We start from the raw sequence: 230,686 nt of genomic DNA, 5'->3' as shown, positions 1-230,686 counted from the left end.
TGCTTGTATAATATTTTTAGGGTCATATCCTTTATTACTGAATGCTTTTAAATGATCAAATTCAATTTGGTCGTTGCGTTGAATTTCTACTGAAGGATGAAACCAAGTGCTTAATCCAAGACTATTAATTTTTTGTCGGTACCACCATACTAAGTCTTCTGATGTAGTAATGCCTGGGGTAATTACTTTACTGCTAAATCCCTCTGCAATAATGGCCTTACTAATTTGTACTACTTGCGGGTAGTATTGCATTTCTCTAGCTGTTCTGGTTTCTAACCAAGCAACCGCCAATGGTTCTGATGAAACTACTTTCGTTTTAAATGTTACGGGTAATTTTTGCATGAATTGTTCATATTCTGTATGGTCTAGCCCATCAGCATGTCCGTAGCTTTTAGAGATATTGAGGCCTATTTTTTTTGGTTGGTGTTTATTTACCAATGCCATTAATGCATCCCACTGATCGGGATACTTAGTCATGTCCCATGCTGCTTTTATAGAACTGCCTACATTGTATCTGGCTACGGCAGACTTGGTGTATTCTTTTGTTTGTGGATTATAGTAAAATACCAACATGGTGGTTCTTCTTGCACTAATCCAGGTTGCGGGCAACATGGTTTTTACAATGGGATCTTCATTGTATTCTCTGGTTATCATTACCCACATATCTATTCCTGTTCGCTCCATTAACTGCGGCAACAAATTGTTTAAACGATCGTCTATTACTTCGTCTATTAATTTTGCTTGCTCTCTCAAATCAAGTACTTGGGCTTGCGTTGATACGCCAACTAGACTTGTAAATACTAAACTCAATGTTAAGAGTAGGGTCTTCTTATTCATTTTATTGTACTTTTATTAAATATACAATTGCATTGCCCAATAAACCCCTTTTATTGAAAAAATTGATTTGCCTTTTGCTACTGATTGCTGGGCAATGGGTATTCAATAGTGCAACAGCTCAAAATATCCCCTTTCCCCAAAAAGACATTAGTGATGTATTGTTTGGATCAAAAAAGCGCAAAGCACAACCACAAAATGATACCTTGATTCCTCGAAAATTTTATACCAGTTTTTTACCCATTCCTGGTTATAATCCTGCATTGGGTTTTGTTATAGGTGGAGGAATTAGTACCAGTTTTTTGTCTGGGCAGTCTTCTAGCACTCGCAGATCTAATATTTTAGCCAATGCAACCATTACCACGCGAAACCAGTTCAATCTGAATATTCGCAATATGATTTATTTAAAAGACGATCAATGGGTTTTACAGGGTGATTGGCGCTGGCTTATTTTTTCTCAACCCACTTATGGCTTGGGCATCAACTTTAATAATGCTTTTAGACCTCCTGCAATTGAACAACCTATGAAGTTTAATTATATCCGCTTTTATCAAACCCTTTATAAAAAAGTATTGGGTCCGTGGTATGCAGGAGTTGGAATTAATATTGATCGACACTATGATATAGCTGATCAACTCTTAGATGCAACAGGTTCTAATCCCTTTTTTACTGCTCATTATGATTATTCTACTTTAAATAATATTAGACAAGACCAATACTCTTCTGTTGGCTTGAGCGCCAACTTTTTATTTGACAATAGAGACAATGCAGTTAATCCAAGAAAGGGTCAATACGCCTTAATGAGTTTTAGAATCAACAATGAAATATTTGGAAGTACTCGATCGCACAATACATTGTATTATGAATTTAGAACCTACTGGAATCCTACTAAAATGTTGGTAAGGCCCCATATCATTGGATTCTGGACAATGGGCCAATTTGTAACCAGTGGCAAACAACCCTATTTAGAAATGCCTGGCATTTCTTGGGATATGTATAATAGAACCGGCAGGGGCTATGTGCAGGGAAGAATTCGTGGAGAAAATATGTGGTATGGAGAAACAGAATACCGTTTTCCTATTTCCAAAAATGGATTATTTGGTGGCGTAGCTTTTTTGAATTTAACCACTGCAACAAATGAGGCCAAACAGCAAAAATTGGCTGATGAATTTGCTGCTGGCTATGGAATTGGTTTAAGAATTAAAATGAGCAAGAAAACCAATACCAATATTGGCATTGATTATGGCATGGGCCGCGATGGCAGCAATGGCATTTACATTAACCTACTCGAAACTTTTTAATTTTTATGCTGGAATCACATTTAGTTTATTGAGTTAATCGGTAAATAAATACGGTTGCCCTTTTCATTAAAGTAGGAAACTGTTTTGAATTTAATGTTTCTCCTGGTGCATGCGATCCTTTACCAGAAGCACCTAAGCCGTCTAAGCAATCTGCATATGCAGCTACATATGAAATATCTCCAGCTCCTCTACTGCCTGGATTTCCTGGCACCACTTTGCCCAATCCCATGTCTTCGCTGGTTTTGCTTAATATATTTGCCAAAGCTTCATTGCCTTTGGTAGGAGCCATAGACGGTATTCCATCCTGAAAGCTGATGGTTGCTTTAGCTCCTGGTAAATTGGCTGAAACAATTTTTCGCATAGCATTTCTGGCGTTGATTTTTTGTTCTTCAGTTAAAAAACGGAGGTCTCCATTTACAAATGTTTTGGGCGATATAATATTGGTTTTGCCAGATGCTTCACCACGCTGTTGTTCAAAGTTGGCGCTTACTTCGGAGCCTCCAATGAATATGCCTGGATTAAAAGTGAGGTACTGCTCTTTGCTTAATGTTTCTCTAAAACTGTTCACAATTCTGGCTGCTTCATAAATAGCTCCATATCCTGCTGAGCCAAATACACCAGAAGAATGACCTTGCTTTCCTTCTACTGTTAACTCCCATGAACTAGCCCCTCTTCTTGCAGTTGCAATGGTATTAAAACCAGCAGCTCCTTCAAAAGCCAACACTATATCGTGTTGCTTGGCTCTTTCTATAAAATCTCCTCTGGTAATGCTTCTAGGCTCTCCTGCATTTTCTTCGTCACCCGTCATATAAATAGTGATGGTTGCATTATTCAATAAGTTTAATTCGTACATCGCTTTCATTGCAGCAATAATCATTACATCGCCTCCCTTCATATCATTAATGCCTTGTCCGGTAATAGTACTATCATTCAAAACAGTGAATGGATTACTGGGCATATCTGGTTCAAACACGGTATCTAAATGGCCCAATAACAATAATTTTTTTCCTTTATTGCCTTTTCTGGTAGCCACCAAATGTCCGGCACGCTTAATAGAATCGGGCATATTAATCCACTCAATGGTAAAGCCTAATTTTTCTAATTCCTTGGCGTATAATTGACCTACTGCTTTTACGCCTGCAATATTAAATGTGCCACTATTAATATTCACCGAGTTTTTGAGGAGCTCTATCATAGTAGGATAATGCTCGTCTATTTTTTTTATTAATTTTTGTTCAATCGGTTGTAGAGTTTGTGCGTTACTAAACAACGTTATTAAGTTTAAAATAATGATGAGTTTCCAATTTTTCATTATGTCTTATTTATGCTACAAGTTAAGTTAGAATATGCAACCAATTTATTTAATAAATTGACGCATAAATGATATAGTTAATTTGAACTAATCACAATGTGGCATGTAAATCATATAACTTACGAAAGTAAAAATTTCAAATGTTTAATAGTTCACCTTATAGTTCAAAATATCAAACCCTATTGGCTGTTGGTCAGTTAGGTGGATGGGAGTACGATGTACTAAGTAAAGAACTTTGGTGTAGTAAATTTTACTTTGAAATATTGGGAAGAGCTACTGCTGATACGCCAGAATGGGCAAAAAATTCTATTAAAGAGGTTTGGGAAAATTGGCTGCATCCAGATGACTTGGAGAACGCAAAAGAATACTTTGCAGATTTTATTTTACATCCTAGCTTGGAATATGCACAACAGTTTAGGATGTTGCATAGCAATGGAGAATGGATAACTATTTTAGATAGGGCTATAGCAATGCTAGATGATTCAGGTGAATTAACGGGTTTTATAATCGGTACACATTTAGACATAACTAAAGAAAGAGCCGTAATTGAAAAATCATTAATTGTGCAAGAAATGCTTTCCAAAGCGGAGGGAATTGCTGAAGTGGGTAGCTTTGAAGTATTACTTCCACAGCGAAAAGCAACCTGGAGCGATCAAATGTTGCGAATTGTTGAAGTTTGCCCTAATAATATTAATAGGCAAAAAAATCTACTGACTCATCTAGTTTGTGAAGAGGATAAAGCAATATTTAATGAATGGGCAGAAAGAGCCATTTCTACAGTAGGAGAGTCTACTCCTATACAAGTAAAAATTAAAACCTTTAAAAATAATATTAAACATGTAATTGTTAGTGGTGTTACTTATAAAAACAATCAAGGTAAAATTGTAAAATTTATAGGAGTAATAAAAGATAACACTTATAAAATTGCAACAATGGAAAGTTTAAGGCTTCAAAATCAAAAATTAAGGGATATTGCTTGGTCGCAATCGCATTTAGTTAGAGGGCCATTATCAACCATTTTAGGCATTACTAAAATAATAAATGATTGCCTAGTTGAAGATAGCGACAAATTAGACCTTATTAAACATTTGCACGATACAGCAGAAAAATTAGATCAGGTTATAAGAGAAATTGTTATGAGTACAACTACTCCGGATGAAATGCTTTCTTATAGTCAAGATTATCCATCTCTTCAAAAGCTTAAATAATTGACGTTTATTTGATATTATCTAAAATAGAACTATATCCAATGGTAAATGCCAACGGTTATTAATATTTTTAATTGTATTAATTTCTTGTGCATGCCCAATAGTTCTAATTATAGTTCAAAATACGAAACCCTTTTAGCAGTTGGTCAATTAGGTGGATGGGAATACAATGTGCTTACCCAAGAGCTATGGTGCAATACCTATTATTTTGAAATGCTTGGCCGCAAAGACCACACAAGCGCTGATTGGGCAAAATATCCAATTAAAGAAGTTTGGGAAAACTGGTTACATCCCAATGATCTAGAAAATGCAAAAGAATATTTTTCCGATTTTATTTTAAATCCTGAAATAGAGTATACCCAGCAGTTTAGGATGTTGCATGCTAATGGAGAATGGCTTACTATTTTGAGTAGAGCATCGGCCATGCGCAATGCAGAGGGCGTATTAACTGGGATGATTATTGGTACCCATTTAGACATCACGCAAGCCCAACAACTCTCGGAGAATTTTAGTATAACACAAATAGAATTTGAGAAAACAAAAAAACAAGTAATTAAAGACAACGCTTTTTTAAAAGCAATTTTGAATAGTCCGAAAGATCTTTTTGTATTAGCTATAGACAAACATTATAACTTCTTGGGTTTCTCAGATTCTTATATTCCGTTTGCAAAAAACTTTTTACTAAAAGAAGTAGTGGTTGGCATGAGTATTTTTGATGTTTTACCTGAAGTAATGCACGCAACTGCTAAAGCTAGTTATGATAGGGCTTTGGCAGGCGAAAGTTTTGTAGTGAGCAGTAATTTTGTTACTCCAATAGGAAAGCGGTTGTATTATGAAAATAAATACAGCCCTATTATTGATCAACATGGAAAAATCTTAGGTGTCACTTTATTTAGCAATGATATCACTTTACTTAAAGAACAGCTGGAAGAAACCAGAATTGTAGATATGCGTTATGCTGCGTTGTTTGACGGTGCAGAAGATGCAATATTAATTGCCGATGCTACCAGTGGCCATTTGGTAGATGTAAATGATAAAGCTTGTGAATTATTTGGATATACCAAAGCTGAGTTAATAGGCATGCATCAAACAAAGTTGCACCCCCCTGAAGATTTAGAAATGGTTGGGGAACTATTTAATCAATTCACAAAGACTAATTCTTATCAATCTGTAGATGTAAATATTTTTGATTTTGAAGGCAAAAGAAAACCGGTAAGAATCACTGCTTGTGCCCCTTTTAGGGCGGGTAAGTATTTGTTTTTAGCTGCCTATTTTAAAGACTTAACCAAAGAAAGAGCTACCATAGAAAAGGCTTTAACCATTCAAGAAATGCTTTCAAAAGCCGAAGGTATTGCACATGTGGGTAGTTTTGAAGTTGAATTGCCAAGTGGTTTTGCAGTATGGAGTGATGAAATGTTTCGTATTCTAGATTTGTTACCTAATGAGGTAGTGGCACATACAGACGTTTTTACTAGTATGGTTCTGCCAGATTATCTTGAGCAATATAAAAAATGGATTTTAAAGGAAAGTTCAATTGAAGGTGAATCAAAACCTATTGAATTCCAGATAAAAACCCCTAAGGGTAATCTAAAACACGTTATTGTTACAGGGGTTAGTTATAAAAACAAAGCTGGGTTAATTTATAAGTTTATTGGAGTTGTTAAAGACAATACTGCTCGTATTGAAACTATGGAAAGCATCAAATTGCAAAACCAAAAACTTCGAGAAATTGCTTGGGCACAATCCCATTTGGTTAGAGGACCACTTTCGGATATTTTAGGTATTACTAAAATTATTCAAGACAACGTGGCGAATATTCAAGAAAAGGAAATGCTAATTAGTCAATTGCATAACGCTGCCCAAAAATTAGACCAAGTTATTAAAGACGTAGTGAATAATACTGGCTCATTGTAATGAGTTTCCCCAAAATACCTAAAAATGGGTATACGAAAATCCCGATTTTTAAGCAAATTGCATAAGGATTTAATCCTACAATCGGGGTACATTCATATCGGGGGGTGTGATTGTCCCCGATTTAAAATTCATTAATTAACGCAGCTGTTTTAGTTGGGTCTTCTTCCATGGGAACATGACCTATATTGTTTAAGATAGCCAGTTTGCTTCCTTTAATATCCTTATTGAATAAGTAGGCGTTTTGTACAGGAATCAATCCATCTTTATCACCCCAAATAATTAGCGTGGGCTTTTGAATGGTCTTAATCTTATCAGGCTCCTGCTCTAATCCCTTCTTGAAAATAGCCAATAAAGCTTTTCTATTTCCTTTTGCAATAGCCATATCATGAAAGCGATCAATCTGTTCTTGATTAATAATGGTGGGGTCTTGATAAATTCCCTTTAAGCTGGCACTCACCAATGCTTTTGGGGTAATGAATAACATTACATTATTGATTACTGGGGTAGATGCAATCTTAAAACCAAGTGAGCCTTTTACATTCATTACCGGGTAACCTGTTGCATCTATTAATATGAGCTTTCTCACTTTATTCGGAAAATAGGTAGTGAACTGCCATGCAATACCTCCCCCTAATGAATTGCCTCCTATATCGCAAAGTGGAATTTCTAGTTTGGTTAAAAAAGAGTCTAAAAATTGACTGTAGTATTTAAAACTGTATTCGTTGGTTGCATTAGGACCTGTTAGTCCAAATGCCGGCATGTCTAAAGTGATTACCCTTCTAGTTTGGTCTATTCTTTTTACTACTTCTTCAAATGTATGCAATGAAGAACTGGTGCCATGTATTAAAATCAAAGGAACTGAATCAGTTGGATTGCCTTGATCTCTATAATGCACATTCATTCCCATCAATGGCATAAACTCCGATTCGTTGTTTACATACAACGGTTTTAATTCTTCTAAACTTCTGTCTGGCTGAAAGTATACAACAAACAATATCACTAGTAATGCCAGTATAGCACCAAAAAAATAACCAATATACCGTAAGAACTTTTTCATGAAGCATGATTTAGTCTTACAAATATATTGGTCAGTTGTATAAGGCTGTATTAATTTGTACGAATGGCGCCAATTCCTTCATTAAACAATTGCTTATTTAATGCGGGAATTTCTACTTTGTTAAGATTGTTCCCTCTTTCCTTTAATGCCTGCCATTCTGTGGTGTATTTCTTTAGTAAATCTACATTTGGTTGGTTAACCCTTGGAATATCACTCTCTGTTTGGTTCATCAAGAACATATAATTGGCTGTAAATTTATTCAAGAAGTTTTCTGCATCATCATAAGCGGTAGACTTACGCTGTATCATGTCTTCATCCCATGCTTGTAATTTTTTAGCCAATGCTTCCGCATTGGTTTTGGTAGTACCAGTAGGTAGCGTTTTTATTAGTTGGTCTAATTGTTGCTTCTTAGCAAACAACTCATTCACTAACTCATGCATTTCTTTTACAGTGGTTTCCATGCCCGTCATTGCTTCATCAAATTCCTTGTATTCCGCTGCAGTGGTAGGGTAATTTGGATTGGCCAATATGGTAGCATTGGTACTCACTGTTTTTCCTTCAGCTTCTAAAGTAATAGTATAAGTTCCGGGTATGGCTTTGTGTCCGCGGAAACTACTTTCAATATATGTATTCGGAATGCCCGGCATTGTGGCATGTCGTAAGTTCCATACAAATCTGTTCAAACCCTTGTTGGTAGACAATTGTGCTTCTTTTGGAGGTGCACCGTCGTATCTTTTATAATTCGGATCTGCTTTAGAACTGAATGTTCTAATTGTTTTACCAGAACCATCTTTAATGGTCATGGTTACCACTGCTTTTTCTTTTAATTCGGGCAAATCATAGTAGACAACTATTCCTGTTGCCGGATTAACTCCTCTGTATGGATTAGTTCCATCAAAGTCTGCGTTATTGCCGTCTAGTTCAGAACTGCCTGCTGCTAAAATTGCTGGCGAGGGTTCATACACTGATAATGCATTGGGAGACAATTTGTACTGTCTTACCAATGATAAATCGTCTAATATCCAAAATGATCTACCAGATGTTGCTGCAATTAAATTGTTTTGGTGTACACGTAAATCGGTAATTGGTGCATTGGGTAAATTCAATTGAAATGGACTCCAATTTTTTCCTCCATTAAATGAAATATACACCCCGTTTTCTGTTCCTGCATACAACAAATCTTTTCTCTTATCGTCTTCTCTTACTACGCGTGTAAAAGATCCAACTGGTATTCCGTTGTTGATATTGGTCCAGGTTTTGCCATAGTCGGTACTCTTGTAGAAGCCTGGGGTGTGGTCGTTAAATTTGTATCGGGTGGTTGCAATATAAACGGTTGCTTTATCAAAAGGAGATACTTCTATTGCGTTGATTAAACACTCTGCCAATGATGCTGGGGTAATATTTTTCCAATTAGCTCCACCATCTTTTGTGATATATACCAATCCATCATCACTTCCAGTATAGATTACTCCTTTCTCTATGGGTGATTCTATCACATAACTTAATGTTCCATAGTTTTCTGCACCTACTGATTCATTGGTAAATGGTACGCCTGGCTTTACTTGTTTTTCTTTTTCGTTCCGAGTTAAATCTGGTGATACTTCGTCCCAGGTTTTACCCATATCTCTTGTTCTTAATAATACATGTGCTCCATGATAGTAAGTGCCTGGCTCGTGTTGGCTATGAATAATAGGGGCATTCCAATTGTAGCGATACTTCATGTCTTTGGCATCCATTGCTAAGTACTGTATGGGTGCTGCCATAATATTGGTACTTGCATTGGTTTTGGTATCTAATACTTCAATCGTTCCTTGATAAGATCCTCCTAATACATATCTTGGGTTATTTGGATCGAATGCTAAGAAAGCGCTTTCACCTCCTGCTGATGCAGACCAATCTGCGGCTGTAATTCCACCGGAAAAAGTCCTACTGGCAATTTTTACCGATGAATTGTCTTGCTGCCCTCCATAAATATTATACGGAAATAAATTGTCTACATTAATGCGATACATCTGTGCTGTAGGCATATTGCTTTGGCTGCTCCAGGTTTGTCCTCCATTAAAACTGATGGTTACGCCACCATCATCGGCCATCACTAAATTTTTTGAATCGCTTGGATTAATCCAAAGGTTGTGGTAGTCTCCATGAACGCCTTGTAAGTTTTCCCATGTTTTACCTCCATCAATCGATTTTAATGCAGGCGCACTTAATACATACAACGTGTTTTCATTATTCGGATCTGGAAATACTTCTATATAATACCATGCACGCTGAATGATTTTATGTTCAGCTGAAACCTGACTAAAACTTTTTCCTGCATTATTAGATACATACAATCCTCCTGCATTTTTATCGAAATCACTTTCAATTAATGCATATACTTTATCTGAATTAGCTCCACTCACTGCTATTGCCATTTTACCCATTTCTTTAGGTAAACCTGTTGTTAGTTTTTCCCAGTTGGCTCCACCATCCGTTGATTTGTACAAACCACTTCCCGCACCACCACTGATTACTTTCCATGGCAGTCTACCATGATCCCACATGGCTGCATATAAAATGCTGGGGTTCTTCGCATCCATCGATAATTCTGCACATCCTGTTTTATCGTTGATGTATAAGATTTTTTTCCATGTTGTTCCTCCATCGGTGCTTTTGTATATGCCTCTTTCGGTTGAATTGCTGTAAAGTGCTCCTTGTGCTGCAACATATACAATGTCTGGATTGCTTGGGTCAATAATCACCCTTGCTATATGTTGTGTTAGGTCTAGTCCAATTTTTTTCCAGGTATTTCCTGCGTCTGTACTTTTATACATGCCATCTCCATGGTGCGTCATTACCCCACGCATAGCGTGTTCTCCCATTCCTACATAAACAATATTGGGATTGCTTTCGGATACTGCAATGGCACCTACTGATCCTGTTTTAAACTGTCCGTCCGAAATATTTTTCCAACTAATTCCTCGGTCGCTGGTTTTCCATAGTCCACCTCCGGTAGTTCCCATATAATAAGTATGGATATCTCCTTTAACACCAGTACCTGTATTTGATCTCCCTCCTCTGAAAGGCCCAATGCTGCGCCATTTCATCGGTTTAAAATATTGGTTTACATTTTCGGTACTAGGTTCTTTGCTGGTTTGTGCAAATGAATAGTCTGCGCCAGTAATCAGGAGCAAACCTAAAAGCAGTTTATGCATATTGGCTGAATTTTATTCAGAAATATACGCCATAAAAAATTATGTTGTTTCATTTGGTAGCAGAACAGTAAACTGACTGCCCTTTTGATTGCCTTGGCTAATTAATAATTCTCCTTTGTGTTTGGCAATAAATTCTTTGCAAATCAATAGTCCCAATCCAGTTCCTCTCTCTTTGGCTGTTCCTCTTCTTGAATTGCTTAAACTGGCTTTTTGCAATTGTTCAATGGTTTGACTGCTCATTCCAACTCCTTCATCAATTACATGTATTAAGATATGCTGCTCTTTTTGTTCCGTATTTATTTGTATTACGCTGTGCTTGTGACTAAACTTAATGGCATTACTTAATAAATTTCGAATGATAAAATCTAGCATTTCTTTGTCTGCATAAATAATATGATCATCTGAAATAGACTGCTCAATTTGCACCTGTTTCATATGTGCTTGCAAATATAAAAGGCGAATATTTTTTTCTAAAGCAGTTTTTGCTTGCAGCTTTTCTGGCCTAAATTCTAATAAATGCATTTGACTTTTGCTCCACTGTAATACATTGTACAATAACTCATTTAAATAATCTAGTGAGCCTTGCGCCTCTTTAATCATTTTCTTTTTTTCTTCTTCATTCAATTTTTCATGGTGCTGTGTAATCAACTTTAGAAAAGATTGCATAGTTGCCAATGGATTTCTAAGATCATGCGAAATGATTGAAAATAATTTATCCTTAACACTATTTAATTGAGACAATTGTTCTTTAGACTCCTCTAATAATTGCACGGTAACCCTGGTTCTATTGTACCTACTGGCTAATCCTAATGCAAATATGATTACCTGAATTACAAAGCCTATCTGCAAAATATATCTTGTGTAAAAATTGTCTTCAACCAATGACATTTCTCGCAGAATAAATAATATAGCCCCTATAACCAAAAGCGCATTGGCTGTAATAAAGTACTTAGCGGGTTCGTATTGGTCTTTGTAATAAGCTATTAAACCTGCAACCAACATGAAAATTAATACCAATGTTCCAATAAAACCAACGCCTGTTACCAAAGTTTCAAACAGGTCTACATCATAAATAAAACTAACTATTCCTGAAACAAGTAAAATACTGCATGCTATTAAGAGCAACTGAATAATCCTATTCGTTACTGGCATATACTTACTTGTATTCAGATACGTTTTAGTAAATAGTAATCGTGCAATATTGGTTAAAGGAACAATAATTGAATAACAGAAAGTATCCCATCTTGGCGAGTTAGGCCATAAATATTCAATTCCAAATCCGTAATAAAATGCAAGGTAAAGGCCAAGACCAACAATACTAAAAACATAGTAGAGATAACTTTCATCTCTTACTCCATAGAAGATAAATAAATTATAAAGCGCCATTACTAATATGGTCCCTAAAAACATTCCCTGCCAAAATAACCTTCCTGTATCCTGCTGTTCAAATAAAGTGGTTGGCTCTATTATTAGTTTAAAATTTCTTGGATCGTATATGCTATAAACAGGTTCATAGTAAATATCAACCTTGTAAAGCAGATTTTTTAAAAGTATAAATTGGACTGCATTAATATTAGATGGATGACTTCTTTTGTTTAAGGGTAGCAAGGCACCAGTTACTAATTCCTGTGTAACACCTGAGTCATTTGTAATTACTACACGTACCCTACCTGTCTTTGAAAATTGTAAAATAAGGTCTTGATCGGTTTTTGTATTACTAATTAATGAAAAAGTACCTTTGTAGAAGTGGCGGTTTTCTTGATGAAATTGTTTTGTCCAACTGATTTCTTTTTCAATAACTATTGGTTTCCCTTTAAATGATATAATGCTTTCTTTTGCATACCCCATGTTAGCAAGCATTATAAAAAGGAATATGTAAAGGGTTTGCTTCAGAATAAATATTTGCCCTAAATTTAACGAATGAGCGGTATTAAAATTTTATTAGTTGAAGATGATTGGATAATTGCCAAGGAGATTTCACTTTCCCTAAATGACCTTGGCTTTGAAGTGTTGGCGCATGTAGAATCTGGGGAAGACGCTTTAAAAAAAATTTCGGAACTAAAGCCAGACCTTGTTTTATTAGATATTGGATTAAGCGGAGAAATGTCTGGAATAGAAACAGCTCAACTAATTAAAAAAGACTATCAAATACCTTTTATCTTTTTAACTGCCTTAGCAGACAGCTCTACTATTGAAAAAGCCAAGTTAACAGAGCCTTATGCTTATTTAGTTAAGCCGGTTAAAATTGAAACCCTTTATTCTACTATTGAAATTACACTCTACAATGCTGCTCAACGAAAAGAAGTAACTCCTGTATTAAAAGAGGGGCTTACCATTGACGACTCCATATTTGTTAAAACAAAGGGTAGACTTGAAAAACTTCAGTTAAATCAGGTATTATGGGTTGAAGCATCTGATATTTATGCTTTGGTTTGTACTGCTGCGGGCAAGTATTTATTAAATACCAGCTTAGCTGCTGTGGAAGAAAAATTTCCTTCTTCTCGGTTTTTAAGGGTACATCGTTCTTATATTGTAAATGTAGATAAGATTGAAGCCATTGAAAAAGATGAACTTTTTATTAATCAGCAGCGAATTCCTATTGGAAAAACCTATAAGGATAAGCTTATGAGTAAATTATCCTTTCTCTAAAATTACTTTTACCCTCTTTTATTTGCAGTTCGCCTTGTTTTTTTAGTCGTTGGCAAGGTTTTATAAAACGGAATAGGTTACAATAATAATTTCATTGTAACGATTTGCCATTATGAACCATCATGCTTTGCCCGGTATGGTTACTGCCATCTGGATTGCTATCATTCTTTACATGTGTACCATTGTTTTCTTTGTGGTACGCGGTGCTATGAAAACGCATAGCATGAATGATTTTGCTTTGGGGAGCATGCAATTTAATCCTTCATTTTTAGGCCTCTCTTTAGCTGCTTCAATGAGTAGTGCAGCTACTTTCATTATTAATCCGGGGTTTGTTGCTTATTATGGGGTGAGTGGGGTTTTAAGCATGGCTGTTTTTTTACCCATTGGCACATTGGTTTCTTTAGCAGTACTTTCTAAACGTTTTCGAAAGTATGGCCAAACAGTTAATGCCAAAACAATTGCACAGTGGATGGGTATAAGATACCAGAGCAAAGGTTTTGCCTTGTTCTTTGGTTTCTTGTCTTTATTAATGATGGCTTTCATTGTAATGATTTGTGTTGGGTTAACCCAAGTGGTTTCTAGATCGCTCAATTTAGCAGTGTTACCAACTTTAATTGGAGTTGTTGCATTCACTTTCACCTATATGATGTTTGGGGGCGCTAACAGTATGGTTTACACCAATACAGTTCAAGCGTTCTTAAAAATAATTGTAACAATTATTTTACTTGGCTCGGGCTATGATCATTTTTCTGAAGGTGTACATGGTTTTTTAAATAAATTATCGGCCATTGATCCTCAATTAGCAAGTCCATTCAATACTTCTAGTCCCTTATTCAGAGATTTTTTTGAAGTTGCTGTTTGTCAATTAATAGTTGGAACAGCAGTTGTATGTCAACCACATATTTTAACTCGTTCCTTGCTTTTAAAAAATGACAAAGACTTGAATCGTTATTTAACAGTAGCTATTGTTGCACTGGCTTTATTCTTTTTAGTTGTTTTTGTTGGGTTATATGCAAGACTTTTATTTCCAACATTAAGTTTAAATGGTAAACCCATTCCATTAGATGGGGTAATGAGTCAATTTGTGGTAAGTCGTTTTCCTGTGTATATAGCTATTGTTTTAGTGTTGGGTTTAATTTCAGCTGGCATGGCTACTCTTGAAGGACTTATTCAAAGTTTAAGTACCACATTTACTTCCGATATTATTAAACCACTTACTGGTAATAGCATCATTAAACATCCTAATCAGGCGGGTGGATTTATAACTGAATTGGTTATGAATAGATTGGTGATTGTTTTAATGGGGGTTGTTGCCATTTTCATTTCTTATAATCAATTATTGGCACCCGATTTAAGTGTAGGAATATTTGCTCAGAACGGAGTGTATGCTTATTTCTGCGGTGCTTTTGTTCCTGTTTTATTTGGAATATTTACAAAAGATTGCCCTAAAATAGCAGCCATTGCTGCAAGTTTAACTGCTGTGATTGTTCATTTCTCTGTTTATTATGGTCGGCTTACGCCTTATATGCAAAATGGAACTAGAAATCCTGGCGTTGCTTCTTCCATTGCAATTGTATGCTCTTTAATGATTGGACTTATTTTATATTACGCCTTTAGAAACAAAACCAATATTGCAAAGGCATGAAACTACTCATAACCATATTATTTTCTCTCTTTAGTATAAGTATTTCTTATAGCCAGTGTTTGCCGAATTATGGTTTTACTTCTAAGCAAATCAACATTGGTTCAGTGAATATTAACTATGTAGATAAAGGAGTAGGAAATCCTATTTTGATGATTCATGGTTTGGGAGGAAATGCTTCTCATTGGAAAAAAACGATTGAACTGCTTTCTGCTACTAATAGATGTATTGCTATTGATTTACCTGGATACGGTGGAAGTACTGCTGTTAACATGCTTGAGCCTAAAAAAGTTTTAGCTTTTTATGCAAACGCTGCTGTTCAATTAATTAAATCGTTGCAGTTGAATAATGTAACTGTAATGGGACATTCTATGGGTGGTCAAGTAGCAATAATTTCAGCATTACAAGAACCAAATTTAATTAGTCAATTAATTTTAGTTGCCCCGGCTGGCTTAGAAACTTTTACAGAGAGCGAAGCTGCCGCATTAATTAAATATGCCACTCCAGCTTTATATGAATTGCAAGACAGTTCAACCATTGTTCGCAATTATAAAGCAAATTTTTATAAGTCTAATGAAGAAACAGAAAGGTTGATACAAGAACGCATTACCTTAAAAAATTGCACAAACTTTAAAAATTACTGTGCGCAAATAGCATTGGGTGTTCAAGGTATGTTGGCATATCCAGTTAAAGCTCAACTAAACTTAATTAAGCAAAAAACTTTGATTTTGTTTGGAGAAAATGATGCGTTAATACCTAATAGATTATTGCATCCAACTTTAAATGTTCATGATATAGCAGCTATAGGAAATCAAATTCCTTCAGCTAAAATTGAAATGATACCACAAGCAGGACACCTATTGCAATTAGATCAGCCCGCTGCATTATTAAAAATTGTAAAAAACTTTTTACCATAACAAACCAATAAAACAAACCAAGATGAAAAAACTGTTTGTAATACTCGTACTTGCGCTGGTTCAGGTAACCGCTATGGCTCAAGGAACAAAAACGACTGGTCGTATTACCGATGCAGCAACTGGTATGCCATTAGAAGGCGCAAGTGTTACCATTAAGTCTACTGGCATGGGTACTTCTACCGATGTAAATGGTAAATTTTCTTTACTATCTGCTAAATCAGGTAAAATAACTTTACGCATTTCTTATGTTGGTTATGCAGATGTAGAAAAAGTAGTAGAAGCAGGTGCTGCAATAGACATTACATTAAAAGAAGAACAGGGCCGAGGAAATGATGTAGTGGTGAGTGCTTCTAAACGTCCTGAAAAAATCACTCGTGCTCCTGCAACAATAAGTGTAATCAGCGCCAAAGATTTAGAGCAAACTTCATCATTCAATATTGGTGAATTGGCTTCTAAAATTCAGGGAGTTGAATTTATTAGAACAGGTGTGAATGGAGTTGGTTTTAATGCACGTGGATTTAACAATGCATTCAATGCTAAAATTCTTCAAATGACCGATGGTAGAAACTCTATGATGGCTGGGGGTAGTGGTTTGCCTTCTGGAATTATGAATACCGTTATTAAGGAAGATGTTGAAAGATTAGAAATTGTGCTTGGCCCTAACTCTGCCTTATATGGTCCTAATGCACACAATGGAATTGCCAATACCATTACTAAGGACCCTCGTAAACACCAGGGAACTACTTTAGTGATTGGTGCAGGTAACAGAGATGTATTCTCTGGTAGATTTAGAACTGCTTCTAAAATCAATAATAAATGGGCATATAAAATTACTGGGGAATATACCACTGGTAGAGACTTTGAATTCAACGATAGTATTTATGCTGGTGGTAGTGTTTATGGTCCTGCTTTGGCAATACCAGAGCGTATTCCAAACTATAATTTTAAACATGTTCGTGGGGCTGCTGATGTATATTATGCCGTTAATGCTAAATCGGATATTATTGTATCTTATGGTGGTAGCAATAACAATTTCTTAAGCGTAAATAATACTGGGCGCAATCAAATTAAAGATTGGAAGTTCTCCTATTTGCAAGTAAAATATGTTAGCCCTCGTTTTTTTGCTCAAGCCTATGAAACCTGGACCAATGTGGGTAATTCTTATGGAATACCAGGCTATACCAGAGATTACTGGAATAGAACACATAGCACTATAACCGATCCTGCCAATCCTTTATTTGCAGCAGTAGGTCAGTTGTATCCCGATCAGGCAGAAGCTTTTGCTACCAGATTAGGGAATCGTTTTAAAGAAACTTCTAAAAGATTTAATGCTGAAGCACAATACAATAATAATTTTGAAAAGGCAGGTTTAAGTTTAGTTGTAGGTATGTCTTATCAAAAAGACAAGCCCAATACATATGGTACCAGTTTAATTGATGCCAATCAGTTAGTAGAAGTTACACAATATGGTGGTGCTATTCAATTAGAGAAAACCTTACCTGCCGACTTTAAGTTGGTTGCTGCTGCAAGACTTGATCACCATAGTTTATTTAAGAATATGTTTTCTCCAAAACTTGCTTTAGTAAAAGGGGTACCTGGTGGTAGTGTTCGTTTAACTTATGGAAAAGCTTTTGCTGCGCCAATTATTCTCTTTCAAAGAGCAAGTGTATTTGGTTTAGTATTTGGCAATGGTGATGGCATCAATTATGTTCCAAACGGTGCTCCGCTTACCACTACTGCTAATACAGTGCCATTACAACCAGAACAAATTAATACTTGGGAATTTGGTTACAAGGGTACAGTGGGTAAAAAATTATATGTAGACATTAATGGATATTACAGTAATAGTAAAAACTTTTTAAGCCCTGCAATTACTGTAGGAGGTAGAGCTTTAAGTGTAGGAAGTATTCCAATTACCACTCCATTGTTATTGCCTGGCGCTGTTACTGGTGGTGTATTAGGTGGTGCGGCTTTCTCTACTTATTTTAATTATGGAGAAGTAGCTTCTTACGGTGTAGACTTGGGATTGAATTATTACTTTAATGATAATGTTAGTTGGGCATTTAAATATTCATGGTTTGGAAGTGATATTACCAAGAATAATATTAAAAACGATGCCAACAGAGATGGTTATGTTTCTTTAGAAGAAAGAAGTTTAAACGCTCCTGCAAATCGTTTCTCTACTACTTTGAGTTTCCAAAATATGGCTAAGGGTAAAATGTTCTTGAATATCTCAATGCGTTGGGTTGAGTCTTACGACTTATACAGCGGCAACCAAATCGGAACCAAAGTTGGCGCTGGAAGTAGAGGTGTGGTATACGGTGGCATTAATCCACTTAACAACCTACCTAGAAACTATGTCAAGAACTTTAACTGGGGTGCATTGGGTGGTTTTACCACATTCGACATTAGTACCGGTGTAAAATTGAATAGTCAATTATCTATTGGTGCTGGAATTAGCAATGTGTTTAATGTAAAACAATTAGAGTTTGTTGGCTCTCCATCAATAGGAAGATTGTTCTCTGTTGAATTAAAAGCTCATATTCCAAATAGTAAAAAATAGTTCTTAGGTAAGTTTAGTTTTTAAGTAGTGGCGGCCATTGGTCGCCACTTTCCTATTCAAATAAAGGTCATGTATAGCAATCATTTAACCATTCAGCATTGGCTCACCAATCATGCAAAATATAAGCCCAATAAAACTGCTATTATTTGTGGTAAGCATCGTTTAAGTTTTACTCAGTTAAATGCCAACGTGAATCAATTGATTCATGCATTAAAACATGCAGGTATTAAAAAGGGAGACAAAGTAGCTACTGTTTTACCTAATTGTTTAGAATTATGGGAAGTATATTGGGCATGTGCTAAAATGGGTGCAGTGGCTGTTCCACTAAGTCCTTTATTAAGGGGTCATGGATTGGCGAACTTAATTATTAATGCGGATACTGCTTTAATAATTATTAATAAAGAAACCCTTCCTTATTTAAATGAAGTTAAACCCCTCTTGCATTTAAACAATGATGCTTTAGTATGGGTAACCAATGCTGAATCATCGAATGGGGTTGGTTCTTACCATACTCAAAAAGCTGCTTTTGATACAACTGAACCTGCAGTAGAATCTTTAATAGGTGATGATACTTATAATATTATTTACAGCAGTGGTACAACTGGTTTACCCAAGGGGATTGTAATTTCTCATGCAGTAAGAGCCTTATATGGTTCTTTGTTTGCAAACTATTACAGAATGACTCCTGAAAGTGTTGTGATGCACTCGGGTTCAATTATTTTTAATGGCTCTTTTTTAACATTGATGCCTGCTATGTATTTAGGATGCACCTATATTTTGCACGATCATTTTGATCCAGCGCAAGTGGTGTTAGATATTCAGCAAGAAAAAGTAACCCACACTATTTTGGTGCCTTCTCAAATTATTGCATGTTTACAACAGCCTTTATTTACTAAGTCAACGCTGACTTCTATTGAATATATTCTTTCTGTAGGAGCCCCTCTTTTGCTTGAACATAAACAGGCCTTAAACAAACAATTGCCCGGTGTGTTTTATGAGCTATACGGATTAACAGAAGGGTTTATGACCATTTTAGATAAAACTGATTCAATGCGTAAAACCGGATCGGTAGGGTATCCACCTAGTTTTATGCAAATCAAAATTAAAGACGATCAAGGCCAAGAGCTGCCTATTGGATCTACTGGTGAAATTGTAGGAACAGGCCCTCTTTTAATGGATGGTTATTATAAAAATGCTGAACAAACTGTTGCAGCATTAAAAGGGGGTTGGCTGTATACGGGCGATTTAGGTTATTTGGATGAAGATGGATTTCTGTATTTAACAGGTAGAAAAAAAGACTTAATTATATCTGGCGGAGTGAATGTATACCCAGCAGATATTGAAGAAGTAGTTATTCAACACGAAGCTGTTAGCGATGTAGCTGTTTTTGGCGTGCCACATCCCGAATGGGGCGAAACACCCGTTGCGGCAGTTGTGCTTAAAGAAAATATGCGGGCGTCTTCTTCCATTGAAATACAAAATTGGGTAAACAATCATATTGATGCAAGATTTCAAAAGCTAAGTGAAATCATGATAATTGCAGAATTGCCAAGGAATATTGCGGGCAAAGTATTAAAACATGAACTGAAAAAAAGACATGAAAATGCAAAGTAAGTTTATATCATCCAACGGCATTCAATTGCATTTTTTAGATAGTGATTCAAGCAATAGCAATCAACTTGAACCCATTTTATTCATTCATGGACTTACTGCTAATTCGCATGCTTTTGATGCAATCTTTCAAAATTTTTTAGCTGAAAAATATAGATTTATTTCGGTGGATCTTAGGGGCCGAGGTTTAAGTGATCAGCCAAGTACTGGATACACCATGCTTGATCATGCAAAAGATATTGTTGGAATGCTTGATAACTTAGATATAACATCCATTCATATTGTTGGTCATTCTTTCGGCGGATTTTTAGGCTTGTATTTGGCCATTTATTATCCTGCAATGGTAAAAAAATTAGTGCTTTTAGATGCTGCAGTAAACATGCATCCTAATACAAAGGAAATGTTAGTTCCTGCTTTGGGTAGGCTTGGTAAAACCTTTGATAGTTTTGATGATTATATAAATAAAGTTAAACAAGCTCCTTATCTTTCCTTTTGGGATGAAGCAATGCTTTCGTATTATAAAGCGGATGTTTTTCAAAATGCCGATGGAACAGTTACTCCTAGAAGCAAGCCGGAACATATGATGGAAGCAGTTTTGAAAGGAAGCTTAGGTATGCCTTGGGGAGAGATAATAGGGTTATGCAAACAGGAAACCATTTTAATTAATGCGCCTGGTATATACAATTTAGGTGCTGCTTTATTACCAGAGGAATTAGCGAAAGAAACAGCGAACCTATTATCTAATGCAAAGTATGAGCAAGTAAGTGGCAATCACCAAACCATGTTATACGGGGAAAGTGCTAAACAAATAGCGGCTTTGATCCAATCATTTATAAAATAATTTAATTCAACATGCAAATTAAAAATAGTGTTACGGTTATAACAGGTGCTGCTAGTGGTTTAGGAGAAGAAGCTGCTCGTTCATTGGCTGCATTAGGGTCAAGTGTGGTATTAGCTGATATGAATGAAGAAAAGCTACAATTAATCACAACAGAATTAGTAACTGCAGGTTTGAAAGCAAAATATAAAGTAACCAATGTTACTGATGAAAATTCGGTAACTGCTTTAATGGATTTTGCTATCAATGAATTTGGTGCTATCAATATTGTGTTGGCTTGCGCAGGTATTATTAGAGACAGTTATATGATTACCCCTGATCGTGAATCTGGGAAGGTTAAAAAATTCATGAGTACCGAGCAATTCAAACAAGTAATTGATGTGAATCTTACAGGTGTGTTTATTACCCTGAGAGAAGCAGCTATTAAAATGGTCAATCATCAATGTAGGGGAGTATTAATTCCAATTTCCTCTATTAATAAAGTGGGTGAATTAGGTCAACTCAATTACGCTTCTACCAAAGCTGCTATTGCGCTTTGGCCTAAAATTTTAGCTGGTGAATTTCATGCAAGAAATATTAACCATATTAGGGTTGCTGCTATTGCGCCTGGTTATGTAGCTACTCCAATGCTTACTTCAATTAATCCAGAAATATTGCAAAAAATTGTGTCGGATATTCCTTTGGGAAGGTTGGTGAATCCAGAAGAAATTATGCAAACCATTCGTTTTATTGTTGAAAACGAAGCTGTACATGGAACAACACTAGAAGTAAGTGGTGGAATTATAGGAAAAGGGTTAGCAAAGTGATTTTGTATCTTTGACCTATGCCAAAGGGGAAATTAGATATTATAGATAGGGTATTGGAAGCTTGTTATAAACACAATCCCGATGCTTTGTTTGTGATGAGTTTAATGCACCAGTACGAAGAACGAGGTAGTTTAAGTAAAAAACAATTGCAGGGCTTGTTGGCTAAAGCAACTAAAGTGCCCGATATGCCACCCAATTTATTGGCTACATTAGAAGCCACCATCAATAGAATGCATACCCGAGAAAAAGCTCCTGCAACAGTGGGTAAGCCCTTATTCGAAAAAGATTTGCGGCTTGGCGAAAAAATGGAAGCTATTCTTGCAAAATATCCCCAACATAAGCGGGTGATTTTTCTTTTTGATAAATACAATCGAAAAGAGCATTTAACACCGATTGAGAAAGCGGAAGTAGAGAAGTTTCATAAGCTATTGATAAAATAATGATATGATTTTTATCATTTTAGCCCATTGCTAAAAAAGCTACCTTCGGCGCTTTAGAATAAATCTTAGTTTATGAAATTAGAGCAATCTCTTGCGCAGCGAAGCCAAAACCAATGTGAGCTATGTGCTGCATCAACCCCTTTGTCTTTATATGAAGTTCCTCCTGTAGATAGAACTACCGAAGACAATTGCATAATGATTTGTAGTAAATGTTTGCAGCAAATAGAAAAGAAAGAAGCTTTAGACAGCAAACATTGGGACTGTTTAAATACTGCCATGTGGAGTGAAGTGCCAGGTATTCAAGTAGTATCTTGGAGAATGTTGAATAGATTAAGAAATGAATCTTGGGCTGCAGATTTATTAGATATGCTTTATTTAGACGATGATAAATTGGCTTGGGCCAAAGCAACGGGAGATCACGATAATGATGGTACTGTAGATTTGCATTTGGATTGCAATGGGCAACAACTATTTACTGGAGACTCAATTGTTTTAACCAAATCTTTAGATGTTAAGGGAACCAGCTTGAATGCAAAAATGGGTACAGTTGTTAAGAATATTCGTTTGGTGCCCGATAACACAGAACAAATTGAGGGTAAAATTGAAGGCCAAATGATTGTTATTCTAACAAAATACGTTCGCAAAGCATAACTTTATATGCAATTATGCGAGTTAGAAATCCTAGAACCGGTGTGTACGATTATGAAATACCGGATTGTACTGCTGCTCAAATAGTACAATGTTGTAAGCAATTACGGAACCATCAAGATGCTTGGGTAAGATCGGGCATTACCAATCGTATTGCAGTTTTACAAGAATGGAAACAATCTATTATTGTCAATAGAGAATTGTTGATAGGAGCATTAGCTGCTGACACAGGTAGAACTTGGGAAACCACAGCTGAAGTAGATTGGGTGATTGACTCTATTGATAAATGGTGTGCTATTACTAACAGCTTTTATGAAGAATATGCCAATTGGATTCCATACCAATTAATTGGGGTTATTAGCCCATGGAATTTTCCGTTGGCTTTGTCTATGATGGATACCATTCCTGCCCTTTTATCAGGAGCTGCCGTTTTAGTAAAACCTAGTGAAATAACCCCTCGCTTTATTGAAGTGATGAATAGAACTATTCTTGCAGTTCCTGGGCTTCAAAAAATACTTTTATTTACGCCTGGTGATGCAAGCGCTGGTGCAACAATGGTAGATCAGGCAGACTTTGTTTGTTTCACGGGTTCAGTAAATACAGGAAAGAAAATTGCTTTAGTTGCGAGTAAAAAATTAACCCCTGTATTAATGGAAATTGGGGCCAAGGATCCAGCAATTGTTTTGCAAGGGGCTAACTTGGAAGTTGCAGCAACAGCTATTTTAAAGGGGAGTACTACCAATGCCGGACAAAATTGTTTGAGTTTTGAGAGAGTTTATGTTCATGAGTCTATTCATGATGATTTAGTTGATTTATTAATTGAAAAAACAAAAGCACTTCAGCTAGTTGCAGATGACCAACACAAAGGTGAAATTGGTCCCATCATTTTTGAAAAGCAAGTGTTAACCATCAATACCCATTTAGAAGATGCAAAAGCTTTGGGGGCAATTATTTTAACTGGAAGCGAAAGTTGCGAACAAATTCATGGTGGTTTTTATTGCAGACCAACCATTTTGGTTAACGTTACGCATAATATGTTATTAATGAAGGAAGAAACTTTTGGACCTATCATGCCTATTATGTCTTTTAGTTCTACAGAAGAAGTAGTTGAATTAGCCAACGCTTCTAAATATTCTTTAGGTGCTGCAGTGTTTGCAGCAACCAATGAGGAAGCAGAGAGTATTGCCAACCGAATTCATGCAGGTTCAGTAAGTATAAATGAGTCTGCTCTTACTGCTATTTTGCATTATGGCAACAATCTCAGTTTTAATATGAGTGGTATTGGCGGGTTAAGAATTGGCAAAGAAAATTTTAGCAGGTTCTTAAAGAAAAGAACCATTCATTTGTTAAAGAAATCTAATTCACATTAATATGTGATTGGTTCGAGTTGGCTTAAAGGGGTTCTTTGCAATCCTAAATTAATTCCAATGAAACCAATGAATGTTTTTTTTGCGGCTATACTATCCTTGCTGCTTTTTTCGTGTAAAAAATCGGATAATCCAGTACCAGGCCCTGTTGTGGAAACCAAACTCTTAAAAAAAATCTACACAAGCCCTAATGATTTTCAATTGTTTACTTACAATGAAAGTAAGCAACTCGTAAAGCTAACCAATCAATATGTAGATGATCCTATTAACAACGGGATTATTACTGAAGAAGCTGTTTTAACTTATGAAAGCAATAAGTTGAATAAAGTGCAATATGCTGATGGGTATATGACCTATCATTATACTGGGGACAAATTAGATTCTATTAGAAAATATACTTTGACTAGTAGGTTAGTTAGCGTTGATTTTCCTCAGATAAATGCTCAGAACCAATTATTGTCTATTACAACTAGGCTTCCAGGATTATTGCCTCTTCTGCCAGTTGCAGCCCAAAGAGTTTTCACTTATGATGCCGCAGGAAACTTAATTGGGTCGAGTTTTGCCTTAAAAATGACTAATAATAGTGATTTTGTTTTGCAAGAAAGAACCGTTTTTTCTGGTTACGATAGCAAGCGAAACCCTGATCAGTTTAGTTATACTGAAAGTTATATTCCTGGAATGGTTTTCATGAAAAATAATCCGGGAAGAATGCAGGTATACGATCACAGCAATGATTTGTCTGAAGATATCTCTTTTGTATATCAGTTTGATACAGCTGGAAACATAATAAAAAAGACTTCAACAACAGTAGGGTCTCCTAATGCTGAAGTAGCATTTTACGAGTACTATTAAAAAACTCACATACTCATGTGATTGTTTCAATCACATGAGTGTTTTTTCTTTGCTCAAGTTTAATATCACTATTCATGAAAAATCTCTTTCTATTTCTTTCAATGGTTTTCTTAATATCCTGTAAGAAAGATCCAGTGCCTAATCCTATTCCCAATCCAGACTTATCCAAAAAATTACTCAAAAAGATTTCTACAGATCCATTAGAGTTTCAATTGTTTACTTATAATAACAACAAAGACCTCACTAATTATACCATTCAATACATTAATAACGTGGTAGATAGAACAGTCTCTAAATTAGAAACATCGCTAACCTACGAATCTGGAAAGCTTGTTAAGCAACAATCATTAACTGGTACGCAGGAGTATTATTATACTTTAAATAGACTCGATTCAATTAGATCAACTGCTATAACAGGTAGATGGATTAGTACAATTATTCCAACCATTAATGAGCAAAATAAACTTGTCTCCATTTTAGAGTTAATGAAGCCGAATGCTTACGATGCTCCCAATGCATTAAGAATTGATTATGTGTATGACGCTTTGGGTAATCTAATTGATGAAAAAACCTATTGCAGGTATCAAACTGGTCCACAGTTTGTTTTGGTAGACCATACTGTGTTTTTATCTTATGATAATAAAAATAATGCAGAAGGCTATACCTATTCAAGTACTTTTATTCCTGGTATAGTTATGATGAAAAATAACCCAGGAAAAGTGGTTTCTTATGCTACAAACAATAGTGTAACATATGAAGCCAATTATACGTATAAATATGATGCAGATGGATATGTTACAGAGAGAAAGAAGCGTTTAATAGGTAGCAACGTAGAACTAACTTTTACTTATGAATATTATTAAAAAAATGAATAAATCCCTTATACTTTTTGCATCTATAATTATTGTCTTATTAAGTAGCTGTTCCTCTGTAAAGCTTTCTTTACAAGGTGATGCTTGGAATGACAAAGAAACTTTTCCTGTAAAAGGAAGGGGAATTGCTTTTATAAAAGAAAAAATAAGTTTTGGCGATTATGCTACTAGTTATGTAAAACGCTCTTGGACAAGAGGTGGAAATTCAAAATATGGAATAGGAACGGGAATGCCTGGCACCCCTGAGTATGCAAATATTATTTCTGTAGGTTATATTGATAAAAAGCAAACACTGAGATTTGGTTTATCTGATGGAACATCTAATCAATCAGATGTTTTTGCTGTTGCTAATTTTAACGCACGCGAATTTCAAATTGGCAAAAATGAAAATAGTCTTTTGAATATTGCATTAGACATTTTTCAACAAGCAAAAAAGCCCTCTACTTCTATGTTCTATGTTCAATTATATATGAATAAGGAAGAAAGTCCATGGCAATTGGTTCATGATAACTATACCTCTCAGCAGCCTGCTAAAAATTATATTGGTTACTTAGCTAAAAGTAAGAATCACTATTACCAAATAGTGCCTATTAGTAGTGTAGAAAACAATAAAGGTAAAATTATGAATATGCCTTTTGGGGCAAATGGATTTGCATTCTTAACCAAAGAAGGACAACCATTGGCAGCTGTTTCACTACTAGATAGAGGCACCGTTTATTTTGCTAAAGATATTTTACCAGATGAAAAGTTTTTATTGGCTAATGCAGCAACCGCTTTGTTAATGCAACAAGAACTGGGCGGTTAACCCATGATTCCTTTTACTGCTCCTCCATCTATTGTGATGGTTTGACCTGTAATAAATTTACTTTGTGAACTCAATAACCAAATGGCCAATCCAGCAAAATCGGCTGCTTCTCCAAGTTTACCTACTGGTATTTGCTGGATTCCAATTTCTTTCACTTGATCAAACGGTAGTCCAGTTTGCTCTGCTTTCTTGGTATAAAGTCTATTGATTGCAGGGGTATTATGTGAGCCTGGTCCTAATATATTTAATGTAACACCGGTTGAAGCTATTTCTTGAGAAAGGGTTTTAACCATTCCCACTACAGCTAGTCTTAAAGCGGTACTTAATACCAAATTTTCAACTGGCTGTTTTACTGAAACACTTTCTATATAAACAATTCTGCCATAGCCTGCATTCACCATTTTAGGAACAATTGCTTGTGTAAGCGCCACTTTCCATCTTAAAATTGTATGATAAGCTTTATCCCAATCTTCTAAGGTGGTTTCTAATACCATTTTTGCAGGTGGGCCTCCTGCATTAACAACCATACCGTGTATGGGTTGGTCATTAATTAGTTCTAATAATCTTGAAAGAGTTTCTTCTTCGGCTAAGTCGCCTGCTAATATATTTATTTGATTGGGTGCTGTTAATTGCAGCTCGGCTAGTTTATCTATTCCTCTTGCAATTGCTATCACCAATGCACCTTCGTTTACTAAAGCTAGGGTAATGGCTTTTCCAAATCCTGAGGTAGCTCCTCCAACTATAAATAATTGTTTTTGTAGGCCTAAATCCATCCCACAATTTAAACAATTTTATCTTTAAATGCCTTAGCTACTGCTTCACTTTTACTGTTCACATGTAATTTCTCATAAATCTTTTTAATATGACTTCTAACTGTGTCAATAGCAATAATCATTTCGGCTGCAATCATTTTATAACTGTATCCATTCACTAAAAACTGAAGTACTTGTTTTTCTCTTTCACTTAAATTATAGTCTTCTCCTTTTTGATTGTTCATAGCAGAAAACATTTTCAAAACTTGTGTTGCTATATTGGCACTCATAGGTGCGCCTCCGCTTGCAGCTTCTGTAATATATTCTAGTAAACGTGCTGGTGCAGTCTTTTTTAAAATATATCCATTTGCACCATTTTTAATTGACTCAAATACATTTTTATTGTCGTCAAATACGGTGAGCATTAATATTTTTACTTCAGTATTTTTTGTCCTAATATTTTTCAATCCCTCAATTCCATTTATACCAGGCATGTCTATATCCATTAAAATGACATCTGGATTAAATGCAGCTACTTCATCTATTGCATTGTTACAATTTTTGTATGCAGCAACAACCCTGAATCCATCGCTTCCATCAATAAGCATGGTTAAACCTTCTCTTAATTGAGGATTGTCTTCGTATATGAGTACTTTAATCATTAAGTTGAATTGTATGTTAAAACTACAAATTGAAATGGGTTTATACAATCACATAAATATGTATTTATTTTAGTACCCCCTTCCGCCTGTTAAAACCGAATAGATTTTTGGAACCGATTTTCTGATTAATTCACCAACTGCAATACTAATTGCTATTACTAACAATGGAATCAATAAATAACAGGTTATTCTGTTTAGCCAAAAATTGGACGTAATATTTAATGCGTAAGTCATTAAATAAGGAAGCATGGGTACATGTAAGGCAAATATGAAAAAAGAGTGTTTGCTAATTTGGAGAAACCATTTTTGGTTGATGGTATATTTTATAATTGGATCTATTCCATACCATATAGCAACCATACCACAAAGAATGGCTATTCTATGTAAAATGGTGAGTGTTAATTGTGTTTTAATGACATTGGGCTCTAGCTCGAATGCCATAAAAGTTTTTATTACACTTATACCTATAAATAGAATTAAAAATATTCCAGTGCTTAACCATTCGGGCCTTTTCTCTAAAAAAATTCCCCTTTTTTGTGCCAATACCCCAACACTAAAAAAGAATAACCCTTGGCCATCAAATATGAAAAACTGAATGGGAAAGAACCAGATAAGAAAAGTAAAACTCAACCAAATAATTGGAACTTTTTGTAAGACCCATCTAATAAATGGATAAATAAGATTGTATATAAACAATGCCATAATAAACCAAAGCTGAAAGGCAATGGGTGTAAAAATCCACCTAAAGAAAACGCCATTCCAACCTATTTCACTATACGGCCTATTATCGCCCATTTGATCTATTCCTGTTTGAGCTACAATTGCTGCACTACCCTTAAATTGTTGTAGTGCATAAGTAAACAACAATGCTATTGCGCTCCATAATAAATAAGGGATCATTAAAGTCTTAACTCTTTTTTTGATACTTTCTAAATAGGACCTTGAATCAAATAAAGCAAATAAATATCCGGAAATAATGAACAAGAGCGGTATCCTAAACCTAAGGAGTCCATTGGCAAATAAGTATTCAAAAAAACTAGTAAAACTCAGGGACTCTTCTACGGTACTATAAGGAGCTAAATAAGTTTCCTTTAAATTGTACCCGTGCACGTAAGACAGCAAACAAATACTAATGAAAGTAAAAAATCTGAATTTTTGGCTAAGTGCTCTATTCATTGTTTTTTATTGAACTGGTATTTGTAATTGAATATTGGTTCCTTTATTTAATTCAGAATTGATTATTAAAATACCATTCAAAGCATCTGTACGCTTCTTCATATTACCCAATCCATTTCCATTATCTGTGGTTTTTGTATCAAAACCTAACCCATTGTCTATGATAGATAAGATTAATTTTTTACCAATAACCGAAAGTTCAATTATGATACTTGAAGATTTTGAATATTTAGCTGCATTATTAACGGCTTCTTTAAAAATTAGAAAGAAATCTCTGCGTGCTTCCATATTCAATTTCACTTCATTAACCATATCGGCACATAAGAATTGGAGTTCAATATCTTTTGCTTCACACACATTGGTGGCAAACTCTCGCATTCTTGCCACAATTTTTTGCATACTGTCGTTAGCCGGTTTGATGCTCCAAACAATATCATCCATTGCTTCCATCATTCTTTGACTATTGTCAGAAATTTTATTCAAGTATTCCCCTGTTTTAATATTATCGGCAAGTCTTGCTTTAGCCATTGAACTTAAAATATTAATGGTGCTAAGTGTACTTCCCATATCGTCGTGCAAATCTCTTGCTACCCTTGTTCTAATATTTTCTACTTCTATTAATTTATTTAACCTTAATCGATGCATGGTATAAGCTATTAAAGCTACTATGGTTAATAATAGACTAATAAACCACCCTGTTCTCCAAAATGGTGGTCTAATATAGATTTGCATGCTACTAATATTGTTAGACCTATTGCCATCATTGTCTTCGCAATAAATTTGAAAAGTATAATTGCCAGGCCTTAAATAAGAGTAGTTAACAGTATTATTTCTATCCGCTTTAATCCAATCCTGGTCTATCCCTACCATTTTATAATAGTAAGTAAGCTTATCTCTTAGGATAAAGCTGAGTGCAGAAAAACTTATTGAAAAACTGTTTTGATGCGAATTCAACAATACTTTAGGTAATAATTGCAAAGAATCTACTGGTATATAAGTATTGGAGAGTTTAAAATCGGTAAAAGCTACATCAGGAGGTATTGTATTATTAGTAAAAGCAGTTGTAGAAAAATACAATAAGCCATTAGATCCAGCAAATAGAACAAATTGATCGCTGGTAATATAATCTGCTTCAGTGGTTAAGTTAGCTATTACAACTCCATCCTTTTTTTCATAGGGAGTAATAACACCATTTACTGGATTATATCTGCAAAGTCCATTTCTTGTAATCATCCAGCAGTTTCCTTTATGGTCTTTCCTGATGCGTAATACCGAATTGGCTGGTAACCCATCTTCTGTTGTTAGCCAAGTTACTTTTTTCGTTTTCTTATTAATAAAATTGAGTGCGCCAGCAGCAAACACCAATGTACTATCATTTAATTGATCTATATCGTCTCCTCCTTTTTGAAAAAGCGGATTGCTTTTATCCGAAACAGTGTAGTGATGCACTAATGTTTTTCCATCCCCAGTAAAACAATACAATCCTTGATTTAATGATGTTACCCATAAAAGCCCTTCTGAATCAAAGAAAATTTTTCTAACGATGGTACCTATTTTCTGAACTACATCAAAACCTTTTCCATTGTATTTAATAATATCACCCCGCTGTGTACTCATCCAAATATTTCCTTTGGGGTCTTCTGTTATAAATCGAATAGTAGATCTAGCAACTTCTTTTGCTTCTCGATATTGCATTTGTTTAAGTAAGGTGTCGTACACCATATACTTGCCTCCTTGACAACCCAACCAAATTTTACCATTACTGTGCTGATATAAACTCCAGATTTGTTGGTATTGAATTTTGGACTCACCTTTAATATGCTTGGGCATATTATTGAGTAATTCATTATTGTAGCTGGCTAAATTATTAGATAAAGTAAGTATTCCTGTACCCCATGTACTCAACCAGAATCCACCATTTTTTAATTCTAAAATGTCTGTTATTTCTATTCCCCCTTTTGTTTCGCTAAAAATAAAGTTGACAACGTTGCCACTGCTATTTTGATCACTAGACATGTACAATCCATTGTCGCTGGCAATCCAAATATTACCATCTCTGTCTTCGGTCATATGATAAATATGCTCATACTGAATACCAATGCTACTTCCAAATTCACTTTTATATAAGTTAAATTTGTTCAACCTTTGATTATAGCTGTATAAAGCATTGCTCCCATACATCCATAGGCTCCCTGTTTTACTTTCAAAAAAATACCTTAACTCTTCATATTGTGGATTCACATTTAAGCCTGCTGTATCTGCAAGCTCTTTACCCGTATAATCATAAACTTGTCTTATATGTCTATTGGGCCAGCTAAAAATCCAAAACCTTTGTTGTTGGTCTATATATATTTCAGTTAAGTTTTTCCATTGATTTTTTTTATTGAGTAATGGTATTTGAAGTGGGTTGTTTTCTGTAGTGTACACTTTTTTGTGTTTTCTATCATAAACTGCTAATCCTTTATTTAGGCAGGCAAACCAAATTTGATCAGTTTTTGTATTCTCTGCAAAAGCCTGATTGGCAACCCATCCTGCTGGTAGTACCATTTCATGCTCTGGAAGAAATGCTTTTTTACTATGGCTATACCTGAATAATCCTACACCATGGATATTCAAAAAAGTATTTTGTTTACTGTCTTGCTGCAAACGCATTCCACTTTTTGAAGGTATTGGTGTGGATGATTGTATGGGAATAGTTTGATAAATTAATGAAGCATGATTAAATAGACCTATTTTCCCTTGTGATGCAAAATTGAGTAATAGCTCCTGTTTTCCAACTGGAATAATTTGATTTAAATCTGCAATAGGTAAATCATCTTTACTAGGCTTACTAGTACCATAATTAATAAATCTATTTCCGTCAAAGCGCTGAAGTCCGTTTGCGGTGCCCACCCACATAAAACCCAGCTTGTCTTGGTAAACAGTATAAGTGACATTAGAGGCTAATCCCAGGCCATCTTCTTTTCCAATTTTTAAAAATGCATATCCTTCCTTTTGTGCCATGCAAATTAAACTCACATGCAATAATAGAAAGGCAAGGATCCATTTTTTCATTACAAACAAATTTACAAATGCTGTTTGGAAATTAGCACTATGTGAGGTAAAACCACATGTTTATGTGAGCACCAAACCTATTAGGGTTCATTTTTCACATCTATGTGCGATTGTTATTGGTTTTATGAATGGGCATTTTTGCAGTATTAAAATAATTAAAAAATTCAATTGTATGAAAAACTTATTCTTATCATTGGCATTAACAGCGCTTTGTTTTAGTGCATTTGCTTCAACAGGCTTGAAGCCAACTTTTAAAGCAGGCAAAGCAATGGCTGCGCCTTACAAGCGGTTGGTTGTTTATGGAAATTTAAAAGTAGTGCTAGTTAGTGCAGATCAACAACATGTTTCAATTGCTCCTCAATCTGAATCTGAAAAAGTAAATACCATTTATAGTAAAAATGAATTGGTATTAGACGGCTCATCTGTTAGTGAACTTGGCCAAGTTACAGTAAGGGTTCCAGTAAATCAGCTAGAATTACTCGAAATAATCGGCAATGCTACAGTGCTTTCTGAAAGTACTTTAAATATTAGTAATCTAATTGTGACAATGCAGGGCGAAGGAAAAATTAATATTAAAAACACCGGTTCAATTAAAGTTAAATCTGATTCTGGCTACCAGTTTAAAACAATCACCCAAAAAGGTAAAGTTTGTATTGAATAAGGTAAAAAGAATATTGTCTAGTATCCCCTTGGTTACGTATTCATATATAGGTTTTGTTATTAAGCAAGGTCCCAGCTATGCTGGGACTTTTTAAATCATTTAATCATGAAAAACCCGCAAGATTTTATTAAAACCCTTTCCATGCAATTGGCTCAAATAGAACAAACTTTTGAGCATGAAGTTGTGAAAGCAAATGAAGATAGTTTAAGTGTAATACCCAACTATGGTGGTTGGTCTATTCTACAAGTATTAGATCATTTAAATTTTTATAATAGATGGTATCTGCCAAAAATTGAAATGGCAATTAATAAAAGTATTACACAAAAGAAACGCCCACCTGAATTCTATAAGTCTGGGTGGTTGGGCGCCTATTTTATTAAAATGATGCAGCCAAAACCAGATGGAAGCCTTGCTTCTAAAATGGATGCACCTAAAAATGCTATCCCAGCAACTATATTAAATTCAGAAAAGGTATTAAATGAATTTTCAACTCATCTAGCTCATTTAAGCTGTTTGCTAAACTTGGCCATGAATGCTGATATCAGCAATACTCGTGTTGTTACGTCACTTTCCTCTTGGGTTAGTTTAAAAACTGGTGACAGTATTGCTTTTTTACTGGCGCATATGGAAAGACATTTTGTTCAGATTGTGCGAATTAAACAAAGCATACCACATAAATATGTGATATCGGAGTTGGAAACAGAAGCATATTAATCAACAAATGGTAAAATGTAAAGATGAATGGTGTCTTAAAAAAGAATTGGCTTCTTTCACTCCTTTCAGGGAGTTTTTTTCACCTCTTTATGTGATTTTCTTGCTGCTTTAAATCAGCAACTTTTGTATCCTCAAACATTTTTTATGTCAAAGTTATTTACACTCTTCTTTTTTGTAGGATTATTTCTTTCTGCTTCTGCTGCAAAAGAAAATAATATTAATGGTTCTGTTATAGCAGACGGAAAGCCAATAAGTGGCGCAGTTGTTTATTTATTAAAAGACACGGGTACTGTAATTGTAAAAACAACTATTACCGATACAGATGGTAAGTTTAGTTTTACTAGTACCTTGGCTAATTTTCGTATAACCGTTAATGCTATGGGTTATAATGAATTTACCAGCAGCATTAAACAACCAGGATTGCCCATTGAAGCTGTATTAACGGCTTCAGAAAAATTAATGACTGCTGTTACAGTTGTTGCTCAAAGAAAATTGGTAGAAGTTAAAACCGATAAAACAGTTATTAATGTTGATGCTGCCCCAACCAATATAGGAACTACTGCATTAGAAGTGCTTGAGAAAGCACCTGGTGTAATGGTAGACAAAGATGGAAATATTTCTATGTTAGGTAAAGCTGGGGTAGTTATCATGATTGATGGTAAGCCAACTTACATGAGTAATGCCGATGTAGCTAATTATTTAAAATCATTAAGCAGCAGTCAGCTAGATCAAATTGAATTAATTACACAGCCTTCTGCAAAATTTGATGCGGCAGGTAATGCTGGAATAATTAATATAAAAACCAAAACCAATAAACCAATGGGTACCAATGGATCAATTGGTGCAACTTATTCTCAGGGTGTAAACCGAAGATTGTCGTTGAATGGTAGTTTAGGATATAGAAAAGGGAAGTTTAACATATTTGGAAGTGTTAACTACTTTGATAACATTTCATTTAATGAAGTGTATTTATCTCGCAATATTCGAAATCCAAACACCAAAGAAATACTATCTGTTTTAGACCAAACTACTGGTATGAGTGTTCATGTGAAACCTTTTAATACTAAGTTCAGCTTAGATTATTTGGCTACAAAGAATACGAGTTTTGGAATGGCATTCTCAGGAAATTTTAACAATAACTTTTTTAAGTTACCTACTAGAATGGAAGTGATTAACTCGGCGGGTGTTTTACAAGGTGTTTATAATTCTGCTACTGAAAATGCAATGAACATAAATAATATTATTGGTAATATTTATTGGAAAACCAAGTTAGATACTACTGGAAGAGAGCTTACCGCAGATATAGACTTTATAAGAAATAGCTCAGACTTTAACCAAACTATGAATAGCTATTATTATCCTCAACAAAATAATCCTGCCGAATCTCCTTATATATTAAAAGGCCTTAATCCTTCTGTGGTTAAAGTATATACTGGGAAAATTGATTATGTACATCCACTAAAGAAGAATGCAAAATTAGAAGCGGGTATAAAAGCGAGCTTTGTAGAAACAGACAATAATTCATTATTTAATGTTTTAAAGAATAATGTATGGGAAGTTGATCCAAGAAGCAATGAGTTTATTTATAAAGAAAATATTTATGCTGCTTATTTAAATGGAAACAAGCAATGGAAAAAATGGGGATTACAATTGGGTCTTCGGTTAGAAAATACCATTATGAACGGTAACCAAATTACAACACAGCAAAAGTTTGAAAGAAATTTATTGCAGCTATTTCCAACAGCGTTTTTGAGTTACAAGGCTTCTGATATTAGCATGTTTACTATCAATTTTGGAAGAAGAATTGATCGCCCAAACTATCGTGATTTAAACCCCTTTCAATTATTGCTAAATCCTTTCACTTATAATCAAGGTAATCCAAATTTGCGTCCTCAGTTTACCAATAATGCCGAATTAGGATATAGTTTTAAAAATGGTATGATTACTGCTAAGTTGGGGTATTCAAAAACTACGGATATCATTACCGATATTATTAGAGCAAATGATGCTGAAAAAGTTACTTATCAAACCAGAGAGAATGTTGCATCAAGAGAGAATATTAATTTAAGCTTAGGCTTTAATAAATCTTTAAACAAAATACTTACTGCAGGATTCTTTGCAAATATTTATAACAATAAATACAATGGTATTTTCAATAACGAACCATTAGATGAACAGTTTACTTCCTTTTCACTAAATATGAATAACCAGTTTAAATTTGGTAAAGGCTGGTCTGCCGAATTAAGCGGGTTCTATAACCATAAAAATTTATTACTCGCACAAGCATTTATTGAGCCTATGTGGCAAGTTGGTTTTGGAGTAAGTAAGCAGGTGTTCAAAAATAAAGGAACCATCCGATTATCTGCTAGAGACATATTCTTCTCTCAACGAGTAAAGATTGACCAGCGTTACCAAAACCTAGATAGTAAATTTCAACAATATTCTGATAGCAGACATGTTGCACTTTCTTTCACATTCCGGTTTGCCAAGAATGCTTCTAATGTAATAAGAAGAAACGGAGGTTCATCACAGGAAGAACAAAACCGAGTAGGAGGCGGTAACAATTAAAATGAAAACGATCAACAATAAAATTGAAAAAATATTAGACAGTTTCTTTCATTTCTTATTGCTGTTAAGCGGCGAAGAGAAGCCAGAAGAAGTATCAATTGATCATATTTTATAAATCATAATAATGAAAAAAATAGTTGTATTAGCCAGTTTAGTAGGCATCGGTTTTTTAATCCAGTCATGTTTTGATAGTAATAATAATCAAACGCAAAGCCAAACTATTTCAAAAGAGCAAAGTATAGAGCGTGGTAAATACTTGGTTAAAATTACCGGTTGTGGAGATTGTCATTCCCCCAAAAAAATGGGCCCGATGGGTCCTTTTGAAGACAGTGCACAATTGCTATCAGGTTTTAGGGCTAATGATATTTTACCAGCAATAGATACCAATAGTTTAAAAAAAGGATGGGCTTTATTTTACGCGGAAGGCACTGCTATGGTTTCGCCAGCGGGCATAGCTTATGCTGCCAATATTACTTCTGATACTACTGGTATTGGCACCTGGAGTTTTGAGCAATTTAAAATTGCTATGACCACGGGTAAATGGAAGGGCTTAGCAAATAATCGTCACCTTCTTCCCCCAATGCCTTGGCAAAATTTTGCTCAAATGAAAGAAGAAGATTTAAGGGCTATCTATGAATATTTATTGAGTACAAAACCTGTTAAAAATTTAGTCCCTTCTGCTGTACCCTCTGTACTTCAGCAGCTTTAAAATCCAATGTTTGAATGTTTACTCTTCTGTGGCTGCTGGTAATTCGGTGGCCACTCCTTTTATGAGTAGTTGAAACTTTGTATTTAGCGATACAGTAAACTCACTACCTTCTAAAATCAATTTAGTATTGGCATCATCTAACATTACACTTGCCAAATCTGATGCTAATGCAGAGCTGCTGATTAAATTAGCCACTTTACCATTCTTGAATTCAATGGTGAATTTGTACCCTGCTTTTCTTCCGGTTCCTAAACGCTCAAAATCAATCCTATTAAGATCAAGCACTTGGTTATCCTGCTTAGTTCTTTTTAATAATATGCGAATAATCGGTAGGTACTTGGTCCAAATCTGGGCGTACATGTAGCAGGGTTAATGGTTAAGAATGGTACAAAGGTCCGAAATTTATTGACGATTTCCGAATTTGGTTTTTAAAAGTCCGCTTATCTTCTATATTCGCATTATTATGAATGCAATTTCCGGGGTAACAATAAACAAGCTAATGGTGCACCAGGCGGGCAATGCAGCCCAAGGAGGCACCCTAATTTTATCTGAAACTGCTCATGAAATTCCTGATGAATTTTGGCAGCAAACACTGGCCCATTTTTTCCTAAAACCCTTTAATGAGGCTGAACAATACCGTTTAAGCCTAGAAAATAACTTGGTTTACAATACCATAGCTCAAGTATTTGATGGTGACACTTCCTTTGAAACAGGGAGTAAAACGCTGGCTGAACATTTTCATGTTAAGAGTCAGTCGGTTTTTGCTAAATCAGGTGAATTGTATATGGTATTTTTTGAAAATATTCCTTTTGATGATGGTTTTACCGACGCAATTGGCCTTTTTCATACTTGTACCAAAGACCAATTCTTAAAAGTCAATACCAAACCAACTGGCATTAATTTGACTTTAGAAGACGGGATTGACCTAAAAAAGCCCGAAAAAGGGGTCATTTTGCTAAGAAAAGAGCAAAATCAAGGGTTTTTGGCTTTAATTCATGAATCGGCTGCTTCCAAAGAAGGGGACGCTGCTTTTTGGAAATCTGCTTTTTTGCAAGCAAGCCCAATTGTAAATAGTTACCATAATACCAATGAAACATTGGGAATGTGTAAGCTTTTTATCAGCAAAGAATTAAATGAGCATTTTGACACCAACAAAACCGATCAAATTGATATGCTACAAAGAAGCATGGATTATTTTAAAACCCATGATCAATTTCAATTAGACCAGTTTAGTAAGGAAGTTTTATACCACCCTGAAGTAATTGATAGTTTTACCCAATATAAGCAACAATATGAAGTAGCTAAGCAAGTAAATATTGAGGACGAATTTGCTATTAACCCAGCTGCTATTCAAAAACAGCAAAGGCAATTTAAAAGCATACTTAAATTAGACAAGAACTTTCATGTATATGTTCATGGTCGTAGAGACCTTATAGAAAAAGGCTACGATGAAATGACAGGCAAACATTACTACAAACTTTACTTTGATCAGGAGCAATAATTAGCATTCATTCATCATTTGTAAGTAATCGTATTGCAAGTCTTCATGTAGGGTACCAAGTGCTGCATTTATTTTTTTAATTTGTTGTTTATACAAATTAGCCAATGCAGTGCTTTTCATAAATGGAATCCCCGATTTTTTTAGACTTAAACTAAAATGCAGCAAAATGGCAACTTCTGCTTGCTTAGAGCCAGTGTAGCGAATATGTTTGGTAGCAATTCTTAGTATTTTACGAAGGGTTTTTTTTACAAAATAAAGGTTTTGGCCTGGATCAATTTCACCAAACTCATCTGTGATCTGTTGATTTACTTCAGCTATATAAGCTTCTTCGTTATGTGCTTCAAATAATAAATAGGTAAGTAACTCTTTATTCTCTTTCTTAAACTTTGCCAGTCTTAAACAGAGTTCTGCCAACTCTTTGGTTGAGTGGCTCATTAAAGCCTGTTTGATCTCGTGCACAGATGCTGCTTTCATACAAAATTTGCGTACTTTGGTTATCACAAAAAATCAAAAATATGCAATTGAACCGTCGTAAATTTTTACAAAAAGGCACTTTAGCTGCTTTGGCAACTGTTACCCTTCCTTCTTGGGCTTCTGCTTCAGCCAAAAAGAAATTCATTACGGGTGTTCAATTGTATTCTGTGCGTGAAGATATGCGTAAAGACCCATTGACTACTTTAAAAGCCGTTGCGGAAATGGGATATAAAAATGTAGAGCACGCCAATTATGTGAATAGAAAATTTTATGGCTATACTGCTACTGAATTTAAAAAAGTATTAAGCGATTTGGGTATGAAAATGCCCTCTGGCCATACTGTAATGGGTGCCAATCATTGGGATGCAACAAAAAAAGACTTTACCGACACCTGGAAGTATACCATTGAAGATGCGGCATTAGTTGGTCAAGAATTGGTGATTAGCCCATCTTTAGAATCTGGGTTGCGTAAGTCTAAAGACGATATGTTGCGCTTTATGGAAGTGTTTAATAAATGTGGGGAGCTCTGTAAAAAATCGGGAATGCGTTTTGGTTATCACAACCACGATTTTGAATTCACCCAAATGATGGGCACTGAAACCATGTATGAGGTAATGCTAAATAATACCGATCCTACCATGGTAACACAACAATTTGATATGGGAAATTTATATGGTACAGGTGCAGATGCATTAGCTATTGTGAAAAAGTATCCAGGTCGCTTTGTTTCAATGCATGTAAAAGATGAAATCAAAAGAGCAAATGGCAACGGATATGAAAGTACCATTTTAGGTAAGGGAGTTCAACAGGTAAAAGAAATTATTGAAGAGGGTTTAAAAAATGGAGGGACTATTCATTTTATTGTTGAGCAAGAAGCATATCAAGGTATTACACCTTTAGAATGTATAAAAGAAGATTTCAAAGTAATGAAGCAATGGGGATTTAAAGGCCAATAATATGATTGGTAGAATCATTGTTACAAATCGTTAATATCAAATAAAGTTTTATGAAAATAGGGTTCTTTGCATTTTGTAGTTTGATGATGGTCTCCGCTTTTGCTCAATCGCCTAGCATAGCTGAAGTAAAACGTTGGGAAGCCCAGGCCAAACAAGTAAATATTGTAAGAGATACATATGGTGTTCCACATATTTATGGTAAAACAGATGCGGATGTTGTTTTTGGATTAATGTATTCTCAGTGCGAAGAAAATTTTGAACGCATTGAGCGTAATTATTTGGAAATGTTGGGTAGAAGAGCTGAGATGGAAGGAGAGAAGTTGGTTTATAACGATTTGTTGATGCGCTTAATTGCAGACAGCAACGATGCAAAAAAAGACTATTTACAAAGTCCATTATGGTTGAAGAAATTGTTGAATGCACATGCTGATGGAATTAATTATTTCTTGTATAAACATCCAGAAGTAAGACCCGTTGTTTTAAAAAAATTTGAACCTTGGTTTCATTTAATGTATACAGACGGTAGTGTTTCTGCAACAAGTACTGGTGGCGCATCGGTAGAAGAAATTAAGCAGTTTTATGAAAATGGTCCTGAAACAAATTCAACAGCCTACTACCAAATAAAAGAGATTGAAGAAAGAGGATCAAATGGATTTGCGATTGCACCTAAGCGATCAGCTTCAGGTAATGCAATGTTGTACATTAATCCACACGTGCCTTTCTATTTTAGATCAGAAGCGCAAATGGTGAGCGAAGAAGGGTTGAATGCTTATGGGGCTGCCACTTGGGGTCAATTTTTTATTTACCAAGGTTTTAATGAACATGTTGGTTGGATGCATACTTCTGGATATACCGACGTGGCCGATTTGTATGAAGAAAAAATTACTAAAACCAATAAAGGCTGGGTGTATGAATACGATAAAAAATTTATGCCAGTAAAGTCTAAACCAATTACTATTTACTACACGGTTAACGGCGAAAGGCAGGCTAAAACATTTACAGCATTCTATACCCATCATGGACCTGTAGTAGCTAAAAGAAATGGTAAGTGGTTGGCTTTAAAAGAGTACAATAGATCTATGAAAGCCTTAGTACAAAGTTGGAAAACAACCAAGGCCCAAAATTTAGAAGAGTACACTACTGCTATGAAAGGTTTGTCTAATACTACCAATAACACAGTGTATGCAGACGATCAAGGAAATATTGCCTATTGGCATGGGAACTTTGTACCAAAAAGAAATCCTGGCTTCAATTTTAGCTTACCTGTGGATGGCTCTATTGCTGCAACAGAGTGGCAAGGTGTGCATCCATTAGAAGAAACTGTTCATTTAATTAATCCAGCTAGTGGATGGATGCAAAACTGCAATGCTACTCCATTTACTTTAGCAGGAGAAAGCAGTCCCAATAAAAACAATTATCCTTATTATATGGCTCCCGATGGACAAAATGCCAGAGGAATAAATGCAATGCGTTTGTTAAACAATAGAGACAGCATTACGTTGGAAGAATTAATTGAAATTGGATACGATCGTTATTTATCTGCATTTGATATTTTATTGCCTCCTTTATTCAAGGCCTTTGATGCAACCAGCAATACAGACTCATTAAAAAATAAAATTAGACCTGCAATTGAAACACTTAGAGCTTGGAACAAAATTACCGATACTAGTTCAGTAGCTACTACATTAGCAATTGATTGGGCTACCAAAATAAATGCACTTTGGCCTCGCGCTAGAACGCAAGAAGAAAACACAGAATGGATTGGTCGATTTAATGCAATAGCTAATGGAGTTAGCGGTAAAAAAATGTTAGAGCAGCTAAATGAAGTATTGAATGAATTAAGTGCAAAATACGGTCGCTGGCAAGTAAGATGGGGTTCTATCAATCGTTACCAACGATTAACCGGAAAATTTGCTGAAGTATATGACGACAATAAGGCAAGTTTAGCAGTTCCTTTAAGTTCATCTAGATGGGGTTCATTGCCGGCATTTGAAAGTAGGTCTATGTATAGTTCAAAAGGCAGGTATGGTTTTTCTGGAAATAGTTTTATTGCTGCAGTTGAATTTGGTAAACGGGTTAAAGCCAAAACGATTGTTACGGGTGGACATAGCAATAATCCATTATCTCCCCATTTTAAAGATCAATCTGAAGGGTTTGTTTATGGCAAGTTTAAGGACGTGTTTTTTTATAAGGAAGATGTATTTAAAAACAAGGAAAAGGAATATCATCCAGGAGAATAATCTACTGGATGGTATAACTCATTCCTCCATCTTTTTCATCTTTTAATTGAACGCCCAAAGCGCTTAATTCATTTCTGATTTTATCGGATGTAACAAAGTCTTTTCTTTGCTTTGCTTCTTTGCGAATATTGATTAACAATTGTAAAACACCTTCCAGCTTATTATTGTTATCGGCTTTGCTGCTTTGTAGGCCAAAAATATTTACTATAAATGCAGAAAGCTGTTTTTTCATCAAGGCAATGGTATTGCTATCTAAAGCATTTGCACTAATATGTTTGTCTTTTAACGAATTGATTACCGGAACCAATTCAAACATATTGGCAATTACTTTTGCAGTATTAATATCGTCGTTCATGAACTCATCAAACTCTGTAACCAACTTTATTACTTTTTGATTGAGTGTAAGGTCATCGGCAGTTTGATTTGTAGTGTAGTCAAAGCTCATCAACCACTCATAAGCATCCATTAATCTTCTTAAAGCCTTTTCACTTGCTTGTAAAGCTTCATTACTAAAGTCTAATGTGCTTCTATATTGAGATTGTAAAATAAAAAAGCGAACAGTAGAAGGCGCATAAGACTGCTCTAATATTGGATGCGTTCCTGCAAACAATTCGCTAAGCTTAATCACATTGTTATAGCTCTTTCCCATTTTCTTACCATTAATGGTAATCATATTGTTGTGGAGCCAATACCTTGCAGGCATTTGATGATTGCAAACCGTACTTTGGGCAATTTCACACTCATGATGTGGAAATTGTAAATCCATCCCACCTCCATGAATATCAAATTCTTTTCCTAGGTATTTTGTACTCATTGCAGAACACTCAATATGCCATCCAGGGAAGCCCTCACCCCAAGGACTCTGCCAACGCATGATATGTTCGGGTGGTGCATTTTTCCAAAGAGCAAAATCACTTTTATTCCGCTTTTCCTCTTGGTTGTCTAATTCTCTTGTACTTTCTATTTGATCATCTAAAATTCGTCCACTTAGAATTCCATAAGGTTGTCCTTTAGCACTAAAATCGATATTGTATTTCTCTACATCAAAATATACAGAACCATTTGATTCATACGCATAGCCATCTTCAATGATTTTTTTAATCATTTCAATCTGCTCTACAATATGTCCTGTTGCAGTAGGCTCTATACTTGGTGGCAGGTTGTTAAACTGGTTCATAGCCCAATGGTACATATTGGTATATTTTTGTACCAATTCCATTGGTTCTAATTTTTCAAGAACTGCCTTAGAACTAATTTTATCTTCAGCTGCTCTGCCCTCTTCTTCAAAATGGCCCGCATCGGTAATATTTCTTACATATCGTACTTTATAACCCAAATACATTAAATATCGATATAGTACATCAAATGTTATAAAAGGTCTTGCATGACCTAAATGACTTTCTCCACTTACAGTTGGGCCACAAACATACATTCCCACATAAGGGGGATTGATGGGTTCAAAAACTTCTTTTTTACGGGTAAGCGAGTTGTATACTTTCAGCGACATGATGCCGCAAAGTTATTTTATTTTTTCAAACGAATATCAGCTACCAACATGATATGGTCGCTTAATGCTTCATCAACCATATCAAATTGCTTTACTTCAAATTGTTTATCTAATAAGATATAGTCAATTCTTAGGGTTGGTGCTAATGAAATAAAGGTTCTGCCAAGGCCAAAGCTTCTTTGTAGAAAGGCATCATTTTTATCTCCCTTAATATTAAAATAGGTATATGAGTTGGGAACGTCATTAAAATCTCCGGTAATTACTGTTGGATATGGACTTCTGTCTAGGGCAGTTCTTACTAAATTGGCTTGAATACCTCTTTTCTGATAAGCTGCCTTCATTTTTCGCATAATACTGATTGAAGCACTAAATGAGGATTCGTCGGAGTCTTTTATTTTTTCAATATCAGCATAATCTTTCTTTTTAAACTTAAAAGACTGTAAATGAGTAGTAAATACCCTAATGGTGTCATTTCCTTTTAACAGGTCTGTATAAATAAGACTTTCTTCAGAAGGAAATACAACTCTGCCAGAATCGACGATAGGATATTTAGAGAAAATAATACAACCAGATTGATAAGTCCCGTCATTTCTTTTGTGGTCCTTAGAAAAAAAGTAATACCGATGGGTGCTTTTGAATAAACTGATATTATTTTCTGCTTCAGCATTGTTGAACTCTTGCAAGCATATTACATCTGGGTAGGTTTTTAAAATGCTTGATGCTACTTCATTCCTAACTAATTTTTTTGCTAATGCATCTTTAGATAATCCATTAAAGCTTTGCACATTCCAGTTTACAATCCTAAAATGATTTTCTGCTTTCCTTTTTGTAAAGATGGAATTACCCGTCCAAGCAAATACTACTGCAATTTGTTGCCATCCAATTAATAAAGCAATGATTGGCATGAGTGACCAAATTGGTTTCGAGATTAACCAAAACAAAGTAAATAAGATAAGGGCTAAAATTAAATAGGGTGTAGTTAAAGCCAATAACCCATGCAACCAAATTTGATTAGGATTAACATAAGGAGATAATGTAGCAATCAAAAAAAAGAAGACAATAATTGCATTTACAATAATGAAAAATTTCTTAGTGGTTTTCCTAATCCAGCCTTTTGCCATAATTAAAATTACAAAAATTTTAATTGGCAAGTTGGATGTCTGCAATCACAGGGTAATGGTCTGATAAATTCAGCTTGGGTGAGTAATACTGCAAGGTTCTTAAATCGGTTGAAGTTAATATTAAATCAATCCTTGCAAAATAGCTACCTTTTTTATAAGTACCCCTTAAACCTGCACCCTTTTCTAAATAGGTATCCAAAGTGTTTTGTCTTAATAACTGGTATACGTAACTACTGGGTACTGCATTTAAATCGGCACAAAAAATAAAAGGTATTTTTGTGTCTTCAAATGCACCAACTACTTGTTCAGCTTGATCTGTATGTATCCGATCATAATATTCTAATCTTTCTAAGCGATTGCTATTAAATAAAAAATTGGTGTCTTCTTTTACATATTTTAAGTTTCCTAGCACACCACCTGATAATTTATTATAGTGTAAAAACATAGACCTGAAATGGGTATTAAATAGGCGAACGGTTTTGTTTGCTATTTCTAAATCGGCATATGCAATGCTTTCCGGGTGCGATGCCTGTGTATAAACTATTCGCCCACTATTTTTAATGGGAAATTTAGAAAAAATAATTGTTCCATATGCTATGTCGTCCATACTAAAAAAATGATACGGAAATCCTAAACTGTCTCGTATAAATCCTGGAATATCACGTTCAGCCCAACCTGGTGCAACTATGAAATCTTGAAAGCAAAGTATATCTGGGTTTACTTCTTTAATAAAGTTGAGCATTTTACCTTGATCATATTTCCAAGATTCAATCTCTGGCCTACTATAAAGAAATTCATTTACATTCCAAGTTAATACCCTAACCGATTGTGGGTTTTTGATAGGATTAAAAGCCTGTTCAAAACGGATTGAATAAGTGTTAAATAAATTAAAGCTACCTGGTAGTAACAATAAAAAGACCAACCATGATTTTTTCTGAAATAGCAGTACAATAATACAGCACCACAAAAAGCTAGCTAAGAAAAGGATTGGAAAACCAATGGCTAAAAAAGTAATTCCTGTAAAAATATGCGGGTTCATCCATCCACTAAATGAACCAATCCAATAAATCAATATTAATGGGAAACCTATTGCAGCAATGCTGCTCTTGATAAATGTATAAAAAGTTTGTTTTGATATCATTACAGTTCTTCGTCGCTGGCCCTTTTTAGAAAAGCCTTCTCCTCGTCTGTTAAAAACGCATAACCATGTTGATTTATTTTATCTAAGATATCATCTAACTTCTGCTGAGTAATATTGGCAATTTTTTCATATGGCTTTCTATTAGCTCTATAGAAGTGTTTTTCACTTTGTTTCTGTTGTTCTTTTTTCTTTTCTGGATTAAAAAGGTTGTCTATCCAATCTACCAGCGCATTCATCCAAGCACTCCAATCTTTCCCTTTTTGTAATTGCTTCACAAAAAAGAAACCAACTGCACCACCTGCTAAATGAGCCGCACCAGTACCAGCATTGCCTCCAGATAATGTGGCAAAATCAATGGCTACAAAAACCAATGTAAGTACCCAAAGCGGAATTCCTCCATTAATTAAGGGGAATAATCTATAATCTGGTGCCAACGTAGTTGTAGCCAACGCAACAGCCATTACAGCTGCACCACCACCCATCATGGCTGGAGTAGTCAAAATATTTCTTTCTAGAACGGGGAATAAGTTGTTGCTTAACAAAAAAACTACTGCGCCAACAAATCCACCATATAAGTAGATGGGCAATAGTTTGCTATTGCCAGCTAAATCTTGCAATATGTATCCAAAAGCCCATAACCACAATAAAGTGCTAATTAACTGCCATATACTTAAATGGGTAAACATAGCAGTAAAAATGGTCCAAGGTCTTGCAAAAAACACTTCAGGTACGGGCGATAAAGTAAACCAATCTAATATTTGTTTATTGAAAAATTCTAGTGGAATGTCTGATAAAAAATAAACAATCCTGATAAAATTAATTAATACAAAAACCAAGGAATTCACTGCGAATAAAAATACCAACGCGTTATTGTCTTGACCAAGTAAAATATTTCTTGCGCTTTTTTGTGTTAGTGGTGACATACTAATAGAACGTTTTTTTACGGGTTTTGTTCCAAGTAATAACAATTAGTAATCCTACGATTGCTCCACCTATATGTGCCCATCTGGCTACATTGTCTCCTGCTGAGTTTTTAAGTGCAAAGAAGAACTCATAAGAAAAGTAGAGCAACCCAATCCATTTTGCTTTTATTGGGAATAGAAAATAGATATAGATATAGGTATTGGGGAATAAATAAATAAACGCTGCTAAAATGCCAAATACTGCCCCACTGGCCCCTAATGTGGCGGTATTTATGTTTTTATCATAAAAGTTGGTTAATGCTTCAAACATTTGGGCACTGGCAAGGGTATTATCTGGGTTTAACCTTAAACTGTTAATAATTTCACTGTGATTTTCGAATCGGATATTATAAGTATCAATGAAGCGAATCATGGCATTATTTAAAGAAGCGCCACCATCTTCATGTAAGTTAAAAATGACTTTGTAGTCATTCATCAACGGAACAAACTCATAACTCAAAAACAACAAGTGAATTAAAGCTGCACCTAGCCCACAAATCAAGTAAAAAGTTAAAAACTTTTTTGAACCCCATAAGTTTTCTAAAACCGATCCAAACATCCACAACGCAAACATATTACCTAAAATATGGCCAAAGTCTCCGTGCATAAACATATGCGTTATCAACTGCCATGGCTGGAATAAACTACTTTGCCATCCGTGTAAGGCAAAAATATTTTCCATATTCAAGAATCCATTAGGGCCTGAAATGATATTTTGTGCCAGAAAAAAAAGCCCATTGATGATCAATAAGTTTTTTACGATGGTAGGTAATATCTCAAATCTACTTGGGCGAAACTCAGTCATAATTAATTAATCAATTTCAGTTGTACAACATTCTCAATATGCAAGGTATGCGGAAACATATCAACTGGCTGTATTTTGGTTACTTGGTATTTTTCGCTTAGCAATGCCAAGTCTCTGGCTTGTGTTGCCGGATTACAGCTTACATACACTACCGTAGGCGCTGCTATTTCCAACAATTTTTTTACCAATTTCTCGTGCATCCCAGCTCTTGGGGGGTCAGTTATTACTACATCTGCTTTGCCATGTTCCTCAAAAAATGCATCATTGCAAATATCAATAACGTCTCCAGCAAAAAATGTAGCATGGCTTACCCCATTAATAGCTGCATTTTCTTTGGCATCTTCAATTGCATCGGCTACCATTTCAACCCCAATCAGCTTTTTGGCCAATTTGCTTACAAATAATCCAATACTACCTGTTCCACAATACAAATCATAAACAAGTTGGCTGCCATCTAGTTCAGCAAATTCTCTGGTTACTGCATATAATTTCTCTGCCTGCTTAGTATTGGTTTGAAAAAACGACTTAGGGCTTATCTTAAATGAAAGTTCTTCTAATTTCTCAATGATATATCCTTTGCCATAATAAATAATGGGTTCCTGATCGTGAAGGCTATCGTTTCTTTTGCCATTAATGGTATACAATAAGGTAGTTATTTGTGGGAAGGACTTTAATAACTGATCTAAAAGCGCAATTCTATGCTCCTTCTCTTCATAAGCTATAACCATATTCACCATTAATTCTCCGGTAGTACTGCTTCTTACAAGGAGGTTTCTAATCCACCCCTCATGGCTTTTAATATTATAGAAAGGCAACTGATTCGCTAGAACATAAGCTGCTACTGCTTTTCTAATTAAGTTGGTAGGCTCTTCTTGTAAGTGACAAGTATCTATTTCTACTACTTTGTCAAAAAAGCCACGCACATGAAAGCCTGCAGCGCCAGGTTGGTTATTAAAATCGACCCCTTCTGCTTTCATTCTTCTAAATTCTTCTGTTGGAATGTATTTGCGGGTAGCAAAAGTATATTCCATTTTATTTCTATATCCACGAGTAAAATCGGCTCCTATAATGGGAGCTATTTCGGGGAGACTAATTTTTGCAATGCGGGTTAGGTTGTCGGTAATTTGTTTCTGTTTGTAGAATAATTGCTTTTCGTAAGGCAGCATTTGCCACTGGCAGCCACCACAAACGCCAAAATGTTCGCAAAAAGGGGTAACCCTATCCGAAGACAAGCTATGAATATGAACAGTATGGCCTTCGGCCCAATCGGCTTTGTTTTTAGACAATTGTACATCCACCACATCGCCGGGTACTGCCCCCTCAATAAAAACTACTTTGCCATCTACTCTTGCCAAAGACTTTCCTTCGGCAGCATAATCCTGTACCAGTACTTTCTCTAGTACAACTGTTTTACGTTGTTTTCTCACCCTGTAAAGGTAGGTCGTTTTCTATTTAGCCCTCCAAATTGCGTATTTTTAGGCCTAAATAAGGAATATGCGTTTTTTGATATTTAGTGCGTTGCTATTGATTCAATTTCAAAGTTTATTTGCCCAACAAAAGTCTTTGGTTAAAAAAGCCAACACAATTGCTACAAAACCGGCTATTTCAAAAGGGGTTGTTTCAGGGGGAAGGGAGATTGCTATTACGCTAACCCCCCTTAAAAATTGTACGGTTTACTTAGGTAGCTATTTTGGCAAAGGGATGACCATTGTAGATTCTACCCGTTTAGACCAAAATAGCAAAGGGGTATTTAAGGGAGCCAACAAGCTTACTACAGGCATTTATTTTGTAGTATCTCCTACTTATACCATACAATTTGAGCTGTTAATGGATCAACAACAGCGTTTTAGTATACAAGCCGATACCAGTGCCAAAGAATCAGCTATTATAAAAGGCTCACCAGATAATGACTTATTCAAGAATTACGCGCTTTTTTCTAATGAAAAAGGAAAAACCTTACAGCAGTTAAAGCTGGCATTACAGTCTGCCGATGGCGCAGAGGCCAATAAAATAAGGCTTTCAATAGCCAATACAGAAAAAGAAATTAAACAGTATCAGGCTAATATTCATAAAACACAACCTCGCTCTCTATTATCTGCACTATTTTATATAATGCAGCGTCCTGAGTTGCCACCTGTTCCAATAGTTAACGGGAAGCCAGATTCTGCTTATCCATATCAATATGTAAAACAACATTATTGGGACAATGTCTTATTTAATGAAGATCGTTTGTTAAGAACACCTTTTTTTGAGCCTAAATTAGATGAGTACTTTAAATATTACGTTTCTGCAGACCCTGATTCTATTATATCGGAAGTAAAGCAAATGTTGTTGATGGCCAAAACAGGAAAAGAAATTTATCCATATCTGCTCACCAAGTTTACCAATAAATACATTAATCCTGAATTTATGGGTCAGGATAAAGTGTTTGTTTATTTGTTTGAAAATTTTTATGCTAAAGGAGATACAGTTTTATTGAACCCTGCATCACGGAAGTCAATTACAGAAAGGGCTTACAGCTTAATGGCTAATCAAATAGGTCAGCAAGCGCCTGTACTTAATTTAACCGATACCAGTGGCAAAAAAGTGGGCTTATACAGTATTAATGCTCCTTTCACCATAGTAACATTTTGGGATCCTAATTGTGGGCATTGTAAAGAAGAAATACCTAGATATGATTCTATTTATAAGGCAAAATGGAAAGCCAATGGGGTAGCTGTTTACTCAGTAAATATTTACGAAAACGAAAATGCCGCATGGAAAAAATTTATTGTAGACAATAAACTTTCTGCTGAATGGCATCAAGTGTATCAAACTAAAGAAGATAAATTAGTAGAAGAAAAAGCTGGGTTGCCCAATTACAGACAGTTGTACGATATTTTTAAAACCCCAACTGTATATTTATTAGACAATAAAAAGCGCATTTTGGCAAAACAATTGTCGTTAGAACAATTTGATGCTTTAATGGATGCCAAAAAACGCTGATTTTATGCAAGAGACTGAATGCTAATTGATACCTATTTAAACTATGATGTAGTCACTTTACATCATGGAACATATATACGAAGAAATCAAAGAAAGACACCACAGGAGTTTGCGTGTACCTGCTGCTATCATTAGTTATATCATGTTTGCATTTTTGGTTACCGTATTTCTTGTGACTACCAATTATTACGATAAATCTACTGAGCAATCGGCTCAAGACCTTTCTGTAGCGGGCAATACAGCCACAAGCAGCAATTCAACCACTGCAGCAAGTAATTAGCAACTAGTTCAACTTTTTATTTATATCCCCCAATTGTAAGCGGAATTATCTTTTTGATGATTCCGCTTTTTTTATGACCAATCTCATCTTGTTACTCAGTATTTATGAGTAAATTTAGTAAGGCTCTATCTCCCTAGTTTAAGGGAAAATGCGGCATCCTTAATTGGTTAAATTTGTATAAGTTTTTAGTACAGAATCCTATTTATTACAAGAAATGCAAAAGAAACTAGAATGTATTTGATAGGCATTATAGAAGATGATGTTCAATTGAGAAAAACCATGGAGAATTATATCTCCCTACAACAGGATTTATCCTTGGTATTCTCTTGCAACAGAATTGAAAAATGGATTAGTATCAGACAAGATGCAGGCATAGTGCCCGATTGCATCTTATTAGATATTGGTTTGCCTGGGATTTCCGGATTGGATGCCATTTCAATTATTAGTAGTTATTACCCTGGGGTAAAAATCTTGGTAATTACTGGAATGGAAGATCCATTGGTAGCTTGGCAAGCAATGATGAATGGTGCAAATGGGTTTTTATTAAAGCCATTTAGATTGGCAGAAATGCAAAAGCAATTAGAAGTTTTGCAATCTGGCGGCACCGTTCTAGAGCCGGAAATTATGACAGGATTAATTAAAACCGCAAGAAATAGATTTAATACAAGTGGAGGAATAGAGAGGTTTCAAGAGTTTGGATTAACCCAAAGAGAAATACAGGTTGCTGAATTATTGTTGGCTGGATCTAGTTATAAAGAAATTTCAACTATTTTAAATGTTTCATATACTACAGTAAATGAGCATATAAAAAATATTTATAAAAAAGTAAAAGTAAATTCTAAAATGGCATTCATTAATAGAGTGTCGGGTAAGAACTAAAATTGATTCGTTGCTAATGACTAATATAGAGAACCCATACGCCATACTTATTGCAGACGACGATGAAATTAATCGAGTTATATTAAAGCATATGTTAAAGTATGTAAGTGTAGAAATTAGCTGTGTTTCAGATGGCGAAGAAGCAATGGCATTCTTAAATGAAAGCGCTAGTAGAAAAGTTATTTTACTACTCGATTTAAATATGCCCAATATGGATGGGAATGAAGTGATAGCTAGGGTAAATATGGATAGTACACTTAAAAGCAGGGTCAAAATTATTGTTATTACAGCTAATTTATTGTCTGCGTATTTAAAAATTGGAATGGGGGATAGTGTGCTAGATTGTTTAGAGAAACCAGTGAATAAAGAAGAGTTAATTAATCTAATCAAGTTGGGAGCAACACAATTAAATTAAAACAAATGAATCTGAAAAAAGAGGAATTATCCTTTATATTGAATAGTCTGCCACATGCAGTGCTATTTGAGTCTTCAGATCATACGGTATTGTATGTAAACCAAACCTTTTGTACTATTTTTGGTATTGATGCTTCTGCAGATGTTTTAATTGGCACCAATTGTAAAGACAATGCAGTTCAATCGGCTTCATACTTTACTGAGCCATCTCTTTTTTTATCTAGAATTGAATCTATCTATGCCAATGGCAAGGAAGTATTAAACGAAGAAATTCGATTTGTAAGTGGTCAAACTTTATTGCGTGATTATAAACCCATGACTTTAAATGGGAATATAAATGGCCATCTTTGGTTATACAAGAAACCAGATACTGAAATCAGTTTTTTAAGTGCAGCCACATCAGAGCGACATTTTTATGAAGACCTTTTAGATAATATTCCTGCAGATATAGCCATTTTTGATCCGTCACATCGCTACCTTTTTGTAAACAAATTGGCCATTGCAAAGAAGGATCTGCGTAAGTGGATAATAGGTAAAGACGATTTTGACTATTGTAAATATGCGAACAAACCAATTGATTCTGCAGTTAGTAGAAGAAAACTATTTGAGAAAGCGTTGTCGTCTAAAAAAACAGTAGAATTTGAGGAAATTAATTTGGATAGCGCAGGGAATAAAGTGTATAACTTAAGAAGATTTCAACCAGTATTAGGATTGAACGAAAGTGTAGAGTATGTAATTGGTTATGGAATAAATATTACTAATATTAGGGAAAGTGAACTTAGGCTTCAACAACACTACGACGAACTGGGCTTGATGTTTAATAATATAGACCAGCTTGTTATTACACTAGACATGACTGGTACGGTTAATTTTGTGAATTCACAGTGGTTAACACTTACAGGTCTTGAAAAAGAAATGTTGGGCGAAAACAGCCTATTCAGATTAATTGAGACAGGGTTAGATCAGTTTAGAAAGACATTATTTACCGTTTTTAGTGGACATATAGTTCCAATCAGAAATGAAAACCAAGTTGTAATTACCGACAAACGGGGTCAGCTGCGAACGCTTAGGTATTATATGTCTAGGTTTAATCAGGTAGAGGAGAGAGGTCAAATAGTAGCTATATTTTTTACTGATATTACCGACCAACTAAGGGCTGAGCAAGATTTGTTAGATGCTGCAATAAAAGAGAGAAGTTTGAGCGACATGAAAACAAACTTTATGTCGATGGTTTCGCATGAATTAAGAACACCGCTTTCTGTAATTCTATCTAGTGCAGAAATTCTTGAAATGATTTATAGCAAATTACCTGCTAAAGAAATTGAAAAAGGGGCTGCTTATATTAATCGAATTGTTGGACAAGTAGATAAAATGACTCAATTGATGAATGATTTTCTATTCATTAGTAAGATAGAGTCAGGTAAAATTATTCCTCAATTAGAATTGATTGATATTAATCTTCTTTTGAGTGAAATTAATGAAGAATTGTATAGCCCTTGGTCTGATGGAAGATTACTTAAAATGATATTTAAGGGTAATCCTAGTTTGGTAAAATTTGATAAAACCATGATAAGGCATATCATAATTAATTTATTGAACAATGCCTTTAAGTATTCACCCGATTCTAAAGATGCACCAGTTGTAAGGGTTAGTTATACCAAAATGTGGTGGTTTTTTACAGTGGTTGATAAAGGAATTGGAATTGAGGAAGAAGATATTATAAAATTAGGAGAGCCGTTTATACGTGGTTCAAACGTTGGAGATATTGAAGGAACTGGCTTGGGTTTAATGACCATTAAATATTTCACCGATCATCATCGTGGTTCTTTTAGAGTGCGGAGTAAAAAAAATAGGGGTACTATAGTAACCATTCGCTTTCCCTATGATATGAATAAAACTGGTAAACTATGAGTAAAAAAATTTTAGTAGTAGAAGACGAAAAAGATATACGCGATTCTTTAAAAACCATTTTAGAGTTGAACGATTATGAAGTGGAAACTGCAGAGAATGGTCAAGTTGGGCTTGATAAAGCTATTGAACGAAAGCCCGATTTAATTCTTTGTGATGTAATGATGCCGGTTTTAGATGGGTTTGGATTATTGGAGCAATTGCGTAAAAAGTCAATAGAAACCCCATTGATATTTTTGACGGCAAAAGCGCAATACAACGATTTAAGAACTGGAATGAATTTAGGGGCTGATGACTATATTTTTAAACCTTTTAAAAGTGCAGAGCTACTTCAATCTATTGAAAGAAGATTAGAGAGAAAAGATCAACTTGAACACCACTTAAAAAATTTGATAAATAGTCTTGAGCAAACAATCATTCTTATGGTTGGTCATGAGTTTAAGACTCCAATGCATGGTATTTTATCTTTTACCAATTTAATTAAGCAAAAGGCCAATGATTTAGCAAATGATGAGATAGAAGATTTTTGCAACTATTTAGAGCGTTCGAGCAATCGATTAAAACAAACTTTTAGCAAAATCAAAGTTTACTACGATTTAAAATTATCTGGTATTGCTCCAATGAGTGATCGAAGTAAGGTTAGATTAGATTTGCTTGTACAGCATATTGCCAGTCAAGTAGCAGCTGAACACAATAGACTTCAACAATTGAATATAACACAAATGGAGCCTATAGAGGTTAATATTAGTGTTGAGTTATTCTCTATTGCTCTATATGAGTTAATTGATAATGCGTTTAAATTTTCTGACAAAGAAGAAACTGTAACTGTAAACCTTATTGCAGGACACAATGGCGTTAGTGTAGAAATATTAGACCAAGGTAAGTTTTGTAAGGCATCTGAACTTAATGTTCAGTCAGGTGCTATAGGTCAAATAAAACGTTCCAAGTTTGAGCAACAAGGATTAGGAATTGGCCTTGCATTAGCTATGTTAATTGTGAATAGCCAAAATGGGCAAATATTTTTTGACGATATCAAACCACAAGGCATAAGAACTGAAATTTCATTGAACCAATAATTTATTTTCATGAACGAAAGAAAAAAGGTATTAATTGTAGAAGATACCAAAATGCTTAGAATGTCGCTTGAAGTAATACTTCAAGAAACCTATGAAGTAGCAGGTGCTGCCGATGGCAATGAAGCTCTTGAAATACTCCGCAGTTTTACTCCAGATATTATACTACTCGATCTAATGTTACCGTATCCATTAGATGGATTCTCTTTGTTACGCCTATTTAAAAGTAGCCCTACTACCAATAGGGTTCCAGTGATTATTATTTCTGGAATGTCGGGCGACGATAAGATTATTCAAGGACTAGAGTTGGGGGCCAACGATTTTATGGTAAAGCCAATAAAGTCTAAAGAGTTATTACTAAAAATAAGAAATCTTACTGGCATCGTTCAAATTAACGAAGAGAACGCGAAGCAAAAAAGACTGCTTTCTACTCGTGGGTCTTCGAATGGCAACTCTAAAGATTTTTTTGAAGATTCTTTTGAAGCAATAGTAGAGAAGCTAAACGAAGATGAATTAAACACGATACCTGCTATTGCCAAAAAAATGTCTGTTAGTGTTTCTACTCTAGAAAGAATGATAAAGGCCAAATACAAAATGACGCCAAAGCAGTACATTACTGAAATCAAACTGATGAAAGCAGAGGTTCTATTACGTCAAGGAAATACCAGCGTTAAGCAAGTTTCTTTTCAATCTGGCTTTAACTCTGTGGCCTATTTTTGTCATTGCTTCAAGAAAAAATATGGTAAGCCTCCTAAAGCATATGCTGCCAATTTTGTTGGCAAATAGCTTTAGACTAAGCTACAATGGGTAAAGATAGCGTTACTTGTGTTCCTTTGTTAAGGACACTTTCTAAACTTATCTTTCCTCCATGTATTTCCATAAACTGTTTTGCAACGGATAAACCTAAACCAGAACCTTGATAGGTTTGGGTATTTGATGCTCTATAAAAAGAATGAAATACTTTTTCAATTTCATCTTCTGGTATACCTATACCAAAATCAATTATTTCAATAAAGGCGTTGTTGTCTTTGTAATAAATGGATACTTCTGGATTTGTACTTCCCTTAGAGTATTTTAACGCATTAGATATAATATTGGTTAGCACATGCATAAACAATAACTCGTCTGCTGCAACCTTATTACTTGAAACTTCTTCTTTAAGTAAGACAGTTCTACCATCCATCTCATTTTGGAAATAAGTTTTGATAATAGACTTCACAAAAGTTGATAAGCAAATTGGATGCAAATTATAGGCTAATTGCTTTGCATCATATCTGCCTACTAACAGAATATTATCCATTAACTGCGTCATTCGATCAATTTGATCTTTAATCATTTCTGCAGAATCTCTAATTGTATTGGATAATGCAATATTTAATTTTTTTGCAGATAATTCAATTACTTCAATATTTGAAAATATAACTGTTAGAGGGGTTCTAAATTGGTGTGAAGTGAGTGATACAAAACCTGCTTTTAATTCTGATAATTCTTTTTCTTTTTCTAAAGCTATTTTTTTGTCATGAATATCAATGATGCTTCCAGCAATAAAATAATCTTTAACTGATGCTGCTTTATTTTCTCTAAGAGATAATTCTGCCCAACGCCAATTATTGTTTTTTTGCTTTAGTTTAACTTCTATTGTTGTTCTTCCTTTTTCTGAATTCCTTAATGCTTCAAGTTGTTCAAATATCAATTGCTTGTCGGTGTCTTCAAAAAATTCTGTTATTGGCTCCATCATGCAATCTTGAATTTCAAATCCGGAAAGTTCATGCCAATATTGATTCATGAAAGTAATTTGGTTGTAACTATTTAATCTAAAAACAGCTTCACCCAAGTTATTGATCAGTTTGTCAAATTCATTCTTCTGCTCTTCTAAAACTTCTTGTTGCTTTTTAAGAGGGCTTATATCTACATGTGTTCCTACCATATAAACAGGCCTACCTTCATCATCTCTTTTAGCAATGCCAAATCCATTAATCCATATATAATGACCAGCTTTATGTTTTAGCCTGAATTCGTTTTGATAAGTCTCAGTAATATTTGTAAAATATTCTTCTAGGCTTTTTTCAGTTGCAACAATATCATCTGGATGTACCCGAATTTTCCAATTCTCATAGGTATGTTCAAACTCATTGGGTTCATAGCCTATCATTTTCATGAAAATGGGAGAATAATTCAATTTGTTATTGGCAATATCCCATTCCCACATGCCTTGCTGTGAAGCTTTGATGGTCATTTGGAATCTTTCTAGCAGTCTATTTTGTTCTAATGTTGCTTTTTCTCTAGATAGCCTGATTCCGATATTTCTAGCAACTGTATAAAGCGACTGTACTACTTCTTGCTCCCATTTATCTTTGGTTGTGCAATTATCATAACCAATCCATCCCCAATAATCTCCGTCACAAAAAATGGGAGTAAATAAATAGGTCAAAATACCCTGAGATTCCATTATTTCTTTAAAAGTGCTATTGTTAGACTCTTCCACCAATCCATACATGTATTTATCCTTAGACAAGGTTTCAAACATATCAGGAAAAAAATCATACGAAATATCGCTTAAGTCTGGATTGCCCAATTGAACTTCAATCCCCTCCCTACACCATTCGTGCGTATAATATAATCTTAGTTCGTTGCCGATTTTCTTATTGGTAAAAACATAGACACGATCTACCTGTGTTGCTTGGCCTAAAATAGCAATAACATCATTGATAGCTTTGTCTATATTCCCTTCTGATAAGAGTGCACTATTGGCTTGAGAAATGCTAGTAAGTATTTTGAGCATCATCGTTTAATTGAGTGAGGCCAAAATTATCAATATTTCAGCAGGACCACTATCAATTAATCGCTAATCAAATATCAATTATTCGGATTAATGCCATTTTAATAAACAGCGTTCACTACATTCCAAATTACTTTGGGTTTTCCAAGGGTATAATAGTGTAAAACGGGTACACCAAAGGCTTTGAGCTCCTTGCTTTGTTGTATTAGCCATTCTGTTCCCACCTGCTCGCAATCGGCATCAGTTTTACATTTAGAAATGGCATTCGATAAATCGGTTGGAATGTCTACATGAAATATTCTAGGTAAAACAGACAACTGTTTTTTATTAGTGATGGGTTTTAATCCTGGTATAATTGGAACGGTGATGCCCATATCCCTACAAGCTTTTACATACTCGTAAAATTTCTGGTTGTCAAAAAACATCTGGGTCATAATATAATCTGCACCCGCATCTACTTTCTCTTTCAAACGCTGTAAGTCAATTTCTAAATTGGGTGCTTCAAAATGTTTTTCGGGGTAACCTGCTGTACCAATACAGAAATTGGTTTTACCTCCATTCTGTATGTCTTCATCTAAATAGATGCCACTGTTTAAATTTACCACTTGCTTTTGTAAATCAATGGCATATTTATGCCCATCTGCTTCTGGTTCAAAACTCGCTTCGTTTTTAGCAGCGTCTCCTCTTAATACCAATACATTGTCAATCCCTAAAAAGTTGAGGTCTATTAATGCATCTTCACTTTCTCTTTTGTTAAAGCCTCCGCAAATAAAGTGCGGAACCGTATCAATGCTGTAATGGTTCATAATTGCTGCACAAATTCCAACAGTACCAGGGCGCTTGCGCACTTCTACTTTTTCGAATGTACCATCAACTTTCTTTTTAAAAGCGGTTTCACTTCTATGATAAGTTACGTTAATCCAAGAAGGCTTGAACTCCATTAAGGGGTTCAAATGATCAAAAACATGTTGGATGGTCTTTCCCTTTAATGGTGGTAAAACTTCAAATGAAATTAATGTGTTCTTGGCCTCTTGAATATGTTCAGTAACTTTCATGCTGCAATATACAAACGACATATTACATTTGTATAAAGCGTTACCATTGAACCTGACTATTCAAACCAATAACCTCTACAAAAGTTACAAGGGTAGAACCGTTGTAAACAATGTTTCCGTGAATGTTAAACAAGGAGAGATAGTGGGTTTGTTGGGCCCCAATGGAGCAGGTAAAACCACCAGTTTTTATATGGTGGTGGGTCTAATTAAGCCCGATGAAGGAAGTGTTTTCTTAAACGACCAAGACATTACCAAATTACCTATGTACAAAAGAGCCCAAATGGGAATTGGGTATTTGCCTCAAGAAGCAAGCGTATTCAGAAAACTGACTGTTGAAGACAATATCATGGCTGTTTTAGAAATGACCAATCTTACTAAAGCAGAACGTCATCATAAAATGGAATCTTTGTTAGATGAATTTAATTTGCATCATGTAAGAAAAAACAATGGCGATAGTTTAAGCGGTGGAGAAAGAAGAAGAACAGAAATTGCTAGGGCATTAGCAGTTGACCCTAAATTCATTTTGTTAGATGAACCGTTTGCAGGGGTAGACCCTATAGCAGTAGAAGATATACAGGGAGTTGTAGCCAAATTGAAATATAAGAATATTGGAATATTAATTACTGACCATAACGTAAACGAAACCCTCTCTATTTGCGACAGAGCCTATCTTTTAATTGAAGGCAAAATATTTAAACACGGAACTGCCGAAGAATTGGCAGAAGATGAACAAGTGCGCAGACTTTATCTTGGAACTAATTTTGAATTAAAACGCAAAGATTGGATTATTGATATGGCCAAGGAGAATAGCGAAAATTTATGAAATTATTAAGTCCTGCAATATCACGTTTGGCCCGAATAAGGCACTGGCGTATTGCGCAATGGGCCAATGATCCAATTGCTTCTCAACGCGAAGTACTCCAAGACCTTATTACCCACGGACAATACACGGAGTTTGGAAGAAAGTACGGCTTTAATCAACTTTTTAATATTCGAAAATTTAAAGAAGCAGTTCCTATTCATGAATACGACGATTTAAAACCTTATATCGACCGTATTATGGCGGGTGAAGAAAATGTGCTTTGGAATACGCCTGTTAGTTGGTTTGCTAAAAGCAGCGGTACAACAAACGATAAAAGTAAGTTCATTCCTATAACGCAAGAAAGTTTAGAAGATTGCCATTTTCAAAGTGCAAAAGATGTGCTTACCATGTATTATAACAACAGAAGCGAAAGCGATTTGTTAACCGGAAAGGGTTTGGTTATTGGCGGCAGTCATCAAATAAGCCAATTAAATGAAGACATGCATTATGGCGATTTAAGTGCCGTGCTTTTGCAGAACACACCTATTTGGGCAAATTGGATTAGAACACCTGAACTTTCTATAGCATTAATGGATGAATGGGAAGAGAAGATTGAAAAAATGGCCTTTCATACTATTCAAGAAGATGTTACTTCTATTTCTGGAGTGCCTACTTGGACGTTGATTTTGATAAAAAGAATATTGACCATAACCGGAAAACAAACCCTGAAAGAAGTATGGCCTAATTTGGAATTGTATATTCACGGCGGTGTCTCTTTCACACCTTATCGTGCACAATTTCATCAGTTGATTGGTGCAGGTTGTAGTTATTTAGAAATGTATAATGCCAGTGAAGGATTTTTTGCTGCACAAGTTTCACCTGAAGAAGAAGGGATGTTGTTGTTTACTGAAAATGGCATTTTTTATGAGTTTATGCCAGTTAGTGAATACGGTAAGCCCAATCCAAAAACAATAGGTTTAAAAGATATTGTTGTTGGCGAAAACTATGCTATTGTAATAAGTACCAATGGTGGATTATGGCGTTATTTGGTAGGAGATACAGTGCAATTTATCACGAAGTATCCATTTAAATTAAAAGTTACTGGTAGGCTAAAACAATACATTAATGCGTTTGGTGAAGAACTGATTGCAGACAATGCAGACCAGGCTATAGCCATAGCATGTGCTAATACAGGGTTGATTGTAACCGACTATACTGCAGCACCCATTTATTTTAACGAGCAACATCAAGGTGCTCATGAGTGGTTAATAGAGTTTGAGCAAATACCCGATTCTATTCAGCATTTTACAAATGAATTAGACACTGCACTTAAAAGTTTAAATAGCGATTACGAAGCTAAAAGGCATAAAGACATGGCATTGTCAATGCCAGTAGTGCATGCTTTAAGTCCTGGTATATTTAATCAATGGCTAAAACAGAAAGGAAAATTGGGTGGACAACATAAGGTTCCAAGGTTAAGTAATGAACGTTTGTATATAGATGAAATAAAAAGTTTTTATTTGTAGAACATTTTAATTGAATCAAATGAAATTATTAGAAGGGAAAGTTTCAATTGTTACTGGTGCTGCTCGTGGAATAGGAGCTGCCATTGCTTTAAAACTTGCAGAACAAGGTAGTAATATAGTATTTACTTATGTAAGTGATAGTAGTGCTGAAAAAGCAGCTGCATTGGTTTCTCAAATAGAAGCATTAGGCGTTAAGGGTAAAGCTGTAAAGAGCAATGCAGGTAATTTTGCCGATTGCGAAACTTTAGTGAATGATACCGTAAAGGAATTTGGTGCTATTGATGTATGTGTTAACAATGCAGGTATTTCAAAAGACAATTTATTGTTGCGAATGACCGAAGAACAATGGGATGAAGTAATGGATATTAATTTAAAAAGCATTTTTAATATGACCAAGCAGGTAATTCGTCCAATGATGAAAGCCAAGCAGGGCAGTATTATAAATATGAGTTCTATTATAGGTATTAGGGGAAACGCTGGGCAAAGCAGTTATGCCGCTAGTAAGGCAGGTATCATTGGATTTACCAAGTCTATTGCTGCCGAACTAGGTTCTAGAAATATCCGCTGTAATGCAATTGCACCAGGATTTGTAGAAACAGATATGACTCATTACTTAAAAGATGGAGAAGGCGCCGCTCAGTTCTTACAAAAAATACCATTGGGTAGATTTGGCAAAGCTGAGGAAATTGCTAACACAACTTTATTCTTAGCAAGCAATATGAGTTCGTATATTACCGGTCAGGTTATTAGCGCCTGTGGCGGATTAAATATTTAAAATGAAAAAATTATTACAGCATACAGCATCAGATATTTCCGCTTCTATTGTTGTTTTGCTGATAGGGCTGCCCCTTTGCCTTGGCATTGCACTAGGTTCAGGGGCACCTTTGTTTTCGGGCATCATTGCAGGTATTGTTGGGGGAATTGTGGTTGGTTTCTTTAGTAAGTCCTCATTAAGTGTTTCGGGTCCAGCTGCCGCATTAACTGCAGTAGTAGTAACGGGAATAACTAGTTTGGGCTCTTATGAATCATTTTTGTTTGCAGTGGTATTGGCTGGTTGTTTTCAAATTATTTTAGGATTTATTAAAGCAGGTGTTATTGCGCATTACGTTCCTAACTCGGTTATTAGAGGAATGTTAACAGCTATTGGTCTCATTTTAATACTAAAACAAATACCCCATATTCTTGGCTACGATGTAGATTTTGAAGGCGATGAACGTTTTTTTCAAAGTGATCAACAAAACACTTTCACAGAAATTCTACAAGCATTAAATGCCATTCAGTCAACTGCTTTAATGATTGGATTAATCAGCTTATTTATATTATTGATTTGGCAAACAAAATCAATAAAGAAAAAGAAGTGGCTTAATTTATTACCTGTCCCTTTATTGGTTGTTTTACTATCAACTGTTGCAAATTACATTCTTGAGTTTACCGCTTCTAGTGCTAAATTAGAAGCCAGTCATTTAGTAAGTCTTCCAATTCCTAAAGATCTAACTGATTTTATCTCCTTTTTTACATTACCTAAATTTAGTAGTATACTCAATCCTTCTATTTGGGTTATTGCTTTTTCTTTAGCTATTATTGCAAGTTTAGAAACACTTTTAGCGGTAGAAGCAATAGATAAACTAGATCCCCTAAAGAGAATTACTCCAACCAACCGAGAATTAAAAGCACAAGGTATTGGCAATATTGTTTCGGGCCTAATTGGGGGCTTGCCAGTAGCTTCGGTTATTGTAAGAAGCTCGGTAAATGTAAATGCAGGTGCAACATCAAAAAAGTCTACTATTATTAATGGTATTTTATTATTACTCTGTGTGGTCTTCATTCCAGGACTATTAAGTAAAATTCCATTGTCTGCACTTGCTGCAGTACTTATTTATACTGGCTTTAAGCTTGTGAGTTTAAAAGAAATCAAATCATTTTATGCTAAAGGCTGGGATCAGTTTATGCCTTATATAGCAACCACCATTGGAATATTTTTGACTGATATGCTTACAGGAATTGTGGTTGGAATGTTGGTGAGTTTATTTTATTTGGTTAGAAGTAATTTTAGATCGGCAATATTAGTGGTGAATGACAATAATAATTATTTGATTAGGCTAAGAAAAGATGTTTCTTTTTTAAATAAACCAATTATTAAAAAGCATCTTCAAGCTTTCCCAGACAACTCTTTTGTTATAGTAGATGCCACTCGTGCAGACTTTATTGATAAGGATATTATTGAAGAAATCAACGATTTTATTAGTAACGCACCTTCAAGAGGTATTTCTGTTACTGTTAAAAAAGGCAATTACCAACCAATGCATTTATTATTTAAACAGCCATAAACTTTATTTATGAATTCATACGAACGTTTACTTCTAGAGAATAAGGCTTGGGCAATAGAAAAATTAAATGACGATCCAGATTATTTTAAGAGATTGGTTGATGTTCAAACTCCCGATTTTTTGTGGATTGGATGCAGCGATAGCCGAGTTCCTGCAAATGAAATAACAGGAACCCAACCAGGTGAAATTTTTGTACATCGGAATATTGCCAATATGGTGATTCATACAGACTTGAATTTATTGAGTGTATTGCAGTATGCAGTTGAGGTATTAAAAGTGAAGCATATCATTGTTTGTGGTCATTATGGGTGTGGTGGTGTAAAAGCGGCAATGACCAATCATAATTTTGGAATTATTAACAAATGGATTCGAAATATTAAGGATGTACATCGTTTTCATAGAGAAGAAATTGATGCAATTGATGATCAGGATGCTCAAGTAAATAGAATGATAGAGCTAAATGTGCAGGAACAAGTATTAAATTTGGCTAAGACCTCTATTATTCAAAAATCATGGAAAGAGCGTCAAGGTCCTGATCTTCATGGTTGGGTGTACGACCTACACGATGGATTGGTTAAACCAATTTATGAAATGAATGCTGGAACCCATATAGACGAAATCTATGAATTTGATGATCTATAGTACATATTGGTCAATTATTCATTTTAGGAATATTAAGCGAAGTACTTTCACAAAAGCTTATTAGCCTTTCAATGGCTTTAGGTATAATACTTGTAATATTTGCCCGCAATGGAAAAAAATAAGAATGTAGTATCACCAATGGGTGCAGCTCGTAAGATTTTAGAGCTACTTAGTTTAGATAAAAAAGACGTTTCTTCCATTTATGCTTTTGCCATTTTAGCTGGTATTTTAAGCCTTGCAATGCCTTTAGGTATTCAAACCATTATTGGTTTTGTAATGGCAGGTTCATTATCAACCTCAATAGTAATATTGATAATTTTAGTGGTGGCTGCCGTTTTGATTTATGGGTTGTTACAAGTTAGGCAGCTTCAGGTAACAGAAAAAATTCAGCAAAAGTTATTTGTTCGATATTCACTTGAATTTGCAGATCGGCTTCCAAAAATGAATATAGAAAAATTGGATGCATATTATTTGCCTGAATTGGTTAACCGTTTTTTTGATACTGTTTCATTACAAAAAGCAGTTGAGAAACTATTATTAGACGTTCCTGCTGCAATTATTCAGATCTTTTTTGGATTGATTCTGCTTTCACTTTATCACCCTGTATTTATTGGGTTTGGAGCCGTACTAACTTTAATAGTGTATTTAATTATGCGTTATACACTTCCAGCAGGATTTCAAGCAAGTATAGAAGCAAGCGATCAAAAATTTGCTACAGCTGCTTGGTTGGAAGAAATGGCCAGGGTAATTAAATCTTTTAAATATTCTAGAGGTACTAAACTTAATATCCGCAAAACAGACGGAATTGTAACTAAGTACTTAAAAGCAAGAACAAATTATTTTAAAGTACTGTTAACGCAATACTGGAGTCTTATCATATTTAAGGTGGTTATTACCGCAGCTATGTTAATTGTAGGGGCAGTATTATTGGTAGATCAGCAAATTAACATTGGTCAGTTTATTGCAGCTGATATTGTAATCTTAAGCATCATAGCCTCAGTAGAGAAGTTGATATTGAATATGGATAAAGTATATGATTTGCTTACTTCGGTTGAAAAATTAAGTAAAATAACTGAAAGTGAAATTGAAGTGCATGGCACTGTAATATTGGCAGACACTCAAAAAGGGGTTTCATTATTATTTGAAAATGTTGGATTTATTTACGGTAATAACTCCACAGCCTTGCAAGGGCTGAATTTAAATATAGATGCAGGTGATAAAGTTTGTATCATGGGTGAATCAGGATCGGGCAAGTCTACTATTTTAAGGCTTCTTACAGGAGCATTCAATAATTTTACCGGCTCCATTTTGCTAGACGGTATTCCAATGGGGAATTATAACCTGAACTCTGTTAGGTCACAAACAGGGATCTTATTAAGCCAGCAAGATATTTTTCATGGCACAATCTGGGAAAATATTACGATGGGTAGCGAAGAAATTAAATATGAAGAAGTTACAGACTTAGTAAACCGATGCGGCTTAACTAGTTTTGTACAAGGGCTACCAAAAGGATACGATACAATTTTAGATCCAACCGGAAAGAGATTAAACAGCAAAATAAGACAAGACATTTTATTACTGAGGGCTTTATTAGGTAAAAAAAGGCTCTTATTGTTAGAAGAACCGCTTAACTTCTTGGAGAAAACCTACAAGCACAATATTCAAGACTATATATTTTCTGAAGAGAATGCAACAGTTATAATTGCAACCAATGATGTTGAAACTGCAGCTCGATGTAACAAGATTATTTACTTAGATGAGGGCTTTGTAAAAGCATCTGGTAATTGGTCAACTATTGCGCCACTTTTAAATGAAAATTATGGACAGTAATAAATTTATAACTACTGTAATAGAGGAAGCTGTTGCAAATAGTACCATTCATTCTTATCAGCATATTTATAGGATTCATAATAAGAATAATGTTAGAAAATGGCTTTGGGCTTCTTTGATTTTGTTGGTTGTAGTCTTGTTCTTGCCATGGACACAAAATATACGTGCAAAAGGAGCGGTAACTGCATTAAGACAAGAAGATCGACCCCAAGAATTGAATACAGTATTGGCTGGTAGTGTAATAAAATGGTATGTAAAGGAAGGCGACTTTGTTAAGAAAGGAGATACCATTATGCAGATAGGGGAGGTCAAGACCGATTATTTTGATCCTCAATTACTGAGTAGAACCCAAAAGCAAATAGATGCTAAGCAAATTGCAGTAGAAGGGTATAGTAATAAAGCGGCTACTGCGGTGTCTCAAATTAATGCACTTGAAGAAGCAAGGGATTTAAAATTAGATCAGTTAGATGTTAAACTTCGTCAGCAAACATTAAAAGTAATTAGTGATAGTATTGATTTGGGAGCTGTGATGAATGAAGTTGCCGTTGCCAAAAGACAAATAGACGCCGCAAAAAACATGTTGGATAGTGGAGTGATTTCATTGGTAGATTTTGAAAGAAGGAAAGTTACTTTTCAGAATGCAACAGCTAAAAAAATAAGTGCAGAAAATAAATTTCTACAAGCCAAACAGGAATTAACAGCCATTCGAATAGAAAAGAATGGAACCATTCAAGAGTATACAGATAAAATAGCGAAGGCTCAAGGAGAACAATTCGGGTCCTTGTCTAATATGGCAACCGGTGAAGCAGATGTAGCCAAATTGCAAAATGCATATAGTAATTATGATATTAGAAACAAGCTATATTATATAACTGCACCACAGAATGGACAAATCACCAAAGCCCGTAAAGCAGGTATTGGTGAAATGGTGAAAGAGGGCGATATGATTGTTGAAATTGTTCCTGATAAAATTAAATATGCGGTAGAGTTATTTGCAGAACCAATGGACCTGCCATTATTGGCCATTGGTCAAAAAATCAGGTTTGTGTTTGATGGATTTCCCGCAATTGTATTCTCTGGTTGGCCTGCTGCTTCTTATGGAACCTTTGGTGGCGTTGTAGCAGCAGTGGAAACTTCGGTAAGCAATAATGGGAAGTTTAGATTGCTGGTTATTGAAGATCCTTCAGAAAAACCTTGGCCACGACAATTAAGAATGGGTGGAGGAGCAAATGGAATAGCATTGTTAAAAGATGTGCCTATTGGATACGAATTATGGCGAAATATCAATGGATTCCCTCCAGAATATTACAAACCAATGCAGGGTAATGAACTAAAAGACCAAAAAGGGAAATAGCCATGAGAAAGTATTTATTCTTTTTTGGCTGTGCATGGGCGTTCAATATAAATGCGCAGGTATTAAGTCCTGAAAAATTTATTGAACAAGTAAGGTCTTTTCATCCAATTGCTAAACAGGCAAATATTAAAGTAGAAAAAGCCAATGCTGCATTATTAAGTGCTAGGGGACAATTTGATCCAACAATTGAAATGGATGCGAGTAGAAAAACATTTGATGGAAAAAATTATTATTTCTACACTAATCCTGAATTTAAAGTTCCTACTAAGTTGGGAGGATTAGATATTAAGGCAGGGCTTGAAGATAATGGAGGGTTGTTTTTGAATAATCAAATAACCCGTGGGCAGAGTAGTTATTTGGGATTGGAAATGCCTCTATTAAAGGGGTTGCTCATAGACCAACGTAGGGCTAGTTTACAACAGGCTTCTTTGTTTACTCAACAGAGTGAACAGGATAGATTAAAAATGCAGAATGATCTTTTGTATGATGCCTACAATGCTTATTGGCAATGGGCTGGGTCGTATCAGTTATTCAGTATTTATCGTCAGTTTTTGCAAGTGAGCCTAGATCGTTTCAGGTTGGTTAAATTGGCTTATGCAAATGGAGATAGAGCATTAATTGATACCGTTGAAGCCCTCACTCAAGTGCAACAATTTCAATTATTACAAACAGATGCTAAAGTAAAATTGGTAAATGCTCAGCTTGAGATGGCCAATTTTTTATGGAACGAAAATGATGCAGCTTATTTGCTAAACGAAAAATTTGTACCCGATACAGTTCAGTTCCAAATGTATATGACGGTAGAAGATCCAGAACAGTTGATAAATAGGGCGAACGAGGAAAATCCTTCTTTAAGAAGTTTGAATTTTGAACTAGCAGCTTTAGAAGTAGAAAGAAAATTAAAATTTCAATCTTTGCTTCCATCATTAAATGTAAAAGCTAATTTATTGAATCAAGGATATAACGTAATGAAAGATTTTGGTGGAGCACTCTTGCAAAATAATTATGTATGGGGCGTGCAATTTAAAATTCCCATTTTCTTGCGCGAAGGTCAAGGTTCGTATAGACAAGCTAAATTAAAAATTGCTGAGACCAATTATGAGTTGAATGCCAAACAATGGAGTACTGCTAATAAAATTAGGTCGTACTATGCCGAATCTATTTTGTTGAAAGAACAGATTGCTGCTGCTCAGCAAGCATTCAATGGATATACTGCATTATTAAAAGCCGAATCACTTCGGTTTCAGAATGGGGAAAGCAGCTTGTTCTTACTCAATACCCGAGAAAACAAAGTCATTGAAACCGCAGAGAAACTAATTCAATTAAGAGCTAAATACCTTAAAGCCAGTTATGGAATTAGCTGGGCTGCAGGTGTAATACGCTGATTTTTAGCTAAAAATTATATTTAGTGTAGGCAACCGTAATGCTAACTTTGCTGTATTATTAACGGAATAGATTAATTATTAGCAAGGGTTGAGTTTATCTGATGAGCAAATTAAGCACATAATTGATGGCTGTCGAAAGAACAATAGACAAAGCCAGAGGGATCTTTATGAGTGGTTGCAAGGATATGCTATTTCTGTTTGTAAGCGGTATGCAAATGAGGTAAACTTAGTAGAAGATTTAGTGATGGATGGGTTCATGAAAATATTTAAAAATATAGCACAATACGATATGAGTAATTATGCTGTTTCAGAAGCAGCATTCAAAGGCTGGTCTAAACGGGTATTTATTAATAATTGTATTAACTATTCTAGAAAATATTTTTCAGAAGCTGTTTCATTAGACGAAATAACCGAACAGCATCAATATGAACCAGCAATTAATGAAGAAATTATTCAAAAATTGGGATACCAAGAAATCATACAATTAGTTATGAGTTTACCCATAAGTTATAAAACTGTTTTTTGTTTACATTTTATTGACGGATATACGCATCAAGAAATAGCCAACTTATTAGGCATTAACGAAGGAACTTCTAAATCTAACTTATTTAAAGCCAAGCGTCATTTACAATTATTGTTGTCATCCAAAAGCAAACTGAATGGATAAATTCTACTCAAAATCAATAGAAGATCTTGCTAAGAATGCTTTTGAAAAAGAAGCAGGTGATGCCATTAGTAGTTCTGCAAACTGGGACAAGATGCAGCAATTATTAGATGTAGAAATGCCTCAAAAAAGGAAAAAAAGACCTGTAGTTTTTTGGTTCTTTGTTTTTTTAATGGCTGGATTATTGATAGCAGGTGCTACTAAATATTTTACAGGAAAACAATCAACTGAAACAGTTAAGCCTGTTGTAAATAAAAATGACCATACTGGTATTAAATCACCAATTATAGTAAATAAAGAATCTAATGATTCAAAAGCTACAGCTGAGCAAAAGTCTAGATCTATTTCTACGTTTATGCCCGAATCTAAATCAGCACTTAAGCCAGCATCTAAATCAACAATAAAATCTGAGTTGTCGGAAAACCCATTGCAAAATAGTGTTCCTAATAAACAGTTGCAGGCGATTGTTCCTGATCAATATTTTCAAAAAAAGTTAGATACAGTAGAAGCTACAAAGCAAGAATTTGTAAATATGCAAATTGATTCGGCTGGTTCCAAGTCTGAAACTAAGAACCCATTGTTAGAGGATACTACTATTGCGCAAATCAATAATAAAATTGCTGAAAAGAAACTTTCGAAGTGGGAATGGAATTTAACCGTAGCGCCTGATTTTCTATTGGCCAACATGCAGCCTTTGCATCAACCAGGATTTACGCTTGGAGTAGGAATCAATTACCTCTTATTTCCTAAATGGCGAATCAGATCGGGATTGCTGTATAATTATACCCCAGTTAACGCTTCTGGTGATGGGTATTTATATAAGCCATCTCCAAATTTACCCAGTTATACCAGTTTAGAATTAAGAAATGTAAAGGGCAGTTTGCATGTATTTGAAGTGCCACTTTCGCTTAGGTATACAGATCGGCCAAATAAAAAATGGTCTTTTATTTCTTCTGTGGGATTGTCTTCTTTGTTTTTTATAAAACAACAATACACGTATGATTTATTGTTAAATGGAAGTACGCCGTTGCTTTGGAATAGTGCCAACGACACCGATGATGATGGCGAGTCGCATATTTTAAATAATCTTACAATAGGTGCGGGTTTATCTGTTAAAACAAAGCGAAATCTTGTTCTAGAAATTGAGCCAATGTTTAAGCTTCCCTTAGAAGAACTGGGCGAAGGACATAATAAACTAGGAACAATTGCCTTGTATATTAATTTGCGCATGCCAATAGTTAAGCAAAAAAAATAATTTACCGAGGCAACCCCTTTTTCATTAATAGTGTATTGACTATTATGAAAAAGCTACTTATTTCAAGTTTAATGGCCACACTGTTCTTGTTGGCTTGTAAGCATGAATTTTTGAATTCTGCAATTAATCCCACACCTGTTGTTGTACAAGGTGGTGTAACAGGTGGAGATACTACAGTTTCTGATACGGTATGTTTTCAAAATGATGTGCTTCCTTTGTATGTTAGTTATTGCGCCAGTGCTGGTTGTCATAATGCCAATACAAGAGCAGACGGGGTTCAAACCACCGATTACACTACAATTATGAAAGGCATCAAACCTAGAGATGCAGCCAATAGCAAATACTATAAAGAAATTACAAAGGGAGAAATGCCCCCAAGAGGTTATCCTGCTTTAAGCACTGCGCAAATAAGTTTAATAAAGAAATGGATTGATCAGGGTGCTTTAAATACCAATTGTGTTAATAGCTGTGACACTACTAAGTTTACATATTCTACGTCTGTTCAAACCATCTTATCTAACAACTGTAACGGTTGTCATGGTGTTGCACCTGGGTCGGGTAATGTTTATTTAGGAACACTCGCTGCCACCCAATCTTATATAAATGCAAATAAGCAATTATTCTTAGATGCCATTAATCATGCACCAAGTTTACCTGCTGCGCAAAGAATGCCAATTGGTAATCCTATGGACGCTTGTAAGATTAAGCAAATGACCAAATGGATTAATGCAGGAATGCCTCAATAAAAATTTAATTATGCGGAATTCGTTGTTTTTATTTTTTGCACTTCTATTCTTTAGTGCTTGTTATTATGATAAAAGTGAACTGGTATATCCTGCTGCCTCAGCAGTTGCTTGTGATACTGCTAATGTAAAATTTAGTACCAGTTTAATGCCAATTCTAAATACATCATGTAATAGTTGTCATGGTGGAACGGCTGCAGCTGGCGCTGGAATTGTTCTAGATAATTATGCAGGGGTTAGGGCCTCGGTATTAGACGGCAAGTTTATGAACTCTATTATTCAAAATGGGCAAGCTTCTGCAATGCCAAAGGGAGGAGGAAAATTATCGGCTTGTGATATTTCAAAATTCCAAGTTTGGATTAATGCAGGCATGTTAAACAACTAAATATCTTCTATGAAAAAATGGATAATAATAATTGGTTCTATTCTTTTAATTGTTGCTGCTATACTTTATTATGTATTTATTTATGCTGCGCAGTATAAAAGAAATGTAAACGACGAGAAGGCTATTGCCATTACTGCAGTAGAGCTGGTTAGTGCTTACAATAACAATGAGTCTGAAGCAAATACTAAATATTTAAACAAAGCATTATTGGTAGAGGGCATTGTGAAAGAAGTTGGCCAGAATCAAGAAGGGAATACAACAATTACCATTGATGGTGCCAACGATTTTTCTTCGGTTTTTTGTACACTTAAAGAAGTAATTAAAAATGTTGAAGTAAATAAAAAAATCAACATTAAAGGGGTTTGTATCGGGTTTACCAGCGATGTAGTAATTACCGACGCTTTTATTCAATCTAAAAATTAGTTTATGAAAAAATATCTTTTTTTAATGTTGTTGTTGAGTTCATCCTATTTTTTAAATGCTCAATCATTGTTATCTACTAAATCAGGAGTAGCAAAGTTTAATGCTACTGGTGGGTTAGTAAAAATTGAAGCAGTAAACAATCAGGTTGATTGCAAAATGCTTCCATCTAATGGCCAAATTGTATTTGCCTTATTAGTAAAAGGTTTTCGATTCGAGAACCAATTAATGGAAGATCATTTTAACGAGAACTATTTAGAGAGTACTAAATTTCCTAAAGCTAGTTTTAAAGGATATATCACCAATATTGCAACAGTCAATTTTGCTGTGGATGGTGTGTATAAAGTAACAGCCGATGGAGTGCTCAGTATTCATGGTGTTGATCAAAAGATTCAAACACCTGGTACAATTACTATTAAATCTGGTAAAGCGTCATTAAAAAGCGACTTCAGTGTAAAATTGGCTGACTATAAAATTGCTGGTTCGTATATCGGTGAAAAAATTGCTGCTGAAGCCAATATTCAAATCAATTGTAATTTTTAAAATAGGGCTATGAAATTGAATCTTAGACAAATTGTTTTTTTGGTTGTTTGCATTATAAGTACTGAAAGGCTTAAGGCTCAGGAGATTGATTTATTTAAATTGCAGGAAAAAGAAGAAAAGGAAAAAGAAAAAAGCACCACTGATATTACCACTGCAATTTTTAAAACCACACGTATTGTAAATGGACATTCTATTGAAAATATTGGGGCGGGCTTACTTGATGTAAAAATAAATCACCGTTTTGGAAGGGTAAACACTGGAGGATATAATTTATTTGGATTGGATCAGGCTTCTATGCGTATGGGGCTCGATTATGGTATCAATAGCAGGTTAATGGTTGGAATAGGAAGAAGTACTTATTTAAAACAATACGATGGTTTTGTTAAGTATAGAATTCTTAGACAAAGTACTGGCAAAATCAATATGCCCTTGTCTGTTAGCTATGCTGGAGGGGTAATTTGGAAAACAATTGATAATCCTGCTGGATCTGGATTTTATTATACAGACCGTTTCAGTTATTTTAATCAAATTTTGATAGCCAAAAAATTCAATGACTATTTTTCATTGCAACTAACACCTACAATGGTGCATTATAATAATGTCCCTTTAGCAACAGATCCCAATGATCTTTTTTCATTAGGTATTGCTACAAGAATAAGAATCAGTAAAAGAGTCAATATTACTGGGGAATATTATTATCAGTTTCAACATTTTAACGGATTTTATAATAGCCTTTCTGTTGGTGTTGATATTGAAACAGGTGGACATGTATTCCAAATGCATTTCTCCAATTCAACTGGCATGACTGAAAGAACTTTTATTCATGAAACAGATGGTCAATGGGGGAAAGGTGATATTCATTTTGGATTTAATATCGCACGAATTTTTACCATTAAAAAACCGAAGGGAAATTAAACAGTAGCTTATGAAAGCTTCTGTTTAAATCTTTGAATAAAAGCTTTGCTGTGCTCACTTAAAATAAGTTTTCCGCTAATGGCTGCTCTTTCTTTCAACAGTTCATCCCAATGTTCTGTGCCTTTCCAAAAAATGGTTTTCAATTCATGCAATGCATCAGGATTGGAGTGAGATAGAGTGGTAGATAATCTAATAATAGATTCATCCATACCCGCTACATCCGGATGTAATTCTGCAAATAGCCCTTTTCTTCTCGCCCAGTCTGCAGGTCTAAACGTTACAGCGTCAATGGTTAATTGAGAGAAGGCCGATAAACCTATTTTTCTTTCTACAGCTGGCCCTACTACAAATGGTCCTATGCCTACAGCCAATTCGCTCAATTTAACATCGGCGCCTTCGCATGCAATGGCATAATCCGCAGCAGCAGCCAGTCCAACTCCACCCCCAATACATTTTCCCTGAATTCTTGCAATGATGATTTTTCCGCAAGTACGCATGGCATAAATTACATTAGCAAAGCCACTGAAAAATTTCAGACCTGCTTCTTCAGAATTAATAACAGAGAGCTCATCAAAAGATGCACCTGAACAAAATACTTTTTCTCCAGAAGATCGCAACACAATTACTTTGGTATCGGGGTTTAATCCTTCACTGTATATTTCTTTAGCAAGAGCATCTAATATTTTCCCTGGCAATGAATTGCTTTGTGGATGAAAAAACTCAATGGTTGCAATACCATGCTCACGATCAACTTTTACAAATCCTTCTTTAATATGTTCAATCATACAATAGTTTTATTAAATGGGTTTTTTGGCCACCATGGTTAAGATAGTGGCTATTCCTGTTAATTCATTCGTTTCATCAATCATTTCTACCAACCATTTAACAATACCCTTGTCTATATCGGTTGGTTCTTTTTTCTCTTGTCTAATTTTTTCTTTACAAGTAAATCGAATATGCATTTCGCTTCCTGGATAAACAGGTTTAGTAAAACGTAATTCATCAATACCATAATTTAATAGTACTGGATTTTTTTCATAACTGTCTACAAATAATCCCGCAGCCATACTCATAATTAAATAACCATGCGCTACTTGTTTCTCAAACATAGTGCCATTAAAATCAGTATTTTCTAAATGCGCGTAAAAATGGTCTCCACTTAAATCGGCAAAAGAATTGATGTCTTCAGCAGTAACTACTCTTTTCTCTGTAATTAATTGATCGCCAATTGCTAAGTCTTCAAAATATTTTTTAAATGGATGGATGGTATGGGTATTTCCTGTTGCACCTGGCTGATAAACCTTGCTGATTGCAGTTATCATATCTGGTGAACCCTGCACTGCTACTCGCTGCATATAATGTTTAACACCCCTTAATCCGCCCATTTCTTCTCCACCTCCTGCTCTTCCAGGACCACCATGCACCAATAAAGGTAATGGTGAACCATGGCCTGTACTTTCTTTAGCACATTGCTCATTCAATACCAATATTCTTCCATGATAATTGCCAGCGCCTATTACATAATCTGTAGCAATTTTTGCATCAGCTGTAACAATGCTGCTCACCAATGAGCCCTTTCCTAATTTAGCCAATGAAATGGCTTCTTCTGTATGCTTGTAAGGCATTAAAGTAGCAACCGGTCCAAATGCTTCCACTTCGTGAACGCTTGAACTTCCGAATGGATTTTCATTCAATAATAAGAGCGGACTTACAAAAGCTCCTTTAATGGGATCTGCGTCTAACACTTCCACTGAGTCTAAGGAACCATATAAAATACTTGAAGTCTCTAATAATTTTTTTACCTGTGCTTTCACTTCATTTCGCTGCGATTCTCCAGCTAATGAACCCATTCTTACTTTTGGATTCAAAGGATTGCCTATTACATTTTGAGAAAGTGCAGCGCTCAATGCTTTTTGAACTGCCTCCATTTTATTTTCTGGAACGAATATTCTTCTAACTGCCGTGCAACGTTGTCCTGATTTGGTAGTGATTTCTCTTCTAACTTCTTTAATGAATATGTCCCACTCGGGCATTGTTGGTGTAACGTCTTCGCCTAGAACAATGCAGTTGAGTGAATCTGCCTCCATAGTAAAAGGCACATTTTCTGCTAATATTTTCTTGCCCGATTTTAATAGCAAACCAGTTGTTGCTGAACCAGTAAAAGTGACCACATCTTGCGACTGAACATGATCTAATAAATTGCCTGCACTGCCACAAATCAATTGCAATGCGCCATCTGGCAAAATTCCAGAAGCAATGATTCGTTTTACTACTGCTTCTGTTAAGTAAGAAGTAACTGTTGCAGGTTTTACAATTGCAGGCACACCTGCTAATAAATTAACTGCTATTTTTTCTAACATGCCCCATACAGGGAAGTTGAATGCATTAATATGTATTGCCGCACCTTCTTTGGGAATCAGCAAGTGATGCCCCATAAATGTATTGGCTTTGCCTAATGGGTGGTGTTCTCCATCTAGGCAATAAGGCGTGTCTGGTAATTTTCTTCTGAGTGAAGCATAGGAAAATAAATTGCCTATTCCTCCTTCTATATCTACCCAACTATCTGCTTTGGTGGCACCTGTTTGATAGCTGATTGTATACAGTTCGGCTAAATGTTCCCTTAAGTAAATGGCCAATGCCCTCAACATTAACCCCCTTTCGTGAAAACTCATTTTTCTTAGGGCAGGATTACCCTTGCTGCGAGCATAATGTAAGGCTGCTGCAAAATCCAATCCCTTTGATGTAGCATTTGCTATTGGTTCGCCTGTTACGGCATTATACAATAATTGGCCATCTCCTTCTCCTTTAACCCATTGGCCCATTAAAAAATTTTCTACTGTATACATATGGTTTGGTTCGTTTCATCACAAAGCTAACGATTGATAGCTTTACTTAAAAGGCATAAAAAAACCCGTCCCGATTATATCGGGACGGGTATAGCAGTTGGTTATTGGTCAAAAAACTTTAACAGTTCTATTAGTTAAGACATCCTTTTGTCGATTTCGCTGCAAAGAGCAGAAAAAATTTCTTCAACGGTACCTTCGCCCTTAATATTAACTACTTTATCAAATTGGCTATAGTAGTTGGCAACCACTGTTGTTTTGTCTTTGTATTCTACAATTCGGGCTCTAATAACAGTTTCATTGGTATCATCGCTTCTACCACTGGTTAATCCTCTGTTTAATAAGCGTTTAACCAGTTCTTCCTCGGTTACTTCCATGGCCAACAAAACACCTATTTCGGTTTGTTTCAGCTTTAATAATTTATCTAAAGCCTCACTTTGAGCGGTTGTTCTAGGAAATCCATCAAATAAAAAGCCTTTTGCGTCTGGATTGGCTTCTAAAGCAGATGAAATCATACCAATCACTACCTCATCGGGTACCAATTGGCCTTTGTCCATCAAGTTCTTTGCTTCTAATCCTAATGGTGTTTGACGCGCAATTTCACTACGAAGTAAATCTCCAGTAGATAAATGCTTTAAGCCATATTTTTCAATTAGTTTCTCACTTTGCGTTCCTTTACCACTACCGGGAGGACCGAATAAAATAATATTAAACATGTAGGTTCGATGCTTGCTTGAGGTACAAATATACAAAGGGCTTGTTAAAAATCCTTTAACAAAAGACCTTAATCCATCAAAAACAAGGGTTTTGGATAAATTTTTGACCTTTCCACTAAACAAGTACAAACCTTAACTGTCTTAACAACGTACATTCAATTAATTAAACTTTCCTACATATGAAATGGACAACCATATTGCTTTTAGCGGTTTTCGGCTTTACTGGATGCCAAGCACAGAACAATTCAAGTAACAATCTTGTTAAAGACAGTATGAGCAAAAAAGACAACCCCTATTTTGCAAAGGGAGAAAAAGGAAAATTGACTGTTAAAGACAGTGAATGGAAAAAAGTACTCTCTCCCGAAGTGTACTATATCGCCAGAGAAAAAGGAACAGAGCGCCCATGGACCAGTAAGTTTGAAAACTTTAAAGAAGTAGGAACTTATTATTGCGCCGTTTGCGGAAATGGACTTTTTAAAAGCGATACCAAATTTGATAGCGGATGTGGATGGCCTAGCTTTTATGAGCCACTAACTAAAGGAGCCATCATTTATTTGCCAGATAATACACTTGGCATGCAGCGAACTGAAGTTCAATGTGGTCGTTGTAAATCTCACCTCGGTCATGTTTTTGAAGATGGCCCACCTCCAACAGGTTTGCGATTTTGTATTAATGGGGTGGTATTAGATTTTGAAAAAGCTGCAGAAGCAGAAAAAAAATACAACGAGAAGAAAGGATAGTGAGACTGAGAATGAAGGGGCCGGATTTATCCGGCCCTATTTTTTGCGAATAACTATACTAAGCTAAAATATCTTGCACATTCTTATTAATATTTGCTGCTATTCTTTCCATTGGCAAATCATTGTCGTCGTTGCCAAATGGGTCTTCAATTTCTTCAGCAATTAATTCTAAACTAGCCAATACATAAGAAATAAATAAGGTTGCTGGTATAGTAAAATAGCCCAAGGTTAAAGCAAAACCCAATGGTAGGGTAACAATGTATAAGAAGATAAACTTTTTGATAAATGCACTATAAGAATAAGGGATGGGCGTATTCTTTATTCTTTCACAAGCCCCACAAATATCCATGAATGATTGCAATTCATTATTGATAAATAATAATTCAAACTCGGTAATTACCTGGTCTCTTTTTAATAAATGAACTTTGTTTAAAAGAACAGCCACTACTTGATTGGGAATATGTTTGCTGGTATCGAATCCGGTGATTTCAGGATGCGGTTGTTCATCTAAAGCCAGTCTTGTTTTTTCGTTTAATAAATGATTGGTTAGTTCAACCGCAAATAGTGGAATAATTTTTTTGAAGAAGCTCCTATTTTTTTCGTCATCGTGTGGTAACAAGCTATTCATTTTTAGGGCGAGATTGCGGCTGTTATTTACCAATGCCCCCCAAAGCTTTCTGCCTTCCCACCAACGATCGTAAGCAGTATTGGTTCTAAATACCAATAACATTGAAATGGCAAAACCCAATAAACTATGCATGACCGTTATGTTCTTTGCATAGCTGGTACTAGACAATCGCAAATAATTGATTTCGATGTAAACAACTGCCCAAGAGAAAACGCCCATACCCAATATCAATGGCAATAACTGCAGTACCGTATCGGTTTTATGAAACTGAAAAATAAAACGCAACCAATCTTTGGGATTATAACTAATCATGAACCGCTTTTTGTTTTTGGTAAAAATAATACATAGAGTAGCTGGTAATTATTACACCTGCAATAGATAATACCATAACACTATTCGAAAAAAAGTGTACCCAGTTTAATTGTATTTTAAAAATTTCTTTACTCAACAACACACTTACGCTTCCCAAATACCCAAAAGAGTCTGCTACATAAATTAAAAAACCTGCATTGCCAGTAAATCGGAATGCAGCAATCATGCGTTCAAAAAAAACAGAGTTGAAAGGAATGTACACCATATACAAACCCAGCCCTACCAAGGTCATCCACCAAATGGGTGCAATAGATCCCTTACTAAATAACCAAGTGCTCAAACCCGCTACCACAAAGCCTAAGCCAATAAACACATGTGCCAACATAAATGCTTTGAAACTATTTTTAATCAACACCATACTTCCAATCAACACCAAAATAATTAAGGTTATAGGTGTTTCGGTTTTTGAAAAGATGGCAGGTTGATTTAAGTAACCCATTTCCTTCCACATATCAGCACTAAAATTATCCCTAATATCTCTGAAGATGGTGGCGAATGCATAAATGAAAACTGCAGCAATAATACCCGGTAAAAAATGCTGAATGAATTTTTTTCGATCATCGGCATTCATGGCCGTACGGTTCATGCGTAATTCAATGTCTTCTTGCGTTGGCGGCGGAATCCGTTCCATCAGATAAATGAATAACAATAAGGGTAGGGCAAATACCAACCCAGTAGCAAAAGGCACCCAGAATTCACTCATATTAAATTGCATGATGAGCCAACCGCCTACCGACTTTACAAAACCCGATGAAAAGATAAAGCTAACTGCTAGCGCCGCGCCAATAAAATCAGTGGTTTTCCTTCCCTCTATATAAGAGAAAATAACGCCCCATAACATGCCCAATGGAAAACCATTTATGAAAAGAAATATAATATTAAAAGGAGCCGGCACAATGGCAAATAACAACCAAGCCAACCAAGCAATGCCCACTAAAACCAACACAATTTTATCTCTGCCCAATCTTTTTAATTCGGAAATAAATTTGATGCCATAAAATTTTGCCATTAAATAACCCATCATTTGGCTTAACACTAATAAGGTTTTATATCCCAAGCCCCAATAGGCCATTCCGTCGAAAGTGCATACGGTAAAGGATTTGCGAAAACCAAAAATCATGGTATACGTAAGGAACGCTACAATTGCAGCGTATAAGCCTATTTTAAAGCTGCTTTGTTGTACTAATAAATTGTTTTTCAATGGCTTTGTTTCTACCGATAAATATAAGCCACTCATCCTTAGTTTTTGGCAAATGAAGCTTTATTTCAGAAATTACCCGTTCTTAAAACTAAACTTGAATATGAGAAAATTACTCTTGGCCTTTGTAGGTATTACCGCTGTATGCAGTGTGTATGCGCAACAGGTAGATTTATCCAAGCATTTTAAAAGCATGAAGCCCCGTAATATTGGGCCTGCAGGAATGAGTGGTCGTGTTACTGCTATTGATGCAGTTTGGACCAATCCCAATATTATCTTTTTAGGCACAGCCAGTGGTGGTGTTTGGAAAACCGATAATGGAGGCGCTTCTTGGACACCCATTTTTGATGATCAACCCATACAAAATATTGGAGCCATTGCATTGGTACAATCTAATCCCAGCGTGGTTTGGGCCGGAACTGGTGAAGGAAATCCACGTAACTCTATCAGTTTAGGAGAAGGTATTTATAAAAGTTTAGATGGCGGAAAAACATGGAAGCGCATGGGTTTAGAAAAGACGCGCAATATTCACCGTATTATTATTGACCCAACCAATCCAGAAGTGGTATATGTGGGTGCAATGGGGAATCCATTTGCTGATCATACGGAAAGAGGGGTATATAAAACCACTGATGGAGGCGATACTTGGAAACAAATATTATATACCAATCAAAACAGTGGAGTGGGCGATATGGTTATGGACCCAGCCAATCCCAATAAATTGTTCGTGAATATGTACGAACACAAAAGAACACCTTGGAGTTTAAAAGGTGGTGGAAGTGGAAGTGGTTTTTACATGACTATGGATGGTGGTAAATCATTTACCAAATTAGGTAAAGCAAATGGTTTGCCCGATGGGGATTATGGCCGCATTGGAATCAGCATAGCCCGTACCGATCCCAACCGTGTATATGCATTGGTGGAAGCCACTAAGAATGGTTTATATAAATCTGATGATGGTGGTTTTAAATGGGAGCTCGTAAACAGTGATCCTTCCGTAGTAACCAATCGCGCCTTTTATTTTCAGGATATAGCTGTAGATACCAAAAATGAAAATAGAATTTACAATATCAATCAAGTCATTAATGTAAGTGATGATGCAGGAAAAACATGGAAGCCGGTGATTCCTTATAGTGGTATACATCCCGATCACCATGCATGGTGGATTCACCCTTATGATGCCAATTTTATTATTGATGGAAACGATGGTGGTATTGGTATTACACGTGATCGTGGTAAAACTTGGCAGTTCGATGAAAAATTACCATTGGGACAATACTATCATATAAATGTAGACAATCAAATTCCTTATAATGTAATGGGTGGTTTGCAAGACAATGGTAGTTGGCATGGTCCAGCATATGTATGGAGAAGATCAGGAATCAGAAATGCATTTTGGCAGGGAGTAAGTGGTGGAGATGGATTTGATGTAATGCCCGATGCAGAAGATCCAAATTGGGTGTACACCATGAGCCAAGGCGGAAATGTATCACGTTATAATATTGCCACAGGAGAACAATGGAGCATACGTCCTCCTAGACCAAGCAAAACAGTTAAGCAACGTTTTAACTGGAATGCAGCCATTGCACAAGATCCATTTGACAAAGCCACTATTTATTACGGAAGTCAGTTTGTAAATAAGAGTACCAATAAAGGCGCAGCTTGGGAACAAATTTCAGGAGACCTTACTACCAATGATTCAGCTAAGATTGACCAAAGTAGCAATGGGGGTATTTCTGTAGACATCACTGGTGCAGAAAATCATTGTACTATTTTAACTATTGAACCTTCTCCAAAAGAGCAGGGGGTTATTTGGGTAGGTACCGATGATGGTAATGTGCAGTTAACCAGAGATGGTGGAAAAACATGGACCAACTTCAGGGGGAAATTACCCGGAATGCCGTTGGGTGCTTGGGTTCCACAAATCAAAGCCTCTAAGCACAATGGAGGAGAAGCTTTTGTAATAGTGAACGATTATAGAAGAGGTGAAATGCGTCCATTTGTTTATAGAACTGCTGATTACGGAAAAACTTGGACACGCATGGTAGACGAGAAAAAAGTAGTGGGTTATGCGTTGTGTGTGATTCAGGATCCAGTAGAACCCAATTTAATTTTTGTTGGAACAGAGCAAGGATTATTTATCAGCTTAGACAATGGCGTTAATTTTCAGCAATTTAAAAATGGATATCCTTCTGTGTCTACTTATGATATGGCCATTCAAGAAAGAGAAGCCGATTTAGTGATTGCAACATTTGGTCGTGCATTATGGATACTAGATGATATTCGTCCTCTTCGCAAGTTAGCGGCCAATAAGGGACAAGTTTTTGCTAAGAAATTAACATCATTTGATGCACCACAGGCTTATCAAGCAAAAATGAAAAATGCTTCTGGCATAGAATACAGTACTTATGGAACCTATGAAGGGGAGAATAAAAGAACAGGTGCACCTTTAACATTCTTCGTTAATAAAACAGCAGCAGATACCGGAAAGAATAGAATTTCAGATACTTTGCAAATTGCCATTTACGATGCCAATGGGGTGAATGTAAGAAACCTAAGAACCAAAGCAGATACTGGCTTCAATAAATATTATTGGGGAATGGAGGGTCGCGGTATTCGCCAAGCAGGTGGCGGTGGAAGAGGCGGCGGCGGTGGTCGCTTTGGTGGAGCAGGTGGTGGATCTGCAGAACCTGGAGGCCTACCAGTAAATCCAGGAACTTATAAAGTGGTTATGAGTTTAGGTAGAGATTTAAAAGACAGTACTATGGTAGTAGTGAATGACGATCCGAATGCACCAACACCATTGGCTGTTAGAAATGCCATTCGTGCTGCTAATGCAAGAATGGAAAAATCTATTGTAAAATTAACTGCCTTAAATGATCGCTTAACCGAAGTAGATGAGATCATGAAAAAAGTAGAAGCAGGTTATGCCAGCATGGATCGCAAAGCAGCAGATACCATTCGTAAAGCGGCTAAGCCTGTTGCAGATGCATTAAAACAAATCCGTGAAATGCTGAATGGCAAACCCCAATTGAAGCAAGGGTATGGCAATATTCCTCAAGAAACGGTGAATGGTATTTTAGGCGAAGCTCGTCAGGTAGTGATGGGAAAAACCACCATGCCAGGCGACCAAGAAAATCGCATCATGGGCTATGCAGAAGAAGCAGTGAATGGCGTAATAGTAAAAGCCAATGCTTTATTTGAAGGTAGCTGGAAACAATACCGCGCATTAGCAGAAGCTGCGCCATTAAAGTTCTTTAAGGACTATAAGCCCTTGGAATAATCAATTGATTTTCGGACTCAGTTTCGATTAACTATAAACCCCCACTGCTTTAATTAGGAGTGGGGGTTTTTTGCGGCTAAAGCCAATTAAAAATGTTAACATATCAGGCAACGCCATGGATAGCTTCAGACTCTGTGTTTAAACAACAAACATTTTTCAACCAAAACTACTCTACATGAAAAAGTTATTGACGCTTTTTATAATGGTGGCTTTTGTGGCCATTGCTTGTTCTAAATCAGAATCAGGCACAACAACTCCAACCCCTGGTACAGGTGGTACTACACTCAACTGTTCTACCATTGATAGCAGGTTTACTGCAGTGGTTTTCCCTATCATTCAAAATAGCTGTGGCGCAGTGGGTTGCCATAATACAGGAAGTGTGAATGGTCCTGGGCCTTTAACCAATTACGATCAAGTTAAAGCTGCTGCTGCTCAAATTAAAAGTTCTGTTGAGTCTGGTACCATGCCTAAAAATGGCTCTTTAACTACTGCGCAAAAGAATGCTATTTCATGTTGGGTAGCTTCAGGGGCCCTAAATAACTAAGGAATATGAAACGCCTACTATTCGTTTTAGTAATGGTTGCGGTGGCTCAATTGCATGCGCAAGAGCGACTGCTTTGTAGAAATGCTTCTGTGAAATTTTTTTCTAAAATGCCTTTAGAAAATATTGAAGCGGTGAATAATCAAGGCCTTTCGGTAATTGATTTAGCATCGGGCAAAATTGAATTTAGTGTTTTATTAAAAGGATTCATTTTCCCCAATGCATTAATGCAAGAGCATTTTAATGAAAATTATGTAGAGAGTAGCAAATATCCTCGTGCTCAATTTAAAGGGGTAATTCAATCTATTCCTGTAATTGATTTAACTAAAAATGCAGACTATAACTTAACTGTAAATGGGACGATGCAGCTTCACGGGCAATCAAAGGAAATCAGCACTATGGCTCAGCTTCATGTAAAAGAGGGTAAAGTAACGGGTGAGTCTATATTTGATTTAGTGTTAGAAGATTATGCTATACAAATACCCAAGTTGGTCAAAGATAAAATTGCCCAAAAAATCAGCATAAACGTTAAAGCGATCTATCAAATTCAAAAACCTAATTTATGATTCGGACACCATTCGCCATACTATGCTTCATTAGCCTATTCAGTTTTCCTGTTTTTGCACAGGATAATTTATTGAAGGAGCTAGAAAATGAACAAAAGGGGAACAATAAAATAACCGGTGCATTCAAATCTTCTAGAGTAATCAATGGCCACTCTATGGAAATGTTGGGCGCAGGCATGTTAGATTTTAGAATTCTACATCGTTTTGGTCCAGTGAAACAAGGGATTGGCGATTTATTTGGGCTAGATCAAGCCAGTATGCGTATGGGTTTTGATTTTGGATTGAGTAATAATTTAACCATTGGCTTTGGTAGAACCAGTTTCAAAAAAGAATACGATGCTTTTATTAAATACCGTTTAATTCACCAAGAACAAAGAGGTACGCCTGTTTCTTTAATAGCGGTTGCAGGTACTTCTATTTTTACATATAAAAGTCCTGACCCGTTGAAGCCCTTGACTTTTACTGATAGAACAGGTTATTATGCACAATTGATTATTGGTAGAAAATTCAATGAATCATTTTCTTTGCAATTAAGTCCCACTTTAGTGTACAGGAATATGATTGATCCTGCAGACAAAAAAACGATTTACGCATTGGGTATTGGTGCAAGGCATAAGATTTCGAAGCGTGTTGCTTTTGTGGTAGATTATTCTTTGGTTGCCAATGGATTGCCCATGTCTGTAGGTACTAACCCACTCTCAATTGGTGTAGATATTGAAACAGGTGGGCATGTATTTCAATTGCATTTTTCTAATTCAACAGGAATGAATGAACGCTCTTTTATTACAGAAACTACCAATAGTTGGTCTAAAGGTGAATTTCAATTTGGCTTTAACTTGTCAAGAATCTTTTCACTTAAAAAGTAATTCGCGAAAGGAAATTAATTCTATTTCCAAACACTATCGAATGCAGTGTAGCCTTTTAGAATAAATGAAAATTTTGCGCCATTGTTGTCTACAAACTTTCCTTTCTTCGTGTAGATGGCAATGGCACCCCCAAACCCTGTGGTAGAGCTGTATTGAAATGGAGGTCTGAATACTTTAATCATAGCAATATCTCTAGGGAACACCATGGTTTGTTCTCCGGGCATTACTTCAAATTCATCAATAAAAATAGTGCAGAGTTCCTCTCTCCATTTAAATACCTCATTGTTGGCCGAGTCAATGGCCACATTTAATCCGGGCACTTTTTGTTGTAAATACCAAGCCAATGATTGCGATTGGGCCAATTCATCATTTCCTAATCCATCAAAAATATATGCGTTATCATTTTTAAATAATCCACTGGTATAAGACTCTGCGTACTCTTGCACTTTTGTTTTTGCTTTAGCGTATACCGTTACATTGGGAAGGTCGCCACCCAATTCTGGATCATCTAAAGAAAGACTATAATCAATTTTTTTATCAATGAACTCGCCTGGTTTTCCTACACTAAAAAAAGCCGTTTGAATGGCAGCAGGCTCAAATGCAGAATCAACAGGTGTTTTAAGTAGAATAGCTAAATAATTTTTCTTGGGCTTTTGTATGGGAGAAAAATAAAAGGAAGCAGTGTCTTGGAACAACATGGGCTTCATTGTAAAAAATCCTTTTGCATCAACTTTTACTCGGTCAACCATCATTTGCTTAGTACTGGTTCGCATCATATAATTGATGACTGTGTCTTTTTTATCACGCTCAAGTACTTGGCCTTGCATTCTATAAAAGCCTGATTGAATTAAACAACTAATGGCATAATTACCACTAGGAATCTGCTCACTAATTTTTAATGCTGCATTCACTTCTCCTTCAATCATGGGATAGCGAAACTTCCATCTTTGTTTGGTACCCAAGTGGTCTATCCAAATATGCGCCGTTGCAGATTTTAATTTCTTATTTATATAATTGGGATAATACACGCGAAGCTCTAATGAATCACCTTGTAAATAAACCGGCTTTGATAAACGAATAGCAATAGAATCGTTTTCATTTTGTGCATAAGCCGTAGATAGCCCCAATGCCAATATTCCTGCAATACCCGCGGAAATTAATTTATTCAACATACCACTATTATATAGCTTCTAAAACTTATGATGCTTTTCTAGGTGTTACAGAAAAGCCACCACCTTTTTTAGACGAAGAGAAGTTTTTGTTGTTCATTGCGCCTGGCGCTTTATTCATCATACTTGAAGGTCCTGCAGACTTAGATACCATGCCCGATGCAGGAGTTGCTTTCTTTGTATTCTTTCTGGTTGATTTAGCTTTTCCCATATATTTTATATTTTAATAAAGTTAACTTGTTTTAATGTAAAGCAATTTGTTAAAATAGTACAATCGGTACTAAATAAATGCAATTGCTTACCTTGCACTAAATTTTTTTATGAGCCAGTTGAGTCATTTAGCAGAAACCTTAATAGGAAGTGAAATTGTAAAGTTGGGAAATGCCATCAACGAGAGAATTAGAAATGGAGAGACCATTTATAATTATACCATTGGCGATTTTAATCCTAGTGAATTCCCTATTCCTGCTGAATTAGAGCAACTGATTATAGAAGCATATCAACAAAAGAAGACCAGCTACCCAGCAGCAGAAGGTATTTTAGATTTGCGTAAAGCCATCAGTGGATTTATACAAGATTGGGAAGGCCTTAGCTTTACACCAGCTGAAATTCAAGTGGCTTCAGGTGGTAGACCACTCATTTATGCATTGTTTAAAGTAATTGTAGACAAAGGAGATAAAGTTATTTACGGGGTACCTTCTTGGAATAACAATCACTATGTTCATTTAACCGATGGAGAACATTGTGAAGTGACTTGTTTGCCTGAAAATGATTTCATGCCAACTGTGGCAGATATTCAACCACATATTAAAGGCGCTACCTTAATTTGTTTGTGTACACCGCAGAATCCTACCGGCACCACTTTAAGCAAAAATGCATTAGCAGAAATTTGCGAATTAATTCTTGCAGAAAATGCAACCAGAACGCCCGATCAAAAGAAATTGTATTTAATGTTCGATCAAATGTATTGGACACTTACTTATGGCAATACAGTGCATTACAATCCATTAACATTGAATCCTGCTATGAAACCTTATACCATTTTTATAGATGGTATTTCAAAGGTTTTTTCTGCAACAGGAGTTAGAGTGGGATGGGCATTGGGTCCAGAGAATGTGATTGCAAAAATGAAAGCTATTTTAAGTCATTTAGGGGCATGGGCGCCCATGGCCGAGCAACACGCTGTGGCCCATTATTTACCTATGAAAGAAGCCATTGGTAATTACCTTACTCATTTTAAATCGGAAGTTGAATATCGATTAAGAACTATATACAATGGTATTAGTGCATTAAAGCAAAAAGGATATCAGGTAGATGCAATTGCACCACAAGCTGCAATCTACTTAACCATACAAATTAATTTAAGGGGGAGCAAAACTGCCGAGGGAAATGTATTGGCTACACAGTCTGATGTTACCACTTATATTTTAAGCGAAGCCAAAATAGCCATTGTGCCATTCTCAGCATTTGGTGCGGGGGCAGATAGTAGTTGGTACAGATTGAGTGTAGGAACTTGTAAGAAAGCAGACATTCCAACTATGTTGCAACAATTGGAAACTGCATTGAGCAAACTTGCTTAAAACTCGTTACTGGCAATTAACAATCAATATTGAGGAGAACCTCCATCTAGTTTTTATTGCAAATAAAGATAAAAGCCTTGTTTGGTTTGTCTTGCAATATTTGTTTTACCAAATGCGTTTTGGTAACAATCTTATGTTTATTAATGTCTATGATTTCATTTGCAACACAAAATGCCGCCCAGTTTTCAACAGGGCCTAGCACTTTATTTAATTCAGCAACAACTGCAGCAGCCTGTGCTTCTGACAAGAATTCTTGTTTAGTTAAAACCAATAGATCTCTGTTCATGGTAAACAAATTCAGTGTTTAGGGCAGCCACAAAATTTGGTTTTATTCGATTTTTGAAAAACACCACATGATGTAGATGCCAGCATGATAACTAACACTAAAAGAATAATTTGGTTTATTTTCATTTTCATATACTCAACTAAAGTAATAAAATAGCTTCATTAATTCAACAAAAGCAACTTTGAAAAATCAATTTAACATTTCTACGGTTTTAATTGCACCACTAGACTGGGGGCTGGGTCATGCTACCCGCTGTATCCCTATTATCAAGGCTTTCAGGCAGTTGAACATCAAAGTGATATTGGCTGCTGAAGGGCATCAAGCTGCACTATTGTTGAAAGAATTTCCCGATTTAACTATTTTGCCTTTAACGGGCTATCGGGTACACTACGCAAAGTCGCGCCTATTACTTTTGTTTAGTTTGATACTTCAAATACCCAAGTTGTATAAAACAATCAAAGCCGAAGAAGTTTGGTTAAAAAAAGTGGTAGAAGAAAATCAAATTGATTTGATTGTTTCCGATAATCGATTTGGATTGCATCATCCTTCTGTTCCTTGTATATTTATAACGCACCAGTTAATTATTAAAGCACCTTATCAATGGGTAGAATACATTTTCAGACGTATTAATTATTATTTTATCAATCAATTTACTGCCTGTTGGGTACCCGATATGATGGCCAATCCTGGTTTGGCAGGAAAGCTTTCCCACCCAGCTACAATGCCCAAAGTGCCCGTATTGTATATGAAATTGTTGTCGAGGTTTACCAGAGTATCATGTGCAACCAAATATACATTTGCTGTAGTATTGTCTGGGCCAGAGCCACAAAGAACCATACTCGAAAATAAAATACTGATTGACCTTGAAGCATTCACTAAGCCAGTGGTTTTTATTAGGGGGTTACCTTTAGAATCAACGCCATTAGAAGTGCCTTCACATATAACCGTGTTCAATCATTTAGATACCAATGAATTGGCGCTTGAATTACAACAAGCGGATTATATTATTTGCAGAGGTGGGTATACATCATTAATGGAGTTACTTTCTATTGATAAAAAATTAATTGTAGTACCTACACCTGGTCAAACTGAGCAAGAGTATTTAAGTGAATTGTTGATGCAAACAAAACGACTTATGCGCGTTACGCAGTCTGAATTTAGTTTGGATGATACTTATGCAAAAGCACAAAGTTTCACGTATAGTAAAATGAATATTGATCAGTTTGATGTAGAGCAACTTAAAGCATTATTGCTAAATTTGCCTAAATGAGCCAGTCTTACAAAGCATATACTGCCGCCCTTGTTGCAAACTTAATTTTTGGCAGTAGTTATGCGGCGGTAAAATTCATTACTCCGGGTTTTATTCATCCCTTTGCTTTAAACTTTGTTAGAGTTGCAGTAACGCTTTCATTATTCTGGATCCTATTTTTATTTAAGCCTGGTAAAGTAAAATTTGACAGAAAAGATTTGCCCCGATTTTTGATTTGTGCGCTTACAGGTATTGTGATTAATCAGTTGTTTTTTATTAAAGGCGTATCATTAACCACCGTAATACATAGTTCCTTGTTATCATTGGGTTCGCCTATTTTCATTACCATCATTGCAGCATGGTTATTAAAGGAAGGTTTTACTATATTAAAAGCCATTGGCCTGGCTTGTGGAGTAGGAGGAGCAAGTATTTTAATTTTAATGAAAGACCAATCAGGAGCAGCAAGCAATATGGTTCTAGGTGACATATTAGTATTAACCAATGCCATTTCTTATGCTTTTTATTTGGTACTAGTAAGACCCTTGATGGCAAAGTATTCAGGCATACAAGTGTTGCGTTGGATTTTTACATTAGGCGCTATTGGCATATTGCCTATTGGGCTTCCTTATATGTTAAGTACCAATTGGAATAGTTTTGATATTGCTCATTGGACGGTACTGGCTTATGTAGCCGTCTTTTCAACATTTGTAGCGTATTTGCTAACTGTTCAAAGTATTCAATTAATTGGCTCTTCGGCAACAGGTGCATTTATTTACACGCAGCCTGTATTTGCAGCCATTTTTGCCATGCTATTCACTGGTGAATATTTCACGCTATATAAGTTGGTAGCAGCTATACTTATATTTACTGGCGTGTATTTAGTTAATAGCAAGAAACTAATTAAACCTGCTTAGGCCATTCTACCAATAAGATTTCTTTTTTGGCAGTAGCCCAGTTTTTCCAACTAGTTGTGTGGATGGAAATGGCAAAAACAGCACAGGTGGGCATATCATCAATTTGTGTAGCTGTTAGTTGGTTTACAAAATCAGTAATGCCTGGGTTGTGAGCAAAAATAGCAGCCGTATTTATTTCATCCCGAATTTGAACAATCGCTTTTGCAAATCTTTCTGGAGGCGCATGGTATAAAAAATCGTGTTGTACAATATCAGTAGTTGCAATTCCATTTTCAGTAGCAAAATAAGTGGCCGTAGTTAACGCTCTTACTGCATTACTACTAATGATTAAATCAATAGTAATTCCGCGCTCTAATACTCTTTTGGCCATGATGGGCGCATCTTTATGACCGCGTTCATTTAATGGTCTATCAAAATCGGCTTGGCCAGGATTTGCCCAGCTACTCTTGGCATGTCTTACGAGTAATAATTGCTTCATGATGAAAAGTTAGCTCATTTGAATTGTACATTTGTGCTGTGGCAGTATCCAAGTTATTAATTGACGATTTTATACAATTAAGCAAGCAATACCCTGTTTTTGATGTCAGAAGCGAGGGAGAATACTTACATGCACATATACCCGGGGCCCACAGCTTACCCTTATTTAATAATGAAGAGAGAAAAGTAGTAGGAACTGCTTACAAACAAGAGAGCAAGCAAAAAGCCATCAAAATTGGACTTAAGTATTTTGGCGTGAAGATGGTTAAAATGGTGGATGCTGTTGAAAAACTAACGGAACATACAACAACCAAAACCGTACTGGTACATTGTTGGCGAGGGGGTATGAGAAGTGCAGGTGTTGCTTGGTTATTAGATCTCTATGGCTTTAAGGTTTACACACTAGTAGGTGGATACAAAACATACCGTAATTGGGTACTCAAACAATTTGACTTGACTTATCCCATTCAAATTATTGGAGGCTATACGGGCAGTGGCAAAACGGAAGTACTACAAGAGCTTGGAACAAGAGGGGAACAAATTATTGATTTGGAGGGATTGGCACACCATAAGGGGTCTGCATTTGGCGCTTTAGGGCAACCCCCACAACCCAGCCAAGAAATGTTCGAAAATATATTGGCTGCTGAATTAAGTACTAAAGCTCCTTTGCTAGAAACAGGAAAAGTGATTTGGCTTGAAGACGAAAGCCAGCGCATTGGAGAAGTCAATATTCCCACAATATTTTTTAAGCAAATGCGGGCAAATAACGTGTTGTTCTTAGATATCCCATTTGATGAACGACTCCAATATATTTTACAAGGCTATGGAAAGTTTGGTAAAGAACATTTAGTGAATGCAGTTATAAGAATTAAAAAGCGTTTAGGTGGATTAGAAACCAAAACAGCCATTAACTGTTTAATTGAAGACGATATAATGGGATGCTTTGCCATTTTATTAAAATACTATGACAAGGGATACTATGCTGGATCTCAAAAGCGTGAAAACCCAGAACAACTCATTCAAAAAATTCCTTGCGATAGAGTAGATGCTAAAACCAACGCAATCAAACTTTTGCAGTAGTTATTCAACACTGTGGTAAGGTTTAAAAATTAATCATCCATTTATACAAAGTAAGACCACTCATCCAACTCATTACAATCACTACCATCCAGCCTGCAATACTTAACCATAAAGGATGTTGATAGGTTTTCACTAAATGTTTCTTGGTTGCTGCCAATAAAATAATTGCCAAAGCAATTGGAAGTATTAACCCATTAAGTGCGCCTACTGTAACCAATATTTTTACAGGGTTTCCAATGAATTGATAAGCAAGTGTACTAGCTATAATAAAAAAACTAATGATCCATTTTTCATTTTTTTCTAACCAAGGATGAAATGTTTTGATAAACGACACAGAGGTATAAGCAGCTCCTACTACAGAAGTAATAGCAGCAGCCCACATGACCACACCAAAAAAACGAAAACCCAAATTGCCAGCTGCTAATTGAAACACAGAAGCGGGTGGATTTGTAGCATCAATTACCAATCCCTGATTAATTACCCCCAATACACACAGAAATAACAAGAAGCGCATGATAGAGGTAATCACAATTCCGGATATGGCGCTTTTATTCACTTGCGGTAAAGCGGCTTCACCCTTTATTCCTGCATCTAATAAGCGATGTCCTCCAGCAAAACTGATATAACCACCAACGGTTCCACCAACCAATGTTACAATGGCCAATGCTGAAAATTGTTCAGGAACAAAACTGCGATACACGGCTAAACCAATAGGAGGTGCTGCTTTAAAAACAATATACAAAGTGAGTACAATCATTAGTAAGCCTAAAATTTTCGTAAATCCATCAATGGCTTTGCCTACTTCTTTATACCAAAAAATAAATAAAGCAACCATGCAACTAATGATGCTACCATAAGTTGGATCTAGGCCTGTCATAACTTGCAACCCCAATCCACTCCCACCAATATTGCCAATATTAAATGCGAAACCCCCTAACACAATAAGCGCTGCTAAAAAATATCCCATGCCGGGCAAGAGTTCATTGGCAATTAATTGTGCCCTTTTTTCGGTAACAGCAATCACTCGCCAGATATTCATTTGTGCCCCAATATCTAACAAAACCGAAATCAAAATGACAAAGCCAAAGCTGGCTGTTAGCTGTTGGGTAAATACCGTTGTTTGGGTAAGAAAACCTGGGCCAATGGCCGAAGTAGCCATTAAAAAAGCTGCACCTAATATGGCAGATTTCTTCAAAGTTTGTTGGGGGCTTTGCTTGTGCATTTGATTATTGAACAGGTTTAATCAAAATATTGTTTTCACGCAAAGCTGTATAAATACTGGTTGCAAAAGAAATAGCATGGTCTCCATCTCCGTGTATGCAAATGGTTTCAGCTAAAATTGGTACCACTGTTTGGTCTGTTGCAATTACTCTTTTAAGTTGAATCATATTTAATACTTGTGCTAAAGATTCTTCACTTGTATGAATCATTGCATTGGGTTGAGACCTTGGCGTTAAATGACCTTCTGGGTTATAGGTTCTATCTGCAAAAACCTCAGACGCTGTTTTAATGTTCAATGCCCATGCTTCAGCAATCATATAACTATTGCTTAATCCATACAAGATTAATTGCGGATCCAATTCTTTTATTACGCCAGCAATGATATAACTTATGGTTGCGTTTTTGGCTGCCATATTGTATAAAGCACCATGTGGTTTAACATGATGCAGTTTGGCGCCCATTGCTTTACAAGTATCTTGCATCAAGGCAATTTGTTCTGCCACTAAATCATATAATTCACAATCGGATAGTTGCATTTCTGTTCTACCAAAATTGGCTTTATCATTAAATCCTGGATGCGCCCCAATGGCAACTCCATTTTCTAAACAAAGTTCAATTGTATTTTTAATAGTGTCTTTATCCCCTGCATGATATCCACATGCAATATTGGCACTGCTAATGAATTTCATGAGCGCAGTATCATTGGCAAAGCCTTCTCCTAAATCACAATTAATGTCGATGGTATGCATTGAGTTGTAAGGTACAGGCATTCTTTAATTGTTGCAAATATTGCGCTTGTCTGTTGTTTATTTTTTCTGCAGTTTCCATATTCACTGGAATTAGCCGGATGATTGAGCCTGGTGATTGTTGAACCAATGTAGGAATATCCGATTGAATAATATGGCCAATTCTAGGATAGCCCCCCGAAGTTTGGTGATCGGCTAATAAAACAATGCATTGACCATTGGGTAGTAATTGGATGGTTCCATTAGTTACCCCACTTGAAATTAACTCCATTTGTTTTTTGCATTTTAATACAGGTCCTTTTAAACGATAACCCATTCGGTCACTATCTGCAAGAATGGTAAACTGCGCATTGGTCATGAATTGTTGTGAAAATGTATTCAATTGTGAAAATTCATTTCCAGGCAAATACCTTAATGATTGTGATTGATACAATCCCTTAGTATCGGCCATCCAGGGGAGAACCTGCAATTGACTCTGTTTGTTTTCTTGCAGTGCTGTTGCTTTAAAATGTATTTCGTCGTCTTTAATTAATACACGTCCCTCAACGCCTCCCGCACCTGCGCGAGTATTGGTGCTATAGCTATTCATCCATTCATTCAGCTCTAATCCACCCTGAATAGCCAAATAAGCAATATGTCCGGATATTTTTTTAGTAAAACTCAACACCGCATTTTCCGGAACAAAAATGGGGTGATTTATGGGGATTGGAATCTCATTGATGGTGGCACCAAAATCGGCACCACTCAATGCTATAAAACCAGATGCGTTAAAACGGATTACCGGTGCAGGATAAAAAAATTCTATCACCGCTTCGTCAGATTTATTTTGAATTAGCACATTTGCTATTTGCATAGCCAATGCATCCATTGCACCATTCGGATTTATTCCAAGGTGTTGAAATCCTTTACGGCCGACGTCTTGCACCGTAGTAAATAATCCCGCTTTAATAATAGTAATACTCATAAGCTTAAGCGGCATTGAATTGATGAAATTGTTCAAGCGATATGGCTTCAAATTTTACCTTATTCCCTGGTTTAAATAAGCAAGGTTCTTCTTTAGAAATATCAAATATTTTCAAAGGGGTTTGGCCAATTAATTGCCATCCTCCTGGTGCTTCTAATGGATAAATGCCTGTTTGTTCTCCCGCAATACCTATACTTCCAGCCGCGACTAATTTTCTGGGGTTGGCTTTTCTTGGCATTTGTATTTTTTTATTTACTGAAGCCATATAAGCAAAGCCAGGTAAGAATCCCAGCATATATACAGTATAAATTTCGCTGGTATGTAATGCAATGAGTTCTTCAATGGAGCATCCTGTTAATTGTGTTGCTTCTACTAAATCAGGTGCCAAGGACAAATCATAGCATACTGGAATAATTAATGGTACTGTATTTTGGATGGTTTCTCTTGGGGCCACAGCCAAGCTTGCTAATTTTTTCTTCAACCATTCAAAAGGCGAGCCACCCATTGCTTGTTTTCGAATTATTGTTGAATTATATATTAACGTTAAACTGCAATAAGCAGGAATTATATCGGTTACGCCTTCTATGGGATGCAATTGTAAAAAATGAAAAGAATGCATTACCTGATTGTTTGCTTCCTCCGAAATGGATGCAGACCATTCAATGGTGATGGCTTGGTCTCCCAATGCATAGATATGTGCAATCGTTTTTTTCACTAGATAAAGTTACTCAATTAATGCCCCGCGTTCATACAATTGATTTTATATTCAAGCCGTTCTTCTTTATCTTTCCAATCAACAATCAACTGTATGAAAAAAATAATTTCACTTTTTACACTTGCTGCCTTAATGGTGGGGCAAGTGAATGCCCAATTGAACCCAAAATGGTTGAGGTATTCTAATATTTCACCAGATGGTAAAACAGTCGTGTTTACTTACAAAGGAGATTTGTACACGGTATCATCTGCCGGAGGAAATGCAACTGCATTAACCATGCATGAAGCACACGATTTTATGCCTGTTTGGAGCAAAGACGGTAAAACCATTGCATTTGCCAGTGATAGATACGGCAATTTTGATGTATTCACTATACCTGTATCGGGAGGCGAAGCCAAAAGAGTCACTTTTCATTCGGCTGCAGAGTATCCCTATGATTTTTCAGCAGATAACCAGAAAATTATTTTTGGATCTGCCAGAATGGACTTGGCCAGCAATAGACAGTTTCCTACGGGATCTATGCCTGAGCTCTATAGTGTGAGTGTAAACGGAGGTAGGCCCACTCAATTATTAACCACTCCTGCAGAAGAAGTAAAGTTCAGCAAGGATGGAAATAAAATGATTTATCAGGATAAAAAAGGAGGAGAAAATACTTGGAGGAAACACCATACTTCTTCTATTGCCAGAGATATTTGGGTTTATGATATTAAAACAGATAAGCATACAAAGCTGACCAATTTTAATGGAGAAGATCGCAATCCAGTTTTTGCCAATGCAGAAAAAGAGTTGATCTATTTAAGTGAAGAAAGCGGCAGTTTTAATATTCACAAAATGCCAGTTGCAGGGGGCAAGAGTGAAAAATTAACTTCTTTCAAAAAGCATCCAGTACGTTTTTTAAGTACATCAGCAGATGGTACGCTTTGCTTTAGCTATGATGGTGAATTGTATACTATGAAAGCAGGCGGTAACCCACAAAAATTAACTGTGAATATTTTAGCAGATGCACGCAAGAACGATGAGCAAGTAATGCGCGTGAGCAGTGGAAGTAATATTGCTGTTTCGCCGAACGGAAAAGAAGTTGCATTCTTATACAGAGGAGATGTTTTTGTTAGTAGCGTAGATGGAGGGGTAACCAAAAGAATTACAGCAACCCCAACACAAGAATTGGGTATTGGATTTTCACCTGATGGAAAATCAATTATATATACAGCAGAGCGTAATAACAAATGGAGCATTTTTGAAAGCACCAAACTCCGCGCAGACGAGCCTTATTTTTATGCGTCAACCTTAATTAAAGAAACACCCCTTTTAGATAATGGAAACGATAATACCCAACCATTGTATTCTCCAGATGGAAAGGAAATTGCATTTGTAGAGAACAGAAACAATGTACGTATTTACAATATTGCCACCAAGCAAAGCAGAACAATATTGGGTTCTGAACAAATCTTCGCTTGGACAGAGAACGACCAATATTTTCAATGGAGCCCAGACAGTAAGTGGTTGTTATTTGATTATGCGGTGGTAGGAAGTGCGGTTGGAGAAGTAGGATTAGCAAGTGTAGATGGAAAGAAAATCATGAATATTACAGAGAGCGGGTTTAATGATTATCGCCCTAAATGGGTAATGGGTGGTAAAGCCATGTTATGGCAAAGTAATAGAGATGGATTAAGAGGGGCTGCTATGAGCGGAGGCGCACAAAGCGATGCTTACTTAATGTTCTTTACTCAGGCTGCAATGGATCGATTTAAATTGACCAAAGAAGAATTGGCATTGGTAAAAGAAATGGAAGAACAAAAAGCCAAAGCAGATACCAGTAAAAAGAAAACTACTACTGTAGAACCAGTAGAGATAGAATGGGAAGGATTAACACAGCGAAGAGCAAGAGCAACCATACATTCTTCGGGCATGGGTGATGCATTGGTAAGTAAAGATGGAGAAACCCTCTATTATCTTGCTCGTTTTGAGAGAGGCATGAATTTGTGGACGACCAACTTAAGAACCAAGGAAACTAAAATGCTAGTTCCATTAAATGCCAATGGAGCCAGTATGGTTTGGGACAAGGACCAGAAAAATATTTTCATCAGCAGCGATGGCAGCATTACCAAATTAGATGTAGCCAGCAGTAAGCAAGATCGTATTGCCATTAATGGTGAAATGGCGATAAATATGCGCGAAGAAAGAGCAGCAATGTTTGAGCATGTATGGAGAAGAACCAAGAAAACTTTTTACAATAAAACTTTTCACGGTATTAATTGGGATAGTTATAAAACCGATTACGAAAAATACCTTCCATCTATTGGCAACAATTATGAGTTCAGTGAAATGCTGAGTGAGCTATTGGGAGAATTAAATGTGAGCCATAGTGGAGCTGCATTTGGTAGCTTCAATGCCAATGGAGATGCAACGGCATCGTTGGGTGCATTTTATGATGCTTTATACACTGGTGCCGGTGTTAAAATTGAAGAAGTAGTGTTAGGTGGTCCTTTAGATAAAGCAGGACTTAATGTAAAAGCTGGAGCCATCATTGAAATGATTGATGGGGCAATGGTTACAGCGGATAAAGACTTAGCACAATACCTTAATAGAAAAGCAGGAAAAACAGTATTGCTTTCTTTAAATGAAAATGGTGTTAAAAGAGAAATCACCGTTAAAGCCATTAGTACAGGAGAAGAAAATGGATTATTGTACAAGCGTTGGGTAAAAAGAAACGCGGATGAAGTAGAACGACTGAGTGGTGGTGCACTGGGTTATGTACATATCCCTGGCATGAGCGATGGTACATTTAGATCTACTTATGAAGACATCATGGGTAAGCACTTTTTAAAGAAAGGCGTAGTGGTAGATACCCGTAACAACGGAGGGGGAGACTTAGTAGCAGACCTAGCTGTTTTCTTGAGTGGTAAACAATTCATGAACTATACCAATGATGTAAGAAGCAATGGATTTGAACCCAATTTCCGTTGGACCAAGCCAAGTATTTCATTGGCCAATGAAGCTAACTACAGTGATGGACATTGCTATGCATTTATGGTACAAGAATTAAATGTAAACAAGTTGGTGGGAACACAGGTTCCAGGTACTTGTTCATTTGCAGCATGGGAAAGTTTAATGGATTCAGGCATCCGTTGGGGTGCACCAACTGTAGGAGTAAAAACCAATGCAGGCAAGTATTTAGAAAATGAAGCTACCGATCCAGATTTCTTAGTGTTCAACGAATACGAAGTAGTGAAGAAAGGAGTAGATCAACAACTAGAAGTGGCTGTGAAGGAATTGATGAAGACGATTAAGTAAAAACAAAAATAGTATTTAGTAAAAAGGCCTCGAAATTTTCGGGGCCTTTTTTTATTTACAGTCAACTTTTTTCAGGACTAGTCATTGTTAATTCTGACTATTCAGTTGCTTAGGAACATGCCACCAAGTATTAGTATTGTCATTAAAAAGCAATAGCCCTTTTCGTCTTATTTTGATTTTCTCGTTGTTAAATAGTCGATAATTAAAAAGGCTATCAACAAAGGAAACGCTTACATTTAAGGCGGTATTCTTAACTCCTAATGAAGAAAAATATTTTTCAGTTTGCAGAGGCTTTCGTATTAAGTAGGTACTATTAATCTCGTACTTTATAATTTTTAAAAATAAACTACGTATAGGACTATTTAAGCTTAATGATAACAAAGAATCACATCTGGTATACCTAAAATAAATATCAGCAACATTCACTTCTTTTACAAATTCTTTGATCGTCAGTCCTGTAGAAACGATTAAACCTTTTCCTTTAAAAGAATAAAGTGTATCGTTTATAAAAATCACACATTTATAATTTTTCAAGTCAAGCTCTGTTTCAAAATTTAATTTAATGCTTGAGCCTTTATTAACTGTGTCCAAGTCCTGATTAACCTTTAAAGGTATATCCCTACTTTGTATTGAACTATTCAATACAACTTTTTTCCCTTTAGTTTGAGCCCATCTGCCAGAAGAATATTCGTTGACATGATAGGCATTATAGTTGTAATCAAATGTAGAGTCAGCGTTAAATTGAAAAAAATCAGGATTTGACTTTGAAGTATATTTTCCAACAACTTTAATGTTAGCGGAACATCCACAAAGTAAAACTGCCGTATAGATAATTGTAATTACTTTCATGGCTTTATTTAGTTTTCTTTTGCTCCGTTAAAAACTTTTCAACGTCTTTCGATGATAAGCCACTGGGTGCATAAATATAATTCCACTTACTATCATGTATTCCAAATACCCAAGTACTTATAATATCGCCAAAACCGTTAACAGATCCCCAGTAGGATGGAACACTTGTATTAAATGTACCTGCCTCAAAGGCATATTGTCTTTTGTATGGACTAATTTCCCTATCTAAGGAATTTGAGGACATTCTTCCTTTAAAAATATCATACCCATGTGCGGCTTCGTGTACTGCATTTGCATCTTTACCTATTTCCATTGTTATAACACCAGTAGTTGCATCTTTCGTAGTGCCTCCGACCTCCTTGCCCACCTCCATTTCTTTAAAAGTAAATACTTGCTTATTATCACTACTTCCCATCTCTGTAAGTTCATTGGAAGAGGCTGTTAATAATGAGATTGATTCAGTTGCACTTGCTGCATCAGCAGTAGCATTCTTTAACTGCCGTTCTAATTTCGAAGATGTACCATCCTTTTCTATTTTACCTTTTAATTCAGCAATGCGTTTGTTAGCTTTATCAAGGCTCCCATTTTCTTCTTTTAATCTTTCGTCAATACGGTCTTGTAATCGCTTTGCAATCTTTCCGTCTTTTTCAGGGTCACCCCAAACCATTCCATCAGGGTCAGTAAATCTTATTGGATTATTTGCACAATAAACATACGGTGTCCATCTTCTGCTTACTTCTGCTAATGGGTCTAACGTTGATAGTCTGCCAATTTGAGGGTCGTACATTCTTGCATGATAATCATACATTTCTAAACCGCTACCATCACTGAACTCATTGCCTTGTAACTCCTTGCCGTTATACTTTAATTTATTAGTAAGAGTATTGGCAGCCTTACTACTCACCCCACCCATCGTTAACCCGAACGGATAATGATGGATTCTCCTATAATGCAATTAGAGCAACAGTTTCAAAGATCAGTAAACTTCTATTTTTATGCTAATTTATGTGTTTTTTGTATCATTTACACTAGCATTATCTGGTTGCAATAGTTTTTTGTGAGCTTGTTGAACTTCTTTATTTAAAAAATCTTGGGCAATTAATACATACTTATAAAATTCTTTACTTCCAGGCGCATGGCCTGATACTTTTCGAACAACATGCTCTGGCACACCTAAAACTAATAGTGTAGTGATGGCCGTTCTTCGCATTGTATGAGAACTTAAGTGGTCATAATATTGCCAGCTTTTATTAAGCGCTTTTTTTTGCTCTATCCATTTGCCTTTATAGCTCATATATTTTGGCAGCAGTTCTGTCCAGCCTATTTTCTCGCCTAATCGTTTAATTAAAATATTAAACCTTGAATTGGAATATTGTGGCAATAAAAACTTGCCCTTCTACAGTAATCATGTTATTCTTCTTTAGGGCCAGTAAATCTGAAAATCTTAAACCTAGTGTACACCCTGCGACGAATATATCTTTTACGCAAATGAGATTTGGGGTTAATTCGTTTGAATACGATTCATCAGTAATTAAAAACTGTAATTTCGTAATGCTTAAGATTACTGGATTATTTTGGGTTTGTGTTATCGCAAACCAATGATAAGCAGGAACAATTGGCAATGCTTTCTCTTTTATAATCCATCGAACCAACGTTTTTATTGATTTCCAAATCGACCCTACATAGCCATCAGCATATCCTTTACTGTAAAGAAAAGCTGAAAATAAATGGTAAAACTTTAGCCAGTATTTTTTTTCGATTGTATTTATTCGAATACTTTGTCTCGGTAAAAGTCTAAACCCAATTGATGTTTCTTTTTGGTGTTCATATTCTTGTAACAGTTTTAAAACGCATTCATAAAAAACAATTGTTTTCTTATTTATTTTTTTTCCTGTAGCAGTCCTTCGCTGCCCTTTATTCATTTCTTTAATAAACTCAATAAACAGTGGAGTAAGTAATTCTTTTTTGCATTTTTGATGAAATTAAACCCAAAAAGGTGTTTTCCATTTTTTTTGTAGTTGAAGCACTACAAAAATGGAGAAAAAGCTTTATAAATAGTTATGTTCCTCTACAAATGAATAATTCAAACATATTTAGTTTTGATTTATAGGTAACAATAAAGGCCTGTAAAACATTTTAGTGCGGTATATATATTTAGTTGGTATAACAGGCTTAATACTTTGTTCAACCTCTTTGTTGGCACAGGATACCGCTACTTATAATAAAAAGTTACTTGAACATATAGACAAAAAGTACAACGGGTTAACGCAACTGCTTAGCAAAAATTCTAGTAAAGCTATTGAGCAATTACAACGTCAAGAAAAAGTTTTGATTGCAAAGCTTTCCAAACAAGACTCCAGTAAAGCAAAACAATTACAACTTAGTTCAACAGCTGCTTATAATGATTTACCCAATCAACTGGTGCAGGCGAAGGGTAACTCAGTGGCAGCTGTGCGTAATTATATTCCTGCTTTAGATAGCGTTCAAGCAATGATGGGTTTTATAAATGGGGGTAATGTTGTAAAATCAGTTGCTGGGTTGCAAGACCAATTACAGATTGCCAATTATACAAAGACTTTTTTACAGAACAGAAGACAAGCATTGCAAGCAGTATTAGCGGGCACACCACTAGTAAAGCAATTAAAGCAAGTACAAAAAACGGCATTTTATTACCAACAACAAGTTGAAGCATATCGTCAAACTTTAAAGGATCCAGATAAATTACAAAAACTAGCATTAACACAGCTCTCTAAATTGGATGCTTTTAAAGCCTTCTTTGCAAAGAACAGTCAGCTGGCAAGCATTTTTAGAATGGGTGTTGCTGAAAATGAGTTAGATGCAGCTTCAATAAATGGTTTACAAACCAGACAGAGCATGCGCGCTGCACTGCAGCAGTTTGAATCTGCTGGTGCAAATCCACAACAGTTTGTGCAGGGGCAGGTACAAAGTGCCAGTGGTGAACTACAAACGTTTAAAAACAAAATAAATAATGCAGTTGGCGGCAATGGTGAAGCTGGTATGCCTTCATTTAAACCCAATACCCAAAAAGCAAAATCCTTTTTGCAAAGAATAGAACTGGGTTTTAATATTCAATCTCTAAGACCGAATGGGCTATTGCCAGTGACCAGTGATTTAGCATTTACGCTTGGCTATAAACTAAATAGTAAAAGTGTTATAGGAGTTGGCCTGAGTTATAAAATGGGCTGGGGCAATGGAATAAGCGATATGCGCATAACCCATGAAGGTTTTGGGTTAAGGAGTTTTGTTGACTGGCAAATTAAAGGCGGTTTTTATATAAGTGGAGGATACGAACAAAATTATATGCAGTCTTTTAATCGACTTTCAGCACTCATGAATCTTCCAATGAGTGCATGGAAACAAAGTGGATTAATGGGCATAAGCAAAAAATACAAATTAGGTAAAAAGAAAGGCACATTGCAAGTCTTATATGATTTTTTGCATTTTTCAAATCAAGTAAATACACAGCCAGTGATTTTTAGAACTGGATTTAATTTTTAGTATATGGGTATGAGATTTTTATGGTTGGTTTTTGTGTTCTTAGTAATGGGAACAAATTTGTTTGCTCAGGTTGAATCGCAAAGCACTTTAATGGAGTTAAAAAAAGTGCCGATTGCACCTTCACCAAATGCATCAGCAATTGGGAAATTTGGAGAAATTCCGGTTTCCTTAAGTACGGGTATACCCAGTATACAGGTACCGATGTATCAATACCAAAGTAATGATAAGGGCATCAGTGTGGATGTTTCTCTTCGTTATCATGCGGGCGGCCATAAGGTAGATGATATGGCATCGAGTGTAGGTTTAGGATGGTCTTTAAACGCAGGTGGTGTTGTGTCAAGAACCATGCGTGGTAGGCCAGATGATGGAACAGAGGGGTATTTGTCTACTGGTAATTTGCCGGCTTATCAAACACAGATTTTTGATTATGCAATTACGGAACCAAGTACTTCTACTTCTACCAACCAAGGCATTTGCTATGACAACTCCAGTGATTATTATTCAATTAAAAACATTGCGGAAGGGGAGTTAGATGGAGAGTGTGATATTTTTCAGTTTAGTGTAGGGTCGGTTGCAGGTAAATTTTATTTTAAAAAGAATGGACAAGTGCAATTGGTAACACAACAAAATGTAAAAATCACTTTTAGTGCTGTTTATAGTTATGGAGTCATGTCGTATATAGATGAGTTTGTAATTACGGATGAATGGGGCAACAAATATATATTTAATCAAAAAGAGTGGACGTCTTCGAGTAGCGCTTTAGGATCTGCTCCGCCAGTATCTCCAAGTTATATCAGCAGTTGGTATTTAAAAAAGATTGTTGCTGCCAGTGATGCAAGAGAAATCATCTTTAACTATACCTCTCCTTCTTATTCATTACAATATGAAGGCGGCTTTGCAACTTCCTATCGCACCAAATGGGAAAATGGTACTATCAACGGTCCAACAGAAGCCACGTATGGATATTCCATCATTTCTATATTATACCCACATAGAATTAGCTCTATTGATTTTCCAAATGGCAATCAAGTGTTGTTTAATTACAATTTAGCGAGACTCGATTATGTGGGTGATTATGCATTAACCGATGTGGTCATAAAAAATAATGCAATTCAAAAAAAATATGTGTTAGAATATGATTATTTTATTTCGCCTACCTGTTACCCACAGAGCAGTCCTTGCACTCCTCCACTTTATTCTGCCAATGATTATTACCGGAGACTAAAGCTTACCGCAGTAAAAGAAACAGGTGGATCTCAAATTATTTCACCCTATACTTTTGAATACAATGCTACACCATTACCCGTTAGAAATTCAGCATACAAAGATGCATGGGGATATTACTCAGGCACTGCATCAGCAAATAGCTCGGGTACCCCAATAACCATACTGACACCAGGCCAACCATTTACGCTTTTCTTTAGCGATGCGCTACCTGTTGAACAGTACACCAAAGCCTGGGTATTAGAGAAGATCAATTATCCAACAGGTGGTTTTACCAGTTTAACCTATGAACTCAATAATGGCTATAACAACGGGGTGTTTAAAAATATTGGTGGGTTAAGAATAAAAAAGACAGAAGATAATAATGGAGCAACGAGCAATATTGTGGTAACCAATTATAGTTATGTAAAAGCAGATAATAGTTCTTCAGGTACCATGCAGACCTTGCCCAATACTACTTATTACTGGACGGTAATGAGGAATAGCTATATTTCTTCTAAAGCCACTTTTTTAAATCAAACCAATAGTCCTACTCAATCACTTTCTTATTTTAATGGAAGCCCTGTTATCTATACCAGGGTTAAGGTAGATAAAAATAGCAATGGACAGAACAATGGACATTCAATAAGTGAATACAGTGCGCTAGCAAGCTACCAAATTCACCAAGATAATTTTCCCTATGTACAAAAGCAAGACTTGGATTGGGCGCAAGGTTTATTGATAAAGGAAACGCATTACAATAGTGCCAATGCACTAGTGAAGCAGCTAGATAATGAATACCAAGATTATACTAATAATCCAAGTGCGGATCCTCAGTCGCGCAATACCATTAGTGGATTATTGTTTTGGGATGATCAGGGTACATTTAATGCTAATTTATATGGTGCTAGATCTTACTATATGAACTATGGAAGATCGGCTTTAAAAAAACGCACAGAAACCATTTATGAAAATGGTATCGCACAAACCAATATCACCGACTATTATTACGACCACAGCAATTATTATTTTCCATCTAGGGTAAAAAGAACCAATAGTAAAGGACAAGAAATTGAACAAAGACTTAAGTATCCGTTTGATTTCACGGGCACGTATGTGTATGATCAAATGGTGGCGCGCAATATATTGGCTCCTATTATTGAATCAAAACAGGTGTATCTAACAGGAAGTCTCACACAAAGTGGTGTATTAAATAATTACGATTTTGTGAATGGCACTATCATAGACATTAACAATCAGCAACGTTTCAACACCATAGCAAACGGCTGGGATACGGAAATTAATTTTAATCAATACGACAGTAAGGGCAATGTATTACAAATGAGTCCAAAAAATGGCCCTGTTGTCTCCTATGTATGGGGAACCAATCAAACCAATGTTTTGGCAAAAATTGAAGGGGCTACCTATGCCGAAGTATTGGCAGCATTGGGGCAGTCCGACCCTAATTTGACTTATCTACAACAAATGGGTGAGACCGATTTAAGAAATCAACTGAGCTTACTACGCAATAATTTAAAGAGCAGTAAGCCTAAAGCACAAGTAAATACCTTTTTATACAAACCCTTGGCTGGTATTAAAGAACAAACCAATGCCAATGGAAAAACCAGCTATTATGAGTATGATGTTTTTAACAGACTTTCATTGGTAAAAGACCAAGATGGCAATATTATAAAGCGCATCTGTTATAATTACCAAGGTCAACCAGAAGTATGTTATACAGCAGAAAGTGCAGGAGGGCAAACAGTGTATGCAAGACTTAGTTATGAGAACCAGTGGTGGTCGGGCAATTACAGTTATGCAGATATTGTTGTTCGGTTTTATTCCGATGCAGCTGGAACCATTCCATTATCGGTGAGTAATTTAAGTACAGCGTATCAAAATCAGTCTTGCTATGGCACATCTTATAATTCCGCCACTGCAAATGGAACGGCCATTGTGTTGAACTATTCTGCACTGGTGTATGAGTACAATTACGATTACGGATACTGGTGGGATTGTTCCTACAATTATGGTTTAACAAGCGGCAATTATATCATCATTCAATAAATTTTTTTTCATGCGATACCAATATATCATCGGGGTTGTTTTGTTGATGTGTTCATTTACTTCTGCACAAGCACAAGACCGAATAAAATTCAAAGACAGTTTACGCAATAAAGAGGTAAAGCATTTTGCTGATACGCTATCATTAAGTAAAGCGCAAGCCAAAGCATTATCACAACATTATTTAAATAGAGATAAACAAACCGATTCTGTTATGCGCTTACCGCTTGTGGGCCAAGATGGAGCGAAACGGAAAGTGATGCTACAAGAAGTGAGAACCACTTTTAATGAGGCAGTTAAACAGACCTTAAATAAAAAGCAATACCAGGTTTTTAAAGAAGTGCATAAAGCACAGCAAGCCCTTGCAATGGAAAAACTAAAAGGGTTAAAGAAACAAATACAAATGGACAATAACGATAACGACAACTGATCAATATGTTTTCAGCAGATAAAATAATCAAAGGGTTTGCGCTAAGTTCAATCATTCTGATTAGCACCAGTAGTACGCTTGCGCAGGGAACCTACCCAGGAACTACTCCTGTTAATTATGTGCGTGTATGGGATCTAAGGGCTCCTGAACAGAACCACGCCAATATTAGTGCAAGGCCGCTAAAGGATGCTTTACAAAGCACCATGTATAGTGATGGATTGGGCAGGGTATTACAAACAGTGGTGAAACAAGGTGCGCTAACAACAGCAACGGCAGCAAGTGCAGATCTGGTGACTCCTCAGCATTATGATGTTTATGGAAGAACACCACAAGTATATCTCCCTTTTGCGGCAACCGATAACCAGGGTGGATTTAAATACAACCCATTTGATCAGCAGGTTGGATTTTACAATACACAATTAGCAGGTCAAGGCGAGCAGTATTTTTATCAACAACATAGTTATGAAGCAAGTCCACTTAATCGAGTAATCAAAACAACGGCACCAGGGTCTAGTTGGACGGGCAGTAATAGAGGCGTTAATACAGTGTATGGACTCAATGATGCCAATGACGATGTAAAGAGTTGGACAGTGTATGGCAGTGGTAGTTATGGCGTAACTGGTGTTTATGGAACTGGACAACTAACTGAAATCACTACCATAGATGAAGATGGTAAGCAAGTAGTAGAATATAAGGACAAAGACGACAAAACGATTTTAAAGAAAGTACAACAGAGCCCCAGCCCTAGTGCTGGATATAGTGGATGGATGTGTACCTATTATCTCTATGATGATTTTGGCTTACTCAGGCTAGTGATACAACCCAAAGGCGTGGAGTATATGTTGCAGTATGGATGGTCTATCAATAGTACCATACTAGCAGAACAATGTTTTGAATACAACTATGATGGCAGGGGTAGAATGATTGAAAAAAGAGTACCAGGTGCAGGCCTCGTTGAAATGGTATATGATGCCAGAGATCGGGTAACCCTAACCCGCGATGCCAATATGCTGTCAACCGGTAAATGGATGTTTACCAAGTATGATGATTTAAACAGAGTAGTACAAACAGGGTTTGTTTTTCAAGGAGCCAGTAGAGCAACTTTTCAATATTATGGAGATAGTTATGTAGATTTTCCAGTGCATTGGTGGAGCAATGAAGTGCTCACTGAAACCTACTATGACAATTATAGTTGGAGCCCTGCTAGTTATGGATTATCGGATGCATTGAACCTTAGTTGGGGCAGTTTTGCAGCAGAAGACAATAGTAATTTCCCCTACCCAAGAGGAGTGGTAAAGAGTAGTGATGTGCATGGAATGGTTACAGGTACTAAGGTAAAACAGCTAGGAGGTTCAGGAGGATATTTATACAGTGTAATGATCTATGATAAAGATGGAAGGGTTTTACAAACACAGCGCACCAATATAACAGGTGGAGTGGATATTACTACCACACAATATAGTTTTAGTGGACAGCCGCTGCGGGTGGTACAAAGAACACAAAAAGCGGGCGCCAATGCAAGTGATATCGTAACTACGAGTGAACACAGTTACGATGATTTATGGCGGATTACCGCAACTACCAAAACAGTTAGTGGTCAGGCGAATGGACAATCTCTATCTGCCAGTAAACAAATCAACCAAAACAGTTATGATGCTTTAGGTCAATTGAGCAAAAAGACATTGGCCCCATATATGAGCCTAGAGCAATTGGATTATGAATACAATATCAGGGGATGGTTATTAGGTGTTAATAGGGGTTATTTAACCAGCACAGGCAAAAGGTTTGGTTTTGAACTAGCGTATGATAAGCCTGGTAACTATGTAGGTGGGGGTAATTATACCCCCCAGTACAATGGTAATATAGCAGGTACTACATGGAAGAGTATGGGTGATGAAGAGAAGCGCCGCTACGATTTCGGGTATGATGCAGCCAATCGATTACTAATAGCCAATTTTGGACAGTTCACCAGTGGAGGGTTTAATCTTAGTGCAGGCATCAACTACAGTGTACAACTAGGTGATGGCGTCAATGGGTCATCTGCCTATGACGTCAATGGCAATATTAAATCAATGCAACAGTGGGGGGTAAAGGGCATCAGTAGCACTGTAATAGATGACTTGTCGTATACTTATCAAAACAGTCTAAGTAATAAACTGCTTGCAGTAAACGAAGTGTCGCTCGGAAGCACCAACAATTATTTGGGTGATTTTACCGATGCCAATACCGCAGTGAACGATTACAGTTATGATGGCAACGGCAATTTAATTGAAGATAAAAACAAAGGCATTGGTTCTATTGGTTACAATCATTTAAATCTACCACAGCAAATAAGTGTACCCGCAAAAGGAAATATCACTTACAACTACGACGCCAGTGGTGCTAAATTAAGCAAGACCGTAACCGAAGGCAGCAGTGTAAAGACAACGCTTTACTTAGGGGATATGGTTTTTGAGAATGACCTATTTTTATTTGCTGGTCATGAAGAAGGAAGAATAAGAAAAGCTACCAATGGATCTGTGGCCTATGATTACTTTATCAAAGACCATTTAGGTAATACCCGCATGGTACTTACCGATGAATCCAATACACAATACTACCCTACCTTAAGTGCAGAAGGAGGCAATGGCAGTGGGGAAGCCAATAACCAAAATGCCATCTGGGATGATGCTGCGGGTAATAGTATAGACATCATCAATAGAAGGGTAAACCGACCAGGTAATTTTGGCACAACAGGTACCAATGGTGATTATGCCTTCAGTGTAACAAAAAATGCAGGTGGTATAGGGGCGGGTAAGCTATTGAAGGTAATGAGTGGCGATAATGTATACAGTAGTGTAGATTATTTTTATCACAACAACTATGCAGACAATAGCAGTGCCAATGGATTAGGCAGCATCCTAAACCATATTGCAGGGGTTATTGCTGGAACCCGAAGCCCTGCAGGAACAGCAGTAAAATCAGCCAATGGCGCAGCAGCAGGTAACCTAGGAGCAGACGGATTATTCACCGGACTATTTGCACCGCAAAGCCCATCAGGGGGCTATACCTACCAGCCCAAAGCCTACATGCATATCTTGCTATTTGACGAACAATTTAAGTTTGATGCAGCCAATAGTTATGTAGTACAAGTTAGTGCATGGGTTCAAGAAAGCAGACAAACATTATACGGCAGTGCCAGCGTAAAAAAGAACGGATATGCGTATATTTACTTCAGCAACGAGAGTAACGATGTAGTGTTCTTTGATAATTTTAACATGACCCATCAAGCTGGGCCCCTACTAGAAGAAACCCACTATTATCCGTTCGGGTTAACAATGGGTGGGGTTAGTTCGAAAGCTCTGAATAACACTCCAGAAAATAAGTTCAAGTACAATGATGGTACTGAACTTGAGAATCAAGAGTTCAGCGATGATAGTGGGTTAGAGTTATATGCAACGGATTTTAGAAGTTATGATCCACAGATAGGCAGGTTCCATCAAATTGATCCACTTTCATCAATGTCTGCTAATTGGAGCCCATTTGCGTATGTGCAGAACAATCCAGTACTATATAATGATCCATTAGGGTTAGATACTGTTAAGGTACAGGGTAAAACTGGCGAAACAGCAACTGCAACAAATAAGGACGGAAGTCAGGGTACATATGACATAACAGATGATGGTGCAGAAGGTACGGGAGTTTCAGGCAGTAGTGAGGTTACAGTAAAAAGCAGTAAGAAGAGTTCAAAATCTTCAACCTTATCTAATGCAACTAAGGTTATACAAGCAACAGTGATTGCATTAGCTGCTGATGATGTCACAGGCATAGGTGTTATTGATGATGTAGCTATTCCTGTATTAGAAGCTGTTAACGGGGCTCTATGGTTATGGGATATAATGACAAGAAATAATAATCCTGCGACACCAGCACCTGCTCCTCAATCTATTTCTACACGAACTTTAACGCCTGTTACAACAGTTCTGACACGGAGTTGGCAGCAGGATAAATTATTGACGCCAGGTGAAATAGATAAACTTAAAAAGAATGGATGGGATCATAGTGATAAAGGGAGACGTGGAGGCAGATCTGATCTGTATAAAGATAAAGATGGGAATATATATCAAAAGTCAAAAGGGGGGAATGGCCCAGGAGAATCAACAGGAATTAATATTAAAAATTTAAAAGATTGAGTATGAAAAATGGAGTGCATGTTGGCTTTGGTATTTGGGATTTTGAAGATATATCTCACGATGAGATTACTAAAGAATTAAAAGTAAATCCATCTAAAATTTATATCAAGGGGGAAAATAAAAACCCAAAGTTTAATCAAGTATCAAAAAGCAATGGCTGGATAATAGAATCTCCATTGGACATTTATTCGTCTTTTGATGAACAGCTAAATGCTCTACTAAGTATAATGCTCAATAACAAAGATGCCTTTCAATCGGTTTGTAAAAGGTATTATTGTGAAATATCTGTTGCGATATACATGTATTTTGATAATGGAGAAAGTGCTCCATCATTATATTTAACGAAAGAACAAATAAATAGGATGGATCAATTTAATGTTGAAGTTGACTTTGATTTATATTGCCTACCTAACTCTGTCGATACAAATTTTTAAAACATCTAGAAGATAAAACTATAAACTACTCTGGAAGTTCAACGCGAGAGTTTGGTAATTCACAAGAAACAGGTTTATCAAAACTATTATTAAATTTCATGAATGTGAAATATTAAAAATATTAGTTACGGAGAGTAATACACTTTTAGTTTTTTATAATCCAGCGTGCTGGTGTATAGCCATTAATAGTGAAACTATGTTTGTTAGTTGGGTTTTTAAACTCTTGTCTATTTGAGTAAATTAAAATGGCAAATGGATTACTGCCCCAACCGCCAATAAAAGGAGGGGGAATGATTTTTATGATGGCAATATCAGACATTGGAAAACTGATCAATTGTTCCGGCTCAACTAAAATTTCGTCTATAAATAAATTAGCTTCATTGGATGATCGATAGGCAAAAGTCCAATATGGTTTTAAATTATTTTCGATATCGGTTTTTACTTCGTTCATTGTAAATAAGTATGGACTTGGCTTTACTGTTGTTTGTAATATTCGCAAACCAGGAATTCGATCATTTAAATATTCTAATACCGTTGTATAACCTATCATCGTAAAATTCTCAAAACCAGAAATAATTTTCTCATCATCTCTTTTATACAAATCAGTTGAATATTTTTCATTAAACATTTCTTCTTTACTCTTTCTATGTCCATACACTACTACCTCTGGAATGGTATTGTCATTTTTGAATTTAAATGGATCGAATACTATATTAGTTGCTTTAGGTATTTCAATACTTTTTTTTCCAATCTGAACCACCAGTGTTTTTGAAACTTCAGCTTTAAAAACCGAATCAACAGGGGTAATCAAACTGATATTTAAAGCATCAGTTTTCCCTTTCTTTTTTTGTTTGGGTGTAAAGATGAAATTGACACTGTCTTCAAAAATATATTTATTGATTCTGAAGTTTCCGTGTTCATCTGTTTTAATATCATCCATGATGATTTCCTTACCAGATGATAGGATCATGCTTATTACAGAATCTTTTTTTATAAAGTTGTTAATAGTACCATAGATGGAAAGCGGCGATTGTTGAACTAAGAAGTGCAATGCATAAGCGCCTTCTTTCATGCTGCTGTCTATTTTGATTGAACCTATAGCTTTTCCACCTGCTAATGGGTATCTAAACTTCCAAGTCTTTAAGCGATTTAAATCTTCAACCCATAAATGGAGTGTCAAAATACTTTTGGGCTTATTTAAATTGGGTGGATACTTGCATTCAAAATCGATTGATTCTCCGTGCTGAATTTGTGAAGCTTTTAATTGAATATCTAAACTATCTGCACTCGCTGTATTGATTGCGAAAAAAATACCGATAATGCAGAATAAAGTTCTCATGCTTTTCTAATTATTTCCGCCCCCAAACTTTGCAAGCGCTGATCTATAAATTGATAACCGCGATCTATTTGCTCAATATTTTGAATGGTGCTTTTGCCTTCAGCACTAAGTGCGGCAATTAAGAGTGCTTGCCCTGCTCTAATATCGGGGCTGCTCATGGTGATTCCGCGAAGTGTATTTTTTCTGCCGAGTCCAATCACTGTTGCTCTATGCGGATCACACAAAATAATTTGTGCGCCCATGTCTATGAGTTTGTCTGTAAAAAATAATCGGCTTTCAAACATTTTCTGGTGGATCAACACTGATCCAATGGCTTGTGTTGCCACTACCAATACAATGCTCAATAAGTCGGGGGTAAAGCCAGGCCAAGGATGATCGGAAATAGTCAGTATTCCTCCATCCATAAATGTTTGTATGGTATAAGATTCCTGTGAAGGAATATAAATATCGTCGCCTTGAATATCAAATTGAATACCCAGCTGCTGAAATTTTTCTGGAATGATTCCTAAGTGTTGAACTCCTGCATTTTTAATGGTGATTTCGCTTTTGGTCATTGCGGCTAATCCAATAAAGCTTCCAATTTCAATCATGTCTGGCAATAATCGGTGGTCTGTTCCGCTCAGCGTTTCTACTCCCTCAATCATTAATAAATTGCTACCGATGCCGCTGATTTTTGCTCCCATTCTGTTGAGCATACTGCACAATTGTTGTAAGTAAGGTTCGCAGGCTGCATTATAAATAGTGGTAGTGCCTTCAGCTAAAACAGCTGCCATTACTATGTTTGCGGTTCCTGTTACGGATGGTTCATCCAGTAACATATAACAACCTTTTAAAGCATTGGTGGTTAATGTGAAGCAACCAATATTTTCATCGTAGGCATAATATGCACCTAGTTTTTGAAAACCGATGATATGGGTATCTAATCTTCTTCTTCCAATTTTATCGCCACCAGGTTTGGGTATAAATGCTTTTTTAAATCGAGCTAGTAATGGACCCGCTAGCATTACACTGCCTCTAAGTCTTCCACTTTTTTGTCTAAATTTTTCTGAAGCCAAATAGTCAACATCTATATCGTTGGCTTGAAACTGATAAGTATCTTGGTTAATGCGATTCACTTGCACGCCCATTTCTTTCAGTAACTCTATGAGTAAATTAACGTCGAGTATATCTGGAATATTTGAAATGGTAACTGACTGCTTTGTTAATACTACTGCAGAGAGTATTTGCAAAGCTTCGTTCTTTGCACCTTGCGGGGTAATCAATCCCTTTAATTGCTTGCCTCCTATAACTTCAAAACTGCTCATGAAAATTAATAGCGCTTCTTAAATCCACCTGGGTTTCTGTCGTTGCGATTACTGCCGCCGCCATTTCTTGGATCGTTGCGCTGACCACCACCTTGGTTTCTATCATTGCGTTGTCCGCCGCCATTTCTTGGATCGTTTCGTTGTTGGCCACCTCCTTGGTTTCTATTATTTCTTCCACCAAAGTTTTGCTTCCATCTGCCTCCGCTTCGTGCTGGATAATCATCTCGCTCAAATGGTTGATTGCGGTGCTTGATATAAGGGGTGTTGCTGAATTCTAGTTGACCACCAGTAATTTGATCTAACTCAGAACGTATGGCATCATCGTGAACCAATTCTTTGTGCCAGTTGCTATATGATAATTTCATATAGTATGCAATGGCGTTGGCAAATCCTACTTTCTTTTCTGGATCTTCTTCTTTCAATGCCTTATCTATCACTACTTCTAGGTTCTTTCCTAAGTGTGCATATTTTGGATTGCGCTTGGGATAAGGAAGTGGTTCTGGTTTTAATTTATAGGTTTCTTTTTGTGGGATGGGATAGGGGCTGTCTACATCCAGCGTAAAATTGCTGATGAAAAAAAGATGATCCCATAGTTTATGTCTGAAGTCTTCTACGTTTTTCAGATGTGGGTTTAAAAATCCCATTAGCTCAATAACAGATTGTGTCTGTTGTTGTCTTTTCGCTCTGTCTTCAATTGTGAGGAGGTAATCTACCATCTTCTGTACGTGTCTTCCGTACTCCTTCATTCCCAGGAGTTTCCTGGAGGTATTATATTCCATGTAAAATTGCTTGGTGCAGCAACAAATATAAGTTTTTATATTTGCAACATGGAATCGCTTTTGCAACAAATTAATGATCATAAGTTAGCTATCGCTGCTTTTACAGCTAATAACACAGACGAAGTAGAACAATTTAGAATAAAATGGCTGGGAACTAAGGGCTTGGTAAAAGCCATTATGGGCGAAATGCGCAATGTGCCCAATGACCAAAAAAAGGAGTTTGGACAAATTCTCAATGAATTCAAACTCTTTGCAGAAGCGCGTTTTCAAGCATTACAAGATCAGTTTGCAGGGGCTTCAACTACTTCCACTGGTAAATCTGCACAAGATTTATCACTCCCTGGTGATGCCGTATCTGTTGGTAGTAGGCATCCACTTACATTGGTTAGAAATGAAATGGTTGCCATTTTTAAACGCCTCGGTTTTTCGGTTGCTGAAGGTCCTGAAATTGAAGACGACTGGCATAATTTTGGTGCGATGAATCTTCCAGAAGACCATCCTGCGCGTGATATGCAGGATACTTTCTATATTAAGAAACCCGAAGATGGCAATGGCCCTACCTGGTTGTTGAGAACACATACCAGCAGTGTTCAAGCAAGGGTAATGGAAAATCAAAAGCCACCCATCCGGGTAATTTGTCCTGGACGCGTGTACCGTAATGAAACCATTAGTGCCCGTGCACATTGCTTTTTCCATCAAGTAGAAGGCCTTTATATAGATGAAAATGTAAGCTTTGCCGACCTTAAGCAAACCTTGTACTTCTTTGTTCAGGAAATGTTTGGTAAAGACGTTAAAGTTCGTTTTAGACCAAGTTATTTTCCTTTTACAGAGCCAAGTGCAGAAATGGATATTAGCTGTTTAATTTGTGAAGGGAAGGGTTGTAATATTTGCAAACATACCGGTTGGGTAGAAATTTTAGGAAGCGGAATGGTACATCCTAAAGTGTTGGAAAACTTTGGAATTGATTCTAATAAATATACTGGCTTTGCTTTTGGTATGGGGGTTGAAAGAATTACCCAATTGAAGTACCAGGTGAACGATTTGCGTTTGTATTCTCAAAATGACGTTCGATTCTTAAAACAGTTTACAGGCGTTGTTTAATCTTTTGACGCCTTTTTACTGAATACTTGAATATTGGGGCATGCTTGGTTGAATTGTTTTATATTCATTCAACTTATTAACCTGTTATGCTTGCTATTCTTGTATTCTTTTTTGCCCATTGGTTTGGGTCCTTGTTTTTTCATTCTTTTTTTCTACATCGTTTTGCTTCTCATAAAATGTATGAGTTAAGCAAAAATTGGGAACGATTTTTTTACTTAAGTACCTGGTTTGTTCAAGGCTCTTCTTATTTAGTGCCAAGGGCATATGGCGTAATGCATCGCATGCACCACGAATTCAGTGATACAGAGGAAGATCCACATTCACCGCATTTCTTTAAAGATGTGTACCAGATGATGCGCAGCACCATTTTAATATTTCGGAGCTTTTTAACCGGAAAGCGCTTGCCAGATGCCAAATTCACGAAAGATTATTTACCTGTTTGGGACAAATTAGACAAGTTTGGCCACCACCCATTAACTAGATTGGTATTCATGGCGGCTTATACCAGTTTTTATATTGCCTTTGCACCCAATGCTTGGTGGTTTTTATTATTGCCCATTCACTTTTTGATGGGTCCTATTCAAGGTGCAGTAGTGAATTGGTGCGGTCATAAATACGGCTACAGTAATTTTGATAATGGAGATCATTCTAAAAATAGTTCACCATGGGGTATTTTATTAATGGGAGAACTGTTCCAAAACAATCATCATTATGCAAAAGACGATGCCAATTTTGCTAAGAAATGGTTTGAGTTCGATTTAACTTTCTTAATTATGCGAGGCTTTCACGCTGTGGGCATTATCAAATTAAACCCCGTTCATTTACCTCCAGTAAAGCTTACACAACCATCAACTGAATCTGGTTTGACTGCAACACACTAAATTGCAGCAATGAGTACGGTGCATTCAACAAAAGGTGTGGTATTGCGTACCATCAAGTATGGCGACACCAGTATCATTACTTCTGTGTACACCGAATTATTTGGTATTCAACAATACATTGTAAAAGGCGTAAGGCAAACTAGTAAAACCTCTGCAGGCAAAGCCAGTTATTTTAGCCCTGCCGCTATTTTAGAATTAGAAGTGTACCACAATGAAATGAAGCAATTGCAATTCATTAAAGAGTACCGCTGGGGTTATATGTACGAGTCGGTATTATTTAATGTGGTAAAAAATACGGTTGCCATCTTTGTAATGGAGCTGTTGCAGCACAGCCTAAAAGAACCAGAAGCCAATCCAGAATTATTCTATTTAATTGAAGACACACTCAAACAATTAGACAAGGGCAACGCTACATTAACGGGCAATCTTCCTTTATATTTTACTTTACACTTAGCATCGGAACTTGGCTTTCAATTACAAGGAACTTTTAGTGCAAAAACACCGGTAATTGATTTACAAGAGGGGAATTTTGTGGAGCGAATTCCTTTGCATCCCTATTATTTAGAAGGTCATTTGGCCGAAACAACTTCCAGCATCTCTAATTTGTCTTTTTATAATGAATTGGAAAATATTCAATTGAATAAAATCATTCGTAGACAATTATTAGAAGCCTATCAACTCTACCTATCCTTGCATATTCCTGGCTTTGGGCAAATGAAAAGCTATGCCATTTTGCAAGAAGTGTTGGCTTAAATGGTTTTTCTGAAGTTTTTTTTACATTTTTCAAAATTTTTTTTGAAAAACAATTTACGTCTGTTTGTTTAAGAGATTGTGCTTAAAAAAGTAATAAGGGGGTTTAATAGTATAAAAGTTTTAAATACGATGTAATCCCTATTGTTAGTGGGTTTCAACCATTTTTCAATATTTGCGTTTAACTTGTAGTCATTCATTCTTAAACAATCATTTCTTTAACCTTAAAATTTCTAACATGCTACAAGTCCTCCTGAATGCAACTCCAATTGCCAGTGACAATTATGTTGCGTTTACTTTCTTCATTGGTACAATGGCCATGATGGCTGCTTCGGTATTTTTCTTCTTTGAATTAAATAATACCGACAAAAAATGGCGTACCTCTTTATTGGTTTCTGGTTTAATCACTTTCATTGCTGCGGTTCACTACTACTACATGAGAAGCTACAACTTAGAAACAGGCGAATCTCCAACTTTCTTCCGTTATGTAGATTGGATTTTGACTGTTCCTTTGATGTGTGTTGAGTTTTACTTAATTACTAAAAAAGCAGGAGCTAAAGTTGCCCTATTATGGAAACTGATTTTTGCTTCATTAGTAATGTTGTTAACTGGATACATTGGTGAAGTACTTGATCGCGATGGTAGCGTAATTTGGGGAGTAATCTCTGGACTTGCATACTTCTACATTGTATACTTAATTTGGTTTGGAGAAGTTGCCAAGCTTGCTCAAGATGCTGGTGCACAAGTTGCAAAAGCTACTAAAGTTCTATCTTGGTTTGTATTGGTTGGTTGGGCTATTTACCCATTAGGTTATATCCTAGGTACTCCAGGTGGTTTATTTGGATGGCAGCCAGTTGCTGATACAGCAGCTGCATTAAAAGCAATGGACATTGTTTACAACATTGCCGATGCTATCAACAAAATTGGATTTGGTTTAGTGATCTACGCTTTAAGCCGTAGTGAAGAAAAAGCATAATTCCATTCAAGCTTAAGTAATAATAGGGTTGCAATAGTTTGATTATTGCAACCCTTTTTTTATGAATACAACCAATTACGATATTGTCATTTTAGGTGGAGGATGCGCTGGCATGCAATTAATGCATCAGCTTATTCATCATGCGAAGTATAAGGGAGAATCTATTTTAATACTAGATGCAGATAAAACTTATTTGCAAAGCAAATCTTGGTGCTTTTGGCATTCTTCTAATGTTCATCCCTATCAATCCATTTTTAATACTACTTGGAATAGCTTAAGTATAGGGTTTCCTGAAGGAAACCAAGAAAAAATAATTGAACCTTATCGCTATAGTTTTATTAAGAGTGAAACTTTTTTTGATTTTCATTTTGATGAAATAAAGCAGCATCAGAATATTGACTATACCAATGATGTTGTAACCCATGTTGAGAAAAATGGTAGCCAGTTTGTAATTCATACCAATTCTGGTATTGTTTCCACAACAGCTTTATATTCTAGTTTCTGGAATCAACAGTCTGTTGCCAGCGAAACCAATTTATTTTTAAAACAGCAGTTCTTTGGTTGGGAAATTTATACCGAGCAACCGGTGTTCAAAGCAACATCTGCAACATTAATGGACTTCAGTATTGAACAAGCCGAAGGGGTAACTTTTGCCTATGTTTTGCCTTATAGTGAGAATCATGCGCTAATAGAAATCACAGGATTTTGTGCTGAAGCTTATAGTATTGATTTTTTTGAAGATGCATTAAAAAAATATATTCAGAAAAATTGGAACTGCCCTTTCACCATCTTGAAAACAGAGCATGCTAGTATACCAATGACCAACTTTGTTTTTAAAAGATTTACTAAAGAAGGAGCCATTGCTATAGGTACTGCAGCTGGAATGGTTAAGCCTACTACTGGATATGCTTTTAATAGAATTTACCGAGATAGTGTTTTATTGGCGAACCATTTTTTTAATAAGGAAGCACCAGCCGAGTTTACGCATACTCGTTTCAAATTTTATGATCGTCTTTTATTGCAGTTGCTTAAATACCATCCCAACAAAGCATTGTTTATTTTGATGCAGCTGTTTCGCAAAGTTTCGTATCAACATGTTCTTCGTTTTTTAGACGAAGACAGTTCTTTATTTCAGGAAGCATTATTGTTTGCTAAATTGCCTAAGAAAGATTTTATCAAACAACTATTTTAATGGAAAACATCAAAGTACAAGAAGCATATTTTAGGCATTATCTTTTGATTACAAAAGTGGTCTTGATTGCTTTGTTTATTTTGATGCATCATTTCATTATAGCCATTCCTTTTATTTCTCAGTGGATTTTTTTTGGTGTATTGGTTGTTTTAACTGGAATTCCTCATGGAGCATTAGATCATGAAGTTGCAAAGCAAAGCAGCAAAATTAATCAGCTAAATTTTTCTGAATTGAACTTCTACATTCGTTACTTGACTCCAATGCTTGTTTATGGTATTTGTTGGTTTTTATTTCCTACCATTTCACTGTATCTATTTTTACTGTTATCTGCATTTCATTTTGGTGAAACTGATTTACCCATACCTGCAACTCAATCTTCGTTAACAACCATACTATTGCAAACCAGCTATGGTTTGTTAGTGTTGTTTTTGATTTTGTTTTTGAATTTAAATGAAGTCCTGCCCATATTAGACCAAATTAATATCTTCAGTCCTTCTTTAATTAGTTTTTTAAAATCACCAACCGCTGCTAGTTATAGTTTGATTGGGGCGTCCCTATTTTTTTTAATTGCACTAATAGGCTCTTGGATTACTCACCCATCCGAGATTGCCATTTTTAAAAGAGTCTTTGTACTATTATTTATTGTAGCAATTAGTTCTCTTACCCTTTCTTTACCTCTAAGTTTTGCTATTTATTTTGGTTTATGGCACTCAATTATTTCTTTAGAAAATATTCGCTTACATCTATCTATTAAAGAAGAATTATCTTGGTTAAAGCTTTTAGTTAAATGTATTCCGTTTACACTTTTCTCTTTTATCGGAATTTTTGCTTTGATTTATTTTTTTGACTTGAATAAAAATGTAGACCTTTTCTTAATGGGTTTGTTTATTGGAATTTCTATTTTGACTTTGCCCCACCAAGAAGTAATGAGTAAAATGTATTTTCAAATTAGAAAGAAACCAACCAATTAATTAGCTGCGTTATACCAATCTATTAACTGTAGATTGATCGCTAATTTGATTGTTCTTTATTTGGCTAATTAAAATTACCCCTGGCTTTTTTCCTTTTTCAAAACTTCCAAATTGCGACTCCATTTGTAATGCTTTTGCGCCATTGAGTGTGGCCCAGTTAAGCATTTCTGCTAGTGGAATAGTTGGGAAATTTTTTGTTATTGTTTTTAACTCAGCTAAAATACTCAGCTGGTGGTTGCTCGACAAACTATCTGTTCCTAGAACAATTGCTGCGTTCTTACTTCTAAGTAACTCAATGGGAGGTAATTGATTTTCTATATACAAATTGGCATTCACGCAAAGGGTATAATATAAATCTTGTGAATTTTGCTTTGACAATTGGTTTGCATAATCCATGTCGGCTTCGCTGGTGGTAGTATTGTGCACCAATAGAATATTTTTTGCATTTTTTAGTTGGGGGAAATAAGACGGCAAACTGTTTTGTCCTGTTGGGCTAAAATGGGTCTGGTCTATATTCATAGCTTGGTACATTCGTACAAAATCTCCTGTGCCTTTTATAAATAACTCATTTTCGGCTGGAGTTTCTTGGTTGTGTATGGTTACTGTACTTCCTTCAAAATGCGGCATCATCATTTGCCATAGTGCTGAAGAAACCGAGTAGGGTGCATGAGGGCTGAATGAACTTTTGAGTGGATTGCTCAAATTCTTCAGCGGTTTCAATGATGCGGCGGCTTCAATCAATCTAAACTTCGATAATACTTCTAAGGCATTTGCAAAACGTGGTTCAGCGATTGCTGGCTTCCAACCACTTATTTCTACAAATGTGTGATAAGCTAAATTTCCTTGTTGCTTTTGTATTGTTGTAAGTGCATTATTACTAATATCTCCTACCGCCACAATGCCAGCTTGCATCATGGCTGCTTCCGCTTGCGCAATGGCCTCGAGCATATTTTCTTCGGGAAAATGCCTTTCGTTTACAATTTTTAAAATAAAATCGGGCAATCCAGTATGTTCTGGAATGATACCCTTCATATGACTCAATTCTAAATGACAATGGGCATTTACAAAACCAGGTGTAATAATTCCGTTGAGCTCTTGAACGTTTTCTCCTGCATCTTTAAGGGGTATTACGGCTTTAATAATTCCTTCGGCTGTGGTAATCAGCACCTGGTCTGGTCCTAAAAATTGGGTTCCATCAAATAAATTTTGCCCCGAAAATTGTAAATAAGCCATGAATACAAAGGTAGATTAAAAAAAGCTATGCAAAATTTTATTGATAATCAATTAGTTACAAATGTGCTTGTAAAAATACTTCCTGAATTTCTTGGTTTATCCATTGCAGTATCAGACCTTTGCCCTCCCAAAAAATGGGAATATTCTAATCGGTGGGATAGCGCCGATTTCACTTAAAACAAAGAATCATGAGTAAACTTCATTTCACCACCAAGCATGCGAATGCGGCTACCGTTCAACACAACTGGTATGTAGTTGATGGTACTAATCAAACCGTGGGACGTATTGCATCTAAGATTGCTGCTGTATTACGCGGTAAAAACAAAGCTTATTACACTCCTCACGTTGATTGTGGCGATTATGTAATTGTACTAAACGCAGAGAAAGTTGCTTTCACTGGTAATAAGTTAGAAGACAAAGTATACCTAAACTATTCTGGTTACCCTGGTGGTAAAAAAGAAGAAGTTGCTGGAAGCTTATTAAAGCGTCGTCCTGAAGTAATTATGGAAAGAGCTGTAAAAGGAATGCTACCAAAAAATAAATTAGGTCGTAAAATGATCAAAAAATTATTTGTGTACGCAGGAACTTCACATCCTCATACCGCTCAGCAACCTAAGGAACTTAAATTCTAAAACATTGTCTGGTAGTAATGCCAGACGCCAAGCATAATCAAAATGGAAAAACAAAAAAATGCAGTTGGTCGCCGTAAAGAAGCCGTAACACGTGTCTTCATTAGCAAGGGCGAAGGTAAAATAACTGTAAACGACAAAGATTACAAAGCTTATTTCCCATTGGTTTATTTACAAAACCAAGTAGAAGCTCCTCTTAAAACAACTGAACTAGAAGGCAAGTTTGATATTGTTATCAATGCAGCTGGTGGTGGTTTAAAGGGTCAAGCTGAAGCAGCTAAATTGGGTATTGCCCGTGCGTTGCTAGAAGTAAATCCTGAACTACGTCCTGCATTAAAAGCTGCTGGTCAACTTAAGCGTGATCCTCGTAGTGTTGAACGTAAGAAATTTGGTCATAAGAAAGCACGTAGAAGCTACCAGTTCAGTAAGCGTTAATCGTTGTATTGAATATCTACTGAAAATAAATTTTAAAAAATTATATAATTCACCACAATGGAAAATAACACTTCACTACAACAGCAACTATTGGAGGCCGGCGTTCACTTTGGTCACCTTAAAAAGAAGTGGAATCCTAAGATGTTACCTTACATCTTCGCTGAGAAAAAAGGTATTCACATTATTGACCTTAACAAAACAGTAGATTACTTACAAGAGTCTGCTGCTGCCATTAAGCAAATTGCTAAGAGCGGTAAGAAGATCATGTTTGTTGCTACTAAGAAGCAAGCAAAAGAAATCGTTACTGAGTGTGCAAGACGTGTAAACATGCCTTATGCTACAGAGCGTTGGTTAGGTGGTATGCTTACCAACTTCAATACCGTTCGTAAGAGCGTTAAGAAAATGCAGAGCATTGAAAAAATGTTGGCAGACGGTAGTGCTGAGAGCTTAACTAAGAAAGAAAGATTAACCCTTACTCGTGATAAGGATAAAATGGAAAAAGTATTAGGTGGTATTGCTCAATTGGGCCGTCTTCCTGCAGCTTTATTCTTAGTAGACATTGGTCATGAGCATATTGCTTTAGCTGAAGCTAAGCGTTTAGGCATTACTACTTTTGGAATGGTTGATACCAACTCTGATCCTAATAAAGTAGACTTTGCTATCCCTGCAAATGACGATGCTACCAAATCTATTGCAATCATTACCAATTACATTGTTGCTGCTATTGCTGAAGGTTTAGCAGAGCGTCAAGCATCTAAAGATGAAGACGAAACGGATGATAGCAACAATGAAAATGAAGCAAGAGCTCGTCGTTTAGAAGCAGAAGCACAATCTGAAGCTGGTCGTGGCGGAAGAGGTCGTGGTACAGGTGCTCCAGCAGGTGGACCAGGTGGTGCACCAAAGCGTCGTACTCCAGCGGGTGGCGGTAATCGCAGACCTGCAGGTGGTGGCGGTAGATAAGCCTTATTTGAGAATTTTTAAATTGAAATAATTATGTCAACTGCAACTATTACAGCTGCCGATATAAATAAATTACGTCAGGCAACAGGTGCCGGAATGTTGGATTGTAGAAAAGCTTTAACTGAAACCAACGGTGATTTTGAAGCTGCTATTGATTGGTTACGTAAGCAAGGCCAGAAAGTGGCTGCAAAGCGTAGCGATAGAGAAGCAAAAGAAGGAGTGATTATAGCGCGTACTTCTGCAGACCACAAAGTTGGATTTGTAGTATGTATTAGCTGTGAAACTGATTTCGTTTCTAAGAATACTGATTTCGTTGCCTTTGCTACATCTATTGCGGATGCAGCTGTTGCAAACGATGTTAAGAGTGCTGAAGAATTAAACGAGGTATCTATCAATGGTGCCAAAGTAGCCGATTTAATCAATGATAAATTAGCTTCAATTGGTGAAAAAATTGGGGTTGCTAAGTTTGAAAGAATTGAAGCTCCTTATGTAGCATCTTATATTCACGGTGCAAACCGTATGGGTGTACTAGTAGGCTTAAATGCTGAAGCTGCTGAAGCTGGTAAAGACGTAGCAATGCAAATTGCTGCTATGAATCCTTTAGCGGTTGATGCAAACAGCATTCCTGCTGAAACCATTGAAAGAGAAAGAGCCATTGTTATTGAAACAATGAAAGCTGATCCTAAAATGGCTGGTAAACCAGAAGAAATGGTTGCTAAAATTGCAGAAGGCAAGTTGAATGCATTCTTTAAAGAGAATACATTGTTGGCTCAGGCTTTTGTAAAAGATGGCGCTATTACTGTTGAAGCTTACTTAAAGAGTGCTGGTAATGTAACTGTTACCGAATTCAAGCGTGTTGCGCTAGGATAATTTGTACTCCATCAATATTTTTTCAAAAGCCTCTCCCATTTATCGGAGGGGCTTTTGTACTTTTGTAAACTAGTCAATAATAAACCAAACTCATGCTACCAAAATTCAAACGTATCCTGCTTAAATTATCCGGTGAAGCTTTATTAGGTGATCAAAGAAACGGAGACCCTTTTAACCCGAAAATCATAGAGCAATATGCGCATGATATTAAGCGTGTAACCGATTTAGGCGTTCAGGTAGCAATTGTAATTGGGGGTGGTAATATTTACCGTGGTATGAATGAAGCCGATAGTGGTATTGAAAGAGCTCACGGTGATTATATGGGCATGTTGGCAACAGTAATTAATGCAATGGCTATGCAGGCTATGTTAGAGAAAATTGGCGTATATACTCGTTTGCAGAGTGCTATTAATATGGAACAAGTTGCTGAACCTTATATCCGCAGAAAAGCTTTGCGTCACTTAGAAAAAGGACGTGTAGTGATTTTTGGTGCTGGAACTGGTAACCCTTATTTTACTACCGACACTGCGGGTTCATTAAGAGCCATTGAAATGAAGGCCGATGTTATTTTAAAGGGAACAAGGGTAGATGGTATTTACAGTGCTGATCCAGAAAAAGATCCAACTGCAACTAAATTTGAAAAATTGAGCTTCCAGGAATGTATTTCTCAAAACCTGAAAGTGATGGATATGACTGCATTTACGTTATGTATGGAGAATAAATTACCCATCATTGTTTTTGATATGAATACTCAAGGAAATTTACTTCAAGTAGTAGAAGGCGCCAATGTAGGTACTTTGGTAAGCTAGTTACCCGTTCGTGTAAAAATATATGTTATTCAATCATCCAATGGTAATTTCATACTGATGCGTAAATTAATTCTATTGTTATTTATTGGAATGGTTTCTGCTGAAGCTGGTTTTGGCCAGATGCGGCTTAGTTTATCAGATGCAGTGGCTATTGCATTAAAAAATAGCTATGATATTCAACTAGCCAAAAACAATTTGGAAATTGCAGGTATTAATAATTATGTAGGCGTTGCGGGGGGATTGCCAACCGTTACAGCAACCATGAATGATGTAGAAAATATCACCAGTATCAATCAACAATTTCCGGACCCTTCTAGAAATATTACGAGAACCGGGGTTGCTTCTAATAATTTAAATGCGAATATTACTGCTGGAATAGTTTTGTTTAATGGATTTAGGGTTAAAGCGGCTCAGCAACGTTTGCAAGAATTGCAAAAAATGAACCAAGACATGTTGAATGCACAAATTCAAACTACCATGGCTTCGGTAATTACGAATTATTATGATGTAGTTCGTCAGCAGAATTTACTCAGTACAATTAATAAATCCATTGAAGTTTCACAACAGAGAATTGATATTATTAAAAGCCGTAAAGAGGTAGGACTTGCCAATAATGCAGATTTATACCAAGCACAAATAGATTTGAATGCATTGGTACAATCTAAACAAGCGCAACAATTAATTATTGATCAAGGTAAAACCAATTTACTAAGCTTACTCTTTGTTAGTCCTGATTCTGCCGTTATAATAAGTGACACCATTATTGTGGATGAAAAAATTAATTTCAGCAAACTTAAAAACTTGGCTTTAAAGAATCCACAAATTTTGGCAGCAGAACAACAGATTAAAATCAATGAATTAATTGAGAGAGAAACCGCAGCTTTAAGGGTTCCTACATTAAGGGCAAATACAGGGTTCAACTTAACCAATACTAAAAGTGCCGCAGGCTTTATCTTAGAAAATAGAACTTATGGCCCCTTTTTAGGTATCAATTTGGCAATTCCTATTTACAATGGATTAATTAATAAAAAGCAATTACAAGTTGCTGAAATTAATACACGTAATGCAAAAGTTCAGCGTGATCAATTTTTATTGAATATAGAAACTGGTGCCGTAAGAACTTTTCAAGCATATACTAATACCTTGGCGCAACTAAAAACAGCTAAAGAAAATCAAGTCTTAAGTAAACAGTTATTAGATTTAGTAATGCAACGTTTTCAACTAGGTCAAGCTACTATAGTAGATGTAAAATTGGCGCAGCAAAGTTTTGAAAACGAATCGTATAGATTGGTTAACTTGGCATTTACAGCCAAAGTTGCCGAAGTTGAACTAAAGCGCTTGGCCAATATTATTGAGCCTTAATTTTTTAAAAGTGTCTATAGCTATACAGTCTAAATTACCTCAGGTAGGTACTACTATTTTCACCGTAATGAGCCAGTTGGCCAATGAATACGGTGCTGTTAATTTAGGGCAGGGTTTCCCCGATTTTATGATGAGTGCTGAGCTAACTAGTTTGGTTGATAAAGCCATGCGTGATGGATTCAATCAATACACCCATATGAATGGGTATCCACCATTGTTAACTGCACTTGCGTCTAAAGCAGCCAACTTATATGGTGCTTCGGTTGATGCAACCAGTGAAATTACTGTAACACCCGGCGGTACCTATGCTATATACACTGCTCTTACTACTGTATTGCAACCTGGTGATGAAGTCATTTTATTTGAACCTGCATACGATTGCTATATTCCAACTATAGAATTAAATAAAGCCATTGCAGTTCCTATACAATTAGAATATCCCAACTATGCAATTCCATGGGATGAAGTAAAAGAAAAAATTACGACTCGCACTAGAATGATCATGATTAACTCGCCCCATAATCCAACAGGTGCTGTGTTGTCTGCCATTGATATGCAAACTTTGGCGAGTATAGTAGAGGGTACCAATATTTTGATATTAAGTGATGAAGTATATGAGCATTTAATTTTTGATGGGATTGAACACCAAAGTATATTGAAATACCCTGCATTATTCGAGCGGAGTTTTGTTTGTTTCTCTTTTGGTAAAACTTATCATTGTACAGGCTGGAAGTTGGGTTATTGCATTGCACCAACTAACTTAATGAAAGAGTTTAGAAAAGTGCATCAATTCAATTGCTTTTGTTGCAATACTCCGCAGCAAGTTGCCTTAACTGCATATATACAAAATGCTGATGCTTATTTACAACTGGGTGCTCAAATACAAGCCAAGCGCGATTACTTCAGAACATTAATGCGCGATACTCCATTTACCTCTATACCTTCTCATGGAAGTTATTTTGAATGCTATAGCTATGCGCATTTTAGTCAAGTTTCCGATAAAGAATTAGCCATCACCCTCACCAAAGAATTTGGCGTTGCAACCATTCCGGTTTCTGCTTTCTATCACAATGGTCAAGACCATAAAGTATTGCGTTTTTGTTTTGCTAAGCAAGAAAGCACATTAGAAAAAGCAGTGGAGGGGTTGAAACGTTTGTAAGTAGAAAGTATATTAGTCTACAAATGTTTCTTTAATAATAGACTTCACTTCTTCAATTTCATTGCTTAGTAAAATACCAGCTACTTTAATTATTCGATTTCTGTCAATCGTTCTGATTTGATCGAGCACAATCCAACCCTTTTTCTTTTGATGTTTAATTTCTATTCTTGTAGGATATGGTTTTGACGTACTAGTCATTGGAGCAACAACTATTGTTTGAAGGTATTTATTCATTTCGTTTGGAGAAATGATTACGCAGGGTCTTGTTTTTTTCATTTCACTTCCAATTGTTGGATCAAGATTAACCAACACAATTTGGTATTGATTTAACTCCATTCTTCTATATTTTCATCTTCAAATACTTCTGGTATTAGCATCGTATCATCCCCAGCGTCATGCATTTTCTTGAATTGCTTTTCCCAACCTTTTCTTGCAACCGATTTTGGCTTTAAAATAATTTGATCTTCTTCAAGTATCATTTCAATACTGTCGGTTATTTGATATTTTTCAAGAATCGTTTTACTCAAACGAATTCCTTTTGAGTTGCCAATAGGTATGATATTGATGTCCATGTAACTAAATTGTATGTACAAAGTAATTACAAAATAACGATATTTTGTAATATTTTTTTGAAGTTTTTTATTGCTTTTACGAAGATTGAGTTGAACAATTAGTACAAATAGACAGTATTGTCCATTTATGCATTCATTATGCCCAATTAAATAAACACTATTGTTTATTTCTTTACCATATTGAAAAACAATAGAAAAAAACTGCATCGTGGGCACTTGCTTAAAGAATTAGTGGAAGTAAATGGTATATCCATTACCAAATTAGTTGACAGGGTAGGAGTAAGTAGGTCCAGTTACTATAATCATATAGAAGAACCCGAATTAGACTTTGATATACTCTTTGATTATGGAAAGGTCTTGAATATAAACTTTACGGATTATTTCAGTGATTTGTTGGTTCTTGAAACGCAGGATCCAAATCCTAAATATCCCGAAGAACTAGACCCCAAAAATTTTGAGGAAGCGCTAACACAATACAAGCTCTTGCATAAGAAGTATGTGCAATTACTAGAAAGACATAATCTATTACTTGAACAAAGTTTGAAAAACCAATAGTATGCGTGTATTGGATTTACCTCTACGAATCCTAATTCTAGATCATCATGAAGTTTTTGCCGATGGGGTTAAGCATTTATTGGAAAGCCAACAATTAATTGATTGGATTGATCAGGCGCTGCACCATAAATCGGTGGAAGAAACTATTCTTGAATTCCAACCTGATATAATATTAATTGATTCAGTTTATCCAGGACTGTCTATTTCTCAACTTGCAAATTTTTTAAAGCAAAGTACAGCAAATAGTAAATTAATTGTTTTGAGTTCAGTTTGTAATGACCAATTGCTCTTAGAAGCAATTTCTGTGGGCATTACAGCCTATTTAATAAAGACTTGCAAAAGACAAGAATTTATTGATGCAATATATGCCGTTAGCGAAGGCAATACTTTTTATTGTAAAGAAACGACCAATCGGTTACGTGAACTGATTGCCAATGGTAGATATCATCCTCATCAAAAAAATGAACCCATTCAATTATCTGGTAAAGAAAAGTCTATCCTGCAATTAATTTGTTCTGAATATACCAGTAAAAAAATTGCAGATCAGTTAAATATGAATTTAAGAACGGTAGAAGCGTGTCGTCAGTCTTTGCAAGAAAAAACCGGCTCGAAAAATTCGGCCGGCTTAATTCTTTATGCTATTCGCAATGGTATTGTTGCTTTAAAAGCATCTTAATTACCATTTGCCATCTCCGTCTAATATATTACCTAATCCACCTAGTATACTTCCTTCTTCTTTGCGTGCTCCAACTCCATACTGTAAAATTCTACCAGCTAAGCGGCTAATGGGCAATGTCTGAATCCAAACTGAACCAGGGCCGGTAAGGGTGGCAAAAAATAATCCCTCTCCTCCAAATAAGGTGTTTTTAATCCCCCCTACAAATTGAATATCATAGTTTACGCCAGAAGTAAATCCTACAATACATCCAGTATCAATTTTCAAGGTTTCTCCGGGATGTAAATCTCTCTTGAATACATGGCCACCTGCGTGTAAAAAACTCATGCCATCCCCTTCTAGTTTTTGCATGATGAATCCTTCGCCTCCAAATAATCCTGTACCTAGTTTTCGCTGAAATTCAATTCCTACATTCACTCCTTTTGCGGCACATAAAAAACTATCTTTTTGACAAATAATTCTGTTATTGTATGCAGATAAATCTAGTGGGATGATTTTTCCTGGATAGGGGGAAGCAAAACTTACTCTGCGCTTACCATGGTTTACATTGGTAAATGCTGTCATGAATAAGCTTTCACCAGTCAGCATCCTTTTTCCTGCATTCAAGAGTTTTCCGAAAATGCTGTTGTTTTGTTGTGATCCATCCCCAAGCATGGTTTCCATGATTACCCCATCATCCATCATCATAAATGCTCCAGGCTCGGCAATGGCAGTTTCATTGTAGTCTAATTCTACTTCTACATATTGCATTTCTTCACCAAAAATGCGGAAGTCTATTTCGTGGTTTCGCATATATTAATTTTTTACTAAAATAGTTTTTTGTTCTCCCATCCAAACTTTCTTACCCTGAATTTTTCTTACCCCAAACATGATACCTACAAAAATAAAGAAGAGTGGTCCGGTAAATCCAAACAATGCTACATATTTAGTACCATAAAATCTTTCCATTGGTCTTCTTAATCTTTCTGAAATTAAGTACATACTTGGTACCATAATTAAGGTTAAGAAGAAAGAGAATATTAAACCATATATAATGGTCCATGCCAAAGGTCCCCAGAATACTACAGAGTCACCTCCAATAAAAATCTTTGGATCTAAATGCGTAAACATAGAAACGAAGTCTATATTGAATCCTACAGCTAGTGGTAACATACCCATCATTGTAGCTAGGGCGGTTAACAAAACAGGAATGATTCTAATTTTTCCTGCTTCAATTGCTGCTTCCCGGGTTTTGTAACCACGACCTCTTAACTCATCGGTAAATTCAATCAATAGAATACCATTCTTAATTACAATACCGGCTAATCCAATAATTCCAACTCCTACCATGATGGTAGCCATGCTCTTTCCTGTTAATGCATATCCTAAGAATACGCCTATGATAGAGAAGAATATTTCGGTAAGTACAATGAAGGGTTTACTCAAGCTATTGAACTGTAAAACCAATATTAAGAAGATAATTAATAAGGCACTTAACAATGCAGTTCCTAAGAATGCACTGGTTTCTGCTTGTTGCTCTCCTTCTCCTGTTTGCTTAATAGTGATATCTGCTGGTATGGGTGTTTTGGCTTTAAATTCTTCAATCTTTTTAGCCAAAGCCTTATTAATTTCAGGTGTTAATGAAGGATCTGTTACAGCCGATTGAATTTGAATGGTTCTTTTTAAATTTTTTCTTTTAACTCCACCTGCGGTATTTGTATATTCCAATGTAGCCACACTGTTTAATGGAATTTGTTTGATTGCTCCAGAGGTGAAATCTCTGAATACAATACGCATATTCATTAACTCATTGATATCGTTTCTAGACTTAGCATTTAAACGCAACTGTATTTTATATTCATCTTCATCGTCTTTTAGTTTGCTCACTTCTTTACCAAATACAGCCGTTCTTAATTCCATTCCAATTTGTGCAGTACTCACTCCTTCTGCTAAAGCACGTTGTCTATCTATATTAACCGTTATTTCAGGATTATTCAAGTCTACATCCATTTCTAAGTTTTGCATTCCTGCAATTCTATTAGTGTCTAAGTGGTTTTGTAATTGAATGGCTGTTTTTGCTAAGGCATCAAAATTGTCTCCAGAAACTTCAATATTTACAGGCGGTTCAGTGGGCGGTCCTGCATCTTCTTGTCTTACTTCTATAGAACCACCTGGAATACCTTTCATTTGTTGTCTAATTTCTTCTTGAATGGGGGCTGAGCTTTTGCCATGCCTTTGTTCAAATTCAACAAAAGAAATTTGTATTCTTCCTAAGTGGGTTTGTGTACTTCTATTGTTGTCTCTAGGATTATTTGCTCCAACGGCAACGTTTGAAATTACACTCTCTACAATACTGCCTTCTTTGCCAGGTTGTTCGTTTCCTAGAATTTTATATACCCTTCCTTCTAGTATTCTCAATACAGAATCAGTGGTTTGAGATTTGGTACCAATGGGCATTTTTAAGTACACGTACACGAATTTTGGATCACCACTAGGGAAGAAAGGTTTAGGATTATCTCTAAGAATCAATAGGATTAAAGAGATAGGGAATAAAACAAATAATCCAATTAATAAATAGACTGGTCTTTTTCTAACCAATATGTATTTCAATAAAGATTCATAACGGTTCATTAAACCAGGTAAAGCTCTTTCTTGGAAAAAGTGAATGATATTTCTAAGCACATATCTTTCCAATACGATTAATCCCATCATAAAAATTAAGAAATTACCAAACCCATGCCAGCCTGCTACATTAAATAAAACACCTAATATAGCTGAACCCCAGAACCACCATTTTTTGAAGATAGCGTTTTTAGGAGATTCAAATTCGCGGCCTTCAGGCTTCATAAAGCTCACCGCAAATACTGGGTTGATAAAAAACGCAACCACCAATGATGCTGCCAATGTTAAGATAAGCATGATGGGTAAGTAAATCATGAACTTTCCAATAATCCCCTTCCATAGTAATAGCGGGAAGAAAGGAGCTAGTGTGGTAGCAGTTCCAGCTAACACAGGAATAAATACTTCTCCTGCAGCTTCTTTGGCAGAACGTACAATTTTTACTTTACCGTTATTATAGATTCTGTGGGTGTTTTCAATAACAACAATTGCATCGTCTACTATAATACCCAATCCAAATAATAATGCAAACAATACAATAAAGTTGAGCGTGATTGCGCCACCTGCAATTAATTCGCCCAGCGGTAAAAACATAAATGAAACGAATACAGAAAGTGGTACACTTAATGCCACAAAGAAGGCATTTGTTACACCCATAAAAAACATTAAAATTAAGAGTACCAAGATGAATCCAATAATGATGGTATTAACCAATTCATTAAAGGAGGTTTTGGTTCCTTTACTTTGGTCGCCTGTGATAACTACTTTAAGGTTTTTTGGTAGCTCTTCACTTTGTTGCATTTCTGCAACTATCTTATTAATACCATCTGCTGTATTAATTAAATTTTCACCTGCACGTTTAACAATATTTACTGTAATTACATTTGCCCCATCTAATCGCGCATAGCTTTCAGTTTCTTTTACCGTATCTATTATTTGTGCTACATCTTGTAAATAAATGGGTGCTCCATTTACGTTCTTGATTTGAATATGCTGCATATCATAGGCACTGGTAAACTGGCCTTTAATTTTAATATTGCGCTTCATGGTTCCTACTTCTACCAATCCACCACTAATATCTTTGTTCTCTAAATTAACTGCACTTTCAATATCCCTAAATGTAAGTTTAGCAGCTGCTAATTTTGATGGATCTATATTAATTTGAATTTCACGTTCTGGTGCTCCTACTATCTCTGCACGGTTTACTTCTTTTAGTTCTTCAAATCGATCTTGTAATTTATCTGCATATTGTTTTAGCTTGATACCATCAAAATCTCCACTTATATTAACGAACATGATGGGTTGATCACTTATTGAAAACTCTTGAACATTTGGTAAAGAAGTTAAATCGGTAGGTAAGTCTGTTTGTGCCTTATCTACTGCATCTTTTACTTTTATTTTAGCAATTTCTGGTTTTATATCTGTATCAAATTCAACCACTATCAAGCTATAATCTTGTTGCGAAGTAGATTGAATTTTGTTCACTTTAGCGCCACTGATGCCCTTCAATTGTTTTTCAATTGGTCGGGTTACTAAATTTTCAATGTCTTTGGGTGAATTACCAAAATACACGGTAGTAATAGATATGGTAGGGACTACAATATCCGGAAATTGTTCTTTTGGGAGGGTTGTGAACTTATTTAATCCATATAATGATATTAATATAGTGATCACATACACTGCCGTTCTATTGTCAATGGCCCAACTGGTGGGTTTAAACTCTTTGAATTTTTTGGCTATGCCTTCAATGAAATTCATGCTTAATTATTTTTATTGTGCTAAAACCTTTACAGTTTGTCCATCATAAATATTCTGATATCCTTCCGTAATTAGTAAGTCTTTCTCGTTTAAACCTGTTTTTACTTCTATTAGCTTACCATATAGTTCACCCACGGTTATCATTTTCTTGCGAGCAACTATTTTTTTACCTTCTTGCACAGCTATATAAACATATTTGCCTTTTTCTTCTGTTTGAACAGTATTCACATTAATGGAAATGGCATTGGGAACTTCATAATCTTGAAACTTCACTTGAGCCAATTGATTGGGTCTTATATTGGCATCGTAAGGAATCTTAATTTCAACATCAAAACTTCTGGTATTGGCATCTATTGATCTACTTGCGGTAGTTACCTTGGCTTTAAATTCTTTATTTAAGTCGGGTAAGCTAATTATTGCATTAGCTCCTGCTTTAATTCGGTTACTATAATTTTCAGGAACACGTGTTACTACTTTCATGTTTTGCGTGTTCACAATTTTAATTTGAGGGGTAATTCCTGCAAGACCCACAAATATTTCTCCTACTCTTACATTTAGCTCATCTACAATACCGCTTACATCTGCAACTATATTGGTAGCACGTAATTGCTCCTCGGTAACTTTTATTTGTTCCTCAGCAGCAGCCAACTGACGCTCTAATGACTGTACATTGTTTTTTGCTGAAATCAATTGAACTTCAGTTCCAATTCCTTCTTTCCAAAGATTGTTCTGTCTATTGTAAAGGTCTTTAGCAAAGTTTAATTGACTTTTTACTGTTTCAATAGATTTTTGAGCAGCAATAACAGATTGTCTAATTACCGCGTCGTCTAATTTAATTAATTGCTGTCCTTTAGAAACAATGTCTCCACGTTTAACATAAATGGCTCTTACTTGTCCCCCACCCATTCTTGGTGAAACGTAAGAAATATTATCTGAAGTAATATTACCCTGCAAGTCTATATAATGAACAAAATTTTCTCTTGCTACAGGAGTGATATTAATTAGTTTGGCATTGGCACTAGTATTGGCTGTATCTAATATGTTGATTTCATTTTGAAGTACAGCAATTTTTTCTGCTAGTGTGTTTTGTTCTGTTTTTAATTTTTCTATAGCAGCTTTTTTTGAAGCAAGATCGTTCCCTTGTTTGCTATCACTGCCACAACTGCTTAGAATAGCAATTGTTGTTAGCATATGTAATAAATAGATTGTTTTTCTCATTGTTTATTGTTTAATATTTTTTATAATTTTCCAATTGCAGTTAAATAATCAACTCTTGCTATTATAGCATCATAAAGGGCACTAATATAATTTGTTTGTGCAGCTTTTAGGTCTACGTCGGAAGCGTTTATCTCCGTATTTGATCCTGTGCCAGCTTCGTATTTCTTCTTAGTTTGTTGGTATACTTTTTCTGCTAAAGCCATATTGTTCTTTTGAAAATCTAAAGTAGCAACAGCAGTTTTATATTTCAATCTAGCTTGCTCAACGGATTGATCAATATTCAGTTTTAGATTTTCTAATTGGTTATTCGTTTGCTCTAATTCTATTTTAGCCTTTTTTATTCTTGCGTCTTTAGCGAATCCGCTGAAAATAGGAACAGCAATATTTACTCCTATTGAAGAAGAAGTAAACCAGTCTCCTTTACCAAAAAAGTTGAATTGATTTCTTTGTGCCAGCTTACTATAGTTTGCTCCCAATGCTACGGTAGGTAATTTGCTTAGTTCGTAACGTTTTACATTAAATGCATTCAATTGTTTGGCCGAACTTAAGTATTGAAAATCACGACGATCTTCGTAATTGTATTCTCCTTTAGTTATATCTTCTTTTATTTGAGTATAATCTAAAGTGTCTGTTAGTATCAGTGTATCTGCAACAGGCATTCCCATTAAAGTTTTTAAGCCAATGTATCCCATTGAAATGCTGTTGAGGGCTTTTATTTTTTCTGTACTTAAGTTGTTCAACTGAACCGCTATTTTATCAATATCAATTCTTTCTGCAAACCCATTTTTATATAATGCCTTAACATCATAGTCTAGTTTTTCTAGTCTTTTGATATTGGCATCTAATAATTCAATTTGGGTTTTACTTACTACCAATTGATAATAGACTTTGTATAAATTGGTTTTAATATTTTCTTCTGTAACCCTTGCTGCAGCTTCCTGGAAATCGATGGATGCTTTTCTGGCTTGTAGTCCAATAAATACCTGTCCATCAAACAATAATTGTTGTAATGAAACACCAGCACTTGCATTCCATTTGGTTCCAAACTGTGCAGCAATAAATCCAAAATCTCCTGGCATTTTAATGGGGTTGCCATTTCCGTCTTTAACACCCTGATCAATTAACACCTGGTAAGTTGCAGGTGAAATGAAGTTGGGTAATGTTTGAACGGCCACATTGGGTAAATGCTGTGTACCAATGCTGCCTGAAATAGTGGGTAATGCAGATGCAGTAATTTCTTTATTGGTTTGCATTTGTGCTTGAATGGCTAGTAATGCGTTTTTTACTTGCACATTGTTCTTTTTTGCATAAGCAACTGCTTGCTCTATATTGAATTCGAACCGATTGGCTTTTTGTGCCATTGCGGTTTGCATCATTGCCATCGTGCAAAGCAGTGTAATTAATTTAATTTTGGTGTGCATATTGTTTATTTTTCTCTTTGCTGTTTATACTTGTTTATCAATTTTTGTCCTTTTGGTGTGCATATTCCATATAGAAAATGTTCCATTAATTCCATTTCTACTTGTAAAAGCGTAAACTTTCCTTGCATAAAAACATCCGGATTAAAACCTAGGAAAATGCTTTCAACTCTGAAGCGGGCTATTACTTCTACATTAATGTCTTCTCTATAGTAGCCTTCTTTAATTCCTTTTATTAGGTTTTCTTTCATGATGTTCACAAAAAACTTATTCTTGTGCGCGTTCATTTTTTTATAAGCTTCCGGATGGTATTTCTGCATTTCAAAAATGATTGCAGGGTTCATGGTAGTCAACATTTCCTGTAACATTTCGAACCCTCTAAAAACTTCTTGAACTGCGTTGTCACAAGTGCAGGCAATACTGGTGCATTCGTGCATGTCTTGCTCAATTTCTCTTTGAACAACCGCATCTACTAAATGATCCTTGTCTTTAAAGTATTGATAGATGGTTTTTTTGCTGGCGCCCAAGTTGGATGCGATATCGTCCATAGTAACACTCTTTAGTCCGTATCGGAAAAAGAGTTCCTGGGCTTTTTCTACAATTCTTTGCTCCATAATTATAATTTCGGAGGGCAAAACTATGGAAACTATTTTCGTAACCAAAGTTTCCAACCATTAATTTTCATTAAATTATTGTTAAACGCTCCAATTCTTGGATAAGTGGTAAAACAGCTCAACTGCTAGAGTTGCTGTATCTTGCAGTCATTATGACCTTCAAGTCTTTGTTAAAACGCTTATTGCAATATTTCTTTCAGGGGTTGATTGTATTGGCACCAATTGGTATAACTATTTGGGTAGTAATTAGTTTATTTAATGTTGTAGACGATATTTTGCCCAGCATTATTAGAAATGTAGCGCCTGATTTTGTGCAAAGAGATGCAAGTGGAAATATTATTAGAATGCCTGGTTTGGGTTTTTTAGTAGTGATAGCCCTGGTTTTAACAGTAGGATGGCTCTCTTCTTTATTTGCAATCAATCGATTGGTTGCCTTATTAGACACTGTTCTTGAAAAAACGCCAGGTATTAAATTCATTTATTCTTCGGTAAAAGATTTTTTAGAAGCTTTTGCTGGCAACAAAAAGAAATTCAATCAACCTGTTTTAGTAAATGTAGATGGAGCAGATATTTGGAGAATTGGGTTCATTACCCAACAAACAAGTAAAGACTTTGGGCTTGATGACCATGTTACAGTGTATGTTCCGCATTCTTATGCTATTTCAGGAATCACTTATTTTGTACCTACCCATAAAGTAAAACCACTTCCAAATATTGGCGCAGCTGATGCTATGAAGTTTACTGTTTCAGGTGGCGTAACCGATGTGAATGATTAGCCTTAATCTGCTGTTAACTTTGTACTATGATTATTGCGGTGAATGCTATTTTTTTTAATTCAGCCAATTTAGAAGGGTACGGTCATTATACGGTATCCATTTTTAAACTATTGGTTCAACAATACCCAAACCATCAATTTATTTTTGTTTACGATAGGCCTTATTCTACTGAGTTAATTACAGGAGCCAATGTGCAATCTATTACTGTGGCACCAGCTGCAAGGCATATCCCTGCTTTTTTTTATTGGTACAATATAAGTGCAGCTTTGGCTGTGAAAAAATGGAAAGCCGATGTATGGGTTCAACCCTATGGCTTTTGTAGCCTTAGCTCTACTATTCCACAAGTTTTGGTTGTTCACGACTTAGCTTTTAAACATTTTCCTAAACATATTAGTTGGATGCAGCGTTGGCATTATTCAGCAATGACACCTAGGTTTTTAAAAAAAGCCAAACGGCTAGTTACTGTTTCTGAATTTTCTAAACAAGATATTATTCAATCTTATCCTCAATTGCAGTTAGCTCCTTCGGTTATTAGTGGAGCTGCAAGAAATGGATTTGTGCCACTTACTTGGGATGAAAAAGAACAAGTAAAAGAAGCGTATACCGAAGGGTATGAATATTTTCTGTGTGTAGGAGGCATTAATCCTCGAAAGAATATGATGCATATGCTGAAAGCTTTTTCACTTTTTAAGAAATGGCATAAAAGCAATATGAAATTGGTTTTTGTGGGTAGACTGGCATGGCAATACCAAGATTTTTTGGAGAAATTGAAAACATATAAATACCGCAATGATGTGGTGTTAACAGGGTATGTAGAAGAAACCATTTTACAAAAACTAACTGGTGCTGCTTATGCAGCATTGTATATTACCCATTTTGAGGGATTTGGGCTGCCTATTGTGGAAGCCATGCAATCGGGGGTGCCGGTTGTAGTTGGGAACAATTCGAGCATGCCAGAAGTAGGAGGAGATGCTGTTATGTATGCAGATGCTGCCAATCCCGAAAATATAGCAGCGCAAATGCAGGCACTGTATCGGAATGAAAAAATGAGAGAAAACTTGATTCAAAAAGGTATTGAAAGAGCAGCCCAATACAGCTGGGAAAAAGCCGCCCATTTATTTTGGGAGGAAATACTCGCTTCAAAAGCCGTTTCGTCTTAGTTTTGCCCTCTTTAACTGATGAATATGAAGCAATCTACAATTAGTGTAAATGTTACTTTAGACGAAAACAAAGTGCCTCAACATATTGACTGGTCTGCATCAGACAGTACAGCCGATGTAAAACAAGACGCCAAAGCAATGATGTTGGCTTTTTGGGATGGTGCCGATAAATCTGCTATGCGAATTGATCTTTGGACAAAAGACATGATGGTAGATGAAATGGCCGATTTTTATTACCAAACAATGATGGGTATGGCCGATACTTATTTAAGAGCAACTCAACAGCAAGAGTTGGTAGAAGGCATGAAAAACCACGCAAAAGAATTTTATAAGAAATTTCGTGAATCTCAATTAAATCAAAATAAATAAAACACCATGAGCTTAGAAGAAAAGGTAATGGGTGGCATGAAAGATGCCATGAAAGCCAAAGATGAAGCCTTGTTAAGGGGTTTAAGAGCTATAAAGGCTGAAATAATTAAGGCTAAAACAGAGCCAGGTGCCAATGGTGTAATTAGTGAAGAACAAGAGCAGAAGTTGTTGCAAAAATTGGTGAAACAACGAAAAGATTCTTTAGATATATACCAACAACAAAATAGAGCCGATTTAGCCCAAAAAGAAATAGAAGAGATTGGCGTGATTGAAAAGTTCTTACCTAAGCAATTAACCCAAGAAGAGTTAGATGCAGCAATTACAGCTATTTTAGCTGAAACGGGTGCGTCATCAGCGGCAGACATGGGAAAAGTAATGGGAGTAGCTTCTAAGCAATTAGCGGGGAAAGCAGACGGTAAGGCAATTGCAGCTACGGTTAAAGCGTTATTAAGCAAATAGCGTTTATGTTTTTAGATATTATGGTGCTGGCATTGCTGGTTCTTGCTTTAATAAAAGGTTTAAAACAAGGGTTGGTTGTGGCAGCACTTTCTTTTGCAGCAGTTTTTATAGGGTTAGCGGCTGCATTAAAATTAAGCACATGGGTAGCAGAATGGTTGGGCAATTCAGTTAATATAGCTGCCACTTGGCTTCCATTTCTGGCTTTTATTGTAATTATGGTTGCTGTTTTTATAGCAGTAAGAATTTTAGGTGCAGTATTAGAACAAGCTTTGGAGTTGTCTATGTTGGGCTGGGCAAATAAATCGGGTGGATTTATTTTATATGCACTTTTATATATCACTGTTTTTAGTGTAATTATTTTTTATGCAGAAGAAATGCAGTTCCTTAAACCTGAAGCTGCTGCTGCATCTAACACTTATCCCTATATACATTTTTGGGGGCCCTATTCAATAGAAGCATTCGGTAAAATCATTCCATTTTTTAAAGATATGTTCACCGATTTAACCAATTTTTTTGGTGGAATTAATAAAAATATCACCTGAAATTCTCTAGTATTTTAACTACTTTAGCAAGAATTGCTAGCCTAAAGAAAAACAACCCAATGAACTACGAGTTAAAAGAAGTTGACAAGTTTAAATTTATTGAAGAAGGAGAGGGAGAAACCTTGTTGCTTCTGCACGGTTTATTTGGTGCCATGAGCAATTTTGCCGACCTGATAGAGCATTTCAGAAAAAGCTATAAAGTGGTGGTACCCATTTTACCTTTATTTGATTTAGATATATTCCATACCAGTGTGGGTGGTTTGCAAAAATTTGTAAACAAATTCATTGAAACCAGGGGTTATTCTAGTATTCATTTATTAGGGAATTCATTGGGCGGTCATGTTGCATTAGTACATGTTTTAAAGCACCCTGAACAAATTAAGACCCTTACTTTAACGGGCAGCAGCGGGTTATTCGAAAATGGAATGGGAGACAGTTATCCTAAAAGAGGCGACTACGAGTATATTAAAAAGAAAACCCAGCTTACTTTTTATGATCCAGAAATGGCTACTAAAGAGTTGGTAGACGAAGTATTTGAAATAACCAATAGCAGGGTTAAAGTAATTAAAATCATTGCATTAGCAAAAAGTGCTATTAGAAATAACTTAGGCGAAGAATTGAATCAAATTAAGCAACCTACTTGTTTAATTTGGGGGAATAACGATACCATTACCCCTCCATTTGTAGGAAAAGAGTTCAATAAATTGATTCCAAATAGCGAGTTGCATTTTGTAGACAAGTGCGGACATGCTCCTATGATGGAAGTTCCAGTTGAGTTTAACACTATATTAAGTGCCTTTTTAGCTAAACACAAGGGTTAAACTACCGCTGTTGCGTAATTCATTTTGTACATTTGTAATTGAATGATCGTATCTCAATTATTAAATACCAGTTTCCCTTCACTGAATATTTCGGATAAGCCATCATTTGCTTTGCAGTTAATGGACGATTATGATGTATTGCATTTACCAGTTCTAAGTGAAGAAAAATATGTTGGCTTAGTATCTAAAGAAGATTTATTAGATGCAATAGATGCAGACATGCATTTATCGGACCCTGAAATATTGAAGCGTTACTCCATTCATCAAGAAGAACATTTTTTAGGGGCATTAAAACTCATTGCTTCTTATGAGCTTTCGCTGTTGCCAGTGATTAGTGCGCAAATGGAATTATTGGGTGTTATACTTACCAAGGAATTCTTAAAAGGAATGTCTACTTTTTTAGGCAATGAAGACAAAGGCGCCATCATTGTTTTAGAAACAGACAAGCGTAATTTTTCTTTTGGTGAATTAAGTAGATTGGTTGAAACCAATGACGCATACATAACCCAGCTGAATACTTATACCGAAGCCAGTACTGGTTTGGTTGTAATAACAATTAAGATTAATAGAATAGAAGTGTCTGATATTGTTGCCACATTCCAACGATACGATTATGCAGTAAGACATTTTTATGGAGAAGAAGAATATGCCAATGAGCTGAAAGAAAATTATCAGCACTTGCTTTCTTATCTCAATATGTAGTCAATTAAAAATTCCCCCATGAAAGTTGCCATTTATAGTCGTGGTTTAGATATAGAGCAAGAAAATCCTTTACTGATTTTATTAGAAGAATTAAATAAGCACGATACCGAAATATTATTGTTCAATACTTTGTTTGAGCAATTTAATATTCCACAACAGCTGTGCAATAAAATTCAGCAATTTTCAGGTTACGAAGATTTGGGAGAATCGGTTGATTGTGTAATTAGTTTAGGTGGAGATGGAACAATGCTAGACACCATTACACTAATTAGAGAAAAAAATATTCCTGTATTAGGAATCAATTTTGGAAGATTGGGCTTCTTAGCAAGCATTAGTAGAGAAGAACTAGCTACAGCGGTAGATGCTTTAGTGAATCATACATTTATTATAGACAAGAGAACCTTGATTCACCTAGATTCTAATACGCCATTGTTTGCAGATGCTCCTTTTGCATTGAATGAATTTACCATTCACAAAAAAGATACTTCCCCCATGATTAAAATTCATACTTATATGAATGGGGAGTTTTTGAATACTTATTGGGCAGATGGATTAATTGTTTCAACCCCTACAGGCTCTACTGGTTATAATTTAAGCTGTAACGGACCCATCTTATTTCCAGATTCGTCTAGCTTAGTAATTACCCCAATTTGTCCGCATAATTTGAATGTGCGTTCAATAGTGATTCCAGATAATAATATTATTTCTTTTGAAGTAGAAGGAAGGGCCGATGAGTTTATTGTTGCTTTGGATGCTAGAAGAGAGTTGGTTCCCAAATCGGTTCAACTAGCAGTAAGAAAAGAAGCATTTAACATTAGTTTAATAAGATTAAACGAAAATACTTTTCTTTCTACGCTGCGAACCAAGCTTACTTGGGGTCTTGATAAAAGAAATTAACAATTTAGATAATGATTTTTGTTGCTATTTTACAATAGCATCCATTGAACCCAGTATTTATGTTGAAAAAGCTTTTAGTTGCAATAGCCTTATTTGTAGCCAGTACTTCGGCTAAAGCCCAGTTAATGGAAAGCTTTCAGCATTCTGGAGAAATTGGGATTGGGATTGGTATGGGACATTATTTTGGCGATTTAAACCCTGAAATAAGGTTTAATAGGCCAAAAACAGCTTTTGGTGTTTTTTATAGAAAACAAATCAACAATTATATAAGTGTGCGTTTATCGGGAGAATATGCCTTATTGGGATATTCTGATAGGTATAGCAATAATGATATTCAAAGGGCTAGAAATTTAAGTTTCAATAGCAATGTTTGGGAAGCAGGCATTTCGGGGGATTTTAATTTTTTCCGATTTCAGCCAGGTTTTGAAGCATTTAGCTTTACTCCTTATATAGGCATTGGAATTGGTGCATTTTCCTACGATCCATATGCCTATTTGGGTGGACAGAAATATTTTTTACGATTATTGGGAACAGAAGGGCAAGGATCCTCCCTTTATTTAGATCGTCCAGTTTATAATCCTATTGCCATCAGTATTCCATTCACTTTTGGCGCCAAATATGCCCTAAATGCAAGAACAAATGTTTTTGCCGAAGTTATTTATCGGTTCACCAATACCGATTTTTTAGACGATGTAAGCGGTCAAACCTATGCTCCTGACGCATTTGCCCCATTACCCGATGGTTCTCCTAGCCCCGCTTTTTTATTACAAGATAGAAGCTATGAAACAGGCGCTTCTATTGGTGTTAAGGGTCGTCAAAGGGGAAATAGCCTTAAAGCGGATGCTTTTGCAACCATTAAAGTGGGTATTTCTTTCAATTTACAGAGCTACCGCTGCCCTACTTATTAGACAGTAAGATAGTTTTAAGGTATTTAAATCGGCAGAAACCATTGATTTTGTTAATTTTGCACACTAAATTAAACCCATGGTTAAAAAGGAAGACCTTTTGCCACTAATTAACAAGGATCGTTTACCCAAGCATATCGCCATAATTATGGACGGGAATGGTCGTTGGGCAGAGGAAAAGGGACAGGACAGACTATATGGTCATTTTCATGGGGTAGAAAGCGTTAGAGATATTGTAGAAGGTGCGGCAGAGTTGGGTATTGGCTATCTTACCCTATATGCGTTTAGTACAGAGAACTGGGATAGGCCACAACCAGAAGTGGATGGATTAATGGCTTTGTTGGTAGATACAATTCGTAAGGAAGTGCCTATACTAAACAAGAATAATATTCGGTTACACGTTATTGGTAATACCGAGTTGCTGCCTGAATTTGCAAGAAATGAATTACAAGAAGCTTTGCAAATGACCGAGCAGAATACAGGGCTCAATCTAGTGATGGCATTGAGTTACAGCAGCAGGTGGGAATTGGTTAATGCGGTAAAAAATATTGGTTTAGATGTAGAAAAGGGCTTAATTCGTGCAGAAGATATTAATGCAGATACCCTTCAGCATTATTTGGCAACCAGTAATTTACCTGATCCAGAATTAATGATCAGAACCAGTGGGGAGTATAGAATTAGTAACTTTCTTTTGTATCAGTTGGCATATGCGGAATTGTACTTTACCAATACCCGTTGGCCAGATTTTAGAAAAGAGAATTTATATGAGGCAATCATCGACTTTCAATCTAGAGAACGACGTTTTGGCAAAACCGGTCACCAGATTCAGTCAGAGACTCAAATAGCTTAGTTTATTTAACAAACAGTTTTCATTATTCGGGGTAATTTGCCCAGCTTAAAGAACCAAATTAATTGCTGTCTGCGAGTTTTAATCAACCGCCAACAGAACAAACAGAAACGGGATGCAGAAAGTGTTTAAATTATCATTGTTCGCTTTAGTTGTTTTATTATTTACAAAACCTGCTTTTGCACAAGAAACCTCCGATACAACCATCCGCTCTATTGACGCAGATTTAATTAATTTATTTAATCAAAAGACGCCCAAAAAATACAAGATTGCATCAGTAAAAGTAACTGGCAATCGTTTTTTTGATGAGAACTTATTGATCTCAATAGCTAACTTGAATATTGGTGACGAAGTAACCATACCAGGTGGGGACAATTTTTCTAAAGCCATTACCAAATTATGGAGCCAGAATTATTTTAGTGATGTAGAAATTTATATTACCAGAGTAGAAGGGAAAGAGATTGATATTGAAATAGCTGTTACTGAAAGACCTCGTTTATCCAATTTTTACTTTAAGGGAATCCCTAAAGGACAATCAGACGAAATCAGAGGCAAAACGGGATTGGTTCCCAACCGTGTAGTAACTGAAAACATGAAGATTACTGCAACAGAAGTAATTAAAAAATTCTTTGCCGAGAAAGGATATAGAGATACCAAAGTAAAAATTGCCGAGAGAAAAGATACCACTTTCGAAAATACTTTAGCCCTCGACTTTTTTATTGATAAAGGGCCTAAAGTAAAAATCAACAATATTAACCTGGGTAATATTACTGTTGATGAAGCCAAACTAAAAAAGCAATTCAAAGGCTCTAAAGAAAGATCTAGATTCACTTTGTACCCAGTGATGGATAGCGGTAGAATAGTGATTCCTAAGCATTACACTTTTGAAGAGTATATGAAAGAAAAAGGCTACCTCACTTTTAGTAAAACTAAAAGAGTGATGGATCCTTATGTAAGAATCAAATTCAGTTCTGCAAAGTTTGACGAGAAAAAATACACTGAAGACAAAGAATCAATTCTTGAGTATTACAATACATTAGGATATAGAGATGCCATTATTGATAACGATACTGTTTATAGTGTTGGCAATGGTAATTTAAATATTGACCTCAAAATGAACGAGGGTCGTAAATATTATTTTGGAAATATTTCTTGGAGAGGAAACACCAAGTACTCCGATTCTATTTTGACTACCATTTTAGGAATTCGTAAAGGAGATATTTATAACCTAGATGTATTGAATAAAAAGCTAGGCAAATCTTCATCACCTGATGGGGCTGATATCAGTGGTTTATACCAAGACGATGGTTATTTGTTTTTTAGAACAGATCCCATTGAAACCGCGGTTTACAACGATACAATTGATTTTGAAATAAGAATTATTGAAGGTCCACAAGCTACTATTAAGAACGTACGTATTTCAGGAAATGATCGTACCAAAGAATATGTGATTAGAAGAGAAATTAGAACCATTCCAGGAGAAAAATTCAGCCGTCAATTGTTGATTCGTTCAGTTCGTGAGTTGGCTCAGTTGAATTATTTTAACCAAGAAAAAATTACACCAAATCCTGTTCCGAATCAGGAAGATGGAACAGTAGATATTAACTATAGTGTAGAAGAAAAATCAAGTGATCAATTAGAATTGAGTGCAGGATGGGGAGGATTAATTGGATTGACAGGTACCCTTGGGGTTTCTTTCAACAATTTCTCAGCTAAGAACTTATTCAAGAAAACAGCTTGGGATCCATTACCAATGGGAGATGGCCAAAAATTGAGTTTGCGTGTACAAAGTAATGGTAGGGCTTTCCGCTCGTATAACTTCTCTTTCACCGAACCATGGTTGGGTGGCAAAAAAAGAAACGCATTAACGGTAAGTATTTTCAACACCAAATTTGGTCAAACCTTTGATCCATTAACTGGTCAATATGATCCTAATATTGCCAACGACCGGTACATTTCAACTACAGGTGCTACTGCAAGTATAGCCAAACAATTAAAATGGCCCGACGACTATTTCTCTTTGTCTATGGGATTAAACTATACTCGTTATAAGTTGAGCAATTATGCCATTGATCCTACCAATTTACCGGGATTTGAAAATGGTATTGTAAACAACTTGAACTTTAGAATTGCTTTACAGCGTTCTTCTATAGATCAACCCATGTTCCCTAAAACGGGTTCAAATTTCATGGCCAGTTTACAAATTACTCCTCCCTATTCATTAATTAATAGCAGTTTTAATCCTGCTGGCAATCCTTACAAGTGGATTGAATACCATAAGTGGCGTTTTAATGGCGAGTGGTTTGTTCCACTAGGTAAGCCACACGGAGAAGACCGCAATAAGCAGTTTGTAATGCGCTTTGCCGCCAAGTTTGGATTTGTAGGAAGGTTTAATGAAAAATTACAGGTTTCTCCTTTCGAACGTTTTCAAGTAGGAGATGCGGGTTTAACCAATCAGTTTGCCTTGTTAGGGTTTGATATTGTGGCCCATAGAGGTTACCCCGTTTATGACAACTCTAATCCCCGTGTAAACCCAGATCAGCAAAGAGCTAGTCAATACTTTACCATCTTTAATAAGTATACCATGGAAATGAGGTATCCGCTGAGCTTAAACCCCAGCAGTACCATTTTTGGATTGGCCTTTTTTGAAGCTGCCAACGGATGGTATTCCTTTAAAGATTATAATCCTTTCCAGCTAAGACGCTCTGTGGGTGTAGGTATGCGTTTCTTCTTACCTATGTTTGGATTGCTTGGATTTGATTATGGCATAGGATTGGATAGGTTTAATGGAACCAATCAATTAAGGGATGCAGCTCGCTTTACCTTTATGCTTGGATTTGAACCTGAATAACCATAAAAAATTAGGTATGAAAAAAATTCTAGTAGCATTTACCACATTATTATTACTTTCTACAGCTGCTGTAGCACAACAACGTTATGCCATTATTGATACCAAGTATATCCTGAGCAAGATTCCGGAATACAGAGATGCCGATAAAAAACTACAATTAGTAGGGGAGCAGTGGCAAAAAGAGATTGATGATAAGCAGGCTGTTTTAGATAAAATGTACAAGAATTATGAGGCTGAGCAAATCATGCTTACCGATGAATTAAAGAAAAAGCGCGAAGATGAACTATTTGTAAAAGAAAAAGAAATTCGCGATTTGCAAAAAAAGCGCTTTGGTTACGAGGGAGATTTGTTTAAAGAGCGCCAAAAATTAGTTAAACCTATTCAAGATAAAGTATACAATGCTATTCAAAAAATAGCCGTAGCAAGGGTTTATGATTTTATCTTAGATAAAAGTGAAGGAATTACCGTTATATTTGCCGACCCAAAACTTGATAAATCAGATGAGGTTTTAAGAGAGCTGGGCATTAAAAATTAGTCAATCAAAAACAAACAATAAATTTCATTACAATGAAAAAATTTCTTTTTGTGTGTGTGGCTTTTGCAGCGGTTACACTTTTTTCTAACAGCGCAAGTGCACAGGTTAAAATAGGATACTTTGATGAGCAAGCGGCTCTTTCATTATTTCCTGGTATTGCTAAAATTGATACCTTATTAAATAGTTACAGACTAGATTCTTTGCAAGAAGAATACAAGTACAATGTGTCAGATTTTCAGCGTAGAGACAGCATCTTCAAAAAAGATTCTGCAACTATGCCTGCTAAAGCAAGAGAATTAGCAACTAGAGAAATATTACAGTTGCGTTATAAATTAGTAAACTGGCAAGAGTATTCTCAGCAAATGGAGCAAGCCAAATACGAAGAATTGGTAAATCCTTATAGAGAAAAATTGTACGCAGCTGTACAGGATGTAGTTTCAGAGCAAAAGTATACGTTGGTATTAAAGGCTGAGACGATATCTCCATATGCAAGGCCCAATTTGCTAGATAATATTACTATTCGAGTTGCGCAAAAACTTAAACTGCCTTTGCCAAAGGATATTGAAGATGCTTGGAAAGCTGCTTCTGGAAGCAGTTCTGCTCCAGCTAAGCCTAAACCAGCAGGTAAGGGATAATTTTAAGCAAAACATATTTTACAGCCTCTCTGATTTGTTTCAGAGAGGCTTTTTGTTTTTATCTTTAGCGTATGCATCAACCATCACCAATTGGCGTTTTTGATAGTGGATATGGAGGATTAACCATTTTGAAAGAATTGGTAAAGGAATTACCTCAATACGATTACTTGTATTTGGGGGATAATGCCCGCGCACCTTATGGAACTCGATCTTTTGATACAGTTTACCAATACACTTTAGAAGCAGTACAATGGTTTTTTAACCAAGGTTGTGAGTTAGTAGTCTTGGCTTGTAATACCGCTTCTGCCAAAGCCCTTCGTACCATACAGCAAAAAAATTTAGCCCAATTTGGTCCGAGTAAAAGGGTATTAGGGGTGATTAGACCCACCGCGGAAGTGATTGGTCGTTTCTCCGAATCGGGACAGCTGGGTGTTTTAGCCACCAAGGGAACGGTGAACAGCGAGAGTTATTTATTGGAGATTGCACATTTTTTTCCTGATATGGCCGTGTTTCAACAAGCTTGCCCTATGTGGGTGCCATTGATCGAAAATGGAGAGCACGAAGGTGTTGGTGCAGACTATTTTGTAAAAGAGAGTTTGGGGCAGTTATTGGTTCAGTCACCTGCCATTGATACTATTTTATTGGCATGCACCCATTATCCATTGTTAATTCCTAAAATAGAAGCCAATATACCCAAGCATATTCAAGTGGTTTCACAAGGTGAAATTGTTGCCCAAAGTTTGGTGAATTATCTTGAACGTCATCCTGCCATGGCCGATAATTGCTCTAAAAATGGGCGTATAAGGTTCTGTACCACCGACTCTACTACTGATTTTGATGAAAAAGGAGCCATTTTCTTCGGAAAATCGCTGAAATCGGAGCATATACTGTTGGGTCATTAACCTTTTTTACTTAATTTTGCCGTCCTTTCACAAGCGGCGGTATGGTGACTGCAGCAATGAAATGAAACCATATTTTAGGGTTAGTAAAAAAAGACATCAATGAAACGTACATTCCAACCACACAAGCGTCGTCGTAAAACCGTACACGGTTTCCGTAAACGTATGGAGTCTGCTAATGGCCGTAAAGTACTGGCAAGCCGCAGAGCGAAAGGCCGCAAGAAACTTTCTGTTTCTAGCGAAAAAGGATTAAAGTAATCCCCCACACCCCTTAGGGTACAGCATTCAGATGAATGTTGTAGGGCATGATCATATTAAGCTCCGTCTTTGTGACGGAGCTTTTTTATTTTTGTAATTAATGACAACTAATAATACATATTCAAAGCAAGAAAAACTCAAGAGCCGAAAAGCCCTGGAGGAATTATTTGCCAAGGGTAAATCATTTAGTGTCTTTCCTATTAAAGTGTTTTATACAGTAACTGATCAATCAGTTTCTGATGAGTCGGCAAGTGGTGCTATAGCCAACTCTGAAATTAAGCTGAGTGATGCGGCTTTGGTTCAAGCCGGGGTTGGCGTTAGTTCGCGTATTTTTAAAAAAGCCCATGATAGAAACAAAGTAAAGCGATTATTGCGAGAAGTATACCGAACCCAAAAGCAGCCGCTCTATAAAACAGTGGTTGCAAATCAACAAGCACTGAATGTGTTTTTTTTATACATCGGAAAAGAGCTACCCGTTTTTGCAGACCTGCAAATAGCAATGGAAAAAACATTGGAAAAATTGATTCGGAAAATAAGTGAACCAACTCCAAATGTGTAGCAGCTGTAATAAACCCGCCATAAAAAAAGATCAAACACTAAAAGCGTTTTCTATCACGCGAATGCTTGGATATTTATTGATTCCATTTATTAAAATTTACCAATACATTATCTCTCCTGTAATGGGACCCAAGTGTAGATTTGTTCCCACCTGTTCTCAATATGGAGAACAAGCATTGAAAAAATATGGCTTGTTTAAAGGGGGCTGGCTATTAATTAAAAGGCTCAGCAAATGTAGACCTGGTGGTGGTTCTGGCTGGGATCCAGTACCTTAAACCTATTCAGGGGCAACAGTAAGAGCTTGAAGTTTGGTTATCATTTCCCTGATTTCTTTAATGCTGTAAAAGCGATAAATTTCTGGATCTTTTCCATTTACTCTTTCTGCTGAACGCATTTGATGGTAAGGTCCTACTACTTGTGCTTGTGGATTATTTGAAATGAGCGTGGCTTGGTTAGGTAGGATGAAAAAATTTCTATTTGCTGCAGAAACATTTTTCCCTTGACTCAATTGTTGTAAAGAATCAAGTTTTTGTGCAAGACTTTCTTGGCTCATTACTTTTTGCGCTTGATTGGCGCTGGTATACTGCTGATAGCTGCCGATGATGGTATCATTTTTTACATTAATGATGTACAATCCATTTTCTTTTAATTGAACAGTAGCTTCACCAGTAGGGGTATTTAGTTTAAAACTGATATCGGCTTTATTTACGGCTACTAATTTTTCTTCATGACCTGCACCGTCTTTTGCTTTTATGGTACCTGCGTTTAAGTCAACGGTTGCTTCCCCTTTGCTCATAATAATAATGGTTTTATCATTTCCTGCACAGGCAATTAATAAACTGCTGACTAAAAAAAAGGCGAGTAGGTTTTTCATAAAAGCTTATTTAAAAAAAATCACGCTGCAGAATGCTACAGCGTGATGTGAAAATAACATTTTTAATTTACTTAGCTGCTGTAAAACGCTCAGCAACTTTACTCCAATTTACTACGTTCCAAAAAGCGGCTAAATAATCAGCTCTACGATTTTGGTATTTTAAGTAATAAGCGTGTTCCCAAACATCTGCTCCTAAAATAGGCGTTCCTTTTACTTCAGCAACATCCATCAAAGGATTGTCTTGGTTAGGCGTAGAACTTACTTCTAACTTACCCTCTTTTACTATTAACCAAGCCCAACCACTTCCAAAACGAGTCATACCGGCAGCTGCAAATTTTTCTTTGAATGCATCAAATGATCCAAAAGCGGCATCAATTGCTTCAGCCAAAGCGCCTGTAGGTGTACCACCTGCATTGGCTGCTAAGCTCTCCCAGAAAAAAGTATGGTTCCAATGACCACCGCCATTGTTACGCACTGCAGGGCTAATACTGCCTGCTGCTTTCACCAATTCTTCAATAGACTTTCCTTCGTTGGGTGTACCAGCAACGGCTTTATTTAAATTGTCTACATAAGCTTGGTGGTGCTTACCATGGTGAATTTGCATGGTTGTTGTATCAATATGCGGTTCTAGTGCATCGTGTGCGTAGGGTAAAGGTGCTAGTGTAAATGACATAAAGTTTCTATTTAAAATGTATAATAATCTATTACAAATTTACGTGGCATTGGTTTAACTGTGTGTTAAATGGAGGATTTGTTTCGGAATTCGACATTGATAGTGCATGAGGTGAGTAAAATGCCACGTTCGCGGCCGATTATTGCATGGATGTGCTCAAACAATCACTTCATTCGCGGCCGATTATTGCATGTACTTAATATTTAGCTCACTTTTGAATGCAATAATCGAATGCTCATTCACGTGCTTTTTTGAGCACATCCATCCTTCATATTTGCGTGAAATGTTATTCCATGAATGCTCATTTACGTGATTGCCCGAGTACATAGAATGTAAATTAAGACTGTTTTAAATTAAATATTCTGAAATCTCAGTATCAGTATACCAAACACCCTTAGCATTTTTCTTTATTACAATTGTAGTTGCACCAGATTCTGGTGAATAAATATAAACGATGAAAGTATTCTTGTCTTTTGAGTATACTGGGTTGCTTACATAATATACTGGTGCGTAATGAAATCTTTTTGTAATGGCTCTGTAGTCTTCTGATTCTTTGGTGCTCAGTTTGGGGAAGTGTATTTTAAATTTTTTTATTCGTATGTTTTTATCGAGCCAAGGCGCACTAGCAACTATTTTCGTTAAACTATCTTTTGCAGTTTCTGGGAAATACTTTCCTAATATATGCCAGAATTGTCTTTCTCTTTCTGTATCAGGCGTATCCATTTTAATATCCTTAGTGTCTATAGGAATCAGCACAATAGATCCTTTTGTATGAAACTGTAAGAGCACTTTTCTAATGAGATATGCCTCTGGTTTATTGTCCATATTTTCTTGTGAACGAACATTTGCCAATGACATAAGTAAAATTAACGTAAGTAGTATTCTCATGGTTTAGTTCATGATTATGTTATCAATTAGTATTTTAAAATCTTCTTCTTGTTTATTGGAAATTAGAAAACTAATCTGCTCAATATTTTTATAATTAAAGTTTGATCTATTTAATTTTTGACCAAAATACTGGGGGTAAAAATCACTAATTGCTAATTGTATATTTTGCCATTCACCTGAAGTTTTAAATGGGTGTACATAAGAGACCAACTGGTATAAATCATTCTTTATTCTAAACTCATATTGCTTACCATCTCCTTTCACTCGTAAAACTATGTATTTAGTTTCAGTAGGTATTGAGGCTGATTGATTCAACTGAATTGATGCAAATCCACCATTGTTTGCCAAAGAAACATGCCCAGAATATTGCCCGTAACCTTCACTAGTAATAACAAGATTACTTTTGGAAATACCACCCATCACCCCATCGTTCACGATTCTCCATTCTCTTAAATTTGATTGAGATGAAAAGTGATAAATTTCTGTTCTATTGTTTTTCGGATACAGATTAAGTGTGAGTAGCAGCAAAATCCAATTAATCATAACTGAAATTAAAGCTTTAATATCAAATTACTCTCTGCAACAGATTCAATCATTGCTCAAACAATCACGAGAATGAGCATTCGATTATTGCATGCAATAGTAAGCCTTAGAATAAGTAAATGCAATAATCGGCAGCGAATGAAGTGATTGTTTGAGTATGATAGGAATGTAGTTGGCAGCGAGCGAAGTGTTTGCTTGTGCTGTTATCGTTTCGATCTAAAGAAAGACTTCATTAAAAATGCACAGTCAGCTTCTAATATACCTGCAATTAATTCGGTCTTGGGATGAAAGGGCCATTGCTCTTTAGTGAGATGGCGATAGCCATTTTTTTCATCTGAAGCCCCATAAACAATGCTGCCTATTTTGCCCCAGTAAATAGCACCACAACACATGATGCAGGGTTCAACAGTAACATATAAAGTAGCTTCTGGTAAATACTTTGCGCCGAGTGAGCTGTAGGCAGATGTGAGTGCGAGTATTTCTGCGTGTGCTGTAGAATCGTTTAAGAGTTCTACCTGATTATGGGCTCTTGCAATAATTTGATTGTTCATTACCACCACTGCTCCCACGGGTACTTCATCCGCATCAAAAGCTGCTTGTGCTTCCTTTAATGCTTGTTGCATAAAGTACTCGTGGTTCAGGGTCGGCATTATAATTCTCTAATTTGGATATTGCGAAACCAAACATCATCACCATGATCTTGTAAAGCAATATGCCCAGTAAATGTTCTTCCAAATGCAGGCATGGTTTTGAATTTGCTGTTGCCAATTAGGCTGTACCAAATTTCATCACCATAACTTGTTTTAACGGTAGTAACACCATTGAGTTTTAATTCAAGGGTTCCATCTTTTGCAATGATTTCAGTTTTATTCCATTCACCTACTGGTTTTACGGCAGTGTCTGGTCCTTCAATTAAATCGTACAAATCTCCGGCACGGTGTTTTCTGATTTTTGCATCAGGATGTCCACCATTGTCTAATACTTGCATCTCTGGCCCTGTATGCCAAACTGCTTTGTATTTAGTTGGTTCATTCTGTGCCCAGAAAATAATCCCGCTATTTCCATTTTTTGAAATTTTCCATTCTAGTTTCAAATGAAAATTGCCAAATGATTTTTCGTGAATAATATCGCCACCACCTAACTTCTGTTCTTTCTTGGCTTTGGCATCTAAATACAAAACACCGTCTTGTACTTTCCATGCACTACCTATGCTGTCTTTGGCATAAGTTTTCCAACCGTTGGTGGTTTTTCCATCAAACAATTTGATCCATTTGCTTTTGACAGGATTGGTGGCTGATGCTTTTGTAATGTCGGGCCTTTTATTTGGCGCTGTTACCAATGCAGCTGCAATGGCAGTGATCCATAGTAGATTATTCATGTAAATTACTTAAGTAGTAAAACGTATTTCACCATTGCTTTGGCGTCTTCTTCACTCACTTGTGGATGCGGTGTCATTGGTACTTCACCCCAAACACCTTTCCCCCCTTTGATAATTTTACCTGCTAACATACTGATGTTTTCATCAGTTGCTTCGTATTTGTTTGCTACTTCTTTATAAGCAGGCCCAATCAATTTGTCGTTTACTTTATGGCAGGTTAAGCAATCTGATTTACCCACTAATTCTAATCCTTTGGTGTAGTCTGGGTTGGTGCTTAAGTCTGCAACTGGAGCAGTTGCTGGTGAAGTTTCTGCAGCTTTGTCTTCTTTCTTTTCTTCACTACCGCCGCAAGCTGCAGCTACTAATCCTGTAATGGCAAACAGCACTAAGTACTTTTTCATAATCGTTTATTTAAAATTTATAATCGCAACACTTTTCGTGCGCACAAGTTAAAGTTAGTTGATACCTAATATCTTCTTATTAAAATTTTCATCCGATCCTGTCCCCGCAAAATCATCAAATGTTTTATCGGTAACACGAATGATATGCTGCTGAATAAATGGTGCTCCTTCCGCTGCACCTGTTTCTGGATGTTTCAACGCACATTCCCATTCCATCACGGCCCAGCCAGTATAATTGTATTGGGCCAGTTTGCTGAATATGGTTTTAAAATCTACCTGCCCATCCCCTAATGAACGGAATCGTCCGGCTCTTTCTACCCAACCTTGATAGCCTCCATAAACACCTTGTTTACCTGTTGGGTTAAACTCTGCATCTTTTACATGAAACATTTTAATGCGTTCATGGTAATGGTCTATATATGCTTTGTAGTCTAAGCATTGCAATACAAAATGCGATGGATCATATAATAAGCAAGCGCGTGTATGGTTGTTTACTTTATCTAAAAATAGCTCATATGTTACCCCATCGTGCAAGTCTTCACCTGGGTGAATTTCATAACAAAGGTCTACCCCATTTTCGTCAAAAACATTCAAGATGGGCAACCATCTTTTTGCCAATTCAGTAAATCCTGTCTCTACTAATCCTGCTGGTCTTTGAGGCCATGGATAAACGGTTTGCCACAATAAAGCTCCGCTGAAAGTGGCGTGTGCATTGAGTCCTAGGTTCTGTGAGGCTTTGGCTGCATACTTTAATTGTTGCACCGCCCACTCTGTTCTTGCACTAGGGTTTCCTCTTAGGCCTTCGGGAGCAAAGCCGTCGAACAACGCATCATACGCTGGGTTTACGGCTACCAACTGTCCTTGCAAGTGGGTGGATAGTTCAGTAATTTCTAATCCTGCGGCGGCTACAATCCCCTTAATTTCATCCGCATAAGTTTTACTTTCTGCTGCTTTTTGTAAATCAATACACCTAGCATCCCATGAAGGAATTTGTACACCTTTGAAACCCAATGATGCAGCCCATTTACAAATAGACGCCAAAGAATTAAATGGGGCCGTATCGCCCATAAATTGAGCCAGGAAAATTCCTGGTCCTTTAATATTGGTCATTGTTTATAATTTATATTCGGTCCACTTTAAATTGGATTGCGCAGAAGCAACCACATTGTCTATAAATGCCATGCCTCTTATACCATCTTCCACACCTGGAAAATCCAATTGTTCTTTGGTTGGTGTACTGCCATCAATTTTAGCTTGAACGGTTGCAGTAAAATTTTTATAGATATTAGCAAATGCTTCTAAATATCCTTCTGGATGTCCGCCTGGTGTTCTGCAATTGCTGGTAGCAAAACTAGACAAGCGATCGGTATAATTAGCGCCCGCACGCAATATTTGCATAGGTGCTTCTAGCCACTTAACAATTAGTGTATTGGGTTCCATTTGCGCCCATTCTAATCCTCCTTTTTCTCCATATATTCTAATCTTCAATGCATTCTCTTCGCCTGCTGCAACTTGTGATGCCATCAACACCCCAGATGCTCCGTTGCTAAAATGCAATAAAACAGAACCGTCATCGTCTAGCATTCTACCTTCTACTACTGTATTAAGATCTGCACATAGCTTGGTGATTTTTGCTCCTGTAATATATTCTGCCAAATGCGCTGCATGCGTACCAATATCTCCCATGCTACCACTCTTACCCGATTTTTTGGGATCGGTTCTCCAAGCTGCTTGTGCATTACCCTCTCTTTCGCTGAGCTTACTCAACCATCCTTGGGGGTATTCTACCCAAACTTTTCTGATTTTTCCTAAAGCACCTTCTGCAACCATTGCTTTAGCTTGTTTAACCATTGGATATCCAGAATAAGTATGGGTTAAGCAAAGGGTTAATCCTGTTTCTTCTACTATGGCTTTTAATTGCTTTGCTTCGTCTAAAGTAAACGTAATGGGTTTTTCTATAACTACGTGAAACCCGTGTTCCAAAGCCATCTTAGCAGGTGCAAAGTGTGCAAAATTGGGGGTTACAATGGTTACAAAGTCCATGCGTTGGTTTGCAGGCAACGCCGATTCTTTAACAATCATTTCATCATAAGTAAGGTAAATGCGATCTTTCGGTAAGTAAAGCATTTCACCCGATTCTTGTGCAATAGTTGGATTGATGCTTAATGCGCCACAAACCAATTCAATCTGTCCATCCATATTGGCAGCCAAACGGTGGATAGCTCCAATGAAAGCATCTTTACCTCCACCCACCATTCCCATTCTTAATTTTCTAGGCATAGTATTTTTTTTATTTTGATTGGTATTTTATCAGAGGCACTAATTTAAACATTCTCTCCGATTATAATCATTTAAGACTTATTAATCATTGTTGCAATCTGTTTACCGAATGAATCCCCTTATTGAAGGATTTATAAAATTCCTAGTACTTTGATGCAAACAAATAATTATATTAGGGTTCTAATTGCTGTATGAAAAATTTGTCCAATAGGCGCTCTGCCATAAAAAACATTATTACCGGTTCTGTTGCTGTTGCTTCAGCTCCGATAATGCCAACTTTAGCATCTTGTGCTACTGTATCAACAACTATGAAAGGGAATATCAATCACGCTGTTTGTAGATGGTGCTTTAGTGATTTAACAATAGATGAGTTATGTATTGAAGCAAAAAAGATAGGTATCACTGGAATTGATTTAGTGGGCCCTAAAGATTGGCCAATACTGAAGAAACATGGCATGATGTCTACCATGTGCAATGGTGCCGAAATCAGTTTGGTAAAAGGATGGAACGATCCTCAATACCATAGTACCCTTATAAAGAATTATACCGAACATATTAATTTAGTTGCAGATGCTGGTTACAAAAACCTAATTTGTTTCAGTGGTAATAGAAATGGAATGGACGATGCAACCGGGCTTAAAAATTGTGCTGAAGGGTTAAAGAAAATCATGCCGCTTGCTGAAAAAAGAGGGGTTACCATCATCATGGAATTATTGAACAGCAAAGTAGATCATAAAGATTATATGTGCGATAAAACCCCATGGGGAGTTGAATTGTGCAAACAAATAGGTTCTGAAAATTTCAAGTTATTATACGATATCTATCATATGCAAATTGATGAAGGAGATGTAATTAGAACCATTAAAACAAGTGCACCTTATATTGGCCATTACCATACTGCAGGGGTTCCCGGAAGACATGAAATTGATGATTCCCAAGAATTGTTTTATCCTGCTATTATGAAAGCTATTGCTGCTACTGGCTTTACAGGCTATGTAGCACAAGAGTTTATTCCAGTTGCAAAAGATAAAATTGGCTCACTTAAAAAGGCAATTGAAATCTGTAATATTTAAAATTTACAATAATCTATCAACGCTTAAACCACCAACATGGCTGAACAAAATTTTGACGCGATTGTGATTGGCTCCGGCATCAGCGGAGGCTGGGCAGCAAAAGAGCTTACAGAGAAAGGCTTAAAAGTATTGATGCTCGAGAGAGGTCGCAATATTGAGCACGTAAAAGATTACGTGAATGCCAACAAAGAAGCATGGGATTATCCGCACCACGGAAGGAAAACGCAAGAAATGATTGCGCAGAACCAAGTGCTAGACCGTGATTATCCTTTGAATGAACAAACTTATGGCATGTGGGTAAAAGATACCGAAAGCCCTTATGTAGAAGTAAAAAGATACGATTGGTTTAGAGGCTATCATGTAGGTGGTCGTTCTTTGTTATGGGGTCGTCAAAGCTATCGTTGGAGCGATTTAGATTTTGAAGCCAATGCAAAAGATGGTATTGCGGTTGATTGGCCAGTTCGATATAAAGACATTGCCCCATGGTACGATTATGTAGAGAAATTTGCAGGTATTAGTGGTAATAGAGATGGCTTAGATGTATTGCCCGATGGGCAGTTTATGCCTCCTATGGAAATGACCTGTGTAGAGAAAGATGTAGCAAAACGGTTAAAAGAATATTATAAAGGTCAGCGTGCTATGATTATTGGTCGTACGGCCAATATTACACAAGAATTAGAGGGTAGATCTGCCTGTCAGTTCAGAAACAAGTGTTGGTTGGGTTGCCCATTTGGCGCCTATTTCAGTACACAAAGCTCTACTTTACCTGCAGCAATGAAAACAGGTAATCTTACCTTAAGGCCTTGGAGTATTGTTACAAAAATTTTATACGATAAAGATAAAAAACGCGCAACTGGTGTTGAAGTATTAGACGCAGAGACCAATAAGACCTATGTATACAATGCTAAAATTATTTTCTTAAATGCATCAACGTTAAACTCAGCTTGGGTTCTAATGAATTCTGCAACTGATGTTTGGGAAGGTGGATTGGGAAGCAGCAGTGGTGAGCTGGGTCACAATATCATGGATCACCATTTAGGTGTAGGTGCTGGTGGAAAAGTGGAAGGCTACGAAGACAAATACACTTTTGGTAGAAGAGCCAATGGTATTTATATACCACGTTACCAAAATATTGGAAACGATAAGCGTGATTATTTAAGAGGGTTTGGATACCAAGGTAGTGGTAATAGAGGCGGATGGGGAAGCAATGTGGCTGAATTTACCATTGGAGCTGAATTTAAAGAAGCTATTTCTGAACCAGGGGGTTGGAGTATGGGCATGATGGGCTTTGGGGAAGTATTACCCGACCATAGTAATTTTGTTACCCTTGATAAAACGGTAAAAGATAAATGGGGGTTGAACGTGTTGAAAATTGACGCTGAATTGAAAGAGAATGAAATGAAAATGCGTAAAGACATGTTGGCCGATGCTATTGAAATGCTTACCAATGCTGGTGTTAAAGATGTTAAAGGGTATGATGCCAATGCAGTATTAGGTCGTGGTATCCACGAAATGGGTTCTGCAAGAATGGGCGCAGATCCTAAAACTTCTGTAGTAAATAAACACAACCAAATTTGGGATGCACCAAATGTATTTGTAACAGATGGTTCTTTCATGACTTCAGCTGCATGTGTGAATCCATCTTTAACCTATATGGCTTTCACCGCAAGAGCTGCAGACTTTGCAGTGAGCGAATTGAAAAAAGGAAATTTATAAATTATTAAATGCATTAATCATGATGAATAGAAGAGAAGCATTATCCAGCGTTGCCCTTTTACTGGGTGGCACTATATTGGGTTCACAAGCTTTTTTATCTGGTTGTAAATCAACAGCGGGTGATGCAGTTGCATTTACGCCTGATGACATTGCTTTTTTAAACGAAGTAGCAGAAACTATTTTGCCTAAAACCAATACACCTGGTGCCAAAGAAGCCAACGTGGGTGAGTTTATGACAGTAATTGTAAAAGATTGCTATAAGCCTGCCGAAGCAAAAGTATTTATGGAGGGTATGGCCGCACTTAAGTTTAAAGATTCAAAAGCAAAAATTGGCAAAGCCTTTATGGAAGCTAGTGCAGAAGAGCGCACTAAATTGTTAACCGAATTAGATGCAGAAGCAAAGGCTTTTCAAGAAAAGAAAAAGCCCGAAGAAATGCCTCATTATTTTAGAATGATGAAAGAGCTTACTTTATGGGGCTTCTTTACTTCTGAAGTGGGTGCAACAAAAGTATTGCGCTATGTTGCTGTTCCAGGAAAGTTTGAAGGATGTGTTGATTACAAAAAAGGAGACAAAGCTTGGGCAACCTAGTAAGATGGCATGCGGTTTGATTTAGTATGTTTTCTAGACCATTTAAAAAACAATTATGAGCAATAATAGAAGGGATTTCTTAAAAACAGCGGGCTTTGCTGCCGCGGGTTTAAGTTTACCATTTGTTGGGAAATCCAATTTCCTAAATACCTTGGGTGAAACAAAAAAGCTTTCTGCTTTTGGTTTGCAATTGTGGACTGTTAAAGAAGATATGATGAAAGATGCCAAAGGCACTTTAGCAAAATTGTCTTCTTACGGTTATAAACAAATTGAAAGTTTTGAAGGCCCTAAAGGATTTTTTTGGGGTTGGAAAAATACAGAGTTCAAAAAATATATGGACGATTTAGGAATGAGCTTGGTATCTGCTCATTCTAATAATACCGTAGATTTTGAACGCAAAGCAGCTGAAGCAGCCGAAGTAGGGGTGAAGTATTTGATTTGTCCTTACAAAGGTGCACAGAAATCGATTGATGATTTCAAAAGATTTAACGACGAGTTTAATAAGAGTGGTGAAATTTGCAAGAAAAACGGAATTCGTTTTGCTTACCATAACCACGATTACTCTTTCAAAGTTTTAGACGGGCAGGTTCCTCAAACAGTTATGATGGAAGGAACTGATGCAGGTCTAGTTGATTTTGAAATGGATATTTATTGGGTAGTTGCTGCTAATGAAGATCCTATTGCGTGGGCTAAAAAATACCCGAATCGTTTTAGACTTTGTCATGTAAAAGACCAAACCAAAACCGCTAAGGGTATTGAGTCTTGTCATATTGGTAAAGGGGATATTGATTTTAAAAAGATTCTTGGTCAGCTTCAGAAATATGGTATGAAGCACCATATTGTTGAACAAGAAGCATTCACAGGAACCAATCCAATGGAAAGCGCTGAAAAGAATGCGGCTTATATGAAGGAATTCTCTATTTAATTTTTACTGCTGTAAAGCACAATATTACATAAGGGGTTAGCATGAAAATGCTAGCCCTTTTTTTGTAGCATTGGACTTAAATAAAAAACCCAAACTGAATTAACAGAATGGGTTTTTATTTACTTTTTTCAATAAACCTTAGAAGGTTCTGTATTCTTTTCTCACAAACTGATTGGCTTCATCAAAGTTGGTGATTTTCATATTGGGTCCATCCCATAATAATTTGATATTTCTTCCGGGATATGTAGCTCTACCATTTGCTGCTTTCTTTTGAATATCGAAACTACGAATGGCTAGGTTACCCATTAATACACTTTCCGTTAATGGTCCTGCAATATCAAAATTAGAGCTCAACTCTTTTGCTTGGGCTGAACCATACCCTGCAATAGCAGCTTCCACCCATGCTGCGTAGTGACCTACATCCCCTTTGGGAACACGCTTTATGGTTTGTGGAACACCATCGTATTCTTTGCTTTTACTTGTAGGTAATAAATTAGGTAAAGCACCATAAGTACCGCAAATCATTTTACCTTTTGTGCCTTCAAAAATGGCGCCGTTACCACCATCTCCCATCATTTCGTTTGGTCCTAATTCTTCTGGACGTGCTGGTTGAATTCCTCCATCCATCCAGTGTAGTTTTACATCTGGCTTTCCGTTTTGTCCTTTGAAAGTTAGGATAATATGTGAAGCGGTAGGACAACTTTCTGGATAATAAGCACGTGTCCATGGCTGTAAGTATCTAGTTGCTACACTGCATTCTGCAGAAACAGGATATCCCAATCCCAATACAGCAAAAGCAGGGGCCATAATATGACATGCCATATCTCCTAATGCACCGGTACCGTAATCCCACCAACCTCTCCAGTTAAATGGCAATAAACCGTCTACATAATCTTTATTTGGCGCAACCCCTTGCCAAAGGTTCCAATCTAAGCCTTCTGGAACAGTGCCTTTAGTAGTTGGCCAACCAACTCCTTGAGGCCATACTGGTCGGTCAGTATAACAATAAATGCTATGCACGTCTCCAATTAAGCCTGCATTATACCAATCAATTAATTTTCTAACACCATCGCCACTTGCACCTTGGTTGCCCATTTGTGTAACCACTTTGTATTTGTGTGCAGCTTCTGTTAATTCTCTTGCTTCAGAAATATTGTGCGATAATGGTTTTTGTATATATACGTGTTTTTTCAACTGCATAGCTGCCAATCCTTGTATGGCGTGCATATGATCGGGTGTTGAAACAGATACTGCATCAAAATATTTATGCTCTTTATCGAGCATTTCTCTATAGTCTTTGTAATACTTCGCTTTTGGATAGCGCTCTCTACTTTTCTTAGCTTGTCTATCATCCACATCACATAAGAAAGCAATATCTGCTTTTCCACTATTGAAGAAACTCCATAAGTCGCTTTCTCCTTTTCCTCCAGCGCCAATACCAGCTATTTGGAGTTTATCACTGGGTGCAGTATACCCACGCCCTAATACATGGCGAGGTACAATGTAAAACCCTGCAGCAGCAAGGCCTGCGTTACGAAGAAAGGAACGGCGTGAATTGGCTTGTTCCGGTTGATTTTCCGCCTTTGAAGCAGCATTGTTTTTCTTTTTCATATGGAGCAATTGTGAAGTATGAATATACAGAAAAATGTAAAATCTTCGCTACTTTTAAGTGTTGGCGGTAAACCTAATTGGTAGGGGTTAATATTAGAAAATTGAAAATGCAAGAATCGGAAATATACATTCAAGATAAAACCTTAAATAAAGCCGAGTTTTTAACTAAGGGGGAGTATGAAAATTGCGTTTTCAAAAATGGTGATTTTGCCAACAAAGATTTTTCCGCATTCAAATTCATCGACTGCCAATTTATTGATTGCAATTTGAGCATGTTGAAGCTTAATAAAACAAGGTTCCAGGATGTTACATTTAAAGACTGTAAAATGTTGGGACTTCGTTTTGACAATTGCAATGAATTTGGACTTTCTTTTTCATTCGATGGTTGCCAATTAAATCATGCTTCTTTTTACAAATCAAAGATTAAAAAAACAGTTTTCAAGAACTCGCAATTACAAGGAACCGAATTTGCAGAAGCAGACTTAACTGAGGCAGTATTTGATCATTGTGATTTGTCTGAAGCTATTTTTGACCATACTATATTGGTAAAAGCCGACTTTAGTACTTCTTATCATTTTTCTATAGATCCTACCATCAACCAAATTTCAAAAGCAAAATTTTCTATTTTAAGCATAGCTGGTCTTTTAGATAAGTATGATATTGTAATAACTCCTTAACTTGTTCAGCTAAATAATTGATGAATGCAAGCCCTTATAACACAACTGCAGCAACTGCGCCAATTTTTTGTATCTGGTGCTACAAGACCCTATGCTTTTAGGAAGCAACAACTCTTGAATTTGAAGCGTGCAGTAGAAAATCATGAAGACGAAATTTATGCTGCGCTGTTTGCAGATTTGCATAAAAGCAAGGAAGAGTGTTGGGTTACAGAGAATGGATTTTTTATGGCTGAGTTAAAAGATACGTTGGCCAACTTAAAACAGTGGATGGAACCTGAAGCAGTTCCTACTAATCTATTAAATCTTCCCTCTAGCTCTAAAGTGATGAGAGAGCCGTTGGGTGTAGTGTTAATTATTGGCCCTTGGAATTATCCATTTCAATTATTATTTACTCCTTTAATGGGCGCTATTGCCGCAGGAAATACAGTGGTTTTAAAACCCAGCGAGTTTGCTCCAGCCACTGCGGCCGTAATGGAAAAAATCATTCATGCAGTATTTCCTCCTGAACAAGTATTGTTTGTTCCTGGCGATGGTGCTACTGTTATTCCGGCCATGATGAATCAGTTTGCTTTTGATCATGTTTTTTATACGGGAAGCACCAGCGTTGGAAAAATTATTTATAAAATGGCTGCCGAAAATTTAGTGCCCGTTACATTAGAATTGGGTGGCAAGAGTCCATGTATAGTAGAGGATGATGCTAATATTACCATTGCCGCTAAACGCATTGCCATGCCTAAGTTTTCGAATGCTGGCCAAATGTGTGTAGCGCCTGATTATATTTTAGTGCACGAGTCTAAACGTGTTCAATTAATTGAAGCACTAAAAAAAGCCATTCCTCAATTTTATGGGAATGATGCTGCAAAGGAAGAAGGGTATGGAAGAATCATTAATGAAAAACAATTCAATCGCATTGTTCAATATTTGTCGGATGGCACTATTGTGTATGGTGGTAAATACGATGCTGCAACACTTTACATTGAGCCTACTATTTTAGATGGTGTATTGGTTGATTCCAATATTATGCGCGATGAAATATTCGGACCTATATTACCCATATTGAGTTTTAATACAATGGATGATGCAAAAGCAATCATTGCAAAAAATCCCAATCCATTGGCGTTTTATATTTTCACGGGGAGTAAAGCTAAAGAACAAGCATGGTTGCAGGCAGTTCCTGCTGGCGGCGCTTGTGTTAATACTGCAACCCTTCATTTAACCAATCCTAATTTGCCCTTTGGTGGCAGGGGTTTTAGCGGAACCGGCGCTTACCATGGAAAATACAGTTTTGAAACATTTAGTCACAAAAAAGCGGTGATGAAAACGCCAACATGGTTTGATCCTGCTATGAAATATCCTCCTTTCACTGGTAAATTAAAATTATTAAAATGGTTGATTGGTTAATTTGCCTTCAAGGGTTAAACCTTTTCATTTGAATAAACGTATATGAAGCGAATCATTATAATTATAGTTGCAGTGCTGGTAGTTGCTGGCTTGCTGATAAAAAAACCTCAAATGACTTGGAAACAATCAATACTGAAAGCCGCTTACCCCATTATTATGTTTATGGGAAAACTAACTGGGCAGTCTAAAAATACTTTACTCAATAAAGACCAAGTTAAGCCTACCGATTCTTTTTATGATCTGCAGGCTGTTAAGAACAATGGAGACACCCTTCATTTTAGTGAATTGAAAGGAAAGAAAGTATTGTTGGTAAACACTGCAAGTGATTGTGGTTACACAGGGCAATACGAAGAATTGGAGCAATTGCACCAACAATACGGAGACCGTTTAGTGGTGATTGGTTTTCCTGCTAACGATTTTAAAGACCAAGAAAAAAAGTCTGATGAAGACATTGCTGCATTTTGTAAAGTAAACTATGGTGTCAGTTTTCAGTTAATGAAAAAAGGCCAAGTGATTAAGGGTGCTCAGCAACAATCTGTTTATGTATGGTTAACAGATCCATTTAAAAACGGATGGTGTAACAAACAACCCGATTGGAATTTTTCCAAATATTTAATTAATGAAAACGGTGTGCTCGAGAGCTATTATTCTCAATGGGTATCGCCTAAAGATATTCCGATTAATTAATAGGACATTTTTGGTGATAGTCAATTAACTCAATAGGCATTCGCTCAAATTCGTAACCTTCGTAATTGGCGGTTACTTCGTCTAATACGCCTTCAATTTCTGCTGGTTCCATTAAGGTTACTAGTCTTGCTCTGTAGTCTTTAATTCCAGGTAATCCCTTTAAATAATTGGTATAGTGCCTACGCATTTCGAAGATGCCCACTTTGGGTCCTTTCCATTCCACCGATTTGCGCAAATGTTTTTTACAAACTGCTACACGCTCAGCCAATGTTGGTGCTGGTAAAACTTCACCCGTTGCTAAGTAATGTTTTATTTCTCTAAATATCCAAGGATACCCAATGGCTGCCCGGCCAATCATAATTCCATCTACGCCATAACGTTCTTTGTACAATTTGGCTTTTTGTGGGCTATCAATATCTCCGTTTCCAAAAATGGGTATCTTAATTCTTGGGTTATTCTTCACTTTGGCTATCAAAGTCCAATCGGCTTCACCCTTGTACATTTGAGCCCTGGTTCTACCATGTATGGCCAATGCCTTAATACCTACATCTTGTAATCTTTCAGCAACTTCTTCAATATTTTTACTTTGATCGTCCCAACCCAATCTGGTTTTTACCGTTACAGGCAGCTTGGTACTTTTAACAGTTGCTTCAGTTAAACGAACCATCAAGTCTATATCTTTTAAAACCCCAGCTCCAGCACCTTTAAGTGCTACTTTTTTTACCGGACATCCAAAATTGATGTCTAATAAATCAGGGTTTACCGTTTCTACAATCTTTGCGCTCAATGAAAGGGCTTCTTCATCCCCCCCAAATATTTGAATGCCTACCGGACGCTCATACTCGAATATGTCTAGTTTTTGACGACTTTTTATGGCGTCTCTAATAAGGCCTTCGCTACTTATAAACTCCGTATACATTAGGTCTGCCCCGCTGTCTTTGCATACCGCCCTAAACGGCGGATCACTCACATCTTCCATTGGAGCCAATAAAAGTGGAAAATCAGGCAACACTATTTGATCTATTTTAACCATATTGCAATACACTACCTTTTATCATTTAATACTTTGCGGAAGATAAAAGGAAATGCAAATTTACAACCTTATTACTCAATTTGATGAATCAGAAACCTGTTATTGCCTATCCCAGTCAGTTTGCGTTGCTTTTGGGATTTTTAGGAGTGGGATTATTGTTAAGTGGATTATTGATGAGTTGGCTCAGTTCTGTTATACTTAATGTGCCATTTTTACAAGTTCCAGATGCCTTAATGAAGCCTGAAAACGTTCAATTTGCTCGCTTTGCCAATGCTTTAACCACTTTTATTGCTTTTTTTATCCCCGCTTGGGCGGTTGCAAAAATTGCGCATAAAAATGCATTTCAAACCCTTGGATTTAATAGTCATATTAACATCAAGCAAGTAATTGCGGTTGGAGTTATTTCTTTTGGAGCACTTTTTTTAAGTGGATCCTTATCTGCTATTAACGAAATCATTCCTATGCCAGCTACTTTTTTAGCAAAAGCTAGGAAATTAGAAAATGAGTACCAGCAAACCATGATTACTTTGGCTACTATGAAAAATATGGGCGATTTACTTCTTGGCTTATTGGTAATAGCAATAGCTCCTGCCATTTTTGAAGAAGTATTGTTTAGAGCAGGTTTGCAAAGAGTATTAGTAGGGCTCACTAAAAATGTTGCAGTAGGAATCATCATATCTTCTATTTTATTTAGTGCAATACATGCTTCTTATTTTGGTTTCTTACCAAGGGTTGCATTGGGTGTGGTTTTGGGCCTTATATATTATTTAACCGGCAATTTATGGTTGGCTATTTTGATGCATTTTTTAAATAATGCGGTTGTTGTTATTCAAATTTACGTATACACACAAATGGGTAAACCCATTAAGGAAGCCATGGATGAATCTATGCCCATATGGTACGGAGTCTTTGGTTTAATGATTGTTATACCTGCACTATTATTTTTAAGAAAGACGCTACCTTTAGCCAATGAATCAGTGGACTAAAGTTTTTGCAACCAAAAGTATTGCTGAAGCGAGTATTTTAGAGGGTATGCTTTTAGAAAATCAAATACCTGTTCAGCAATTGAATAAACAAGACAGCAGTTATGTCATCTTTGGGGAAGTTGAAATATATGTTCCTTTCCATTTAAAGGAAACCGCTATTCAGTTGATACAACAGACTTTCAGTCAGTAACAACACTATCATTATCTTCGTTTTTATGGCACTAAATCTTCAAACATTCAAAACCAGGGCAATAACAGCAGTGGTATTTGTACTAGTGATGCTGGTTGGTCTGTTTTATAATCAGTGGAGCTTTTTGGTTTTGTTTACGATTATCATGGTTGGCTGTTTAGTAGAATTCCATCAATTAATGGGGAAAATAAACGCTACTTACGCTGGAGCTCCCATCATATATAAATCACAAAATATTTTAGGCAGTTTTTGGGTGATGCTCATTATTGCAGGAAAGGGTACGCTTTATCAATCTTTGCCGCTTTGGTATTGGGGGTCATTTATTATTTATATACTCATCATTGTTTTGTTGGTCACCATTTTCTTCTATAGACCTAAGTTGGGATATCCAGTTAATTTATATTCAGCATTAGGCGTATTGTACATTACCATTCCTTGTGCCATGATGGTAGATTTATACGATCACAGTGTTCAGTTTTTTAAAGGGCCAGATTGGATTTTGCCCATGGTGATTATAGCCTCCATTTGGATTAATGACACCATGGCTTACTTAGTAGGTTCCTTAATTGGGAAAACTCCTTTAAGTCCTATCAGCCCTAAAAAGACCAAAGAAGGCACTTATGGGGGTATGATTTTAGCCATAATAGTGGTAAGCTTAGGAGGTTATTTTTTCTGGGGGCTGCCTTATCAAACTTTAATAGCCATATCTCTAACGGCTGCCATTGCAGGTACTTTGGGCGATTTATTGGAAAGTAAAATCAAGCGAACTGCAGGGGTAAAAGACAGCGGAAGCTTTATGCCAGGTCATGGGGGATTTTTAGACCGGTTTGACTCATTATTGATTGCTATACCAGCGGTTTGGATTGTTTTATTTCTTTTTTTCTAAGAGTATCTTATTCCAACCATACATTTGCACTTTAATTATAAATATATATGACTATACATAAGGAAGGATATAAAACCATTGCAATTACAGCCTTACTTTTTGGGGTAATTAACCTGATATCGTTTAGCTTTTTAAGTGCATCATTTCCAACTGTGGCAATGATCATTTTTGTACTTACATTGGCCTTATTTCTTTTTATCATTTCCTTTTTCAGAATTCCAAATCGGGTTCACACTTTAGATGACAATAAAATTATTTGTCCTGCAGATGGTAAAGTGGTGGTAATAGAGGAAATAACAGATGTGGAATATTTCAAAGATAAGCGCATTCAAGTGAGCATTTTCATGAGCCCAGCCAACGTGCACGTGAATAGGTACCCAATGAATGGGGAGGTAACGTATAACCAATACCATAAAGGAAAATATTTAGTAGCCTGGCACCCAAAGTCTTCAACTGAAAATGAGCGATGGAGTGTAGCAGTCAAGAATCAATATGGAGAAATCTTATTCAAACAAATTGCAGGGGCTTTGGCTAAAAGGATTTGTAATTATTCTGCTGTTGGCCAAAAAGCAATCCAGTGCAATGAATACGGGTTCATTAAGTTTGGAAGCAGGGTAGATGTGTTGCTGCCAGTGGGTACTAAAGTGAATGTTGAGCTGAACCAAGTGGTAAAGGGCGGAGTGACTGTTCTTGCTAGTTGGTAATCAGCCGATTAGGAGTTTAACAAAAAATCTGCAGAAAAATTGAACAAAATCGGTAATTTCACTATCAAATTAAAAACAAATCATATGAAAAAAGCGTTCTTATTTGCAACAGCTGCATTCTTAATGAGTGGTGTAGCATTCGCACACGGTGATGGAAAAAAATGCGCAAAAGGTAAAGAGTGTGCAAAAGAAGGGAAAGAAATGAAGTGTGATATGAAAGGTAAAGAAATGAAAGATTGCTGCAAGAAAGACGCAGCTAAGAAAACAACAACTACTAAAAAAGCATAATCAATCCCCCCAATTGTTACGTACCCGTCCCGATTTTATCGGTACGGGTTTTTTATTGGCTTAAAAAATTTGGGCTAATTCTTTCAAATGAAAAATAGTATAGGTAGGTTGAATATGCGGTGCCGCATTAATATGATTTACAAATACAGTATCTAACCCTGCATTAATTCCGCCTTGAATATCTGCATCTAAATTATCACCAATCATTATACTGTTCTTTGTATTTGCTCCAGTTTTATTGAGAGCATATTCAAAAATTTCTTTATTGGGTTTTAAGCTATTACTTACTTCCGACGTAATCATCTCTGTAAAGTAAATATCAATATTGCTCTTGGCTAGTTTATGTTGTTGCACTTTTTCGAAACCGTTGGTAATTAAATGGAGAATATATCCTTTGTCTTGAAGGTATCTTAATATTTCGTGCGTATACGGAAAGAGTTTATTTTTATTGGGAAGAATGTCTAAGAATTCAACTCCCATTGATCGCGATAATTTTTCGTCGGCAAATTTAAAATCGAGCATAGCCAAATACATTCTTTTCCATCTTAGTTCATCTTGTTTAATTTGACCTTTTGCATACCTTTCCCAAAGCAGATGGTTGTGGTAGCTATAACGCTCAAAAAAATCATCAAAATGCGCTATACCTTTTTGGTCTAATTGATTGGTATCATATAAGTCTTTCAATGCTTCTTTAGAATTGGTATCAAAGTCCCAAAGTGTGTGATCTAAATCAAAAAATAAGTGCCTGTATTGCATTGTGTAAAGTTAGTAACTTTAGTAGATGAATATAATAGTAACTGGCGCATCTAAAGGGATTGGAAAAGCCATTGCCGAAAAATTTGCTGTAGAAGGCAATACCCTATTGCTTTGTAGCAGAGGCCAAAAAAGCTTGTATGATACCGTAAATGAATTACAAACCGCTTACCCCAATAGTATTATAAAAGGAATGTCTTGTGATATGGCCAATAAAGAAGATATATTGTCTTTTTCGGAATGGTGTTTAAAGTTCGGATCACCGGATATCTTAATAAACAATGCCGGGCAGTTTATTCCTGGGAGTATTCACAATGAAGCAGAAGGTATTTTAGAACAAATGATTCAAACCAATTTGTATAGTGCGTATCATTTAACTAGAGCGTTCTTGCCTACAATGATTCAAAACTGCGCAGGCCATATTTTCAATATCTGTTCCATAGCTTCTTTAAATGCATACGCAAATGGAGGAAGTTATAGCATCAGTAAATTTGCTTTGCTTGGCTTTAGTAAAAATCTTCGCGAAGAATTAAAACCCAAAGGAATCAAAGTAACTTCAGTAATGCCTGGTGCAACACTAAGTGCAAGCTGGGATGGTTTTGATATTGACCCCAAGAGAATTATGGAAGTGAATGATGTTGCTGAAATGATTGTTGCTGCATCTAAACTATCTCCAATGGCTGTGGTTGAAGATATTGTTATGCGACCTCAGTTGGGAGATTTGTAAAATTCATTTTACAATGTACCTGAAAGTAATACCTGCCAGGCTTCTTGTACTTTTTCTTGATTCAATAGCTCGGCTGCATATATATGCAGTTCCTGTTCCATTTCATTGGGGTTGATGGCATAGTATTGAATAATATTTTTTAAGCGATCATCATGAAATGCAGGGTCAATAGATGGTAGTTCGTTTACATTGCCTAACTGACCCAAATGATTGCCCGTTAAAATGGAGCTGTTTTTAATACTGCTTGGAATAGCATCAATCCCTATCCCTAATGCGGTATTGGGTTTAGCTACTTTAAATAAATTATGGGAATTTACTTTGCAATACCAATCTCCGCCTAGTCTTGCTACTAATTCTAATTTGGTTTGGTCTATAATGGTGCCAGCTTCATTCAAAATAGCATCGTCTATATGCATGCAAAGCACTTCTGCTATTACCAATTGACCAGCTCCTCCTTGGTCGCCTAAACTTTTTACTTCATTTATTTTACACTCTAATTTTATTTTAGCTTCTTTTACCATGGGCGGTTTAACCATGGTTGCCGCTTCTTTGGTAAAGCCTGCTTTAATAAATTCATCTACCCCTTTTGGGTATTCGCAACTTGATAAACTCATTTGCTGCACCATAGCATAATCTACTATGTTGATTACACATTCTGGTACTGCCAACACATTGTCTAATGTATGTTTGGTAGTGTTGTCTCTACCTTTTCTGGCGGGTGAAAAAACAACAATAGGCGGGTTAGAAGAAAATAGGTTAAAAAAACTAAATGGGCTCAAATTAATATTACCTGCTTCATCTATAGTACTCGCAAAACAAATGGGCCTTGGCGCAATTGCGTGTTGTAACCATGCTTGTTTTTGCATAATAGGCAACTCTGATAAAACTATTTTCATACAACAGGGTTATATTTTCTTTTTAGCTAAAATAGAAAAGTCATCTTCGTCTTTTACAATAGTATTACTCAATTTACCCAATCCAGTAATTTCCATTTCAACCATATCCCCAGCTTGCAGCCATTGTTCTTGGTAATTAGGGTCATTCAATTTGCCCGTGCCATTCAATTCAAGAAAGCAGCCCGTACCAACCGTTCCACTTCCAATTACATCTCCTGCTTGAATGTTTACGCCATAAGAACAACGCTCTATTATTTCCGCAAATGTCCAATCCATATCTCCTACATTGCCATCGCTTACTTGAACTCCATTTACCCAACATTTCATATTAAGGTTCCAGCTTTTACCCACATGACCTTCTTTTGCAGGAATTTCGAATTCTTGCAATTCATCAGGTGTAACCAAACAAGGTCCAATCACAGTAGAAAAATCTTTTCCTTTTGCTGGTCCTAGGTTCAATAACATTTCCTCCATTTGCAATCTTCTTGCACTCATATCGTTCATGATCATTAACCCACCAATATATTGATCTGCATCTTCTGCTCTGATATTTCTACCATTCTTACATATTACAATAGCAGCTTCTAATTCGAAATCTAGTTTTTCAAAATGATCGGGCATACAAACGATCTCTCCTGGTCCTTGAACACTGTGATGATTGGTAAAATAGAAAATTGGGTATTGATCAAATTCTGGAATCATGTCTACTTTTCTATTTCTTCTTGCAGCGGCTACGTGTTGTCTAAAAGCATATCCATCTCTGCATGAAGTAGGAAAAGGAACCGGAGCAAGTAGCATGGTTTCCGCTATAGAAATGCCTCTGTCTTTGCTGAGTCTACCCGATTTAATAGCAGCTTCTGTTTGCTGTGCAATAGGAAACATATCATCCCAATATTGCAAAAACATATTCATGCTATTGGGGAGCTCAGGATGCATCAAGTCGCAATCAAATAATAAATCATCAACTAAAAATGCCAATTGATCGTGACCGTTAGATAAGTAAGAGACAAGCTTCATTATGGAATATTTTGGTTGCAAAAATAGGTTAAAAACCCTGTAGCAGGCTGTATCTTTAAGCTATAATTACCAAAATGAAAAGATTGTTATTGATTGTTTGCGTGATGGTATTTCTTGTATCTAATTTAATGGCATTAGATAGTAGTTGGATTAGAATTAACCAACTGGGGTACTTGCCTAAAGGCAGCAAAGTAGCGGTTTTTGGAAGTAAATCCACCAATACAATTTCAAGCTTTCAACTAATTAATGCTAGAACAAACAAAATAGTTTTTCAAGCAGTTGCAGGAAAAAACTTTGGCAGCTATGGTCCATTCAAAACTACTTATCGCTTGAACTTTAGTGCCGTTGTTCAGCCGGGCAGGTATTATTTAAAGGCAGGTAAAGCTGTTTCTCCTGTTTTTAGGATTGATCCATCTGTTTATGATGGTACAGCAGACTTTTGCCTTCAGTACATGCGCCAACAAAGAAGCGGCTTTAATCCATTCTTAAACGATAGTTGCCATACGCATGTTGGTTATACATTGTACGGATCAGCTGCAGGTATTAAAGACAGCACAAGTATTGATGCTACTGGTGGGTGGCACGATGCCAGTGATTATTTACAATACAGCAGTACCACTGCCAATGCAACTTTTCATTTACTTGCGGCTTATAATCATTTCCCTCATGTTTTTGATGACCAGTATGAGTGGAATGGACTAAAAGGGAAAAACAATCGTTCTGATATTTTAGATGAAGCCAAATGGGGATTGGACTGGTTGGTTAAAATGCATCCTCGAAAAGATTGGATGTTTAATCAATTGGCAGATGATCGCGATCATATGAGTATGCGGATACCCAAAGAGGATAACTACTATGGCAGGGGATATGAGAGGCCTGTTTATTTCATCAATGGACTACCACAACAAAGAGGCAAATTCTTAAACAATACTACTGGCACTAGTTCAACAGCTGCTAAATTTAGTGCTGCATTTACATTAGCTGCAGAAGTTTTTAAAACAACCCCTTTTGCAAAGTTGTATGAAGAAAAAGCTTTTAGTGCTTATCAATTCTCTTTAATTAAACCAGGTGTTACACAAACGGCATCGGTAAGATCACCTTATATATATGCAGAAGAAAATTGGGTAGACGATATGGAACTGTCTACTGCAATGTTGGCCAAAGCAAATATGCTACCAATTAGTAGGGCATATGAATATGCAAAACAAGAGCCACTTACACCTTGGTTAGGTAAAGATACAGCCAGCCATTACCAGTGGTATCCTTTTATTAACCTAGGACATTATGAATTGGCTAAACAACTGAAAGGAGCACAACGAGATACCATTTTAGGTTTTTATAAAAATGGTATTGAGGTAGTTTGGCAAAAAGCAAAACAAAATGCTTTTTATAGAGGGGTGCCCTTTATTTGGTGCAGCAATAATTTAACCACTTCATTTGCCATTCAATGTAAATGGTACAAGGAATTAACGGGCGATAATACCTATGATCAATTAGAGCAAGCTAATTTAGATTGGCTTTTTGGCTGCAATCCTTGGGGAACTAGTATGGTTTATGGACTACCTACTTTGGGTGATACTCCTGTAGATCCTCATTCAGGATTTACACATTTAAAAAATTATCCTATAAATGGTGGTTTGGTAGACGGACCGGTGTATACCCATATTTATAAAAACTTAATTGGAATTCAACTAAATGAACCTGATGAGTATGCTGCATTCCAAAGTGATTTAGCCGTATATCATGATGACTATGGCGATTATAGTACCAATGAACCCACTATGGATGGAACAGCTAGTTTAATTTATTTGTTGGCTGCACAGCAACACAGTGCTAAAGGAAAATCAACTATAAATAATAAAGCAAATACCTCTCCAGTTTCAATACCAATAAAACAAATGGGAGCGGTCATAAAATCTGTACATCCTTCACAACCATCTGTATCATTGGTTTTTACTGGAGACGAATATGGCGATGGATTGCAAACCATACAGAAAATATTGGCGAAAGAACAAGTAAAAGCGGGGTTCTTTTTTACGGGGAGATTTTATGCCAACAAGACTTTTTCGAATGCTATTAAATTGCTCGAAAACGAGCAACATTATTTAGGTGCACATAGCAATAATCATTTATTATATAACGATTGGACTAACCGAAATAAATTATTAGTGACTTACGATTCCTTTATTACCGATTTAGACAAGAATTTTGAAGCAATGGAGAACTTGGGAATCAATACGCAAAAAAGAAAATTATTTATTCCTCCATTTGAATGGTGGAATGATAGTGTGGCTAGTTGGTGCAATTGGAAGGGATTAGACTTGTTTAGTTTTACTCCTGGAACTTATACCAATGCAGATTATACTTGGCCAGAGATGGGTAGCAGTTATAAAAGCAATTCCGCACTAATGAATCAATTGAAATCATTAGCAAATATTCCTGGAAAGCTGAACGGTAATATTTTATTGCTACACGTGGGAACCGACCCGCGACGAAAAGAAAAATTATATAATGAACTACCTGCAATTATTCGGTTATTGCGAACCAAAGGATACACTATTAAACGAATTGATGAACTAATTAATTAACTACCATTTTTCTTCATCGGATGCAGATGGATCTTGCCTGTATTTTTCTCGAGAAGCTTTTTTTTCTTCCAATCTTTCTAAAATGGCATCTGCAATAACGGGTGCAGCAAAATTGGTATTGTCTTTATTGAGTAATGTTTTAATTTTTGCTTCGCTTACATCAATGCGATAGAGTATAAATACCAGTTTTTCAAAATCGTTGATGATTAACCAATTGATTGCATCAATTAGTTCAGTTTTATTGAGTTGTTCTATTTGGGCAATATCTAAAATGGGTACAGCCATTCTTAAAATTAATATTTCTCTATCACACCCAAACCAAATAGTGCAAAATCATATTTGGCTGGGTCTTTCGGGTCTAACTTCTTTAAATAATTCGTAAGCTCTTCTGCTGCTAACCAATCGGTTTGTTTTCGATCTAATAAGTTGAATCTTTTGGCAACCCTAGCAACGTGAACATCAATGGGACATATCAATTGGTTAGGGTGTATATTTTTCCATATTCCAAAATCTACTCCATTATTATCTTTTCTAACCATCCACCGCAAAAACATATTGAGTCTTTTGCAACTTGACCCTTTCTCAGGTGAAGAAATATGCTTTTTGGTTCTTAAAGGAGCGTATTCTAAAGAAAAAAAGTATTGATGAAAATAACTAAGTGCTTCTTTTACGCTTTTAGGCGGTTTGTTATTAGGCATAAAGGCATTTTCTAAGGAGTTGTATTGCAGATAATGTTGTTTAAAAAACTCAATACAGTACAAAAGATCGGTTGCGTTAAAAGTTCTATGTTTAAAGCCTTCTAGTTTTTTTAATTCAGGTACACTTGCATTCAAACAAAATGAATATGGTTGCATTTGCATCAATTGCATTAACTCTTTAGACTTATTGATGATGGTTGTTCTATTTCCCCAAGCAAAAATTGCCGAAAAAAATCCGGCAATTTCAATGTCTTGTTTTTTAGTAAATAAATGCGGAATACAAACTGGATCCGACGCAATAAAAGTAGGTTGGTTATATTCTTTTACTTTCTTATTAAAAAAATCTTGCAGTTTTTCCGTTGATTCCATTTATTCTTTTAAGAGATTGGTCATTATTTCTATACCTAATTTATCTGCAATATCATTTTTATTGAAAGCGTTAATGACTACTACTATACTATTTTGAGTAGTTGGGTTAAATGCAGCAAAAGTAGAAAAACCGTAAGTGCCTCCATTATGCCAATACATTAAAGTAGTTCCATCTTTTTCAATAGTATGCCAAGCTTTCGAAATAGCCACTTGCTTGTTTACTTGGGTTGTTTTTTGTAGCACAAATTTAACCACTCGTAAAGATTGATGCGATGCAATGTAGTCTAGATAACGAAGTAAATCAACGGCATCCGATTTTATTCCGCCAGCACCCACCAGCACACTCATGTCCCAATAAGCGGCCGTTTCATTACCAAAATAGCCAGTTGCTTTGGGCATTCTTTTGGCAGACTGAATACCAGTATGTTTTAATTGAAAAGGCTTGTTTATGTATTCGGATAATAATTGTTCATAGGGTTTGTTGCTTATGTTTTCTGCAATTACTCCTGCTAAGCCAACACCTAAATTGGAATAAGATACCCTACCAAAAGTTTTAGGTTCTGTTATACTTAAATAGTAATACAATTGTTCTTTATCATAATTAGCATAAGGTTGTAAACGATCTTGGGGTATCCCAATATTTTCAGGAAGCCTTGGTAATCCAGATGTATGATTTAATAAATGCAATAATTGAATATTACCTATTGCCTTATTTTTCTTTAGACTATCCGGTAAGAATTGAGTGATTAAACTAGTATCTGCAATACTGTTTTTTTCTAATACTGATTCTAAGATAAATGCAGTATAGGTTTTACTGATACTCCCTATTTCAAACTGTGTTTCTGCCGTAAAAGGAATATTCAATTTTTTATCTGCTACTCCTACTGTATAAAATTGATGTTTCCCTTTTATTGAGCTTGCTACCATTATACCAGGGACTGTATTTAGCTTAAATACACTATCCAGTTTTAATTGGATAGTGTTTCCAATATTCACTTGTGCAATACTATTGCTATAAACAAATAACAATGTAACTAACAGTCTCCTGGATTTTTTTATCATTATGCCAATGCTTTTTCTAAATCAGCAATTAAATCATCTGCGTCTTCAACACCAATACTTAATCTGATTAAGGTATCACTTAAGCCATTGGCAATACGTTTTTCTCTCGGTATAGAAGCATGTGTCATAGATGCTGGATGGTTAATCAAACTTTCAACTCCACCTAAGCTCTCTGCTAAAGAGAATAATTTGGTAGACGATAATACTTTTTTAGCAGCATCCATGCTATCGTCTTTTAATTCAAAAGAAAGCATTCCCCCAAAATCGCGCATTTGTTTTCTAGCAATGGCATAATTGGGATGGTCTTCAAATCCACACCAGTATACTTTACCCACTTTAGGATGTTTCCTTAACCAATGGGCTATTACTCTTCCATTTTCGCAATGTCTTTGCATGCGCAAATGCAATGTTTTAATTCCTCTTAAAACTAAGAAGCAATCCATTGGACCTGGAACAGCACCACAACTTTTTTGAATAAAATAAAGCTGCTCTCTAAGTTCTGCGTTATTCATCATTAAGGCACCTTGAATTACGTCGCTGTGTCCACCTAAATATTTAGTAGCCGAGTGCATTACAATATCGGCACCTAAGTCTAATGGATTTTGTAAGTAAGGAGATGCAAAAGTATTGTCTACACATAGGAGCACGTTGTTTGCTTTAGCTATTTCGGCAACTGCTTCAATATCTGTAATATTCATCAATGGATTGGTAGGCGTTTCAATCCAAATTAGTTTGGTCTTAGTAGAAACTGCAGCTTTAATATTGGCTACATTGGTAGTGTCTACGTAAGTAAAAATGATTCCAAATTTTTCAAACACTTTTGAAAATAGTCGGTACGTTCCACCGTACATATCGTTGGCAGCAATTACCTCATCGCCCGGGCTTAATAATTTAATGACCGCATCAGTTGCAGCAACACCACTGCCAAAAGCTAATCCATATTGCCCATTTTCAATTTGCGCATACGCTTCTTCTAAGGCTTTTCTGGTAGGATTTTGGCTTCTAGCATATTCAAACCCCTTGTTAACACCAGGCGCTTCCTGAACATAGGTAGAGGTTTGATAAATAGGAGTCATAATAGCCCCGGTAGAAGGATCTGGTTCTGCTCCTGCATGTATGTATTTGGTTGCGGTCTTCATACTATTTTTATTTTTTAGTAGTTACAAGTGTCATAGGTAATTCTGCACGTTGGTTATCCCAGAGCATTACCAAATTTGCTTTTCCAGCGTTTTCATTAAAGTAGATGGTAAAAGTTTCAACAATTTCATCGGTTGTTTCGGGTTTAACATCTGCCCTTACTACATCTTTTCTAGTATCATAAGTAAAACTTCCCCAACAAAAATTATCCTTGCTTACAATAATGGTCCATCTGTTTTCGGAGGGAACACAAAATAAGGTATACCTACCTTTTGGGATTATTTTATTGGCAATTTTAACTGGGCTAAAAATTTCTAATTCAGTTGCTTCATTAGCACCTAGGCGCCACAGTTCATTGTATTTTATAATGCCTCCAAAAATGGTTCTACCATTCTTAACTGGTCTTCCATAAATAATCCTGGCTATTGGTTGATCTTTGGCTTTCCCACTCATTTTTAATAATGGGTAATTGTCGGGCCAATAACTCATGTCCATGGGAGATTTGTCTAATTCAGTTGGCTTTTGTTGACCAAGAGCAACCATGCTGATGCATGCAAATGCTAAAAAAAATCCGATTTTTTTCATTTGAATCATTTTTACAAATATACCTAGCTATTGTTCTACCAATTGTTGAAATTGACCAATGGCAAATATTTTAACATCCGGTATAAAATCGGCGGATAACTGACGTATTTGGGCATAATTGGCTAAGAATAGTTCAAAAGCTTGCTCGGCATTGGTTAAATAAGCTGCTCTTCTTTGTAAACCTTTAAAACTGTTCTCCATGCCCCAATCAAATCGATAGTTATACAACCAGTTTTGTTGTTGCATATAAGGGAAAACCCTTGCAAAATAGGGCGGAAACCATTCCTGCTGCGAACCTAGTTGAAGATAGGTTGTCTCAGTAAAATGCATCCATTCTTCCGCAGTTTTCTCATTGGGGTCTAATGCTAAAAAATGGTCATAAACAATATCTGCAAATGCGCCAGCATATAGACGCACTAAAGGAGAAAAAATTTGTTTGATGGCTTTTGTTGTAGCATGATTATCGGTGTACTCATCTATAGCCCTATGCAATTTGATTCCTTTTTGAATAGATAGAGGGTAATCAAATTGTTTCTTACCCTTCACATAATCACTAATCATATTCCCTGTTAAAATTGCAGAATCACCAAAGGAAAAATAGGCGTGGGCTAAATAGTTCATGACTATTGATTTGTTTTATTAATCCAGTCGCTAATTATTTGAAGGGCTGCCGGTGAAAAACTTTCCTCAATTGAATCATAAGTTTGTTCGGGGCTGGTACAGTTTTGAAATAAATGATTCAAAGAAGGCAATATGTAAGCTTCAAATTTTTTATTCTTTGCTTTTGTTAGGGCTTGTTTGATTCCGCTTATATTTTCATCTGCTTTTACTTGAATATCTGAAGCGCCGTTAAGTGCTAATACAGGAATTTTTAATTTGGATAAATTTTCTGTGGGATCATAATTCATAAAAAATTGTAACCAAGCTAAGGCAGGTTTAAATTGACTTAATAATCCAAAGTAAGGTTCAATTCCTTTTACAGTAAATAATTTATTTTCATCAACCGAAGGATTGGTTTGCTTCCAACTAGTATAGGTTTTTTGCATACTGACTTTAATAGAGTCTGCTTTGGTACTGTATCTAAAATGCGAATTCATTTCATTAACCAACGATGCTGCTATTGCATACTCTGCATTAGCTAGGTTAGGCCGAATAAAATTTCTGCGCATTTGGTAATTCCAAATTTCGTGACCCGGTATTCCTGGCCCTGCTAATAAGGTTATAAAAGCAATCTGTTTATTGGTAACTGCCACCATTGGAGCAATAGCTCCACCTTCACTATGTCCTATCAATCCTATTTTTTTAGTATTGATTTCTGCTCTAGTTAATAAATATTGAAGGGCCGCTTCTACATCTTTAGCAAAATTTTTGCTGGTTAATGATTGTGGGTTAGGACCCAAGCTGGTTTTACCTGCTCCTCTATCGTCTACTCTTAATACGCCAATGCCCGCCTTAGTTAAATGATCGGCCAATACCCAATATATTTTGTGATCAAACATTGATCCGTCGCGGTCTTGTGCTCCACTTCCTGAAATCAATATGACAGTTGGAAAATCTTTTTTATTTTTTGGTAAGGTTAATGTTGCTCCAAATTCAACGGTTTTATCTGTATTCGTAAAATTGACTTCTTCACTGTAATAGTCAAAAGGTGCTTTGGGTGTTTGGGGTCTTAGAGTTGGTTTTGGTGCTTCTAGTTTAACGGGTTCATTGGATCTTGTAAGTACAAGGGCAGTATTAAAATTGCCTTGTTGAAATAGGCCATCTATTAAATCTGTTCCATTCCATTTTCCTTTATAACTCCCATTGATTGCAGGAATAGAGATGCTGATACTATCATTCTTTATTTGTGTTGATCCTGTTTTAATACCATATGCATTTTGTACAGGGCTGTCGAAAATGGCTTCCCATTGCTTATTGGTTTGTTTTATATGAAACACCAAGGGTAATTTATTTCCTCCGGCATCTATAATCCCTTTCCAAGAACCACTCACAGTTTGCGTGTTTCCTGTATAATAAGACAGAATAAATACTATTAGGCTAATTATATTTTTGATTTTCATTTTTATGCTTTTAATTTTTTAAATAAGCGAATTGCACAGTCGAAAGAGAAAGCATTCAAAATTACAACTGATTCATCGTCCCAAAATCAGCATCTTTTGATAAGTCTTTTATTAACTTTAATAAGCGTTCTACTAATACGGGCCCGCACCACCGTCTAGTATAGCCAGGAAGGCCAAATTGTTCAATTGAAGTAAATTCCCATGGATGAAAATAGAGACAGAGATAACCGTCTTTTGCTAATGTTTGTTTGCACAATTGTAAATACAATGCATAGGGCATGTTCTTGAAACTCAACCAGAATAAGGGAATCCGGATGCCAGGGCTTACCGATGCAGGAATTCTTTTAACTCCTTCTTCGTAATAAGCTGTTCTTGGCAAATGGAAATTATTATATCTGCCTGGTAACCAAGTGGGGTTAATAGAAGAGTCATATTGATAACCAGCTGCCAATACATCTTTCATTAATACCGGGCGCATTCTTGGCATTCTTAAACCTGTTACTTTTTGTTGGGTAATTTCTTCTAATCTTAGCCTAGATTTTAGTAAATCTTCGGTTGCATATGCAGTATGATAAAAAGTATGTGAAGCAATTTCATGTGATGCTGAAAGTTGGTTGATTCTTTCTGGAAAATGATTGGCAAAATTGGCTGTAGTAAATAATGTGCTGGGAACAGCATCTAATATGGGGGCAATTGCATTTAGCCCCTCTATGCCAATACTCATTTGATCTTGAACCGAAATAGCATGCTGATATTCCAATGGCATATCAAACTCTTCTACATCAAAACTCATGAATACCTTTCTGCTCATTTTCACAAATTCGTTTCTTTAACCAAATAATGTGGTCTACTCTTGCTTTGCATAAATAGTTTGCCTAAATAAAGCCCAATGATTCCTAAAATCATCAGCTGTAATCCCCCAAAAAAAGCAATAGCGGCAACAATGGATGCCCAGCCTGAAACTGTTTGTCCTTGATAGAAACTATAAATGATATATGGAATGTATAAAACCGAAAGAAAAGCAAAACTAAATCCAAGGTAGGCAGCCATGTACAAAGGTTTAGTACTAAATGAAGTAATACCCTGTAAGGCAAATCGAACCATTTTTTTGATGGTGTATTTTGACTCGCCCGATAAACGTGCTGCCGGATAATAAGCTACTCCTGATTGACTATAGCCCATCCATTTTACCAATCCTCTAATAAACAAATCATGTTCTCTAATTTGTTTGAAAGCTTCCACTACTTTTCGATCCATTAATCTAAAGTCGGCTGTTCCTTGTTCCAACTCTATATCTGACATATTATTGATGATGTCGTAAAATATGGCAGAGGTTTTTCTTTTTAGTAATGACAAATCAGTCTGTTCCTTTCGAATGGTATAAACAATATCGTTTCCCTCTTCCCATTTTTCTAGCAAAATGGGAATTAAATCTGGGGGATGCTGTAAATCTGCATCCATCATAATTACGCAGTCTCCATCGGCAAAATCTAAACCCGCTTTTAATGCATTCTGATGACCAAAGTTTCTAGAAAGACTAATAAAATGAATATGATTATTGATTGTAGCTTCTGCTTTTAATGCTGCTAATGTTCCATCTGTACTTCCATCGTCTACAAATAAAATACGATAATCATACATCAAAGGAGCCATAATATTTTTTATAGCTCCAGCTATCACAAGCACATTTGATTGCTCGTTACATGCAGGTATTACAAATGCGACCATCTTGCTCATTTTGCAGGAATTTTAGGCAAATGAATTTTCCAACAACTGATTACTATCCAGCACCAGATGATGAAACAAGGTAAAGCTTTCAAAGAATAAGCTAGTATAAAATTGATTCTAATATAGGGTGGTATTATGTCGGTTGGAGATAATATGGTTAATAAAAATAATAGCCATAGGATTGCTTTAACTGCCGTTGAAATAGGCTGTTGTTGGGTAATAAACCAAAGAGCGGCCCCTGTTACTGCAATTACAAATGTGGGACTTTCTGCTGCTGAACTAAATATGACCACAGAAATTAATACCAGTGCTAAATAGTTTAATTTAAAATAGGGCTGTTCTTGATTTTGATTTTTTAATAATGGGATACCAAATAATATTCCTGCAATAGCAATAATGGGAAAATCAATGGGCCCGTAATATTTAAATATTCTGCGGATCATTCCAGGAACAGAAATATCTTGCATACCCGCTGTTCTTGAATTATCAATGTTTTGCTGGTTTCTTCTAATGATTTGGTAATACCAATCTTCATAGCTTTGAACAATATAATCGTAACTAGAATAGAGAATTGGAGCTGCTATTATTATGGTTAACCATACCAATAAAGAAATAATAAACTGAAATTTATTTTTAGAAAAAAAGAAAAAAGCCAATCCTGCAACTCCATATAATTTAGTGAGAATGCCCAAGGCAATAAATAATGTTGCTATCCAATCTTTACCACGTAGCGTAAATACAAAAGTGAAAATGAAAAATGCTGTAAACATCGGATTGAACTGAACACTATGAATAGATGTCATCATTTCAATCACGATAATCCAGTACAATATTATTTTTTGTTTCTCTTCTACTGGGAGCATTTTAAGTGCAATAAATAATGCAGCTGCATTTGCCATGGCCCATAAGAAGCATCCTATATAAGTAGGTAGTAAAGCAAAAGGTGCAATCACTAGGGAGAATGCAGGACCATAATTATTGAATGAAACGTATTCGTCTGGATAATAGCTAAACAAGTATTTCTCTTGCACTACGTGTTTGAATACTCCTTCAAATATTAAGTAATTATCAATTCCTGTAAGGCCTCTGCTCATTTCAGAAACAACAGCAATAGCTGCCAATAAAAACCATATACAATAGATTAGGTAAACCGATCCAAATTTGGCTGTTTCCCATTTATGAAAAATGATTTTCTCCAATTTTGAACTCATTCACTTTCTTTTTTAAAAAATACCATAATGGAAACACCTGCAGCAAATCGAAATCCCCATTTTATTAAATAGTAATCAATGGAGAAAATTCCTGCTAACAAGTTATTAAAAAATCCTTCAGTACCAAAAATGGCATGGTCAGATTCTACTGTCCCTTTTTTAGCCCCCTTTAATTTACTCATTCCTTTTGCTAGTAAGCGATATGCAGCAATGGGTATAAAAAGTATGGAATTGAAATAAGTTTGATAAACAATTTTGCCTGGGTGTTTTTTTAGTAATCCAAGCAGTTGAGTTTTGGTATACCTTCTATGGTGTTGATTAATTACATCATGTTCCCCCCATAAAAAAGCATAAGCAGGAACGGTTATAGCAATATGTCCACCGGGTTTACAAACTCGCATCATTTCTGATACTGCTTTTGTGTCGTCTTCTACGTGTTCAATAACATCAAAAGCGCAAACTAAATCATAACTATTATTACCAAAAGGCAATTCGGTAATGGATCCCTGAATAAGGGGAGTGCTCAAAAATGTTTGGGTATAATTGCAACATTCTTGGTCATATTCCACCGACATGACTCCCCCAAACTCGGTGAGCATATCAGAGGTGGTTCCAGTGGCTGCCCCAATATTTAATGACTGAATTTCCTCGGGTTTTTTTAGAATATGGCGGATTCGATCCCTCAGAATCCTTCTTCTAACAGTAAACCACCAGTTTACCCTTTCTAAATGATAATATTCTTTAAAGTATTGTTGGTCCATGTTGTTTTTGGGGGGACTTGCAAGTAACGAAAATTCTACTACAATTTAAGAGAGGCATACCAGCTAAAAAATTTACTTTTGCCCCTCTAAATTTTTATTAATATGAGTAAAGGACCAGTTTCTCAGTTTGTTGAGCATCATTATAGACACTTCAATGCGGCTGCTTTAGTAGATGCGGCAAAAGGGTATGAGACCCATTTATTAGAGGGAGGAAAAATGTTGGTGAGTTTGGCAGGTGCTATGAGCACAGCTGAGTTGGGTATTAGTTTAGCCGAAATGATTCGTCAAGATAAAGTGGCTATCATTAGTTGTACTGGTGCCAATTTAGAAGAGGATATAATGAATTTAGTGGCACATAGTCATTATAAGCGTGTTCCTAATTATCGTGATTTAAGTCCTCAGGAAGAGTGGGATTTATTAGAGAATCATTACAATCGGGTAACCGATACTTGTATTCCTGAAGAAGAAGCTTTCCGTCGTTTGCAAAAACATATTTACAAGGTTTGGAAAGATGCAGACAATGCTGGTGAGCGTTATTTTCCTCATGAGTTCATGTATAAAATGCTGTTAAGTGGCGATTTGGCTCAGTATTATGAAATTGATCCAAAGAATAGTTGGATGTTGGCTGCTGCTGAAAAAAACTTGCCTATTGTAGTTCCAGGTTGGGAAGACAGTACCATGGGAAATATTTTTGCTTCTTATATCATTAAGCAAGAATTGAAAGCATCTACTATGAAAAGTGGTATTGAATACATGGTTTGGTTAACCGAGTGGTATCGCGCAAACAGTGCAGGTAAGGGCGTAGGGTTCTTCCAAATTGGTGGTGGTATTGCTGGAGACTTCCCCATTTGTGTGGTTCCAATGATGTACCAAGATCTTGAGTGGCATGATGTGCCTTTCTGGAGCTATTTCTGCCAAATTAGTGACTCAACTACTTCTTATGGATCTTATTCTGGAGCTGTTCCCAATGAAAAAATTACTTGGGGTAAATTAGATATTCATACTCCAAAATACATTGTTGAAAGCGATGCAACTATTGTAGTGCCTTTAATTTTTGCGTATTTATTGGGCTGGTAATATAAAATATAAATTTAATATAAGCCTCGATTGATTCAATCGGGGCTTTTTTATTGTTTTTATTAAGTAAAATATAGATAATGGCTATAAGGTTAGAGATATTCTTGACTTTAAGGCCATTTTACGCTGTTTAATTGAATTTTAATGTTTAAACCTTTAAGATTTTTTTAACAATAAAGCAAAAATAGGTATATTGAAATCTTAATATTCTTAACCAAAACCTAAACAAATGAGAAAAATTTTGTTGTTAATGCTGGGTTTTATTCTTTTTACGAATATCACTTTTGCGCAAAAAACAACGGTTAAAGGAAGGATTACAGACACCAATGGTGTGGGCGTTCCTTCTGCTACTGTTAAAGAGAAAGGCACCAAAAATGCAGTAAGTGCCGATGGGGAGGGCAATTTTACTATTTCTGTATCTCCCAATGCAACCCTGCAGTTTACTGCTACTGGTTTTGGGATGGTAGAATTAAAAGCTGACAAAGCTTCTTCTGTAAGAATGAAAGAAGAAGTGGATAACCTTAGTGAAGTGGTGGTTACCGCACTAGGTGTTAAAAGAGAAAAGAAAGCATTGGGTTACGCAGTGCAAGAAGTAAAAGGGGAGAACTTAACAGTTGCCAAGTCCTTAGATATCAGTACTTCTTTGGCGGGTAAAGTAGCAGGTGTTCAGTTAGTAGGTTCACCTAGTTCTTCATTTGATAATGCCGATATCTTAATTCGTGGTGTTACTGGTTTAGGACCTCAAGCGCCCATTTTTGTAGTAGATGGAACCATTACCAATCAGTCTGCAGTAATTTTGGATAATATTGAAAGTGTTTCTGTATTAAAAGGACCTGCATCTACTGCTTTGTATGGTCAACGTGCTGCAAATGGTGCAGTAGTAATTACTACAAAAAAAGGATCTCGTAAAAAATTCACTAGTGTAGATGTAAACTTGGGTTTAACTTTTGAAAAGTTGGCGCTACTGCCTCCTTATCAAAATGATTACGCGGGTGGATATTCTTCCTCATTAACTTCTGCAGGAACTTCATTTGATGCACAGGGATTTTATTTATTTAAATACAATCCTGCTATACATCCTGCATCTTGGGCTTCTTTCAATGGTCAACGTATGCTAGAATATGGTGCCGATGAAAGTTGGGGACCTAAAATGAACGGAGACAATTACCGTGCTTATTGGAGTTGGTATCCTGGTTCAGAGTTTGGTCAACAAACACCCTTAACTGCTCAACCTAATAACGTAAAAGACTTTTTTAGAACTGGTGTAAATAAAAATAATTCAGTTGCATTTTCTTCAGGTGGTGAAGGATATAATTTCAGAATGACTTATGCCAATCAAAATAGAAGTTTGATGATTCCAAATGCTAGCAGAGATCAACATCAGTTGGCATTGAATGGTTCATTTGATATTGGCAAGTATATTACTATTTCTACAGACCTTACTTATACTACCAATAGTACTAAAGGAAAGCCTGCTGAAGGATATCGTTTAGATGGATTAAATATTACACAGAATTTTAACCAATGGTTTCAGCGTCAATTAGACATGAAGCGTATGGTTAACTACAGAGAGCCAGATGGTAGTTTGAATTCATGGAATATTGGTGATCCAAATGCAAGCGCAGATATCAAGGTTTATGGAAGACCTCAGTATTGGGACAATCCTTACTTTATGGTAAATGAAGCATTCTCTACGCAAGCTCAAAACAGGTTGACTGGAAATATTGGAATGAATATCAAAATTAATAAGCACTTGAATATTCAGTCTTATGTAAGGGCCAATAATTATGATAATGAAAATACAGGTAGAATGCCAACAGGTGCATTAACCTTAGATTATTTTAATATTTCTCAAGACCGTTATTCTGAAATGAATTTTGAAACTAATATCATGTACAAGAATAAATTCGGTGATTTTTCTGTAGATGGTATGGTGGGTGGCAACGTTCGTAAGAACAGCTACAGTGCATTATCAATGGGCACACAAGGTGGATTAAGCTCTCCTAATTACTTTGATATTGCTGCATCTATTTCACGTCCTTCAGTTGGTCGTTCTTATGAAAAGAAAACAGTGAATTCTGTTTTAGGAAAAGCATCTATTGGTTGGAGAGATTTATTGTATGTAGAAGCAACTTTAAGAAATGATTGGTCTTCTGCATTACCATCACAAAGTAATTCTTATTTGTATCCTTCATTAAGTACCAGCTTTATTTTTACCGAATTGGTTAAAACAAGTTGGTTAACTTATGGTAAATTAAGAGCGTCTTTTGCTAGCGTAGGTTCAGACTTAGGAGCGCATGCGCTAAACTTAGCAATAGGAAATGGTTCTTTTTACGGAACCAATCCATCTGCTACAATTGGTAACCAATTTAAAGGTGGTGGAATTAAACCAGCTTTAACCAAAGCCTATGAGTTTGGGGTTGAATTGCGTTTATTCAAGAAGATTGGTTTAGATGTTACTTATTACCAGAATAATAATACAGATCAAATTTTGGGTATAGATGTAACTCCTGCAAGTGGATTCTCTACTGCTCAAATTAATGCAGGTAATATTCAAAGTAAGGGTATTGAAATTACCCTTAGTGGTAAACCAATTGAAACCAGAAACTTTAGCTGGGATGTTACTTTAAACTGGGCTAAAAACCAGAACAGCATTAAAGAATTGGCTCCAGGCATTAATACCTATTTATATGCAACCAATCGTTATGATACTCGTTTAGAACATAGAGTAGGTGGGGAGTGGGGCACTTATTATGGTAGAAAATGGAGAACAGATCCAACAACTGGTCAAACTTTAATTGATGCAACTGGTCAACCTTTGTATGATATAAACGTGCCAATTGGAAATGTACTTCCTAAGTTTACTGGTGGTATGTTCAACTCATTTAAGTACAAATCGTTTGATCTTACATTTGGAATTGATTTCCAAAGTGGTGGTTTATTCTATTCTGAAACCAGAAACTTTAATACAGGTGCTGGTCTTTCTCAAGAAACTGTTGGCAAAAACGATAAAGGCAATGATTGGAGAGATTATCCTGGTGCATATACTACCGCTGGTGGTAATACTGGTGCTGGTGGTATCCGCATTCCTGGAATTTTTGCAAATGGTGCATTGGCAGGAAAAGAAAATAACCGTTACATTTCTGCAAGAGCTTATTGGTATACCGCACGTCAACGTGATGCAAGCAATGTTTTACTAGATGGTTCTTATGTTAAATTAAGAGAAATTAGATTTGGATATACTATTCCAAGTTCTGCACTAAAATCGCTTCCATTTGTTAAGTCTGCTAATATTGGCTTTATGGTACAGAATGCCTGGTTAATTTGGGCTACTACCAAAAAGTGGGGTGTTGATCCATCTGAGTTAGAAACTTTCTATCGTGAAGGTGGTCAGTTATCTTCTACCAGACAATTTGGTGTAAACTTAAGGGCATCATTTTAGTAAACGAATTCAGTAAAAACAAAAAGACATTTTATGAAAAAAATATTAATCGTTTTTGGTTTGCTGGCTACGTTACAAAGTTGTAACAAGTTTGGCGATACCAATATTTCTCCAGCACAATTAACTACAGCTTCTACCAAAGCGTTGTTAACGAATGCCGAACAAGCATTAAGCACTTATGTAACAAGTGCAAGATTAGGCTCTATGTATATTCAGCATATTTCGGAAGGCCCTTATCCTGGTTCTTCTTTGTATAGTGATAGAAACTCCAGTTTTGCTGGATGGTACACAGGTCCATTGTACGATTTACAAACCATCATTAATTATAATAATGCTGGGTCTTCTTCTGCTAATGGAAATGGTTCTAAGAATAACCAAATTGCTGTTGCTCGAATTTTAAAAGCGTATTACTTTTTACAAATGACCGATATATGGGGAGATATTCCTTATACAGAAGCATTACAAGGTGATAAAAATTATGCGCCTAAATACGATAAGCAACAGGACATTTACACTGCATTATTTAAGGAGCTTACCGAAGCAGTTGCACAAATTAATGAGTCGGAGGCTGCTGTGGTAGGAGATGTTTTATTAAATGGCAATATGGCTGCATGGAAGCGTTTCGCCAATACAACCAGAATGGTTATGGCAATGCGTATTTCAAAAGCAGATATAGCAAAAGGCAAAACAGAATATGCTGCTGCTGTTGCTGCAGGTGTTATTACTAGCAATGCACAGAACATCAGTTATAAGTATATTGCTGGTGATCCTAATAACTATAATCCTTGGTATAACAACTATACTATTAGCAATCGTAATGACTACGCTATTAGTAAAACCATGACCGATTATATGGATCCAAAAGCCGATCCAAGATTACCTGTATTTGCTGAAACTTTGGCTGGTGGTGTAATCAAAGGATTACCTTATGGTAGAAATGTGGCAGTAAATATTCCTGCTGCTTTCAGTAGAATTGGTGCTGCATTTAGAAACCAAGATGCTCCGCTTACTTTACATAACTATGCACAGGTTTTATTTATGCAAGCAGAAGCTGCTAAGCTAGGCTATGTGGCAGGTGGCGACGTAGAAGCAGAGGCAAAATACAAAGCCGCTATTAAAGCTTCTTGGGAAATGTACGGTGTATTTAACCAGGCAAAGTATGATACTTATACAGCATTACCAGAGATTGCTTATTCTGCAGTAGATGGGCATAAGAAAATCATGACCGAAAAATGGGTACACAATTATTTAGCTAGTTATGAAGCTTGGAAAGACTGGCGCAGAACTGGTTTCCCTGTATTAACTCCTGCTGTTGATGCAGTAGATTCAAGAGGAATTCCAATGCGTTTAGGTTATTCACCAACCGAGGCTTCTTTAAATCCTGTTAACTATGCAGCTGCTGTTACTGCATTAGGTGGAAAGGATGAGAACTATGGTTTAATGTGGTTGGTAAAATAAATATTTTGCAAGTTTAATATTCACGATTGTTTGCAATTAAAAGCCCCGGACTAGAAATAGTACCGGGGCTTATTATTTTGTGTTTAACAGTTATATTATCTAGCAGGCATTGTTAAAGGGATATCTCTCTTTAACATCTCGTCTCTATTTGCCATATCCCATGCAGTATAGAATACGAGCTTTGCTCTTTTTTCCATTAATTCAAAGTTGATTTTGTCAACTGTATCACCTGGTTGGTGGTATTCTGCTTTTAACATTCCATCGTAGAAAAATAAAATTGGAACGCCTTTGCGTGCAAAATTGTAGTGGTCGCTTCTGTAATAAATTCTGTTTACATCTTTAGGATCATCGTACTTGTAATCTAAAGTCATATTCAAATGCTTAGCATTCACGCCCTCATTAATTTTTGCTAAATCAGAGCTTAACTTATCGTGACCAATTACATAGATATAATTGAGGGTATCAGCAGTTTTTCTTTCTGTATCTACTCTTCCAATCATATCGGTATTTAAATCAACAGTGGTTTTATCTAAAGAAAAAATTGGATGTTCAGAATAATATTGAGAGCCCCAAAGGCCTTTTTCTTCTCCAGTTACTGTCATGAATGCCAAAGTTCTACGAGGCTTGTTTCCTTTTTTAGCTGCTGCTGCAAAAGCTTCTGCCATTTGCATCACACCTACGGTTCCAGAACCATCATCGTCTGCACCATAATAAATCACGTCTCCTCTTTTACCCAAGTGATCGTGGTGTCCGGTCATGAAAACGTATTCGTCTTTTTTGTCGGTTCCTTCAATAATACCGATCACATTACTGGTTTCTAGAGTAGTTGATTTTTTATCGGCTGCAATGCTTAATTCAGCAACATATTTTCCTTTGGTTAATGCGGCTAATGCAGCACTAGAAAGTTTCGCTGTTCTTCCAGCTAAAGCTGAAGCCATTTCTTCTGATACAGTCACCATCATAAAAGGGGCGCCAGTAGGCTTATTCATGTAAATATTTCCTTTTACTGGAGTAGCTGTTTTGCGAGGAAAATCTTTTGACACTAAAACGATACCTGTTGCACCTGCTGTTCTAGCTGCTGCTGCTTTGGCTGCGCCTGAAATTGGGCTTGGTGTTCTTGATCCTGGTACAGGAGCTGGGGCTTTATATCCTGCTGGTGCGCCGTCTAAAATCATCACTATTTTGCCTTTTACATCAAGGCCTGCATAGTCATCTATTGAAGCAGCTTTATCTACAATGCCGTATCCAACAAAAACCAATTCTTTAGAACTGGCTTTGCCATTGGCAATGGACTGTAAAGACATCATATAGTCTTTGTCCCAGTTATACAATTTTCCATTAACCCTTAATTCAATACTAGACAATTCGTCTTGGTATACATTAAAATATTGTTGGTAGCTATTGCCATTACCAGGCTTAAGTCCCATTCTTTTGAATTCAGATTCAATGTAGGCAGCGGCTTTTCTTTCGCCTGGCATACCAGTTTCTCTTCCCTCCATTTCTGGTCCTGCCAAAATGGTCAATTTTTCTTTCATTGAAGCGGGGGTAATTAATGCAGCAAACTTGGTTGATGCATCTTCTTTTTGTCCGTATGCAATTCCAGTTGAAAGGAACATTGCACCAAACAGGATTTTTTTCATCATGGCTTTTTGGTTTAGTTACAGCTAATTTTATTCACTCTGCTGGCGTGTCTACCGCCTTCGAATGAAGTATTCATAAAAAGATCAATCATTTGTTCTGCCAGAGGCAATGCTACAAACCTTGCAGGTATGCAGATGATATTGGCATTGTTGTGAAGTCTAGATAATTCAGCCACATCATTCTGCCAACAAAGTGCCGCCCTAATACCTTGGTGTTTATTTGCGGTAATGGCTACTCCATTAGCACTTCCACAAATCAATATACCAAAACCTGCTTCACCCTTTTCTACTGCAGCTGCAGTAGGATGTGCAAAGTCGGGATAATCTACAGAATCCAATGAATAAGTTCCATGGTCGGTAACTTGGTAGCCTTTTTCGGTTAACCAAGCAATTAAAGCAGATTTATACGCAAATCCTGCATGGTCGCTACCAATTGAAATGGGTTTGGAAGCATCAAAAACATAAGCCATAAAATAATCTTTAATGTGAAGTATATAGGTTGATTAATCCCACTCTTTGTCTTCGTCTTTTTCTAATTTCTTAAATACTCTTGCAGAAACCAGAATGCTTAATTCATATAATAAGAATAAAGGAATGAACACAATCAATTGGCTCATCCAATCTGGACTTGGGGTAATAAATGCGGCAACAATTAAAATAATTACTACAGCATACTTACGGGTAGCCCTTAAAAAGCTGGGGGTGATGATTCCAATTTGGGTTAGAATATAAGCCAATACAGGCAATTCAAATGCCAATCCACAGCCTAAAATAATATTGGTTAAGTTGTCTAAATAATCAGAAAATGTTGGTCTGGTTACAATCATATTCTCTGTACCCAATTGAAATCCGGCCAAGAAGTTAAAGGTGAAAGGCCCCAATAAAAAATAACCAAAAGCCGCGCCACAAAAGAAGAAGAATGAAACCCAAAAAATAATGAAACGAGTATTTTTAACTTCTTTTTCTTTTAAAGCTGGTTTAACAAAACGCCAGAATTCCCAAAAAATATAAGGGAATGCCATAATGATACCACCTACAATGGCCATACTAATAGTACTTAAGAACTGGCCACCAAAAGTGGTACTCTGCATGGTTACTTCAACTGGGGGCATACACAATGCATCCCCAATTTTTAACCAATGACTAAAATCGCACAATGCTTTATAGCTAACAAAGTCTTTATTGATAGGGCCAACAATGATATTATCAAATATCCAGTTGCGATATATGAATATTAACAACGCCATTACCAAAATGGAAATGACCGAACGAATAATATGCCCTCTTAATTCTTCAAGATGATCAATAAATGACATCTCTTCTTTTTCTTCTGTTGCTTTTCTATTAAATAGTGCCATGTTTATTGTAATACTTTCATCTTAACCATTTCTATTCTTCTCTCAGATACAGTTAAAATATCAAACTTGAAATTATTGATGATAATGGTTTCTTTTTGTTTTGGGATGGTTTCATGTTCATTGATAATGTAACCACTCAATGTTTCTGAATCACTAGCAGGAAAATTGAGGTTGTATTTTTCATTCAAATAATCCAACTCCATTCTACCACTAAAAATAAATTCGTCTTCTGCTAATTGTTTCTCTACAAATTCCTCTGTATCGTATTCGTCTTGAATTTCACCAAAAATTTCTTCTAATAAATCTTCCATAGTTACTATTCCTGATGTTCCGCCAAATTCATCTACCACCCATGCAATGCTTTTTCTTTCTTTAGTGAATTTATTCATCAAATCGGTAGCGCTCATGCTTTCAGGAACCGCTACAATTGGGTGAAGCATTGCTTTTACACTTTCTGGGCGATTAAATAAATCTAACTGGTGAATATAACCTACAATATTATCTATGCTGTCTTCGTACACCAGCAGTTTACTTAATTTGGTTTGAATAAATAGATTCCTGGCTTCACCAATTGAGTCTATTACTTCAAGTGCAACTATTTCTGTTCTAGGTACCAAGCATTGCCTAATCTTAACTGTAGGTAAGCTTAATGCATTTTCAAAAAGTTCCGTATTTAATTCTTGATTTTCGTCGTCTTGGTCTTTGGTTTGTTGAAAGAAATGTTCCAAGTCAATTTTAGTAAACGCTTCGTTTTTATCTTTCACTCTTACATTAAAAATGTATTTCAAAATCCATTGAGAAATGTTTACGAATAAGTTGGTTAATGGAAGAAATAAATGATGGAAAAAATTAGCAACCGGAGCAAATACAAATAATAAGCTATCACTCTTTGCTCTGAAAATTGCTTTAGGTAAGAATTTTCCAATAACCAAAACCACTAGGGTAGAAATTAAAGTATCAAAAGCCAGTTTTAATAAGTTGTTTTCAATTTGAAGGGGTAACCAGATGCCCGTTTTAAGCAGCTCGTCAAAAAGCAAACCATAGATTACTAAAAAAACATTGACTCCTATTAAACAGGTTCCAATAAATCGGGCAGGAGATTCTATGAATTGGGCCAAAATAGCACCGCTTCTTTTACCCTGCTTTTTCTTTAATTCTATGCTCAATCTGTTGGCAGTTACGAATGCAATTTCATACCCCGCAAAAAAGCCGATAAAAAGCAAAGTACCCACTATACTAAGAATGGTATAGATATGCGTCATAATGAGCCAAAGTTAAGGTATATACAATAACAAAGTACCCCGTGGAAACGGGGTACGATACCGACTTAACACATGAGAATCGGCGCTGTAAAATTTATATGGCTATTTTATTTAAAGTCAACGGTGCAATTCTGGCAATTCATGTCTATTTTAAGCCCCTTGCCTTCGCCTACTTTAGCACTAAAGTTCGATTCGTTGTCACGAGATTGTGAATAACGGGTAATAGAACGATTAATTTCCACCAGCTGCTTAGCCAAGGCATCGGTTTCTTTTTCTTTTAATAATGGTTTTAGCTTTTCTTCTACTATGGGCTCTTTTTCAAAGTTTCCGTATACGGTGCTATAGGCTCCAATAAATTTAACCGAATAATTCTTGATATTTCTCAGTGGAATACGAATATCGGCGTACTTATTATCAATTTTGATTAAATCAAGATTTGCTCCCACGCTTCTTATTTTAACATCAGCGTTGGTGCCATCCATTTCGAGAGAGCCATTTAATTTGGTAATTCTGAAATTGCCATAGTTCTTTCTACCTCTTAACTCGTTGGCATCTTCAATTTCGTATTCATCGTTGGTGCTTCTAAATACTACTTTTTTTGCGCTGGCTATTTCAATAGTAGAATACTTGGTATCTAAATCTGCTTCACCAATTTCTTTGGCCGAAAAACGACCATTCATAAATTCAATTTCAGCAATAGTAGCATTTTCCATAGTTACATTGGAATATTTAGAACGTAGGTATAATTTGGAAAAACTTTCTGCTTCCAAACTGCCATTAGAAATATCTACAGTAGCATTTCCATAATTTCCGGTTAATTGAACATCTGCATATTTGCTATCTATGTCTAATTTGCTAGCAGCAGGAACGTAAATAGTAACCATTCTTTTTGTGTTCGATTTGTTGCCAATACTTTCTCCTTTATCGTTAAATACTGCTACACCCGTACTTCCACTCCAGCCAAATGTATTGCCATTAATGGTATAGCTGCCACCAGAAATAGTTCCAGATTTTACTCTTACAGTGGTGCCAATTGATTTTAAAGAAAGATTCATTTTTTCGAACCATTCTTCATCACTTAGCTTTCCGTCACCCTCATAATAAACAGTAGTCACTACTTTTACTTTTGATTGATCCCAAATTTTGATTTGAATATTTCTAGATGTATTGTCTATATAGATATCGGGGGATTTAGAAGTGCTTATTTCTTGACTTACTTCTTTGGCTTTTACATCTTTCAGGTCGTTAAATACATGATCAAAATTCTGATTCATATTCATAGAAAAACCATTAACAGAAGTGAAGCCTGAGCCCCTTATAGGGAAGCCTTTTACTACAATTGGTTTTAATGCTTTTGCCATACTTTCATTTACCGATTTTTCAATCTGTATATTGGCAACTTTTACCTCTCTATTGGCTTTTTTAATTTCCTTGTCGGCATTCTGAATTTCTTTTTCTGCCTTTTTGATTTCTTTTTCAACTTCTTTTTCTGTTGTAGTTTGTTGCGCAGTTGCCATTACAAGGCTCAAAAGACAAGCGGACAATAATGTGGTTTTGGGAAAGATATTTTTCATTGTATCTGTTTTTAAATATTAATAAAGTAAGCACGAGTAGAATCTACTGGTCCTCTGTTTTGTTTGTAACGGTTATTGGTTTTATTCATTTCTAGTTGTAACTGTTTCAACACAGTCAATTTATATTGATACAGATTTATCAGTTGATCAAGCTGTTGATCTGTTAGTCCTTTTTTAGCAATCTCTTTTTTAATTTGTTTCTCTTCTTGTTCTAGTTGATTTATTTGCGCTTTGAATTCATTAAAATAACTAGCAGACTCTGCATACATAGGAGTGGTACTAATTTTTCCTTTTTGCAAATTGATGATTTGGGTAAACCCTGTTTCCATATTAGACAATGCGGTCATTGCATTGTTTTTGTTTGTTGCTGCAGTTGAGAAGCCAGTTGTTTTTGGTTTGAACGATTGGGTTTGTTTACTAAAACCGGGTTGAGTTGAACCAAGGGAAGCATCCGTTGAATTAGATTCTGTTGCTACAATTGACTCGTTCAACCGATCATTACTCGGCGAATTATTGGGCGAATTATTGGGCGAATTAGTGGATGAATTGGTGGTAGAATTACTTGGAGCGGTATTGGTTTCTTGTTCATTTGTTACCACTTGTTCTTGAAGCGGTTTCACCATATTATTATCATTAAACAAATACCAAACGCCAATACCCGCTAAACCCAAGATGCAAGCAGCTGCAGACCATTGCACCAACTTTCGCATTGAAAAAACTTTTGCAGTCTCAATAATTTTCACTGATGCAGATTCGTCACCTACAGGATTGAAATTTTGCCCCGATTGGGTATTTATGCGCTCTTGCACTTTACCCCAAACCAATGAACTAGGCGCATCTGTTTCCAGCTGCTCTTGGTGATTAATTAAATATTTTTTAAACTCATCCATGTAATTGTACTTGTTTATAAATTCTTTGTTTTAGCAATGCCCTTGCTCGTTGATATTGGCTTTTACTGGTTGATTCTGAAATACCCATGCTTTCAGCAATTTCTTTGTGCGAATAATCTTCAAATACGTACAAGTTGAATACCTGCCTGCATCCTTCGGGTAACTGCTTAATGGTTGCATGAATGATCTTGAAATCAATTGTTTTCCACCATTCCATTTCTTCATTTACCAAATTGCCTTGTTGATCAGCATCCCATTCTTCCCAGCGAATATTTTTTTTGCTGAAACGAATGCATTCATTTACCACAATTCTTTTAAGCCAGCCGCCAAATTGCTCAGCAACTTTAAGCTGATGAAGATTGCTAAATGCAATAACAAAACAGTCTTGTAAAAGGTCTTCTGCGTCTGACTGGTTGCCCGTCATTCTGGTACAGATATTAAACATTGCTTTACTGTATTGCTCGTACAACCAAGCCTGGGCTTTTGCATCTCCATTGCAAGCCTTTTTTACAGCAGCTTTTTGTATGTCTATTACCTGTTCCAAGCAGTTTTCAAGAGTAAGAGAAGGATTGTTTGAAAAGTTGGAAAGAAGGTAGAACTATTTTTTTGTTTTTTAATATTCCGCTAGTAAGGGTTTGTTCTGCATAATCGCTTCAATTTTGCCAATTACTTCGGGGGTAATTAGCGCTAATGCCTTTAAAGCGGATAAATTATCGATTAATTGTTCTTTTTTGGTAGCACCCAAAATGGCAGTAGTAACGTTTGGATTTTTAATACACCATGCAATACTCAAAGCAGGCAAGCTACAACCCAACTCGTTGGCCAATAGTTCTAGTTGCTTTACTTTTTCAATTTTGTCTTGCATAATCCAACGCTCTTTTAACCAGTCAAATCCTTCAATGCCCAATCTGCTACCTTCAGGTATTCCGTTATTGTATTTTCCCGTAAGTAATCCAGCGGCTAAAGGACTCCAAATGGTAGTACCTAATCCTACATTTTTATAGACTTCTAGGTAGTCGTTTTCTATTTTATTTCTTTCGAAAAGATTGTATTGAGGTTGTTCCATAGAAGGACCAATTAAGCGATAATGTTGGGCAACCCTATGTGCTTCCATTAATTCAACCCCGCTCCATTCACTGGTACCCCAGTATAAAATTTTTCCTTGTTGAATTAAAGTATTCATGGTTAATACCACTTCTTCAATAGGGGTATTCTTGTCGGGCCTATGACAGAAATATAGATCTAAATAGTCTGTTTGTAAACGCTGTAAAGCTTCGTTACAAGCTTCGGTTAAATGTTTTCTGCTCAAGCCGGTTTGATTGGGTTTGTTTTCTTTGCCTCTCCAGCCAAAAAATGCTTTAGAAGAAAGAGTATAAGAAGTACGATCCCAATTTTTTGCTTTTAAAACACGCCCCATCATTTTTTCACTTTCTCCCAATGCATATACTTCCGCATTGTCAAAAAAATTGATGCCATTATCGTAAGCAATGCCCATTAGTTCGTCGGCACTATTGTCGTTAATTTGTTTATGAAATGTAACCCAACTGCCAAAGCTTAATACGCTTAATTGAAGGCCTGATCTTCCCATTCTTCTGTATTCCATAAAATTGATTTTATTGTTTTTTATCTGCAGTACTATCTGGTAAAATTAGAAAGCTTCCCAAATCTAATTCATAGTAAGTAATATCTGTTAGGGTTTGATTAGAGCTGAAGCCTTTTTTAGCGTATAACTTTTGACGCGGATTACGCTGACTGGTAGTTACCGGTTTGTCAGTATGAAATCTTCCGAGTGTTTGATCCCAAAATAATTCGGATGTAGTTAAAGTGTCTCCATTAATTCGGATAATCACTACGCTGTCTTTTAAATAAATTTTATTCTCGTTCTCAATATATCTTCCATAATTGGCTCTGAGCGTGCTCTCTAGCTTCATGCTGTCGTTGTAAAATTCCACAAACAAGGTTTTGGGAAATTCAGACTTCAATGCACTGTCTCCTTGGTATCTTAATAGTAGTGGTGCTGTAAGTTTGGCTTTCATTTTACCACCCATGCTTAAAAAGCTGGTAATATTTTTACCTTCTTCAATACCAGGTTTTTTCTTGCCTAATTCTTTTACTTCATTTACATCGTTCTCGCATCCGAGCATAAAAAAGCAGCCTATGAAAAAGGCTGCAATTATATTTTTATTATGGAGATTTAGATTAATCATATTTGCGTTTAATGAACCACATATCGCTTAAACTAAATCCAAGGGTTAATTGAGTATAGTTCTCTGTAATATTATTTACAGCAGATCCTCTTTTACCAAATTGCACTGCTGCTTGAACTACAGTGTATTGTGTTTCGTAGTTCCTCCATTTTCTAATAGGGAAACCTGCTCCTAATGTAAATGAACTATGATTTAAACCATTGCCATCTGCATTAATATAATCTTTACCAAACTGAAACCCAAAACGGTAGTTTACATTGCTGAGGTAGCTGGTAGCACCATCTGGGTTAGGACTAATTTGAGCACCCAATTTTAAGGCCCAACTATTGTTCAATGCATCTGGTTGGCCATAAAAACGATACTTGGTCCATTGTGTAGTGGTAAATTCTAATCCAGCAGACCACAATTGAAAATTACCTCTGGTATTGGTTAAGGTTTTCATAATCATGAAACCTGCATCGTAGGTAGCAGGCATCACAATCGTTCCTTTAATATTGTCTTGCTTGGCTATGCTATCTACTTCTATTAATCCACCAGCAGCATTCACCACAAAAGTTTGTCTGCTAATACTTTGAACAGCACTCATGTTCTGTTGAAATGAAGCAGTAGCACCCAATCTCATTAAAAGACTTTTAGCAGATTTATCTGCAGCATTTTCTTTCTTAGATAAAGTGAATTCATATTGAACACCCAACTGTAAAAATACTTTTCCAAAATTGGTTTGAGAAGCAGACCTAGATTCAAAATACTGTAAAGTATCGTTATAGAATGTTTTGGTTGTGCTCAATTCCTTTCTTCCAAAAGTATATCCGGTATTTAAGCCTACACTTAAATTCTTCCATTTTTTACCCACTCCAATAAATGCTTGGTTGGTACCGCCTGTTCCTTCGTAAATAGTTCCAATACTATCTCCAGCAACTCGAGCCCTGCTTTCTACACCGTAATTAACCCTAGTGATTGGCCTTAATCCAAAAGCTAAACCCAGTCCTTTTGCTTTATTCAACGGAAAACTTACCGCTAAATAGCTTGGGATTAAATAAACAGAACTAAAAGTTCCACTAGGATTATTACTTTTTAATTTTCTGGAATCAATAGACAAACCCAAATCGTAGGTGACCATGTAGTTGGAACCATAGGTTGCTGGGTTATTAAAATTGATGGCCTGGCCAACATTGTAATTATTTCCGTCGGCATAAGCGGCTGAAAGACCACCCATAGAACGGCTAATGGCATGTTGGGAACCTACTAAATTGCCCAATCCGTAACGGGAAAATGGTGAATTTACCTGAGCAGATGAACTGATTGCGAAAAAAGAGATGAAACTAACCACAAAAGCCAGCCTACCTGTTGTTGAACTCACTGATTGCATATAAGCCTTTAAAAATTAGGTTTGGGTCGGCAAATATCCTGTTTTTTAGGTGTGGTACAAAAAAAGGCATATCCCCCCCGGTTAATAGCACGTTAAAGTTGCTGTATTTTAGGGCATATTCGTCAATTATTCCATCTATTTCTTTGGTCATGCCCCAAATAACCCCACTCAAGAGATTGGTTTTGGTATCATATCCAATTAATGGAAAGGGCGATTCTGCCTTAATATAGGGTAATAAAGCAGTTTGCTCGTGCATGGCCCTGAAGCGCATATTCATACCAGGAGAAATGCTCCCACCTAAAAATTCATGTTGATTATTGATAAAATTGTAAGTAATGCAAGTTCCTAGTCCAATAACCAGGTTATGTTGTTTGGGAAAAAGGTCCACTGCAGCCGCAACCAAAGCCAGTCTATCGGCTCCAATGGTTTCGGGTTTGCCAACCGGTGTGGTCAAAGGAAGTAAACTGGCATGACTTAATCGATGAAACGTTGTTTGCTCGGCCATTAAAGTTTCAATGGCTGTATCATGATTAATTACAGAAGAAAGAATGACTTTTTTAGGCTTCCACTGGTTCATTAAATTGCCAATGGTATCTATACTAGCATCGGGTAAATTAATTTCTTCTTGAAAATCTCTTCCATTAAATACCGCCACTTTTAAGCGGGTATTACCAAAATCTAAACAAAGTGAAATGCCCATGATGGTTAATTAAGATTGAACCCCTTTATTTTTTTAAAAGAGCCATTAATGATGATTTTTTCTTTTAATTGCTCCATTCCAGTTATAACAGGAATCACTTTTTCTAAATGTCTTCTTAAATACTCTAGTCTTTGTTCTTCTTTAAACAAACACAATAATTCGTATTCCTCTTTTAGCGATAGCCCTGCATGGTGTGCCATATCATAACTCATGATATCGGCTACTTTTTTATTAAAATTCTTGGTAACATTTAATAAACGATGCAACACATACACGGAATCTAATATTTTAAAAGAGACAAAAGGCTTGGTAATTACTTCATTATTAGGATAACTAACTATAGCGCCACTGAACATTTTGTCTGGAATAGATTCAATGAGCTCTAATACTTGAAACACCCTGATACCCCTAGTTTTAATGTCCATTCTGCCATCTTCGTACACTTGTACAATCTCTGTAATTTCTACCATAGTGCCTGTTTCGGCTACTCCTTCTTCTAAAACAGTAGGTATGCCAAAGGGTTTTGCTTCTGCAAAACATTCGGTGATTAATTCCTTGTAACGGGGCTCGAATATATGGAGATTCAACTCCTCACCTGGATAAACTACCAATGCTAAAGGAAAAATAGGTATAAAATTAATCATAGACTTCAGCTTATCCGTACAAAAGATTTCAGTTCTTTGCTGCACAATTTAGCTAAAATGAAAATTGCTGGCTTCACAATTATTAAAAATGCGGTGTTAAATGATTATCCAATTGTTGAAGCGGTAAAATCTATATTGCCAGTGGTAGATGAAATAATCATTTTAATTGGGGATTGTACCGATGGAACCATTGAGTTAATGGAATCTATTGATGATCCTAAAATCAAGATTCATCATTCGGTTTGGGATCCAAATTTACGATCAGGCGGTTCGGTATTAGCGGTAGAAACCAATAAGGCACTGCAATTAATAAGCAAAGATGCTGATTGGGCATTTTATATTCAAGGGGATGAAGTAGTACATGAGCAGTACCATGCAGCTATTAAAGCAGGATGTGAACAATACCAAGACGATCAACGGGTGGAAGGACTCTTGTTTAAGTACCTCCATTTTTATGGAACCTACGATTATGTAGGTGATAGCAGAACTTGGTACAGTAAAGAAGTACGGGTGATCAGAAATGATCAACATATTGCTGCCTACAAAGATGCCCAAGGCTTTAGAAAAGGCGGGCAGAAATTAAAAGTAAAAGCCATTGATGCCTATGTATACCATTATGGTTGGGTGAAGTCTCCAGAGCAAATGATGAAAAAGCAGAAGGAGTTTAGTAAGCTTTGGCATAAAGATGAAGCCCTCAAAGATTATATGGCGCAGCCCAATTTTTTTGATTACAGTCAATTTGATTCTTTAGAAAAATTCAATGGAACCCATCCTCAAGTGATGCACGCAAGAATAGAGCGATCCAACTGGCCTATCAGCTTTGATCCATCAAAGAAAAAATTTAGTTTAAAAGACAAGGCCTTGTATTATTTTGAAAAAGCAACTGGCATAAGGCCCTTCGATTTTAAAAACTATCGACTAATTCGATGATTTTTTAAATGTTTGCCAGCAAACCAATAATGGCCAAACATGAAGCAATGCACCATACTGATAATTGATGGTAGTTTCTACGAGGCATGAAAATGCAATTGCCAAAGTCCAAATAATGAGGTATGGATTTTTATATTTGTATCCATACCATGCTGGGTAAAATAACCATACTGAAAATAACACCATTCCCCACCAGCCACTGCCCATCCACCAAAACAACCATTGGTTAAAAGGCCAGCCGTATTGGGTGCTTTGACCATTGAAAACTCGGGTAAATTTTTGTTGCATAGTTGATGGTATAGCAGCCCAGCCAATTGCAGTAGCATGATCTTCTTTGATGGCTTTTAAAGCCACCGTATTAATGGCTCTTCTTACCCCATCCGAATAAGTGGAATCATACCCTTTGGTATTATAATTATTCCAATCGTAAATGGTGTACCTGATTTTTTGTTGAACAGTTGGTGTTATAGCAAGTATGGTGATTAACGTAATTATTACAATCAATATGTTGCGAGTACGATTCCTATTTTTTGCAGGTTTTGATTGCAAATAATATATACCATAACCTGCAATGATTAGGGCTGCAATTACCCATCCTGTTCTTACAGCTAAAAAAAGAATGGCAATCAATAAAATAGCGAAAGATATTTTTTTATATCGTGCGTTGCTAACAGGTAAAAGGGTAAACAACAAGGCGCTGCATAAAAAAATACTGAAACGAACATGATCGGTATCCATGAATACGGGCAATGTTTTACCTTGACCATACAATACAAACGCATCCCCAGCATGCAGAACAAACCAACCCAATGGGTACAAAAACGCAATCATTGCAGCATGTATCCAGGGCTGTGAAATGGTTTTGGTAAAGGAATATTTTTCAGCCGCAATTGCTGTAATGCCTGCAATTGGATACACCATTATCCCGAGTAAGCTTTGAAGGTTGCTAGGGTTAAATCCCTCTTGATAAATACCCAACAATATTAATACCAATGGGCAAATACTCCAAATAAAGAGGGGCGATAAAATAGTCTCCTTTTCTCTTTTCAAATAATAGATGGCATAAATGGCCATTAGGCCCATACTAATTGATAATACGGCTCTACTCCATAATAAACCACCCAACATAAAAATGGCTAATGCTAATAAAATATTTGTTGCTCTTTTTGGCATACAGTTGGCATAAATTTACATTTACAGCAGTTATATGTGGAAACAATTATTAGCAGGCATACAAATAGGCAATCATCAATCCATTGCAAGGGCTATATCATTGGTAGAGAATGAAGTGGAAGGCTACGATGTTTTTTTACAAAGTTTACCCATTGGTAAAACACCTATTACCGGAATCACCGGACCTCCCGGAGCAGGCAAAAGCACTTTAACCGATGCGCTCATTGGACATTGGACTGCTCAAGGAAAAAAAGTAGCCATCTTATGTATTGATCCCTCTTCTCCATTTAATATGGGTGCGTTATTAGGAGATAGAATTCGAATGAGCGATTGGTACAATCATCCAGGCGTATATATTCGTTCATTGGCCACTCGTGGATCCTTAGGGGGTTTGCATCCATATATTATTGAAATCACCGCCATTTTACAAACAGCGGGCTTCGATGAAATTATTGTTGAAACAGTAGGAGTGGGGCAGAGTGAAATTGAAATTGCAGGCTTAGCTGATACAACTGTGGTAGTAGTAGTGCCCGAAGCAGGCGATGAAGTACAAACCATGAAAGCCGGTTTAATGGAAATAGCAGATGTATTTGTGGTGAATAAAAGTGATCGACCTGATGCAGATAGTTTTGTAAAAAACCTGCGCATGATGATGGCACCTGCGTTCAATACCGATAAAACAATCGAAGTCATTAAAACGGTGGCATCACAAAAAGAAGGAATAGCCGCATTAGCCAAAGCCATTGAAGTGCACCAACAACATATATTGATCAATAATCGAAAAATTTGGTTATTAACCGAGCGTGTGTATCAATTGATTGCAAGAAATAGAATGAAGCCCTACGATAAGAAAGCCATCTACCAAGCACTACAAGCAAAAGCAACGAAGGAACAGTTTAATCTTTTTACTTTTGTAAACGAGTATGCAAATACAGGGAATGCTTGATACATGAATAAACCAACCACCATTTTATTTGATGCGGAGCGGATGAAATATCCCAATACGGGTTTGTTTTATTTTTGTAAGCAATTGGCCCAATCCCTGATTGCAAAAGCAACTGCAGCAAATATTCAGGTTCAATTATTCTTGCCAAGTAATCAACAGCAACAGTTTTCAGCAGCTACTAAAATATTTCCGATTCGGTTTTGGTATAAATACCATTTGCCAATTTTTAAAGAAGTTGATATTTGGCATACCACTAGTCAAGACAGTGCTTATTTCCCTTTTCATTTTAAAAAGCCCATTGTATTTACGATTCATGATTTAAATTATTATCATGATGAACGTAAGTCGATGACCAAAAGAAATAAATGGTTGAAGCAATTGCAAAAAAAAGTAGACGCTAGTAGCCATATTGTATTTATATCGGAGTATACGGCAAAAGATGTGCATGCTCATATCAATTTAAAAGGCAAGCCATTTTCAATCATTTATAATGGATGTAATTTTAATGAAACTATTTTGCCAACCACTCCTCTACATGCGCCTAAAGGGCCCTTTATTTTTTCCATTGGTACGATTGCAGTAAAGAAAAATTTTCATGTATTGCCTGTACTATTAGCAAACAATCAAATGAACTTGGTTATTGCAGGTATTACCCAACAACCAGCCTATTTAGAACAAATTATGGCTGAAGCAAAGCGATGGGCTGTTGCTGACCGACTGATTTTTACAGGGGCTATTTCAGAAAATGATAAGCAATGGTATTATGCCAATTGTGCTGCATTTGTATTCCCTTCTTTATCTGAAGGATTTGGGTTGCCGCTGGTGGAAGCCATGCACTTTGGCAAGCCCGTATTTATTTCGAATGCCACTTCATTGCCAGAAATAAGCGGGGATGCGGCTTATATTTTTCCTGATTTTAATCCAGCCAATATGCAAGCCATTTTTGCAGCAGGGATCAAAGATTTTGTAGCCAACAACCGCGAAGAAAAAGTAATGGCAAGAGCAGCCCTATTTAATTGGGATGAAGCGGCAACCGCTTATATCAATATCTACCGAAGTTTTGCTTAAACAATTTTCACCAACATCTTTAAGCAAAACAACCATTGCCTGAATCTTGATCTTTTTTTTGAAGCCAATAGTTGTGGATGGTATTGAAAAAACAACATCATTCTTTGCAAATTATTGAAGAGTCCAGATCCATGGTAATATTGATTCAACTTGGCCAATACCCATTTTTCCTTTGTTAATTGCGCAGGACAATAGGAATAAAATAATTCAATTCTTTCTTGGGCAATTTGTTTTTCTTTCAAAGCAGCTTGTGCTTCTTGTGCTTTATTTCTTTTGCCACCCACTGCACCAAACACGTTGTTGCTGTGTTGTCTGTACCAAGCCAATTGGTCTGGAATATAGCGGATACCGCCATTAACCGTGGCCGTGTAGGCAATCCACCAGTCGTGTGGAATGATGCTGGGGAATGGAAAAATTCGCTGTAAAAATTCATTCCTAATCAACATGGCATGCCCATAAATTCTACAGAAAATGGCTTGTTCTAAAGGGCTTGAAAAATCTTTGCAAGAAACCCGATCAGCAATCGTTACACCAATGGGTTCCATATGTTCATTGCATAAAATAGAATTGGCGTACACCAACGCAGCATCACCAATGGCATTATATAATTTACTAATTTTTTGTGGATGCCATTGATCATCTTGATCACATAATGCTACGAATTCACCTTTGGCCAATTTGCAACCTTGTTCAAAGTTTTTGATATAGCCTTGGTTGGTTGCACGCTTAATGATTTGAATAAAGGAGTGCTGTAACTGATATGATTCAACAATAGCAAGGGTATCGTCTGTACTATTGTCGTCGCTTACAATAATTTCCAAATTGGGATAATCTTGTTGCAACACAGAGTCTAATTGCGTTCTAAGAAATTTTGCTCCATTGTAAGTAGCCAACACAATGGATATTAATGGAAATGGCTTTTGATTGGTCAACATCTTGCTTGCTCTAAGTAGACTAAATTAAATATTATATTTACAAATTGGCAATAAAGCTAAACAATCATGCAATCATCTTTATCGATAGTGATGTGTACCTACAATGGAGCTGCATTTGTGAAAGCACAAGTGCAGTCTATATTGGCACAATCTTATCCTTTTGAAGAATTGGTGATTGTAGATGATGCATCCACTGATGGATGTTATTCTTTATTGCAACAATTGGCAAGTACCGATGCAAGAATTAAGTTATTTCAGAACCCCACCAATATTGGCTACAATGCCAATTTTGAAAAAGCGATTCGCTTGTCTGTTGGTGATTATATTGCTTTTGCTGATCAAGATGATATTTGGGAAAAAGAGAAGCTGGCATTAATGATGGAAGCCATGCAACCATCCACTGCATTAATTTATTGCGATTCAGTAAGATTTAGTGATGCTATTCCAACCAATCCGCAACCAAATAAAAAGAACCGAAGAATAGAAGGGACCAATCCTTTGTTATTGGCCATGTTTAATACGGTGAGCGGCCACGCCAGTATCATGCGCAGGTCGGCATTAATGCCCCTAATGCCATTCCCTAAAGATGTTTACTATGACTGGTGGATGGCATTGCATGCAACCATTTCAGGGGGCATTCAATTTCTGCCTTATATAGGGGTTTACCAACGCATGCATACCCAAAATATTACCATTCAACAAGGGTTAACAGAGCAAGAACATCGCCATCGATATCGGTTAATGTTGAACAACCACTTGGCTGCATTTGCAACCATACAAAATTTCCCAGCGCCGCTTCAAGCGTTTTTTGAAAAGTTTAGTACACTTTGGAATCGTTCATTAACCAAGAAGTTCAATGGACGATTATTTGTTTTTTTACTTCAACACCACCGCCTACTTTTTTATTATAAAGTAAGACGAGTGCCCATTATCTCTGCATTTAAAGTGAGTTTTTTATTTTGTTTTAGGTGGTAATGGGTTATTTTCGGGCTAGTTAATACCAACCCCCATATGGCATCTAGGTTTAAACCATTAATTAAGGCATTTGGATTAGTAGACGGCATCAAGTTTTATGTGCACTTATTGTTTAAGAAATACGGCGCATTTACTTCATCTAAATACCAAACTACTTTTCATTTACGCAGTAAAACCACGGATAAATACACATTTAAACAGGTGTTTTTAGACGATCAATACAATGTAATATTGCCATTTACGCCCACCCGCATCATTGATGCCGGTGCCAATATAGGGTTGGCGGCTGTTTATTTTTCACATCGATATCCGGGAAGTAAAATCATTGCAGTAGAACCAAGCCGAGATAATTTTCAAGCATTGCTAAAAAATATTGCTGGTCATCCAAATATTAAAGCCAATTGTATGGGCTTATGGAATAAAGACGTCTACTTATCTATCATGAACCCTACAGGACCGAGCAGTTCGTTCATGGTAACAGAAACCAACCCAGACAATCCAGAAGCCATACCAGCAGAATCGGTAGAAACCATCATGCGCGGGGAGCAATGGGATACGATTGATTTACTCAAGATAGATATTGAAGGATCAGAGAAAGAAGTATTTGAACAGAATTATGAATACTGGTTGCCTAAAACCAAAGTCATTTATTTAGAGTTGCACGATCAAATGAAAAAAGGATGTTCTAAGTCGGTATTTGCAGCTATTAGTAAATACAATTTCTCTTTTTCCATCTCCGATGAAAACTTGGTGTTTATCAATGAAGATTTGTGTTAAACCATGGGTGAACTAGCTGTTTCGACCTTCTTCCGCAGCAATAATGGTTTGTTCTTTTTTCCACCAACGGAAACCAATAAATCCCATAATGGCCAAAGGAGCAAATGCTAGGTAAATAATGGCAGAGTTCAAGGCTTTAGCGGGCCCTTCACCTAATTGAGAAGCGGTTTTGGTACAAATAGAACATTGGGCTTGAATAGATTCAGTTGCCAAAAGAAAAACCAAGATCAACAATAAAAACAGCCCTTTCTTCTTCATATTCGGTGTATTAAAGCACAAAGATATAACCGTTTTCTGAGGATAATGTTTAACTTAAGCGTTAAAATTAAACCCGTGGAGCCAAGAAGGAATTTCATCAAAAAAGCAGGCGTACTAGCAAGTGTGTTTGCAGGTCAAGGTTTTTTTAACCAATTACAAGCTGCACAATTTATAGCAGCGGCTGCCATCACTTCCGATGACCCCTTTATTGCAGCTTCAGACGAAGATTATTGGCAGGTAATACAACAAGCATACACGGTGCCTTCCAATTTTATTAACCTGAACAATGGCGGGGTAAGCCCTTCCCCAAGCGTGGTGCAGCAAGCAGTAGAGCGATACAATCAATTGTCTAACCAGGGTCCTTCTTATTTTATGTGGCGCATTTTAGACCAAGGCAGAGAACCACTTAGGCAAAAACTGGCTTTATTGGCAGGATGTTCGCCCGAAGAAATTGCGGTGAACAGAAATGCCACCGAAGCATTGAATACCGTCATTTTTGGACTCAACTTGCAAAAAGGCGATGAAGTAATTGGCACGAAGCAAGACTACCCCAATATGATACAAGCTTGGCGCCAGCGGGCGCTGAGAGATGGAATCGTATACAAGCAAATCAGTTTTGATTTTCCAATAGAAGACGATGATACCATTGTAAAAGCATTTGAACAAGCCATCACACCTAAGACCAAGATTTTACATATCACCCATATCATTAACTGGGTAGGACAAATTTTGCCTGTTAAGAAAATTTGTCAAATGGCACATCGCAGAGGATTAGAAGTGATTGTAGATGGAGCGCATTCTTTTGGTTTGCTCGACTTTGCCATACCCGATTTAGAATGTGATTATTTTGGAACCAGCTTGCATAAATTTTTAAGTGCTCCAATAGGCTCGGGTATGTTATGGATAAAGAAAGAACATATCTCTAAAATATGGCCACTGGTATGCAACGATAAACCCCAAAGTCCAGACATTAGAAAGTTTGAAACCCTTGGTACCAGAAGCTTTCCAATAGAACAAGGTATTGGGGAAGCCATTGCATTTCATACAGCAATTGGAAGTAAAAGAAAAGAAGAGCGCATTCGGTATTTAAAAAATTATTGGGCAACGCGGGTACAAAATATACCAGGTGTACAATTACATACTTCTTTGAAACCAGGCTATTCCTGTGCCATTTGTGGCGTAAGTATAAAAGGCTTAACACCTGCCCAATTAGACCAACAGTTGTACAATACCTATAAAATACATACCGTAGGCATTGTATGGGAGAATATTAGTTGTGTAAGAATAACGCCGCATGTATACACAAGAATAGCAGACTTAGACGTTTTAGTGGCTGCAATAGAGAAAATTGCGTCTGGCGTAAAAGGATAATACAATAAGTGGATCAGCAACTCCGCGTAGCGGTACTGACCCACTTGTTATTGAATTAAGAAGCTTTTGTTGCTGCTTTTTTTGCTGCTGCCTTTTTTGCTGCAACAGGATTAGCTGGTCTAGACTTACCGAAAGACCCTTGGAAACGTTTTCCTTTAGCTGTTTTTTTGTCACCTCTACCCATGATAAATAATTGAATAAATTGTTTAATAAAGTGTAAAAATAGAAAAACCCCGCGAAAGCGGGGTTCAATTCTTTTGGAAGGCAAAAATTATAACTTACCGCTTAATTCTTTACCAGCTTTAAACTTAGCAACTTTCTTTGCTTTAATCTTAATAGTCTCGCCAGTCTGAGGGTTACGACCAGTACGAGCAGCACGCTTAGATACAGAGAAAGTACCGAAACCTACTAAAGTTACTTTATCGCCTTTCTTCAATGTTTTAGTTACAGCATCAATAAAAGAATCCAAAGTAGCATTTGCTTGTGTTTTGGTGATACCCGCATCATCAGCTAAGTGTGCGATTAATTCAGCTTTGTTCATAGATGTATTTTTAAAGTGTTTTTTGATAACAGAACAAATTTATTGGCTTTTAGCTACCAACAAAATTTTTATTCTTTTTTTTGATTAGTTAGTTTGGCTTAAAAGCCTTATTAATAAAGGGTTGACGAGGAATTGAAACAAAAATAAAAAGTGTATAATTTACATCTTGAATTGCTGAAAGCCTTGGTATCATTGAGTTTCAGTGATTATATTCTGCAATTCAATGCCATAAAGGGTTTCAAAGGAATATAAGGAAGATTTTTAAATACCAAATTTGTTTTCTAAAACTATCCACACTCAATTCACAACTTGCATAATCGACCTAAAAGCCATCATTTGGTTGCCCCATTTCAGCACAGCGTCATTGCGCATAGCGGGTGCGTGCAATTCAATGTAGCGGTTATAATTGGCCTTGGCTTCAGCATGGTATTGCACGGCATAGGTAACACCATCTTCTTCATCGGTTTCTAATAAACGAACAAATTGAAAATGGGTAAAGCAACCAGTGGCCATCACTGCAGGAATATGTTCGTTTTTCATCCAATGAAACCAATCGGTATGAATGCCATGGGCTACTTTAGTAGTTACATTATATATGTACATGATTATTTTATTTCAACATAAATAGGGCAGTGGTCACTGTGTTTAATATCGGGGTAAATAGCAGCCGCTTTTAATTGAGGAGCAAGGCTATTGCTTAGGCAGATATAATCGATCCGCCAACCCTTATTTTGCAATCTTACAGAAGGGAAGCGTTGACTCCACCAGCTATAAGCACCTGTAGTTGCTGGATGCAATTGTCTAAAACTGTCTACCCAACCATTGGCTAAAAACTGCGTCATCCAAGCTCTTTCTTCGGGCAAAAAACCAGAAGATTTTTTATTGCCTTTAGGGTCATGAATATCAATGGCTTCGTGCGCAATATTATAATCGCCCACTACAATTAAATTAGGCCTCGTTTTTCTTAATTCATCTAAAAAAACCTGAAACTGGTTTAGCCATATATATTTATAAGCTTGTCTTTCATCACCACTGGTGCCAGAAGGATAATAGGCATTTACAATAGTGATGTCGCCAAAATCTGCCCGTATAACTCGCCCTTCCAAATCACTTTGTTCCATATTACTACCAAAATGAACAGCATCTGGTTTTATTTTAGTGAGTATTACTACACCACTATAGCCCTTTTTTTGGGCAGTAAACCAATAACTGCTATAGCCCGCTTTGTCGAATACAGCATGGTCAATGTCTTCTTTGGTGGCTTTGCTTTCTTGCAAGCAAATAATATCTGCAGGATCAGACAGCAGCCATTCGTCAAATCCTTTTTTTATGGCAGCCCTGATGCCATTCACGTTGTATGAAATAATGCGCATAAAAATTATTGAAAGAATCGATTATAACTGAGTAAAATCAATTCGTTGATTAGCTCAATAGAAATATTGGGGTTAAAGATAACCATCCTTTCGGGTTGTTGCATTCCACTTAGTAGAACAATTCTTTCATTATTTAAATAAATGATTCTAAAAAATTCTCCCACTTCAATGCTAAAAGCTTGGTTACGAATTTTCCCTTTTAAATAATACAGCGAAGTAAAATTAATTGCATTACTAAAATCGTTGATCCTGGTTAATGAATTGCTATCAATGCCATTGCTAGATAAATAGGGATATATTTTTTTAGTACTATCTAGTTGATCTGTTTCAATACTAAAATAGGCAATGGTATCTTTTTCTTGCAACATAAAGTTGTTGTTCCCTTCTAGTGGTTCTACAATTGGCATATTGCTGATTCTTGAATTGTTATTACCAGAAATTCTTGCAGGAATGACCAATTGATAATTTCGGTTTAAAACAATATTCCTGGCTTCTTGTAATAGAAAAACAAAAACAGCTTGCGGATTCTCTTTTTCCTTTTCAACTATGATGCTATTCAGCGCAGGCTGCAATACAGTTTTATTTTTACCCCTTAAAATAATTTCTAGGTAACGTTGTTCGTCCCACCTGATTAATTCGGTTTTGCCATTGAGTGCATATTTACTGAACAGTCCTTTGCTTTCAATGGCAATTTTAGGCATATTGGTAATAGCTCCAATAATAAAATTATCACCCATACTAGGGGGAGAAGCTTTTAACTCAATTTGTTCATTAAGGTTGTTGCTGTCTAAAATAATTTCAACCGATTTTTTCATCAGCTCACTAAACCCTTTTGCACTTAAATGCAAGTTATTAAAGGGAACACCAAAGCCAATGGCATTGCTTTTTTTGATAAAGACTTCTAAACTTCTACTGAATAATTCAGCATTACCGTTTTGCTGAATACTTATTTCTACTAGGATCACAGACTGAATGCCTTGTTGGCTTGAATCGTTTAATTGATCGGGATAAAATTGTTGGAGGTATAAGCTGGCGGGGTATTCCGCCAGTTTCATATTGATAACAGGGAAGGTAGTAGAACTGTTTGAGGCAGCACTAAATTCCTTGATGTTTTTTAATATTGAAAAAGAAATATTATTTCCATCAAGTGAATATCCTTTTTTAGTAAGTAATTGTTGCTGTAGGTCTTGTGTAAACTGAAAAGCAATGGTAGGGTTGTTCCAATAATACATTAAAGGGCCATGCAAGGAAATACTTTGGAAATTTCCAGCTTGAATAATAGTTTGCGCATGGGTAAAGGCCATGCTCAAAAAAAACATACAAAATGTAAAAAATGTTTTTTGCATATAATTATTGATACAAATATCGGGCTAGACTTGTTAGAATGTATTAATTTGAATTCGGTAATAAATGTAAGTCAAAATGAAGACACGGTTAGACAGAATCATTCCCCCAGAAAAAGCGGTTTATTTAGATGGACCAAAGCCGAGAGCTTATGAATTAAAATTTGCTTGGAATGTATTTTTAGAATTCATTCAATCGTTTCGATTTTTGCATTTTCTGGGCCCCTGTGTTACTGTATTTGGCAGTGCTAGATTCAAAGAAGATCATCCATATTATAAAGCGGCACAAGATATAGGTAAGCATATTGCAGAAATGGGATTTACCACTATAACCGGAGGGGGGCCAGGCATCATGGAAGCAGCCAACAGGGGTGCTTTTGAAAATGGCGGCCAGTCGGTAGGTATTAATATTAAACTCCCTTTTGAGCAACATGAAAACCCTTATGTGCACAAATCAATTACACTTAAATATTTCTTTGTACGAAAAGTAATGTTGGTGAAATACTCTTATGCATTCGTTTGTTTGCCAGGCGGATTTGGCACCATGGATGAATTCTATGAAGCTTTAACCCTGATACAGACCAGAACCATCAATGATTTTCCGATGGTATTGTTTGGAAAATCCTATTATCAACCCCTGATGGATTATTGTACTTATATGGCCGAGCATGGTACCATCTCTAAAGAAGACCTAAAACTGGTATTATTAACCGATGATGTACACGAAGCCGGCCACCATATCAGCACTTATGTTCGAAAAAACTATACGGTAAAACCTAGGAAGCGTTTGTGGTGGTTTTTTGAGAAGCGGTAGTTATTGAATAATACCCACTTTTTTTAAAAAATTAATTACACCAACGGTGGATTTCTGATTGGTTTTTTTAAAGACGCGTTCCATTTTTTTATTAATCGAAGAGGCAGAGATGCCCATATCTTCTGCCACTTGTTTTCTTGATAAATCATTAGCGAGTAATTGTGTAGCTTGAATTTCCTTTTTTGTTAATTGTTCAGCCCAGGCAATTTTTTGCTGCTTGATGATTTCTATTTCTTCAGTGCTAAAAATAAATTCAGGTGGATAGTATTCTTGACCGCTTGATATTTTTCGAATAATTTCAACAAGCTCAATATCGCTAATATTTTTAAAAGCAAAACCATTCACACCAATTCGGATCATTGCCTTAACCGCATTTTCATCGGTTATCATTGAAAAGATTAATATCTTGGTATTTGGATAATGCTTCTTTACATGTTGTGCCACAATATAGCCAGGCATGTCGGGCATACTAATATCTAAAATTAATACATTTGGAATTAGTCCACTCTGAATGGCTTCAATACAAGCTTTACCAGATAATGTAGTGGCAATAACCTTAAAATTCTCCTTTCTTAATAAATCCCCCATTGCGTTCATGACCATAGCATGGTCATCACACATCATTATTGATGGCATATTTTATGTTTTAAATTCTATAAATACAAAACACTTGGGGGTATTTGTATAAATGCAATGTATGTAATAAGGCAATACAAAAACAAATACTTATGTTAATTTATTTTAATAGTTTTTTTTTTTGGGGGGGGGGTAAAAATACCCCCCGGTGATTTTTTTTAGTTTGAAAATTATAATTCAAGTTTACTCCTCTCTATTAACTGATAAGGGAAATTAATTATTTAAATATGTACAAAATTTATTTTTTCACTTTTTCTCTTTTCATTTCAATAGTTTGTAATTCTCAAAAACGAACTAATACGCGTTTAATACTTCCTAAAAATGTTGTGTCAAAGACTTTAAGGATTTTATTTGATGATGGGAAAAGAGAAGAAAATATAGTATATAACGATATTGATGGATTTATCAATAAAGAATTTATTTCTGAATATGCTTCAATTAAGATAAGTTATAATTTAAGTAATGGCGAATCAATTAATGACTTATTTTTTGTAAACAATCAACCATCAATCATTAAGTATTTCTATTCGAGTTCTGAAACTACTAAATTGAATTTTATATTATCAAATGCATATGATTTTAAAATTCAAAAAAATAAATTTTTAGAGTATACAAAAAAAGAATTTCAAGATTGTAAAGAATTTCTTGAGAAGTATTCAGATAGTATTTGTATTAATAAACCTTTAATTGATAGTATTTATCGTACTAAATTTTCAGCTTTATCAAAAAAAGAAATGCAATACATTTCTTTGAATTTAAATGATTATTATTTGAAGTGGTATTTTAGAAGGAATCATCTAAAATCAAACCTAATTGATTATAAATCTTTATATAATGTTTTTAAAAGTTTTCCAAAATCTTATATTAATAGTGAGGAAGGTATTTTTATTAATAATTATTTAAACAGTTTTACAGCTTTTAAAAAAGGAGAAGAATTGCCATTTTTTAAAGCGAAAGATATTACTAATAAGTTTGTTTCTTTACTTGATTATAAGTATAAAAGTAACGTATTAATCGTTTTTTGGGCAACCTGGTGTGTTCCTTGCATAAATGAGATTCCTACAATTCGAGCATTGAAAAGCAAATATAAAGATCTCGAGATTATCTTTATTTCATATGATACTGACAAGTCTTTATTTCTTTCTAAGATTAAAGAGTTCCAAATGGATTGGGTACACATTTTTAATGATATTGATTTAATTAATTCATACGGAGGTTATAAAGCTATACCAAGAGTTTATGCAATTAATAAGAATGGTCAATTAATTTATGATAGAGATCAAGACAAGGACAAAGATTTATCAATGCTGGATATCGCATTATCTAAATTATATAAATAAAATATTTTTTTCGACTAGTCTCTGAAAAGAAAGGCCAAATGGTACTTCACTTAATCGCGAAACAGTGGTTTGGCGAGCCAATAATCTGCTGCCGCTTAAAGCTGCAGAAACCATATTATTTAACTGTTATTCATTATAAGTGAATAGCTAAAACATTAATTATAAAACAGAAATTTGAAAACTTAGGATTTATTTTGAATAGAAGTGTTCAAAAGAAAGTAGTTGGCGGAGAAATAGGGGTTCAAGGTGAAGGCGGAACATGTGTTGGATGTGTTTGTGGAAGTATTTATTCATGTTGGTATACAAATGGTTCAGCAGCTGATTTATGTGCAAGAGTTTACCCAAATTGTACTTCTTATTCTAGTGCTGGAGTTGTTCCATGTAATGGATGTAACATGAATTAAGATAAAATATTAGCCACTGACTTTTATAAGTGGCTAATATATTTAATAATTTAATTGTATAATTTCAAATCAAATGTTTATTAAAATATTTACTTTCATATTGATTTTTCATTTGTCTACTTCTAATATATATTCTATAAAATTGGAAAATGACAATATTGTATTTGTGGATACAACACTTGATTTTAAAAATTTATTAAGTTTAAACAAATATTGGAAAATTCAAAATAAAAAAATTTATAACTTCTCTAAAATTATACCATCAAGTTATTCTGAGAAAAACAAAGCTCGATTTTATGCTGACTCAGTGGTTTTATTTCAACAAGATTTATACACTGTACTTTTGTTTAAGACACTGCGAAAGATAAAAAAAGAAGCTCAAAACTTATACGCCATTACATATAATATATCTTTTTCTAATTTAGTTTCAATTAATGATCGAATAGAACTTTTTAATTCTTTTTCATTTGAAATCAGAAATTCAACAGATGGCAAAAAGATTTATAATCAGTTGTTAGATTATTCAAACAAATTGAATTTCTTACCTGCAAATAAATATTTATCTGACTCTTATGTAAAAGGGCAAAAAGGAGAAGTTTATAAACTCGCTAAGGTTTTTAATTCTAAAAAACAATTCTACTTATTTATAATTGGCGCATCTTGGTGTTCACCTTGCCGACATGAGAATCGAATGTTAAATAGCATTTTCAATTCAATTGATACGAGTAAAATTCAAATTATTGGACTTTCAATAGACGATGATTATTCGAAATGGAAATTAGCTTTAAAACAGGATGCATGCAAATGGACAAATTTATTATTAATTGGGGGGGCTAATAGTAAATTATATACTGAAAATGTAAAATACGGGATTCCTTATAATTTATTATATAATTCTAGCCAACAGCTGATAAGTTCACACAGCTCTTTGCAACTTCTTTTAAAGAAAATTCCTATGAAAACTAACTCATTTTTGATCTTAAATAAAATATTATGAATTTCATTATTGCTTTTTTAATGGTTTTGTTTACTAATTTTTCATTGTACTCACAAACTACAGATATTTCGATAAGTGGTAAAATTAATGGCACATACCCTGATAAAATATTTTTATTTTTTGATGGAAATATAAATGCTAAAGATAGTCTAAGTTCAGTAATTGCTAATGGGTACTTCCAGTTTAATCTGAAAACAAAACTTCCAATATTATGTAGGTTACATTTTAGCGAGAATACTAATATAGTTGAATTTTATATCGATAACCCAACTACATTAATTTACTTGAATAGTAAAATTGAAACTAATAGTGAGAATAAAACAAAACATACATATTTTGAACTTGACAGTATTAAAGGATCAGTTATCGAAGTCAATAGGCAGTTATTCGAAAAATCCTTAGCGAAAGTAGAAGCACTTAATATTTCTACTATAGAAAAAAAAAAATTTGCATTATAATTTATTAGATAGTTTTATCACAAAAAATCCTAAAAGCAAACATGCACTATACTTTTTGGCAACAAATAAAATTCTTTCTTTAAATCAAATTAACCTTCTAAAATCAAATTTTGATACTAGTCTTTTATCATCTTATGAAGGACAAAAGCTAAATCGATCAATAATATCGCTATTGCGCTTAAAAAATAGAGTGATAGGAGAGCAATTTCACCATGTTAGTCTTCCGGATATATTTGGAAAAAAGATTGAAACTTCAATATATGCTGGTAAAATTGTTTTAATAAATTTCTGGGCTTCCTGGTGCGCTCCATGTAGGGAAAAGCATCCGGAAGTGGTCAAATTATTTAATTCTTATGAAAGATCTCAATTTGATATTATTGGTATTTCCTTTGATGATAATCTAGAATATTGGAGAGCAGCTGTAGTAAAGGATAAGATAAAATGGTTACAGTTAATTGACACGAAATATACATATGGTACACTTTCTTCCTATTATGATATAAAAGGAGTGCCATCAAATATCCTTATTAATAGAGATGGAAAAATTTTGGGCTTTGATTTAACAAATCAAGAAATCAAAAAATTCACTGATGATAATCTTAAATAATAGAACAGAATATTAATAACAAAGTCCTTCTGGTTAGAATCAAGAGTTTTTGGTAAATACTGATGTTAAATGATAAATTTATTTCTCCCTTCTTAGTCAATTAATTTAGTATTAATCAGGCTGGATTTTTTTAAAATCATATTACTATTGCGCTCCCTTTTTCTTCTACAACTCCAGCAAGGCCAAATGGACTGCGGTCCTACTTGTTTGTATATGATAAGTAGGTACTATGGTCGTGTGTTAATTTTCAAACATCTGGGTTAAAGTTGAGTTTTGAAAAACTAATAGAAGAAGCCCCTAAGCCTGTAATTCTTCATTGGGGTCAAAATTATTCAATTGTTGTGCAATTTTTCATTACATGAAATTTAATAATTGCAAAATTTCTAGGGGGTATTTTTACCCCCTAGGTTGATTTTTACGTCTGAAAATAGCTTTCAAGAATGCCGGGGGGTAAAAATACCCCCCGCTGATTTTTTTTAATTTAAAAATTATAATTGATGTTTACTGCATATTTAGAAATTATGTTATCGGGTGTTTTATTTAATAGTTTACATGAAAACCAGCCATTAATTGTTTCCGCTTTTTTAAGGGGACTAAAAGTGAACGTAAGCATGGAAACGATTAACGAAACTTTACAATCGCATCCAGACTATCCAAGCTTTTTATCCATTTCAGATTCATTGAATAATTGGAAGGTTGAAAACCTAGTGATACAAACTTCGGCAGAAAAATTATCAGAGATCCCAACACCATTTATTACAAGCTTTAAACAAGGTGTTTTTGTATTAGTATTAGAAGTTGTAGAAAACGAGATGCTTATTGTAAATCAAAATGGCAAAAAAGGAACAAAAGCTAAAAATATATTTTTGTCTCAGTGGACTGAAAACATCTTAGTGGCTGAAGCAAATGAATTTTCTGGAGAAATCAATTACCAACAAAAGATTAACGCTGCTATTGTTAAGACTGCAATTTATAGTTCAATTCCAATAGGAATTCTGGCTTCTTTATTGATTCCATTTATAAATGGCTCCATTACCCTTTTGTCCACATTGTATTTATTGGCGAAGTTAATAGGATTAACTGCATCTGTTTTATTACTATGGTATGATATAGATAAAGGCAACCCTTTGTTGAAACAAATCTGTTCAGGCATACAGAAAGCCAATTGTAGTGCTGTCTTAAATACCAAAGCTGCAACGCTTGGAGGCATGGTAACCTGGAGTGAAGTTGGCTTTATATATTTTGCAGGGTCATTATTATTCTCAGCGCTCGCTGGTATTAATGCGGTATTACCCGTTTTGAGTCTATTTTCTTTATTAGCCCTGCCTTATATTATTTTCTCTATTTATTATCAGTGGAAAGTAGCTAAACAGTGGTGTTTACTCTGCTTAATGGTGCAGGCGGTTTTATTGACTGAAGGAATATTGGTTATAACAAATACCAGTTTATCCTTTTCTGAAACAAGAAATGCATTTGCAAACAATCTCATTTTTGCATTCTACTCTTTGTTAATTCCTTCAATATCTTGGTTTTTATTAAAGCCTTTGTTGAAAAGATTACAGGTTGCAAAGTATGAAAAGAGAAGTTACTCAATGCTTAAGTTTAACGATCAAGTATTTTGGTCCTTGCTTAAAAACCAGCCGTCCATTTTAGAACATTCTACCAATCAATTAGGGATAACAATAGGTAATCCTAATGCAAAACATACTATTATTAAAGTTTGCAACCCTTATTGTGGGCCATGTGCAATGGCACATCCTGAAATTGAAATGATTATTGAGAGTAATCCAGAGGCTAAAGCTCAAATTATTTTTACAACAACTAATCATGAGAATGACCGTGGTGCAAAACCAGTAAAACTTTTATTAGCTGTATCTGAAAACGGAGATGAAAATCTTACTAAAACTGCGCTTGACGATTGGTATTTGGCTAAAGAAAAGAATTACGATGTTTTTGCCAACAAATACCCAATGTATGAAGAACTAGAAAAACAAACCGACAAAATCAATCAAATGAAAGACTGGTGTGAAAAAGTGAAAATTGAATTCACCCCAACGATTTTTATTGATGGCTATCAATTACCAAAAGGATACCAAATAAAAGACATCAATTATTTTCTTTCATGAAAAAGAATAAACATATTTCTTTTCGACTAGTACCAGAAAAGAAGAGCCAAATGGTACTACACTTGGTGATCAACAAGTGGTTTGGCGAGCCAATAATCTACTGACGCTTAAAGCTGCAGAAACAACTTTAATTAACCGTTATTCATTAAAAGTGAATAACAAAAACTATTATCATGAAAAGTAAATTGTTAAATTTAGGTACTGCATTGAGCAGAGCTGCTCAAAAGCAAGTAGTAGGGGGATATATTGAAGATCCAGGTGAAGCAGGTGGCAAGTGTGGATCGGATACAGAGGCACATTGCTTTTGGATAGGTGGTTCTTGTACTAATCAAGCATATGGTAATTGCGCTGGTCAAGCAAGTAATTGTGAACTTTACTGTGTTAGACCTAATGGGACTACATATTATCCTTAATTGTTAACTCAAACCAAAGCACCTGAGTGCTTTGGTTTGATAAATACTTATTATGCTTAAACTAATTATTTTTTTTTTAATTCTTTTCTCAAATAACGTCTTTGCACAAAATGCATTAATTAATGGAAATGTACACAATTTCACATCCTCTAGTATTCCATTTTCAATCCAGAATCCAGTATATAATTTTAAACTTTATCAAGTTCTTAAGAAGCCAGATAGTAGTTTTCAGATAAGAATGTCTATTGATAAACCAACTATAGCTAACATTGCTTACGTTCCAATTTTTATAAAGCCAAATGATACTGTTAACTTTTCATTTACTTTTACGCCCACTCCAATTAATGAGTATGAGTATACCATATCTGTAAAAGGATTGCATCCAGGGGATTTATTATTTTACGACTTTTTAAGACGGCAATTAAATAATCTTAATAAATTGGATGGTATTGATTCTGTTACAACTCAGATCTATATTGATTCTATAGTCAATCAGTCTACTCATTTAAATAATAGCATAGATAGTTTTATTGCAATAAATCCAATTAGCTCTGCATTTTTAACTTATTTGAATTTAGAAAGAGATTATTTTCTTATTTCTTTTTTATTAAATGAATTAAGAAGCCGTTCAGCATTTTTATCTAAACTTTCTTTGTCAAAATTAGAGTTGGTTATTAATAAAGTTCAACTAAACCAAACTTCTTTACTTCATAGCTCAACCTATTACGCAACTTTTATTGCAGAGATGCTAGAATATTATTTATTCTACAATCAAAATTTAAATAATGAGGAAATTTTTAGTAAAAGACTTCAATGGATATTTGATCAATTAATACCAGAAGTTAGGAATTTAGCTTTGCCTATGCTTTCACGAATTTATACATATAAGGGTACTTTAAATTTTTTGGAAAGGGATACTGCGATTTTCTCTAAAGTAATGAGTGGTATTTCTAATGATTCTGTAAAAACAGAATTATTAGGCTATTTAAATACCCATCTAAATTTTAATATGGACAGTATTAATTCTATAAAATTTATGAATACAAACGAGAATGTAATTAAGTTAGGTGATATTCTTAAAAGTAGTAAGAAAATGCTGCTAGTTGATTTCTGGGCAAGTTGGTGTGGTCCTTGTATTACTGAATTGCCGTTCATTAAACTTTTAAAGGATTCAATCCCTAATCTACGAGTTTTGTCTTTATCAATTGATAGTGATAAGAATTCATGGTTAAGGAAACTTAAAGAACTTAACAAAAAAATAAAAGATGAATTTTGTGTTTTAGATAATAAGCAATCTGATAAACTCGCAAGATTTTTAAAAATCGAAACAATCCCTAGATATTTATTGGTGGATGCTACTGGAAAAATTAGACACTTTTGGGCTGAAAGACCTCGAAACCTTAATCAGTTAATATATCAAATCAGATTACTCAAATAATTTTATAATAATAATTTATCTTTTATTAAAAATAACTTCTTATTCCAACCTCAACAAAACCAAATGGACTGTGGTCCTACTTGTTTGTATATGATAAGTAGGTACTATGGTCGTGTTTTTGCTTTAGAGAAGTTAAGGGAGTTAACAGAGATAGGAAAGGAGGGTGTCAATTTATTAGGTATTAGTGATGCCGCTGAAAAGATAGGTTTTCAAACATCTGGGTTAAAGTTGAGTTTTGAAAAACTAATTGAAGAAGCACCAAAACCCGCAATACTGCACTGGGGTCAAAACCATTTTATTGTTTTACCTCCCCAAAAGAGGGCTTTTTTTTCAAAGCTAAAAAACATAACAATAGCTGATCCCGCTAAAGGAATTATTACCATCAGCAAAGAGCTATTCTTACAAAAATGGATCAGTGATAAAAATGAGGATGGGGAATCCACAGGAATTGCATTAATACTAGAACCCGGACAAAATTTTTATAATTCCAATTACGGGCATGATTTTAATGAGGTATCAACCAATCATGCTAACCAACTATGGGGTTATATAAAGCCGCATAAAAAACTGGTTTTCCAACTGTTTCTAGGGGTTATGCTGGGTAGTTTATTGCAATTGGTATTTCCCTTTCTAACACAAAGTGTAGTAGATGTAGGTATCAACACCCAAAATATTCAATTTGTATATATTGTTTTATTAGCTCAACTGGCATTGTTTATTGGGCGTTTAGGAGTAGAATTTATTCGAAGTTGGATATTATACCATATCAGTAGCCGAATCAATATCTCTATTCTAACGGGTTTTTTAATAAAGCTGATGAAGTTGCCATTGGCTTATTTTGACAGCAAAAAAACAGGAGATATACTTCAAAGAATGAATGATCATAAACGTATTCAAAACTTTTTGACAGGTACTTCTCTCAGCACCCTATTTTCATTATTCAACTTAATGGTATTTTCTATTGTGTTGCTTAATTATAGTGTACTCATTTTTGGCGTATTTACAGCAGCCAGTGTGCTATATATTTTATGGATTTTAATCTTCTTAAAGAAAAGAAAACAACTTGATTACCAACAGTTTGATATTGCCGCTGCAGAACAGAGTAGTACCATTCAATTGGTACAAGGTATGCAGGAGATTAAGTTGCATGGTAGTGAAAAACAACAAAGATGGCAATGGGAACACTTGCAGGCATCACTATTTAGGGTAGGAATGAAAGGGCTTGCACTGAATCAATGGCAACAAGCGGGTGCTTTCTTTATTAACGAGGGCAAAAATATATTCATCACATTTGTGGCTGCAACAGCAGTGATTCAAGGGCAAATAACCCTTGGCGCAATGCTTGCCATTCAATATATCATTGGGCAATTAAATTCTCCAATTGAACAAATGATTGGGTTCGTTCAAAATTGGCAATTGGCTAAAATTAGTTTGGAAAGATTGAATGAAATTCATCAATTGGCCGATGAAGAACCAGTAAATTTAAACAGTGATGCTCCTTCAGCACTGGTTACAGAGTTGCCTCAAAACCGATCTATACACCTTCATAATATCAGCTTTACTTATCCAGGTGCTGGCAATGAGCCTGTGCTTAAAAATATTTCCATGCAAATACCACAAGGAAAAGTTACAGCGATTGTAGGGTCCAGTGGTAGTGGTAAAACCACCTTATTAAAGTTATTGCTTAAATTTTATGAGTCGAAGTCTGGGGATATATATATTGGTGATCAAGCTGAATCTGCCGGATTGAATTTGGCAAATATTAGCCATCGTGCATGGCGTAAACAGTGTGGTGTAGTTATGCAAGACAGCTTTATTTTTTCTGATAGTATTGCTAAAAATATTGCTGTTGGGGAAGACTATCCTGATAAGGCAAGGTTAAGATATGCTGCAAAAATTGCCAACATCACTTCGTTTATCGAAAGTTTACCACTGGGCTATAATACCAAAATTGGCGCTGAAGGTACTGGTGTAAGTGCAGGGCAAAAACAACGCTTATTAATTGCTAGAGCTGTTTACAAAAACCCAGATCTAATTTTATTAGATGAAGCCACCAATGCATTAGATTCCAATAATGAAAGTACTATTTTGAAAAATTTAAAACTATTTTTCGAAGGTAAAACGGTGGTAGTGGTAGCTCATCGATTAAGCACTGTTAAAAATGCAGATCAAATTGTGGTGTTGCACAACGGTGTCATTACTGAGCAAGGTACACATGCTGAATTAACAGCAATGAAGGGTGAATATTTTACTTTGGTTAAAAATCAATTAGAATTAGGTGATTAAAGACTAATTATGCCTCAACAAGAAGAATCATATAGTTTAGATGCAATGCTTGAAGCGGCTAATATTGAACGCTTAGATGAGGTAGATCGCATTTATAGCCATGAGGTTCGTGAAATTATTAGCAGTAAACCTGTCTGGATAGTCCGAAATGGCATTGCAATGTTTTTTATCATTATTGGTTTGTTATTCGCATTAACTTTTTTTATTCAATACCCAGATATCGTTAAAGCACCCATAAAAATTGTTGGGGATAATTTGCCAAAACAAATTATTAGTAAATCTGAAGGACGAATTGTTTATATAAATGCACTTGAAAATAAAAAAGTAATTGTTGGTGACGTTTTAGCCATTTTACAAAGTAATGCAGATTACAAACAAGTGCTGTTGTTTAAAAAGTGGGTTGTTCAAACTGAACTTGATTTAAAAGGAAATAATTGGAATGCGATTAGCCAATTAGAAACACTCAATCAATTGGGTGATTTACAAAAAAATTATCAGGATATTGCCCAACAAATTTATCAGCTCTCTTGGGCAAAGACAAAAGGGTACTTTAACCAAAAACGTGATGCCATTGCTCAAGATATTAGGCTGATTAATCAGTCTAGGGAGAATGCGAATAATCAAAAGCAATTGATTCTTCAAGATTTAGCAATGCAACAAGGATTATTGGCCATTAATGAAAAATTGGCTAATGAAAAAGTTATTGCACCTCTTGATTTAATTAAGGATAAATCAACCGTCTTATCCAAGAAACAACAATTGGTACAAGTTGATGCTGCGGATATTAATCAGTCTGCTAATATTGTTGCCAAGCAAAAAGAATTATTGGAAATTGATAAATTAAACTCAGATAATAAACAAAACTTTATAGCAGCAATTTTTAATGCCAAAAGTGCATTGGCTGAATGGGCAAATCGATACATATTAGTTGCAAGTGAAACAGGTACTTTACAGTTTGCCAGTTACTTTCAAGAGAATAGTTGGATCAAAACGGGTCAAGAGCTCTTTTATATTATTCCGAAACAACCCACCTATTTTGCAGAGCTGATTGCATCACAACAGAATTTTGGCAAATTAAAGCAAGGTCAACAGGTGAATATTGCACTTAATAGTTATCAACGAAATGAATTTGGTGTCTTAAATGGCACCATAATGAATATTCCACAAGTACCCTATAAAGACACCAGTTTTTTGATAAAGGTTAAACTCAACAACGGTTTACAAACGAATTATCAAAAGACCATTCATTTTAGTAATAATTTGTTGGGAACAGCAGATGTGATTACAGCGGAAGCTAGTTTAGCTGATCGGTTATTGTATCAATGGAGGGGTTTGTTTGCAAGGTAGCTTCGGGTGGTAAAAATACCCCCCGTTGATATTTTTTTATTTGAATATAAAACTTGAAGTTTACTGTACTCAAAAAAAACATAAAAGACTTTAATTATTTCTTTCACGAGGAAGAATTGTCATATTTCTTTTTGATTAGTACCCGAAAAGAACAGTCAAATGGTACTACACTTAATCGCGAATAAGTGGTTTGGCGAGCCAACAATCTGCTGATGCTTAAAGCAGTACCATTTGTGCAGCTCTTTTTCTTTTTAGATTTTATATTATGAAAAAAAACATTCTTTTTTGTTTTCTGTTATTTAGTTCAATAGCTTTTGGCCAAAAAAAAATTGATAGTTCAAGCTTTAAACTAATTGGATATTTAGAAGGACAAGAAGATGGGATTGTTGTCTTGAGTTATTTAAATCTTGAGGGAAAATTCATTCATGATACTTGTAAACTAAATAACGGGAGGTTTTTATTTACCGGAAAAATCAAAGAACCCACGAATGCATATCTAGACGGTAATATAAAATCTAAATCTATCAACGACCCGAATACAACTGATTTTTTTATTGAGCCATCAATAATGAATATTTCCCTATTGGTAGATAACTTTAAGAAAGCTAAAATAAGCGGATCAAGTATTCAAAATGAAATGTCTAGGCTTCAAAAGTTTAAGGATAGTGTATACGACAATATGGGGATCAAATTACTTGAAACTGAATATAGTAATGCTATAGTAATGTTAAATAAATCAAAAGAGAATATTGAGTTGCAGGAATTGGCTAAGAATGCATTTGATAAGCTTATTCCGTATAGAGACAAAATTAAGACAATTGATTTTGATTATATTAAACGAAATCCGGATTCTTATATAAGTGCGTACTTATTACGTTATTATTTTTCATCAATTTCTGTTGACTCGCTTGCAAAAATTTACGATAATTTTACTTTTAAAATTCAACAATCTATTTTTGGTGATTTAGTTCGTCAACAAATTGTCCTTAAATTAGGTGCAGGAGTTGGAAGTAAAGCAAAAGTCTTCTCAATAAATGATATTAATGGCTTACTCTTAGATGTTTCAAAATTAATCGGTAAGAAATATATACTATTAGATTTTTGGGCAAGTTGGTGTTTGCCTTGCAGAAAGGGAAGCCCTTATTTAATTGAGTTATATAAAAAGTATCAGGATAATGGCTTAGAAGTAATTTGTATTAGTTCTGATAGAAATATTGAAGATTGGAAAAAGGCTGTTGAAAAAGATAAAACTAGCCTTTTTCATCACATACGTGATAATTTAGATATTGGCGAGTTTCAAAAAGGTAATTTCAATCAGTTTAATGTAAACAAAGAATATGTAGTAACTGTCTTGCCAACTAAGATCCTCATCGATACAAAGGGAATCATAATTTTTCGACAGGAAAATGACGATGACTCTCAATTAACTGAACAACTTCGAAAAGTTTTTAGATTTTAAGCATCATGATATGGGTATAAACTTTGAATTACTCGTTTGTTTGTGGGAGATAGAAAATTACACCACTAATAAAACATAATGAATATGAAACTTATACCTTGTTTATTGCTTCTCTTCTTTTTTAGTTGTCGTTCAATCCAATACAAAAAAGACTACGTCGATA

At 35.9% G+C, this 230,686-nt stretch carries 221 protein-coding genes (1 of these 221 running past the window's edge); 128 read left to right on the top strand and 93 right to left on the bottom strand.

Features of this window, described 5'->3' with window-relative positions; genetic code table 11:
• Positions 1–837, bottom strand: the 5' portion of a protein-coding gene (locus Q8S25_RS12105) for a M24 family metallopeptidase (protein WP_305538098.1). Its footprint begins 516 nt before the window's first position; 837 of the gene's 1,353 nt are visible here — the first part of the coding sequence; it begins with the start codon at positions 835–837; its stop codon lies beyond the left edge, outside the window.
• A gap of 74 nt (positions 838–911) precedes the next feature.
• Here Q8S25_RS12105 and Q8S25_RS12100 point away from each other — a divergent pair, with 74 nt between their 5' ends.
• The gene (locus Q8S25_RS12100; protein WP_305538096.1) at positions 912–2,135 is read left to right on the top strand and encodes a BamA/TamA family outer membrane protein; all 1,224 of its coding nucleotides are present in this window, start codon (positions 912–914) and stop codon (positions 2,133–2,135) included.
• Positions 2,136–2,160: 25 nt separating this feature from the next.
• Here Q8S25_RS12100 and Q8S25_RS12095 read toward each other — a convergent pair whose 3' ends face one another.
• Positions 2,161–3,447, bottom strand: coding sequence for a M20/M25/M40 family metallo-hydrolase (locus tag Q8S25_RS12095; RefSeq protein ID WP_305538094.1), 1,287 nt, complete (start codon positions 3,445–3,447; stop codon positions 2,161–2,163).
• A gap of 140 nt (positions 3,448–3,587) precedes the next feature.
• Between Q8S25_RS12095 and Q8S25_RS12090 the strand changes: the two genes are divergently transcribed.
• Positions 3,588–4,655, top strand: a complete 1,068-nt coding sequence (locus tag Q8S25_RS12090; RefSeq protein WP_305538092.1) for a PAS domain-containing protein — start codon at positions 3,588–3,590, stop codon at positions 4,653–4,655.
• 93 nt (positions 4,656–4,748) lie between these two features.
• On the top strand, positions 4,749–6,569 hold the full coding sequence (locus Q8S25_RS12085; protein WP_305538090.1) for a PAS domain S-box protein: 1,821 nt from the start codon (positions 4,749–4,751) through the stop codon (positions 6,567–6,569).
• Between the two features lie 121 nt (positions 6,570–6,690).
• Here Q8S25_RS12085 and Q8S25_RS12080 read toward each other — a convergent pair whose 3' ends face one another.
• The 3 genes from Q8S25_RS12080 to Q8S25_RS12070 are packed head-to-tail and all read right to left on the bottom strand — an operon-like array spanning position 6,691 to position 12,683.
• Complete coding sequence (locus Q8S25_RS12080; RefSeq protein ID WP_305538088.1) at positions 6,691–7,626, bottom strand: alpha/beta fold hydrolase; 936 nt, start codon at positions 7,624–7,626, stop codon at positions 6,691–6,693.
• Positions 7,627–7,676: 50 nt separating this feature from the next.
• Positions 7,677–10,823, bottom strand: a complete 3,147-nt coding sequence (locus Q8S25_RS12075) for a hypothetical protein (protein ID WP_305538086.1) — start codon at positions 10,821–10,823, stop codon at positions 7,677–7,679.
• 39 nt (positions 10,824–10,862) lie between these two features.
• Positions 10,863–12,683: a sensor histidine kinase gene (locus Q8S25_RS12070; protein ID WP_305538084.1), complete on the bottom strand. Its 1,821-nt coding sequence runs from the start codon at positions 12,681–12,683 to the stop codon at positions 10,863–10,865.
• 60 nt (positions 12,684–12,743) lie between these two features.
• Here Q8S25_RS12070 and Q8S25_RS12065 point away from each other — a divergent pair, with 60 nt between their 5' ends.
• The 13 genes from Q8S25_RS12065 (at position 12,744) to Q8S25_RS12005 (ending at position 26,833) form a co-directional block, all read left to right on the top strand.
• Positions 12,744–13,472, top strand: a complete 729-nt coding sequence (locus Q8S25_RS12065; protein WP_305538082.1) for a LytTR family DNA-binding domain-containing protein — start codon at positions 12,744–12,746, stop codon at positions 13,470–13,472.
• A 112-nt stretch (positions 13,473–13,584) separates the two neighbouring features.
• Positions 13,585–15,117: a hypothetical protein gene (locus Q8S25_RS12060; RefSeq protein ID WP_305538080.1), complete on the top strand. Its 1,533-nt coding sequence runs from the start codon at positions 13,585–13,587 to the stop codon at positions 15,115–15,117.
• Positions 15,114–16,031, top strand: coding sequence for an alpha/beta fold hydrolase (locus Q8S25_RS12055; protein WP_305538078.1), 918 nt, complete (start codon positions 15,114–15,116; stop codon positions 16,029–16,031). Before Q8S25_RS12060 ends, Q8S25_RS12055 begins: the two co-directional genes overlap by 4 nt.
• 22 nt (positions 16,032–16,053) lie before the next feature.
• Positions 16,054–18,594 carry a TonB-dependent receptor gene (locus tag Q8S25_RS12050; protein WP_305538076.1) on the top strand — a complete coding sequence of 847 codons (2,541 nt, stop codon included), beginning with the start codon at positions 16,054–16,056 and terminating at the stop codon, positions 18,592–18,594.
• Positions 18,595–18,663: 69 nt separating this feature from the next.
• Positions 18,664–20,208 (top strand): class I adenylate-forming enzyme family protein, encoded by a 1,545-nt coding sequence (locus Q8S25_RS12045; RefSeq protein WP_305538074.1) that lies wholly within the window; start codon positions 18,664–18,666, stop codon positions 20,206–20,208.
• Positions 20,198–21,046 (top strand): alpha/beta fold hydrolase, encoded by an 849-nt coding sequence (locus Q8S25_RS12040; protein ID WP_305538072.1) that lies wholly within the window; start codon positions 20,198–20,200, stop codon positions 21,044–21,046. The genes Q8S25_RS12045 and Q8S25_RS12040 overlap by 11 nt, the downstream gene beginning before the upstream one ends.
• A gap of 11 nt (positions 21,047–21,057) precedes the next feature.
• Complete coding sequence (locus Q8S25_RS12035; RefSeq protein WP_305538070.1) at positions 21,058–21,849, top strand: SDR family oxidoreductase; 792 nt, start codon at positions 21,058–21,060, stop codon at positions 21,847–21,849.
• Positions 21,850–21,866: 17 nt separating this feature from the next.
• Entirely contained in the window at positions 21,867–22,289 is a 423-nt protein-coding gene (locus tag Q8S25_RS12030; RefSeq protein ID WP_305538068.1) for a hypothetical protein, read from the top strand.
• A 72-nt stretch (positions 22,290–22,361) separates the two neighbouring features.
• A complete protein-coding gene (locus Q8S25_RS12025) occupies positions 22,362–22,940 on the top strand; it encodes an alkylphosphonate utilization protein (protein WP_305538066.1) in 579 nt (192 codons plus the stop codon).
• Positions 22,941–22,954: 14 nt separating this feature from the next.
• Positions 22,955–24,307 carry an aldehyde dehydrogenase family protein gene (locus tag Q8S25_RS12020; protein WP_305538064.1) on the top strand — a complete coding sequence of 451 codons (1,353 nt, stop codon included), beginning with the start codon at positions 22,955–22,957 and terminating at the stop codon, positions 24,305–24,307.
• Positions 24,308–24,364: 57 nt separating this feature from the next.
• Entirely contained in the window at positions 24,365–25,156 is a 792-nt protein-coding gene (locus Q8S25_RS12015) for a hypothetical protein (protein WP_305538062.1), read from the top strand.
• Between the two features lie 74 nt (positions 25,157–25,230).
• On the top strand, positions 25,231–26,019 hold the full coding sequence (locus tag Q8S25_RS12010; protein ID WP_305538060.1) for a hypothetical protein: 789 nt from the start codon (positions 25,231–25,233) through the stop codon (positions 26,017–26,019).
• The gene (locus tag Q8S25_RS12005) at positions 26,006–26,833 is read left to right on the top strand and encodes a hypothetical protein (protein ID WP_305538058.1); all 828 of its coding nucleotides are present in this window, start codon (positions 26,006–26,008) and stop codon (positions 26,831–26,833) included. Before Q8S25_RS12010 ends, Q8S25_RS12005 begins: the two co-directional genes overlap by 14 nt.
• Here Q8S25_RS12005 and Q8S25_RS12000 read toward each other — a convergent pair.
• The 4 genes from Q8S25_RS12000 to Q8S25_RS11985 all read right to left on the bottom strand — a co-directional run bounded on the left by Q8S25_RS12000 (position 26,830) and on the right by Q8S25_RS11985 (position 32,477).
• Complete coding sequence (locus Q8S25_RS12000) at positions 26,830–27,606, bottom strand: SDR family oxidoreductase (RefSeq protein ID WP_305538056.1); 777 nt, start codon at positions 27,604–27,606, stop codon at positions 26,830–26,832. The genes Q8S25_RS12005 and Q8S25_RS12000 overlap by 4 nt on opposite strands.
• An 8-nt stretch (positions 27,607–27,614) precedes the next feature.
• Positions 27,615–28,247, bottom strand: a complete 633-nt coding sequence (locus tag Q8S25_RS11995) for a response regulator transcription factor (protein WP_305538054.1) — start codon at positions 28,245–28,247, stop codon at positions 27,615–27,617.
• Positions 28,248–28,316: 69 nt separating this feature from the next.
• On the bottom strand, positions 28,317–29,423 hold the full coding sequence (locus Q8S25_RS11990) for an acyltransferase (RefSeq protein WP_305538052.1): 1,107 nt from the start codon (positions 29,421–29,423) through the stop codon (positions 28,317–28,319).
• A gap of 6 nt (positions 29,424–29,429) precedes the next feature.
• Positions 29,430–32,477 carry a two-component regulator propeller domain-containing protein gene (locus tag Q8S25_RS11985; protein WP_305538050.1) on the bottom strand — a complete coding sequence of 1,016 codons (3,048 nt, stop codon included), beginning with the start codon at positions 32,475–32,477 and terminating at the stop codon, positions 29,430–29,432.
• 172 nt (positions 32,478–32,649) lie between these two features.
• Between Q8S25_RS11985 and Q8S25_RS11980 the strand changes: the two genes are divergently transcribed.
• From Q8S25_RS11980 to Q8S25_RS11965, 4 genes are all read left to right on the top strand, one after another.
• Positions 32,650–33,138: a GIN domain-containing protein gene (locus Q8S25_RS11980; RefSeq protein ID WP_305538048.1), complete on the top strand. Its 489-nt coding sequence runs from the start codon at positions 32,650–32,652 to the stop codon at positions 33,136–33,138.
• Positions 33,139–33,243: 105 nt separating this feature from the next.
• Positions 33,244–33,852: a DinB family protein gene (locus tag Q8S25_RS11975; protein WP_305538046.1), complete on the top strand. Its 609-nt coding sequence runs from the start codon at positions 33,244–33,246 to the stop codon at positions 33,850–33,852.
• Between the two features lie 144 nt (positions 33,853–33,996).
• Positions 33,997–36,420, top strand: a complete 2,424-nt coding sequence (locus Q8S25_RS11970) for a TonB-dependent receptor domain-containing protein (RefSeq protein WP_305538044.1) — start codon at positions 33,997–33,999, stop codon at positions 36,418–36,420.
• A gap of 124 nt (positions 36,421–36,544) precedes the next feature.
• Complete coding sequence (locus Q8S25_RS11965) at positions 36,545–37,129, top strand: c-type cytochrome (protein WP_305538042.1); 585 nt, start codon at positions 36,545–36,547, stop codon at positions 37,127–37,129.
• A gap of 18 nt (positions 37,130–37,147) precedes the next feature.
• On the opposite strand, the gene Q8S25_RS11960 is transcribed toward Q8S25_RS11965, so the two are convergent.
• Positions 37,148–37,489 (bottom strand): hypothetical protein, encoded by a 342-nt coding sequence (locus Q8S25_RS11960; RefSeq protein ID WP_305538040.1) that lies wholly within the window; start codon positions 37,487–37,489, stop codon positions 37,148–37,150.
• A gap of 103 nt (positions 37,490–37,592) precedes the next feature.
• On the opposite strand from Q8S25_RS11960, the gene Q8S25_RS11955 reads away from it, so the two are divergent.
• A complete protein-coding gene (locus Q8S25_RS11955) occupies positions 37,593–38,630 on the top strand; it encodes a nucleoid-associated protein (RefSeq protein WP_305538038.1) in 1,038 nt (345 codons plus the stop codon).
• Here the strand turns inward: Q8S25_RS11955 and Q8S25_RS11950 are convergent, their stop codons facing one another.
• Positions 38,631–39,104 (bottom strand): hypothetical protein, encoded by a 474-nt coding sequence (locus Q8S25_RS11950; protein WP_305538036.1) that lies wholly within the window; start codon positions 39,102–39,104, stop codon positions 38,631–38,633.
• A gap of 41 nt (positions 39,105–39,145) precedes the next feature.
• Between Q8S25_RS11950 and Q8S25_RS11945 the strand changes: the two genes are divergently transcribed.
• Together Q8S25_RS11945 and Q8S25_RS11940 are read left to right on the top strand one after the other, a co-directional pair.
• Entirely contained in the window at positions 39,146–40,060 is a 915-nt protein-coding gene (locus Q8S25_RS11945; protein WP_305538034.1) for a sugar phosphate isomerase/epimerase, read from the top strand.
• Between the two features lie 50 nt (positions 40,061–40,110).
• Positions 40,111–42,300 (top strand): penicillin acylase family protein, encoded by a 2,190-nt coding sequence (locus tag Q8S25_RS11940; RefSeq protein ID WP_305538033.1) that lies wholly within the window; start codon positions 40,111–40,113, stop codon positions 42,298–42,300.
• A gap of 1 nt (position 42,301) precedes the next feature.
• On the opposite strand, the gene cysS is transcribed toward Q8S25_RS11940, so the two are convergent.
• The 6 genes from cysS to rlmD are packed head-to-tail and all read right to left on the bottom strand — an operon-like array spanning position 42,302 to position 49,263.
• The gene (cysS, locus tag Q8S25_RS11935) at positions 42,302–43,807 is read right to left on the bottom strand and encodes a cysteine--tRNA ligase (protein ID WP_305538032.1); all 1,506 of its coding nucleotides are present in this window, start codon (positions 43,805–43,807) and stop codon (positions 42,302–42,304) included.
• Between the two features lie 17 nt (positions 43,808–43,824).
• Positions 43,825–44,928 (bottom strand): endonuclease/exonuclease/phosphatase family protein, encoded by a 1,104-nt coding sequence (locus Q8S25_RS11930; protein ID WP_305538031.1) that lies wholly within the window; start codon positions 44,926–44,928, stop codon positions 43,825–43,827.
• Positions 44,929–44,947: 19 nt separating this feature from the next.
• Positions 44,948–46,069, bottom strand: a complete 1,122-nt coding sequence (locus Q8S25_RS11925; RefSeq protein ID WP_305538030.1) for an endonuclease/exonuclease/phosphatase family protein — start codon at positions 46,067–46,069, stop codon at positions 44,948–44,950.
• Positions 46,069–46,992, bottom strand: a complete 924-nt coding sequence (locus tag Q8S25_RS11920; RefSeq protein ID WP_305538029.1) for a rhomboid family intramembrane serine protease — start codon at positions 46,990–46,992, stop codon at positions 46,069–46,071. The genes Q8S25_RS11925 and Q8S25_RS11920 overlap by 1 nt, the downstream gene beginning before the upstream one ends.
• A gap of 1 nt (position 46,993) precedes the next feature.
• The gene (locus Q8S25_RS11915) at positions 46,994–47,836 is read right to left on the bottom strand and encodes a rhomboid family intramembrane serine protease (protein ID WP_305538028.1); all 843 of its coding nucleotides are present in this window, start codon (positions 47,834–47,836) and stop codon (positions 46,994–46,996) included.
• A gap of 2 nt (positions 47,837–47,838) precedes the next feature.
• The gene (rlmD, locus tag Q8S25_RS11910) at positions 47,839–49,263 is read right to left on the bottom strand and encodes a 23S rRNA (uracil(1939)-C(5))-methyltransferase RlmD (RefSeq protein WP_305538026.1); all 1,425 of its coding nucleotides are present in this window, start codon (positions 49,261–49,263) and stop codon (positions 47,839–47,841) included.
• A 67-nt stretch (positions 49,264–49,330) separates the two neighbouring features.
• Between rlmD and Q8S25_RS11905 the strand changes: the two genes are divergently transcribed.
• From Q8S25_RS11905 to Q8S25_RS11875, 7 genes are all read left to right on the top strand, one after another.
• On the top strand, positions 49,331–50,821 hold the full coding sequence (locus tag Q8S25_RS11905) for a TlpA family protein disulfide reductase (protein ID WP_305538024.1): 1,491 nt from the start codon (positions 49,331–49,333) through the stop codon (positions 50,819–50,821).
• Positions 50,822–50,885: 64 nt separating this feature from the next.
• Positions 50,886–51,101, top strand: a complete 216-nt coding sequence (locus tag Q8S25_RS11900; protein WP_305538022.1) for a hypothetical protein — start codon at positions 50,886–50,888, stop codon at positions 51,099–51,101.
• Between the two features lie 231 nt (positions 51,102–51,332).
• Positions 51,333–51,980 carry a response regulator transcription factor gene (locus Q8S25_RS11895; RefSeq protein ID WP_305538020.1) on the top strand — a complete coding sequence of 216 codons (648 nt, stop codon included), beginning with the start codon at positions 51,333–51,335 and terminating at the stop codon, positions 51,978–51,980.
• A 16-nt stretch (positions 51,981–51,996) separates the two neighbouring features.
• A complete protein-coding gene (locus Q8S25_RS11890; RefSeq protein ID WP_305538018.1) occupies positions 51,997–52,395 on the top strand; it encodes a response regulator in 399 nt (132 codons plus the stop codon).
• A 5-nt stretch (positions 52,396–52,400) separates the two neighbouring features.
• Positions 52,401–54,305, top strand: a complete 1,905-nt coding sequence (locus tag Q8S25_RS11885) for an ATP-binding protein (RefSeq protein WP_305538016.1) — start codon at positions 52,401–52,403, stop codon at positions 54,303–54,305.
• On the top strand, positions 54,302–55,378 hold the full coding sequence (locus Q8S25_RS11880; RefSeq protein ID WP_305538014.1) for a response regulator: 1,077 nt from the start codon (positions 54,302–54,304) through the stop codon (positions 55,376–55,378). Before Q8S25_RS11885 ends, Q8S25_RS11880 begins: the two co-directional genes overlap by 4 nt.
• A gap of 9 nt (positions 55,379–55,387) precedes the next feature.
• Entirely contained in the window at positions 55,388–56,161 is a 774-nt protein-coding gene (locus tag Q8S25_RS11875; protein WP_305538012.1) for a response regulator, read from the top strand.
• A gap of 7 nt (positions 56,162–56,168) precedes the next feature.
• Here the strand turns inward: Q8S25_RS11875 and Q8S25_RS11870 are convergent, their stop codons facing one another.
• Positions 56,169–58,157 (bottom strand): ATP-binding protein, encoded by a 1,989-nt coding sequence (locus Q8S25_RS11870; protein WP_305538010.1) that lies wholly within the window; start codon positions 58,155–58,157, stop codon positions 56,169–56,171.
• Between the two features lie 98 nt (positions 58,158–58,255).
• Positions 58,256–59,209 (bottom strand): methylenetetrahydrofolate reductase, encoded by a 954-nt coding sequence (locus Q8S25_RS11865; protein ID WP_305538008.1) that lies wholly within the window; start codon positions 59,207–59,209, stop codon positions 58,256–58,258.
• Here Q8S25_RS11865 and lptB point away from each other — a divergent pair.
• From lptB to Q8S25_RS11790, 15 genes are all read left to right on the top strand, one after another.
• Positions 59,208–60,032 carry an LPS export ABC transporter ATP-binding protein gene (lptB, locus tag Q8S25_RS11860; protein ID WP_305538007.1) on the top strand — a complete coding sequence of 275 codons (825 nt, stop codon included), beginning with the start codon at positions 59,208–59,210 and terminating at the stop codon, positions 60,030–60,032. The genes Q8S25_RS11865 and lptB overlap by 2 nt on opposite strands.
• Positions 60,029–61,537 carry a GH3 auxin-responsive promoter family protein gene (locus Q8S25_RS11855; protein WP_305538005.1) on the top strand — a complete coding sequence of 503 codons (1,509 nt, stop codon included), beginning with the start codon at positions 60,029–60,031 and terminating at the stop codon, positions 61,535–61,537. The genes lptB and Q8S25_RS11855 overlap by 4 nt, the downstream gene beginning before the upstream one ends.
• Before the next feature lie 19 nt (positions 61,538–61,556).
• Positions 61,557–62,312: a 3-oxoacyl-[acyl-carrier-protein] reductase gene (gene fabG, locus Q8S25_RS11850; protein WP_305538003.1), complete on the top strand. Its 756-nt coding sequence runs from the start codon at positions 61,557–61,559 to the stop codon at positions 62,310–62,312.
• 1 nt (position 62,313) lies between these two features.
• Positions 62,314–63,864 (top strand): SulP family inorganic anion transporter, encoded by a 1,551-nt coding sequence (locus Q8S25_RS11845; protein ID WP_305538001.1) that lies wholly within the window; start codon positions 62,314–62,316, stop codon positions 63,862–63,864.
• 9 nt (positions 63,865–63,873) lie between these two features.
• Complete coding sequence (locus tag Q8S25_RS11840) at positions 63,874–64,506, top strand: carbonic anhydrase (protein ID WP_305537999.1); 633 nt, start codon at positions 63,874–63,876, stop codon at positions 64,504–64,506.
• Between the two features lie 108 nt (positions 64,507–64,614).
• Positions 64,615–66,336, top strand: coding sequence for a peptidase domain-containing ABC transporter (locus tag Q8S25_RS11835; protein ID WP_305537997.1), 1,722 nt, complete (start codon positions 64,615–64,617; stop codon positions 66,334–66,336).
• Positions 66,326–67,690: an HlyD family secretion protein gene (locus tag Q8S25_RS11830; protein ID WP_305537995.1), complete on the top strand. Its 1,365-nt coding sequence runs from the start codon at positions 66,326–66,328 to the stop codon at positions 67,688–67,690. Before Q8S25_RS11835 ends, Q8S25_RS11830 begins: the two co-directional genes overlap by 11 nt.
• A gap of 2 nt (positions 67,691–67,692) precedes the next feature.
• Positions 67,693–69,075, top strand: coding sequence for a TolC family protein (locus tag Q8S25_RS11825; protein ID WP_305537993.1), 1,383 nt, complete (start codon positions 67,693–67,695; stop codon positions 69,073–69,075).
• Positions 69,076–69,163: 88 nt separating this feature from the next.
• Positions 69,164–69,742: an RNA polymerase sigma factor gene (locus Q8S25_RS11820; RefSeq protein WP_305537991.1), complete on the top strand. Its 579-nt coding sequence runs from the start codon at positions 69,164–69,166 to the stop codon at positions 69,740–69,742.
• The gene (locus tag Q8S25_RS11815) at positions 69,735–70,994 is read left to right on the top strand and encodes an outer membrane beta-barrel protein (protein ID WP_305537989.1); all 1,260 of its coding nucleotides are present in this window, start codon (positions 69,735–69,737) and stop codon (positions 70,992–70,994) included. The genes Q8S25_RS11820 and Q8S25_RS11815 overlap by 8 nt, the downstream gene beginning before the upstream one ends.
• A 44-nt stretch (positions 70,995–71,038) precedes the next feature.
• On the top strand, positions 71,039–71,740 hold the full coding sequence (locus Q8S25_RS11810; RefSeq protein WP_305537987.1) for a hypothetical protein: 702 nt from the start codon (positions 71,039–71,041) through the stop codon (positions 71,738–71,740).
• A gap of 10 nt (positions 71,741–71,750) precedes the next feature.
• The gene (locus Q8S25_RS11805; RefSeq protein WP_305537985.1) at positions 71,751–72,122 is read left to right on the top strand and encodes a c-type cytochrome; all 372 of its coding nucleotides are present in this window, start codon (positions 71,751–71,753) and stop codon (positions 72,120–72,122) included.
• Positions 72,123–72,131: 9 nt separating this feature from the next.
• The gene (locus Q8S25_RS11800; protein WP_305537983.1) at positions 72,132–72,545 is read left to right on the top strand and encodes a hypothetical protein; all 414 of its coding nucleotides are present in this window, start codon (positions 72,132–72,134) and stop codon (positions 72,543–72,545) included.
• 3 nt (positions 72,546–72,548) lie between these two features.
• Positions 72,549–73,085 (top strand): YceI family protein, encoded by a 537-nt coding sequence (locus Q8S25_RS11795; protein WP_305537981.1) that lies wholly within the window; start codon positions 72,549–72,551, stop codon positions 73,083–73,085.
• 9 nt (positions 73,086–73,094) lie between these two features.
• A complete protein-coding gene (locus Q8S25_RS11790; protein WP_305537979.1) occupies positions 73,095–74,000 on the top strand; it encodes a DUF5777 family beta-barrel protein in 906 nt (301 codons plus the stop codon).
• An 8-nt stretch (positions 74,001–74,008) separates the two neighbouring features.
• Here the strand turns inward: Q8S25_RS11790 and Q8S25_RS11785 are convergent, their stop codons facing one another.
• The 3 genes from Q8S25_RS11785 to Q8S25_RS11775 form a co-directional block, all read right to left on the bottom strand.
• Complete coding sequence (locus Q8S25_RS11785) at positions 74,009–74,785, bottom strand: enoyl-CoA hydratase/isomerase family protein (RefSeq protein ID WP_305537977.1); 777 nt, start codon at positions 74,783–74,785, stop codon at positions 74,009–74,011.
• Between the two features lie 12 nt (positions 74,786–74,797).
• The gene (gene paaZ, locus Q8S25_RS11780) at positions 74,798–76,846 is read right to left on the bottom strand and encodes a phenylacetic acid degradation bifunctional protein PaaZ (RefSeq protein ID WP_305537975.1); all 2,049 of its coding nucleotides are present in this window, start codon (positions 76,844–76,846) and stop codon (positions 74,798–74,800) included.
• Positions 76,847–76,980: 134 nt separating this feature from the next.
• Positions 76,981–77,559, bottom strand: a complete 579-nt coding sequence (locus Q8S25_RS11775) for an adenylate kinase (RefSeq protein ID WP_305537973.1) — start codon at positions 77,557–77,559, stop codon at positions 76,981–76,983.
• Positions 77,560–77,738: 179 nt separating this feature from the next.
• On the opposite strand from Q8S25_RS11775, the gene msrB reads away from it, so the two are divergent.
• Positions 77,739–78,299 (top strand): peptide-methionine (R)-S-oxide reductase MsrB, encoded by a 561-nt coding sequence (gene msrB / locus Q8S25_RS11770; protein ID WP_305537971.1) that lies wholly within the window; start codon positions 77,739–77,741, stop codon positions 78,297–78,299.
• 58 nt (positions 78,300–78,357) lie between these two features.
• On the opposite strand, the gene Q8S25_RS11765 is transcribed toward msrB, so the two are convergent.
• Entirely contained in the window at positions 78,358–79,239 is an 882-nt protein-coding gene (locus tag Q8S25_RS11765; protein ID WP_305537968.1) for a bestrophin family protein, read from the bottom strand.
• Positions 79,232–80,536, bottom strand: a complete 1,305-nt coding sequence (locus tag Q8S25_RS11760; RefSeq protein WP_305537966.1) for a DUF5690 family protein — start codon at positions 80,534–80,536, stop codon at positions 79,232–79,234. The genes Q8S25_RS11765 and Q8S25_RS11760 overlap by 8 nt, the downstream gene beginning before the upstream one ends.
• 64 nt (positions 80,537–80,600) lie before the next feature.
• Here Q8S25_RS11760 and Q8S25_RS11755 point away from each other — a divergent pair, with 64 nt between their 5' ends.
• From Q8S25_RS11755 to Q8S25_RS11740, 4 genes are all read left to right on the top strand, one after another.
• Entirely contained in the window at positions 80,601–83,780 is a 3,180-nt protein-coding gene (locus Q8S25_RS11755) for a hypothetical protein (protein ID WP_305537964.1), read from the top strand.
• A gap of 175 nt (positions 83,781–83,955) precedes the next feature.
• Entirely contained in the window at positions 83,956–84,324 is a 369-nt protein-coding gene (locus Q8S25_RS11750; RefSeq protein ID WP_305537962.1) for a hypothetical protein, read from the top strand.
• Positions 84,325–84,329: 5 nt separating this feature from the next.
• Positions 84,330–84,887 carry a YceI family protein gene (locus tag Q8S25_RS11745; protein WP_305537960.1) on the top strand — a complete coding sequence of 186 codons (558 nt, stop codon included), beginning with the start codon at positions 84,330–84,332 and terminating at the stop codon, positions 84,885–84,887.
• A complete protein-coding gene (locus Q8S25_RS11740; RefSeq protein ID WP_305537958.1) occupies positions 84,884–85,753 on the top strand; it encodes a DUF5777 family beta-barrel protein in 870 nt (289 codons plus the stop codon). The genes Q8S25_RS11745 and Q8S25_RS11740 overlap by 4 nt, the downstream gene beginning before the upstream one ends.
• A gap of 20 nt (positions 85,754–85,773) precedes the next feature.
• Here the strand turns inward: Q8S25_RS11740 and Q8S25_RS11735 are convergent, their stop codons facing one another.
• Positions 85,774–86,925, bottom strand: coding sequence for a hypothetical protein (locus Q8S25_RS11735; protein ID WP_305537956.1), 1,152 nt, complete (start codon positions 86,923–86,925; stop codon positions 85,774–85,776).
• A 25-nt stretch (positions 86,926–86,950) separates the two neighbouring features.
• On the bottom strand, positions 86,951–87,133 hold the full coding sequence (locus Q8S25_RS11730) for a hypothetical protein (protein WP_305537954.1): 183 nt from the start codon (positions 87,131–87,133) through the stop codon (positions 86,951–86,953).
• Between the two features lie 109 nt (positions 87,134–87,242).
• Between Q8S25_RS11730 and Q8S25_RS11725 the strand changes: the two genes are divergently transcribed.
• Positions 87,243–88,502 carry a pyridoxal phosphate-dependent aminotransferase gene (locus Q8S25_RS11725; protein ID WP_305537953.1) on the top strand — a complete coding sequence of 420 codons (1,260 nt, stop codon included), beginning with the start codon at positions 87,243–87,245 and terminating at the stop codon, positions 88,500–88,502.
• Positions 88,503–88,548: 46 nt separating this feature from the next.
• Here the strand turns inward: Q8S25_RS11725 and Q8S25_RS11720 are convergent, their stop codons facing one another.
• Positions 88,549–88,788 carry a hypothetical protein gene (locus Q8S25_RS11720; RefSeq protein WP_305537951.1) on the bottom strand — a complete coding sequence of 80 codons (240 nt, stop codon included), beginning with the start codon at positions 88,786–88,788 and terminating at the stop codon, positions 88,549–88,551.
• 181 nt (positions 88,789–88,969) lie between these two features.
• Between Q8S25_RS11720 and Q8S25_RS11715 the strand changes: the two genes are divergently transcribed.
• Entirely contained in the window at positions 88,970–90,058 is a 1,089-nt protein-coding gene (locus tag Q8S25_RS11715; RefSeq protein WP_305537949.1) for a glycosyltransferase, read from the top strand.
• Positions 90,055–90,951, top strand: coding sequence for a DMT family transporter (locus tag Q8S25_RS11710; protein ID WP_305537947.1), 897 nt, complete (start codon positions 90,055–90,057; stop codon positions 90,949–90,951). Before Q8S25_RS11715 ends, Q8S25_RS11710 begins: the two co-directional genes overlap by 4 nt.
• Here the strand turns inward: Q8S25_RS11710 and Q8S25_RS11705 are convergent.
• Positions 90,938–91,429: a histidine phosphatase family protein gene (locus Q8S25_RS11705; protein WP_305537945.1), complete on the bottom strand. Its 492-nt coding sequence runs from the start codon at positions 91,427–91,429 to the stop codon at positions 90,938–90,940. The two genes, Q8S25_RS11710 and Q8S25_RS11705, sit on opposite strands and share 14 nt — an antisense overlap.
• A gap of 38 nt (positions 91,430–91,467) precedes the next feature.
• Here Q8S25_RS11705 and mnmH point away from each other — a divergent pair, with 38 nt between their 5' ends.
• Positions 91,468–92,508 carry a tRNA 2-selenouridine(34) synthase MnmH gene (gene mnmH / locus Q8S25_RS11700; RefSeq protein ID WP_305537943.1) on the top strand — a complete coding sequence of 347 codons (1,041 nt, stop codon included), beginning with the start codon at positions 91,468–91,470 and terminating at the stop codon, positions 92,506–92,508.
• Positions 92,509–92,530: 22 nt separating this feature from the next.
• Here the strand turns inward: mnmH and Q8S25_RS11695 are convergent, their stop codons facing one another.
• Genes Q8S25_RS11695 through pxpB form a run of 4 tightly spaced genes read right to left on the bottom strand, consistent with a single transcriptional unit; the run spans position 92,531 to position 96,154 of the window.
• Complete coding sequence (locus Q8S25_RS11695; RefSeq protein ID WP_305537941.1) at positions 92,531–93,730, bottom strand: NRAMP family divalent metal transporter; 1,200 nt, start codon at positions 93,728–93,730, stop codon at positions 92,531–92,533.
• A gap of 4 nt (positions 93,731–93,734) precedes the next feature.
• Positions 93,735–94,499, bottom strand: a complete 765-nt coding sequence (locus tag Q8S25_RS11690) for a 5-oxoprolinase subunit PxpA (protein ID WP_305537939.1) — start codon at positions 94,497–94,499, stop codon at positions 93,735–93,737.
• The gene (locus Q8S25_RS11685; protein ID WP_305537937.1) at positions 94,459–95,439 is read right to left on the bottom strand and encodes a biotin-dependent carboxyltransferase family protein; all 981 of its coding nucleotides are present in this window, start codon (positions 95,437–95,439) and stop codon (positions 94,459–94,461) included. Before Q8S25_RS11685 ends, Q8S25_RS11690 begins: the two co-directional genes overlap by 41 nt.
• A 4-nt stretch (positions 95,440–95,443) precedes the next feature.
• On the bottom strand, positions 95,444–96,154 hold the full coding sequence (gene pxpB / locus Q8S25_RS11680; protein WP_305537935.1) for a 5-oxoprolinase subunit PxpB: 711 nt from the start codon (positions 96,152–96,154) through the stop codon (positions 95,444–95,446).
• Positions 96,155–96,247: 93 nt separating this feature from the next.
• Here pxpB and Q8S25_RS11675 point away from each other — a divergent pair, with 93 nt between their 5' ends.
• Positions 96,248–99,448: a S41 family peptidase gene (locus Q8S25_RS11675; RefSeq protein WP_305537933.1), complete on the top strand. Its 3,201-nt coding sequence runs from the start codon at positions 96,248–96,250 to the stop codon at positions 99,446–99,448.
• Between the two features lie 87 nt (positions 99,449–99,535).
• Here the strand turns inward: Q8S25_RS11675 and Q8S25_RS11670 are convergent, their stop codons facing one another.
• From Q8S25_RS11670 to Q8S25_RS11655, 4 genes are all read right to left on the bottom strand, one after another.
• Positions 99,536–100,297, bottom strand: coding sequence for a hypothetical protein (locus tag Q8S25_RS11670; protein ID WP_305537931.1), 762 nt, complete (start codon positions 100,295–100,297; stop codon positions 99,536–99,538).
• Positions 100,298–100,301: 4 nt separating this feature from the next.
• Positions 100,302–101,201: an RHS repeat-associated core domain-containing protein gene (locus tag Q8S25_RS11665; protein ID WP_305537929.1), complete on the bottom strand. Its 900-nt coding sequence runs from the start codon at positions 101,199–101,201 to the stop codon at positions 100,302–100,304.
• 99 nt (positions 101,202–101,300) lie between these two features.
• Positions 101,301–101,591, bottom strand: a complete 291-nt coding sequence (locus Q8S25_RS11660) for a hypothetical protein (protein WP_305537925.1) — start codon at positions 101,589–101,591, stop codon at positions 101,301–101,303.
• A gap of 58 nt (positions 101,592–101,649) precedes the next feature.
• Positions 101,650–102,228 carry a hypothetical protein gene (locus Q8S25_RS11655; protein WP_305538735.1) on the bottom strand — a complete coding sequence of 193 codons (579 nt, stop codon included), beginning with the start codon at positions 102,226–102,228 and terminating at the stop codon, positions 101,650–101,652.
• A 208-nt stretch (positions 102,229–102,436) separates the two neighbouring features.
• On the opposite strand from Q8S25_RS11655, the gene Q8S25_RS11650 reads away from it, so the two are divergent.
• The 5 genes from Q8S25_RS11650 to Q8S25_RS11630 are packed head-to-tail and all read left to right on the top strand — an operon-like array spanning position 102,437 to position 112,119.
• Entirely contained in the window at positions 102,437–103,816 is a 1,380-nt protein-coding gene (locus tag Q8S25_RS11650; RefSeq protein WP_305537923.1) for a hypothetical protein, read from the top strand.
• A gap of 3 nt (positions 103,817–103,819) precedes the next feature.
• The gene (locus Q8S25_RS11645) at positions 103,820–107,086 is read left to right on the top strand and encodes a hypothetical protein (protein WP_305537921.1); all 3,267 of its coding nucleotides are present in this window, start codon (positions 103,820–103,822) and stop codon (positions 107,084–107,086) included.
• Positions 107,087–107,096: 10 nt separating this feature from the next.
• The gene (locus tag Q8S25_RS11640) at positions 107,097–107,513 is read left to right on the top strand and encodes a hypothetical protein (protein WP_305537919.1); all 417 of its coding nucleotides are present in this window, start codon (positions 107,097–107,099) and stop codon (positions 107,511–107,513) included.
• Positions 107,514–107,518: 5 nt separating this feature from the next.
• Positions 107,519–111,685, top strand: a complete 4,167-nt coding sequence (locus tag Q8S25_RS11635) for a DUF6443 domain-containing protein (protein WP_305537917.1) — start codon at positions 107,519–107,521, stop codon at positions 111,683–111,685.
• 2 nt (positions 111,686–111,687) lie between these two features.
• On the top strand, positions 111,688–112,119 hold the full coding sequence (locus tag Q8S25_RS11630; RefSeq protein WP_305537915.1) for a DUF4279 domain-containing protein: 432 nt from the start codon (positions 111,688–111,690) through the stop codon (positions 112,117–112,119).
• 145 nt (positions 112,120–112,264) lie between these two features.
• On the opposite strand, the gene Q8S25_RS11625 is transcribed toward Q8S25_RS11630, so the two are convergent.
• The 3 genes from Q8S25_RS11625 to Q8S25_RS11615 are packed head-to-tail and all read right to left on the bottom strand — an operon-like array spanning position 112,265 to position 115,541.
• Complete coding sequence (locus Q8S25_RS11625; protein WP_305537913.1) at positions 112,265–113,458, bottom strand: hypothetical protein; 1,194 nt, start codon at positions 113,456–113,458, stop codon at positions 112,265–112,267.
• Positions 113,455–114,762 (bottom strand): UDP-N-acetylglucosamine 1-carboxyvinyltransferase, encoded by a 1,308-nt coding sequence (murA, locus tag Q8S25_RS11620; protein ID WP_305537911.1) that lies wholly within the window; start codon positions 114,760–114,762, stop codon positions 113,455–113,457. The genes Q8S25_RS11625 and murA overlap by 4 nt, the downstream gene beginning before the upstream one ends.
• Positions 114,763–114,767: 5 nt before the next feature.
• Positions 114,768–115,541 (bottom strand): DUF4290 domain-containing protein, encoded by a 774-nt coding sequence (locus Q8S25_RS11615; RefSeq protein ID WP_305537909.1) that lies wholly within the window; start codon positions 115,539–115,541, stop codon positions 114,768–114,770.
• 48 nt (positions 115,542–115,589) lie between these two features.
• Here Q8S25_RS11615 and pheS point away from each other — a divergent pair, with 48 nt between their 5' ends.
• From pheS to Q8S25_RS11585, 6 genes are all read left to right on the top strand, one after another.
• Positions 115,590–116,642 carry a phenylalanine--tRNA ligase subunit alpha gene (pheS, locus tag Q8S25_RS11610; protein ID WP_305537907.1) on the top strand — a complete coding sequence of 351 codons (1,053 nt, stop codon included), beginning with the start codon at positions 115,590–115,592 and terminating at the stop codon, positions 116,640–116,642.
• Between the two features lie 86 nt (positions 116,643–116,728).
• Positions 116,729–117,523, top strand: coding sequence for an acyl-CoA desaturase (locus Q8S25_RS11605; protein WP_305537905.1), 795 nt, complete (start codon positions 116,729–116,731; stop codon positions 117,521–117,523).
• A 9-nt stretch (positions 117,524–117,532) separates the two neighbouring features.
• Positions 117,533–118,276 carry a DNA repair protein RecO gene (gene recO / locus Q8S25_RS11600; protein WP_305537903.1) on the top strand — a complete coding sequence of 248 codons (744 nt, stop codon included), beginning with the start codon at positions 117,533–117,535 and terminating at the stop codon, positions 118,274–118,276.
• A 235-nt stretch (positions 118,277–118,511) separates the two neighbouring features.
• A complete protein-coding gene (locus tag Q8S25_RS11595; RefSeq protein WP_305537901.1) occupies positions 118,512–119,249 on the top strand; it encodes a bacteriorhodopsin-like in 738 nt (245 codons plus the stop codon).
• Between the two features lie 61 nt (positions 119,250–119,310).
• Positions 119,311–120,441 carry a lycopene cyclase family protein gene (locus Q8S25_RS11590; RefSeq protein ID WP_305537899.1) on the top strand — a complete coding sequence of 377 codons (1,131 nt, stop codon included), beginning with the start codon at positions 119,311–119,313 and terminating at the stop codon, positions 120,439–120,441.
• Entirely contained in the window at positions 120,441–121,412 is a 972-nt protein-coding gene (locus tag Q8S25_RS11585) for a Brp/Blh family beta-carotene 15,15'-dioxygenase (RefSeq protein ID WP_305537897.1), read from the top strand. The genes Q8S25_RS11590 and Q8S25_RS11585 overlap by 1 nt, the downstream gene beginning before the upstream one ends.
• A 9-nt stretch (positions 121,413–121,421) precedes the next feature.
• Here the strand turns inward: Q8S25_RS11585 and Q8S25_RS11580 are convergent, their stop codons facing one another.
• Positions 121,422–122,645, bottom strand: a complete 1,224-nt coding sequence (locus tag Q8S25_RS11580) for an amidohydrolase family protein (protein ID WP_305537895.1) — start codon at positions 122,643–122,645, stop codon at positions 121,422–121,424.
• 188 nt (positions 122,646–122,833) lie between these two features.
• Between Q8S25_RS11580 and rplM the strand changes: the two genes are divergently transcribed.
• From rplM to Q8S25_RS11545, 7 genes are all read left to right on the top strand, one after another.
• Positions 122,834–123,277, top strand: coding sequence for a 50S ribosomal protein L13 (gene rplM / locus Q8S25_RS11575; RefSeq protein WP_305537893.1), 444 nt, complete (start codon positions 122,834–122,836; stop codon positions 123,275–123,277).
• 42 nt (positions 123,278–123,319) lie between these two features.
• Positions 123,320–123,709, top strand: coding sequence for a 30S ribosomal protein S9 (gene rpsI, locus Q8S25_RS11570; RefSeq protein WP_295187469.1), 390 nt, complete (start codon positions 123,320–123,322; stop codon positions 123,707–123,709).
• A gap of 57 nt (positions 123,710–123,766) precedes the next feature.
• Positions 123,767–124,669 carry a 30S ribosomal protein S2 gene (rpsB, locus tag Q8S25_RS11565; RefSeq protein ID WP_305537890.1) on the top strand — a complete coding sequence of 301 codons (903 nt, stop codon included), beginning with the start codon at positions 123,767–123,769 and terminating at the stop codon, positions 124,667–124,669.
• Positions 124,670–124,702: 33 nt separating this feature from the next.
• A complete protein-coding gene (gene tsf / locus Q8S25_RS11560; RefSeq protein WP_305537888.1) occupies positions 124,703–125,539 on the top strand; it encodes a translation elongation factor Ts in 837 nt (278 codons plus the stop codon).
• A gap of 92 nt (positions 125,540–125,631) precedes the next feature.
• Positions 125,632–126,348 (top strand): UMP kinase, encoded by a 717-nt coding sequence (pyrH, locus tag Q8S25_RS11555; protein WP_295187479.1) that lies wholly within the window; start codon positions 125,632–125,634, stop codon positions 126,346–126,348.
• A gap of 57 nt (positions 126,349–126,405) precedes the next feature.
• Positions 126,406–127,710, top strand: coding sequence for a TolC family protein (locus tag Q8S25_RS11550; RefSeq protein WP_305537886.1), 1,305 nt, complete (start codon positions 126,406–126,408; stop codon positions 127,708–127,710).
• Positions 127,711–127,720: 10 nt separating this feature from the next.
• Positions 127,721–128,869 (top strand): methionine aminotransferase, encoded by a 1,149-nt coding sequence (locus Q8S25_RS11545; RefSeq protein WP_305537884.1) that lies wholly within the window; start codon positions 127,721–127,723, stop codon positions 128,867–128,869.
• 12 nt (positions 128,870–128,881) lie between these two features.
• On the opposite strand, the gene Q8S25_RS11540 is transcribed toward Q8S25_RS11545, so the two are convergent.
• Together Q8S25_RS11540 and Q8S25_RS11535 are read right to left on the bottom strand one after the other, a co-directional pair.
• The gene (locus Q8S25_RS11540; RefSeq protein ID WP_305537882.1) at positions 128,882–129,205 is read right to left on the bottom strand and encodes a type II toxin-antitoxin system PemK/MazF family toxin; all 324 of its coding nucleotides are present in this window, start codon (positions 129,203–129,205) and stop codon (positions 128,882–128,884) included.
• Entirely contained in the window at positions 129,196–129,441 is a 246-nt protein-coding gene (locus Q8S25_RS11535) for an AbrB/MazE/SpoVT family DNA-binding domain-containing protein (protein ID WP_305537880.1), read from the bottom strand. Before Q8S25_RS11535 ends, Q8S25_RS11540 begins: the two co-directional genes overlap by 10 nt.
• A 180-nt stretch (positions 129,442–129,621) precedes the next feature.
• Between Q8S25_RS11535 and Q8S25_RS11530 the strand changes: the two genes are divergently transcribed.
• Positions 129,622–129,996 (top strand): helix-turn-helix domain-containing protein, encoded by a 375-nt coding sequence (locus tag Q8S25_RS11530; RefSeq protein ID WP_305537878.1) that lies wholly within the window; start codon positions 129,622–129,624, stop codon positions 129,994–129,996.
• Position 129,997: 1 nt separating this feature from the next.
• Positions 129,998–130,672 carry a response regulator transcription factor gene (locus tag Q8S25_RS11525; protein ID WP_305537876.1) on the top strand — a complete coding sequence of 225 codons (675 nt, stop codon included), beginning with the start codon at positions 129,998–130,000 and terminating at the stop codon, positions 130,670–130,672.
• On the opposite strand, the gene Q8S25_RS11520 is transcribed toward Q8S25_RS11525, so the two are convergent.
• The 5 genes from Q8S25_RS11520 to Q8S25_RS11500 are packed head-to-tail and all read right to left on the bottom strand — an operon-like array spanning position 130,673 to position 138,278.
• Complete coding sequence (locus Q8S25_RS11520) at positions 130,673–131,464, bottom strand: TIGR00266 family protein (RefSeq protein WP_305537874.1); 792 nt, start codon at positions 131,462–131,464, stop codon at positions 130,673–130,675.
• A 3-nt stretch (positions 131,465–131,467) separates the two neighbouring features.
• Entirely contained in the window at positions 131,468–135,028 is a 3,561-nt protein-coding gene (locus Q8S25_RS11515; protein ID WP_305537872.1) for an efflux RND transporter permease subunit, read from the bottom strand.
• A 12-nt stretch (positions 135,029–135,040) separates the two neighbouring features.
• Positions 135,041–136,246 carry an efflux RND transporter periplasmic adaptor subunit gene (locus Q8S25_RS11510; protein WP_305537870.1) on the bottom strand — a complete coding sequence of 402 codons (1,206 nt, stop codon included), beginning with the start codon at positions 136,244–136,246 and terminating at the stop codon, positions 135,041–135,043.
• Between the two features lie 20 nt (positions 136,247–136,266).
• Entirely contained in the window at positions 136,267–137,667 is a 1,401-nt protein-coding gene (locus Q8S25_RS11505; protein ID WP_305537868.1) for a TolC family protein, read from the bottom strand.
• 5 nt (positions 137,668–137,672) lie between these two features.
• Complete coding sequence (locus Q8S25_RS11500; RefSeq protein ID WP_305537866.1) at positions 137,673–138,278, bottom strand: TetR/AcrR family transcriptional regulator; 606 nt, start codon at positions 138,276–138,278, stop codon at positions 137,673–137,675.
• Positions 138,279–138,430: 152 nt separating this feature from the next.
• Here Q8S25_RS11500 and Q8S25_RS11495 point away from each other — a divergent pair, with 152 nt between their 5' ends.
• The 17 genes from Q8S25_RS11495 to yidD all read left to right on the top strand — a co-directional run bounded on the left by Q8S25_RS11495 (position 138,431) and on the right by yidD (position 151,767).
• On the top strand, positions 138,431–139,054 hold the full coding sequence (locus Q8S25_RS11495) for a DUF502 domain-containing protein (protein WP_305537864.1): 624 nt from the start codon (positions 138,431–138,433) through the stop codon (positions 139,052–139,054).
• A gap of 26 nt (positions 139,055–139,080) precedes the next feature.
• A complete protein-coding gene (locus Q8S25_RS11490; RefSeq protein WP_305537862.1) occupies positions 139,081–140,214 on the top strand; it encodes a glycosyltransferase family 1 protein in 1,134 nt (377 codons plus the stop codon).
• Positions 140,215–140,238: 24 nt separating this feature from the next.
• Positions 140,239–140,583, top strand: a complete 345-nt coding sequence (gene gldC / locus Q8S25_RS11485; RefSeq protein ID WP_295187556.1) for a gliding motility protein GldC — start codon at positions 140,239–140,241, stop codon at positions 140,581–140,583.
• Between the two features lie 6 nt (positions 140,584–140,589).
• Entirely contained in the window at positions 140,590–141,042 is a 453-nt protein-coding gene (locus Q8S25_RS11480; RefSeq protein ID WP_305537859.1) for a GatB/YqeY domain-containing protein, read from the top strand.
• 5 nt (positions 141,043–141,047) lie between these two features.
• A complete protein-coding gene (locus Q8S25_RS11475) occupies positions 141,048–141,584 on the top strand; it encodes a CvpA family protein (protein WP_305537857.1) in 537 nt (178 codons plus the stop codon).
• Between the two features lie 59 nt (positions 141,585–141,643).
• Positions 141,644–142,405, top strand: coding sequence for an alpha/beta fold hydrolase (locus Q8S25_RS11470; protein WP_305537855.1), 762 nt, complete (start codon positions 141,644–141,646; stop codon positions 142,403–142,405).
• A 42-nt stretch (positions 142,406–142,447) separates the two neighbouring features.
• On the top strand, positions 142,448–143,107 hold the full coding sequence (locus tag Q8S25_RS11465; RefSeq protein WP_305537853.1) for a CBS domain-containing protein: 660 nt from the start codon (positions 142,448–142,450) through the stop codon (positions 143,105–143,107).
• 18 nt (positions 143,108–143,125) lie between these two features.
• Entirely contained in the window at positions 143,126–144,004 is an 879-nt protein-coding gene (locus Q8S25_RS11460) for an NAD kinase (protein ID WP_305537851.1), read from the top strand.
• A gap of 59 nt (positions 144,005–144,063) precedes the next feature.
• A complete protein-coding gene (locus Q8S25_RS11455; RefSeq protein ID WP_305537849.1) occupies positions 144,064–144,912 on the top strand; it encodes a DUF6089 family protein in 849 nt (282 codons plus the stop codon).
• A 76-nt stretch (positions 144,913–144,988) separates the two neighbouring features.
• Complete coding sequence (locus Q8S25_RS11450; protein ID WP_305268953.1) at positions 144,989–145,759, top strand: isoprenyl transferase; 771 nt, start codon at positions 144,989–144,991, stop codon at positions 145,757–145,759.
• Positions 145,760–145,871: 112 nt separating this feature from the next.
• The gene (locus Q8S25_RS11445) at positions 145,872–148,607 is read left to right on the top strand and encodes an outer membrane protein assembly factor (protein ID WP_305537847.1); all 2,736 of its coding nucleotides are present in this window, start codon (positions 145,872–145,874) and stop codon (positions 148,605–148,607) included.
• Positions 148,608–148,623: 16 nt separating this feature from the next.
• Positions 148,624–149,142, top strand: coding sequence for an OmpH family outer membrane protein (locus Q8S25_RS11440; protein ID WP_305537845.1), 519 nt, complete (start codon positions 148,624–148,626; stop codon positions 149,140–149,142).
• A gap of 32 nt (positions 149,143–149,174) precedes the next feature.
• Positions 149,175–149,777: an OmpH family outer membrane protein gene (locus tag Q8S25_RS11435; RefSeq protein ID WP_305537843.1), complete on the top strand. Its 603-nt coding sequence runs from the start codon at positions 149,175–149,177 to the stop codon at positions 149,775–149,777.
• 71 nt (positions 149,778–149,848) lie between these two features.
• Positions 149,849–150,679: a glutamate racemase gene (gene murI / locus Q8S25_RS11430; protein ID WP_305537841.1), complete on the top strand. Its 831-nt coding sequence runs from the start codon at positions 149,849–149,851 to the stop codon at positions 150,677–150,679.
• Positions 150,680–150,778: 99 nt separating this feature from the next.
• Positions 150,779–150,934: a 50S ribosomal protein L34 gene (rpmH, locus tag Q8S25_RS11425; protein WP_305537839.1), complete on the top strand. Its 156-nt coding sequence runs from the start codon at positions 150,779–150,781 to the stop codon at positions 150,932–150,934.
• 100 nt (positions 150,935–151,034) lie between these two features.
• On the top strand, positions 151,035–151,493 hold the full coding sequence (locus Q8S25_RS11420) for a ribonuclease P protein component (protein WP_305537835.1): 459 nt from the start codon (positions 151,035–151,037) through the stop codon (positions 151,491–151,493).
• The gene (gene yidD / locus Q8S25_RS11415; protein WP_305537833.1) at positions 151,486–151,767 is read left to right on the top strand and encodes a membrane protein insertion efficiency factor YidD; all 282 of its coding nucleotides are present in this window, start codon (positions 151,486–151,488) and stop codon (positions 151,765–151,767) included. Before Q8S25_RS11420 ends, yidD begins: the two co-directional genes overlap by 8 nt.
• Before the next feature lie 2 nt (positions 151,768–151,769).
• Here the strand turns inward: yidD and Q8S25_RS11410 are convergent, their stop codons facing one another.
• The 9 genes from Q8S25_RS11410 to Q8S25_RS11370 all read right to left on the bottom strand — a co-directional run bounded on the left by Q8S25_RS11410 (position 151,770) and on the right by Q8S25_RS11370 (position 158,529).
• Entirely contained in the window at positions 151,770–152,366 is a 597-nt protein-coding gene (locus Q8S25_RS11410) for a hypothetical protein (RefSeq protein ID WP_305537831.1), read from the bottom strand.
• A 67-nt stretch (positions 152,367–152,433) separates the two neighbouring features.
• Positions 152,434–153,039 carry a superoxide dismutase gene (locus tag Q8S25_RS11405; RefSeq protein ID WP_305537829.1) on the bottom strand — a complete coding sequence of 202 codons (606 nt, stop codon included), beginning with the start codon at positions 153,037–153,039 and terminating at the stop codon, positions 152,434–152,436.
• Between the two features lie 348 nt (positions 153,040–153,387).
• Positions 153,388–153,897: a hypothetical protein gene (locus tag Q8S25_RS11400; protein ID WP_305537827.1), complete on the bottom strand. Its 510-nt coding sequence runs from the start codon at positions 153,895–153,897 to the stop codon at positions 153,388–153,390.
• 33 nt (positions 153,898–153,930) lie between these two features.
• Positions 153,931–154,470 carry a CIA30 family protein gene (locus tag Q8S25_RS11395; RefSeq protein ID WP_305537825.1) on the bottom strand — a complete coding sequence of 180 codons (540 nt, stop codon included), beginning with the start codon at positions 154,468–154,470 and terminating at the stop codon, positions 153,931–153,933.
• Between the two features lie 203 nt (positions 154,471–154,673).
• Complete coding sequence (locus Q8S25_RS11390; protein WP_305537823.1) at positions 154,674–155,120, bottom strand: nucleoside deaminase; 447 nt, start codon at positions 155,118–155,120, stop codon at positions 154,674–154,676.
• Positions 155,120–155,848 (bottom strand): DUF1080 domain-containing protein, encoded by a 729-nt coding sequence (locus Q8S25_RS11385; RefSeq protein WP_305537821.1) that lies wholly within the window; start codon positions 155,846–155,848, stop codon positions 155,120–155,122. Before Q8S25_RS11385 ends, Q8S25_RS11390 begins: the two co-directional genes overlap by 1 nt.
• Before the next feature lie 5 nt (positions 155,849–155,853).
• The gene (locus Q8S25_RS11380; protein WP_305537819.1) at positions 155,854–156,249 is read right to left on the bottom strand and encodes a c-type cytochrome; all 396 of its coding nucleotides are present in this window, start codon (positions 156,247–156,249) and stop codon (positions 155,854–155,856) included.
• A gap of 54 nt (positions 156,250–156,303) precedes the next feature.
• Positions 156,304–157,359 (bottom strand): sugar phosphate isomerase/epimerase, encoded by a 1,056-nt coding sequence (locus tag Q8S25_RS11375; RefSeq protein ID WP_305537817.1) that lies wholly within the window; start codon positions 157,357–157,359, stop codon positions 156,304–156,306.
• Positions 157,360–157,362: 3 nt separating this feature from the next.
• Positions 157,363–158,529, bottom strand: a complete 1,167-nt coding sequence (locus Q8S25_RS11370; protein WP_305537815.1) for a Gfo/Idh/MocA family protein — start codon at positions 158,527–158,529, stop codon at positions 157,363–157,365.
• Positions 158,530–158,720: 191 nt separating this feature from the next.
• Here Q8S25_RS11370 and Q8S25_RS11365 point away from each other — a divergent pair, with 191 nt between their 5' ends.
• From Q8S25_RS11365 to Q8S25_RS11350, 4 genes are read left to right on the top strand one after another with little or no spacing between them, the layout of a single operon-like run.
• Positions 158,721–159,602, top strand: coding sequence for a hydroxypyruvate isomerase family protein (locus tag Q8S25_RS11365; protein ID WP_305537813.1), 882 nt, complete (start codon positions 158,721–158,723; stop codon positions 159,600–159,602).
• A gap of 36 nt (positions 159,603–159,638) precedes the next feature.
• Complete coding sequence (locus tag Q8S25_RS11360; protein ID WP_305537811.1) at positions 159,639–161,318, top strand: GMC oxidoreductase; 1,680 nt, start codon at positions 159,639–159,641, stop codon at positions 161,316–161,318.
• 19 nt (positions 161,319–161,337) lie between these two features.
• On the top strand, positions 161,338–161,907 hold the full coding sequence (locus tag Q8S25_RS11355; protein WP_371131600.1) for a gluconate 2-dehydrogenase subunit 3 family protein: 570 nt from the start codon (positions 161,338–161,340) through the stop codon (positions 161,905–161,907).
• Between the two features lie 55 nt (positions 161,908–161,962).
• Positions 161,963–162,832 carry a TIM barrel protein gene (locus Q8S25_RS11350; protein WP_305537809.1) on the top strand — a complete coding sequence of 290 codons (870 nt, stop codon included), beginning with the start codon at positions 161,963–161,965 and terminating at the stop codon, positions 162,830–162,832.
• 138 nt (positions 162,833–162,970) lie between these two features.
• On the opposite strand, the gene Q8S25_RS11345 is transcribed toward Q8S25_RS11350, so the two are convergent.
• On the bottom strand, positions 162,971–164,443 hold the full coding sequence (locus Q8S25_RS11345; protein ID WP_305537807.1) for a Gfo/Idh/MocA family protein: 1,473 nt from the start codon (positions 164,441–164,443) through the stop codon (positions 162,971–162,973).
• 107 nt (positions 164,444–164,550) lie between these two features.
• Here Q8S25_RS11345 and Q8S25_RS11340 point away from each other — a divergent pair, with 107 nt between their 5' ends.
• The 3 genes from Q8S25_RS11340 to Q8S25_RS11330 are packed head-to-tail and all read left to right on the top strand — an operon-like array spanning position 164,551 to position 167,208.
• Positions 164,551–165,120, top strand: a complete 570-nt coding sequence (locus Q8S25_RS11340; RefSeq protein ID WP_305537805.1) for a pentapeptide repeat-containing protein — start codon at positions 164,551–164,553, stop codon at positions 165,118–165,120.
• A 24-nt stretch (positions 165,121–165,144) separates the two neighbouring features.
• Positions 165,145–166,521, top strand: a complete 1,377-nt coding sequence (locus Q8S25_RS11335; RefSeq protein ID WP_305537803.1) for an aldehyde dehydrogenase — start codon at positions 165,145–165,147, stop codon at positions 166,519–166,521.
• A 42-nt stretch (positions 166,522–166,563) separates the two neighbouring features.
• Positions 166,564–167,208 (top strand): glutathione peroxidase, encoded by a 645-nt coding sequence (locus Q8S25_RS11330; protein WP_305537801.1) that lies wholly within the window; start codon positions 166,564–166,566, stop codon positions 167,206–167,208.
• Here Q8S25_RS11330 and dusB read toward each other — a convergent pair.
• Entirely contained in the window at positions 167,201–168,241 is a 1,041-nt protein-coding gene (gene dusB / locus Q8S25_RS11325; protein WP_305537799.1) for a tRNA dihydrouridine synthase DusB, read from the bottom strand. The two genes, Q8S25_RS11330 and dusB, sit on opposite strands and share 8 nt — an antisense overlap.
• A gap of 83 nt (positions 168,242–168,324) precedes the next feature.
• Between dusB and Q8S25_RS11320 the strand changes: the two genes are divergently transcribed.
• The 5 genes from Q8S25_RS11320 to Q8S25_RS11300 all read left to right on the top strand — a co-directional run bounded on the left by Q8S25_RS11320 (position 168,325) and on the right by Q8S25_RS11300 (position 171,295).
• Positions 168,325–169,227, top strand: a complete 903-nt coding sequence (locus tag Q8S25_RS11320; protein ID WP_305537797.1) for a CPBP family intramembrane glutamic endopeptidase — start codon at positions 168,325–168,327, stop codon at positions 169,225–169,227.
• Positions 169,211–169,417, top strand: a complete 207-nt coding sequence (locus Q8S25_RS11315; protein WP_305537795.1) for a putative signal transducing protein — start codon at positions 169,211–169,213, stop codon at positions 169,415–169,417. The genes Q8S25_RS11320 and Q8S25_RS11315 overlap by 17 nt, the downstream gene beginning before the upstream one ends.
• A gap of 25 nt (positions 169,418–169,442) precedes the next feature.
• Complete coding sequence (locus Q8S25_RS11310; RefSeq protein ID WP_305537793.1) at positions 169,443–170,303, top strand: phosphatidate cytidylyltransferase; 861 nt, start codon at positions 169,443–169,445, stop codon at positions 170,301–170,303.
• 47 nt (positions 170,304–170,350) lie between these two features.
• Positions 170,351–171,007 carry a phosphatidylserine decarboxylase family protein gene (locus Q8S25_RS11305; RefSeq protein WP_305537791.1) on the top strand — a complete coding sequence of 219 codons (657 nt, stop codon included), beginning with the start codon at positions 170,351–170,353 and terminating at the stop codon, positions 171,005–171,007.
• A gap of 84 nt (positions 171,008–171,091) precedes the next feature.
• Positions 171,092–171,295, top strand: coding sequence for a hypothetical protein (locus Q8S25_RS11300; RefSeq protein ID WP_305537789.1), 204 nt, complete (start codon positions 171,092–171,094; stop codon positions 171,293–171,295).
• A 60-nt stretch (positions 171,296–171,355) separates the two neighbouring features.
• Here Q8S25_RS11300 and Q8S25_RS11295 read toward each other — a convergent pair whose 3' ends face one another.
• A complete protein-coding gene (locus Q8S25_RS11295) occupies positions 171,356–172,051 on the bottom strand; it encodes a YjjG family noncanonical pyrimidine nucleotidase (protein ID WP_305537787.1) in 696 nt (231 codons plus the stop codon).
• A 25-nt stretch (positions 172,052–172,076) separates the two neighbouring features.
• Between Q8S25_RS11295 and Q8S25_RS11290 the strand changes: the two genes are divergently transcribed.
• The gene (locus Q8S25_RS11290; RefSeq protein ID WP_305537785.1) at positions 172,077–172,775 is read left to right on the top strand and encodes an SDR family oxidoreductase; all 699 of its coding nucleotides are present in this window, start codon (positions 172,077–172,079) and stop codon (positions 172,773–172,775) included.
• An 8-nt stretch (positions 172,776–172,783) separates the two neighbouring features.
• Here the strand turns inward: Q8S25_RS11290 and Q8S25_RS11285 are convergent, their stop codons facing one another.
• Together Q8S25_RS11285 and Q8S25_RS11280 are read right to left on the bottom strand one after the other, a co-directional pair.
• Positions 172,784–173,671: a flavin reductase family protein gene (locus tag Q8S25_RS11285; protein WP_305537783.1), complete on the bottom strand. Its 888-nt coding sequence runs from the start codon at positions 173,669–173,671 to the stop codon at positions 172,784–172,786.
• A gap of 9 nt (positions 173,672–173,680) precedes the next feature.
• Positions 173,681–174,688 (bottom strand): fumarylacetoacetate hydrolase family protein, encoded by a 1,008-nt coding sequence (locus tag Q8S25_RS11280; RefSeq protein ID WP_305537782.1) that lies wholly within the window; start codon positions 174,686–174,688, stop codon positions 173,681–173,683.
• A 74-nt stretch (positions 174,689–174,762) separates the two neighbouring features.
• On the opposite strand from Q8S25_RS11280, the gene Q8S25_RS11275 reads away from it, so the two are divergent.
• On the top strand, positions 174,763–177,276 hold the full coding sequence (locus tag Q8S25_RS11275; RefSeq protein ID WP_305537781.1) for a glycoside hydrolase family 9 protein: 2,514 nt from the start codon (positions 174,763–174,765) through the stop codon (positions 177,274–177,276).
• On the opposite strand, the gene Q8S25_RS11270 is transcribed toward Q8S25_RS11275, so the two are convergent.
• The 11 genes from Q8S25_RS11270 to Q8S25_RS11220 form a co-directional block, all read right to left on the bottom strand.
• Positions 177,277–177,561, bottom strand: coding sequence for a hypothetical protein (locus tag Q8S25_RS11270; protein ID WP_305537780.1), 285 nt, complete (start codon positions 177,559–177,561; stop codon positions 177,277–177,279). It lies immediately after the preceding gene.
• Positions 177,562–177,569: 8 nt separating this feature from the next.
• Positions 177,570–178,343 carry a TIGR02757 family protein gene (locus tag Q8S25_RS11265; RefSeq protein ID WP_305537779.1) on the bottom strand — a complete coding sequence of 258 codons (774 nt, stop codon included), beginning with the start codon at positions 178,341–178,343 and terminating at the stop codon, positions 177,570–177,572.
• Entirely contained in the window at positions 178,344–179,405 is a 1,062-nt protein-coding gene (locus Q8S25_RS11260) for a serine hydrolase (protein WP_305537778.1), read from the bottom strand.
• On the bottom strand, positions 179,405–180,544 hold the full coding sequence (locus Q8S25_RS11255) for a cystathionine gamma-synthase (protein ID WP_305537777.1): 1,140 nt from the start codon (positions 180,542–180,544) through the stop codon (positions 179,405–179,407). The genes Q8S25_RS11260 and Q8S25_RS11255 overlap by 1 nt, the downstream gene beginning before the upstream one ends.
• A gap of 7 nt (positions 180,545–180,551) precedes the next feature.
• Positions 180,552–181,127, bottom strand: a complete 576-nt coding sequence (locus Q8S25_RS11250) for a DUF2911 domain-containing protein (protein WP_305537776.1) — start codon at positions 181,125–181,127, stop codon at positions 180,552–180,554.
• Positions 181,128–181,154: 27 nt separating this feature from the next.
• Complete coding sequence (locus Q8S25_RS11245; protein ID WP_305537775.1) at positions 181,155–181,748, bottom strand: ACP phosphodiesterase; 594 nt, start codon at positions 181,746–181,748, stop codon at positions 181,155–181,157.
• A 2-nt stretch (positions 181,749–181,750) separates the two neighbouring features.
• The gene (locus Q8S25_RS11240; protein WP_305537774.1) at positions 181,751–183,187 is read right to left on the bottom strand and encodes a S9 family peptidase; all 1,437 of its coding nucleotides are present in this window, start codon (positions 183,185–183,187) and stop codon (positions 181,751–181,753) included.
• Between the two features lie 61 nt (positions 183,188–183,248).
• Positions 183,249–183,998, bottom strand: coding sequence for a polysaccharide deacetylase family protein (locus tag Q8S25_RS11235; protein ID WP_305537773.1), 750 nt, complete (start codon positions 183,996–183,998; stop codon positions 183,249–183,251).
• A 2-nt stretch (positions 183,999–184,000) separates the two neighbouring features.
• Positions 184,001–184,924: a glycosyltransferase family 2 protein gene (locus tag Q8S25_RS11230; RefSeq protein ID WP_305537772.1), complete on the bottom strand. Its 924-nt coding sequence runs from the start codon at positions 184,922–184,924 to the stop codon at positions 184,001–184,003.
• Entirely contained in the window at positions 184,921–186,126 is a 1,206-nt protein-coding gene (locus tag Q8S25_RS11225) for a glycosyltransferase family 87 protein (protein WP_305537770.1), read from the bottom strand. The genes Q8S25_RS11230 and Q8S25_RS11225 overlap by 4 nt, the downstream gene beginning before the upstream one ends.
• On the bottom strand, positions 186,123–186,887 hold the full coding sequence (locus tag Q8S25_RS11220; protein WP_305537768.1) for a bifunctional 2-polyprenyl-6-hydroxyphenol methylase/3-demethylubiquinol 3-O-methyltransferase UbiG: 765 nt from the start codon (positions 186,885–186,887) through the stop codon (positions 186,123–186,125). The genes Q8S25_RS11225 and Q8S25_RS11220 overlap by 4 nt, the downstream gene beginning before the upstream one ends.
• 102 nt (positions 186,888–186,989) lie before the next feature.
• On the opposite strand from Q8S25_RS11220, the gene Q8S25_RS11215 reads away from it, so the two are divergent.
• The 3 genes from Q8S25_RS11215 to Q8S25_RS11205 all read left to right on the top strand — a co-directional run bounded on the left by Q8S25_RS11215 (position 186,990) and on the right by Q8S25_RS11205 (position 192,864).
• Positions 186,990–187,964: a deoxyhypusine synthase family protein gene (locus Q8S25_RS11215; RefSeq protein ID WP_305537766.1), complete on the top strand. Its 975-nt coding sequence runs from the start codon at positions 186,990–186,992 to the stop codon at positions 187,962–187,964.
• A gap of 229 nt (positions 187,965–188,193) precedes the next feature.
• Positions 188,194–191,406: a SusC/RagA family TonB-linked outer membrane protein gene (locus Q8S25_RS11210; protein ID WP_305537765.1), complete on the top strand. Its 3,213-nt coding sequence runs from the start codon at positions 188,194–188,196 to the stop codon at positions 191,404–191,406.
• 33 nt (positions 191,407–191,439) lie between these two features.
• Positions 191,440–192,864: a SusD/RagB family nutrient-binding outer membrane lipoprotein gene (locus tag Q8S25_RS11205; RefSeq protein WP_305537764.1), complete on the top strand. Its 1,425-nt coding sequence runs from the start codon at positions 191,440–191,442 to the stop codon at positions 192,862–192,864.
• 95 nt (positions 192,865–192,959) lie between these two features.
• Here Q8S25_RS11205 and Q8S25_RS11200 read toward each other — a convergent pair whose 3' ends face one another.
• From Q8S25_RS11200 to Q8S25_RS11145, 12 genes are all read right to left on the bottom strand, one after another.
• The gene (locus Q8S25_RS11200) at positions 192,960–194,507 is read right to left on the bottom strand and encodes a M28 family peptidase (RefSeq protein WP_305537763.1); all 1,548 of its coding nucleotides are present in this window, start codon (positions 194,505–194,507) and stop codon (positions 192,960–192,962) included.
• 11 nt (positions 194,508–194,518) lie between these two features.
• A complete protein-coding gene (rpiB, locus tag Q8S25_RS11195) occupies positions 194,519–194,974 on the bottom strand; it encodes a ribose 5-phosphate isomerase B (protein ID WP_305537762.1) in 456 nt (151 codons plus the stop codon).
• Between the two features lie 33 nt (positions 194,975–195,007).
• The gene (gene tatC, locus Q8S25_RS11190; RefSeq protein ID WP_305537761.1) at positions 195,008–195,862 is read right to left on the bottom strand and encodes a twin-arginine translocase subunit TatC; all 855 of its coding nucleotides are present in this window, start codon (positions 195,860–195,862) and stop codon (positions 195,008–195,010) included.
• Between the two features lie 2 nt (positions 195,863–195,864).
• Positions 195,865–197,124 carry a hemolysin family protein gene (locus Q8S25_RS11185; RefSeq protein ID WP_305537760.1) on the bottom strand — a complete coding sequence of 420 codons (1,260 nt, stop codon included), beginning with the start codon at positions 197,122–197,124 and terminating at the stop codon, positions 195,865–195,867.
• Between the two features lie 107 nt (positions 197,125–197,231).
• A complete protein-coding gene (locus Q8S25_RS11180; RefSeq protein WP_305537758.1) occupies positions 197,232–198,698 on the bottom strand; it encodes a hypothetical protein in 1,467 nt (488 codons plus the stop codon).
• Positions 198,699–198,709: 11 nt separating this feature from the next.
• On the bottom strand, positions 198,710–199,588 hold the full coding sequence (locus Q8S25_RS11175) for a hypothetical protein (RefSeq protein ID WP_305537756.1): 879 nt from the start codon (positions 199,586–199,588) through the stop codon (positions 198,710–198,712).
• A complete protein-coding gene (locus tag Q8S25_RS11170; protein ID WP_305537755.1) occupies positions 199,581–200,132 on the bottom strand; it encodes an RNA polymerase sigma factor in 552 nt (183 codons plus the stop codon). Before Q8S25_RS11170 ends, Q8S25_RS11175 begins: the two co-directional genes overlap by 8 nt.
• 69 nt (positions 200,133–200,201) lie before the next feature.
• Entirely contained in the window at positions 200,202–201,191 is a 990-nt protein-coding gene (locus Q8S25_RS11165) for an aldo/keto reductase (protein ID WP_305537754.1), read from the bottom strand.
• A gap of 10 nt (positions 201,192–201,201) precedes the next feature.
• Positions 201,202–201,795: an LPS export ABC transporter periplasmic protein LptC gene (lptC, locus tag Q8S25_RS11160; protein WP_305537752.1), complete on the bottom strand. Its 594-nt coding sequence runs from the start codon at positions 201,793–201,795 to the stop codon at positions 201,202–201,204.
• A complete protein-coding gene (locus Q8S25_RS11155; RefSeq protein ID WP_305537750.1) occupies positions 201,788–203,164 on the bottom strand; it encodes a hypothetical protein in 1,377 nt (458 codons plus the stop codon). The genes lptC and Q8S25_RS11155 overlap by 8 nt, the downstream gene beginning before the upstream one ends.
• A complete protein-coding gene (locus Q8S25_RS11150) occupies positions 203,136–203,864 on the bottom strand; it encodes a type III pantothenate kinase (protein ID WP_305537748.1) in 729 nt (242 codons plus the stop codon). Before Q8S25_RS11150 ends, Q8S25_RS11155 begins: the two co-directional genes overlap by 29 nt.
• A gap of 5 nt (positions 203,865–203,869) precedes the next feature.
• Positions 203,870–204,508 carry an LON peptidase substrate-binding domain-containing protein gene (locus Q8S25_RS11145; protein ID WP_305537746.1) on the bottom strand — a complete coding sequence of 213 codons (639 nt, stop codon included), beginning with the start codon at positions 204,506–204,508 and terminating at the stop codon, positions 203,870–203,872.
• Between the two features lie 57 nt (positions 204,509–204,565).
• Between Q8S25_RS11145 and Q8S25_RS11140 the strand changes: the two genes are divergently transcribed.
• Positions 204,566–205,438, top strand: coding sequence for a glycosyltransferase family 2 protein (locus tag Q8S25_RS11140; protein ID WP_305537744.1), 873 nt, complete (start codon positions 204,566–204,568; stop codon positions 205,436–205,438).
• On the opposite strand, the gene Q8S25_RS11135 is transcribed toward Q8S25_RS11140, so the two are convergent.
• Entirely contained in the window at positions 205,427–206,611 is a 1,185-nt protein-coding gene (locus Q8S25_RS11135) for an O-antigen ligase family protein (protein WP_305537742.1), read from the bottom strand. The genes Q8S25_RS11140 and Q8S25_RS11135 overlap by 12 nt on opposite strands.
• Positions 206,612–206,645: 34 nt before the next feature.
• Here Q8S25_RS11135 and meaB point away from each other — a divergent pair, with 34 nt between their 5' ends.
• Both meaB and Q8S25_RS11125 read left to right on the top strand, forming a co-directional pair.
• The gene (gene meaB, locus Q8S25_RS11130; RefSeq protein WP_305537740.1) at positions 206,646–207,557 is read left to right on the top strand and encodes a methylmalonyl Co-A mutase-associated GTPase MeaB; all 912 of its coding nucleotides are present in this window, start codon (positions 206,646–206,648) and stop codon (positions 207,555–207,557) included.
• A 3-nt stretch (positions 207,558–207,560) separates the two neighbouring features.
• Positions 207,561–208,625: a glycosyltransferase family 1 protein gene (locus Q8S25_RS11125; protein ID WP_305537738.1), complete on the top strand. Its 1,065-nt coding sequence runs from the start codon at positions 207,561–207,563 to the stop codon at positions 208,623–208,625.
• Here the strand turns inward: Q8S25_RS11125 and Q8S25_RS11120 are convergent.
• A complete protein-coding gene (locus Q8S25_RS11120; RefSeq protein WP_305537736.1) occupies positions 208,622–209,560 on the bottom strand; it encodes a glycosyltransferase family 2 protein in 939 nt (312 codons plus the stop codon). The two genes, Q8S25_RS11125 and Q8S25_RS11120, sit on opposite strands and share 4 nt — an antisense overlap.
• Positions 209,561–209,626: 66 nt before the next feature.
• On the opposite strand from Q8S25_RS11120, the gene Q8S25_RS11115 reads away from it, so the two are divergent.
• Positions 209,627–210,535, top strand: a complete 909-nt coding sequence (locus Q8S25_RS11115) for a glycosyltransferase (protein ID WP_305537734.1) — start codon at positions 209,627–209,629, stop codon at positions 210,533–210,535.
• 36 nt (positions 210,536–210,571) lie between these two features.
• Positions 210,572–211,312 (top strand): FkbM family methyltransferase, encoded by a 741-nt coding sequence (locus tag Q8S25_RS11110; RefSeq protein WP_305537732.1) that lies wholly within the window; start codon positions 210,572–210,574, stop codon positions 211,310–211,312.
• A gap of 12 nt (positions 211,313–211,324) precedes the next feature.
• Here the strand turns inward: Q8S25_RS11110 and Q8S25_RS11105 are convergent, their stop codons facing one another.
• Entirely contained in the window at positions 211,325–211,570 is a 246-nt protein-coding gene (locus tag Q8S25_RS11105) for a hypothetical protein (protein ID WP_305537730.1), read from the bottom strand.
• A gap of 75 nt (positions 211,571–211,645) precedes the next feature.
• Here Q8S25_RS11105 and Q8S25_RS11100 point away from each other — a divergent pair, with 75 nt between their 5' ends.
• Positions 211,646–212,941: an aminotransferase class V-fold PLP-dependent enzyme gene (locus Q8S25_RS11100; protein WP_305537728.1), complete on the top strand. Its 1,296-nt coding sequence runs from the start codon at positions 211,646–211,648 to the stop codon at positions 212,939–212,941.
• 55 nt (positions 212,942–212,996) lie between these two features.
• On the opposite strand, the gene Q8S25_RS11095 is transcribed toward Q8S25_RS11100, so the two are convergent.
• From Q8S25_RS11095 to Q8S25_RS11075, 5 genes are all read right to left on the bottom strand, one after another.
• The gene (locus tag Q8S25_RS11095) at positions 212,997–213,209 is read right to left on the bottom strand and encodes a 30S ribosomal protein THX (protein WP_305537726.1); all 213 of its coding nucleotides are present in this window, start codon (positions 213,207–213,209) and stop codon (positions 212,997–212,999) included.
• Positions 213,210–213,212: 3 nt separating this feature from the next.
• Positions 213,213–213,509 carry an HU family DNA-binding protein gene (locus tag Q8S25_RS11090; RefSeq protein ID WP_295189762.1) on the bottom strand — a complete coding sequence of 99 codons (297 nt, stop codon included), beginning with the start codon at positions 213,507–213,509 and terminating at the stop codon, positions 213,213–213,215.
• Between the two features lie 270 nt (positions 213,510–213,779).
• A complete protein-coding gene (locus Q8S25_RS11085) occupies positions 213,780–214,085 on the bottom strand; it encodes a DUF4286 family protein (RefSeq protein ID WP_305537724.1) in 306 nt (101 codons plus the stop codon).
• A gap of 2 nt (positions 214,086–214,087) precedes the next feature.
• Positions 214,088–214,855 (bottom strand): exodeoxyribonuclease III, encoded by a 768-nt coding sequence (locus Q8S25_RS11080; RefSeq protein ID WP_305537722.1) that lies wholly within the window; start codon positions 214,853–214,855, stop codon positions 214,088–214,090.
• 5 nt (positions 214,856–214,860) lie between these two features.
• On the bottom strand, positions 214,861–216,201 hold the full coding sequence (locus tag Q8S25_RS11075) for a hypothetical protein (RefSeq protein WP_305537720.1): 1,341 nt from the start codon (positions 216,199–216,201) through the stop codon (positions 214,861–214,863).
• Positions 216,202–216,277: 76 nt separating this feature from the next.
• Between Q8S25_RS11075 and Q8S25_RS11070 the strand changes: the two genes are divergently transcribed.
• Positions 216,278–217,012: a TIGR00730 family Rossman fold protein gene (locus tag Q8S25_RS11070; protein WP_305537718.1), complete on the top strand. Its 735-nt coding sequence runs from the start codon at positions 216,278–216,280 to the stop codon at positions 217,010–217,012.
• On the opposite strand, the gene Q8S25_RS11065 is transcribed toward Q8S25_RS11070, so the two are convergent.
• A complete protein-coding gene (locus Q8S25_RS11065) occupies positions 217,013–217,648 on the bottom strand; it encodes a response regulator transcription factor (protein WP_305537716.1) in 636 nt (211 codons plus the stop codon).
• Between the two features lie 227 nt (positions 217,649–217,875).
• Between Q8S25_RS11065 and Q8S25_RS11060 the strand changes: the two genes are divergently transcribed.
• From Q8S25_RS11060 to Q8S25_RS11010, 12 genes are all read left to right on the top strand, one after another.
• A complete protein-coding gene (locus tag Q8S25_RS11060; protein ID WP_305537714.1) occupies positions 217,876–218,988 on the top strand; it encodes a TlpA disulfide reductase family protein in 1,113 nt (370 codons plus the stop codon).
• Positions 218,989–219,182: 194 nt separating this feature from the next.
• Positions 219,183–219,392 carry a hypothetical protein gene (locus Q8S25_RS11055; RefSeq protein WP_305537712.1) on the top strand — a complete coding sequence of 70 codons (210 nt, stop codon included), beginning with the start codon at positions 219,183–219,185 and terminating at the stop codon, positions 219,390–219,392.
• 166 nt (positions 219,393–219,558) lie between these two features.
• Entirely contained in the window at positions 219,559–220,389 is an 831-nt protein-coding gene (locus Q8S25_RS11050; RefSeq protein WP_305537710.1) for a thioredoxin-like domain-containing protein, read from the top strand.
• A complete protein-coding gene (locus tag Q8S25_RS11045) occupies positions 220,386–220,847 on the top strand; it encodes a DUF4369 domain-containing protein (RefSeq protein ID WP_305537708.1) in 462 nt (153 codons plus the stop codon). The genes Q8S25_RS11050 and Q8S25_RS11045 overlap by 4 nt, the downstream gene beginning before the upstream one ends.
• Positions 220,837–221,454, top strand: coding sequence for a TlpA disulfide reductase family protein (locus Q8S25_RS11040; RefSeq protein ID WP_305537706.1), 618 nt, complete (start codon positions 220,837–220,839; stop codon positions 221,452–221,454). Before Q8S25_RS11045 ends, Q8S25_RS11040 begins: the two co-directional genes overlap by 11 nt.
• A 147-nt stretch (positions 221,455–221,601) precedes the next feature.
• Complete coding sequence (locus Q8S25_RS14745) at positions 221,602–221,718, top strand: cysteine peptidase family C39 domain-containing protein (RefSeq protein WP_371131597.1); 117 nt, start codon at positions 221,602–221,604, stop codon at positions 221,716–221,718.
• A 233-nt stretch (positions 221,719–221,951) separates the two neighbouring features.
• Positions 221,952–223,580, top strand: a complete 1,629-nt coding sequence (locus tag Q8S25_RS11035) for a vitamin K epoxide reductase family protein (protein WP_305537704.1) — start codon at positions 221,952–221,954, stop codon at positions 223,578–223,580.
• A 173-nt stretch (positions 223,581–223,753) separates the two neighbouring features.
• Positions 223,754–223,993, top strand: a complete 240-nt coding sequence (locus Q8S25_RS11030; RefSeq protein WP_305537702.1) for a hypothetical protein — start codon at positions 223,754–223,756, stop codon at positions 223,991–223,993.
• A 52-nt stretch (positions 223,994–224,045) separates the two neighbouring features.
• A complete protein-coding gene (locus Q8S25_RS11025) occupies positions 224,046–225,431 on the top strand; it encodes a TlpA disulfide reductase family protein (protein WP_305537700.1) in 1,386 nt (461 codons plus the stop codon).
• Positions 225,432–225,455: 24 nt separating this feature from the next.
• Complete coding sequence (locus Q8S25_RS11020; RefSeq protein WP_305538733.1) at positions 225,456–227,717, top strand: peptidase domain-containing ABC transporter; 2,262 nt, start codon at positions 225,456–225,458, stop codon at positions 227,715–227,717.
• A 9-nt stretch (positions 227,718–227,726) separates the two neighbouring features.
• On the top strand, positions 227,727–229,064 hold the full coding sequence (locus Q8S25_RS11015; protein ID WP_305537698.1) for an HlyD family efflux transporter periplasmic adaptor subunit: 1,338 nt from the start codon (positions 227,727–227,729) through the stop codon (positions 229,062–229,064).
• Between the two features lie 265 nt (positions 229,065–229,329).
• The gene (locus Q8S25_RS11010; RefSeq protein WP_305537696.1) at positions 229,330–230,523 is read left to right on the top strand and encodes a TlpA disulfide reductase family protein; all 1,194 of its coding nucleotides are present in this window, start codon (positions 229,330–229,332) and stop codon (positions 230,521–230,523) included.
• The last annotated feature ends 163 nt before the right edge of the window (positions 230,524–230,686 follow it).

This window comes from Sediminibacterium sp. (assembly GCF_030695065.1).
In the GTDB taxonomy this organism is placed as follows: Bacteria; Bacteroidota; Bacteroidia; order Chitinophagales; family Chitinophagaceae; genus Sediminibacterium.
Note: the sequence above shows the minus strand (reverse complement) of the source record. Positions and strands in the feature narration are given on the sequence as shown.

Bases quoted from the DNA above. Each gene is read 5' to 3' on its own strand.
- Q8S25_RS12095 (WP_305538094.1), bottom strand. From the start codon at position 3,447: ATGAAAAATTGGAAACTCATCATTATTTTAAACTTAATAACGTTGTTT.
- Q8S25_RS12090 (WP_305538092.1), top strand. From the start codon at position 3,588: ATGTTTAATAGTTCACCTTATAGTTCAAAATATCAAACCCTATTGGCT.
- Q8S25_RS12085 (WP_305538090.1), top strand. From the start codon at position 4,749: ATGCCCAATAGTTCTAATTATAGTTCAAAATACGAAACCCTTTTAGCA.
- Q8S25_RS12080 (WP_305538088.1), bottom strand. From the start codon at position 7,626: ATGAAAAAGTTCTTACGGTATATTGGTTATTTTTTTGGTGCTATACTG.
- Q8S25_RS12075 (WP_305538086.1), bottom strand. From the start codon at position 10,823: ATGCATAAACTGCTTTTAGGTTTGCTCCTGATTACTGGCGCAGACTAT.
- Q8S25_RS12070 (WP_305538084.1), bottom strand. From the start codon at position 12,683: ATGCTTGCTAACATGGGGTATGCAAAAGAAAGCATTATATCATTTAAA.
- Q8S25_RS12065 (WP_305538082.1), top strand. From the start codon at position 12,744: ATGAGCGGTATTAAAATTTTATTAGTTGAAGATGATTGGATAATTGCC.
- Q8S25_RS12060 (WP_305538080.1), top strand. From the start codon at position 13,585: ATGAACCATCATGCTTTGCCCGGTATGGTTACTGCCATCTGGATTGCT.
- Q8S25_RS12055 (WP_305538078.1), top strand. From the start codon at position 15,114: ATGAAACTACTCATAACCATATTATTTTCTCTCTTTAGTATAAGTATT.
- Q8S25_RS12050 (WP_305538076.1), top strand. From the start codon at position 16,054: ATGAAAAAACTGTTTGTAATACTCGTACTTGCGCTGGTTCAGGTAACC.
- Q8S25_RS12045 (WP_305538074.1), top strand. From the start codon at position 18,664: ATGTATAGCAATCATTTAACCATTCAGCATTGGCTCACCAATCATGCA.
- Q8S25_RS12040 (WP_305538072.1), top strand. From the start codon at position 20,198: ATGCAAAGTAAGTTTATATCATCCAACGGCATTCAATTGCATTTTTTA.
- Q8S25_RS12035 (WP_305538070.1), top strand. From the start codon at position 21,058: ATGCAAATTAAAAATAGTGTTACGGTTATAACAGGTGCTGCTAGTGGT.
- Q8S25_RS12030 (WP_305538068.1), top strand. From the start codon at position 21,867: ATGCCAAAGGGGAAATTAGATATTATAGATAGGGTATTGGAAGCTTGT.
- Q8S25_RS12025 (WP_305538066.1), top strand. From the start codon at position 22,362: ATGAAATTAGAGCAATCTCTTGCGCAGCGAAGCCAAAACCAATGTGAG.
- Q8S25_RS12020 (WP_305538064.1), top strand. From the start codon at position 22,955: ATGCGAGTTAGAAATCCTAGAACCGGTGTGTACGATTATGAAATACCG.
- Q8S25_RS12015 (WP_305538062.1), top strand. From the start codon at position 24,365: ATGAAACCAATGAATGTTTTTTTTGCGGCTATACTATCCTTGCTGCTT.
- Q8S25_RS12010 (WP_305538060.1), top strand. From the start codon at position 25,231: ATGAAAAATCTCTTTCTATTTCTTTCAATGGTTTTCTTAATATCCTGT.
- Q8S25_RS12005 (WP_305538058.1), top strand. From the start codon at position 26,006: ATGAATATTATTAAAAAAATGAATAAATCCCTTATACTTTTTGCATCT.
- Q8S25_RS12000 (WP_305538056.1), bottom strand. From the start codon at position 27,606: ATGGATTTAGGCCTACAAAAACAATTATTTATAGTTGGAGGAGCTACC.
- Q8S25_RS11995 (WP_305538054.1), bottom strand. From the start codon at position 28,247: ATGATTAAAGTACTCATATACGAAGACAATCCTCAATTAAGAGAAGGT.
- Q8S25_RS11990 (WP_305538052.1), bottom strand. From the start codon at position 29,423: ATGAATAGAGCACTTAGCCAAAAATTCAGATTTTTTACTTTCATTAGT.
- Q8S25_RS11985 (WP_305538050.1), bottom strand. From the start codon at position 32,477: ATGAAAAAATGGATCCTTGCCTTTCTATTATTGCATGTGAGTTTAATT.
- Q8S25_RS11980 (WP_305538048.1), top strand. From the start codon at position 32,650: ATGAAAAACTTATTCTTATCATTGGCATTAACAGCGCTTTGTTTTAGT.
- Q8S25_RS11975 (WP_305538046.1), top strand. From the start codon at position 33,244: ATGAAAAACCCGCAAGATTTTATTAAAACCCTTTCCATGCAATTGGCT.
- Q8S25_RS11970 (WP_305538044.1), top strand. From the start codon at position 33,997: ATGTCAAAGTTATTTACACTCTTCTTTTTTGTAGGATTATTTCTTTCT.
- Q8S25_RS11965 (WP_305538042.1), top strand. From the start codon at position 36,545: ATGAAAAAAATAGTTGTATTAGCCAGTTTAGTAGGCATCGGTTTTTTA.
- Q8S25_RS11960 (WP_305538040.1), bottom strand. From the start codon at position 37,489: ATGTACGCCCAGATTTGGACCAAGTACCTACCGATTATTCGCATATTA.
- Q8S25_RS11955 (WP_305538038.1), top strand. From the start codon at position 37,593: ATGAATGCAATTTCCGGGGTAACAATAAACAAGCTAATGGTGCACCAG.
- Q8S25_RS11950 (WP_305538036.1), bottom strand. From the start codon at position 39,104: ATGAAAGCAGCATCTGTGCACGAGATCAAACAGGCTTTAATGAGCCAC.
- Q8S25_RS11945 (WP_305538034.1), top strand. From the start codon at position 39,146: ATGCAATTGAACCGTCGTAAATTTTTACAAAAAGGCACTTTAGCTGCT.
- Q8S25_RS11940 (WP_305538033.1), top strand. From the start codon at position 40,111: ATGAAAATAGGGTTCTTTGCATTTTGTAGTTTGATGATGGTCTCCGCT.
- cysS (WP_305538032.1), bottom strand. From the start codon at position 43,807: ATGTCGCTGAAAGTATACAACTCGCTTACCCGTAAAAAAGAAGTTTTT.
- Q8S25_RS11930 (WP_305538031.1), bottom strand. From the start codon at position 44,928: ATGGCAAAAGGCTGGATTAGGAAAACCACTAAGAAATTTTTCATTATT.
- Q8S25_RS11925 (WP_305538030.1), bottom strand. From the start codon at position 46,069: ATGATATCAAAACAAACTTTTTATACATTTATCAAGAGCAGCATTGCT.
- Q8S25_RS11920 (WP_305538029.1), bottom strand. From the start codon at position 46,992: ATGTCACCACTAACACAAAAAAGCGCAAGAAATATTTTACTTGGTCAA.
- Q8S25_RS11915 (WP_305538028.1), bottom strand. From the start codon at position 47,836: ATGACTGAGTTTCGCCCAAGTAGATTTGAGATATTACCTACCATCGTA.
- Q8S25_RS11905 (WP_305538024.1), top strand. From the start codon at position 49,331: ATGCGTTTTTTGATATTTAGTGCGTTGCTATTGATTCAATTTCAAAGT.
- Q8S25_RS11900 (WP_305538022.1), top strand. From the start codon at position 50,886: ATGGAACATATATACGAAGAAATCAAAGAAAGACACCACAGGAGTTTG.
- Q8S25_RS11895 (WP_305538020.1), top strand. From the start codon at position 51,333: ATGTATTTGATAGGCATTATAGAAGATGATGTTCAATTGAGAAAAACC.
- Q8S25_RS11890 (WP_305538018.1), top strand. From the start codon at position 51,997: ATGACTAATATAGAGAACCCATACGCCATACTTATTGCAGACGACGAT.
- Q8S25_RS11885 (WP_305538016.1), top strand. From the start codon at position 52,401: ATGAATCTGAAAAAAGAGGAATTATCCTTTATATTGAATAGTCTGCCA.
- Q8S25_RS11880 (WP_305538014.1), top strand. From the start codon at position 54,302: ATGAGTAAAAAAATTTTAGTAGTAGAAGACGAAAAAGATATACGCGAT.
- Q8S25_RS11875 (WP_305538012.1), top strand. From the start codon at position 55,388: ATGAACGAAAGAAAAAAGGTATTAATTGTAGAAGATACCAAAATGCTT.
- Q8S25_RS11870 (WP_305538010.1), bottom strand. From the start codon at position 58,157: ATGCTCAAAATACTTACTAGCATTTCTCAAGCCAATAGTGCACTCTTA.
- lptB (WP_305538007.1), top strand. From the start codon at position 59,208: ATGCTGCAATATACAAACGACATATTACATTTGTATAAAGCGTTACCA.
- Q8S25_RS11865 (WP_305538008.1), bottom strand. From the start codon at position 59,209: ATGAAAGTTACTGAACATATTCAAGAGGCCAAGAACACATTAATTTCA.
- Q8S25_RS11855 (WP_305538005.1), top strand. From the start codon at position 60,029: ATGAAATTATTAAGTCCTGCAATATCACGTTTGGCCCGAATAAGGCAC.
- fabG (WP_305538003.1), top strand. From the start codon at position 61,557: ATGAAATTATTAGAAGGGAAAGTTTCAATTGTTACTGGTGCTGCTCGT.
- Q8S25_RS11845 (WP_305538001.1), top strand. From the start codon at position 62,314: ATGAAAAAATTATTACAGCATACAGCATCAGATATTTCCGCTTCTATT.
- Q8S25_RS11840 (WP_305537999.1), top strand. From the start codon at position 63,874: ATGAATTCATACGAACGTTTACTTCTAGAGAATAAGGCTTGGGCAATA.
- Q8S25_RS11835 (WP_305537997.1), top strand. From the start codon at position 64,615: ATGGAAAAAAATAAGAATGTAGTATCACCAATGGGTGCAGCTCGTAAG.
- Q8S25_RS11830 (WP_305537995.1), top strand. From the start codon at position 66,326: ATGGACAGTAATAAATTTATAACTACTGTAATAGAGGAAGCTGTTGCA.
- Q8S25_RS11825 (WP_305537993.1), top strand. From the start codon at position 67,693: ATGAGAAAGTATTTATTCTTTTTTGGCTGTGCATGGGCGTTCAATATA.
- Q8S25_RS11815 (WP_305537989.1), top strand. From the start codon at position 69,735: ATGGATAAATTCTACTCAAAATCAATAGAAGATCTTGCTAAGAATGCT.
- Q8S25_RS11810 (WP_305537987.1), top strand. From the start codon at position 71,039: ATGAAAAAGCTACTTATTTCAAGTTTAATGGCCACACTGTTCTTGTTG.
- Q8S25_RS11805 (WP_305537985.1), top strand. From the start codon at position 71,751: ATGCGGAATTCGTTGTTTTTATTTTTTGCACTTCTATTCTTTAGTGCT.
- Q8S25_RS11800 (WP_305537983.1), top strand. From the start codon at position 72,132: ATGAAAAAATGGATAATAATAATTGGTTCTATTCTTTTAATTGTTGCT.
- Q8S25_RS11795 (WP_305537981.1), top strand. From the start codon at position 72,549: ATGAAAAAATATCTTTTTTTAATGTTGTTGTTGAGTTCATCCTATTTT.
- Q8S25_RS11790 (WP_305537979.1), top strand. From the start codon at position 73,095: ATGAAATTGAATCTTAGACAAATTGTTTTTTTGGTTGTTTGCATTATA.
- Q8S25_RS11785 (WP_305537977.1), bottom strand. From the start codon at position 74,785: ATGATTGAACATATTAAAGAAGGATTTGTAAAAGTTGATCGTGAGCAT.
- paaZ (WP_305537975.1), bottom strand. From the start codon at position 76,846: ATGTATACAGTAGAAAATTTTTTAATGGGCCAATGGGTTAAAGGAGAA.
- Q8S25_RS11775 (WP_305537973.1), bottom strand. From the start codon at position 77,559: ATGTTTAATATTATTTTATTCGGTCCTCCCGGTAGTGGTAAAGGAACG.
- msrB (WP_305537971.1), top strand. From the start codon at position 77,739: ATGAAATGGACAACCATATTGCTTTTAGCGGTTTTCGGCTTTACTGGA.
- Q8S25_RS11765 (WP_305537968.1), bottom strand. From the start codon at position 79,239: ATGATTAGTTATAATCCCAAAGATTGGTTGCGTTTTATTTTTCAGTTT.
- Q8S25_RS11760 (WP_305537966.1), bottom strand. From the start codon at position 80,536: ATGAGTGGCTTATATTTATCGGTAGAAACAAAGCCATTGAAAAACAAT.
- Q8S25_RS11755 (WP_305537964.1), top strand. From the start codon at position 80,601: ATGAGAAAATTACTCTTGGCCTTTGTAGGTATTACCGCTGTATGCAGT.
- Q8S25_RS11750 (WP_305537962.1), top strand. From the start codon at position 83,956: ATGAAAAAGTTATTGACGCTTTTTATAATGGTGGCTTTTGTGGCCATT.
- Q8S25_RS11745 (WP_305537960.1), top strand. From the start codon at position 84,330: ATGAAACGCCTACTATTCGTTTTAGTAATGGTTGCGGTGGCTCAATTG.
- Q8S25_RS11740 (WP_305537958.1), top strand. From the start codon at position 84,884: ATGATTCGGACACCATTCGCCATACTATGCTTCATTAGCCTATTCAGT.
- Q8S25_RS11735 (WP_305537956.1), bottom strand. From the start codon at position 86,925: ATGTTGAATAAATTAATTTCCGCGGGTATTGCAGGAATATTGGCATTG.
- Q8S25_RS11730 (WP_305537954.1), bottom strand. From the start codon at position 87,133: ATGGGAAAAGCTAAATCAACCAGAAAGAATACAAAGAAAGCAACTCCT.
- Q8S25_RS11725 (WP_305537953.1), top strand. From the start codon at position 87,243: ATGAGCCAGTTGAGTCATTTAGCAGAAACCTTAATAGGAAGTGAAATT.
- Q8S25_RS11720 (WP_305537951.1), bottom strand. From the start codon at position 88,788: ATGAACAGAGATCTATTGGTTTTAACTAAACAAGAATTCTTGTCAGAA.
- Q8S25_RS11710 (WP_305537947.1), top strand. From the start codon at position 90,055: ATGAGCCAGTCTTACAAAGCATATACTGCCGCCCTTGTTGCAAACTTA.
- Q8S25_RS11705 (WP_305537945.1), bottom strand. From the start codon at position 91,429: ATGAAGCAATTATTACTCGTAAGACATGCCAAGAGTAGCTGGGCAAAT.
- Q8S25_RS11695 (WP_305537941.1), bottom strand. From the start codon at position 93,730: ATGCACAAGCAAAGCCCCCAACAAACTTTGAAGAAATCTGCCATATTA.
- Q8S25_RS11690 (WP_305537939.1), bottom strand. From the start codon at position 94,499: ATGCCTGTACCTTACAACTCAATGCATACCATCGACATTAATTGTGAT.
- Q8S25_RS11685 (WP_305537937.1), bottom strand. From the start codon at position 95,439: ATGAGTATTACTATTATTAAAGCGGGATTATTTACTACGGTGCAAGAC.
- Q8S25_RS11675 (WP_305537933.1), top strand. From the start codon at position 96,248: ATGAAAAAAATAATTTCACTTTTTACACTTGCTGCCTTAATGGTGGGG.
- Q8S25_RS11670 (WP_305537931.1), bottom strand. From the start codon at position 100,297: ATGAAAGTAATTACAATTATCTATACGGCAGTTTTACTTTGTGGATGT.
- Q8S25_RS11660 (WP_305537925.1), bottom strand. From the start codon at position 101,591: ATGAGCTATAAAGGCAAATGGATAGAGCAAAAAAAAGCGCTTAATAAA.
- Q8S25_RS11645 (WP_305537921.1), top strand. From the start codon at position 103,820: ATGGGTATGAGATTTTTATGGTTGGTTTTTGTGTTCTTAGTAATGGGA.
- Q8S25_RS11640 (WP_305537919.1), top strand. From the start codon at position 107,097: ATGCGATACCAATATATCATCGGGGTTGTTTTGTTGATGTGTTCATTT.
- Q8S25_RS11635 (WP_305537917.1), top strand. From the start codon at position 107,519: ATGTTTTCAGCAGATAAAATAATCAAAGGGTTTGCGCTAAGTTCAATC.
- Q8S25_RS11630 (WP_305537915.1), top strand. From the start codon at position 111,688: ATGAAAAATGGAGTGCATGTTGGCTTTGGTATTTGGGATTTTGAAGAT.
- Q8S25_RS11625 (WP_305537913.1), bottom strand. From the start codon at position 113,458: ATGAGAACTTTATTCTGCATTATCGGTATTTTTTTCGCAATCAATACA.
- murA (WP_305537911.1), bottom strand. From the start codon at position 114,762: ATGAGCAGTTTTGAAGTTATAGGAGGCAAGCAATTAAAGGGATTGATT.
- Q8S25_RS11615 (WP_305537909.1), bottom strand. From the start codon at position 115,541: ATGGAATATAATACCTCCAGGAAACTCCTGGGAATGAAGGAGTACGGA.
- pheS (WP_305537907.1), top strand. From the start codon at position 115,590: ATGGAATCGCTTTTGCAACAAATTAATGATCATAAGTTAGCTATCGCT.
- Q8S25_RS11605 (WP_305537905.1), top strand. From the start codon at position 116,729: ATGCTTGCTATTCTTGTATTCTTTTTTGCCCATTGGTTTGGGTCCTTG.
- recO (WP_305537903.1), top strand. From the start codon at position 117,533: ATGAGTACGGTGCATTCAACAAAAGGTGTGGTATTGCGTACCATCAAG.
- Q8S25_RS11595 (WP_305537901.1), top strand. From the start codon at position 118,512: ATGCTACAAGTCCTCCTGAATGCAACTCCAATTGCCAGTGACAATTAT.
- Q8S25_RS11590 (WP_305537899.1), top strand. From the start codon at position 119,311: ATGAATACAACCAATTACGATATTGTCATTTTAGGTGGAGGATGCGCT.
- Q8S25_RS11585 (WP_305537897.1), top strand. From the start codon at position 120,441: ATGGAAAACATCAAAGTACAAGAAGCATATTTTAGGCATTATCTTTTG.
- Q8S25_RS11580 (WP_305537895.1), bottom strand. From the start codon at position 122,645: ATGGCTTATTTACAATTTTCGGGGCAAAATTTATTTGATGGAACCCAA.
- rplM (WP_305537893.1), top strand. From the start codon at position 122,834: ATGAGTAAACTTCATTTCACCACCAAGCATGCGAATGCGGCTACCGTT.
- rpsI (WP_295187469.1), top strand. From the start codon at position 123,320: ATGGAAAAACAAAAAAATGCAGTTGGTCGCCGTAAAGAAGCCGTAACA.
- rpsB (WP_305537890.1), top strand. From the start codon at position 123,767: ATGGAAAATAACACTTCACTACAACAGCAACTATTGGAGGCCGGCGTT.
- tsf (WP_305537888.1), top strand. From the start codon at position 124,703: ATGTCAACTGCAACTATTACAGCTGCCGATATAAATAAATTACGTCAG.
- pyrH (WP_295187479.1), top strand. From the start codon at position 125,632: ATGCTACCAAAATTCAAACGTATCCTGCTTAAATTATCCGGTGAAGCT.
- Q8S25_RS11550 (WP_305537886.1), top strand. From the start codon at position 126,406: ATGCGTAAATTAATTCTATTGTTATTTATTGGAATGGTTTCTGCTGAA.
- Q8S25_RS11540 (WP_305537882.1), bottom strand. From the start codon at position 129,205: ATGGAGTTAAATCAATACCAAATTGTGTTGGTTAATCTTGATCCAACA.
- Q8S25_RS11535 (WP_305537880.1), bottom strand. From the start codon at position 129,441: ATGGACATCAATATCATACCTATTGGCAACTCAAAAGGAATTCGTTTG.
- Q8S25_RS11525 (WP_305537876.1), top strand. From the start codon at position 129,998: ATGCGTGTATTGGATTTACCTCTACGAATCCTAATTCTAGATCATCAT.
- Q8S25_RS11520 (WP_305537874.1), bottom strand. From the start codon at position 131,464: ATGCGAAACCACGAAATAGACTTCCGCATTTTTGGTGAAGAAATGCAA.
- Q8S25_RS11515 (WP_305537872.1), bottom strand. From the start codon at position 135,028: ATGAATTTCATTGAAGGCATAGCCAAAAAATTCAAAGAGTTTAAACCC.
- Q8S25_RS11510 (WP_305537870.1), bottom strand. From the start codon at position 136,246: ATGAGAAAAACAATCTATTTATTACATATGCTAACAACAATTGCTATT.
- Q8S25_RS11505 (WP_305537868.1), bottom strand. From the start codon at position 137,667: ATGCACACCAAAATTAAATTAATTACACTGCTTTGCACGATGGCAATG.
- Q8S25_RS11500 (WP_305537866.1), bottom strand. From the start codon at position 138,278: ATGGAGCAAAGAATTGTAGAAAAAGCCCAGGAACTCTTTTTCCGATAC.
- Q8S25_RS11495 (WP_305537864.1), top strand. From the start codon at position 138,431: ATGACCTTCAAGTCTTTGTTAAAACGCTTATTGCAATATTTCTTTCAG.
- Q8S25_RS11490 (WP_305537862.1), top strand. From the start codon at position 139,081: ATGATTATTGCGGTGAATGCTATTTTTTTTAATTCAGCCAATTTAGAA.
- gldC (WP_295187556.1), top strand. From the start codon at position 140,239: ATGAAGCAATCTACAATTAGTGTAAATGTTACTTTAGACGAAAACAAA.
- Q8S25_RS11480 (WP_305537859.1), top strand. From the start codon at position 140,590: ATGAGCTTAGAAGAAAAGGTAATGGGTGGCATGAAAGATGCCATGAAA.
- Q8S25_RS11475 (WP_305537857.1), top strand. From the start codon at position 141,048: ATGTTTTTAGATATTATGGTGCTGGCATTGCTGGTTCTTGCTTTAATA.
- Q8S25_RS11470 (WP_305537855.1), top strand. From the start codon at position 141,644: ATGAACTACGAGTTAAAAGAAGTTGACAAGTTTAAATTTATTGAAGAA.
- Q8S25_RS11465 (WP_305537853.1), top strand. From the start codon at position 142,448: ATGATCGTATCTCAATTATTAAATACCAGTTTCCCTTCACTGAATATT.
- Q8S25_RS11460 (WP_305537851.1), top strand. From the start codon at position 143,126: ATGAAAGTTGCCATTTATAGTCGTGGTTTAGATATAGAGCAAGAAAAT.
- Q8S25_RS11455 (WP_305537849.1), top strand. From the start codon at position 144,064: ATGTTGAAAAAGCTTTTAGTTGCAATAGCCTTATTTGTAGCCAGTACT.
- Q8S25_RS11450 (WP_305268953.1), top strand. From the start codon at position 144,989: ATGGTTAAAAAGGAAGACCTTTTGCCACTAATTAACAAGGATCGTTTA.
- Q8S25_RS11445 (WP_305537847.1), top strand. From the start codon at position 145,872: ATGCAGAAAGTGTTTAAATTATCATTGTTCGCTTTAGTTGTTTTATTA.
- Q8S25_RS11440 (WP_305537845.1), top strand. From the start codon at position 148,624: ATGAAAAAAATTCTAGTAGCATTTACCACATTATTATTACTTTCTACA.
- Q8S25_RS11435 (WP_305537843.1), top strand. From the start codon at position 149,175: ATGAAAAAATTTCTTTTTGTGTGTGTGGCTTTTGCAGCGGTTACACTT.
- murI (WP_305537841.1), top strand. From the start codon at position 149,849: ATGCATCAACCATCACCAATTGGCGTTTTTGATAGTGGATATGGAGGA.
- rpmH (WP_305537839.1), top strand. From the start codon at position 150,779: ATGAAACGTACATTCCAACCACACAAGCGTCGTCGTAAAACCGTACAC.
- Q8S25_RS11420 (WP_305537835.1), top strand. From the start codon at position 151,035: ATGACAACTAATAATACATATTCAAAGCAAGAAAAACTCAAGAGCCGA.
- yidD (WP_305537833.1), top strand. From the start codon at position 151,486: ATGTGTAGCAGCTGTAATAAACCCGCCATAAAAAAAGATCAAACACTA.
- Q8S25_RS11410 (WP_305537831.1), bottom strand. From the start codon at position 152,366: ATGAAAAACCTACTCGCCTTTTTTTTAGTCAGCAGTTTATTAATTGCC.
- Q8S25_RS11405 (WP_305537829.1), bottom strand. From the start codon at position 153,039: ATGTCATTTACACTAGCACCTTTACCCTACGCACACGATGCACTAGAA.
- Q8S25_RS11400 (WP_305537827.1), bottom strand. From the start codon at position 153,897: ATGTCATTGGCAAATGTTCGTTCACAAGAAAATATGGACAATAAACCA.
- Q8S25_RS11395 (WP_305537825.1), bottom strand. From the start codon at position 154,470: ATGATTAATTGGATTTTGCTGCTACTCACACTTAATCTGTATCCGAAA.
- Q8S25_RS11390 (WP_305537823.1), bottom strand. From the start codon at position 155,120: ATGCCGACCCTGAACCACGAGTACTTTATGCAACAAGCATTAAAGGAA.
- Q8S25_RS11385 (WP_305537821.1), bottom strand. From the start codon at position 155,848: ATGAATAATCTACTATGGATCACTGCCATTGCAGCTGCATTGGTAACA.
- Q8S25_RS11380 (WP_305537819.1), bottom strand. From the start codon at position 156,249: ATGAAAAAGTACTTAGTGCTGTTTGCCATTACAGGATTAGTAGCTGCA.
- Q8S25_RS11375 (WP_305537817.1), bottom strand. From the start codon at position 157,359: ATGACCAATATTAAAGGACCAGGAATTTTCCTGGCTCAATTTATGGGC.
- Q8S25_RS11370 (WP_305537815.1), bottom strand. From the start codon at position 158,529: ATGCCTAGAAAATTAAGAATGGGAATGGTGGGTGGAGGTAAAGATGCT.
- Q8S25_RS11365 (WP_305537813.1), top strand. From the start codon at position 158,721: ATGAAAAATTTGTCCAATAGGCGCTCTGCCATAAAAAACATTATTACC.
- Q8S25_RS11360 (WP_305537811.1), top strand. From the start codon at position 159,639: ATGGCTGAACAAAATTTTGACGCGATTGTGATTGGCTCCGGCATCAGC.
- Q8S25_RS11355 (WP_371131600.1), top strand. From the start codon at position 161,338: ATGATGAATAGAAGAGAAGCATTATCCAGCGTTGCCCTTTTACTGGGT.
- Q8S25_RS11350 (WP_305537809.1), top strand. From the start codon at position 161,963: ATGAGCAATAATAGAAGGGATTTCTTAAAAACAGCGGGCTTTGCTGCC.
- Q8S25_RS11345 (WP_305537807.1), bottom strand. From the start codon at position 164,443: ATGAAAAAGAAAAACAATGCTGCTTCAAAGGCGGAAAATCAACCGGAA.
- Q8S25_RS11340 (WP_305537805.1), top strand. From the start codon at position 164,551: ATGCAAGAATCGGAAATATACATTCAAGATAAAACCTTAAATAAAGCC.
- Q8S25_RS11335 (WP_305537803.1), top strand. From the start codon at position 165,145: ATGCAAGCCCTTATAACACAACTGCAGCAACTGCGCCAATTTTTTGTA.
- Q8S25_RS11330 (WP_305537801.1), top strand. From the start codon at position 166,564: ATGAAGCGAATCATTATAATTATAGTTGCAGTGCTGGTAGTTGCTGGC.
- dusB (WP_305537799.1), bottom strand. From the start codon at position 168,241: ATGGTTAAAATAGATCAAATAGTGTTGCCTGATTTTCCACTTTTATTG.
- Q8S25_RS11320 (WP_305537797.1), top strand. From the start codon at position 168,325: ATGAATCAGAAACCTGTTATTGCCTATCCCAGTCAGTTTGCGTTGCTT.
- Q8S25_RS11315 (WP_305537795.1), top strand. From the start codon at position 169,211: ATGAATCAGTGGACTAAAGTTTTTGCAACCAAAAGTATTGCTGAAGCG.
- Q8S25_RS11310 (WP_305537793.1), top strand. From the start codon at position 169,443: ATGGCACTAAATCTTCAAACATTCAAAACCAGGGCAATAACAGCAGTG.
- Q8S25_RS11305 (WP_305537791.1), top strand. From the start codon at position 170,351: ATGACTATACATAAGGAAGGATATAAAACCATTGCAATTACAGCCTTA.
- Q8S25_RS11300 (WP_305537789.1), top strand. From the start codon at position 171,092: ATGAAAAAAGCGTTCTTATTTGCAACAGCTGCATTCTTAATGAGTGGT.
- Q8S25_RS11295 (WP_305537787.1), bottom strand. From the start codon at position 172,051: ATGCAATACAGGCACTTATTTTTTGATTTAGATCACACACTTTGGGAC.
- Q8S25_RS11290 (WP_305537785.1), top strand. From the start codon at position 172,077: ATGAATATAATAGTAACTGGCGCATCTAAAGGGATTGGAAAAGCCATT.
- Q8S25_RS11285 (WP_305537783.1), bottom strand. From the start codon at position 173,671: ATGAAAATAGTTTTATCAGAGTTGCCTATTATGCAAAAACAAGCATGG.
- Q8S25_RS11280 (WP_305537782.1), bottom strand. From the start codon at position 174,688: ATGAAGCTTGTCTCTTACTTATCTAACGGTCACGATCAATTGGCATTT.
- Q8S25_RS11275 (WP_305537781.1), top strand. From the start codon at position 174,763: ATGAAAAGATTGTTATTGATTGTTTGCGTGATGGTATTTCTTGTATCT.
- Q8S25_RS11270 (WP_305537780.1), bottom strand. From the start codon at position 177,561: ATGGCTGTACCCATTTTAGATATTGCCCAAATAGAACAACTCAATAAA.
- Q8S25_RS11265 (WP_305537779.1), bottom strand. From the start codon at position 178,343: ATGGAATCAACGGAAAAACTGCAAGATTTTTTTAATAAGAAAGTAAAA.
- Q8S25_RS11260 (WP_305537778.1), bottom strand. From the start codon at position 179,405: ATGATAAAAAAATCCAGGAGACTGTTAGTTACATTGTTATTTGTTTAT.
- Q8S25_RS11255 (WP_305537777.1), bottom strand. From the start codon at position 180,544: ATGAAGACCGCAACCAAATACATACATGCAGGAGCAGAACCAGATCCT.
- Q8S25_RS11250 (WP_305537776.1), bottom strand. From the start codon at position 181,127: ATGAAAAAAATCGGATTTTTTTTAGCATTTGCATGCATCAGCATGGTT.
- Q8S25_RS11245 (WP_305537775.1), bottom strand. From the start codon at position 181,748: ATGAACTATTTAGCCCACGCCTATTTTTCCTTTGGTGATTCTGCAATT.
- Q8S25_RS11240 (WP_305537774.1), bottom strand. From the start codon at position 183,187: ATGAAAATCAAAAATATAATTAGCCTAATAGTATTTATTCTGTCTTAT.
- Q8S25_RS11235 (WP_305537773.1), bottom strand. From the start codon at position 183,998: ATGAGCAGAAAGGTATTCATGAGTTTTGATGTAGAAGAGTTTGATATG.
- Q8S25_RS11230 (WP_305537772.1), bottom strand. From the start codon at position 184,924: ATGAGCAAGATGGTCGCATTTGTAATACCTGCATGTAACGAGCAATCA.
- Q8S25_RS11225 (WP_305537770.1), bottom strand. From the start codon at position 186,126: ATGAGTTCAAAATTGGAGAAAATCATTTTTCATAAATGGGAAACAGCC.
- Q8S25_RS11220 (WP_305537768.1), bottom strand. From the start codon at position 186,887: ATGGACCAACAATACTTTAAAGAATATTATCATTTAGAAAGGGTAAAC.
- Q8S25_RS11215 (WP_305537766.1), top strand. From the start codon at position 186,990: ATGAGTAAAGGACCAGTTTCTCAGTTTGTTGAGCATCATTATAGACAC.
- Q8S25_RS11210 (WP_305537765.1), top strand. From the start codon at position 188,194: ATGAGAAAAATTTTGTTGTTAATGCTGGGTTTTATTCTTTTTACGAAT.
- Q8S25_RS11205 (WP_305537764.1), top strand. From the start codon at position 191,440: ATGAAAAAAATATTAATCGTTTTTGGTTTGCTGGCTACGTTACAAAGT.
- Q8S25_RS11200 (WP_305537763.1), bottom strand. From the start codon at position 194,507: ATGATGAAAAAAATCCTGTTTGGTGCAATGTTCCTTTCAACTGGAATT.
- rpiB (WP_305537762.1), bottom strand. From the start codon at position 194,974: ATGGCTTATGTTTTTGATGCTTCCAAACCCATTTCAATTGGTAGCGAC.
- tatC (WP_305537761.1), bottom strand. From the start codon at position 195,862: ATGGCACTATTTAATAGAAAAGCAACAGAAGAAAAAGAAGAGATGTCA.
- Q8S25_RS11185 (WP_305537760.1), bottom strand. From the start codon at position 197,124: ATGACGCATATCTATACCATTCTTAGTATAGTGGGTACTTTGCTTTTT.
- Q8S25_RS11180 (WP_305537758.1), bottom strand. From the start codon at position 198,698: ATGAAAAATATCTTTCCCAAAACCACATTATTGTCCGCTTGTCTTTTG.
- Q8S25_RS11175 (WP_305537756.1), bottom strand. From the start codon at position 199,588: ATGGATGAGTTTAAAAAATATTTAATTAATCACCAAGAGCAGCTGGAA.
- Q8S25_RS11165 (WP_305537754.1), bottom strand. From the start codon at position 201,191: ATGGAATACAGAAGAATGGGAAGATCAGGCCTTCAATTAAGCGTATTA.
- lptC (WP_305537752.1), bottom strand. From the start codon at position 201,795: ATGATTAATCTAAATCTCCATAATAAAAATATAATTGCAGCCTTTTTC.
- Q8S25_RS11155 (WP_305537750.1), bottom strand. From the start codon at position 203,164: ATGCAATCAGTGAGTTCAACAACAGGTAGGCTGGCTTTTGTGGTTAGT.
- Q8S25_RS11150 (WP_305537748.1), bottom strand. From the start codon at position 203,864: ATGGGCATTTCACTTTGTTTAGATTTTGGTAATACCCGCTTAAAAGTG.
- Q8S25_RS11145 (WP_305537746.1), bottom strand. From the start codon at position 204,508: ATGATTAATTTTATACCTATTTTTCCTTTAGCATTGGTAGTTTATCCA.
- Q8S25_RS11140 (WP_305537744.1), top strand. From the start codon at position 204,566: ATGAAAATTGCTGGCTTCACAATTATTAAAAATGCGGTGTTAAATGAT.
- Q8S25_RS11135 (WP_305537742.1), bottom strand. From the start codon at position 206,611: ATGCCAAAAAGAGCAACAAATATTTTATTAGCATTAGCCATTTTTATG.
- meaB (WP_305537740.1), top strand. From the start codon at position 206,646: ATGTGGAAACAATTATTAGCAGGCATACAAATAGGCAATCATCAATCC.
- Q8S25_RS11125 (WP_305537738.1), top strand. From the start codon at position 207,561: ATGAATAAACCAACCACCATTTTATTTGATGCGGAGCGGATGAAATAT.
- Q8S25_RS11120 (WP_305537736.1), bottom strand. From the start codon at position 209,560: ATGTTGACCAATCAAAAGCCATTTCCATTAATATCCATTGTGTTGGCT.
- Q8S25_RS11115 (WP_305537734.1), top strand. From the start codon at position 209,627: ATGCAATCATCTTTATCGATAGTGATGTGTACCTACAATGGAGCTGCA.
- Q8S25_RS11110 (WP_305537732.1), top strand. From the start codon at position 210,572: ATGGCATCTAGGTTTAAACCATTAATTAAGGCATTTGGATTAGTAGAC.
- Q8S25_RS11105 (WP_305537730.1), bottom strand. From the start codon at position 211,570: ATGAAGAAGAAAGGGCTGTTTTTATTGTTGATCTTGGTTTTTCTTTTG.
- Q8S25_RS11085 (WP_305537724.1), bottom strand. From the start codon at position 214,085: ATGTACATATATAATGTAACTACTAAAGTAGCCCATGGCATTCATACC.
- Q8S25_RS11080 (WP_305537722.1), bottom strand. From the start codon at position 214,855: ATGCGCATTATTTCATACAACGTGAATGGCATCAGGGCTGCCATAAAA.
- Q8S25_RS11075 (WP_305537720.1), bottom strand. From the start codon at position 216,201: ATGCAAAAAACATTTTTTACATTTTGTATGTTTTTTTTGAGCATGGCC.
- Q8S25_RS11070 (WP_305537718.1), top strand. From the start codon at position 216,278: ATGAAGACACGGTTAGACAGAATCATTCCCCCAGAAAAAGCGGTTTAT.
- Q8S25_RS11065 (WP_305537716.1), bottom strand. From the start codon at position 217,648: ATGCCATCAATAATGATGTGTGATGACCATGCTATGGTCATGAACGCA.
- Q8S25_RS11060 (WP_305537714.1), top strand. From the start codon at position 217,876: ATGTACAAAATTTATTTTTTCACTTTTTCTCTTTTCATTTCAATAGTT.
- Q8S25_RS11045 (WP_305537708.1), top strand. From the start codon at position 220,386: ATGAATTTCATTATTGCTTTTTTAATGGTTTTGTTTACTAATTTTTCA.
- Q8S25_RS11035 (WP_305537704.1), top strand. From the start codon at position 221,952: ATGTTTACTGCATATTTAGAAATTATGTTATCGGGTGTTTTATTTAAT.
- Q8S25_RS11030 (WP_305537702.1), top strand. From the start codon at position 223,754: ATGAAAAGTAAATTGTTAAATTTAGGTACTGCATTGAGCAGAGCTGCT.
- Q8S25_RS11025 (WP_305537700.1), top strand. From the start codon at position 224,046: ATGCTTAAACTAATTATTTTTTTTTTAATTCTTTTCTCAAATAACGTC.
- Q8S25_RS11015 (WP_305537698.1), top strand. From the start codon at position 227,727: ATGCCTCAACAAGAAGAATCATATAGTTTAGATGCAATGCTTGAAGCG.
- Q8S25_RS11010 (WP_305537696.1), top strand. From the start codon at position 229,330: ATGAAAAAAAACATTCTTTTTTGTTTTCTGTTATTTAGTTCAATAGCT.